At 62.5% G+C, this 229,259-nt stretch carries 207 protein-coding genes and 3 pseudogenes (2 of these 210 only partly in view); 120 read left to right on the top strand and 90 right to left on the bottom strand.

Annotation, left to right across the window (positions count from 1 at the left end; genetic code table 11):
* Positions 1–2,596, top strand: partial view of a strawberry notch-like NTP hydrolase domain-containing protein gene (locus K426_RS24360; protein WP_082749194.1) — the 3' portion only. 1,700 nt of this gene lie to the left of the window's left edge; 2,596 of the gene's 4,296 nt are visible here — the last part of the coding sequence; its start codon lies beyond the left edge, outside the window; it ends in the stop codon at positions 2,594–2,596.
* Between the two features lie 655 nt (positions 2,597–3,251).
* On the opposite strand, the pseudogene K426_RS33155 reads toward K426_RS24360, so the two are convergent.
* A pseudogene (locus tag K426_RS33155) lies at positions 3,252–3,578 on the bottom strand (MucR family transcriptional regulator); the annotation flags it as partial.
* Between the two features lie 210 nt (positions 3,579–3,788).
* Between K426_RS33155 and K426_RS24350 the strand changes: the two are divergent.
* The 5 genes from K426_RS24350 to K426_RS24330 all read left to right on the top strand — a co-directional run bounded on the left by K426_RS24350 (position 3,789) and on the right by K426_RS24330 (position 6,982).
* Complete coding sequence (locus tag K426_RS24350; protein ID WP_066563192.1) at positions 3,789–3,995, top strand: hypothetical protein; 207 nt, start codon at positions 3,789–3,791, stop codon at positions 3,993–3,995.
* Between the two features lie 164 nt (positions 3,996–4,159).
* Positions 4,160–4,909 carry a hypothetical protein gene (locus tag K426_RS24345; RefSeq protein ID WP_066563961.1) on the top strand — a complete coding sequence of 250 codons (750 nt, stop codon included), beginning with the start codon at positions 4,160–4,162 and terminating at the stop codon, positions 4,907–4,909.
* A gap of 108 nt (positions 4,910–5,017) precedes the next feature.
* Positions 5,018–6,214: a hypothetical protein gene (locus K426_RS24340; RefSeq protein WP_066563187.1), complete on the top strand. Its 1,197-nt coding sequence runs from the start codon at positions 5,018–5,020 to the stop codon at positions 6,212–6,214.
* Between the two features lie 85 nt (positions 6,215–6,299).
* Positions 6,300–6,506, top strand: a complete 207-nt coding sequence (locus K426_RS24335) for a hypothetical protein (protein ID WP_066563186.1) — start codon at positions 6,300–6,302, stop codon at positions 6,504–6,506.
* Positions 6,507–6,739: 233 nt separating this feature from the next.
* Positions 6,740–6,982: a DUF5983 family protein gene (locus K426_RS24330; RefSeq protein ID WP_066563183.1), complete on the top strand. Its 243-nt coding sequence runs from the start codon at positions 6,740–6,742 to the stop codon at positions 6,980–6,982.
* On the opposite strand, the gene K426_RS24325 is transcribed toward K426_RS24330, so the two are convergent.
* Positions 6,970–7,191 carry a hypothetical protein gene (locus tag K426_RS24325; RefSeq protein ID WP_066563178.1) on the bottom strand — a complete coding sequence of 74 codons (222 nt, stop codon included), beginning with the start codon at positions 7,189–7,191 and terminating at the stop codon, positions 6,970–6,972. The genes K426_RS24330 and K426_RS24325 overlap by 13 nt on opposite strands.
* A 309-nt stretch (positions 7,192–7,500) precedes the next feature.
* Between K426_RS24325 and K426_RS30560 the strand changes: the two genes are divergently transcribed.
* From K426_RS30560 to K426_RS24270, 9 genes are all read left to right on the top strand, one after another.
* Positions 7,501–8,447 (top strand): IS630 family transposase gene (locus K426_RS30560; RefSeq protein ID WP_145907671.1). Its coding sequence is split into 2 segments (ribosomal slippage): positions 7,501–7,837 and positions 7,837–8,447, totalling 948 coding nucleotides; the frame shifts between segments, so codons are not numbered across the junction.
* Positions 8,448–8,464: 17 nt separating this feature from the next.
* Entirely contained in the window at positions 8,465–8,926 is a 462-nt protein-coding gene (locus K426_RS24305; RefSeq protein ID WP_066563166.1) for a hypothetical protein, read from the top strand.
* A 23-nt stretch (positions 8,927–8,949) separates the two neighbouring features.
* A complete protein-coding gene (locus tag K426_RS24300; protein WP_197672815.1) occupies positions 8,950–9,321 on the top strand; it encodes a hypothetical protein in 372 nt (123 codons plus the stop codon).
* Between the two features lie 36 nt (positions 9,322–9,357).
* Positions 9,358–11,052, top strand: coding sequence for an ATP-binding protein (locus K426_RS24295; RefSeq protein WP_066563164.1), 1,695 nt, complete (start codon positions 9,358–9,360; stop codon positions 11,050–11,052).
* A 22-nt stretch (positions 11,053–11,074) separates the two neighbouring features.
* The gene (locus K426_RS24290) at positions 11,075–11,398 is read left to right on the top strand and encodes a DUF5983 family protein (protein WP_066563162.1); all 324 of its coding nucleotides are present in this window, start codon (positions 11,075–11,077) and stop codon (positions 11,396–11,398) included.
* Positions 11,399–11,894: 496 nt separating this feature from the next.
* A complete protein-coding gene (locus K426_RS24285; protein ID WP_066563159.1) occupies positions 11,895–12,383 on the top strand; it encodes a DUF736 domain-containing protein in 489 nt (162 codons plus the stop codon).
* 84 nt (positions 12,384–12,467) lie between these two features.
* Positions 12,468–13,493 carry a DUF2493 domain-containing protein gene (locus K426_RS24280; RefSeq protein ID WP_066563157.1) on the top strand — a complete coding sequence of 342 codons (1,026 nt, stop codon included), beginning with the start codon at positions 12,468–12,470 and terminating at the stop codon, positions 13,491–13,493.
* A 70-nt stretch (positions 13,494–13,563) separates the two neighbouring features.
* The gene (locus K426_RS24275) at positions 13,564–13,806 is read left to right on the top strand and encodes a DUF6117 family protein (RefSeq protein ID WP_066563154.1); all 243 of its coding nucleotides are present in this window, start codon (positions 13,564–13,566) and stop codon (positions 13,804–13,806) included.
* Between the two features lie 350 nt (positions 13,807–14,156).
* Positions 14,157–15,140: a DUF2493 domain-containing protein gene (locus tag K426_RS24270; protein WP_066563153.1), complete on the top strand. Its 984-nt coding sequence runs from the start codon at positions 14,157–14,159 to the stop codon at positions 15,138–15,140.
* A 185-nt stretch (positions 15,141–15,325) separates the two neighbouring features.
* Here K426_RS24270 and K426_RS24265 read toward each other — a convergent pair whose 3' ends face one another.
* Complete coding sequence (locus K426_RS24265) at positions 15,326–15,586, bottom strand: hypothetical protein (protein ID WP_066563959.1); 261 nt, start codon at positions 15,584–15,586, stop codon at positions 15,326–15,328.
* Positions 15,587–16,097: 511 nt separating this feature from the next.
* Here K426_RS24265 and K426_RS24260 point away from each other — a divergent pair.
* Genes K426_RS24260 through K426_RS24245 form a run of 4 tightly spaced genes read left to right on the top strand, consistent with a single transcriptional unit; the run spans position 16,098 to position 21,890 of the window.
* Positions 16,098–16,397: a CopG family transcriptional regulator gene (locus tag K426_RS24260; RefSeq protein ID WP_066563150.1), complete on the top strand. Its 300-nt coding sequence runs from the start codon at positions 16,098–16,100 to the stop codon at positions 16,395–16,397.
* Positions 16,394–18,460 carry a type IV secretion system DNA-binding domain-containing protein gene (locus tag K426_RS24255; RefSeq protein WP_066563148.1) on the top strand — a complete coding sequence of 689 codons (2,067 nt, stop codon included), beginning with the start codon at positions 16,394–16,396 and terminating at the stop codon, positions 18,458–18,460. Before K426_RS24260 ends, K426_RS24255 begins: the two co-directional genes overlap by 4 nt.
* The gene (mobF, locus tag K426_RS24250) at positions 18,457–21,372 is read left to right on the top strand and encodes a MobF family relaxase (RefSeq protein WP_066563145.1); all 2,916 of its coding nucleotides are present in this window, start codon (positions 18,457–18,459) and stop codon (positions 21,370–21,372) included. Before K426_RS24255 ends, mobF begins: the two co-directional genes overlap by 4 nt.
* Positions 21,369–21,890, top strand: a complete 522-nt coding sequence (locus K426_RS24245) for a lytic transglycosylase domain-containing protein (protein ID WP_082749146.1) — start codon at positions 21,369–21,371, stop codon at positions 21,888–21,890. Before mobF ends, K426_RS24245 begins: the two co-directional genes overlap by 4 nt.
* Before the next feature lie 520 nt (positions 21,891–22,410).
* Here K426_RS24245 and K426_RS24240 read toward each other — a convergent pair.
* The 3 genes from K426_RS24240 to cysD all read right to left on the bottom strand — a co-directional run bounded on the left by K426_RS24240 (position 22,411) and on the right by cysD (position 26,131).
* Entirely contained in the window at positions 22,411–23,181 is a 771-nt protein-coding gene (locus K426_RS24240) for a 3'(2'),5'-bisphosphate nucleotidase CysQ (protein WP_066563142.1), read from the bottom strand.
* Positions 23,178–25,091: a sulfate adenylyltransferase subunit CysN gene (gene cysN / locus K426_RS24235; RefSeq protein WP_066563139.1), complete on the bottom strand. Its 1,914-nt coding sequence runs from the start codon at positions 25,089–25,091 to the stop codon at positions 23,178–23,180. Before cysN ends, K426_RS24240 begins: the two co-directional genes overlap by 4 nt.
* A gap of 122 nt (positions 25,092–25,213) precedes the next feature.
* The gene (gene cysD / locus K426_RS24230) at positions 25,214–26,131 is read right to left on the bottom strand and encodes a sulfate adenylyltransferase subunit CysD (RefSeq protein WP_066563138.1); all 918 of its coding nucleotides are present in this window, start codon (positions 26,129–26,131) and stop codon (positions 25,214–25,216) included.
* A gap of 336 nt (positions 26,132–26,467) precedes the next feature.
* Between cysD and K426_RS32665 the strand changes: the two genes are divergently transcribed.
* The 4 genes from K426_RS32665 (at position 26,468) to K426_RS24210 (ending at position 30,671) form a co-directional block, all read left to right on the top strand.
* Positions 26,468–27,361 (top strand): helix-turn-helix transcriptional regulator, encoded by an 894-nt coding sequence (locus tag K426_RS32665; RefSeq protein WP_237230106.1) that lies wholly within the window; start codon positions 26,468–26,470, stop codon positions 27,359–27,361.
* A 135-nt stretch (positions 27,362–27,496) separates the two neighbouring features.
* Entirely contained in the window at positions 27,497–28,642 is a 1,146-nt protein-coding gene (locus K426_RS24220) for a sulfotransferase family protein (RefSeq protein WP_237230104.1), read from the top strand.
* Positions 28,629–29,807 (top strand): hypothetical protein, encoded by a 1,179-nt coding sequence (locus K426_RS24215; protein WP_237230102.1) that lies wholly within the window; start codon positions 28,629–28,631, stop codon positions 29,805–29,807. The genes K426_RS24220 and K426_RS24215 overlap by 14 nt, the downstream gene beginning before the upstream one ends.
* Positions 29,808–29,915: 108 nt before the next feature.
* A complete protein-coding gene (locus K426_RS24210; RefSeq protein ID WP_237230100.1) occupies positions 29,916–30,671 on the top strand; it encodes an SDR family NAD(P)-dependent oxidoreductase in 756 nt (251 codons plus the stop codon).
* 133 nt (positions 30,672–30,804) lie between these two features.
* Here K426_RS24210 and K426_RS24205 read toward each other — a convergent pair whose 3' ends face one another.
* From K426_RS24205 to K426_RS24195, 3 genes are all read right to left on the bottom strand, one after another.
* Positions 30,805–32,295, bottom strand: a complete 1,491-nt coding sequence (locus K426_RS24205; RefSeq protein ID WP_066563132.1) for an aldehyde dehydrogenase family protein — start codon at positions 32,293–32,295, stop codon at positions 30,805–30,807.
* The gene (locus K426_RS24200) at positions 32,292–33,914 is read right to left on the bottom strand and encodes a GMC family oxidoreductase (protein ID WP_066563131.1); all 1,623 of its coding nucleotides are present in this window, start codon (positions 33,912–33,914) and stop codon (positions 32,292–32,294) included. The genes K426_RS24205 and K426_RS24200 overlap by 4 nt, the downstream gene beginning before the upstream one ends.
* A 95-nt stretch (positions 33,915–34,009) precedes the next feature.
* The gene (locus K426_RS24195) at positions 34,010–34,921 is read right to left on the bottom strand and encodes an SMP-30/gluconolactonase/LRE family protein (RefSeq protein WP_066563942.1); all 912 of its coding nucleotides are present in this window, start codon (positions 34,919–34,921) and stop codon (positions 34,010–34,012) included.
* Between the two features lie 350 nt (positions 34,922–35,271).
* Between K426_RS24195 and K426_RS24190 the strand changes: the two genes are divergently transcribed.
* From K426_RS24190 to K426_RS24165, 6 genes are all read left to right on the top strand, one after another.
* Entirely contained in the window at positions 35,272–37,647 is a 2,376-nt protein-coding gene (locus tag K426_RS24190) for a TonB-dependent receptor (RefSeq protein WP_066563130.1), read from the top strand.
* 120 nt (positions 37,648–37,767) lie between these two features.
* A complete protein-coding gene (locus K426_RS24185) occupies positions 37,768–39,162 on the top strand; it encodes a phosphotransferase (RefSeq protein WP_066563129.1) in 1,395 nt (464 codons plus the stop codon).
* A 268-nt stretch (positions 39,163–39,430) separates the two neighbouring features.
* Positions 39,431–41,863, top strand: coding sequence for a TonB-dependent receptor (locus K426_RS24180; protein ID WP_066563126.1), 2,433 nt, complete (start codon positions 39,431–39,433; stop codon positions 41,861–41,863).
* A gap of 191 nt (positions 41,864–42,054) precedes the next feature.
* Complete coding sequence (locus K426_RS24175; RefSeq protein ID WP_066563125.1) at positions 42,055–42,312, top strand: hypothetical protein; 258 nt, start codon at positions 42,055–42,057, stop codon at positions 42,310–42,312.
* A gap of 273 nt (positions 42,313–42,585) precedes the next feature.
* Entirely contained in the window at positions 42,586–43,965 is a 1,380-nt protein-coding gene (locus K426_RS24170; protein WP_237230177.1) for a spinster family MFS transporter, read from the top strand.
* 84 nt (positions 43,966–44,049) lie between these two features.
* Positions 44,050–44,937, top strand: coding sequence for an AraC family transcriptional regulator (locus K426_RS24165; protein ID WP_066563124.1), 888 nt, complete (start codon positions 44,050–44,052; stop codon positions 44,935–44,937).
* 14 nt (positions 44,938–44,951) lie between these two features.
* On the opposite strand, the gene K426_RS31900 is transcribed toward K426_RS24165, so the two are convergent.
* The gene (locus K426_RS31900; protein WP_066563122.1) at positions 44,952–45,353 is read right to left on the bottom strand and encodes a nuclear transport factor 2 family protein; all 402 of its coding nucleotides are present in this window, start codon (positions 45,351–45,353) and stop codon (positions 44,952–44,954) included.
* Between the two features lie 256 nt (positions 45,354–45,609).
* Between K426_RS31900 and K426_RS24155 the strand changes: the two genes are divergently transcribed.
* Genes K426_RS24155 through K426_RS24145 form a run of 3 tightly spaced genes read left to right on the top strand, consistent with a single transcriptional unit; the run spans position 45,610 to position 50,218 of the window.
* Positions 45,610–47,025, top strand: coding sequence for a hypothetical protein (locus K426_RS24155; RefSeq protein ID WP_066563121.1), 1,416 nt, complete (start codon positions 45,610–45,612; stop codon positions 47,023–47,025).
* A gap of 8 nt (positions 47,026–47,033) precedes the next feature.
* Positions 47,034–48,491 (top strand): acyl-CoA reductase, encoded by a 1,458-nt coding sequence (locus K426_RS24150; RefSeq protein ID WP_066563120.1) that lies wholly within the window; start codon positions 47,034–47,036, stop codon positions 48,489–48,491.
* Positions 48,492–48,505: 14 nt separating this feature from the next.
* Positions 48,506–50,218, top strand: coding sequence for an N-acyl-D-amino-acid deacylase family protein (locus K426_RS24145; protein ID WP_066563116.1), 1,713 nt, complete (start codon positions 48,506–48,508; stop codon positions 50,216–50,218).
* On the opposite strand, the gene K426_RS24140 is transcribed toward K426_RS24145, so the two are convergent.
* Genes K426_RS24140 through K426_RS24130 form a run of 3 tightly spaced genes read right to left on the bottom strand, consistent with a single transcriptional unit; the run spans position 50,219 to position 54,100 of the window.
* Positions 50,219–51,298, bottom strand: a complete 1,080-nt coding sequence (locus K426_RS24140) for an aldo/keto reductase (protein WP_102999821.1) — start codon at positions 51,296–51,298, stop codon at positions 50,219–50,221. It lies immediately after the preceding gene.
* Positions 51,295–52,707, bottom strand: a complete 1,413-nt coding sequence (locus K426_RS24135) for an acyl-CoA reductase (RefSeq protein WP_066563115.1) — start codon at positions 52,705–52,707, stop codon at positions 51,295–51,297. Before K426_RS24135 ends, K426_RS24140 begins: the two co-directional genes overlap by 4 nt.
* Positions 52,708–52,723: 16 nt before the next feature.
* The gene (locus K426_RS24130; protein WP_066563113.1) at positions 52,724–54,100 is read right to left on the bottom strand and encodes a hypothetical protein; all 1,377 of its coding nucleotides are present in this window, start codon (positions 54,098–54,100) and stop codon (positions 52,724–52,726) included.
* Positions 54,101–54,318: 218 nt separating this feature from the next.
* Here K426_RS24130 and K426_RS24125 point away from each other — a divergent pair, with 218 nt between their 5' ends.
* From K426_RS24125 to K426_RS24105, 5 genes are all read left to right on the top strand, one after another.
* Positions 54,319–54,693: a limonene-1,2-epoxide hydrolase family protein gene (locus K426_RS24125; RefSeq protein ID WP_237230098.1), complete on the top strand. Its 375-nt coding sequence runs from the start codon at positions 54,319–54,321 to the stop codon at positions 54,691–54,693.
* An 11-nt stretch (positions 54,694–54,704) separates the two neighbouring features.
* A complete protein-coding gene (locus K426_RS24120; RefSeq protein ID WP_066563111.1) occupies positions 54,705–55,727 on the top strand; it encodes an LLM class flavin-dependent oxidoreductase in 1,023 nt (340 codons plus the stop codon).
* Positions 55,720–56,772, top strand: coding sequence for a hypothetical protein (locus K426_RS24115; RefSeq protein ID WP_066563109.1), 1,053 nt, complete (start codon positions 55,720–55,722; stop codon positions 56,770–56,772). The genes K426_RS24120 and K426_RS24115 overlap by 8 nt, the downstream gene beginning before the upstream one ends.
* 71 nt (positions 56,773–56,843) lie before the next feature.
* Positions 56,844–57,650, top strand: a complete 807-nt coding sequence (locus K426_RS24110) for an SDR family NAD(P)-dependent oxidoreductase (protein ID WP_066563107.1) — start codon at positions 56,844–56,846, stop codon at positions 57,648–57,650.
* 44 nt (positions 57,651–57,694) lie between these two features.
* Positions 57,695–58,132 carry a nuclear transport factor 2 family protein gene (locus tag K426_RS24105; RefSeq protein ID WP_066563926.1) on the top strand — a complete coding sequence of 146 codons (438 nt, stop codon included), beginning with the start codon at positions 57,695–57,697 and terminating at the stop codon, positions 58,130–58,132.
* 5 nt (positions 58,133–58,137) lie between these two features.
* Here the strand turns inward: K426_RS24105 and K426_RS24100 are convergent, their stop codons facing one another.
* The 3 genes from K426_RS24100 to K426_RS24090 are packed head-to-tail and all read right to left on the bottom strand — an operon-like array spanning position 58,138 to position 59,690.
* Positions 58,138–58,395, bottom strand: coding sequence for a cytochrome C oxidase subunit IV family protein (locus tag K426_RS24100; RefSeq protein ID WP_066563102.1), 258 nt, complete (start codon positions 58,393–58,395; stop codon positions 58,138–58,140).
* 12 nt (positions 58,396–58,407) lie between these two features.
* A complete protein-coding gene (locus K426_RS24095; RefSeq protein WP_066563099.1) occupies positions 58,408–58,989 on the bottom strand; it encodes a cytochrome c oxidase subunit 3 in 582 nt (193 codons plus the stop codon).
* Positions 58,989–59,690, bottom strand: a complete 702-nt coding sequence (locus K426_RS24090; RefSeq protein ID WP_066563097.1) for a hypothetical protein — start codon at positions 59,688–59,690, stop codon at positions 58,989–58,991. The genes K426_RS24095 and K426_RS24090 overlap by 1 nt, the downstream gene beginning before the upstream one ends.
* Positions 59,691–59,860: 170 nt before the next feature.
* Here K426_RS24090 and K426_RS24085 point away from each other — a divergent pair, with 170 nt between their 5' ends.
* The 4 genes from K426_RS24085 to K426_RS24070 all read left to right on the top strand — a co-directional run bounded on the left by K426_RS24085 (position 59,861) and on the right by K426_RS24070 (position 63,364).
* Positions 59,861–60,253, top strand: a complete 393-nt coding sequence (locus K426_RS24085; RefSeq protein WP_066563095.1) for a nuclear transport factor 2 family protein — start codon at positions 59,861–59,863, stop codon at positions 60,251–60,253.
* Complete coding sequence (locus K426_RS24080; RefSeq protein WP_066563092.1) at positions 60,250–61,623, top strand: phosphotransferase; 1,374 nt, start codon at positions 60,250–60,252, stop codon at positions 61,621–61,623. Before K426_RS24085 ends, K426_RS24080 begins: the two co-directional genes overlap by 4 nt.
* An 81-nt stretch (positions 61,624–61,704) precedes the next feature.
* Positions 61,705–62,547 (top strand): SDR family NAD(P)-dependent oxidoreductase, encoded by an 843-nt coding sequence (locus tag K426_RS24075; protein ID WP_066563091.1) that lies wholly within the window; start codon positions 61,705–61,707, stop codon positions 62,545–62,547.
* Between the two features lie 34 nt (positions 62,548–62,581).
* The gene (locus K426_RS24070; protein ID WP_066563090.1) at positions 62,582–63,364 is read left to right on the top strand and encodes a hypothetical protein; all 783 of its coding nucleotides are present in this window, start codon (positions 62,582–62,584) and stop codon (positions 63,362–63,364) included.
* A gap of 4 nt (positions 63,365–63,368) precedes the next feature.
* Here the strand turns inward: K426_RS24070 and K426_RS24065 are convergent, their stop codons facing one another.
* Positions 63,369–64,001: a glutathione S-transferase family protein gene (locus K426_RS24065; RefSeq protein ID WP_066563084.1), complete on the bottom strand. Its 633-nt coding sequence runs from the start codon at positions 63,999–64,001 to the stop codon at positions 63,369–63,371.
* A 159-nt stretch (positions 64,002–64,160) separates the two neighbouring features.
* Here K426_RS24065 and K426_RS24060 point away from each other — a divergent pair, with 159 nt between their 5' ends.
* The 3 genes from K426_RS24060 to K426_RS24050 are packed head-to-tail and all read left to right on the top strand — an operon-like array spanning position 64,161 to position 66,257.
* Positions 64,161–64,973 carry an SDR family NAD(P)-dependent oxidoreductase gene (locus K426_RS24060; protein ID WP_226869983.1) on the top strand — a complete coding sequence of 271 codons (813 nt, stop codon included), beginning with the start codon at positions 64,161–64,163 and terminating at the stop codon, positions 64,971–64,973.
* A 16-nt stretch (positions 64,974–64,989) separates the two neighbouring features.
* Positions 64,990–65,370 (top strand): VOC family protein, encoded by a 381-nt coding sequence (locus K426_RS24055; protein ID WP_066563076.1) that lies wholly within the window; start codon positions 64,990–64,992, stop codon positions 65,368–65,370.
* 59 nt (positions 65,371–65,429) lie between these two features.
* On the top strand, positions 65,430–66,257 hold the full coding sequence (locus tag K426_RS24050; RefSeq protein ID WP_066563074.1) for an SDR family NAD(P)-dependent oxidoreductase: 828 nt from the start codon (positions 65,430–65,432) through the stop codon (positions 66,255–66,257).
* A gap of 15 nt (positions 66,258–66,272) precedes the next feature.
* Here K426_RS24050 and K426_RS24045 read toward each other — a convergent pair whose 3' ends face one another.
* Positions 66,273–67,367, bottom strand: a complete 1,095-nt coding sequence (locus tag K426_RS24045) for a phosphotransferase (protein ID WP_066563072.1) — start codon at positions 67,365–67,367, stop codon at positions 66,273–66,275.
* 143 nt (positions 67,368–67,510) lie between these two features.
* Between K426_RS24045 and K426_RS24040 the strand changes: the two genes are divergently transcribed.
* Positions 67,511–68,725: an aromatic ring-hydroxylating oxygenase subunit alpha gene (locus tag K426_RS24040; RefSeq protein WP_066563070.1), complete on the top strand. Its 1,215-nt coding sequence runs from the start codon at positions 67,511–67,513 to the stop codon at positions 68,723–68,725.
* An 81-nt stretch (positions 68,726–68,806) separates the two neighbouring features.
* Here the strand turns inward: K426_RS24040 and K426_RS24035 are convergent, their stop codons facing one another.
* From K426_RS24035 to K426_RS24015, 5 genes are all read right to left on the bottom strand, one after another.
* Positions 68,807–69,955: a DUF1679 domain-containing protein gene (locus K426_RS24035; RefSeq protein WP_066563069.1), complete on the bottom strand. Its 1,149-nt coding sequence runs from the start codon at positions 69,953–69,955 to the stop codon at positions 68,807–68,809.
* 150 nt (positions 69,956–70,105) lie between these two features.
* The gene (locus K426_RS24030) at positions 70,106–71,248 is read right to left on the bottom strand and encodes an epoxide hydrolase family protein (RefSeq protein ID WP_066563068.1); all 1,143 of its coding nucleotides are present in this window, start codon (positions 71,246–71,248) and stop codon (positions 70,106–70,108) included.
* A gap of 16 nt (positions 71,249–71,264) precedes the next feature.
* On the bottom strand, positions 71,265–72,359 hold the full coding sequence (locus tag K426_RS24025) for a phosphotransferase (RefSeq protein WP_066563067.1): 1,095 nt from the start codon (positions 72,357–72,359) through the stop codon (positions 71,265–71,267).
* Positions 72,360–72,371: 12 nt separating this feature from the next.
* Positions 72,372–73,949, bottom strand: a complete 1,578-nt coding sequence (locus tag K426_RS24020) for a phytoene desaturase family protein (RefSeq protein ID WP_066563924.1) — start codon at positions 73,947–73,949, stop codon at positions 72,372–72,374.
* Positions 73,950–73,975: 26 nt separating this feature from the next.
* Positions 73,976–74,812: an SDR family NAD(P)-dependent oxidoreductase gene (locus tag K426_RS24015; RefSeq protein ID WP_066563066.1), complete on the bottom strand. Its 837-nt coding sequence runs from the start codon at positions 74,810–74,812 to the stop codon at positions 73,976–73,978.
* Positions 74,813–75,038: 226 nt separating this feature from the next.
* Between K426_RS24015 and K426_RS24010 the strand changes: the two genes are divergently transcribed.
* The 3 genes from K426_RS24010 to K426_RS24000 are packed head-to-tail and all read left to right on the top strand — an operon-like array spanning position 75,039 to position 77,384.
* A complete protein-coding gene (locus K426_RS24010) occupies positions 75,039–76,289 on the top strand; it encodes an acyl-CoA dehydrogenase family protein (RefSeq protein WP_206377302.1) in 1,251 nt (416 codons plus the stop codon).
* 14 nt (positions 76,290–76,303) lie between these two features.
* A complete protein-coding gene (locus K426_RS24005; protein WP_066563922.1) occupies positions 76,304–76,669 on the top strand; it encodes a hypothetical protein in 366 nt (121 codons plus the stop codon).
* Between the two features lie 7 nt (positions 76,670–76,676).
* Positions 76,677–77,384 (top strand): TetR/AcrR family transcriptional regulator, encoded by a 708-nt coding sequence (locus tag K426_RS24000; protein ID WP_066563063.1) that lies wholly within the window; start codon positions 76,677–76,679, stop codon positions 77,382–77,384.
* Between the two features lie 55 nt (positions 77,385–77,439).
* On the opposite strand, the gene K426_RS23995 is transcribed toward K426_RS24000, so the two are convergent.
* Positions 77,440–77,796 (bottom strand): hypothetical protein, encoded by a 357-nt coding sequence (locus K426_RS23995; protein ID WP_066563057.1) that lies wholly within the window; start codon positions 77,794–77,796, stop codon positions 77,440–77,442.
* Between the two features lie 175 nt (positions 77,797–77,971).
* Here K426_RS23995 and K426_RS23990 point away from each other — a divergent pair, with 175 nt between their 5' ends.
* From K426_RS23990 to K426_RS23980, 3 genes are all read left to right on the top strand, one after another.
* Positions 77,972–78,715 carry a GntR family transcriptional regulator gene (locus tag K426_RS23990; RefSeq protein ID WP_066563056.1) on the top strand — a complete coding sequence of 248 codons (744 nt, stop codon included), beginning with the start codon at positions 77,972–77,974 and terminating at the stop codon, positions 78,713–78,715.
* A 2-nt stretch (positions 78,716–78,717) separates the two neighbouring features.
* Positions 78,718–79,881, top strand: a complete 1,164-nt coding sequence (locus K426_RS23985) for an acyl-CoA dehydrogenase family protein (RefSeq protein WP_066563055.1) — start codon at positions 78,718–78,720, stop codon at positions 79,879–79,881.
* Between the two features lie 80 nt (positions 79,882–79,961).
* On the top strand, positions 79,962–81,185 hold the full coding sequence (locus tag K426_RS23980; protein ID WP_066563051.1) for a cytochrome P450: 1,224 nt from the start codon (positions 79,962–79,964) through the stop codon (positions 81,183–81,185).
* A gap of 44 nt (positions 81,186–81,229) precedes the next feature.
* Here the strand turns inward: K426_RS23980 and K426_RS23975 are convergent, their stop codons facing one another.
* The 9 genes from K426_RS23975 to K426_RS23935 all read right to left on the bottom strand — a co-directional run bounded on the left by K426_RS23975 (position 81,230) and on the right by K426_RS23935 (position 89,293).
* Entirely contained in the window at positions 81,230–81,829 is a 600-nt protein-coding gene (locus K426_RS23975; RefSeq protein ID WP_066563049.1) for a malonic semialdehyde reductase, read from the bottom strand.
* A gap of 10 nt (positions 81,830–81,839) precedes the next feature.
* A complete protein-coding gene (locus K426_RS23970; RefSeq protein WP_237230095.1) occupies positions 81,840–82,454 on the bottom strand; it encodes a gamma carbonic anhydrase family protein in 615 nt (204 codons plus the stop codon).
* Positions 82,429–83,349, bottom strand: a complete 921-nt coding sequence (locus tag K426_RS23965) for a quinone oxidoreductase family protein (protein WP_066563045.1) — start codon at positions 83,347–83,349, stop codon at positions 82,429–82,431. Before K426_RS23965 ends, K426_RS23970 begins: the two co-directional genes overlap by 26 nt.
* Before the next feature lie 101 nt (positions 83,350–83,450).
* The gene (locus K426_RS23960; protein WP_206377303.1) at positions 83,451–84,677 is read right to left on the bottom strand and encodes an acyl-CoA dehydrogenase family protein; all 1,227 of its coding nucleotides are present in this window, start codon (positions 84,675–84,677) and stop codon (positions 83,451–83,453) included.
* 4 nt (positions 84,678–84,681) lie between these two features.
* Positions 84,682–85,314, bottom strand: a complete 633-nt coding sequence (locus K426_RS23955) for a TetR/AcrR family transcriptional regulator (RefSeq protein ID WP_066563041.1) — start codon at positions 85,312–85,314, stop codon at positions 84,682–84,684.
* A complete protein-coding gene (locus K426_RS23950; protein ID WP_066563040.1) occupies positions 85,311–86,123 on the bottom strand; it encodes an SDR family NAD(P)-dependent oxidoreductase in 813 nt (270 codons plus the stop codon). The genes K426_RS23955 and K426_RS23950 overlap by 4 nt, the downstream gene beginning before the upstream one ends.
* Positions 86,120–87,289 (bottom strand): NAD(P)/FAD-dependent oxidoreductase, encoded by a 1,170-nt coding sequence (locus K426_RS23945; RefSeq protein ID WP_066563038.1) that lies wholly within the window; start codon positions 87,287–87,289, stop codon positions 86,120–86,122. Before K426_RS23945 ends, K426_RS23950 begins: the two co-directional genes overlap by 4 nt.
* A gap of 14 nt (positions 87,290–87,303) precedes the next feature.
* Complete coding sequence (locus tag K426_RS23940) at positions 87,304–87,879, bottom strand: aromatic-ring-hydroxylating dioxygenase subunit beta (RefSeq protein WP_066563033.1); 576 nt, start codon at positions 87,877–87,879, stop codon at positions 87,304–87,306.
* 28 nt (positions 87,880–87,907) lie between these two features.
* On the bottom strand, positions 87,908–89,293 hold the full coding sequence (locus K426_RS23935; protein WP_066563031.1) for an aromatic ring-hydroxylating dioxygenase subunit alpha: 1,386 nt from the start codon (positions 89,291–89,293) through the stop codon (positions 87,908–87,910).
* A gap of 99 nt (positions 89,294–89,392) precedes the next feature.
* On the opposite strand from K426_RS23935, the gene K426_RS23930 reads away from it, so the two are divergent.
* Both K426_RS23930 and K426_RS23925 read left to right on the top strand, forming a co-directional pair.
* Positions 89,393–89,599 carry a ferredoxin gene (locus K426_RS23930; RefSeq protein WP_066563029.1) on the top strand — a complete coding sequence of 69 codons (207 nt, stop codon included), beginning with the start codon at positions 89,393–89,395 and terminating at the stop codon, positions 89,597–89,599.
* Positions 89,600–89,750: 151 nt separating this feature from the next.
* Complete coding sequence (locus K426_RS23925; protein WP_066563918.1) at positions 89,751–90,863, top strand: oxidoreductase; 1,113 nt, start codon at positions 89,751–89,753, stop codon at positions 90,861–90,863.
* A 30-nt stretch (positions 90,864–90,893) separates the two neighbouring features.
* Here K426_RS23925 and K426_RS23920 read toward each other — a convergent pair whose 3' ends face one another.
* The 5 genes from K426_RS23920 to K426_RS23900 form a co-directional block, all read right to left on the bottom strand.
* A complete protein-coding gene (locus K426_RS23920; protein ID WP_066563026.1) occupies positions 90,894–91,619 on the bottom strand; it encodes an SDR family oxidoreductase in 726 nt (241 codons plus the stop codon).
* Positions 91,620–91,641: 22 nt separating this feature from the next.
* Positions 91,642–92,643, bottom strand: a complete 1,002-nt coding sequence (locus K426_RS23915) for an NADP-dependent oxidoreductase (protein WP_066563024.1) — start codon at positions 92,641–92,643, stop codon at positions 91,642–91,644.
* Positions 92,636–93,079, bottom strand: a complete 444-nt coding sequence (locus tag K426_RS23910; RefSeq protein WP_172451733.1) for a nuclear transport factor 2 family protein — start codon at positions 93,077–93,079, stop codon at positions 92,636–92,638. Before K426_RS23910 ends, K426_RS23915 begins: the two co-directional genes overlap by 8 nt.
* Positions 93,080–93,213: 134 nt before the next feature.
* On the bottom strand, positions 93,214–95,553 hold the full coding sequence (locus K426_RS23905) for a membrane-bound PQQ-dependent dehydrogenase, glucose/quinate/shikimate family (protein WP_066563022.1): 2,340 nt from the start codon (positions 95,551–95,553) through the stop codon (positions 93,214–93,216).
* Between the two features lie 43 nt (positions 95,554–95,596).
* Entirely contained in the window at positions 95,597–96,052 is a 456-nt protein-coding gene (locus K426_RS23900) for a nuclear transport factor 2 family protein (protein WP_066563020.1), read from the bottom strand.
* Between the two features lie 155 nt (positions 96,053–96,207).
* On the opposite strand from K426_RS23900, the gene K426_RS23895 reads away from it, so the two are divergent.
* Both K426_RS23895 and K426_RS23890 read left to right on the top strand, forming a co-directional pair.
* Positions 96,208–96,732: an ester cyclase gene (locus K426_RS23895; protein ID WP_066563017.1), complete on the top strand. Its 525-nt coding sequence runs from the start codon at positions 96,208–96,210 to the stop codon at positions 96,730–96,732.
* Between the two features lie 87 nt (positions 96,733–96,819).
* Positions 96,820–97,878: a hypothetical protein gene (locus K426_RS23890; RefSeq protein ID WP_066563014.1), complete on the top strand. Its 1,059-nt coding sequence runs from the start codon at positions 96,820–96,822 to the stop codon at positions 97,876–97,878.
* Positions 97,879–97,900: 22 nt separating this feature from the next.
* On the opposite strand, the gene K426_RS23885 is transcribed toward K426_RS23890, so the two are convergent.
* From K426_RS23885 to K426_RS23835, 11 genes are all read right to left on the bottom strand, one after another.
* Entirely contained in the window at positions 97,901–98,656 is a 756-nt protein-coding gene (locus K426_RS23885) for an SDR family NAD(P)-dependent oxidoreductase (RefSeq protein ID WP_066563013.1), read from the bottom strand.
* Complete coding sequence (locus K426_RS23880) at positions 98,653–99,492, bottom strand: alpha/beta fold hydrolase (RefSeq protein WP_226869703.1); 840 nt, start codon at positions 99,490–99,492, stop codon at positions 98,653–98,655. The genes K426_RS23885 and K426_RS23880 overlap by 4 nt, the downstream gene beginning before the upstream one ends.
* 15 nt (positions 99,493–99,507) lie before the next feature.
* The gene (locus K426_RS23875; protein ID WP_226869702.1) at positions 99,508–100,062 is read right to left on the bottom strand and encodes a VOC family protein; all 555 of its coding nucleotides are present in this window, start codon (positions 100,060–100,062) and stop codon (positions 99,508–99,510) included.
* A gap of 18 nt (positions 100,063–100,080) precedes the next feature.
* Complete coding sequence (locus K426_RS23870; protein ID WP_066563007.1) at positions 100,081–100,470, bottom strand: MaoC family dehydratase; 390 nt, start codon at positions 100,468–100,470, stop codon at positions 100,081–100,083.
* On the bottom strand, positions 100,467–100,925 hold the full coding sequence (locus K426_RS23865) for a hypothetical protein (protein ID WP_066563005.1): 459 nt from the start codon (positions 100,923–100,925) through the stop codon (positions 100,467–100,469). The genes K426_RS23870 and K426_RS23865 overlap by 4 nt, the downstream gene beginning before the upstream one ends.
* A 10-nt stretch (positions 100,926–100,935) precedes the next feature.
* Positions 100,936–102,099: an acyl-CoA dehydrogenase family protein gene (locus K426_RS23860; RefSeq protein ID WP_066563004.1), complete on the bottom strand. Its 1,164-nt coding sequence runs from the start codon at positions 102,097–102,099 to the stop codon at positions 100,936–100,938.
* 62 nt (positions 102,100–102,161) lie between these two features.
* Positions 102,162–102,716 (bottom strand): NADPH-dependent FMN reductase, encoded by a 555-nt coding sequence (locus K426_RS23855; protein WP_066563003.1) that lies wholly within the window; start codon positions 102,714–102,716, stop codon positions 102,162–102,164.
* A 1-nt stretch (position 102,717) separates the two neighbouring features.
* Complete coding sequence (locus K426_RS23850; RefSeq protein ID WP_066563001.1) at positions 102,718–103,494, bottom strand: SDR family oxidoreductase; 777 nt, start codon at positions 103,492–103,494, stop codon at positions 102,718–102,720.
* Positions 103,491–104,231 carry an alpha/beta fold hydrolase gene (locus K426_RS23845; protein WP_082749137.1) on the bottom strand — a complete coding sequence of 247 codons (741 nt, stop codon included), beginning with the start codon at positions 104,229–104,231 and terminating at the stop codon, positions 103,491–103,493. Before K426_RS23845 ends, K426_RS23850 begins: the two co-directional genes overlap by 4 nt.
* Before the next feature lie 5 nt (positions 104,232–104,236).
* Positions 104,237–105,193 carry a VOC family protein gene (locus tag K426_RS23840; protein ID WP_066563000.1) on the bottom strand — a complete coding sequence of 319 codons (957 nt, stop codon included), beginning with the start codon at positions 105,191–105,193 and terminating at the stop codon, positions 104,237–104,239.
* 54 nt (positions 105,194–105,247) lie between these two features.
* The gene (locus K426_RS23835) at positions 105,248–106,099 is read right to left on the bottom strand and encodes a fumarylacetoacetate hydrolase family protein (RefSeq protein WP_066562999.1); all 852 of its coding nucleotides are present in this window, start codon (positions 106,097–106,099) and stop codon (positions 105,248–105,250) included.
* Between the two features lie 129 nt (positions 106,100–106,228).
* Between K426_RS23835 and K426_RS23830 the strand changes: the two genes are divergently transcribed.
* Complete coding sequence (locus K426_RS23830; RefSeq protein ID WP_102999845.1) at positions 106,229–106,939, top strand: GntR family transcriptional regulator; 711 nt, start codon at positions 106,229–106,231, stop codon at positions 106,937–106,939.
* 7 nt (positions 106,940–106,946) lie between these two features.
* On the opposite strand, the gene K426_RS23825 is transcribed toward K426_RS23830, so the two are convergent.
* Genes K426_RS23825 through K426_RS23810 form a run of 4 tightly spaced genes read right to left on the bottom strand, consistent with a single transcriptional unit; the run spans position 106,947 to position 110,904 of the window.
* The gene (locus K426_RS23825; protein WP_066562995.1) at positions 106,947–107,171 is read right to left on the bottom strand and encodes an SDR family oxidoreductase; all 225 of its coding nucleotides are present in this window, start codon (positions 107,169–107,171) and stop codon (positions 106,947–106,949) included.
* A 33-nt stretch (positions 107,172–107,204) separates the two neighbouring features.
* Entirely contained in the window at positions 107,205–108,569 is a 1,365-nt protein-coding gene (locus tag K426_RS23820; protein WP_013039168.1) for a transposase, read from the bottom strand.
* A gap of 39 nt (positions 108,570–108,608) precedes the next feature.
* Positions 108,609–109,190, bottom strand: coding sequence for an SDR family NAD(P)-dependent oxidoreductase (locus K426_RS23815; protein ID WP_237230093.1), 582 nt, complete (start codon positions 109,188–109,190; stop codon positions 108,609–108,611).
* A 43-nt stretch (positions 109,191–109,233) separates the two neighbouring features.
* Positions 109,234–110,904 carry a class I adenylate-forming enzyme family protein gene (locus tag K426_RS23810; RefSeq protein WP_066562994.1) on the bottom strand — a complete coding sequence of 557 codons (1,671 nt, stop codon included), beginning with the start codon at positions 110,902–110,904 and terminating at the stop codon, positions 109,234–109,236.
* 154 nt (positions 110,905–111,058) lie between these two features.
* Between K426_RS23810 and K426_RS23805 the strand changes: the two genes are divergently transcribed.
* From K426_RS23805 to K426_RS23785, 5 genes are read left to right on the top strand one after another with little or no spacing between them, the layout of a single operon-like run.
* Positions 111,059–112,261, top strand: a complete 1,203-nt coding sequence (locus K426_RS23805) for an acetyl-CoA C-acetyltransferase (RefSeq protein ID WP_066562992.1) — start codon at positions 111,059–111,061, stop codon at positions 112,259–112,261.
* A gap of 33 nt (positions 112,262–112,294) precedes the next feature.
* The gene (locus K426_RS23800; RefSeq protein ID WP_066562991.1) at positions 112,295–114,463 is read left to right on the top strand and encodes a 3-hydroxyacyl-CoA dehydrogenase NAD-binding domain-containing protein; all 2,169 of its coding nucleotides are present in this window, start codon (positions 112,295–112,297) and stop codon (positions 114,461–114,463) included.
* Positions 114,460–115,617, top strand: a complete 1,158-nt coding sequence (locus K426_RS23795; protein ID WP_066562990.1) for an acyl-CoA dehydrogenase family protein — start codon at positions 114,460–114,462, stop codon at positions 115,615–115,617. Before K426_RS23800 ends, K426_RS23795 begins: the two co-directional genes overlap by 4 nt.
* Positions 115,618–115,640: 23 nt before the next feature.
* Positions 115,641–116,519, top strand: coding sequence for a MaoC family dehydratase (locus K426_RS23790; protein WP_066562989.1), 879 nt, complete (start codon positions 115,641–115,643; stop codon positions 116,517–116,519).
* Positions 116,516–117,343, top strand: coding sequence for an SDR family NAD(P)-dependent oxidoreductase (locus tag K426_RS23785; protein ID WP_066562988.1), 828 nt, complete (start codon positions 116,516–116,518; stop codon positions 117,341–117,343). The genes K426_RS23790 and K426_RS23785 overlap by 4 nt, the downstream gene beginning before the upstream one ends.
* Before the next feature lie 35 nt (positions 117,344–117,378).
* On the opposite strand, the gene K426_RS23780 is transcribed toward K426_RS23785, so the two are convergent.
* From K426_RS23780 to K426_RS23770, 3 genes are read right to left on the bottom strand one after another with little or no spacing between them, the layout of a single operon-like run.
* Complete coding sequence (locus tag K426_RS23780; RefSeq protein WP_066562987.1) at positions 117,379–117,885, bottom strand: nuclear transport factor 2 family protein; 507 nt, start codon at positions 117,883–117,885, stop codon at positions 117,379–117,381.
* 53 nt (positions 117,886–117,938) lie between these two features.
* Entirely contained in the window at positions 117,939–118,715 is a 777-nt protein-coding gene (locus K426_RS23775) for an SDR family oxidoreductase (RefSeq protein WP_066562986.1), read from the bottom strand.
* Complete coding sequence (locus tag K426_RS23770; RefSeq protein WP_066562984.1) at positions 118,712–119,713, bottom strand: quinone oxidoreductase family protein; 1,002 nt, start codon at positions 119,711–119,713, stop codon at positions 118,712–118,714. Before K426_RS23770 ends, K426_RS23775 begins: the two co-directional genes overlap by 4 nt.
* A 222-nt stretch (positions 119,714–119,935) precedes the next feature.
* On the opposite strand from K426_RS23770, the gene K426_RS23765 reads away from it, so the two are divergent.
* The 10 genes from K426_RS23765 to K426_RS23720 all read left to right on the top strand — a co-directional run bounded on the left by K426_RS23765 (position 119,936) and on the right by K426_RS23720 (position 135,082).
* On the top strand, positions 119,936–122,617 hold the full coding sequence (locus tag K426_RS23765; protein WP_237230092.1) for a LuxR C-terminal-related transcriptional regulator: 2,682 nt from the start codon (positions 119,936–119,938) through the stop codon (positions 122,615–122,617).
* An 83-nt stretch (positions 122,618–122,700) separates the two neighbouring features.
* Complete coding sequence (locus tag K426_RS23760; protein WP_066562982.1) at positions 122,701–123,630, top strand: 3-keto-5-aminohexanoate cleavage protein; 930 nt, start codon at positions 122,701–122,703, stop codon at positions 123,628–123,630.
* The gene (locus K426_RS23755; protein WP_066562981.1) at positions 123,630–124,724 is read left to right on the top strand and encodes a CaiB/BaiF CoA transferase family protein; all 1,095 of its coding nucleotides are present in this window, start codon (positions 123,630–123,632) and stop codon (positions 124,722–124,724) included. The genes K426_RS23760 and K426_RS23755 overlap by 1 nt, the downstream gene beginning before the upstream one ends.
* Before the next feature lie 190 nt (positions 124,725–124,914).
* On the top strand, positions 124,915–127,296 hold the full coding sequence (locus K426_RS23750) for a TonB-dependent receptor (protein WP_066563907.1): 2,382 nt from the start codon (positions 124,915–124,917) through the stop codon (positions 127,294–127,296).
* A 99-nt stretch (positions 127,297–127,395) separates the two neighbouring features.
* Positions 127,396–128,403 carry an LLM class flavin-dependent oxidoreductase gene (locus tag K426_RS23745; protein WP_066562980.1) on the top strand — a complete coding sequence of 336 codons (1,008 nt, stop codon included), beginning with the start codon at positions 127,396–127,398 and terminating at the stop codon, positions 128,401–128,403.
* Positions 128,400–130,739, top strand: coding sequence for a 5-amino-6-(D-ribitylamino)uracil--L-tyrosine 4-hydroxyphenyl transferase CofH (gene cofH, locus K426_RS23740; protein ID WP_066562979.1), 2,340 nt, complete (start codon positions 128,400–128,402; stop codon positions 130,737–130,739). The genes K426_RS23745 and cofH overlap by 4 nt, the downstream gene beginning before the upstream one ends.
* Entirely contained in the window at positions 130,736–131,566 is an 831-nt protein-coding gene (locus K426_RS23735) for an SDR family NAD(P)-dependent oxidoreductase (protein WP_066562977.1), read from the top strand. The genes cofH and K426_RS23735 overlap by 4 nt, the downstream gene beginning before the upstream one ends.
* The gene (npdG, locus tag K426_RS23730) at positions 131,563–132,219 is read left to right on the top strand and encodes an NADPH-dependent F420 reductase (RefSeq protein ID WP_066562976.1); all 657 of its coding nucleotides are present in this window, start codon (positions 131,563–131,565) and stop codon (positions 132,217–132,219) included. Before K426_RS23735 ends, npdG begins: the two co-directional genes overlap by 4 nt.
* Before the next feature lie 213 nt (positions 132,220–132,432).
* Entirely contained in the window at positions 132,433–133,353 is a 921-nt protein-coding gene (locus K426_RS23725) for a TIGR03619 family F420-dependent LLM class oxidoreductase (RefSeq protein WP_066563905.1), read from the top strand.
* 73 nt (positions 133,354–133,426) lie between these two features.
* The gene (locus K426_RS23720; protein WP_066562975.1) at positions 133,427–135,082 is read left to right on the top strand and encodes an FAD-dependent oxidoreductase; all 1,656 of its coding nucleotides are present in this window, start codon (positions 133,427–133,429) and stop codon (positions 135,080–135,082) included.
* Between the two features lie 182 nt (positions 135,083–135,264).
* Here the strand turns inward: K426_RS23720 and K426_RS23715 are convergent, their stop codons facing one another.
* From K426_RS23715 to K426_RS23705, 3 genes are all read right to left on the bottom strand, one after another.
* A complete protein-coding gene (locus tag K426_RS23715; protein WP_066563903.1) occupies positions 135,265–136,347 on the bottom strand; it encodes an LLM class flavin-dependent oxidoreductase in 1,083 nt (360 codons plus the stop codon).
* A gap of 62 nt (positions 136,348–136,409) precedes the next feature.
* Entirely contained in the window at positions 136,410–137,483 is a 1,074-nt protein-coding gene (locus tag K426_RS23710) for an aromatic ring-hydroxylating dioxygenase subunit alpha (protein WP_066563901.1), read from the bottom strand.
* A 14-nt stretch (positions 137,484–137,497) separates the two neighbouring features.
* Complete coding sequence (locus K426_RS23705; protein ID WP_066562974.1) at positions 137,498–138,436, bottom strand: Rieske (2Fe-2S) protein; 939 nt, start codon at positions 138,434–138,436, stop codon at positions 137,498–137,500.
* A gap of 78 nt (positions 138,437–138,514) precedes the next feature.
* Here K426_RS23705 and K426_RS23700 point away from each other — a divergent pair, with 78 nt between their 5' ends.
* Entirely contained in the window at positions 138,515–139,168 is a 654-nt protein-coding gene (locus tag K426_RS23700) for a TetR/AcrR family transcriptional regulator (protein WP_237230091.1), read from the top strand.
* Between the two features lie 32 nt (positions 139,169–139,200).
* Here K426_RS23700 and K426_RS23695 read toward each other — a convergent pair whose 3' ends face one another.
* From K426_RS23695 to K426_RS23685, 3 genes are all read right to left on the bottom strand, one after another.
* Positions 139,201–139,704, bottom strand: a complete 504-nt coding sequence (locus tag K426_RS23695) for an ester cyclase (RefSeq protein WP_066562972.1) — start codon at positions 139,702–139,704, stop codon at positions 139,201–139,203.
* A gap of 40 nt (positions 139,705–139,744) precedes the next feature.
* Positions 139,745–140,062, bottom strand: coding sequence for a 2Fe-2S iron-sulfur cluster-binding protein (locus K426_RS23690; RefSeq protein ID WP_066562971.1), 318 nt, complete (start codon positions 140,060–140,062; stop codon positions 139,745–139,747).
* A 90-nt stretch (positions 140,063–140,152) separates the two neighbouring features.
* Positions 140,153–141,442: a sulfotransferase family protein gene (locus K426_RS23685; RefSeq protein ID WP_066562970.1), complete on the bottom strand. Its 1,290-nt coding sequence runs from the start codon at positions 141,440–141,442 to the stop codon at positions 140,153–140,155.
* 150 nt (positions 141,443–141,592) lie between these two features.
* On the opposite strand from K426_RS23685, the gene K426_RS23680 reads away from it, so the two are divergent.
* The 12 genes from K426_RS23680 (at position 141,593) to K426_RS23625 (ending at position 152,672) form a co-directional block, all read left to right on the top strand.
* On the top strand, positions 141,593–142,471 hold the full coding sequence (locus tag K426_RS23680; RefSeq protein ID WP_066562968.1) for a helix-turn-helix domain-containing protein: 879 nt from the start codon (positions 141,593–141,595) through the stop codon (positions 142,469–142,471).
* A gap of 122 nt (positions 142,472–142,593) precedes the next feature.
* A complete protein-coding gene (locus K426_RS23675; protein ID WP_066563899.1) occupies positions 142,594–143,385 on the top strand; it encodes an SDR family NAD(P)-dependent oxidoreductase in 792 nt (263 codons plus the stop codon).
* 33 nt (positions 143,386–143,418) lie between these two features.
* The gene (locus K426_RS23670; RefSeq protein ID WP_066562966.1) at positions 143,419–143,931 is read left to right on the top strand and encodes a VOC family protein; all 513 of its coding nucleotides are present in this window, start codon (positions 143,419–143,421) and stop codon (positions 143,929–143,931) included.
* 4 nt (positions 143,932–143,935) lie between these two features.
* Positions 143,936–144,700 carry a tyrosine-protein phosphatase gene (locus K426_RS23665; RefSeq protein WP_066562965.1) on the top strand — a complete coding sequence of 255 codons (765 nt, stop codon included), beginning with the start codon at positions 143,936–143,938 and terminating at the stop codon, positions 144,698–144,700.
* 93 nt (positions 144,701–144,793) lie between these two features.
* Entirely contained in the window at positions 144,794–145,987 is a 1,194-nt protein-coding gene (locus K426_RS23660) for a DUF1214 domain-containing protein (protein WP_237230090.1), read from the top strand.
* 11 nt (positions 145,988–145,998) lie between these two features.
* Positions 145,999–146,454, top strand: a complete 456-nt coding sequence (locus K426_RS23655) for a nuclear transport factor 2 family protein (protein WP_066562961.1) — start codon at positions 145,999–146,001, stop codon at positions 146,452–146,454.
* A gap of 60 nt (positions 146,455–146,514) precedes the next feature.
* A complete protein-coding gene (locus K426_RS23650) occupies positions 146,515–147,597 on the top strand; it encodes a TIGR03857 family LLM class F420-dependent oxidoreductase (protein WP_066562959.1) in 1,083 nt (360 codons plus the stop codon).
* Between the two features lie 2 nt (positions 147,598–147,599).
* Positions 147,600–148,730 (top strand): phosphotransferase family protein, encoded by a 1,131-nt coding sequence (locus tag K426_RS23645; RefSeq protein ID WP_066562957.1) that lies wholly within the window; start codon positions 147,600–147,602, stop codon positions 148,728–148,730.
* A 121-nt stretch (positions 148,731–148,851) separates the two neighbouring features.
* Positions 148,852–150,045, top strand: a complete 1,194-nt coding sequence (locus K426_RS23640; RefSeq protein WP_066562954.1) for a sulfotransferase family protein — start codon at positions 148,852–148,854, stop codon at positions 150,043–150,045.
* Between the two features lie 16 nt (positions 150,046–150,061).
* Complete coding sequence (locus K426_RS23635) at positions 150,062–150,838, top strand: SDR family NAD(P)-dependent oxidoreductase (protein WP_066563898.1); 777 nt, start codon at positions 150,062–150,064, stop codon at positions 150,836–150,838.
* The gene (locus K426_RS23630) at positions 150,835–152,103 is read left to right on the top strand and encodes a hypothetical protein (protein WP_066562952.1); all 1,269 of its coding nucleotides are present in this window, start codon (positions 150,835–150,837) and stop codon (positions 152,101–152,103) included. Before K426_RS23635 ends, K426_RS23630 begins: the two co-directional genes overlap by 4 nt.
* Positions 152,100–152,672 (top strand): VOC family protein, encoded by a 573-nt coding sequence (locus tag K426_RS23625; protein ID WP_066562950.1) that lies wholly within the window; start codon positions 152,100–152,102, stop codon positions 152,670–152,672. The genes K426_RS23630 and K426_RS23625 overlap by 4 nt, the downstream gene beginning before the upstream one ends.
* Here the strand turns inward: K426_RS23625 and K426_RS23620 are convergent.
* Positions 152,637–153,266 (bottom strand): TetR family transcriptional regulator, encoded by a 630-nt coding sequence (locus tag K426_RS23620; RefSeq protein WP_066562947.1) that lies wholly within the window; start codon positions 153,264–153,266, stop codon positions 152,637–152,639. The two genes, K426_RS23625 and K426_RS23620, sit on opposite strands and share 36 nt — an antisense overlap.
* Before the next feature lie 70 nt (positions 153,267–153,336).
* Positions 153,337–153,609, bottom strand: a complete 273-nt coding sequence (locus K426_RS23615) for a PRC-barrel domain-containing protein (protein ID WP_066562946.1) — start codon at positions 153,607–153,609, stop codon at positions 153,337–153,339.
* Here K426_RS23615 and K426_RS23610 point away from each other — a divergent pair, their 5' ends adjacent.
* Genes K426_RS23610 through K426_RS23600 form a run of 3 tightly spaced genes read left to right on the top strand, consistent with a single transcriptional unit; the run spans position 153,610 to position 156,451 of the window.
* Positions 153,610–155,205, top strand: a complete 1,596-nt coding sequence (locus K426_RS23610; protein WP_237230089.1) for a spinster family MFS transporter — start codon at positions 153,610–153,612, stop codon at positions 155,203–155,205.
* Between the two features lie 5 nt (positions 155,206–155,210).
* Positions 155,211–156,059: an NAD(P)-dependent oxidoreductase gene (locus tag K426_RS23605; RefSeq protein WP_066563895.1), complete on the top strand. Its 849-nt coding sequence runs from the start codon at positions 155,211–155,213 to the stop codon at positions 156,057–156,059.
* A complete protein-coding gene (locus K426_RS23600; RefSeq protein WP_066562944.1) occupies positions 156,056–156,451 on the top strand; it encodes a carboxymuconolactone decarboxylase family protein in 396 nt (131 codons plus the stop codon). The genes K426_RS23605 and K426_RS23600 overlap by 4 nt, the downstream gene beginning before the upstream one ends.
* A gap of 53 nt (positions 156,452–156,504) precedes the next feature.
* Here the strand turns inward: K426_RS23600 and K426_RS23595 are convergent, their stop codons facing one another.
* Positions 156,505–157,794 carry an MFS transporter gene (locus tag K426_RS23595; RefSeq protein ID WP_066562942.1) on the bottom strand — a complete coding sequence of 430 codons (1,290 nt, stop codon included), beginning with the start codon at positions 157,792–157,794 and terminating at the stop codon, positions 156,505–156,507.
* Positions 157,795–158,038: 244 nt separating this feature from the next.
* Between K426_RS23595 and K426_RS23590 the strand changes: the two genes are divergently transcribed.
* The 3 genes from K426_RS23590 to K426_RS23580 all read left to right on the top strand — a co-directional run bounded on the left by K426_RS23590 (position 158,039) and on the right by K426_RS23580 (position 162,339).
* Positions 158,039–158,917: an AraC family transcriptional regulator gene (locus tag K426_RS23590; protein WP_066562941.1), complete on the top strand. Its 879-nt coding sequence runs from the start codon at positions 158,039–158,041 to the stop codon at positions 158,915–158,917.
* A 149-nt stretch (positions 158,918–159,066) separates the two neighbouring features.
* Positions 159,067–161,460 carry a TonB-dependent receptor gene (locus tag K426_RS23585; RefSeq protein ID WP_066562939.1) on the top strand — a complete coding sequence of 798 codons (2,394 nt, stop codon included), beginning with the start codon at positions 159,067–159,069 and terminating at the stop codon, positions 161,458–161,460.
* 78 nt (positions 161,461–161,538) lie between these two features.
* A complete protein-coding gene (locus K426_RS23580; RefSeq protein WP_082749133.1) occupies positions 161,539–162,339 on the top strand; it encodes an SDR family NAD(P)-dependent oxidoreductase in 801 nt (266 codons plus the stop codon).
* 35 nt (positions 162,340–162,374) lie between these two features.
* On the opposite strand, the gene K426_RS23575 is transcribed toward K426_RS23580, so the two are convergent.
* Complete coding sequence (locus tag K426_RS23575) at positions 162,375–162,740, bottom strand: hypothetical protein (protein ID WP_066563889.1); 366 nt, start codon at positions 162,738–162,740, stop codon at positions 162,375–162,377.
* Positions 162,741–162,859: 119 nt separating this feature from the next.
* Between K426_RS23575 and K426_RS23570 the strand changes: the two genes are divergently transcribed.
* Positions 162,860–164,080: a cytochrome P450 gene (locus K426_RS23570; protein ID WP_237230088.1), complete on the top strand. Its 1,221-nt coding sequence runs from the start codon at positions 162,860–162,862 to the stop codon at positions 164,078–164,080.
* A 103-nt stretch (positions 164,081–164,183) separates the two neighbouring features.
* Here K426_RS23570 and K426_RS23565 read toward each other — a convergent pair whose 3' ends face one another.
* Positions 164,184–165,068, bottom strand: a complete 885-nt coding sequence (locus K426_RS23565; RefSeq protein WP_145907668.1) for a helix-turn-helix domain-containing protein — start codon at positions 165,066–165,068, stop codon at positions 164,184–164,186.
* A gap of 453 nt (positions 165,069–165,521) precedes the next feature.
* On the opposite strand from K426_RS23565, the gene K426_RS23560 reads away from it, so the two are divergent.
* Positions 165,522–167,981, top strand: a complete 2,460-nt coding sequence (locus tag K426_RS23560) for a TonB-dependent receptor (protein WP_082749131.1) — start codon at positions 165,522–165,524, stop codon at positions 167,979–167,981.
* 129 nt (positions 167,982–168,110) lie between these two features.
* Positions 168,111–168,953, top strand: a complete 843-nt coding sequence (locus K426_RS23555) for an NAD(P)-dependent oxidoreductase (RefSeq protein WP_066562934.1) — start codon at positions 168,111–168,113, stop codon at positions 168,951–168,953.
* 111 nt (positions 168,954–169,064) lie between these two features.
* On the opposite strand, the gene K426_RS23550 is transcribed toward K426_RS23555, so the two are convergent.
* On the bottom strand, positions 169,065–170,285 hold the full coding sequence (locus K426_RS23550) for a cytochrome P450 (RefSeq protein WP_066562932.1): 1,221 nt from the start codon (positions 170,283–170,285) through the stop codon (positions 169,065–169,067).
* 536 nt (positions 170,286–170,821) lie between these two features.
* On the opposite strand from K426_RS23550, the gene K426_RS32230 reads away from it, so the two are divergent.
* Both K426_RS32230 and K426_RS23540 read left to right on the top strand, forming a co-directional pair.
* The gene (locus K426_RS32230; RefSeq protein WP_169575794.1) at positions 170,822–170,995 is read left to right on the top strand and encodes a DUF6771 family protein; all 174 of its coding nucleotides are present in this window, start codon (positions 170,822–170,824) and stop codon (positions 170,993–170,995) included.
* 1,125 nt (positions 170,996–172,120) lie between these two features.
* Positions 172,121–172,456, top strand: coding sequence for a hypothetical protein (locus K426_RS23540; RefSeq protein WP_066562264.1), 336 nt, complete (start codon positions 172,121–172,123; stop codon positions 172,454–172,456).
* Positions 172,457–172,888: 432 nt separating this feature from the next.
* Here K426_RS23540 and K426_RS23535 read toward each other — a convergent pair.
* Both K426_RS23535 and K426_RS23530 read right to left on the bottom strand, forming a co-directional pair.
* A pseudogene (locus K426_RS23535) lies at positions 172,889–173,236 on the bottom strand (acyl-CoA dehydrogenase family protein); the annotation flags it as partial.
* A 40-nt stretch (positions 173,237–173,276) separates the two neighbouring features.
* Positions 173,277–173,981, bottom strand: a pseudogene (locus tag K426_RS23530) (transposase); the annotation flags it as partial.
* A 160-nt stretch (positions 173,982–174,141) separates the two neighbouring features.
* Here K426_RS23530 and K426_RS23525 point away from each other — a divergent pair.
* Positions 174,142–174,780, top strand: coding sequence for a TetR/AcrR family transcriptional regulator (locus tag K426_RS23525; RefSeq protein ID WP_082749129.1), 639 nt, complete (start codon positions 174,142–174,144; stop codon positions 174,778–174,780).
* A 154-nt stretch (positions 174,781–174,934) separates the two neighbouring features.
* Here K426_RS23525 and K426_RS23520 read toward each other — a convergent pair whose 3' ends face one another.
* The gene (locus K426_RS23520; RefSeq protein ID WP_066562921.1) at positions 174,935–175,153 is read right to left on the bottom strand and encodes a hypothetical protein; all 219 of its coding nucleotides are present in this window, start codon (positions 175,151–175,153) and stop codon (positions 174,935–174,937) included.
* Positions 175,154–175,421: 268 nt separating this feature from the next.
* On the opposite strand from K426_RS23520, the gene K426_RS23515 reads away from it, so the two are divergent.
* Both K426_RS23515 and K426_RS23510 read left to right on the top strand, forming a co-directional pair.
* A complete protein-coding gene (locus K426_RS23515) occupies positions 175,422–176,444 on the top strand; it encodes an acyl-CoA dehydrogenase family protein (protein ID WP_066562919.1) in 1,023 nt (340 codons plus the stop codon).
* Positions 176,445–176,454: 10 nt separating this feature from the next.
* Positions 176,455–177,630, top strand: coding sequence for an acyl-CoA dehydrogenase family protein (locus K426_RS23510; RefSeq protein WP_066562917.1), 1,176 nt, complete (start codon positions 176,455–176,457; stop codon positions 177,628–177,630).
* A gap of 197 nt (positions 177,631–177,827) precedes the next feature.
* Here K426_RS23510 and K426_RS23505 read toward each other — a convergent pair whose 3' ends face one another.
* Together K426_RS23505 and K426_RS23500 are read right to left on the bottom strand one after the other, a co-directional pair.
* Entirely contained in the window at positions 177,828–179,294 is a 1,467-nt protein-coding gene (locus K426_RS23505) for an aldehyde dehydrogenase (RefSeq protein WP_066562915.1), read from the bottom strand.
* A 95-nt stretch (positions 179,295–179,389) separates the two neighbouring features.
* Complete coding sequence (locus K426_RS23500; protein WP_066562913.1) at positions 179,390–180,766, bottom strand: MFS transporter; 1,377 nt, start codon at positions 180,764–180,766, stop codon at positions 179,390–179,392.
* A 366-nt stretch (positions 180,767–181,132) separates the two neighbouring features.
* Here K426_RS23500 and K426_RS23495 point away from each other — a divergent pair, with 366 nt between their 5' ends.
* The 13 genes from K426_RS23495 to K426_RS23435 all read left to right on the top strand — a co-directional run bounded on the left by K426_RS23495 (position 181,133) and on the right by K426_RS23435 (position 195,197).
* Positions 181,133–182,347 (top strand): LLM class flavin-dependent oxidoreductase, encoded by a 1,215-nt coding sequence (locus K426_RS23495; RefSeq protein ID WP_066562911.1) that lies wholly within the window; start codon positions 181,133–181,135, stop codon positions 182,345–182,347.
* 20 nt (positions 182,348–182,367) lie between these two features.
* Positions 182,368–183,312, top strand: a complete 945-nt coding sequence (locus K426_RS23490; RefSeq protein WP_158511779.1) for an alpha/beta hydrolase — start codon at positions 182,368–182,370, stop codon at positions 183,310–183,312.
* Positions 183,313–183,349: 37 nt separating this feature from the next.
* Complete coding sequence (locus tag K426_RS23485; protein ID WP_066562907.1) at positions 183,350–184,555, top strand: cytochrome P450; 1,206 nt, start codon at positions 183,350–183,352, stop codon at positions 184,553–184,555.
* Between the two features lie 49 nt (positions 184,556–184,604).
* Positions 184,605–185,393 carry an SDR family NAD(P)-dependent oxidoreductase gene (locus K426_RS23480; protein ID WP_066562905.1) on the top strand — a complete coding sequence of 263 codons (789 nt, stop codon included), beginning with the start codon at positions 184,605–184,607 and terminating at the stop codon, positions 185,391–185,393.
* A 15-nt stretch (positions 185,394–185,408) separates the two neighbouring features.
* Positions 185,409–186,155 (top strand): SDR family NAD(P)-dependent oxidoreductase, encoded by a 747-nt coding sequence (locus K426_RS23475; protein WP_066562903.1) that lies wholly within the window; start codon positions 185,409–185,411, stop codon positions 186,153–186,155.
* A 43-nt stretch (positions 186,156–186,198) separates the two neighbouring features.
* Complete coding sequence (locus K426_RS23470; RefSeq protein ID WP_066562901.1) at positions 186,199–187,716, top strand: class I adenylate-forming enzyme family protein; 1,518 nt, start codon at positions 186,199–186,201, stop codon at positions 187,714–187,716.
* Between the two features lie 4 nt (positions 187,717–187,720).
* Positions 187,721–188,539, top strand: a complete 819-nt coding sequence (locus K426_RS23465) for a transglutaminase-like domain-containing protein (RefSeq protein WP_145907665.1) — start codon at positions 187,721–187,723, stop codon at positions 188,537–188,539.
* Between the two features lie 130 nt (positions 188,540–188,669).
* The gene (locus K426_RS23460) at positions 188,670–189,830 is read left to right on the top strand and encodes an acyl-CoA dehydrogenase family protein (protein ID WP_066562897.1); all 1,161 of its coding nucleotides are present in this window, start codon (positions 188,670–188,672) and stop codon (positions 189,828–189,830) included.
* A gap of 13 nt (positions 189,831–189,843) precedes the next feature.
* Entirely contained in the window at positions 189,844–190,914 is a 1,071-nt protein-coding gene (locus K426_RS23455) for an acyl-CoA dehydrogenase family protein (RefSeq protein ID WP_145907661.1), read from the top strand.
* A gap of 70 nt (positions 190,915–190,984) precedes the next feature.
* The gene (locus K426_RS23450; protein WP_066562894.1) at positions 190,985–191,791 is read left to right on the top strand and encodes an SDR family NAD(P)-dependent oxidoreductase; all 807 of its coding nucleotides are present in this window, start codon (positions 190,985–190,987) and stop codon (positions 191,789–191,791) included.
* A complete protein-coding gene (locus K426_RS23445) occupies positions 191,788–192,708 on the top strand; it encodes an SDR family NAD(P)-dependent oxidoreductase (RefSeq protein WP_066562892.1) in 921 nt (306 codons plus the stop codon). The genes K426_RS23450 and K426_RS23445 overlap by 4 nt, the downstream gene beginning before the upstream one ends.
* Positions 192,709–192,735: 27 nt before the next feature.
* On the top strand, positions 192,736–193,929 hold the full coding sequence (locus tag K426_RS23440; RefSeq protein ID WP_066562890.1) for an acetyl-CoA C-acetyltransferase: 1,194 nt from the start codon (positions 192,736–192,738) through the stop codon (positions 193,927–193,929).
* 185 nt (positions 193,930–194,114) lie between these two features.
* Positions 194,115–195,197 carry an IS630 family transposase gene (locus K426_RS23435; RefSeq protein ID WP_066562888.1) on the top strand — a complete coding sequence of 361 codons (1,083 nt, stop codon included), beginning with the start codon at positions 194,115–194,117 and terminating at the stop codon, positions 195,195–195,197.
* 168 nt (positions 195,198–195,365) lie between these two features.
* Here K426_RS23435 and K426_RS23430 read toward each other — a convergent pair whose 3' ends face one another.
* The 4 genes from K426_RS23430 to K426_RS23415 form a co-directional block, all read right to left on the bottom strand.
* Positions 195,366–196,715 carry an IS1380-like element ISSp1 family transposase gene (locus K426_RS23430; protein WP_013039775.1) on the bottom strand — a complete coding sequence of 450 codons (1,350 nt, stop codon included), beginning with the start codon at positions 196,713–196,715 and terminating at the stop codon, positions 195,366–195,368.
* Between the two features lie 230 nt (positions 196,716–196,945).
* Positions 196,946–197,734 carry an SDR family NAD(P)-dependent oxidoreductase gene (locus K426_RS23425; protein WP_066562886.1) on the bottom strand — a complete coding sequence of 263 codons (789 nt, stop codon included), beginning with the start codon at positions 197,732–197,734 and terminating at the stop codon, positions 196,946–196,948.
* Between the two features lie 20 nt (positions 197,735–197,754).
* Positions 197,755–198,540 carry an enoyl-CoA hydratase/isomerase family protein gene (locus K426_RS23420; protein ID WP_066562884.1) on the bottom strand — a complete coding sequence of 262 codons (786 nt, stop codon included), beginning with the start codon at positions 198,538–198,540 and terminating at the stop codon, positions 197,755–197,757.
* A 57-nt stretch (positions 198,541–198,597) separates the two neighbouring features.
* Complete coding sequence (locus tag K426_RS23415) at positions 198,598–200,028, bottom strand: aldehyde dehydrogenase family protein (RefSeq protein ID WP_066562882.1); 1,431 nt, start codon at positions 200,026–200,028, stop codon at positions 198,598–198,600.
* A 294-nt stretch (positions 200,029–200,322) separates the two neighbouring features.
* Here K426_RS23415 and K426_RS23410 point away from each other — a divergent pair, with 294 nt between their 5' ends.
* The 3 genes from K426_RS23410 to K426_RS23400 are packed head-to-tail and all read left to right on the top strand — an operon-like array spanning position 200,323 to position 203,360.
* Positions 200,323–201,108, top strand: coding sequence for an enoyl-CoA hydratase/isomerase family protein (locus K426_RS23410; protein ID WP_066562881.1), 786 nt, complete (start codon positions 200,323–200,325; stop codon positions 201,106–201,108).
* Positions 201,109–201,139: 31 nt separating this feature from the next.
* Positions 201,140–201,589, top strand: a complete 450-nt coding sequence (locus tag K426_RS23405; RefSeq protein ID WP_066562880.1) for a nuclear transport factor 2 family protein — start codon at positions 201,140–201,142, stop codon at positions 201,587–201,589.
* A gap of 49 nt (positions 201,590–201,638) precedes the next feature.
* Positions 201,639–203,360, top strand: coding sequence for a tannase/feruloyl esterase family alpha/beta hydrolase (locus tag K426_RS23400; protein WP_158511778.1), 1,722 nt, complete (start codon positions 201,639–201,641; stop codon positions 203,358–203,360).
* A 16-nt stretch (positions 203,361–203,376) separates the two neighbouring features.
* On the opposite strand, the gene K426_RS23395 is transcribed toward K426_RS23400, so the two are convergent.
* A complete protein-coding gene (locus K426_RS23395) occupies positions 203,377–204,519 on the bottom strand; it encodes an NADH:flavin oxidoreductase (RefSeq protein ID WP_066562874.1) in 1,143 nt (380 codons plus the stop codon).
* A gap of 82 nt (positions 204,520–204,601) precedes the next feature.
* Complete coding sequence (locus K426_RS23390) at positions 204,602–205,816, bottom strand: amidohydrolase family protein (protein ID WP_066562873.1); 1,215 nt, start codon at positions 205,814–205,816, stop codon at positions 204,602–204,604.
* Between the two features lie 302 nt (positions 205,817–206,118).
* On the opposite strand from K426_RS23390, the gene K426_RS23385 reads away from it, so the two are divergent.
* Positions 206,119–206,781, top strand: a complete 663-nt coding sequence (locus K426_RS23385; protein WP_443018229.1) for an SDR family oxidoreductase — start codon at positions 206,119–206,121, stop codon at positions 206,779–206,781.
* Positions 206,782–206,803: 22 nt separating this feature from the next.
* Here K426_RS23385 and K426_RS23380 read toward each other — a convergent pair whose 3' ends face one another.
* From K426_RS23380 to K426_RS23365, 4 genes are all read right to left on the bottom strand, one after another.
* On the bottom strand, positions 206,804–208,426 hold the full coding sequence (locus K426_RS23380; protein ID WP_066562871.1) for a GMC family oxidoreductase: 1,623 nt from the start codon (positions 208,424–208,426) through the stop codon (positions 206,804–206,806).
* 58 nt (positions 208,427–208,484) lie between these two features.
* Positions 208,485–208,835, bottom strand: a complete 351-nt coding sequence (locus tag K426_RS23375; RefSeq protein ID WP_158511777.1) for a putative quinol monooxygenase — start codon at positions 208,833–208,835, stop codon at positions 208,485–208,487.
* 185 nt (positions 208,836–209,020) lie between these two features.
* Positions 209,021–210,502: an MFS transporter gene (locus K426_RS23370; protein WP_066562863.1), complete on the bottom strand. Its 1,482-nt coding sequence runs from the start codon at positions 210,500–210,502 to the stop codon at positions 209,021–209,023.
* A 23-nt stretch (positions 210,503–210,525) separates the two neighbouring features.
* Positions 210,526–212,892: a TonB-dependent receptor gene (locus tag K426_RS23365; RefSeq protein WP_066562861.1), complete on the bottom strand. Its 2,367-nt coding sequence runs from the start codon at positions 212,890–212,892 to the stop codon at positions 210,526–210,528.
* A 477-nt stretch (positions 212,893–213,369) separates the two neighbouring features.
* On the opposite strand from K426_RS23365, the gene K426_RS23360 reads away from it, so the two are divergent.
* Positions 213,370–214,332, top strand: coding sequence for an alpha/beta hydrolase (locus K426_RS23360; RefSeq protein WP_066562859.1), 963 nt, complete (start codon positions 213,370–213,372; stop codon positions 214,330–214,332).
* 78 nt (positions 214,333–214,410) lie between these two features.
* A complete protein-coding gene (locus K426_RS23355) occupies positions 214,411–215,001 on the top strand; it encodes a TetR/AcrR family transcriptional regulator (protein WP_158511776.1) in 591 nt (196 codons plus the stop codon).
* Here K426_RS23355 and K426_RS23350 read toward each other — a convergent pair.
* The 4 genes from K426_RS23350 to K426_RS23335 form a co-directional block, all read right to left on the bottom strand.
* Positions 214,971–217,097, bottom strand: a complete 2,127-nt coding sequence (locus tag K426_RS23350; protein WP_066562855.1) for an acetate--CoA ligase family protein — start codon at positions 217,095–217,097, stop codon at positions 214,971–214,973. The two genes, K426_RS23355 and K426_RS23350, sit on opposite strands and share 31 nt — an antisense overlap.
* A gap of 282 nt (positions 217,098–217,379) precedes the next feature.
* Positions 217,380–219,734 carry an enoyl-CoA hydratase-related protein gene (locus tag K426_RS23345; protein ID WP_066562854.1) on the bottom strand — a complete coding sequence of 785 codons (2,355 nt, stop codon included), beginning with the start codon at positions 219,732–219,734 and terminating at the stop codon, positions 217,380–217,382.
* A 108-nt stretch (positions 219,735–219,842) separates the two neighbouring features.
* Positions 219,843–220,622 carry a FadR/GntR family transcriptional regulator gene (locus tag K426_RS32920; RefSeq protein WP_082749043.1) on the bottom strand — a complete coding sequence of 260 codons (780 nt, stop codon included), beginning with the start codon at positions 220,620–220,622 and terminating at the stop codon, positions 219,843–219,845.
* Between the two features lie 200 nt (positions 220,623–220,822).
* A complete protein-coding gene (locus K426_RS23335; protein WP_066562852.1) occupies positions 220,823–222,073 on the bottom strand; it encodes an FAS1-like dehydratase domain-containing protein in 1,251 nt (416 codons plus the stop codon).
* On the opposite strand from K426_RS23335, the gene K426_RS31895 reads away from it, so the two are divergent.
* The gene (locus K426_RS31895; RefSeq protein WP_158511775.1) at positions 222,072–222,212 is read left to right on the top strand and encodes a hypothetical protein; all 141 of its coding nucleotides are present in this window, start codon (positions 222,072–222,074) and stop codon (positions 222,210–222,212) included. The genes K426_RS23335 and K426_RS31895 overlap by 2 nt on opposite strands.
* 99 nt (positions 222,213–222,311) lie before the next feature.
* Here K426_RS31895 and K426_RS23330 read toward each other — a convergent pair whose 3' ends face one another.
* From K426_RS23330 to K426_RS23320, 3 genes are read right to left on the bottom strand one after another with little or no spacing between them, the layout of a single operon-like run.
* Entirely contained in the window at positions 222,312–223,763 is a 1,452-nt protein-coding gene (locus K426_RS23330; protein WP_066562850.1) for an efflux transporter outer membrane subunit, read from the bottom strand.
* Positions 223,753–226,929: a multidrug efflux RND transporter permease subunit gene (locus K426_RS23325; protein WP_066562848.1), complete on the bottom strand. Its 3,177-nt coding sequence runs from the start codon at positions 226,927–226,929 to the stop codon at positions 223,753–223,755. Before K426_RS23325 ends, K426_RS23330 begins: the two co-directional genes overlap by 11 nt.
* Entirely contained in the window at positions 226,926–228,059 is a 1,134-nt protein-coding gene (locus K426_RS23320) for an efflux RND transporter periplasmic adaptor subunit (protein WP_145907658.1), read from the bottom strand. Before K426_RS23320 ends, K426_RS23325 begins: the two co-directional genes overlap by 4 nt.
* Positions 228,060–228,180: 121 nt before the next feature.
* On the opposite strand from K426_RS23320, the gene K426_RS23315 reads away from it, so the two are divergent.
* Both K426_RS23315 and K426_RS23310 read left to right on the top strand, forming a co-directional pair.
* Positions 228,181–228,870 carry a TetR/AcrR family transcriptional regulator gene (locus K426_RS23315; RefSeq protein ID WP_066562843.1) on the top strand — a complete coding sequence of 230 codons (690 nt, stop codon included), beginning with the start codon at positions 228,181–228,183 and terminating at the stop codon, positions 228,868–228,870.
* Positions 228,867–229,259: the 5' portion of an amidohydrolase family protein gene (locus K426_RS23310; RefSeq protein ID WP_145907654.1), read on the top strand. Its footprint extends 687 nt past the window's final position; only the first 393 of its 1,080 coding nucleotides appear in the window; its start codon is at positions 228,867–228,869; its stop codon lies beyond the right edge, outside the window. Before K426_RS23315 ends, K426_RS23310 begins: the two co-directional genes overlap by 4 nt.

Here is a 229,259-nt window from a genome sequence, read left to right as displayed (position 1 = left end):
CTATGCAACGTTGCGCTCCGCGCGCCATGAGACCGCCACCCGCCTGCAACAGATCCTTCAATGGACCGGATCGGATTTCGAGGGGGTCATCCTGTTCGATGAGTCCCACGCCATGGGCAATGCCGCCGGGACCGAAAATGATTTCGGGACCGCAAAGGGCTCGGACCAGGGCCTGGCTGGCGTCCGGCTCCAAAATGCGCTCCCCCGCGCACGCATCGCCTATGTCTCGGCGACCGGCGCCACCAAGCCTGAAAATCTGAGCTATGCCTCGCGGCTTGGTCTGTGGGGACCGGGCACCGCCTTTACCGATCGCAATGCCTTCATGGCTGCCATGGACGACGGCGGCATTGCCGCCATGGAAATCGTGGCCCGCGACTTGAAAGCCATGGGGCATTATACCGCCCGGGCATTGAGTTTCGCCGGCGTCGAATATGAGCCGCTCGAACATAAGCTGACCGCAGATCAGATTGCGATCTACGACGCTTACGCGGATAGCTGGGCGATCGTCCATCGCGGACTCCAGAAAGTCCTGGAAGCCTCCAACATCGTCGACCGCATGTCGGGTGCGACCCTCAACGCCCAGGCCAAGGGGGCGGCGCTCAGCCGGTTTGAGAGCGCCAAGCAACGCTTCTTTTCGCAGCTGCTGATCTCCATGAAGATGCCCACGGCGATCAAGGCGTTCGAGGCCGAGATCGCCGCAGGGCACGCGGTCGTCGTCCAACTCGTCACCACTGCGGAAGCTATATTGGATCGTCGTCTTGCGGGCCTGTCGGCGGAAGAACGCGCTACGCTGGATCTGGATTTGTCACCGCTTCAGATCCTTATCGACTATCTCACATCCGCCTTCCCCACGCGCCAGATGCGGGTCTTCCGCGCGAGCGACGACAGCATGCGATCGGAGCCTATGGCCGATTCCGAGGGGCGGCCGGTTCACTGCCAGGAGGCGATCGCGGCGCGTGAAGCCCTGATCGAGGAACTATGCTCCCTGCCGGCTGTGCCCGCCGCGCTCGATGCCATGATCGCGCATTTCGGGACCAATATGGTCGCCGAGGTAACAGGCCGCTCACGACGCATAGTCATCGACAGCCATGGCCGCCAGAAGGTCGAGCGCCGCAGTGCCCGCGCCAATATTGCGGAAACGCGGGCTTTCATGGATGGGATCAAGTCGATCCTGGTCTTCAGCGACGCCGGGTCGACCGGCCGATCCTATCATGCCGATCTTGCCTGCAAGAGCGCGCACAAGCGCCGCATTCATTTCCTGCTCGAACCGGGCTGGCGCGCGGACGTTGCGATCCAGGGCCTGGGGCGCACGCACCGTACCAACCAGGCGTTTCCACCGGTGTTCCGGCCGGTGACGACCGACTGCAAAGGCGAGCGGCGTTTTATCAGCACGATTGCCCGGCGCCTCGACAGCCTGGGCGCTTTGACGCGCGGCCAGCGTCAGACCGGTGGACAAAATCTCTTCGATCCGGCCGACAATCTCGAAAGCGATTATGCGCGCGAAGCGCTGACGCAATGGTATCATCTGCTGGGCGCGGGAAAGCTCGCCAGTGTCACCCTCAACGACTTCATGGACATGACCGGTCTCAAGCTTGTCGACGATGGCGGCGCATTGCTCGAACGGCTCCCGCCGATCCAGCGCTGGCTTAATCGCATCCTGGCTCTGCGGATCGCGACCCAGAACGCCATCTTCGAAGAATATATGGGCCTCATCCAGGCCCGCGTGGACGCTGCGCGTGAGGCGGGCACCTTGGATCTTGGCGTCGAAACGATCCGTGCGGAGAAGATCGTCACCTTGTCGGATCAGGTCCTTCGGACCGATCCGGTGACGGGCGCGGAAACAAAGCTCATGCGCCTGGAACTCCATTTGCGTCCGCACGCGACCAGTTGGAACCGCCTCATGCATCTCTGGGAAGAGACCCGCGACATCGCCTTTCTGCGCAACGGTCGGTCCGGTCGCGTCGCCTTGCGCGTGCCATCCTGGTCGATCACGGACGAGGACGGGCGGCCCATTGCCATGTGCCAGCTGGTCCGGCCGACCGGTACATCACGCATGGAAATCGCAGCGCTTGGGCATAGCCACTGGACCGTGATCAGCCGCCCGACGTTCAAGGACCTCTGGGATGCTGAAGTCGCTGAGACCGAGGCACGGCTCGACGTGGAAACCATCAGCGTCGCTACCGGTCTGCTGTTACCTGTATGGCACAAATTGCCGCAAGACGACGTTCGTGTCTGGCGGATCGACGATGGCACGGGATTATCGGTGCTGGGCCGTATCATCAGGCCATCGGCCCTCGACAAGTTGCAATCGGCGTTTGGGCTTGAACGGGCCATGAAGCTGAGCGCTGAAGAATTGATTGCCGCGGCGCAAAATGGAGAGGGGGCTTTTGTCCCCGGCCTTGGCGGGGCGAGACTGATATCGTCGATCGTCAACGGCAGTCGCAGAATAGAGATACGGGACTTCCAGCCTCATGACAGGGAATGGCTGAAGGCGCGCGGCGCGTTCAGTGAAATCATCCAGTATAAGACGAGATTATTTCTGCCACCCGAGAAGGCGGAAACAATCCTCAACGCTATTATCGTTGAACGATCCTGACAGCCGCCGCTCGGATTTCATCCCGATCATGCCGCCTTCGACCCGTTGAAACAGCCGAAGGCGGCATTCAGCCTCATGCGGTTTCGGTTACTGCTGCCGCCGGTTCGCCGCTCGCCGATGATGTCGGCTCGTCCGAGGGAATCTTGATGCCAAGCTTTTTGCGCGCAGCTTTGGGTGCCGACTTGGTTGTGTCCGCCGCAGGCGTCGTCGCCTTGGCATCAGGGACTGCTTTGGCGGCAACCAGCTTCTTGCCAGTCTTCGCGGCGGCCGGGCTCGCCTTCGCCTTCACCTCTGGTTTTGCCGCCTTTTCAGGAGCCGCCTTTGCGGGCTTCGCTTGCGCCTTGGGCTTCGATGTCTTGGCGGGAGCCTTGCTGGAAGTCGAAGGCGCTACCACCTTCGGCGCTGCCTTGGCCGGAACCTTATCGCTGACTGTCACAACTGCCGGTGTCTTGGCGGGTTCGGCAGTGGCATTATTCTTCGCGGGCGCGGCGGCGGCCTTGGTGTCTGCCTTCTTGCTGGTGGCGGGCTTGGAAGCTGGCGCCGCTGCCTTTGCAGCCGGTGCGGCCTCCGCCACCTTGGCAGTGGCGGGGAGCCGGCCCAGGCCCAGCTTGTTCGCGACTTCACGGCGCTGATCGGAATAGCTCGGTGCAACGAGCGGATAGCTTTGGGGCAGACCATAGCGGGCACGATATTCGTCCGGCGTCAGACCATGGCTCGCGAGATGCCGCTTGAGGGTCTTGTATGGACGTCCGTCGATCAGGCTGATGATATGCTCGCGGGATGCAAGGCTTTTGCGAATGCTGACAGCCGGAACATATTGGGGCGCGTCCTCGACGACAGGCGCTGTATCAGTCATCAAGGCCGTCCGGGTCGCATGGATGAGACCAGCAAGTTCATCGCTGGAGACGCTGTTCTTCGAAACAAAAGCGCTCAGCAGTTGAACCGTCAAAGTCGTGTAGTCGGGCTGTTGGGTGTCGGCCATGAGGACATTTCCTGGAATATTGAGAATGGATTGACCCTGGAGTCGGATCAGTTGCGAAACGGTAAAACCATGCCGCGTTAAGTTCAATGAGTCAAAGGAAAGGCGATAGGGTGAGGTAATATCCGTCGCAATTGATCATCCCAAGTCGAACGGTGCAACAGCCCAGAAGGAAGAGCATCCTATCTGGATGCTACTAAGGAAAATCTGATCATGATCATTCCCCATATGCAGCAGCGGGCGATGGTTCGCTCCCGTGGAAATGGTGAACCCTTCTGTCTCATTGAGAATGCCGAGGGCGAAATCATCCTTCTTTCTGAAGTCGAAGTCATCGAGTGTGGGATGGCTTTTGTCGATGCCATAATCTGGACGACCGACTTCGCGGAGGATGAAGCTATCGATCCTGCGCTCCTCGCCTGAATATTGGCACCGACCCGACGTGCCTCCTCTGGCAATCTCACGAGTCAGCATCGGGGAACCTCGCCTGAGGAGGGAAGTGGGTGTGGCGACATTGTGCGGCGCGCGTGTCGCAAGGGTTTGCGCATCCGCCTGTCCGTCCCCTCAATCCGCAAAAGGAAGCGTCCATGTCCGTAGCGCCAAACATCCTCCCTGCGCCGATCCTTTCCTACAGTCAGACAGAACCCGACAGCCGGGGCAATTTCCATTATGAGGGCGATCTCTACCGGCAGGGTGAAGCGCTGCCGGCGCTGTGTCATCGTATCGAGCAGCATCTGTTGGGGCTGATTGCAGGCGCCCGCTTCTCGGTGAGCAGCCAGGTCTTCACCGGCGGTCGCAAGATCATCGTTGAGTTGCTCGATGCGCCGGCGGACCTCACCGACCCACCAGCGCGTCATGCTTTCATCGTGATGATCCGTGATCAGGTCGAGCGCTTCGGCTTCACCCGTTCCAACCTCCTTCAGGACTTTATGAGTTGCGCCTTCTATACCGATATCAGGATCGGCAGGGCCTATTGGGCGGCCCTGTCTGCCCGGCGTGGTGCTGCCAATCCCGTTGTCAGCCGCATCTCGCTTGCCGCCTTTCGCAAGCAACTCAAGGTCGGTGATCGCATGACGCTTCTGTACGGCCCAAAGGGGCATCGGGCGCTCGGCACGACGCGGACCGTCACAGCCATCAGATCGCGAGATTTCGTGTTCGAAGGCCGCACTTTCATGGACTTCCCTCGCGCCGGCGCCTTTGCCTGCGATGGCAGGCTTATCCGCATCGCAATTGGCTCTGAACATGAACCTGATGCCCATCTCCTGTATGAATGGCTCCCGACCGATCAGTGTCAAGCCGATGCGATCAGCATGCCCGAGCAACCGGGCGGACTGTAAGGCCGGGCAGGCCGGGCAGCGAGACAGGAACGGGAGGGAAGAGGGTGGGATGGATGCGGACCGGGTGTGGATGCGCCCGAGGTCCAACTCGAATGAGGAGATCATCCCATGTCCAATCTCGTCCAGCACAGTGATGCATCGCCAGTTGGCGGTGCCTATCGCGTCGATATCTCACGGGGCCGCAATATCGGCCGGGTTTCCTCCGAATGGTATTCGCGACCCGATGACGAGAAGTTCCTCTCGTTGACCGACCTTTATGACAGCGTCCGCGCCCGCGCCGATCGCGCCACGACCCGGATCGTCGAAAGCAGGGCGGTTCGGGTCGAGGCGCGGTCCGAAGATGCCGAGCGCCTCAGCCTTTTCGTTCCCGGTGACGATCGCCCTGTTGCGCCCACCAACTGGTCTTTTGGCCAGCTTTCGAGCCTGGTCGGCGCGCCGGCTTCCTATCTCCGCTCACTGCCGGCGGCCCTAGCGGGCATCAATCTCCAGCACGGCCTGCTCGCTCATCGCGGTGAACAGGTGAAGCTGCTCCAGACCGAAGAGGGGCGCACGGAACTTCGGGCCGTTACCGGGCCGGATTACGGCCGTATCTGGGATTATGAATTGGTCTCCGCGGTGATGAAGATCGCGGGTAATGGTGTCGGTGATACGCGTTGGAAAGTTCCAGGCGTACTTGATTGGGGCAGCATGCACTATAACCCCTATGTCGATGTGACCCGCGACACGACGACCCTCTATGCGTCCGATCGCGATGTCTTCCTGTTCCTGGTTGACGACACCCATCCGATTGAGGCGGGCCGTCTTGCCAATGGCGATCCAGATCTCTTTTTCCGGGGATTTTATTGCTGGAATTCGGAGGTCGGCTCCAAAACCCTTGGCATGGCGACGTTTTACCTCCGCGCGGTATGCATGAACAGGAACATTTGGGGCGCGGAGAATTTCGAGGAAATCTCGATCCGGCACTCCAAATTCGCGGCCAATCGCTTCGCCCATGAAACTGCGCCGGCGCTTGAAAATTTCGCGGATTCCTCCCCTCGAAGCTTTATCGATGGCATTCGCACCGCGCGCGAGCGGATCGTGGCGCGCACCGACGAGGATCGCGAAACGTTCCTGCGTAAGCAGGGTTTTTCGAAGGCCGAAACCGGCAAGATCATTTCCACGGTGCTGGCCGAGGAAGGCCATCCGCCCGCCAGTCTCTTCGATTTCGTCCAGGGCATCACCGCCCACGCGCGGACGAAATCCAATCAGGACAATCGCCTCGACCTCGAGGCCAAGGGGCGCAAGCTCCTCGAAAAGGCGCACTGAGCGCCCGACGTAAATCCGCTTTTTCGATCCGCTTCGGCTCCGGCGCCCGCCGGGGCCGCAATTTCTCTTGCGAAAGGATACCGCCATGGGCGCTTCCCCTCAAATCCAGACCTTCATTGTCGAAGTCCAGTTCCTGAGCGGCGACGAGCAATATGGGATGGAGCTCTACACGATCGACGCGCCGAACTGGTATCGTGCCGAACAGCATGCGCTCGAACGCTCGGGCGAGAGCGTCTATGATAACGCGCTGATCCCTGATTTGCGGCGACGCGCTGTTGCCAGGCAGGTCTGAGAAGTATGGATCGATCTCCCGCGATCGGTCCCGCCGTCTACCTCTGTGTCGGACCCTTCAAATCCGGAGCAATTCCCATGTCCCGTTCCTCACGCGGGCTGGCATCCTTATTGTCAGCTTCTCCATCCTCAACCGGAACCCATCCAGAGCTGCGAAGTTCGAACGGCGAATTCCCAGCGCTGCCAGGGGCGGAAATCGGGCGTTACTGCGTCCTTGCCACCACTCATCTCTCTATGGCCACAGCGGCGATGCTCGATAGCTGGACCAATGGCCATGCGCATGAGGCGCCGATCACCGTTGCGCGCAACGCGCGTGGCTGGTTCGTCGCGACGCGGCAGTTCGATCCTGCGCGGGAATTTTCGCTTCCCGAGGATCTTATGGCTGCCATCCGCCTGGCACGCAGCCGGGGCATTGGTCTGCTGCATTTCGACTGCGACGGTCCGGTCCTCCCGGAACTGCCCGTTCATGACTGGTAGGGGAGTGGTCCTGCCGTCAGTGCCTTCAGGCGTGCCTGGAGATAGATCAGGCGGTCGGCGGCAAGTTCGGCCACATTGGCCTGGATCACATAGCCTTGCTGCCGCAGCACATCGCCAAGATCACGGACAATCGTGATCAGGTCCGGGGTGGAAATTCCGCTGTCCAACATGCGGAGTATCTCACGTTCTTCTTCGTCGAGTTCGCGCATAAATCCTCCCCGATCCGTGTCGATCCAGAGGGTGGTTGAAATCCTGGAGCATGGCCGGGTCGGGCACGATCGCCATCGACGCCGAGTCCGGCATGCGCCGAGAATAATATCTGATGCGCCTGACGGCAACGGCGACCTTTGCCGGCGATCGACGATAATCTGATCGATCCGTTCTTTTCAGTCATTCGTGGCGTGCCCCCCTTTCATCGGAGGTCTAGAGCGGTTTCCACACGAACTGAATCAGCAGGGGTTCCCTTTGCTGCGCTGATGTGATTCACGCTGTCTGCTGGTGGCAGGAGGCCAGCATGGATGGCACGAACGCTTTCACAGGACCTGCGGGACAGGGTCATTGCTGCGATTGATGGGGGTTTGAGTTGTCGGGCTGCGGCTGACCGGTTTGGTGTCAGCGCATCGAGCGCGATCCGCTGGCGGCAACGCGCGCTGGAACATGGTGAGGCTGTTGCCAAGCCACGTGGCGGAGACCGGCATTCGGGCAGGATCGAGGCGCATGGCGGCTTCATCCGTGAACTGCTTGCCGAACAGGGCGACATGACCCTTGTCGAAGTTCAGGCTCGGTTGATCGATCGTGGCGCCCCGGTCGGGATCGGCACGCTGCATCGCTTTTTCGTGCGCCACGGCATCACGCGGAAAAAAAGACCGGGCACGCGATCGAGCAAGACCGTCCCGACGTTCTGAAGCAGCGTCGCCACTGGTTCGACGGTCAGCTCGATCTGGAACCAGAACGCCTGGTCTTCATCGACGAGACCTGGACGGCGACCAACATGACCCGCAGCCATGGCCGCTGCGCCAAAGGCAAGCGTCTGCGGATGGGCTTCCCGCACGGCCATCGCAAGACGACCACGCTGGTGGCCGGCCTGCGCATGACCGGCATGATTGCGCCGATGGTGCTCGACGGCCCGATCAACGGCGACTGGTTTGAAGCCTACGTAGCTCAAGTGCTCGTGCCGGAACTGCGACCGGGCGACATCGTCATCTTGGACAACCTGTCGAGCCACAAGCGTGCGTCGGTCCAAGTGCTCATCGAGGCCGCAGGTGCAACCCTGCGCTTCCTTCCACCCTACAGCCCGGACTTCAACCCAATCGAGAAGGCGTTCTCCCGGCTGAAGGCAATGCTGCGCAAAGCGGGCGAGCGAACCGTCAGCGGGCTTTGGGGCCTGATCGGAAAGCTCGTCGATATCTTCCTGCCCGACGAATGCGCCAATTACTTCAAATCGTGCGGATATGAACCGGAATGAGTGGAAACCGCTCTAACATGGACATTATCGTTACGCGCGTCCGGCTTCCGGGCGCGGCGCTGCTGTTCGAATATCGCGCGTTGGTACCCTGGACGGCACTTGCAGCGGGCCGACAGGCCATGCTTCCCTCGATCCTTGGTCCCCATATTGGGGGCCGGCTTCAATGTGTACGCCTAGCACCGCTGATCGCGCCCGATCGCTATTTTCCCATGCGGGAACCTGAACGGTCCTATCTGGCTCGTCGCGTCGGTCTCGTGGCCCGCCGGGTCGAAACGCTGGTTGTTCGAGCGGTTTTTCCCGAAATGACTGCCGATATGCTGCCGATCCATTATCGCGGCGATCATGGGACAGGCGATGCCTGCCATTGCGTTCCGATTATTGACCTCGCCAATGCATTCGATCGGCTCGAGCCGGCTGTCGATGCGCTGATGGCATGCGATCTCGGACTTTACCAGGGCTGCGCCCAAAACGCGGCCTGAGCTTCACATGAAAGGATCAGCATATGAACCAGAGTGAAGAGTTCAGTCTCGAAACTGCGGCGTGCCTCTGGGAAGCCGTGCTCGCTTTGCGGGACCAGACCAGTGGCGATCAGGCCGCAAAGCTTTTGGCTGCGGCTATTGCGCGCAGTTTCGAGACCGTCGGGACCGCTGCATTGCGCCTGATTGTCGTGGGTTGGACGAGCGCTGTCGAGAAAGCCTGGCAGGAAGTCAGCGCGACCTATCCGCTCTGCTTTGATTGGGATTTTGTGCCGGGCTGGGTGATCGACAATATCGACTGGTCGGATGCTGAAAATCCACATCGAATATCGAAAGAGTCGGACCCAATAGAGCTGCTCACGCCATGCGTGCCACCGGAACCCGCAGGCCCGCAATAGGGAGGAAGGAGGGGGACTGAAGGATGGATCGGAGGAATGGACCTCCATCCCACGGAGCATAACGATATGTCGCTTCCAGCCAGCATTCAGCCGTCCGTCGGTCAGTCGCTGATCACCCGCGTCTCGCGCCTGTTCAACGGCACAATTCATGACGTCCTTCATGAACTGTTACAGAATTCCCGCCGCGCAGGCGCGAGCCGGATCGACATCGATGTGACCGACATCGATGGGGTCCAGAAACTGATCTTCTCCGATGACGGTTCCGGCATCGATGATCCGTCGGCCCTTGTGACATTGGGCTATTCCGGCTGGGACAAGGACATCGCGCGACGCGAGGATCCCGCTGGCATGGGTGTTTTCAGTCTTGCCGGTCACCACGTCATCATCAGATCCTGGTCGCGCGCTGCGGGGCAGGGCTGGGAGGTCGAAATTCCCGAAAACGCCTGGGAGGGCGACATGGCTCTTGCCGTGGAGTGTTCTTCCCGAACTGCCGGCACTCAGCTTGAGATCACGCTCCCTGAACAGTGGATCGAGCGCTTACCGGATTCCGTTCGCGAAGCATCGCGCTATTTCCCGCTCCCTGTCATCTTTAACGGAACTGAGTTGCCCAGAGAAGATTTTCTGGCCGGCGCTATTCGGATCGAAGAATGCCGGGGATGCAGGATCGGGATATTTTCGGCCGCCGGTTATGATCCCAATGACGCACCCCGGTTCAATTTTCATGGTGTCACCGCGCCATGCCTAATGCCGTCCGTGTTGGAGATCGGAACCTTCGACCGTTGGCACGTCAAGATCGACATCGTCGATGCGCCGGACCTGCAACTCGTTTTGCCGGCCCGAAAGGAGATGGTAGAGAATGACGCCCTTGCCACGCTTCGGCTCGAGGCGGAAACCGGCATCTATCGTGTCATTGCGCAGCAGTCCAACCATCGTCTTTCCTTCAAGCGCTGGAAACGTGCTGAGCAATTGGGCGTGACCCTGGCTGAGGCGGCTCCATGGCTCGAAGCGTGGATGCCCATCACTGCTGACAGCCAGGGTCGAGAATGCGGTGGCCCTGTGCGTTCAGCAACGATGATCATCGTGCCCCGGTTCGATGTGGATATAGAGCAAGGCGCAGCCCCGATACTGCAAGATGCCGCGCGAATGGGCGGTGAAGTGGTATGCGCCGAGGAACAATTTGCTGGCTATAGCTGGTATGACCGGCTCCCCCGACTGGACAAGATTACATTCTCGATCGAACGGAATGGCGAGAAGGCGGTCTATGGAGACGATCCCCTCGATGCTGCGTTCGCTTCCGGACCCGTCGATTCAATCCACCTCGACCTTGTTATTGCCGAATCTACTTTGCCGGAAGCACGAAGAAACCATCTCAGCTATCCACTGGAGATGCTCGTCTGCGGCAATGGTGGAACTGAACTGGATGAAGCCATCATCTTATTCGATGCCAAGGCAAAGATAGCGCCGTCCCTGCTTGCCTGGTGGATGAAGAGCTGCATTTTCTGCGCGTCCGACGATGCCAACAGCGATAGTTGGAAAACCCAGAGCCAATTTTTTGAGCGCGACGCACGCGATCTCGCCAATGCGCTTCTGCTTGGCGAGGAAGCCGCACTGATAGAGCAAATTCGCGATGCGGTTGAACGCAAGGTCCAGTGGTTGCATCCGAAGGGGCGAACTCTCGCGCTGACTGCGACGCGCGACAGCCTCTCCGTCACGCTCGACAAGCCCGCCTGAAATCTGTTTCGAAGGGGTACTTATGCGTCTGTCGGCACTTTATGTCGTTTCTACCGCCCACCTGCCCAAGGCCGAGCGGAACGCCATCGATCAACTCATCTTGAATGCCCCCCGCAATGAAGGCGGCCGGGTCGTGGTCGACCACGGCGCGCTGGTGATCGAGCCTCATCTCTACGGCTTTTTCGTTCACACTTGCGTGGTTTTGGGTGAAGTCGAACCGCCGCTTGGTGTGTCACGCGAACTCTGGACGATCCTTGAGGCCGCCTTTCAGGGCGACGCGTCCTGGGTTCTATTTGACCGCGACGAACCGCCATCATCGGCTTGGCCAACCTATGACCACAGCTGACGGGATGTCCGAGTGCTTGGCAGCGAATATCGATGCTCTCATGCCGCGATGGAGATCGAAACCCGGATGATTTCGAAATCGACTTTATGCGCCGATCGCGAAGAAATGGCCCCTCATTCTCCTTTGCGCATGGCCGGCGGCTTATGTCCGCGTTGCGTGGAGCCGTGCAGGAGTTGGTCTTGTAGCTTGTAAGGGGGATGGGCGGCCGCCCGCGTTCCGCGGACGCCGGGCTGACGGGCTTCGCCCCGAGCCCCGCTGCGCGGGTCTCGGCCCTGGCGGGCGGTCATCCCTGCCGCGCTGGGCCAGAGGGTATCGCGGTCGCGAGATTGTCGGGCGTTCAGCACATGCGCGAAAAGGGGGAAGCGGTTGCTTGGTGGCGTACGCCAGAGCCGAGAGGGATGCGTCAGGCCCTACGGTCGGGGACCAGAGAAGAGAGGGATCTGAGATTTTTGTCGCCGGGAATGGGTTTCGAGCGATAGAATGAAAGGTCAAGTCAATGAATATCGGTGAAGTTCATCTCGTCAATGGTCGTCTCGAAGGCCGTCTCGCCACCCGCACGATCGATCTCCCCCGGATCGGCCTGCGCAAGGTCGATAGCATGAACCCCAGGGCGCCCGTCTATGAAGTCATCGCCCTCAACGTCGCGCGGCGGTGGGTGCAGGTGGGCGCGCTGTGGGAGGCAACCGCGAAAAGGTCCGGAGAAGTCTTCCTCGCCGGCAATATCGATGATCCGAGCCTCCCCGAACCGCTGGCGATTGCGCTGTTCCCGATCGAGAATGGAGGCTACTCCATCGCCTGGCGGCGCGACACGCTCCGGTCCGACTTCGGCGGTTCGGGCTTTGGCACCGCCAATTACGACAGCATGGGCGGCGGCGGTTCCGACTATCAACCGGGCGGCGAAGGTGGCTTCGGCGCAAGCACTGCGGAACTGGGCGGCCAGCTAGCCGGCGCCGGTGCCGATTTCGATGACGATTTCCGCAACTGAGGGTTCGATCATCGCAGCAATCGGGCTGGGGAAGCGCTGCTTCTCCAGCCCTTTTTCTTTGCCCATCCCATGAGGAGATATCCCATGACGGACATTCATCCCCGCAGCGTGGACAGCCTCGCTGACCTGAAGAGCCTCTATGCCGCGATCACCGCCAGCTCCGATTTCCAGCGCGCCTTCGGTGATCCCATACCCCTCACCATCGTTGAGCCGGGCGAAGAACCGGGTGATCATGATATGCCCGAGCCGCTCGCGGCGCAGGCTGAGTGCGGGGCGGTGATCGCCACCATCTTCGACCTCCTCGCCGATACGCGGCTTGAACCGCTCGCCGCGGAGATCGCTTGGGGCTTCGTCAACTCCTTCCACTTCGTGGCTAACAAGCTGGAACGGCGTGAGGATGCGCTTGCCGATGAACTGCGCGACATGGCGAACAGGCCCGACCTTTCCGAGGTCTATAATCAGCAACTGGAGGATAAGCAGCTCCTCTGCCAGTCCACCACCGAACAGCGCGAGGCGGTCGAGTGTATGCGCGACTATGCGGCCGAAATGTATCGCGCCCAGTCCGGCTGGCCCTGGTCCCCTTCAAAGGGTAGCAAGACCCGTTCGGCTCGCGCGCTGCAAGCATCGAGCGCAACCCAGGTCGCCGTGCAGGACTATCTGCGCGCTCGCGATCTCGCCGCCCGCGAGCGCTATCTGCCAACGGGACCGATCGTGATCGCCTCGGGCCATGCCGTCTGGCATGACTGGCAACCAATCTGGGAGCGTCTCGACCTCATTCTCGAACGCATACCGCATATGATGCTGGTGACGACCGCCCAACGGAAGGGGTTCGATGCCATCGTCGCGGCATGGGCGGGGGACCGCCAGGTTCCGCTTGTCGCCTACACCTTGCCGGGAGCGGGGCGTAAAGCGCCCTTCGCCCGGAACCGCAAGATGGTCGAATTGCAGCCGGTCGAAGCCGTGCTGGGCGAAGGGTCCGGCATCCAGGCCAATCTCTACCAGGCGCTGCGCAAGGCCAGCGTTCCGATCCATGCCTTCCGCAAGGCGGACCAGGCCCCCGCCGCAGACGTCGGTCGTCCGAAGGCCAGTTGGCGTAGGCGGCGCAGCTGATTGTAGCCCTTATAAGACATCATCGGGGACGGCGCGGGTGCGACCGTCCCCTTTTCCATGGGAGTTGTTCATGGCTATTCCAGATTCTTATCGCCGCAATTTCCAAACGCTGCTGCGCGCAGCTGCCGATGGAAATCTTGCCCTGCTCGAATGCACTGATGCCGCCACGGGTGAACCGCGCTACGTGATCTGCGCAGTCGGGAGGGACCGCGGCGATTATATCATGACCCCCTTCGGTCATCTGAATGATGGCGATCCTTTCGCCGCTTACATCCCGCCCGATGGCGAGGTCGGTGCCCGCCGCAAGGCTTGACGAAGACCCGAGGCAGGCATCGAGCCTGCCCCGCGCCTTTTGAGGTTTCGTCCAGAGGCACCCATTCGAGAATCGGGGGCATCGAGCCCCCGATTCTCGAGCCTCCTCTCTTCTCTCAACATCGGGGTTAAGTTTACACGGGGAACACCGGCGGCCTCAAGGACGACGGGGCCCCACCATTTTTCCTGGCGGGCGGGCGGCGGCACTCCCTGTCAGGCCTGGCGCGCGCCAGAAAAAATCGTGACCCCCATCGCCGCTTCGCGGTCGTGGCTGCGCCACGATCCTTGACCCCGCCGGCGCAAGCCCGTGTCGAGGGAAAGCCTCTTTTGGTTCAGTACAAGGAGGTTCCCATGACCAAGACCAACCGTTCCATCCGCTCCTTCTCCGAGATCGTGGCGCACATCGCCGCCGACGACAACTCGACAAGCGAGAGCTTCCTCGCCGCCTTCGCATCAGATCTGGATGGGGTGCGGATCGGGAAGGGCGAGGATGAAATGCCCTGCGAGATGCCCGACCCGGCACAGGTCCAACTCGCCATCGAACTGATCGTCACGACCCTTTTCGACGTGCTGCGGGACAGCCGGCTGCAAAGCGCAGCGGGGACCATCGCATGGGGGATGGTCTACAGCTTCCACCGCGCAGCCGATCAGTGGGCAGCCCAGGCGGACAAGGCGACGCGCGACATGCAGGACCTGCTCCGCCGCGCCGATGGCAGCGAGATCCACAGCGTCGAACTGGAACGGGTGCACGAACTGCTCGCCTTTCTCGACGAAGCATCCGACGCAATGGCCTGCATGCGCGATCATGCGGCAGACATCTTCCACAATGAGACCGGGAAGCCCTGGTCAGCACCAAAGGCCACGCTGATATCCTCCAAGCGCACCGCGAGCGTCATCAACGGCACCGATTATCTCGCCGCGCGCCGTCAACGCCGGATTGGGCAGCATCACCCCGACGGCCCGTTGGTGGCCTTTTCCGGTGGCAGCCAATGGTCCGATTATACGCCGATCTGGAAAGCCCTCGATCGGATCAAGGCGGTGCGCCCGACGATGGTGTTGTTGACCACGGCGCAGAAATGCGGAGGGGACGCCATCGCCGAAGCCTGGGCCGCCCGGACCGGGACACCGGTGGTGAGGCTGGGCATCGACAAGGGGCGCTGGGGCAATCGGGCGGGGTTCGTGCGCAACGACCAGATCGCCCGGCTGCGACCGGTCGAGGCCGTCATTGCGGAGGGTAGCGGGGTCCAGGCGCAACTTGTACGAGTGATGCGCTCGATAGGCGTCGATCCCATCCTGCTCACCCTTTATGGAGGGCCTGCGCATTGGGTCGACTGAACCCGCCAAGGACAGCGGGACCGGTTCGGGTTTCTCCCGGATCGGTCCCGCTCTTTTCCTTTCCACCACCCTTTCGTCGCCCTCAAGGACCGCCGCGATAGCGCCGGTCCCGTCGGTCGACGAGGCCGCGCCATGCGGCGCGGGCCTCCTGCGCGCGGCTCCGCCGTGCTCGTCGCAGGGACGCCCTACGGGCGCTTGTCGGGTTCGGCGCGATGTGTCGCAGAGAGGCTTTTAAGAGCAGCGATCGAGGCCGTGCCACCCGCCCGGATCGCATGGACAAGGATTTCGCGGCACTCCCGTTCCGACAGTCGCTCGATCTCCATATCGGCAAGCATGGCGGCATATTTGCCGCGCAGGGTGCGGCGGGTGTCCAGGATATCCTGCGCGATCTTCTTCTGTTGCGCCTCAAGGCCCGCAAGGCGTTCCCGGTCAGTCAATTTGGGCATGATCATCTTCCTCATCGGATGGTCTGCCCGCCAACCCTCATTATCGATGGAGAACATCATGATTGCAATCCAGGTCTCGCGCACAGGCGAGGAAAGAGTTGCTGCCCGGCGTGCCGCCGGGAAGAACAAGACCCCCTGCGGGGGAGCCCCGCGCCTTCCGGCACGAGGCAACGCAGCGGGCAAGCGCGCTGCGAAGAAAGGACGCACGACCGCTGGCCGTTTGTAATGCACCCCACGCACGGGTGCTGCGTGGCGTTTGCCCAGCATTTCTGCGGCTTTGCGGGCGTCATACGGGTATTACCGATGCACCGCAGATCGTCATACCGGTATGACCGGGCCATCGCATTTTCTTGATAAGATACTGAAATGATGCGGTATGATCCGTATTATTTTTCCGTATCCTGACATTTTGAACGCGCCGTCCTCGGGGTGTTGAAAAATCCCTTCATTTCAACTATAAAAGCTGTGCTTCACCTCCCCGGTAGGGGCTCCGTATCATCGGAGCTTCTGCATGGTCACAGTTACTTTTCGTCTCGACGACGCCCTCCATCGGCGCCTCCTTCGGCGCGCCAATGGGGCCGATCTCAGTCTTTCCGCATTCATCCGGTCAGTCCTGACCAGGGCCGCCGATCCTGATCGCGCCTATATTTACTCGTCGAAAGACGAGATCCTCGCGGTGGTAATCCAGACGTTCGCGATCCTCGTGACCGCGGTCGGCGAACGAGCGCCGCAGGCCTTGGAAAAGGGGCAAGGCTATGCCCGCCAATTGCTCGATGAGCGGGGCCTTCTGTCTGAGGAGGGACGTTCATGAGCATCTTCCGCAACGACACGCTGGGCAGTTGGACGAGGGGTGGACAGGCCATCGTTCACAATGTCCGCATGACCACCCAGGTCTTCTACCAGACTTGCCTTGCCGGTCTCGTGATCTGGATCGGCGGTATCGTCTGGTATGCGCTCGAAAAATCCTCCGACTATGAGCGTTTCGTGCTGGTGAAGATCGGCCAGGCGACCTTCATGAGAGACGCGGTTCCCGGCAATGTCACGCCGATCCTGTTCAGGACACCAACGGGCCAGCAATATTGGACCACGCCCAAGGCGCTGCTCGACTCCCGGCTGGCCCACAAGACCCTCGCGGCCTTCGAAAGCTACCTCCTGCACGGGGCTGCTCTGTCGGGTGTCTTCGCCCTCGCCATGCTGCTTTGGGCCTGGTTCTATTTCACCCGCACGGGACGCGGCCTTGGCTCCAATCAATTCCTGCGCGGCGCCCGCTTCGGCACCGTCAGACAGTTGAAGCGGGCGCTTCTCTGGCAGAAGAAGGGGCCGCTCACGATCGGGGGAGTCCCGGTGCCGGAGGCTTTCGAGCCCGAGCATATCCTCCTCTGCGGAGCGCCCGGCACCGGCAAGACCAATCTCATCGTCAAGATGCTGGAGGGCATTCGCACATCGGGTCGACGGGCGATCGTCTATGATACCGCAGGCACCTTCGTCGAGAAATTCTACCGCCCCAAATATGATACGCTGCTCAATCCCCTCGACCAGCGGACCGCGCGATGGTCCCCTTGGGTCGATGTCCCGCGCGACTATCATTATGACCAGATCGCTGAGTCCACGATCCCGGATAAGGGGGGTGATCCCTTCTGGGCGAAGGCGGCGAGAGGGACTCTGGTGGCAGTCCTGCGAAAGCTCGCCCGGCAGAAGCATACCTATGTCTCTCTGCTCCTTGACCGGTTGCTCCGGTCCAAGCTCAAGGATCTCGTGGCGTTCGCCGCCGGCACCGATGCTGCCGCTTTTCTCAGCATGGAAGGGGACCGGACCTCGGCCGGCATCCAGGCGGAACTGGCCTCGGTCATGCGCAGCTTTTCCTATCTCGATGACACGGAGGATGGTTTCTCGATCCGCGACTGGGTGGAAAAAGGGGAACCGGGAAGCTGGCTGTTCATCACCGTGAAGGCGGACCAGCTTCCCTCGCTGCGTCCCCTGATCACGGTCTGGCTCGACATCGCCATCAGCGCCATCATGAGTCTCATGCCGGATCGGGACCGGCGCCTCTATTGCGTCATCGATGAACTTCCAACGCTCCAGAAGCTGCCCTCCCTGAGCGACTTCCTCGCGCGGGCGCGCAAATATGGTGGCTGCGGCATATTGGGTTATCAGAGTTACCCGCAGCTTGAGGCCACCTATGGCATTCAGGATGCTGCCGCCATCACCGGCTATTGCTCGACCTGGGTGGCGCTGCGCGCCAATGACACCCCGACCGCCAAGCATGTTTCCGAAAATCTGGGTCAGGTCGAACAGGTCGAAGCCAATGAAGGCATGAGCTATGGCGTCAACGACATGCGGGACGGCGTCAATCTCTCCCGGATACAGGTGACCCGGCCGCTTGTCATGCACACCGAGGTCACGAACCTTCCCAATCTTTCCGGTTTCCTCCGGTTCGGGCGTAACCTTCCGGTCGTCAAGTTCGCGGACCGGTACAATGTCGTCTCCTCGGACGAACCTGCATTTGTCGAACGTGTGGGTCCGCCGGAGCGGCTCAGTAAGGCGGACGAATTGGTCAAACTGGCCAAGGCCGAGGCACGGGTGCGAGAGGCGCTCGAGCGTGAAAGGGGGCAGGGTGATGATCTGCGTCCTCCCGCTAAGGAGGGGCAGGGCTCCAGTGCTTCTGCCACCGGTGCGCCGAGCGTGGATGGGTCGCCTGCGGTCGAGAGTGAGGCGGCGCAGGTCGATGCCATTCTCGGCGCGGAGCAGGGTAAATTGCCGATCCCGCCGCGCGATGCCTGGACCTTGCTGGCTGCGCGCCAGGGCAGCATTCAGTCGAACCTCGTCCAGCATGGCCGCGCCGATGGCCCCCGCGAACAGGCAAGGCCGGCATGATCAATCCCGTCCGCCTATATGGCAAACCCGGCAATGTCGTCCGCTATTATGCGCTCGGCGATTATTACAAGAAGGGTCCCGATGAGCATTCCGAATGGGGAGGGGAAATTGCGCGTGACCTTGGCCTCGAAGGAAAGGTCGATCCCGAGATATTCGAGCAACTGCTCTCCGGCTGGGTTAGGGAGCAGCAGCTTGGAAGGCACCACAAGGATGGGGAGATCGAGCATCATCCCGGTTGGGATTTCGCGGTCAACGCGCCCAAGTCGGTTTCCATCATGGCGCTGGTCGCGGGAGACGAGCGGATACTGGCTGCACATGAAAAGGCGGTCGGGACAGCGTTGGACTATCTGGAAGAACATGCCGCCCTGCGGCGCCGCGTCGCCGGCGAGATTGTCTATGAGACGACCGGCCGGCTGATTTTTGCTCGCTTCACCGAACATGCCAGCCGGGAACTCGACCCCCATCTCCACACCCATGTGGTTGTCATGAACATCACTGGCAGGGAGGGCGAGGCGCACATGGCAAGTCTGGAAACTCGCGCCATGTTTGCGGAGCAAATGACCGCGGGACAGGTGTATCGCAACGACCTAGCCCATGGCCTTCGGGAGCTGGGTTATGAGATCGACCATGATCCTCGCAACGGCCTCTTCGAAATCAGGGGTGTTCCGCAGGATCTGGTGAAGGCATTTTCCAGGCGTGCCGAACAGATCGATGCCCATGCGCGGGAAGAGGGGCTGACCGGGCAGGCCGGACGCCAGGCCTCCTTCTATGCGACCCGCCCTCCCAAGCAGAAGGTCGGTATCGAGGCGCTGCGGGAGCAATGGCAGCACCGATCGGAACGATACCGCGAAGATCTCGATCTATTGAGCGGCAAGGACAGCAGGGAGATCGTTCCGCGCGCGGCCGACGTTGGCCGGGCCGCTCTGTTCGGCATGCGACAGGCGGAAACGCGCGAAGCGGTGAACAATCTGGGACGCATATTCCGTCTTGGCCTCGCTTCCCATGTTGGGGAAGTGCGCTTGTCTGACGTCCGCCCGATGATCGAAGCCCATGAGGCACGGCGCAAGCTTCTGGCAACGCGCGAACAAACGGGCCATCAGATATTGACCCGGGGCCGCACGACGAGAAAAACCGCGCGTCTTGAGTTGGAATTGACGCAGCATCTTGCGCTTGCGTTGAGCGATGCTCGGCCCCTCGCGTCTGCGGACCGGCTGCTGGTCGCGCTCGAAAAGGCTGGTTTGACGCCGGCCCAGGAACAGGCGCTGGTGAATGTCGCGATCTCGCGCGATCGGGTGAATGGCATCCATGGGGTGGCCGGCTCGGGGAAATCAACGCTGGTCAAGACGCTCAAAGAGGCTGCGGAGCCAGGCACCATCCTCATTGCGACCGCCCCGACTTCGTCTGCGACATTGAAGCTTGGGCAGGATGCCGGCATCGAGTCCCGGACCGTTGCCAGTCTGCTTGCCGGGGGCGGTCATGGGATCAGCGATCGCCATGTGCTGGTGCTGGATGAAGCTGGGCAGCTCGGCAATCGGCAAGCTGCCCGTGTGCTGGAGATCAGTCGCAAAACGGGTGCCCGCCTTCTCCTCTTGGGTGACGATCACCAGACCGGCGCCATCGAGCAGGGCAAAGCCTTCTGGTTGCTGCAACGACTGGGTTTGCCGACCGCGGAACTCAAGGAGTCGGTACGGCAGGAAACCAAGTCGATGAGAGCTGCGGTTACGTATGCGCGCGAGGGTGACTATCCCGCTTCGATCGCCGCGCTCGATAAGGTCGTAAGCGGGGAGAGCGTGGACATACTTGCCAAGGACATGGTGAGGGAGTGGACCCGGCTCAAAACGGAGCATCGCGTTGGCACGAACATTCTCGTGCTTGAAAATGCCACTCGTCTGGCTGTGAACGCCCAGATACGGGAAGCGCTCCAGAAGGAGGGGGGCATCGCCATCGAGGAGAGTCGTCTCCAGATTGTGTCGCCGGCGGGGATGACCGACGAAGAGAAGCGGTTCGCGCGCTTTTATTCGCGTGGGCAGGTCGTGAAATTTGGGCGCGACATTGCCGAGGTCGGTATCGCCCGGGACGTGGAATATCGCGTGGTAGGACTTGGCCGCAATGAGAACGGCCGGCAAATCGTTCGGTTAGCCGATGAACAGGGACGGATTATCCGGTGGGACCCCCGATCGACGCGCCCCCGTCAGGTCAATGTCTTCGACCAAGGTGAGCGGGACTTGGCGTCCGGGGATCGCGTTCAATGGCGATTGGCCAACAAGGAGCTCGATCTGAAGAATGCTGAGCGAGGCACGGTCGAACAGCTCGATGGATTGCTGGCAACAATCAGATGGGATCGGGATGATAGAGTCCAGACCGTAGATTTGTCGATACACAAGACTTGGGACCATGGCTACGCCGAAACCGTGTATTCGTCTCAGTCTAAGACCTATGCACGGGCTTATGTTTTGGCTCCCATCGGATCAAGTCTCGTCAATGGTCAGAATTTCTACACGGCGATCACCCGCGCGCGCCTTGGCGTGAAGCTATGGACGGAAGACAGGGATAAGCTGGCCAAGAAATTGGAGCAAAACTCAGGTCAAAAGACATCATCTCTTGAAGGTCTTGGTCGTCTTGATCGAGACAGTCGACGCAGTTTCACGGCGCGTCATGGGGAGAAATTGCGTCGTCAGCGCATGGATCAGGAAATCCAGCGGCAGGAGAGAAGAGAACGTTTGGGTTCGGCAAGCTCCCGATCGCAAGCGGAGGAATTGACGCTGCCCGAAAAGCTTGCAGGCCGGGCACGGTCCGTTGCCGAACAGCTTGATTCCTTTCTGCGCTCGTTGATTGGACGCGACCGGTCCAGGCCGGAACCGACTCAAGATCAGGAACATGGGCATGATCGGTCAAAAGGGTTGGATCGATGAGTGGGCCGAAAGGCCTGGTATTGGCAGGGCTGATCGTCATGAGCCTGACAATCCTGTATGCAGCCCCAGCTAACGCAAAGCAGTTTGCCGGGGATGTCGAGGTGGCGCGGTGCATTCGGCTCGCATCAAATGGAAAGGGCTGGCTGGAAAAGACGCTTTGGGGCCTACGAGATCAGGAAGCGGGATGGGTTGGCGCCAAGATCAGGAACACAGACGGCAGCTACGATTTGGGCCCATTGCAAATCAACAGTTGGTGGGTACCGAAAATCTCGGCCTTGGTTCATCAATCGGAATCTGAGATATGGCATCGGCTTCAACATGACACCTGCTTCAATGTGTACGCTGCCCGCTGGATATTTCTGACCGACTTGCAGGACGCCCGAGATTACTGGGCAGCGATCGGCCACTATCATAGTCGGGTTACATGGAGGAAAACTAGCTATATTCAGAATGTATGGAGGCGGCTTGTTGCACGTTTTGGACTTGATGCTTTCGGAAAAGGAGCAAATATGCCCTGATGCCTATTCCTGCTCAAGCGGATGCAGGCGTAGGTGAGGCACCGTCGTCTTCCCCAATATGTATAACGCCAGTGGACTTGTTCCCACACCCGCAAAGCGGCTGAATTCCGCCATTCCGGCAACATATGGTGCAGCAAATCAGTTGACCGCCGGCTGTTCGGGCGCCGCCGCCACCCAGGTCAGTCTTGGAGCCGTAGAGCGTTGACGTAATGCGATTCCCGTTGCCTTCGACGCCGTAACTGCGACCATTGAGATTTTGATTGTACGGGGGAAACCGGTCGGTTGCTCCCGTTAGCCAATTTTTGACAAAATCGCTCGACGTTCAAAAATCAGGGTGAAAACGGCGATCATCGGCGTGGATCGGCTTGGAAGCGGGGCCCAGCAGATTTCGGTCAGGCATCTGATGTTGAAGGAAGCCATATAGAGGACATAGCGTGGAAAGCACGTCAGACAACGCTAAGGGCGAACAATCGGTGAACGCTTACCGGGCATATGACCCGCTCTGGCGGGATCGGCCGTTTCAGTCGGCGACCTGCGTGACCTCCGCGATCAGTTCGAGAATCTGCCCCGCATGCTCCTTGCGGCAGATGAGAAGGTCGGGGAGGTAGACGTCTTGTCTATTGTAGACGAGCGGCGAGCCGTCGATCCGCGAGCAGTGGAGGCCATGGGCGACCGCGACCGCGACCGGGGCCATGCTGTCCCATTCATATTGCCCGCCCGAGTGCAGATAGATATCGGCCTGGCCCAGGATGACCGCCATCGCCTTGGCGCCGGCGCTGCCCATGGGGACCAGCTCCGCCCCCAGCCGTTCCGCGACCGCGACCGCCTCGGCGGCGGGGCGGGTGCGGCTGATCACCATGCGCAGCCTGTCCGGGGCAGGCGGCACGGTGACCGGCTGGTCGGAGCGCAATAGCGTGCCGCCATCCAGACCCGGCAGTGCGACTGCGCCTATGGCAGGCTGCCCGTCGAGGGCCAGACCCACATGCACCGCCCAATCGCTCCGCTCCTCGCCATATTCGCGGGTGCCGTCCACCGGATCGACGATCCACACCCGGCTCATGGCGAGCCGGTCGGCATTGTCCTTCTCCTCCTCGGAGAGCAGGCCGTCCTGCGGCCTGACCTCGCGCAGGGCGTGGCACAGGAACTGGTTCGCCGTCTGGTCCCCCGCCTTGCCCAGCGCCTTGGGGCTGAACAGGCCGCTTTCCCGCACATCGATCAGGATGCGCCCGGCAATCTCCGCCAGATGGGCGGCGAGATCGGCGTCGGTCATGTTTTCCACCGCCGCGCTCATGGGATCAGCCTCGCAACGATGGCATCGGCCGCTTCTTCCGCCGTCATGGCGGTGGTGTCGACGCGGATCTCCGGATCTTCCGGCGCTTCATAGGGGCTGTCGATGCCGGTGAAGTTCTTGAGCTGACCCGTGCGCGCCTTCTTGTAAAGGCCCTTGACGTCACGTGCTTCGGCCTCGGCCAGCGGCGTGTCGATATGCACTTCGACAAACTCGCCCGGCTGCATCATCTGCCGCACCATCTCGCGCTCGGCGCGGAAGGGCGAGATGAAGGCGGTGATGACGATCAGCCCCGCATCGGTCATCAGCTTGGCGACTTCGCCCACGCGGCGGATATTCTCCACCCGGTCGGCATCGGTAAAGCCCAGATCCTTGTTCAGCCCATGACGCACATTGTCGCCGTCGAGCAGGAAGGTATGGCGGTTCATCCGCGCCAGCTTCTTCTCGACAAGGTTGGCGATGGTCGACTTGCCCGCGCCCGAAAGCCCGGTGAACCACAGCACGGCCGGCTTCTGGTTCTTGAGGCCCGCATGGAAATCGCGGCTGACATCGGTCGCCTGCCAATGGACATTCTGCGCCCGCCGCAGCGAGAAGTGCAGCATCCCCGCCGCCACCGTGGCGTTGGTGATCTTGTCGATCAGAATGAAGCCGCCCAGCGTGCGGTTCGTCTCATAGGGTTCGAACACGATCTGCTTGTCGGTCGACAGGTTGGCGACGCCGATGGCGTTCAGCTCCAGCGTTTTCGCCGCCAGATGCTCCATCGTGTTGACGTTGACCTGATATTTGGGGTGCTGGACCGTGGCGGTGACGGTCTGGGTGCCGATCTTCAGCCAATAGGGGCGGCCGGGCAGCATTTCTTCGTCCGCCATCCAGACGATGGTCGCTTCGAACTGGTCGGCGGCCTGGGGCGGATTGTCCGACGCCGCGATCACGTCGCCGCGCGAACAGTCGATCTCATCGGCGAAGCACAATGTCACCGACTGACCGGCGATCGCTTCGTCCAGATCGCCACCCAGCGTGACGATGCGGCTGATCGTGCTGGTCTTGCCGGAGGGCAGGACGCGGATCGCATCGCCCTTGCGCACCGTGCCGGTCGCGATCTGGCCGGAAAAGCCGCGGAAGTCGAGGTTCGGGCGATTGACCCACTGCACCGCCATGCGGAAGGGCTTTGCCTGATCGGAGACCTGATCGACCTCGACGGTCTCCAGATGCTCGATCAGCGCGGGCCCCTTGTACCAGGGGGTGTTGGCCGACGGGCCGGTGATATTGTCGCCCTTGAAGCCGGAAATGGGCATGGCCGTGAAGGCCATGATGCCGATCGAGTGGGCGAACTCGGTATAATCCTTGACGATGCCGTCATAGACCGCCTGGTCATAGTCGACCAGGTCCATCTTGTTGATGGCGAGGACGATATTCCTGATGCCGATCAGATGCGCCAGATAGCTGTGGCGGCGGGTTTGCGTCAGCACGCCCTTGCGCGCGTCGATCAGGATGACGGCAAGGTCGGCGGTGGACGCGCCGGTCACCATGTTGCGCGTATATTGTTCATGCCCCGGCGTGTCGGCGACGATGAACTTGCGCTTTTCGGTGGCGAAGAAGCGATAGGCGACGTCGATGGTGATGCCCTGTTCGCGCTCGGCGGCAAGGCCGTCGACCAGCAGAGCGAAGTCGATTTCCTGCCCCTGGGTGCCGACGCGCTTGGAGTCCGCCTCCAGCGCGGCGAGCTGATCCTCGAAGATCATCTTGCTGTCGTAGAGCAGGCGGCCGATCAGCGTCGACTTGCCGTCGTCCACCGATCCGCAGGTGATGAAGCGCAGCATCGTCTTGTGCTCATGCACCTGCAGATACTGGTCGATGTCCTCGGCAATGAGGGCATCGGTCTTGTAGATAGGTTCGTCGAGCGTGTCGGTCATGTCATCTGTCCCGTCATCCCGGCAAAGGCCGGGGTCGCATTGGTCTGGTTCGTATCAGGAGGCGAAAGACCCCAGCCTGCGCTGGGGTTGACGCTTGGGAACGCTTCGCATTCCGTAGTGCGTCAGAAATACCCTTCCTGCTTCTTCTTCTCCATGCCGGCGCCGCCGGCATCCTTGTCGATGGCGCGGCCCTGCCGTTCCGATGTGGTGGTGAGCAGCGTTTCCTGGATGACTTCCGGCAACGTCTTCGCCTTGCTCTCGACCGCGCCGGTCAGCGGATAGCAGCCCAATGTCCGGAACCGGATGGAGCGCATCACCGGCTCCTCTCCAGCCTTCAGCGGGAAGCGTTCGTCATCGACCATCAGCAGCATGCCGTCGCGCTCCACGGTCGGGCGCTCCTGCGCGAAATAGAGCGGCACGATGGGCACGTCGTTCAGATGGATATATTGCCAGATGTCCAGCTCGGTCCAGTTGCTGATCGGGAAGATGCGGATGCTCTCGCCCTTGTTCTTCTTGGCGTTGTAGAGGTTCCACAGCTCCGGCCGCTGGTTCTTGGGGTCCCAGCCGTGGCTGGCGGTGCGGAAGGAGAAGATGCGCTCCTTCGCCCGGCTCTTCTCCTCGTCGCGCCGCGCGCCGCCGAACGCCGCGTCGAAGCCATAGAGGTCGAGCGCCTGCTTCAGGCCTTCCGTCTTCCACATGTCCGTGTGCAGCGCGCCATGATCGAACGGGTTGATCCCGCGCTCCTGCGCTTCGGGGTTGTGATAGACCAGCAGTTCCATCCCCGATTCCCGCGCCATCCGGTCGCGCAGATCGTACATCGCCTGGAACTTCCACGTCGTGTCGACATGCAGCAGCGGAAAGGGCGGCGGCGAGGGGTAGAAGGCCTTGCGCGCCAGATGCAGCATCACCGCCGAATCCTTGCCCACGGAATACAGCATGACGGGCTTTTCGGCCTCCGCAACGACCTCCCGCAATATATGGATGCTCTCCGCCTCCAGGCGCTGGAGATGCGTCAGCCCTATCCGTGGCTCTTTGATCATGAAATTCCTGCCGATAGCAAATGGACACTATCTGCTCGGTAGCAATATAAGGTGTCGATTCCGAGCTATCGATCAGCATTCAAAGTGCCAAATGAATAGCGATTCCGTCAAGGATAGGCTAGTACGATCGTAGCCGATCCGAATGATGATAACAGTAACATCTTGGGTATCTATCGTCAAAAATATGAATATTTCCCGTAACCGCGTATCAGGGAAATCATCCGATTATATTTTTGGAACCAGAAGAGATCGTCCGATAAATCAGCTTCTCCTGATAAGGTCGATCGCCTATCATCACGATAATCCGGAGAGAAGAGAGCGCAGGTAAGGGCCGATATGTCGATAAGACCTTATGACGCTGCCCGTCATGCTGAGGGCACAAGACTGGACTTCATATTCCCGCAGGAATTCGAAACGTCTCTCGAAGCGGCCAAGGCTACAGTTGGTGCCCGCTTTGAAGTCCGGCGGTTTTTCTGGCGGGAACGGAACGAGATCGTCTTCACGCCGCCGTGCAGCTATTTCGAATTGACCCACTTCCCGTCCGTGGGTCGTTATCTCGCTTCTGCCTGCGACTTTTGCGAGCAGGGCGAAGTGCGCTTTTATCCGGCCGCGCGTCCGTTCCAAATGCATTGGCAGGAACGCGAGCAAAGATCGCTATTTTGCAGAATAGATATTCCCGCGATTACCGGATTGCCGATGGAACTTTCCGATCAACAACTGCGCGACACCATAGACATGCGCAATCCCCACGTCAGGGCGCTGCTTCTAAGGGCGCAGCAGGAACTGGTGGCGCCGGGGCTGTGTTCGCAACTCGTTCTGGATTCGATCAGCGTCGGGCTTGCAGCCGAAATGGTGCAGCAATTCGGCCCGGAAACGCAAGCCGAATTCACCAGTCGCCGGACGTTCGACCAGCGCTATCTGGCCGGCCTTGTCGCACATATCCGGGAGCAGCCCGGCAGGGTCGAGATCGGGCAGTTGGCGGCGGAACGCGGCATCAGCGTCCGTCATTATGAACGCCTGTTCCGCGCCGCGACGGGCGAAAGTCCCGCAGCCTTTTGTCGCCGTCATATGCTGGCTCTGGCAAAGGACTTGCTGATGGACCGATCGCTTCTGGTCAAGGAGATCGCCTATCGCTGCGGTTTTGCCAATACGGCAAGTTTCAGTGTGGCCTTCCGCCAGATGGAGGGCTGTTCGCCGCAGCAGTTCCGCGACCGGCTTTTGATCCACTGACGCCCATTGGTGTAGCCGCAATTTTCGACATCTGTTTCCGATAGGCGACATCGAGGCCGCCTGCGCTTTTCATCGGTGCCCGGACCGGTCATCCTGCCCAAAATGGTCGTCAGACCGGTTTGAGAGAGGATGGCAATGACATTTGGATTTCCGGACGCGGACGCGCTGCTGGCGCAATATCCGCTGCCTGATTATTTACGGGACAATGTGCGGCCGGGGCTCGAACAACTGCTCGCCTCGATGGAGGAAGACCGGGCACTCAACGCCAATGGCCATGCCCGGGCGCTGCATATCATCGCCGATGACTTGTCCCGGCTGAAGGCGATCGCCGACGATCGGGCGCGCTATCCCAACATTGCCAATGTCGAAATCAGGCAGCCGCTTTTCATCCTCGGCCTGCCCCGGTGCGGCACCAGTTTCCTGCACGCCCTGATGGAAGGCGACCCGCAGATCCGCACGCCGCTGATGTGGGAAGTGGCCGAGCCATCGCCCCCGCCCGAAGCCGCAACCGCCGATACGGACCCGCGCATCGCCCGTTTCGACGAACATCTGCGCGCGCAACTGGGCGGTGATGCCGACGAATTGCTCAAAGCCCATCCGCTCGGCGCCAAGATCCCGCAAGAATGCGGATCGTTCATGACGACGTCGTTTCAGAGCAGCAATCCGTGCATGTTCCAGCATCTTCCCCGCTTCTACGACTGGTTCAAGGGCATCGACGCGACCTTTCGTTACGAGGTCCATAAGATGTGGCTTCAGCATCTGGGCTGGCGGCATCCCGGCAGGCATTGGGTGCTCAAGATTCAGGAGCATATGTATAAGCTCCCGGCGCTGCGCCACGTCTATCCCGATGCGATCTTCATCCAGCCGCATCGCGACCCGACCACCGTCATCGCCTCCATCTCCCAACTGATCAGCGTCATCCGTGGGCCCTCCTACGACCGGCTCGACCTGCATGCGCTGGGCGCCGAATTTCTGCAACTCTGGTGGGACGGGGTGAAGTGCTGCATGGATTACCGCAAGGCGCATCCGGACCTGCCGATTTACGACATGCGCTACAAGGATCTCGTTGCCGACCCGGTTTCGACCATCCGGGCCGCCTATCACCATTTCGGCTGGGATTTCACGCCGGACTCGGAAAAAGGCATTCTGGGCTGGCTGCGGGAGAATCCGGCGGGCAAGCATGGGCCGCGCAGCTATACGCTGGCCGATTATGGCCTGACCGCCGAACAGGTGAGCGACAGGTTCGCCGAATATATTGAGACCTACCATGCCTATCTCTAATACGTCCCAGTGGCGCGCCTGGCTGGAGCAGATGGCGGGGGCGGAAAGCGTGCTGGACAGGCTGGCCGATCCCGATGATCCACAGGCCCGGGCCGAGGCGCACCGCCTGTTCTTCGCTATCCTCGCCACCGGCTATCAGACGGCCTTCGCCGATCCCGATCATCCCGATTTCGTGCCGTCGGTCAGCAGCGTGCTGAACACGGTCGGGGTCAATCCCGACTTCATCTATGGCGCGGCGCGGATCGACGGCAGCGGCGTTTACAGGTTGTCCGGCACGCGCGGGGATGGGGTTTTCGTGTTTCTCGATCTGGTCGCGGGCGGTCTGGGACCGATGGAGGATATGGGGGCTTCGGTGGGCATGATCGATCTGGATGCCTGCACATTGGGACCGGACGGCGCATTCGACATCCTGTTGGGCGGCGAGCGGCCGGAGGGTCATGCGGGCGACTGGTTCCCGCTCGACCCGCGCGCGGTCACCATTGGTCTGCGCCATGCCTATTATGACTGGGGCGCGGGGCGCGATCTGCGCATCGCGATCGAACGGGTCGACCGGCGCGTGGGCGGCGGTCCCGTGCCCGCGGCCGAGATCGCCCATCGGCTCGATCGCCTGTCGGCCTTCGTCGAACGCTATGCCGCATTCGCCTTGGGCTATGGTCAGCGACAGCGGGCGCAGGGCTTCGTCAACAGGCTGGAATATGACGACTGGGCCGGTCGCGGCGGCGTTGCCGGGCAGCATTATTATCAAGGCATCTTCCGGCTGGAACCGGGGGAAGCGATGATCATCGATACGGCGGTGCCCGATCAGGTGCGCTATTGGAACGTGCAGCTCAACGATCCACTGTGGAACACGATCGACTGGATCAACCATCAGAGCAGCCTCAACGCAGCGCAGGCGCGGCTCGACGGCGACGGCCGCTTCCGCGCCGTCATCGCACTGGACGATCCGGGCGTGCCCAACTGGCTCGATCCGGCAGGCCGCAACGAAGGGTCGCTGATGCTGCGCTGGACCGGCGCGAGTTCCGGGCCGGAGCCGACGCTCAGACTCGTGCCCGCGGCAGAGCTTCGGTCGCATCTTCCCGGCGACACGCCGCTGGTCACGCCGGAGCAGAGGGACGAGATGATCCGTAACCGTCGGCGTGGCGCGCAATGGCGACGGCGCTGGTGACGGGATCGACCCCATCCGGCGAAAGGTTGGCCGCGTCGTAATCACCGATATGACAGGCGTTCAGCGCGGCATCTTTTGATCCCGCCGCCGCCCCGTTTGGGAAAGACTATGCGGATGGACTTTGCAGGCAAGGTCGTACTGGTCACCGGCGCCGGGTCGGGCCTGGGCCGGGCGGCGAGTCTCGCCTTTGCTCGGGAAGGCGCGGCACTGTGCCTTGTCGGGCGCAGCCGGGCCAAGCTGGAAGAGACCGGGCGGTTGATCCGCGACGCGGGTGGCCGATGTGTCGAACTGGCTTGCGATCTTGGCGAGCCGCGTGGCTGTAGGGAGGCGATCGAAGCGGCGATGACGGCGTTCGGCCGGCTGGACGTGCTGTGCAATATCGCCGCCGATGTCATGTTTCACCGCTTGTTGGACATCAAGGAAGAGGAATGGCACCGGACCATCGCCTCGAACCTGTCCGGTCCCTTCTTTCTCATGCAGGCGGCCATGCCGCACCTGATCGAGAGCAAGGGCAATATCGTCTGTGTGGCCTCGACCGCCGGTTTCATGGGGCAGGCCTATCTGGCGCCTTATACCGCCTCCAAATTCGGACTGGTCGGTCTGACGCTGTCGCTCGCGATGGAGATGATGGACAGTCCCGTGCGGATCAACGTCCTCTCGCCCGGCCCGATGCGGACGGAAATGACGCAGGGCATGTCCTTCCCCGATTTCGCCGATCCCCGGCTGCTCGCGCGCTACACGGGCATGCGCCCGCCCTGTCCGCCCGAGGATGTGGCCGAACCGCTTCTGTTCCTTGCGTCCGATCGCGCGCGTCATGTGCATGGCGCCTGCTGGGCGGTCGACGGCGGCATTACCGCCGGCTAGAGCGTTTTCGAAGCGGGTGGAAACGCCAGTTCGGCCAAGCCAATCACCTGCTGGCTCGGAAAACGCGTCAAATCAAAAGACTAGAGCAATCGAGCCGATGCAATCGGATCGGAATCTGCTCTAGGCAGCTTCTCTATCCTCCGATGGGATAGAAGACCGACTTCTGATTTTGATATTCGTGCAGCCAGTCCGGACCATATTCCCGTCCGATGCCGGAGCGCTTGTAGCCGCCGATTGGCGCATAGGTCATCCGCCCGGTCCCGCCATTGAGCATGACGCTGCCCGCGCGGATCTGCATCGCCATCTCATAGCCCTTGGCGGCGTCGGCGGTTTCGATGCCGCCATTCAGGCCATAGCGGGAATCGTTGGCGATGCGGATCGCCTCTTCGTCGCTATCGAAACCGATGATGCAGCCGACCGGACCGAACACCTCTTCCTGGGCAATCGTCATGCTGTTGTCGACATCGTCGAAGATCGTGATGTCCGTGAAGAAACCCTTGTCGAGGCCCGCCGGACGCCCGCCGCCATGCACGATCCGCGCCCCTTCGTCGCGGCCGATGGCGATCAGCCTTTCGACCTTTTCCCGCTGGGATTCGCGGATCAGCGGCCCCATCGCCACGCCGGGATCGGCAGGATCGCCGATCCTGAACTGGCTGGCGATGGCGCAGGCGGTTTCGACGAACGCCTTCCTGATGCTGTTATGGACGACGAGGCGCGTGAGCAGGGCGCAACCCTGGCCCGCATTGACCGAGAGTACCGCGACCGCCATGCCCGCGGCGCGGGCGACGTCGGCATCCTGACGGACGATCAGCGCGGACTTGCCGCCCAGTTCGAGGTGCACGCGCTTCAATGTCGGTGCGGCTTGCGCCATGATCGCGGCGCCCACCCCTTCGGAACCCGTGAAGGTAACAAGGTCGACGCACGGATCGCTGGTCAGGGTCGTGCCGACCTCCGGTCCACCGGTCACGATGTTCAGCACGCCTTTGGGCAGGCCGATCTCTTCGGCAATCTCCCCGAACAGCAGCGCGGAAAAGGGTGTGAAGGGCGACGGCTTCAGCACCATCGTATTGCCGGCGAGCAACGCGGGCACGATCTTCGCCAGATTGATGAGGAAAGGGAAATTATAGCCGGTGATGGCTGCGACGACGCCCACCGGCTCGCGCACCACGGTGGTCCCGCCTATTTTCTTCGGCCCGTCGGGGTTGAAGGGATCGGGGGTGATGTCGATGGGCAGGCGGACGCTGTCGTCGCGCGTCGAATGTTCGACGGCGGCCAGCAAATGGTCGAGCGGATTGGCGACCTGCATGCCCTGGGTGATGCCCTGCGAACAGCCGACTTCCGCGACGATCAGCGCCGCGATCTGCTGCCTGCGGGCATCCAGGGCGGCATGCATCCGGCGCAGGTACGTGGCGCGCTCGGACATGGCCATGCGCGGCCAGATGCCCGTGTCGAACGCATCGCGCGCGGCCGCGATCGCGGCCTGCACGGCGGCGGCATTGCCCACCGGCGCGCGACCGATGACCGCTTCGGTGGCGGGGTTGATGATAGCGTCGCGTTCGCTCCCGCTATCGACCCAGGCGCCATCGATATACAGCTTGTCGAATGCGGTGAAAGACACGGTCATAGGGCAGGGTCCTGACTGGGCCGCAGGATCATGTCCGCGGCGTTGAGCGCGATGGCCATGGCCGGCGCATTGGTATTGCCCGACACGATGGTCGGCATGATGGAGGTATCGACCACGCGCAGGCCGGTGACGCCGCGCACGCGAAGTTGCGGGTCGACGACGGAGGCTTCATCCGCGCCCATGCGGCACGTCCCGCAAATGTGGAAGGATGTGCCGCCAAGCGCCATGGCGTTGGCAAGAATGTTCTCGTCCGCCTCTATACCGACGGTCTTTCCTGTTTCCTCGACGATCCAGTCTTTCAGCGCGGGTTGTTGCGCAAGGCAGCGGAGCCAGCGAAACAGGGCGACGAAATGGCTCCGGTCGGCATCGGTGGCCAGATGATTGGCGTCGATGACCGGCGGGACATCCGGATCGGCCGAGCTTATCCTGACATGGCCCTGGCTGTCGGGCCGCATATAATAGGCGATGACGGTCATGCCGGGATAGGGGTCGAGCGCCACCGCCCCCTTGTCGTCCGTGTGAAAGGAATAGAGGCCCAGGCCGACCTGCGCGTCGGGCCGGTCGAGCGTGGCATCGGTCTTGACGAAGCCGCCCACCTCATGCGCCGCATGGGTCAGCGGACCTTTCGATCCGAAAGCATAGCGCAAAGCCGACATGATGAGGCCCAGGCCGGACAGTTTCTGGTTCAGGCTGTTCCTCCGAACCCTGTAGGTAAAGCCCAGATAGCGATGTTCGCGAAGGTTGGCGCCGACGCCGGGCGCATCGACGACGATCGGGATGCCGAGCGATTCAAGCAGGGCGCGGGGACCGATGCCCGACAATTGCAGCAGCTTGGGGCTCTGCACCGCGCCTGCGGAGAGGATGATCTCCTGCCGTGCCGCGACCTCATGCACGCCATCCTTGTTGCGCAGCAGGATGCCGCTCGCCCGCTGCCCGTCGAACAGGATGCGCAGGACGTCGGTACGCGGCACGACGTCCAGATTCGGCCGGCCTCGCACGGGCTTGAGAAAGGCGCGGGAAGCGAAGAAGCGCTTGCCGCGATAGGTAGATGTCGGCTGATAGGCCATGCCGCCCTCGGACACGGCCGGCATGTCGTTCATGTCATCCACCCGTTGCGTCCCGGCCTGCTCGGCGGCGGTCAGGAACGCTTCGCAAAGCGGGTCGCCGGAAGGGTGGACGCTGATCTTGAGCGGGCCGCCGGCGCCGCGCCACGCCTTGGCGCCCAGCACATGGTCCTCCAGCGTCACGAAATGCTGGCCCATCCTCTGCCAGCCCCAGCCGGTGCAGCCTGCCGCTTCCCAGCCGTCGTAATCGGCCGGAGCGCCCCGCACATAGACCATGCCGTTAATCGAACTGGACCCGCCCACCGCGCGGCCCTTCAGCCATATTTCCTGGGGTGCGTTCCCGCCGGGCGAAACGGCGTAATCCCAGACATGGGGATTGCCCGGCGCCAGCAGCTTGCCGATGCCGCGGGGCATGGCGATCAACGGGCTGCTGTCGTCCGGTCCCGCCTCCACCAGCAGAACCCTGACGGTCGGGTCGGCCGACAGACGATTGGCCAGCACGCAGCCGGAAGAACCCGCTCCCACGATGATATAGTCATAGCAATCAGCCGGCATGTTCGCTCTTTTCTCAGGCATGTCGCGATGAAACAGCAATGCGGGCCCTGGCTGACCTGCCAGACGGCAGGGCGGCGCTGTTCGACCTGAGCAGGTCAGCCGAATGCCAGGGGCAGGCCGGGCACGTCCCAGTCGAAACATATGACCTTGCCGGAACTGCCCAGCGTGACGAAGGCCACGCGCCCGTCCGCGCCGCCAAAGCAGATATTGGTCGTCAGAAAGTCGCCCGTTTCGATCTGCTCGGGCGTTCCGCCTTCCGGCGGGAAGATCAGTATCGCGCCCTCGCCGGGCGAGGCGCAGCAGATGCGTCCGGCGCTGTCCACGGCCAGACTGTCGAGATATTGACCGGGGCCGGCCCGGCCGACGATGCTGTGCCCGTCCGGGGAGGGCGACGCCGATTTATCGATCACGCCGGGCGCCGACAACCGATAGCGCAGCAGATGCGCCTCATAGGTGAGGGCGACGTAGAGAGTGCGTCCATCGGGCGAGAGGCCGACGCCATTCGCCCCGTCCAATGGTCCGGCGGCCAGCCGAATCTCCGACCCGTCCGCCCTGGCATAATAAAGCCCGCCCCGCATTCGCGCCGCGCCGCGATCCCTACCGAAATCGGTGAACCAGAAGCCCCCCTCTGCATCGAAGACAAGATCATTCGGTCCCCAGAAGGGCGTTGCTTCGGTGGATGCGTATAAGGTTTCGAAGGCGCCGCTGGCCGGATCGACGACCTGGATCATGCCGGGCGGCGTATCGAGAGGCGCCTCGATCGGCAGAAGCCCGCCATCTGGCAGGGTCATTTTGCCGAAGCCACCATTGTTGCAGACATAGATGCGCCCGTCAGGACCGATCGCCGCGCCATTGGGACCGCCGCCCAGATCGGCCATAGTGGTGCGCGCGCCGTCCGGGCCAAGGCGGGACAGGCGGCCGCCGAGCACCTCCACCAATATGAGGCTACCATCGGGCTGCGCGATCGGTCCCTCTGGCATCAGCAGTCCGCTTGCAAAACAGGTCATCTCGTCCTTTCCCATTAGGGGCCGACGGCATCTGCGGACCGTGCGCCGCCCTCAAATCTGGTGGATATCGGCATGATCGGACATCGGACCCACCTTTCGACAGGTAATTGAAGGCGCGAATTGGCGTCATATCCGCCGCACACCCGATCCATGGGGAAAATGCCGAGAGGATAGCGACGTGGCTCGCAGGCAGATTTGCATAGGCGACAATCCGGAAAGTGCGGTCGGCGACGGGAACTGACCGGCGGCAGGCGGCAACGACCATGCTGCCAACCTACAGAGGCGGAAGGCCGGCAACAGACCGGCTCTCAATCAGAACGGTCATCCTTTGACCATCAGGGAGAAGAAGAATGAAGGGAATACGGGGTTTCATACTGCCATTGGGCCTGTTGCTGACGACGTCGCAGACGGCATTGGCGCAGTCGTCCACCGCTGCGCCGCAGGAGGGCGCTACCAGCGACATCGTGGTGACCGCGCGCCGCACCGCCGAGAATATTCAGGAGACGCCGGTTTCCGTCGTGGCTTTCGGGGCGGATTCGCTGCGGCAGGCCAATATCCGCGATACGCAGGATCTGCTGATCAAGACGCCGGGCGTTTTCCTGGCCGGGTCGGGCGGGCGCGAAAACACCAATTTCTCCATCCGGGGTCAGTCCAAGGCGCTGGCCGGCAACAGCGCGCCGGGCGTCATCAGCTATTTCGCCGAAGTGCCTTCCCCCACCACAGGTTCCAGCATCCCGACCTACGACCTGTCCTCGGTTCAGGTGCTCAAGGGGCCGCAGGGGACATTGTTTGGCCGCAACACGACCGGCGGCGCGATCCTCTATTATCCGACCGCGCCGGACTATAAGCTGGGGGGATATGCCAAGGCGTCCTACGGCAATTACGACGCCCGGCTGCTGGAAGCCGCACTCAATATACCCCTGACATCGGATACGCTGGCCATCCGCATCGCCGGTCAGATCCAGAAACGCGACGGCTGGACCAGGAATATCGGTATCGGCGGCGACCCCGACGATCTCAACTCGCGTGCGATCCGCGGATCGATCCTGTTCGAGCCGAGCGCCGCGTTCCGCAACACGGTCATTGTCGACTATTATCACAATGAAGCGGTCGGCGGCGCGTCCGTGCTGACCGATGTGCTGCCCGGTCCCAACGGGCTGACGGCGACGGGCACGGCCAATGCAGCGCTGGTCCAGTTGGCGTTGCAGCGCGCACGCGGTCCGCGCGTGATCAATTCGGACGTCGATGCGTTCGAAAGGGTCAAGCGTTTTGGTATTACCAATCGGACTGAATTCGATCTGTCCGACGACATCACTTTCCTCAATATCTTCGGCTATCGGCGCACCAAGATCGACTATTATTCCAGTGTCGACGGATTGCCGACATTGATCGCCGACGGCAGCGGCGCGATCCCCGCCGGGCTTCCGGTGACAATCGTCGGCGGCCGTCAGACATCCGATGTTCGGCAGCTCAGCGACGAAGTGCAGGTGAAGGGATCGGCACTCGGCAATCGCCTCGACTGGCTGGTCGGCGCCTTCTACCTTGACAGCAAGCCGCTCGGGCCGTCGGGCACCTATATTCCCGTCTTCATCCTGCCCGGTATTACCGATGCGCGCTTCAACTACAGTTTCTACAGCGAAAAGAGCCGGGCGCTGTTCGGCAATGTCAATTATGAGATCGCGGACGGGCTGCACGTCAATCTGGGCGTGCGCCACACCTGGGACAAGATCGAGGCCTGCGTCGGCGGCGGCCTTAATAACCAGCCCGTCGTTTCGCCCGAAGAATGCGCGGACGGGGCGGCAACTATCCGCAATTCGAGCGTCAACAAAACCTCGTCCAAGGCGCTGACCTGGCAGCTGGGCGTCGACTGGAAGGCGTCGGATGCGATCTTCCTCTATGCGGTCACCCGCCGGGGCTATCGCGCGGGCGGAATCAACAGTCCCACGCTGGCCGGCAGGCTGGCGCCGTTCCAGTCCTTCGCACCGGAAAAGGTGACGGATGTGGAGGTCGGTATCCGCTCCGACTTCACCATGGGCGACGTCAAGCTCCAGTTCAACGCGTCGCCTTTTGTCGGCTGGTATAATAATGTGCAGGTGCCGATTTCCGGCCTCAATACGCAGGCAAGTTGCAGCACGACGGCCGCCGGTGGCACGAACCCGCCAAAATCACCGGACGGCGATTGCGACGCCAGCAACGATCCGAGCGGCGGGACGCTGCTCGTCAATGCCGGCAAAACCCGTGTCGCGGGCATTGACCTTTCGACCCGGATTCAGCCGACGTCGACATTGTCATTCGACGCGGGGGCGACCTTCCTCGACCTCAAGTCGCGGTCGCTGACGGTGCCTGCCGCACTGCAATCCTATCTCGCAGCGCTCAAGGTGCCGTTCAATCTGGTCGCGAAGACGACGGTGACCGCCGGGCTGCGCTGGACGCTGCCCGTACCGCGCTCGCTTGCGGAAACGGTGGTCAGCATGGACTATTACCATTCGAGTAAAGTCCGCTCCTCCGATCAGGTTCTGCCCGCCTATGATCTGGTCAACGGACGGCTGGACCTGAACGGCGTGGGCGGCAGCAATGCCGACATCAGCTTTTTCGTGCGCAACCTGTTCGACAAGAAATATCTGGCTTCGAGCAATGTCGGATCAGCGGCGCTTGGCATATTCAGCGGGTTTTATGGAGCCCCGCGCACCTATGGCGTGGAGGTTCGCTATCGGTTCGGCGACTGACCGCAAGAGTTGAGGACGGTGCGTCAGTCTCGTCCTGTCCGCAAAGGCCAGCGCGGCCCAACGAAGGCGGATGACGCACCGGCCATAATGGACAGGGCAGGATTATGGGGAGGACCGTCGATGGCGCAGACCGAAGCCGATCAGGATCAGGCCGAAAGCCGCGAACAGCTCAGCCGATGGCTTGAGGATGTGCTGGGCTGTTCTGAGGTCATGCTGGAAAAGCAACGGCGCTGGCGTCCGGTCTGGCGCGCCAGCGTGCAGCAGAATGGTGTGAAGCGCGACTTTCTGCTCAAGGGCGACCGTACCTGGCCGACCCATCCCTATCCGCTCGATTATGAAATGCGCATGCAGCGGGCGCTGCATGAAAATGGCGTCCCCATTCCCGCCATATTGGGCATGTGCGACCAGCCCAACACCATCGTGATGGAATGGATAGAAGGTGGGCGGGACCCCGGCCTGGTTCAGCAGGCGATCGAAAGCGCATCGGTCATGACCGACGATCGGTGGGCCGCATCCCTGCGCTATATGGAGATATTGGCGGACATACATCGTCTTCCAAGTCGCCCCTTCGTCGAAGGGGGAGCCCATTTGCCGCAGGGGCCGCGCGAGATTGCCCTGCACAATTTCGAGCGCTTTCATGCCATGACGGCAGAGCAGGGCATCACCGATCCGCTGCTGGAATTTTGCGCAGGCTGGCTGCGCCGTAATTATCCCCGGCATCGGGAATCCATTTCCTTCGTCACGGGCGATTGCGGCCAGTTCCTTTCGGACGGCGCCCAGGTCACCGGCATATTGGATGTGGAAATCGGTCATCTGGGCGATCCCATGCGCGATCTCGCCTGCTTCCGGGGACGCCATCCGATCGAGAATATGGGCGACGTCGCCGCATTGTTCCATCACTATGAACGCGCGATCGGCGTGCCGCTCGATTATGACGCAATCGCTTATCACACCGTCTCTTTCCTGGCCGAAGCCATTTATGGTCCCCTGTTCGGGCTTCATGAAACGGGACGCGGCGGCGACTGGGTCGAGGCGGCGGTGCAGGTTCCGATGATCGGACGGCGCTGCATGGAGGCTTTGGCCGAGATATTGGGCATGACGCTCGATGACATCGCGCTCCCGCCGCCCGCCGCCATCGACCAGAACGATCTGGCGCTCCAGAAATTGCAGGCGGAAATCGAGCGCCTGCCGGAAAGCGGATCGTTACAGGGTTGGCAACGTAACATTCTCGCATCCATACCGCACTATCTCCGGGATCAGCTGCGCTATCGGGACTGGCTGCGGGACGAGGATGGCAAGGATATCGAGGCGCTGCTCGGTACAGCCTATGCCGATCCGGTCGAGGGTGAGGCCGCATTGATGCGCTTCATCGAAAAGAGCAAGCCAGCCGATGATATCGCCCTGACGCGTTTCTTCCACCGAAGGACGCTGCGGCATTGTCTGGTCATCGCGGGGCCTGGCGCGCCCGCCGATCATCTGGTTCTGGTGCCCATGGAGCCGCTGCGGCGGGATTAGGCGTGTGGGTATTGAATATGCCCGCATGGGCGTCTGGCCAGCCCGAGGGATGGTACCTATCCGACGATATGTGCTTCGTCCCGCAGATTGAGCGATCAGGGAGTAGCTGGTCTGGGCAATCAGTATATGCTTGCCCAATCAGTATCTACGGATCGTGCCAAGATAAAATATTATCTGAAAATATAATAAGATAAAAATATATCATTTCGGTCAATAAATAGAAACAGGTCGTCATAAATTAAATATAGTCACCACAGGAGGGGATGAAATGGGTAAGATATTCCGGGTAATCCTTATGACCGGCGCCGCGTGGAGCGCGTGCGGTGTTGCTATAAGCCAGGCGGCAGAAGCGGTCGAGCAAAGCTCCAGTGGCGGCGACAATAACGCGGTGCGCGATATCATCGTGACGGCGCGCCGGACTTCGGAGAATCTTCAAACAGTTCCCGTGGCCGTCACGGCGCTTGATCCGACCGCCCTGCTTGAACGCCAGATTGTCGAAGTGGCGGATGTAGGCCGGGCCGCGCCGGGTTTGTCTGTTCAGTCGGGCGGCACCGGGAACGCGTCCCTCATATATCTCGCCATCCGGGGTAACGCTCAGAACAGTCCCAATTCATTTTCCGATCCTGCGGTCGGCATCTATGTCGACGGCGTTTATTATGGACGACCCATTGCCGGCAATCTGGGTCTTCTCGACCTGGCGTCCGTCGAAGTCCTGCGCGGTACCCAGGGAACATTGTTCGGACGCAATACGACAGGCGGCGCCCTGAACATGACGACCGTTCAGCCGGACGGCCATTTCGGCGGCTATATTACCGGTCGTGTCGGCAATTATGAAAGCTGGTCGATCGAATCCGCGCTGACTTTGCCGATCGCCGGCGACGAATTGTCGTTACGTCTGGCGGGGCGCTATGGTGAGCGGGGCAGAGGCTTTGGCCCGAACCCCATCAGGGGGGTCGATGCGGCGCGTATCGATCATGACATCGCGGCCCGCGCCACGCTGAACTGGGAACCTTCGGCGGTCCCGCTGACGGTCTCCCTGTCGGCCGACTGGGCTGACATCAAGGATACTTACAATAATGTCGCTCTGCGTGGTATCAATCCGACAGGTCCGGGCCTCGCTCTTTATTCCCATCAATTTGACCTCGCCAGCTTCCTGCAAACCCAAAGTCGTTTCTACACAACCTATAATGACCCCAACACGGGTAATCCCAACATCGATACGCCCTTCAATTACAACAAGACATGGGGCCTTCGTGCGACGATAGAATATGATCTGGGGGATTTTAAGGTAAAATCGATAACGGCCTATCGAGAGGCGGAAACCGGGGACGGCACCGATCTGGACGGTACGCCCGCCAAGATCGCGTCCTATGCCAGCGACTATTCCCAGAAACAGCGCAGTGAGGAACTTCAATTCTCGGGTACGTTGGGGAAATTGGAATTCATTCTTGGTGCATTCTATTTCAAGGAAACGGGCGACGAACAATCGCAGTCCCTCGTCTTCCAGGACACCGATTTCGGTTTCAACCTTGCGCCCGCCAACACCAATCTTGCTACTTATAAATCAGAGTCCAAGGCATTGTTCGCTCAGGCCAATTACAATCTGACCGAACGGTTGCGGGTGACGGGCGGATTTCGCTATACGTGGGACAAACGCTCTATCAACCGCATGGGCTATATTGGCGGGATACCAGGCTTTTCCGGTTCGTTCGTGTCGAACGGCAGGTTGATCACGCTTCCGCCGACGGGTCTGTGCGCCGTGGGCACCAACGCCAATCTCGTCCCGCCCGGCCCCAATTGTACGGACCCCGTGACCGCCAAATTTGATTATCCCGCATGGCTGGTCAGCATCGACTATGAACTGGGGAATGGCAAATTCGTCTATGCGAAGACGGGCGGTGCCGCATTGGCTGGCGGGCTTAATTCACGGCCGACTCCGCCCGACGCCAGTTCCTTTGCGCCGGAAAAGGTCAAGGATGCCGAAATCGGGTTCAAGGGCGACTTTCTCGACAGGCATTTGCGGACCAACCTGGCAGGCTTCTATATCTGGCGGAACGGTGCGCAGAATATCGTCAATGCTCTGGTCGGCGGCAATCTGACGCAGTTTGTTCAGAATGCGGGCGATGTGAGAGCTTATGGCGTCGAGTTCGAAGGCACGCTCATTCCGTGGCAGGGTATGGAAGTCAGTGGCGCCATATCCTGGCTGAAGGCGAAATATGCTGCGGGATCATTCACCGCGGCGGGGCTGGGGGGCACGGTTGATCGAAGCGGTGAAATTGTTCCGCGCGCGCCCAGATGGACCTGGAACGTCGGCGCCACACAGCGCATTCCAGTCAGAGGCGGCGAAATCGCCTTGCATGCCGACTATGCCTATACCTCAGCCGTCTATCAGGATTATGCCACCGCTGATCTGACGGCTCCGGCGCTTAACGACGGTGTCAACGACGCCGCAGAGCGCGCGGCGGCTGTCAGCTTTATCAACACGCAGAACAGCTTCAGCCGGCTCAAGGCCTATGGCGTGCTGAACGGCAGTATCAGCTTCAAGCTCGACGGCGGCATGGAGTTCACCTTGTGGGGACGGAATTTGACTCAGGAGAAATATTACAACGCCATCTTCAACGGTTATGGCACGTTCGGCACCGCGATCGGGTTTACTGCGGCGCCGCGCACTTGGGGGGCAACGGTCTCTTACCGCTTTTGACATAAGTGCGTCGATCAGGTGCGGCGGCGATGTCCGCTTCACCTGATCGCTATGATCCGGTCATCCCGATTTACACGCGAGGGCGAACCCTATCTTTCGTCGGGGGCCTAACGGCTCCTCTTCTGCGTAACTGCTGAATCAATTCATGAAAGCATAATTGTTCCGTCATTTTAACAATCCAGGATCGTGGAATGGATGTCAATCAATCGGTCGATAATGGAGACAAGGCTTTGATTATATTGCAAAGTCTTATCTTCTATTTGCGGGAAAAAAACATTCTTTCGCGGTGTGATATTGAGGAATTGTGCGAGCGAGTGGAATCTCGTTCCTTTATCGAAAAGGAATTCCCCTGTGATCGAGGACAGGCGGTGGCGGCCGCGAAGGAAATGCGCGATCTGAATGAATATTGCGGAAAACGATATGGCGGGAAGCGGCGTCGCTGCCTATGAGGGCTAGCTCGACAAACTCTTGATCCGGCCGTGTCGCACAGAGCGTGGATGAAAGGTCGAAGTTGTTGGCAAGTGTTGGCGATACTCGGAGAATTTCGATATTTCGCCGATGGCTTTTCTGCAACCTTGCGGAAGATCCGGGCAGTAGGCATTTTCCGGACGAATATGTCCATTACGCGATATTTGTCTTGCCGGCGATAGCCGTGACGAGGGAATGCGACGCGGCATTGACATAGTCCTCAGGAAGGTCGTTATAACGGATTTGGACGAGTGATGCACAATCCTTCATCCATGGATGCTACGCAGCGGGCGACGCCCTATGAAATGTCGTTTCCGGCGAGCAGGCGATCGGTATTGTCGTGGACAATTGTCGCGCTGTTTCTCCTGAATTGTCTCAATTATATTGATCGCCTGCTGTTTTCGGTCGCGCAGGAAATGATCAAGGTCGACCTTCACCTCAGCGATTTTCAACTGGGCCTGATCGGCGGACCGGCTTTCGCCATACTCTATACGCTTTTCAGCTTCCCGATCGCGCGGGCGGCCGACCGTGGCCGACGGGTCGGAATCATTGCCTTTTCGCTGATGCTGTGGAGCGTCATGACGGCCTTTTGCGGGATAGCGGCCAATTTCCTCCAGATGCTTGTCGGGAGAGCAGCGGTCAGCATCGGGGAAGCGGGATGCACACCAGCGTCCCATTCTCTGATTTCCGATGCATTTCCCGCACGGCGCCGGACGACTGTCATTGCCATTTTCGGGGTGGCCGGCCCGGTCGGAGCCATTGTCGCCGCAGTGGCAGGGGGTGCCCTTATCGCTGCCTTTGGCTGGCGCACGGCCTTCCTCCTCTGCGGAATGGCCGGCATAGTCCTCGCTCTGCTGTTCCGTGCCACTGTGCCGGAACCCCAGCGGAGCCAGCCCGGGCCCTCTCACTCGGCGTCTTTCATCGATACGGTCCGCCAGTTGCTCGTCCGGCGCAGCTTTGCCCTCGTGGCGGTCGCGGGCGGCATTGCCGGGATCGGCAGCTATGCCAACCAGCAATATATGGTGTCCTTCCTCATGCGCGGACATGGCCTGTCCCTGGCAACCGCGTCGCTGCTGATGGGGCTGGTGATCGGGGGCGTGGGCATTGTCTTCACGCTTATCGGCGGACCGTTGATGGATTTCGGAGGGCGGCGCTATCCACGGATCAAGGCGTGGCTGCCGTCCGTCGGCTTGCTCTGGTGCGGGTCGCTCTATGCCGTCGCCTTTCAGCTGCCGACGGTCGGTCTTGCCGTCGCGCTGATGGTGTTCGCCTCGATGGGGCAGCATTTCTACATGCCCGCCATGTATGCGCACGGGCAGGACGTCGCGCCCCCGCATATGCGGGCCATGGCGTCGGCCATCATCATCGCCACAAGTTCGCTGTTGGGCTATGGTCTGGGGCCGCCGCTGATCGGCCTTGTCAGCGACATATTGGGGGAAGCCGCACGGGTGTCCGCGGGCCTCAGCCTCGCCGACTGCGTGAAGCGGCCGGTCGAGGCCTGTGAGGCCGCCAGCGCGCAGGGATTGCGCTTGTCGCTCAGCTTCGGATCCTGCTTCTTCATCCTTGCCGCCGGCCTGTTCGCGCTGGCGAGCCGATGGATGATCGCCGATGTGAACGATCATGATCAACCCTGACTTGCCATCCGCGGCCAATTGGCAAATAATAGCCCGGCCCTTCCAGGTCGGGAACAGACTCGACTGATGGCAAGGAGGTTGAGGATGCAGAACGCAATCGGCACTGATCTGCCCCTGTGCGCGCCGCGTACGGCATCGCATTTCCATGTCGAACGACAGGTTCACGCCAACGGAATTTTTGCGGATATCCGGCACTTCGGCTGGACCCAGAGCAGCCGCGCGGTTTACCAGCCCGATTCCTATTATCTGGACTTTTCCATCGGCCCGCGCTGTACCAATTCGCGCTTTTTCAGCGCCGACCGCCGGCTCGCCGACCCGCCGGGCGATATTGTTTTCCTGCCCAAGGGCGGCGCATTTTCGGCGTTGAGCGAACCGGGCGAACACAGCCTGCTGTGCCTGACATTTGAAAATGAACGGGCGATGCAGCTGTTCGAGGATGACAGTCTGGCTGATCTGACGCCCTGCCACGATGTGCAGATCGGTCGGGTGCGTCAGGGGCTTGCGCGCCTGCTGGAAGAGTTGCGCAACCCCAGTTTCGGACAGAATATAGTGCTGGAGAGCATGGCTTTGTTGCTGGTCGTCGAACTGTGCCGGCATTTCCGGCAGGCTCCGGAGGACGACCGTAGCGGCCATGGACAAATGCCGGGCTGGCGGTTGCGCCGGATCAAGGACAGGATCGAAGCCGAACTGTCAGGCGATCTGTCGGTCGCGGATCTGGCGGCGGAAATTCGCACCAGCCCCCGGCACCTGATCCGGACGTTCAAAGCGACCACCGGCACTACCCTGTCCGACTATATCGCTGGCCGCAGGATCGCCCATGCGCAGCAACAGCTTGCGCGGGACGGTGTGCTGATCAAGGTGATTGCCGGCAATTGCGGCTTCCAGAGCGCCGCAGCCTTTTCCGCCGCTTTCCGCAAGGCCACCGGCATGACGCCGCGCGAATTTCGGGAAGAACGCGGCGCCGGTCGATAGGCTGCTTTCGCCGTTCAGCCCGTCAACATGGTTGCGGTCAATCTGGCGATCCTCCAGCGTCCGTCGCCTCTGCCCAGTGCGCCCTGATAATTGGCGAACATGATGACCCGGCCGCCATCGTTCCAGTCCGTCACGAGGCCGGAGGCGCCGACATGGGCGGCGTCATCGGATGGGCCTGCGTCGATCATGATGTCGGTGATCTGGTGACGCCATTTGCCGCCGCTCCTTTCCGCGAGCATCGCCGGCATTCCGCCCAGTTGTCCCGCACCCCGGAGGGTCATCTGGCCGACAATCTCGAAGCAGCCATCCTCCGCGAAGAGGTTCACCCATTCGGCCGCCCTGCCGCTATCCACATATTGGCAATAGCGCGCGAACAGATCGTAAATGTTCAGCCGGTCCTTTACGCTCAGTCCCATCGGTTCATCCTCCTTGTCTGCATAGAGATGGCATTGGCCGCAGGCCCCGCCTTTCGCCGGAGCCGAGCGTCCACGTCCCCTGCACCATGCTGCGGCCGCGATGGCAGTGCAATGCCGCGGCGGCCGTGCCGGCCCGAACCCATGCGCTTCATGTCCGCCTGACGATGTTTGGGCGTTCCGGCTGTAGGCATCGGCATTGCGGGGATCGCGCTGTCGCCGCCACAATCCGTCTCCGACAGAAAGGCGGATTCTCTCCATGACCAGCTATCTCGATCGACTGATCGCCGATCCCACCAGTTTCCACGACGCGCCCTATGCGCAGGCCTTCACGCTCAGCCGCGACGAGATCGACAGGCTGCATCTGGAAGGCGCGCGCAAACGCTTTGCCGAACTTCGTCCTGGCCTGTCGGTGCTGGACAAGCTGGCGCGCGAGCAGGGCATCGAGACGATCGAGACGATCAACGATCTGGCGCCGCTGCTGTTTCCGCACACCGTCTACAAATCCTATCCGATCAGCTATCTGGAGCGCAGCCGCTTCGACAAGCTGACCAAATGGCTCGCGGGCCTGACGACCAGCGACATTTCCCATGTCGATGCCAGCGGGATCGAGACGATCGACGACTGGATCGACCTGCTCGACGCGGAAACCGATCTTACTATCCAGCATACGTCGGGCACGACCGGCAAGCTGAGCTTTGTCCCCCGCACCAAGAAACAGTGGCGCGAAACCATCGTCCATTCGGCGGTCATTATCCGCGACTGGTGGCCGGGTCGCGGCCCGGACATATTGAAGGACGGGATGCCGATCATCATTCCGGGCTATCGCTATGGCGCCGCCGCGATGCAGCGCGGTAACGGCATCCAGGTCGATCTTTATGCCAAGGGCGAGGAAAACACCCTGTTCCTCTACCCCGACGCCCGCTTCAGCGCGGACATCGCCTCGCTGGGCGGCCGCCTGCGTGCGGCGGAGGCACGGGGTGAGGCCGGCATGATCGACATTCCGCCGGTCCTGCTGGAACGGCGGGAGGCCCTGCTGGAACTGGAGCGCCGCCGGCCCGACGACCTCAAGCATTTCTTCAGCGAGGCGCAGCGGCGCTTCGGCGGGCGCGACGTCTATGTGACGGCGATGTGGGCGATCCTCTACGATTGGGCGGAGGAGGGGCTGAAGCGTGGCCTCAAGAACGTCTTCGGCAAGGGCAGCGTGCTGCTGACCGGCGGCGGCAAGAAGGGCAAGGAACTGCCCGACGACTGGCGCGAGCGCGTACTCGAGTTTCTGGGTTTCGATACCATCTATGAAATGTACGCCACGTCCGAACAGATGGGTCTGTCGATGATGTGCGAGCATGGCCATTATCACATCCCGCCGATCCAGATTCCGTTCCTGCTCGATCCGGCGACCGGCAAGCCCTTGCCGCGCAAGGACGGCCTGACCGGCCGCTTCGCCTCGTTCGACCTGATGCCCAACACCTATTGGGCCGGGCTGGTGACGGGGGATGAGATCACGCTGGCGGGCTGGGAAAAGCCCTGCGCCTGTGGCCGCACCGGGCCGCACGTCATTCCGCCGGTACGCCGCTACAGCGAGAAGGAAGGCGGCGATGACCGCATCGTCTGCGCCGGCGCCCCCGAAGCGCATGATCGCGCCCTCGAATTTCTTGCCGAACTGTCGATGTGAGTAGAGCCATGACTGATCAATTCCGCGTTCCCCTCATCATCCGAGGCCAGATCATCGATGATGCTGAAGTCGACTATGGCGGCCGCCGGGGCGGCGTCAGCTTCTCGGCGCCCGACATCGCCAAGCATGTCGCGCGCCTGCCCCTGCGGACGCCCTCGGCCATGGCCGACCTTTATTCGCTGAGCTTCGACGAGATACTGGATTTCCTCGTCGCCCTGGGGGAGCGGCTGGATTTCGGGCAGAACCGGCATTTGCAGGAAGCGTTTCGTCTGTCCTGTCTGACCTCCGGCCTGTCGGAGAGCATATTGCGCGTCCATTTCCAGCATATCGGCGCCGCCTTCGATCGCACCGAAATGCGGCGGATGATGGAGCGCTCCTGCGGCGTCGACTATCTGGAAGGCTGGGTGGATCAGGGGGCTGGCAGATTTCCGGGCCTGACCGCCCGCACGCGCGCTTTCGGCGCGCGGACCGTGCATGTCATTGCCGGCAATGCGCCGATCGTGTCGATCCTGACGGTGATCCGCAATGCGCTGACCCGGTCCGACGCGATCATCAAGCTGCCGTCCAACGATCCGCTGACGGCCGCCGCGCTGGTGCGAACCATGGTCGAGATGGACCCCGACCATCCGCTGTCGAAACATGTCTCCGTCGCCTATTGGAAGGGCGGCGACGATCAGGTGGAATCCGCGATTTACGATCCGCGCGGGGTCGAAAAGATCGTCGCCTGGGGCGGGTTCGATTCGGTCAAGCACATCACCCGCTATCTGCAACCGGGCATCGACCTCATCACCCAGGACCCCAAGCTGTCGGGAACGATCATCGGTCGCGAAGCCTTCGCCGATGAAGCGACGCTGGGTCAGGTGGCACGCCGTCTGGCGCTCGACATCGGCGCCCAGAATCAGGAAGGCTGCGTGTCCGCGCGCGTCATCTATGTCGAATGCGGCACGGACGAAGCCGGGCTGGAGCGCGCCAATCGGCTGGGGCAGATGACCTTCGATGCACTCCAGCGTCTGCCCGATCACCTGAGCACGCCGCACAAGGCGTTCGACGGCGCGCTCAAGGCCGAGATCGACGGCATCCGCCTCAATGACGAGGATTATCGCATCTTCGGCGGTCGGACCAACGAGGGCGCGGTGATCGTCAGCCAGGAGGATTATCCGGTCGACTTTTCCCGCACGCTCGCCTGCCGGGTGGGCAATATCGTGCCCATCGACAGCAGGGAAACGGCCGTCAGCGCGGTCAACGCCTATACCCAGACGATCGGCATCTTTCCCGAAAGCCTCAAGGATGAGCTGCGCGACCGTCTCGCCTTTCAGGGCGCGCAGCGGATCGTGTCGCTGGGCGGGGCCGCGACGATGCAGCATAATATGGAAAGGCAGGATGCGATCGAGCCAGTACGCCGCATGCTGAAATGGGTGACCGAAGAACAGGCATCCGGCGAGATGCTGGCCGCGCTGGCAGGCTGAGGGGAGCCAAGGACATGGTGGACGCTGATCTGGTGATCCGGGGCGGAACGGTGGTCGACGGGCAAGGCGGTGATCCGTTCGAGGCGGACATCGCCATTGCCGACGGCCGTATCGCGGCGATCGGTGCTGATGTCGGTCAAGGCCGCGAGGAGATCGATGCCCGTGGCCTCCTCGTCACGCCCGGCTTCGTCGATGTTCATACCCATTATGACGGGCAGGTCACCTGGTCGGACAGTCTGGTGCCTTCCGCCGAACATGGCGTCACCACCGTCGTCATCGGCAATTGCGGCGTCGGTTTCGCGCCGTGCCGGCCGGAGGACCGCGAGGCGCTGGTCAATGTCATGGAGGGCGTGGAGGACATTCCCGAAGCGGTGATGGCGAAGGGTCTGCCCTGGAACTGGGAGAGCTTCCCGGATTATCTGCGATCGCTCGAAGCGCGTGCCTGGGACGCGGATGTGGGAGCCTATATTCCGCATTCGCCCCTGCGGGTCTATGCGATGGGCCAGCGCGGGTTGGACCGCGAGCCGGCGACCGCGGCGGATGTCGCGCGAATGGCGCAGCTCGTGGCGGAGGGGATGGCGGCCGGCGCGCTTGGTTTCGCGACATCGCGTTCGCTGGTGCATCGGCGCGGCGATGGCGCTTTCATCCCGTCCTTTCAGGCGGAAAGCGATGAACTGGTGGCGATCGCCCGATCGGTGGGTGATGCGGGGCGCGGCGTGCTTCAGATGATCCCGAATCTCGATACCGCCGACTGGGCCAGCGATCTCGACCTGATGAAGCGCATGACCAGCGCCTCGGGGCGTCCGCTGACCTATTCGCTCGCCCAATGGTCGACCGATCCGCAGGGCTGGCGGCGCACCATGGATGCGCTGGCCGAGCATAATCGCACCAGCGCGGCGCCGGTGCTGGCGCAGGTTTTTCCCCGGCCGATGGGCGCGATGTGCGGCCTGTCGACGTCGGCCAACGCGTTCAGCCATTGTGCAAGCTATCGTGCGATTGCGGACCGACCGCTGGCTGAAAAGGTCGCCATCATGCGCGATCCCGCCTTCCGCGCGCGACTGATCGCGGAGGAGCCGGATGAGACGCCGACGCCGCTGCATCGCTTGCTACGCACATGGGACAATATCTATCCGCTCGGAGCCGAGCCGGACTATGAACCTTCACCGGACCGGAGCATCGCCGCGCTGGCCGCAAAGCGCGGCGTCGGTCCTGTCGAACTGGTCTATGATCTGATGCTGGAGCAGGAGGGCCATGCGCTGATCCTGATGCCCTTTTCCAACTATGCGGAAAAGTCGCTGGACCCTGCGCTTGCAATGATGCGCGATCCCTACAGCATCGTGGGACTGGGCGACGGCGGCGCGCATTATGGCATCATCTGCGATGCCAGCTATCCGACGACGATGCTGTCCTACTGGACCCGCGATCGGGTCGGCGAGCAACTGACGATCCCTGCGGCAGTCAAGGCGCTGAGCGCGGACAACGCCGATTTCCTGGGGCTGCGGGACAGGGGGCGGCTGAAACCGGGGATGAAGGCCGACATCAACCTGATCGATCATGGCGCGCTCAGGCTGCATGCCCCTCATGTCGTCCATGACCTGCCCGGCGGTGGGCGCCGTCTGGCGCAGCAGGCGACCGGTTATCGCGCCACGATGGTCAGCGGCGTGATCACCCGGCGGGACGGCGCCGACACTGGCGCGCGTCCCGGAAGGCTGATCCGCGCCGCCTGATCAGGCGCGCGGCTGGATGGTCGTGCCGCCCGTCAGTCCATGGCGGATAAAGGGCGAGGCGAGGAAATCATGCGGAAAGCCGAGCGGCGTGCGGCTCAACGCATCCAGACGTTCCAGTTGGCTTGCCTCCAGCGTGACGCCAAGCGCGGCGACATTATCCGCATATTGCCGCATCGTCCGCGCGCCCACTAGCGGCGAGACGACCGCCGGATTGGTAAGGGTCCAGGCGATCGCCACCTGCGCCGAGGTGACGCCCATCTCGTCGGCGATGCCCTTCACCGCATCGGCGATGGCGACCACGCGCGCGTCGACACGGCCTGCCGCTTCGAGCAGGGCACCGCGACCGCCAGATTCGCCGGCATGGGCGCTGCCGCCGGTCGCATATTTGCCCGACAGCATGCCGCTCGCCAGCGGCGACCAGGGCATGACGCCGATACCCAGCGCCTTGGCGGCGGGGATGAGTTCGCGTTCGGCCGTGCGCTCGACCAGATTATATTCGACCTGCAAGGCCGCCAACTGGGACCATCCCCGCAATTCCGCCACGGTTTGCAGCCGGGCCATCTGCCAGGCAGGTGTATCCGACAGGCCCAGATACAGGATCTTGCCCTGCGTCACGAGGTCGTCGAACGCGCGCATGATCTCATCCGCAGGCGTCGTATCGTCCCAGGCGTGCAGGAAGAGCAGATCGATCCGGTCCGTGCGCAGGCGCTTGAGGCTGGTTTCGACCGTCTGCATCATGTTCCGGCGGCTGTTGCCGGCAGCATTGGGATCGCCGACCGATCGGGTCAGCGAATATTTGGTCGACAGGACCAGCCGTTCGCGCTTGGCTTCCGCGAACTTGCCGGTCAGCGTTTCCGACACGCCGTCGGCATAATAGCCCGCCGTGTCGATGAAATTGCCGCCCTGGTCGACATAGCTGTCGAAAATCCGGCGGGATTCCTGCTCGTCCGCGCCCCATTCCTCGCCAAAGGTCATGGTCCCGAGCGCCAGCGGGGAAACCCGCAGGCCCGAGCGGCCGAGCAGGCGATAGCTGTCGAGCGACAGCGTCTGAATGTTTGTCTGTGTCATGGTCGTTTTCAATCTTTCGCTGCTTCGGTGACGACCCAGTGCATCATCTTGTGCACCGGCCATCCCCCATCGTGCGGCAGGCCGCCGAATTTTCCGGTGTTGATATTGCCGAGACCGACGATGCGCTGGGTGCCCGCCGAGGAAAGCCCATCGCGCACCTCGGCAATGCGGGAGGGGGGATAGACGCCGACCGACTGGGTCGCGACGGTGACATGCTGGATCGCATCGGCAAGCCGGTCGACCGCGACGACATTGACGAGCTTGCCGCCGGGATTGAACGACACAGGTTCGCTGGAGCGGATGACTATGCCCCGGCCGTCGGGACGTCCGAACAGGCGGTAGACCGGTTCCAGATTGCCCAGCATGTCCAGTTCGTCGATCAGCATGGCGGGCGGCAGCGGGCCGTCGGGGCCGGCGCCATAGCGGATATCCTTGCCCATCGCCTCCACCAGCGCTTCGCAATAGCGATCGACCTGTTCGTCCGATCCTTCGATGAACTGGAAGCGGGCGCAGCTGCACGCATCCTGATTGAAGGCGATGATGTCGGCCGCGCTCCGTTCGGCAATGGTCGCGAGGGGGACGTCGTCAAAGGCTTCGCGGCCGATCAGCGAAATCGAGACCTTGGGATCGAAGGACATGATCTCGAAGCCCGGCGCGGCATATTGCATGGCATGGCGTACCGCCGCCTCGCCACCCCAGACGGCGAGCTTGTCGAAATATTGCGAGCGCAGGATGTGGTTTTCGATGCTGGCATCGCCGCCGCGCCAGTAAGCGGCGGAGAAGGAGCGCGTCACCGGATGGTTGGGGCCGACATCCGCCATCGTCCGCAGCAGGGCGGTCGCCGTGAACATGTCGTTGGACGGCATTTTCAGCAGATGGACGCCCTTGCTGATCGCTCCTCGGACAATCGTGACCGGCGGCACGATCGGGGCGTTGCCGGCCAGAACATGCACCATGCGGGGCGGGAAGGCGCGGATGTCGAAGGCCGTGCCCTGAATGTCGCGCCGCGCCCACCCATCCAGCACGTCGAGCGATCCCAGCGACTGTTCGGCTTCCGCCTCGACCGCCTCGCGGGTGAAGAACCAGGCGATATCGCGGTAGCAATTCTCCAGGATGCGCGCGCCAAGAGTGTTGCAGCGCAGATTATAGGCCGCAGCCTCCTGGAGATAGATGTTCCGGTCGAAATCGAGCGCCTTGCCGACTTCGACGAGAAAATCCACGATCTCCGCAAGCGGCGTGTCGAAGGCGGGACCGGGCTGGCTTCGCGGCCAGATCAGCGAGTCCAGATCGATCGAAGGGGTCATGACCGTCGTGCCGCTGGCCCGCGACCGGTGCTCGACGGCGGCGTCGAGCTGGACCACGCCCTTGATCACATGGGGAACGAGCAGCCGGTCATTATCGGCGATGATTTCATGCAGCATGTCTGCCTCCTGTCGTTCAGGCCGCGACCGGCTGGGGTGCGGTAATCGATCCGCGCACATAGGAATCGATCGATCCGGCGCAGCTGAGCTTGTCCTCACCTTCTTCCAGATCGGCGTAACGGGCGATCGCGTGAACGACCGGCGTCTTCACGCCCTCCAGGCCGGAGCCGAACTCCACCTGCACCTTGTCGCCAGAGATGATGCCGCCCCAGCGGCCGTCCGCCAATATATCGAAAAACGCCATTCGGCCTTCGATCCGGCCAACATCCTTCGTCGTGCCCAGCAGCTTTTCGCCCGGCTTGTCGAGGATGAGGGGGATGATCCATGGCGGCACCGCATAGGATTCGGTCGGCTGGATCTTGGCGCAGAAGCCGCTCATTTCGACCATGGCATAGGAACTGGTGATGCGGTCCGGCGTGACGCCGAAAAAGCTCATAATCTGTTCCCTATAGTCGGCCGGGACAGCCGCCCCCTTGGTGCCGCCGCCAAAGCTCATCAGCGTGTCGGGATGGAAATCGCCATCCTTGATCCCGCGCGCGCGCAGGGCCTGCACGATCTGCCAGGCGACACCATACATGACGCCGATATAGAGCGGGCGATCCCGGCGGCTGACAAGCAGGTCCATCCATGCGTCGAACTCGCCTGCCCGCGTCTGCTGGCGGGCCTCGACCTCCGCCTCATAGACGGCGATCTCGCCGGGACCGACTTTGCCGGCAGCCAGCAGGCGGCGCAGCTGCGCGGGGCGCATGGCATCAAAGGCGCGCATCGGATAGTCGCTCAGGCGATGAAATTCGCCGGGCGCGGCCCAGCGCGGGAAATGGACATTGCAGAATTCAATCATCTTGTGGGTGCCGCGCGGCGGCATCATGGTGAAGACCGAGCGGCCGTGATCGGGCACATAGGCCGGTGTCGACAGGTCGGCCGCCGCCAGACAGGCGGCGAGCGACAGGTCGCGGTCCTGCGTCGACTGGTTGAGGAAGGAGGATTTGCCCGAGGTCCCGCTCGACGCGAAGACATGGTGGCCCGCCGCCTTGGCGCGGTCCAGCCATTCGTCAATGTCGCGCACATCCGCAACCTCGATATTGTCCGTCGGATAGCTGCTCAGCGTGCCGAGCCACATGTTCATATGCTTCCACTGGCCATTGTCGACGAACGCCTCCGGATAGCTTTTATAATTGGTGTGGGCGAACAGGAGCGGGACGAGGTCGGCCAGGCTGTCGATGCTGTCGATACCGGCTTCTTTCGCCCGCTTGTCGAGCACCCGGATCTGCTGGCGCCGCTCCGCAAAGCGTTCGCGCGCCGCTTCCAGTTGCAGTTCGGCCAGATTGTCCGGGGCGTTCCGGAACGGATCGGGCGACCGGGCAAGGGCGATCAATTCGTCAACGGCGCTCATCAGTGAAAACTCCTCTCAGCTTTGCCGGGAAGTATAGGCGATGCCCGATATTTAGCCGCTCGATTCACTGTTATGGGGAGGACATACTATTCTCAGCATGACCTTTCCGCCCGATGGCGTGCCGATCCCCTGCCAAAACAAGGCTGCTATCTTTCGGCAGGGCAGAAGGCGGGCACCCCGGGCCATGATGCCGGCGCAACACAGGAGCAGGGGGTGACATGCCCGGTCCACTGGACGAAGTATTGGCGTTTTTTCGGGAAAGCAGCGGCTCGCGCGAAGACATGCTGTCCGCCATGGAGCGCCGGTTTACGGCGGATACACGCTGGGAAAATGTCGGCGTGGCGACGATCGTCGGGGTCGATCAGGCGAGGCAGTTCATCGACGGCTTTCTTGGCCGGATTCCGTTCGAACGCTGCGCGGTCGTGGTCCATCATGCGGCGGCCGCGGGCCATGTCGTCCTGACGGAGCGCAGCGATATTTTCTATGGGCCAGACGGGCAGGAAATGCTGTCGCTGCGGCTGATGGGCGCCCTGGAAATGGACGGCCCCCATATCGTCGCCTGGCGCGACTATTTCGACACAAGCGGCTTTTGAAGGGGGATGCTATGACCGATCGCAAGGCTGTCTGGGCGCAGATCGTCCCGATGCCGGGGGCCAATCTGGCGGCGCTGGCACAGAGTTATGAAGCGGCGGGGGTGGAAGGGGTCTGGGCGCCGCAAATGTTCGGCGCGCCCTTCACGACGCTGGCCGCCGTCGCGCCCGCCACGCAGCGTATCAAGCTGGGGACCGGCATCGCGCTGGCGTTCGTGCGCAGTCCGCTGGAAACCGCGTGCAGCGCCATCGACCTGGACCTCATCAGCAACGGCCGGATGGTGCTGGGACTGGGGTCGAGCGCGCAGAGCCAGATCGAGGGATCATTCGGCAGCGCCTATGGCAAGCCGCTCGCCCATATGCGCGAGATCGTGGGCATGATCCGCGCTGTCGTGGCCCGCGGGCATACAGGCGAGCTGACCGAACTGGCGGGAGACTATCACCGTCTCGACCTTTCGCACTTCCGCTTGCTGCACAAGCCGGTGCGCGGCGACATTCCCATCGTGCTGCCGGCGGTGTTCCAGAAGGCCTGCGCGCAGGCGGCGGAAATTGCCGACGGGCTGCTTGGGCATCCCCTGTGGAACGATGGCTGGATTGAGCGGGAAGTGGCCGCTCATATGAAGGCGGGGCTGGATCGGGCCGGCCGGGCGCGCAAGGACTTCTCGCTCAACATTTCGATATTCACGGCGATTTCTGACGACAGGCGAGAGGCGATCGAGGATTGCCGGGGGACTGTGGCTTATTACAGCCAGTCGCCCCAATATCTGCGCTATTTCGAGGAAATCGGTTTCGGCCGGGAGGCATCGGCGATTCAGGCCGCCTTCGCGCAGGGGGACATGGCGGGCATGGCGGCTGCCTGCACCGACGCCATGGTGGAAAGCATCGCCGTGGTCGGAACGGCCGATGAAGTGCGGGCCCGGGTTGCGCGGCGCGCGGCGCTGGCCGACGCGATTACGCCGTTGATCCCGCATTATGGCCTGTCGCCCGAAAAAAGCGCGATCTACACGCAGCGTATAGCGGAGACATTTTATGGCTGATTCCACCGCTGTCGCGGCCATGGCGGGGGGTGGGCTTTACAACCGGCATTCGGGCCTGCAACAGGCCAATCTGCAATCCGCGCTCCCCCTGCTGGAGGATGCGGCGCGAGCCATTGGCGATGCCTCCGTCGGTCCTGTCACCATAGTCGACTATGGCGCATCGCAAGGGCGCAATTCGATGGCGCCGATGGCGACGGCCATCGATCTGGTTCGTGCGAATGATGCGCGGCGGCCGGTTCAGGTCGTGCATACGGACCTGCCCTCCAACGATTTCACGTCGCTGTTCGGCTTGCTGGATCAGGACCCGGCCAGCTATCTTAACGGCCGGCAGGGCGTCTTTCCTTCCGCCATAGGCCGATCCTATTTCGATGCGATTTTGCCACCCGGCAGCGTGGATCTGGGTTGGTCCTCCAATGCGCTGCACTGGATGAGCCGTAATCCGGTCGACGTCGCGGATCATGGCTGGGCGATCTTCAGCCGGTCCGCGCAGGCGCGTGCCGCCGTCGATGCGGTGCTGGCGGAGGACTGGCTTCGCTTCCTGAAAGCGCGCGTCATTGAGTTGCGGCCGGGGGGGCGCCTGATCTGCCAGTTCATGGGTCGAGGCCCCGACAGCCACGGATTTGAATGGATGGCCGGGAATTTCTGGCAATCGATCGTAGACATGGAAGGCGAAGGACTGCTCAGCGCCGACGAAACGCTGAAGATGACAGCGCCTTCGGCGGGGCGTTCGCCCGATCAGGTGAGGGCGCCTTTCGATGCCGGGCTGGTGCCCGATCTGGTGCTGGAGCATCTCGCCGCGATCCCGTCCCCCGATCCCTATTGGGAGGGCTATCAACAGACCGGCAATGCGGCCGAACTGGGGCGGCAGTGGGCGGCCATGATGGGTGCGGCCAACGGCCCCAACTTCCTTGCACGCGTCGCTGCGTCCCGCGATCGGGACGCGCTGCTGGCCAGTCTGGTGCAGCGTGTGGCCGCCCGCGTTGAGGCAGATCCGCAGCGCAGCCGTGCCTTCATCCTGATCCTGTCCATCAGGAAGCCGGCTTGAAGCGCGATCTCCGCTGAGCGGGGTGCCCGGTCCGCGGCATCGGCAATGAACCAAAAGGGAGAGGAAGCAGCATGGCCCGCCTTGCAGAAAAGATTTGCATCATCACCGGAAGCGGGAGCGGCATCGGACGAGCCAGCGCGTTGATGTTCGCGCGGGAAGGCGCGACGGTGATCGTCGCGGACATTCGCGCCGAAGCGTCCGAGGCGACCGCGCAGGCCATTGTCGACGCCGGAGGATCGGCGCGCGCGATGACCGTTGACGTCGGCGAACAGGCCGATCTGGAACATATGATCGGCCAGACCGTCGCCGATTTTGGCCGCATCGACGTGCTCTTCAACAATGCCCTTTATGTCAATCAGGACCACGCCATGCGTGACATGGATTTCCTGGCTTTCGACCCCGACATCTTCCTTGCCAATGTGCGGGTCAACGTATTGGGAGCGGTTCTGGCGAGCAAGCTCGTCATTCCGCACATGCTGGAGCGCGGGGTGGGGTCGATCATCTCCACCTCGTCCGGCAGTTCCATGGGTGGGGATATCACCGCCTACAGCTATGGATCGTCAAAAGCCGCGCTCAACTGGTTCGTGCAGGCGATCGCCGCCACCTATGGCAAACAGGGCATCCGCAGCAATGCGATCCTTCCCGGTCCGACGCAGACGCCCGCCAAGCTGCAATGGTCCACGCCGGAAATGGATCGGCTGTTTCTGGAGGTGCTCAACACCCCCTTTATCGGCGAGCCGGAAGACATTGCCGCCATGGCGCTTTTCCTTGCGTCCGACGAGTCCCGCTACGTCAACGGCATGCTGTATCCGGTCGATGGCGGTCAGAGCTGCACCGTGCCGTTCATCAGCGTGACGCGGGCGCTTTCCCGAGGGTGAATGCAGCAATCCCAGATTTGAGGAAAACAGAAGAGGAGAGGATGATGGGCGTCGAACTGGAACAGAAGGTACGGGAATTTTGCGATGCCTGGGGCGACGGCAGCGATGCCAGCAGGCCCAATGTAGAGAAAATTCTGTCGATGATGGCGGAGGATGCCGAATGGCAGCTCTGGGTTCCCGGCGGTCCCGTCGTGAAGGGCAAGACGGCGTTGCGCGCAGAGATTGAGCGGCAAATGGCCTTCGCCACCAACAATAAATGCAATGAGGTGAACATCCTCTCCAACGACCGGATGGTGATGCAGGAACGGTCCGACACTGCCATCATCATGGGACGGCCCTGTCCGCATCAGATGGTCGCCATCTATGAGTTTGACGGGGCCGGGCTGATTTCACGCTGGCGCGAATATCTCGATATGGCGGACCTTACGCGCAAGATGGGCATAGACGAAGCCGCGGCAGGCGGTACGGAAGTGCCTGCCTGATTGCGTCAGGCGCGGAACAGGGCGATCAGGACTGCACAGGTCAGGATCGCCCAGCTCTGAAATCCCCAGAGCAGCCAGCGCGGCGCGTGCCGCAACTCCATAAACTCGCGCCCGACTAGCAGAACCTTCGTGAAGGCGATGACGAGGATGACGGAGCGAAGCAGGAACGCATTGCCCAATGCCATCGTCTCGAACGACAGAAAGGTCGCGGCGATCAGCATCGCCCAGACCAGTGTGATGCGGCTACGCCAGATCATGGCCATGAAACGGATTCCCTAAAGCAGATAGAGCAGGGCGAAGAGGATGATCCAGAGCAGGTCCACCAGATGCCAGAAGGCGCCGCTCCCCTCGATCAGGGCGGCACCACCCTGCATCCGGCCGGTCCGGTCGAAGCGCGACAGGGTAAAGCACAGCACGCCCAAGCCGATCAGCACATGCACCAGATGGATGCCGGTAAACATATAATAATAGATCGAAAAACTGTTGCTGTTGAGCGTGAAGCCCTGGGCGATCTTCGCTGAATATTCGAACGCCTTGACGATGACGAAGCCGCTGCCGAGCAGGACCGCGCCCAGCAGCAGCGGTCGCGCCTTGTCGTCGTCACAGCGTACCGCCGCGACGGCCTGTGCGACAAGGAGACTGCTGGTCAGCAGCAAAAGCGTGTTGAGAAGGCCAAGGCTCCGGTCGAGCAGCGCCTGCGAACTTTCGAACAGCGCCAGTTCCTGCTGCCGAGCGAGCGCATAGGTGATGAAGAAGACGGCAAAGACGACAAGATCGCCGCCAATGAACACCCATACGCCTTCCTCTCCCGGCACATGGCCGCGCGGAGGCGAAGCGGCGGCTTGCGAAGCAGCCATTATTCGCCGCCCAGCGCGTCGCGCTTGATCGCGCCGAGCATGGCGAAGATCATCAGGTTGAACCAGATGCCGAACACGACGGCGGGCATCCAGAAAGCCAGGGCGCCGTTCCAGGCAAAGGGTCCGGTCTTGAACAGGCCGATCGCCAATCCGGGCAGCAGCAGCACGCCGGTCCACAGGTTCATATAACCAAGCCAACGCGGCAGGATGGGCTGCGCGCGGCGGTCGCCCAGAATGACGAAACCGGTCAGCAGATTCTGCACGAAGGCGGGCACGGCCGGCATGACGAACAGCAGGAAGGCGATATCACTCAACGCACCGATAACGGCGTCCGGCCGGTCGGTCCGATAGGCGGCCGCCGTGAAGATCAGCCCGGCGAAGAATAAAGTGACGAAGCCAAAGGCCACGACCATCACAAAGGCCCAGGTCAAAGGCGAAACCGGCCCTTCGATCTTCTTCATGAAGGTGGCGACCGCTGCCAGAAAGGGGAAGAACAGCACGGAGGAAGAGGCGATCAGGATAGCGCCTGCCAATATGCCGATCTGGTGGCTGCGATAATAAGCAGCCACTTCCGCAGCGGGCATGGATGGGGCCAGCGGCGGGAACATGTGCGCGACCGGCCATATGCCGACGAACATCATCGTACCGGCAATGGCGCCCATATAGGTGCATAGCTTCATCGTCATGCTCTTGGTCGTCATGCGGCCTCCCTCTGCCCTGTTTTGTTGTGCAGGCGGAAGATTGTGAAGCGAACGCGTCCAGGCCACCCGCCCATGGATAGGGTTCCTGTCGGCGATCCCGCCTGCACAAGGGTAATATTCTTGCCACGGCCACCGGCAAAGGCGGCGACAGAGGAGCAGCGGAGAGGGTGATGAGCGACATTGAGGCGAACAAGGCGGTGGCCCGCCGCTACATGCGGGCCGTGGAGGAGGGCGACGTCGAGACGATCGAGGCCCTTCAGCATCCCGATTGCCAGTGGTGGATATTGGGCCATGGCGACATGAGCCGGGCCGACTTCATCGCCAGCGTGAAAGGCGGACTGCTGAGTGCGCAGAAGCGAACGGCCGAGGTGGTCGGGATAACCGCCGAAGGGGACCGGGTGGCGGTGGAAGTCAGGGGCGAGATGGTCTTTCCGGACCGGGTCTATCGCAACGAATATCATAATCTGCTGATCATCCGGGACGGGCAGATCATTTCCGGCAAGGAATATATGGACACCCGCGCCGTGGCCGAGGCCTTTTCGGCGGGGGAGGGCGGGCAGTGACGCATGCCGCTCCGCTCAACAATTATGACGATGCGGCGGTCGGCCGGATCACCGCCTTTGTCGAGCAACTGACCGGCGGCAAGGTTGTCGGGCTTGAGCGCCTCGTCCGCTGGCGCCCCTCCTGGTTCGTCGACGTCGAAAGGGAGGGGACGGTCTGCCGCCTGCACCTGCGCGGCGACCGGGACGGCGACGTGTCCATCTTTCCCGACCTCAAGCGCGAGGCCGACGTCATCGCCCTGCTTCACAGCCAAGGACTGCCGGTGCCGGAGATTTACGGGTATCTTGCCGATCCGCCATGTATCGTGATGGAGGCGATCGAAGGGACGCGAGATTTTTCGGCGCTCGATGCCGCCACGAAAAGCGCCATCGGCCGCGTCTATATGCGGGCGGTTGCCGCGATGCACCGGTTGCCGGTCGAACCCTTTATGGCCGCCGGCGTGCATCGGCCCGAGGGCGCCGAGGCGATCGCGCTGGTCGGACTGGACGCCTATATGCCGCATTACCGGCGAACCAAGAGCCGGCCCGAGCCGTTGCTGGAATTCGTCATCGGCTGGCTTCGCCGTAATGTGCCGCGGCACCGCCAGCGCGCCAGCTTCATCCAGTTCGATTCGGGCCAATATCTGGTCGATCAGGGCGCGATGACCAAGCTCTACGATTTCGAATTTTCGATGATCGGCGATCCGCTGGTCGACATCGCCACCATGGGGATGCGCAACAGCTATGAGCCGTTGGGCGCACCGCTGCCGGAACTGGTGCGCTATTATGAGGAAGCGACGGGTGAGCCGGTCGATCATGACGCGGTGGTTTTCCACGTCCTGCAATTCTCCCTGCTCGGCACGATGCAGTTCACCGGGACTGTCGGCAAGCCATGTCCCGGCGATCCGCATTCGGTCTATCTCATGTTTGATCTTGCGCTGCGCCGCTCCATCCTGCTGGCGCTGTCGCAGCTGACCGGCGATGCGCTGCCCGGACTGCCGCCGCTGGAACAGCGCACGGGTGACAATGCGCCGCTGCTGGCCAAGCTGGCCGATACGCTCGGGGCGCTTCCGGTGACGGGGGAGGCGGCCGAATCGCATAAGGCGCAGGTTGCCGAACTGATCGAATGGGTGCAGCGCGCCGACGATCACGGGGCGGACATGGTCGCGCGCAATATTGCGGATGTGTCCGCGCTTCTTGGTCGCCGCTTCGACCGCTGGGCTGACGCCGCCGAGGCGCTGGAGGCCCATATCATCGAAGCGGGACCGGAGGAGGACGCCGCGCTCATCGCCCTGCTCGCGACGATCGAGGGGCGGCGGCTGCAACTGTTTGGGCCGACTGTGCTGGGCGAAGCGGCGCGCCATGTCGTCCTGCCGATGACGCGTCTGGACTGAAGGGCGGTCGCGCCCTTGCCGTCGGACAGGTCACGCCCCTGTCCTTCATGGCGATGCCAATATTGAGGACAGGAGCAGGATATGAGCGAAAAGATAGTGCTGGTGACGGGCGCGACGCGCGGGCTGGGGCGCGGCATGGCGCGGGGCCTGGCCTCGCGGGGCCATGTGGTGGCGGTCACCGGGCGCGACCGGGCGCAGCTTGCCGAGGTCGTGAAGGAGATTGAAAGGGCGGGCGGCAAGGGCATCGCGCTGGCATGCGATCACCATGACGATCGCGCCGTGGAAAGGGCGTTCGCGCAACTGGCCGAGTGGACGGATGGCAGGCTGGACCTGCTCGTCAACAATGCCGCCGCGGTTTACGGACCCGAACTGGTCGCGCCGGGCGGTTTCTGGGAAAAGCCGCTCAGGCTGGCGGACATGATCACCATCGGCCTGCGCTCCAGCTATGTCGCGGCCTATCATGCCGCGCCGATGATGGTGGCGGCCGGCAAGGGCCTGATCGCCAGCATTTCCTTCTATGGCGCGGTGTCCTATTTTCACGGGCCGGCCTATGGCGCGGCAAAGGCGGGGACGGACAAGATGACGGCCGACATGGCGGTCGATCTTGCGCCGCATGGCGTTTCCGCCGTCTCCTTCTGGCCGGGCTTCATTCTCACCGATGCGGTGAAGGCCATGCCGCCCGAAATGATGCCCGAAGACCTGCGCGCCGCCATGCCCCATTGGGAAACGCCGGAATTTTCCGGCCTTGTCCTCGACCGGCTCGCGCAAGACCCGGACCTTGCCTCCCTGTCGGGCCAGGCGCTGATCGGCGCGGAACTGGGGGAGCGCTACGGCATCCGGGATACGGACGGGAAGCAGCCCCTATCCTATCGGGCGACGATGGGCGCGCCGACGCCTTTCATGCCGTCCGTCCGGCAAGGTTGAGAGGACAGAAATCAGGAGAGGAAAGGCAAAAGCGATGATCGATGCCGTGCTGGTCGTGCTGACCAAAGCCGTTCCGGGCCGGGAGGCCGATATGGAGGATTGGTACAGCAACATCCATATTCGCGACGCGCTGCGTTTCCGGGGGTCGGTGACGGCGCAGCGCTTCCGGCTCGCCGTGGAGCAGCCCTGTCCGCCCGAAGGCTTTGACTGGCAGTATCTCGCCTTCTACGACGTATTCGACCCGGTTCGCTTCAGTCGTGAGCATCTGGACAATGCGCTGACATCGCGGATGCAGGTGTCGGACGCCATTGATGACAGCCTGCTCTATGACTTTCATTATTATCCGTTGCTCTTTCAGGACAATGATCCGGAGGTCGCGCATTGCGGCGGCGTCATCCTGGAGGAATTCAACCCGCTTGCGGGCAGCGATGACCGTTTCAGACGTTTCTATGCGGAAAGCTATTTTCGCGAGGCGGCCGCCCGACCCGGCGTCAAATCGGCCGCTTTCCTGACCTTTCGCACCTTTGGCCAGATGATCCCGATGACGCCCGACTATCGCTATGTCGCGATCTACAGGATCAACGATCCGGACGCTGCCCATCAAGCATGGAGAGGCGCGGACGCCCTGCTGGCGAACAGCGGCCTGCTCCGGCCCGAGGGGATACGCATCACGCGGTGGGACCGTGCGACACCCCGTCTCACCAAGGACGATGTCCAGCATCCGACCGCCGTCGGCCTGGCGGAAGAAGAACGCGCCCGGGCGCAAATGGGCGACCGGGTACGCACCGGCGGCACGGAAAAGCTGGCGATGAGCTGATCCGTCAGGCGGTCGGGGGGCGATCGACGATGGTGCGCATCCGGCGATAGGCCGGGCGCGCCGCCATCCGCTCGACATAGGCGGCGATGTTCGGATGTCCCTCCACGTCGACGGACATGAACAGCCGCGTGGTAGTGAAAGGAAAAGTCATCATGATGTCGGCTGCCGTGAACCGGTCGCCCGCCATATATGGTTTATGCGAAAGCCGGTCGTCGACAAGTGTCAGCAGGCGCGCCGCATGGGTCCGTCCCGCGACACGGGAGGGGTGATCCTGCGCGATGCCTGCGCGTTCGGCCATGATCTCGGTCACCAGCGCCGGCATCAGGGATGATTCGGCGAAATGGAACCAGAAAAGATAATCAGCATAGTCCGGATCGCCGGGATTGGCGCGGAGCGTGCCCTTCCCTTGCGTCGTGGCGAGATATTCCATGACCGCCCCGCTCTCGGCGATCCGACGCCCATCGGCCTCGATCACGGGTGAAGAACCCAGCGGATGCAATGCCTTATAGGCGGGCTCCGCCGCGAGCGTTTCCAGCCGCGCATAGAAGCGGATGTCATAGGGCAACTCCACTTCCTCCATCAGCCAAACCGCGCGTTCGGAGCGGGACCCGTTAAGTTGAAAGATGGTGATGCTCATGAAGGGCTCTCCGCTTGAGGGGCGCCATAGATGCGCCGCTTATCAATTCCGCCAAACCTATCTTTATCTAGGTATCGCGGAGCGTCCGCCGTGGCAGCGTCCCGCTGCGGCGGAAGCCCAGCGGTCCCGCATCCATGAGAGACAGGAGAGAAGATGCCCATGACGGATTTATCGGGACGCGTCGCTATCGTCACCGGATCGGGCGCCAATATCGGGGAAGCCTGCGCACGAGCCCTGGCAAAGGCCGGCGCGGCAGTTATCCTGGCGGATATCGCGGTCGAGCGGGCAGAGGTCGTCGCCCGATCTATCCAGGCTTCGGGCGGACAGGCGACGGGGATGTTCCTCGATCTTGCGCAAGAGGACAGTATCACGGCGCTGGTCGAAGATGTGATGCGGCAGCACCAGCGCATCGACATCCTTCACAACAATGCCGCCGATACGCGGCTGGAGCAGATGGCGGCAGATGGCTCGCTTCTCGATCTCGATGCCGCGACCTGGGATCGCGCCTTCCACATCAATGCCAGGGGCACGATGCTGATGATCAAGGCGGTCGCTCCGCACATGATTTCAGGCGGCGGCGGTTCCATCATCAACACTTCGACGGGTGTGGCATTGACCGGCGACATCAACAATCCTTCCTATTCCGCGTCCAAGGCGGCTGTGAACGCCCTGACCCGCAATGCCGCCGTGCAGTTCGGCCGGTTCAATATCCGGGTCAATGCGGTCGCGCCGGGCCTCGTGCTCTCCCCCCTTGCCCGGGAGATGATGACCGCCGATCAGATCGCCATGGTCCAGCGGCATGTCCTTCTGCCGCGCGAGAGCGTGCCGGAGGATATTGCCGGCGCGGTGCTGTTCCTGGCATCGGATGGCGCGGCCTTCATCACCGGGCAGGTGATCGGGGTAGACGGCGGTATCGTTAACCACACGCCCTATGTCGCAGATATGCTGGAAAGCATGAACCGGGCGCACTGACCGGAAAGAGGGCGGGATGGGCATATTCACGCATGTCTGCCTTGGCAGCAACGATCTGGGACGGTCCGCCCGTTTCTACGATGCGGTGCTTGCGCCGTTGGGGATCGTCAATCTTGGCCCGTTTCTGGATCAGGGCATCGGCTATGGGAGACGGGTGCCCGAATTGCTTATCCTGCGCCCGCTCCACGGTCGGGCGACATGCGCCAACGGTGCGACTTTGGGATTGAAGGCGCCGGATCGCCGCGCGGTCGATCATTTTCATCGCGCGGGTCTGGCCGCGGGCGGCAAGGATGCCGGGCCGCCCGGTCCGCGCGGAGCGGTGCCCCATGCCTATGGCGCCTATCTGCTGGACCCCGATGACAACAAGATCTGCGCCTACTGCTTCGACCCGCCATAGGCGCACAGCTATCGATAGTCGGGCGCCCGGCGCTCATCAGGGAAACAGGAGGATATGGAATGGTGGGATCATTGGAGGGGCGCGTGGCGATCGTGACGGGCGCGGCGCAGGGCATCGGACGGGAGGTGGCGACAGTGCTGTCGGAGCGCGGCGCGACCGTGATTCTGGCGGACATATTGGCAGATCGGGTGGAGGCGGCGGCGGATTCGCTGCGCGGCAAGGGTCTTCGTGCCGAGGCGGAGACGTTCGACCTGACCGATGAGGACAGCGTCTGCGCTGCGGTCGCGCGGATCGCTGGCCGGCACGGGCGGATCGACATCATCCACAATAACGCCGCCTATCAGACGATCGAGCAGCGCGCCCTCGACCGCGATGTCGTCCATCTCGACACCGGCGCCTGGGACAAGGCCTTTGCCGTCAATGCGCGGGGGCCTATGCTGCTGTGCAAACATGCGCTGCCGGCCATGATCGCGGGGGGCGGTGGTTCGCTCATCCATTCCGCATCCGGTTTCGGCCTGCTGGGTGAAATGACGCTGACGGCCTATGGCGCGTCCAAGGCGGCGCTTATTAATCTCAGCCGCTTTCTCGCGACCCAATATGGCAAGCAGGGAATCCGGTCCAATGTGATCGCCATCGGCTTCGTCCTCAGTGATACGGCCGTCGAAACCACACCGCAGGCGGTCAAGGACGTACTGCGCGACCATCATCTCAATCCCGACCTCGGCAGCCCTCGCGATATCGCCCATGTCGTTGCCTTTCTGGCCTCGGACGAGTCCCGCTTCATCAACGGCGCGATGATCCCGGTGGACGGCGGCTTTACCGCGCATCAGCCCACAATGGTCGATTTCCAACGCCTGTTCGAGGCATCGGGGAGCAATCAGTTGTAGCCGACCAGCGCGCCGTCATAGCAGCGCGTCGACAAGCTTCGCGGTTTCGAGATCTTCATAGGCGGTGGTCAGCCGCAGATGATTCATGACGTTGATCTCCCAGCCATAATTGACGACGGGCGTCGTCAGCCAGCCGATATAGACGCCCCATATCAGGGTCCGCCGATATTCTTCCCAGGCACTGTCGAAGGCGGGAGGGCGCGCCACGCCTTCCTGTCCCAGGCGGTCCAGATAATAGCCCAGAAGATCGCGCTCATGCGCCCGCCGGTCCGCGATGGAAAGGCCGGTGGTCACGATATAGTTGACGTCGTGCATCGCGTAACCGCGCACCATGAGCTGCCAGTCGAGCAGGCCCGCTGTTCCGTCGGGCAGGCGGTAGCTGTTGCCGAGATGAGTGTCGCCATGCAGCAGCGTCTGGGGCAGGGTCGATTGATGCCGCTGGACCGCCTGCACGCCGGCAAGCAGCCGGTCCGGCGTCGTGCGCAGCCGCTGCACCATCTCCCGTTTGAAATTTTCGGTCTCGACCTCATGCGCGATATAGGCGGGCGCCAGTTCATTCATCATCGTTGCGACCGCGCCTTCGACATGCGTTTCGACCCAGGCCAGATCCGCGCTGAAGCGGGGCGACTCCCAGAAGCGGGCGTGCAGCCGGGCCAGTTGATCCAGCAGGGAGCGCACATCATCCGGCCCGGTCCGCACGGTCGTATTCGGGAAGGTCGCGCCCCGCACGCTCAGCTCTTCGAGCAACAGGCCGAAATGCGTGGTGGACGGATTGAAGTCGCCACCGAAACAGCGCGGCGCTTCCATCGCGAGTTCCGGCCGGATTCCCCGGTAGAAGGCCACTTCATTGGCGTAGAAGGGCGCCATGATCTCATCGACCGCCCGGGTCAGCTTGAGCACCAGGCGGTTGGGCAGGTCAGGGGGTGTGTCATCGGTATAATCGACCTCGATCGACACGCGCCCGGCGGTCGACACCATCTGCTCGCCATAGGTCTTGGCATCGATGATGCGCAGGCCGACGGCGGTTGCGCCCGCTACGGTCGTGGCCAGCAGCTGGTTGATATAATCGACGGTGATCCCGTCCGTGGATGTGGGATGTTTCAAGGCCATAAGGATACTCATCGGAACAGAGGGCGGTTCAGCTTGCCGAGGGCGTGACAACAGCGACCCTATCCAATTGCAGGTTCCTTGATCGACGACGTGGCCAGTCTGACCGAAACGGAGCCTGCGGGCTTTTGGTACAGGAGAGAGCTATGCGTGAAGCTGCGTTGGAACTGCTCAACCGGACGATGGACGAGCAGTTGAAGCGATCCGAGCATCCCAGCGATTTTCCGGCCCTTCCCCCGATTCCCGCCGGCCGGTACACCGACCCGCGTTTCGAGGCGCTGGAAAAAGACGGGCTTTGGAATCGGACCTGGCTGCTGGCCGGCATTGCGTCCGACCTGCCGGAGCCGGGTTCCTATCGTCTGTTCCAGCATCTGGACCGCTCGGTCATTCTCTCGCACGGCAAGGATGGCCGGATACGGGCGTTCCATAATGCCTGCCGTCACCGGGGGTCGCCGCTTCTGCTCGAACCGCAGGGGCGGGCCATGCGCTTTATCTGCCCCTATCATGCCTGGGGTTACGATCTGGAAGGAACACTCAAATCGGTGCCAAGCCAGCATGATTTCGCCTGTCTCAACAAGGCGGAGAACGGCCTGATCGAAGTGCGATGCGACACCTATCGCGGTTTCATCTTCATCAATTTCGATGATGACGCGGAACCGTTACAGGAGTTTCTGGGTGAATTCGTCGCGCTGACCGAAGGATATCCGCTGGATCGAATGGTGGTGAAGGATCATTTCTTCATCGAAATGGCGTGCAACTGGAAAATCGCCTATCATAATTTCCTTGAGATCTATCACGTCAATACGGTTCATCCTAAAACACTGGCACCGCATCTGGATTCCCGCAGTTTCGTGATTGCCCTCTATGAAGGCGGTCATATGCGGTTCGGCACGCGCAAAAAGGGCGGGGAGTCGCTGTTCAAGACCCCGCCGATCAAACCGGACGACATCGCGCCGGTTTTTCTGGAAAATACGGTTGCGCTGCCGACCTTCCCCAACACGTTTTTCTCGCTCGATCCGGTGGGGTTCAACCTGCAATGCTTCTGGCCGGTGGGTTCCGATCGGTCGATCATGGAAGTGCGTCAGATGGGGTGGGCAACCGAGAGTGAGGATGACAGGCTTTATTGGCAGGGCATGCGCGAGGCGACCGAACATATCCTGTCCGAAGATCTGTGCCTGTTCGAAAATATCCAGCAATCGCTGAGGAACGGGACGATCCCGTCAATCTGGGCGGGCTATCAGGAGCGCGCGCTTTACTGGTTCGAGGAAGAAATCGATCGGCGCATCGGGCCGGACCGGGTGCCCGCCGACTTGCGTGTCCAGCCGCGCATCGCGTCCTTCATGGCGCCGCGCAGCGCATGATCGCGCCGGTCGAGGCGGGGCGGCGGCGTTAGAATCGATGGCCCCCAGCCGCGGCCCGTGCGCGGCAGGGGGCCATGACCGTCATTCGCCCAGCAGTTTCCAGCTGCCCAGATCCTCGCCCGCGGCGAAGAACCGCTCGTTCATCGGCAGGCCGTTCTGGCCCCAATGGTCCATGTTCGCCACCCAGGCCTGAATACCGTACATCACCCAGCGCGGTACCTGTTCATTCCAGATGGTGTCGAGATCGATGACGTTGGTCGCGCCTTCCCTGATCAGGCAGTCGCGATAATGGGCGATCAGGTCGCGATGATTTTGGCGGCGCTCCTCGATCGTCAGCGATCCGACGGTGAAATAGGTGAGGTCGCGCCATGGCCGCCCGCGCCGGCCCAATTGCCAGTCGACCCACATGCGCTCGCCATTGGGCAGGATATAGGTGTTGCCCTGATGGCAGTCGCCCAGGATGATGCAATAGGGGGCATCGAAGGCGCGTTCGAATTCCACCAGCCGGTCATTGGCGCGCTCGACCCGGCGTGCGTCGTCCAGATAATGTCTGGGCGCGATGGCGCGGAAATTGGGGTCTTTCAGATTCTCGCCGATCCAGTGCCACATGATGCGAACCTGATTATAATCGACCGGAACCGCCATGGATGTCGGCAGCCAGGGCGCCGCTTGAGGGGTGATCAATGGGCTGTCCCACAGACCCGCATGCAGTTTTGCTAGATCCGCCAGCGCGGTCGCGACCCCTTCGACACCGGCATGCTGGGTCGAATGGCCGAACTTCCCGCCCCGATCGGTGAGATCCTCCAGCACGATGACGCCCTGCGCCGACCCGTCGTCATCCCAGTCGGCATAATAGCAGCTGGCCGTGTTGGCGGTGAGTTTGTCCGTCAGGAAATGATAGAAGCGCGCTTCAAGCGCATGGATGTCGACATCATCGAACATGCCCGACCAGTTCGACTTGATGCACAGATTGCGCGGCAATCCGGCGGCCTGCCCGGCCTCGTTCCAGTCCACGGCAACGCGCAATTTCGTGGTGTGGCTGTCGAACAGTTGCACGACCTCCATCGATTGCGCGACGACTCCCGGATATTTGTTGGCCAGCAACGATCCCAGCCACGCGGCGTCCGGCGTGAACCGGCCGCGGGGCAGGGCGGCGGCGCGGGCGGGATAGGGACGGGGGACAAGATGCCGGTCGATGACGGCAACGGGGGCGACGGCAGGCTCGCTCATGCAATGTCCTCTCTCTTGGGGACCGTGCCGCAGCTCTGCATCGATGCAGTCATCCGGCATGATCCTGGTGCAGAGGCGATTTTGGTCGCCCGAACGGAAATCGAGCCTGCCGGGCGGTAGGTCGATTGGAGCCGCCGTTGCGTGGGGGCGTCAGCCTTGCATCGCGCCGAAACAGGTCCGCAATTCTTCGACGAAAAGCGCCGGCTGCTCGAAGGCCGCGAAATGGCCGCCGGCATCCAGTTCGTTCCAGTGAATCAGACGCGGGTAGCTGCGTTCCGCCCAGCGACGCGATGGACGGAAGATTTCCTGCGCAAAGATGCTCACGCCCACCGGAAGGTCCAGTTTTCGGGCCTGAAACGCACTGGCGCTTTCCCAATAAAGCCGCGCCGATGAGGCGCCGCTGTTGGTGAACCAGTAGAGGCTGATCACGTCCAGCATTTCGTCCTGCGTCAGGGCATCCTCCGGCACACCCTGATTGTCGGTCCACGCCTGGAACTTCTCGTAGATCCAGGCGGCCTGCGCGACGGGTGAATCGGCAAGGCCATAGCCGATCGTCTGCGGGCGGGTGCCCTGCAATTTGGCGTAGCCGGAATCATGATCCTGATAATATTGCATCCGCTCGACCGTTTTGGCCTCGGCGGGGGTCAGATCGGCAAAGTCGCTTTCCACCGGAAAGACGAGCGGCATGTTGAGATGGACGCCGATGCATCCCGGCGGCGCCGCCATGGCGATGGCGGTCGTGACCGCCGCGCCCCAGTCGCCGCCCTGCGCGACGAAGCGGTCATAGCCCAGCCGGCGCATGAGCTGAATCCAGCCATCCGCGATTGTCTCGACGCCCCAGCCGGTGGCCATTGGTTTATCCGAAAAGCCGTAGCCGGGCAGGGAGGGTATGACGACATGGAAGGCCGGGGCATCCGGCGCGCCATGGGCGGCGGGATCGGTCAGTGGTCCGATCACCTTCAGAAACTCCAGCACCGATCCCGGCCAGCCATGGGTCAGGATCAGCGGCAGCGCATCCGGCCGGGGGCTGCGCACATGGATGAAATGGATCGAAAGACCGTCTATCGGGGTGGTGAACTGGGGCAGGGCATTGAGCGTCCTTTCGCACCGCCGCCAGTCATAGCCCTCCGCCCAATAGGCGCACAGATCGCGCAGCGCCGCGAGCGGCACCCCCTGGCTCCAGTCGCTGACCGTCTGCGTCTCGGGCCAGCGGGTGCGGCGTAATCTTTGGCGCAGATCGTCCAGAGCCTCCTGTGGAACATTGGCGCGGAAGGCGGTGATGGCGGCGGTCATCCGATCACCCCCCTCGTCAAAACTGGATGCCGAGCGCCGCGACGGTGCCCAGATCCTCGCCCGCCACGAAGATGCGCTCGACGATATGCGTGCCCTTCTGGCCCCATTCGTCCATGTTCGCGATCCACGCCTGCATCGCATAGGGCGGCCAGCGGCGATAATATTCCCACAGCGTGTCGTCGTCCGGCACGCCGAGCGCCCCCGTTTCGACCAGGCAGCGGCGATAGTGGCGCAGCAATTCCCGGTCATGGGCGCGCCGTTCCTCGATCGTGAGGGCGCCCAGCACGAAATAGGTGAAGTCGCGGATCGGCCGTCCCTTGCGGACGAGCTGCCAGTCGAGCCAAACGCGCTCGCCATCGGGGCGGACATAGCTGTTGCCCTGATGGCTGTCGCCATGGACGAGGCACCATGGCCCCTGTTCCTTGGTCCGCGCGAAATCGATCAGGGCGTTGTAGACGTGATGCAGGCGGGAGAGATCGCCCTTGATCCAGCCCGGCAGGAAGGCCTGATAGTCAGGCTTGGCATGGTTCTGCTCGGCAAAGCCGTACATCATGGTCAGTTGCTGCGTGTCCACCGGCGTCGCCATGGAGACGGGCAGCCAGTCAGCCGCGTGAAGGACGGGGCTGTCCCAGAAGGCGCCATGAATGCGGGCGAGGCTGGCGACCGCGTGCGCCGCTTCCTCCACGCCCATATGGTCGGTGCTGATGCCGAAATGGCCGCCCTCAATGGACAGATCCTCCATCACGACCAGTCCCTGACCGCTGTCGGGGCGCGGGTCCCATGCCTCGAAATAGGATCGCGGGGCGGGGAAGGCGACGTGGCGGCGAAAATCCTCATAGAAACGGGCTTCGAGGCGGCAGATGCCCTGACTGTCGAACTGCGCCCAATTGGCCTTGAGGCAGACATTTTCGGGAATGCCCGCCGCCTTGCCGACATCGTTGAGGGTCAGTCTCACCTGATATTTGGTGGTGTGGCTGTTGCGGAGGAACACCTCCTCCATCCCCTCGACCACGATGCCGGGATAGCGCGGCTGCATGATCTGCGTCAGCCATTGCGCTGTCACATCGTCCAGATGGGCGGGAATGCCGACCGGATTGGGCATGCTCGACATGCGGGAAGTTCCTTATCTGATTTTCTTGAGTTCGCGCAGCGCCCGGTTGGCCGCGATCCGCCCGGCAATGCCCGATACGCCGCCGCCCGGATGCGCGCCCGCGCCACCGATCAGGAAGCCGGGGAAAGGCGGCTTGGGGCCGCCAAAGCCGGTGGCAGGGCGATGGACGCCCGAGCGCAGCGCGCCGAAGTCGATATGGGTCACGCAGCCATTGGTGACGTTGAGGCGCGTTTCGCGTTCCCGCGCGGTCTCGACGAAGCGGCCGACCTCCGTGTCCAGACCGTCGTAAAATTCACCCAGATGGCTGATGACAGAGGCCATGGTCCTGTCCTTGAGCGTGGGCGACCAGCCTTCCCGCGCATCCACGGCCACGCCCGGCAGGTAGACATAGGCGAGCGAGCCGCCGGGAGGCGCCTGCGTCGGATCGGAATTGGACAGCGGGCTGAGCGACATGGCATGCCGGTCGGGAATGTCGCCGCGCCGCGCCATGGCGAAGGATTGGCGCACTTCCTCCGGTGTGCCGATCAGGCCGACCGCCTTGTTGAGATCGGCGTCATCATGGCGCAGGTCCTGATGCTTCTTGAGGCTGAGCGGACCCGACATGGCGATGTTGGCGAGGAAGGGCGCGGCGTTCGACCGGTTCGCCGGGGCATGTTCGATCCGCTGTGTCAGCGCACGCGGCACGCCGCCGGGCGTCGTGAGGCGCATGGCCGTGCGGGGATCGCAGGTCGCGATCACCATTTTGGCGCGGATGACCCGACCGTCCTCCAGCCGCACGCCCTTTGCCGCGCCGTCATCGACGATGATCTCGGCGACGGGCGCATTGAGTTCGATCGTCGCGCCCGAAGCCTCGATGCTGCGCGCGAGCGCGTCGGAGAAGGATTGCAGGCTCCCGATCGGCTTGCCGGTGCCATATTTATGGGTGACGGCGAAGATCATATAGGCGGCGGCATTGCCGTCATCGTCGACGGGGCCAGCCCCTGCCGCGATGCCGAGCAGCAGGGCGATCGTTGCCGGATGCTCGAACCGCTCGCACGCGATCTGGTCGGCCGTCGCCTTCGACATGGCGATCAGCTCGTCCTTCAACCGGACATTGCGGACCGCGCTGCCGATCATCTTGGAGAGATTTCTGACGTCCGGCCGCCCCGGCTCGGCCATCATGAGCGGAAAGCCAATGTCCATCATGACGTTCAGTGTCTTCATGAACTCCAGATAGGCCTTGCCGTCATTGCGGTTGATGCGCGTAATATCCTCGGCCGTGCGATGATAGTCGTAGAAAAGCGCGATGGAGCTGCCGTCGGGATGGAGATAGGCGTAGGTCGGATCGGGATCGACAGTGCGCAGGCCGTATTTGTGCAGGTCGAAGTCCTCAATGATGCCGGATTTGCGCGCGAACAGCAGTTCGACGGCGCAGGGCGTCACCATATGCTCCGGAGCTTCGGGAATCATATAGCCCGAACTGGTCATGCCGCCGACCTTGGCCAGGCGCTCGACCACGACGACCTTCTTGCCTGCCTTCGCCAGATATCCGGCGGCGGCCATGCCATTATGCCCTGCGCCGATGACGACGACGTCGACCTGATCCGTCATTTCCTGTTCCCCTTCTTCGTGCCCGGTCAGCCCTTCGCGGCGGCGGTATAGGCCTTGCCCCATTCGGCCAGCGCAACGAGGCGGGTCTTGCGATCGGCCTGGATCTGCGGGATTTTCCCCTCATCCGGACCATCGGGCACGATCACCAGCGGTTCCTTGCCGAGGCTGGCGAGGGCAAGAGCGCAGACCTCGGCGGGATCATAGGCAATGGAATAATCCATCCCCAGCCCCTCGGTGGCGCGGCGCAGGGTCGGCGTGTCCATGATCGGCGCGGCCATGCCGACGATGTCGACATTCTGCCCGTCCAGTTCCGCCCAGAGCGATTCGACGAAATTGAGTTCGAAAGCCTTGGTTGCGGAATACATGACAAGCCAGGGCTGCCCGCCAAGGCCCGCGCCGGATGACATGACGACGAGGCCGCCCTTGCCGCGCTTCAGGAAGCGATTGCCAAAACCATGGACCGCCTCCAGCACATTGGCGGCGTTCATCGTCAGCAGCCGCAACGAGCGATCGACCGGTGCGCCCAGGAAGCTGTTGCCCGCGCCGTCGGCGCCGGCATTGGAAATATAGAGGCCGATGTCGAGATCGGCGGTCGCCTCGACCAGTCGGCTGCCCATGCCCTGTTCGGTGAGGTCGGCGGTGATGGCCCGATATTCGATGCCATGTTCGGCCGCCAGCCGTTGGCCCAGCGCATCGAGCGCCTCCTGCCGGCGTGAGACGAGTACCAGATGGATGCCCATGGCGGCGAGCTGTTCCGCATAGCAGGCGCCGGTCCCTTCGGAAGCGCCGGCGATGACGGCCCAGGGACCGTATTTTTCGGCGAAAGCGGCGCGGTCGAAGGGCGGAAGGTCGATTTTACGCATCGCGTGCAAGTCCTCTCTTGGTGCCGGCCTTATCGGCGCTGTCGGCGATTGCGCGGACCCTAGAAGAGGAGCGCCCCGCGACAGCCTATCGGGAGGCAGGGCCGCATCAAATCGGAATGAAACGGCCCATGGGGAGGCACATGGCAAAAGAATGTCGGAGGGGTGCTTGTCGTATAATGACAAAAACGTCATTAAATGAAAATGCTAATGAGAGGAGGTGATTCGGATGCGATCTGAAGCAGTGGAAAAGCGCATGGCGGACAAGCGGCCTGTGGCCTTCGTCGCTGATCCCGTGGGCATCGCCGCATCGCTGCGGTCCTTGCTGGAGGACCATGCCGCCGCCTGCGAACGCGAGCGGCGGATCGTTCCGCCGGTGATGGCGGCGTTGCGCGCGTCCGGCCTGTTCCATATCACGGCGCCCCAGCGCGCGGGCGGCCCCGGACACAGGCTGACCACCCATATCGAGACCGTGGTCGAACTGGCCAAAGGCTGCGTCGGCACCGCCTGGGCCTATGGTCTTTTGTCGGGGATCACCGGGACCGCGCTCGCACTGCCGCCGACCATGACTGGGCGGCTGTTCCGAACCGGCGAGGAACTGTTTTGCAGCGCCTCCGCGCCTTCTGGCAAAGCGGTCGCGGTGCCGGGCGGCTATCGCGTTTCGGGGCGGTGGGGCTATGGATCGGGATGCCTGCATGCCGACTGGGCGCTGAACGGCGTCATGATCGATACGGATCGGGGCGCCGAACAGGCTCTGGCGTTTCTGGACCTGCGCGATGCGGCCTGTTCGATCGAGGACAACTGGCATGTCGCGGGCATGGCCGGCTCCGGCAGCAACATGATTGTCGCGCAGGATTTGTTCGTGCCGGAGGAACTGATCCTCTGGTCGTCGCGCAGGCCGCCCGCCGAGGCGATCCTGGCGATGGAGGGGCTGGAGCCGCGCGACCGCTGGCCAATGGAGCCGCTATTTCCCCTCGGCGTGCTCGCGCCGATGCTGGGCGCGGCGACGGCGCTGCTCGAAGGTGTGGTGCAGGCGATGCCCAAGCGGCAGGTGGTGGGCTGGACCTATGCCGGGCAGAGCGGTTCGGAGGCGTTGGTCGGCATGACCGGCCGCGCGGCGATGGAGATCGATTCGGCCTGGCTGCATGTGCGCCGGGCCGCCGGGATGCTGGACGAAACCGCGCAACGCCGCGTGCTCACGGGCTTTGACAAGGCGCAGCTCCAGGCCGATTGCGGCTATGCGATGGAATTGCTGCGCGCGGCGGGCAACCGGCTGATGGATGTCGCCGGGCCGGGCGCCTTCGCCCTTTCCAGCCCCTTGCAGCGGATGTGGCGCGACCTGAGCGTCGGCACCCGCCACAATGCACTGAACGGTCAGCTTTCGCTGGAGCTTTACGGCCGGGCGATCACGGGCCTTCCGTCCAATATCGCCCTGCTGCCCGACATCACGCCGGCCCCGGTCTGGGCGGAACCGAAATGACAGGAGGACATATCATGGCACAACCGACCGCGCAGGAGATGGCGACATTCCTGAAGACGCAGGCCGACCTGTTCAGCGAGGGCCGTATTGACGATTTCATTGCGGCGTTCCGCGCGATCGCGCCGGGCGGCTTCAAGGTGCAGGACCCGGCCACCGGCCCGGTGCAGGAAGGCTGGGACAAGCTGGAGGCGCTGTGCGGGCAATATGTCGGATGGAAGCTGATCGTCGAGGATGTGAAGGTGAGCGGCAACGAAGCGGTCATCTATGTCCGCAATGAAGGCGACTATAACGGGCATCCTGTCAGCGTGCACAGCATCGAACATTATATATTCGGCGAGGATGGCAGCCTGCTTGCGCGCTATTTCCACCCGATGCAATAGGGAGGCGATGACCAACGCCGTGCCTGCTTCCCCCACTGTCGATCCGCGCACGGCGGCGGCGGCAATCAGGCGTGCACGGATGCGTGAGCGGTTGCTGGACGCCGTGCTCGACCTGTATCAGCCGGGGCAGGGCAGCGGCAGTCTGGTGATCGACGACGTGATCCGCGCCGCGGACGTGTCGCGCGGCAGTTTCTACAAATATTTCGACTCCCTTGACGCTGCGGTGAATGAACTGGGCGAGCGGATGACGGCGGACCTGATCGCCGATTTCCGCAGGCTGTTCGACGATGTGACGGACCCGCTGGTCCGGGCGGTCGGCGGCGCGGCCATGGCGATGGCGCGGGGATGGCATGATCCGCGCTGGGGCGGTTTTACCTGCCGCGTCGACTATGTCGATTATTTCGCGCGGGCGAGCATGTTCGACCTGCTGGTGCGCGACGCGCTGGATGCCGCGCGGAATGGCGGGCAGATGACGTTCCGGTCGCTCGACGTGGCGGTGGATCTGATCGTCGGCATGACGATCGAGGCGCGGCGGCGCCTGATGCTCCGATCGGTCGAGCCACGCGCCTATATTGACGAGATGATTGAACGCACCTTCGCCGGGCTTCGGGCGGACCCTGCCGCCATCGAAGCGGCAAGCGTGCGGGCATGGGATGTGATGATACAGGCCGCGCCCGGCCTTGGCTGGTGGCGAAGTGGGGAGGGGCTGGGCTGACCGACGGACCCCGAATGCAATCGGAGAGGAATTGGCTCCAGGAGTGGCCGATGCCCTAGAGCCGGGTCCAGCAAGGCGTCCCGGCCTTGTCCAGCGGACCGCAACTGGCCACGCGCGTCGCGCCGTTGGAAGCGATCAGGATCAGCCAGTCGCCGCTATCCTCGCACCGCAGCGCCCAGGCGGCATTGGGACCGATATCGCCCCTGAACAGAGCCTTGGACGTGCGCGTGCATGTCTGTCCCGCATCATGCATGAGCTTGGCGAAGGCCGCGCTCCGGCCGGTCGCACTCTGGGTTTCGATGGCGTTGCTGTAGATGTTGCGGCTGCTGCCCTGCCGCGTCATTTCGGCATAGCCGATCCGGACGAGCAATATGACCGCGATCATTGCTGTGGGCAGCAGCGTCCACAGCATCGCGCGACGAATGTTACCGCCGGCATGGCCGCATGCGCGGCACCACCCTCCATAACCTTCCTGCGGCGTTTTGCATCTGGGACATTTCATCATGCCGCTCTACAGGCGCCCGGCCCAACGACACCCTATCCTTGGAGAGGAACGGACCGCTCTGCGCTGCTCCATTCTATAGAATATGGAATCGCAGGACATATATTCCGAACCCTATTGGGGTTTGACCCCGGATTGGCGCGATTCGGCCGAGCCGTTACAGTCCCCGGCGACGCGGCGTCAGGCCGTGGCGGCCGTGCTGCGGTCAAGGATCGTGTCCGGCGCCATTCCGCCCGGCGCTCTGCTGCGGGAAACGGCGCTGGCGCAGGATCTGAATGTGAGCGCGACACCCATTCGGGAGGCGCTGGGCACGCTGGCCTCGGAGGGGCTGGTCGAGGTCGAAACGCACCGGCTGAAGCGGGCGACACCGATCGACCCTGACGTGACCCGGGACCTGATCCGCGTGCAGGCCGAACTGTGGCGGCTGGGTTATGGCTGGGGCATGCCCCGTATCGGCGCGGCGGAGATCGTAGCACTGGAGCGGGCGATCGCGCGCTATCGGGCGGCAGTGGAGAGCGGCGAATATATGGCCGCGGTCATGGCCAGCCTCGATTTCCATACCATTTTCATCAAGGCCTCGGAGAGCCGCGAACTGTTGCGCTCGACGCTGGACCGGCGCGGGCTGATCGCCCGCTTCATTTTCCTGCACGGCATTGCAACTCTGAGCGAAAGCGGTCTGCGCCACCATGAGGCAATATTGCAGGCGTTCCTGGAGGGTGATCGGGACGGCGTGCTGGCCTGCCTCGACCGGATGGCGGCGCGTCTGATCGCCCTATGTGATAGCGAAGCCGTGCCGGGCGACGATCAAGATCAACACCAAAAGGACTGACAATGGATTTCGAACTGCCCGAAGAATATCGTTCCTTCCGCGACATGGTGCGCCGCTGGGTGGACAAGGAAGTGCCCAAGGACTGGGCGCGCGCACTGGAGAAGGACGAGCATCACTATCCCTTCGCCCTTTGGGACAAGTTCACCGAAGCGGGTTTCCACGGCGTCGGCATATCGGAAGACTATGGCGGGCAGGGCGGCGACGTCGTCATGCAGATGCTACTGGCGCGGGAACTGGCCCGGTCGCTGGGCGGGCTGGCGTGGATATGGGGCATCACCAGCTTCGCCGGGTCCAAATCCATCGGGCTTTATGGGTCGGCCGAACAGAAAGCGAAATATCTGCCACTGATCGCGACAGGCCAGTTGAAGGCCGCAATCGCCTTTACCGAGCCGGGCGGCGGCACGGACCTGCTGGGCGCGATGGCCACCACCGCGGATCGGGTCGATGGCGGGTGGAAGCTCAATGGCGAGAAGATCTGGTCTTCCTCCGCGCATGTCGCCGACTATCTGCTGGTGATTGCGCGCAGCGACAGGACCGTCGAGAAGAAGCATCAGGGCCTGACCCTCTTCTGGGTGCCGACAAATACGCAGGGCGTGAAGATCACGCCGCTGGCCAAGCTTGGCATGCGATCGATGGGCAGCTGCTCCGTTCATTTCGAGGATGCGTTCGTCGCGGACGAGCATGTTCTGGGTGAAGCGGACAAGGCCTGGTACATGCTGCTGCCCACGCTCAACAATGAGCGCATCATGGTAGGCGCCTTCTGCCTGGGCGTCATCGACGGCGTGCTGGAAGACGCGCTCGACTATATGAAGCAGCGCAAGGCCTTTGGCGGGATCATCGGCCGGTTCCAGAGCTTGCAACATTATATCGCCGACATCGCGACCATGCAGAAGACGACCGAACTGATGCTGCATTACTGCGCCGACAAGCAGAGCCGGGGCGAGAATGTCGGCGTCGAGGCCAATATGCTCAAGCTCATGGCGTCCGAAAACGCCAATGCCGCAGCCGATATGGGCATCCAGATATTGGGCGGCATGGGCTATTCGGCGGAAACCGACATGCAGCGCTACTGGCGCGACAGCCGCCTGTGGCGCATTGGCCCCATCACCAACGAAATGGTGCGCAATGGCATTGCGGAGAGCCTCGGCCTGCCGCGATCCTTCTGAAAGACAGGTGCCTGGCGGGTGGACGGTGTCCCAATGTCCACCCGAAATTCCCGGCAAAAAATATAAGGAGAGTAAGTGCGATGATGTTTCCGGAGCAGCCGATTCCCGATCATGTGCCGCCCGAGCTGGTGAGCAAGGATTTTCCCTTCATCTTCGGCATGACGACGGCAAAGGACCCGTTCGACGATCTGGCGATGCAGGTGCATGAGGGGCCTGACATCATCTATGCCGCCCACGCCTATCCCGGCGGAACCGGCGCCTGGGTGCCGCGGCGCATGGCGCATCTGCGCGAAATTTATCTCGACACCGATCATTTTTCCTCGACCGACTTTTCGCCTTTCTCCAAGCTGGTGGGGGGCAACTGGATCAATTCCCCAGCGGAGCTCGATCCGCCCGCCCATGGCCCCTTTCGCCAGATGGTCAATCCTGCCTTCACGCCCAAGGCGATGGCGGCGCTGGAAGACAAGATCCGGCACTATGCGGTGGAATATATCGACGCCTTCGCCCTACGCGGCCAGTGCGAATTCATGAGCGAATTCGCCTTTGAATTTCCGATCAAGGTGTTCATGGAACTGATGGGCCTGCCGCACGACCGGGTGAGCGAGTTCATGGAGTGGGAAATGAACCTGCTCCACAATCACGACCTGTCCAAGATTGCCGAGGCGACGCGCAGCGTGCTTGCCTATCTGGGTGGGGAGATAGAGGACAGGCGAGCCAACCCACGCAATGACCTCATCACCTTCGGTGTGCAGGGGCGGATCGATGGCCGGGCGCTGACCGACGATGAACTGCTGGGCTTCATGTTCAATCTGTTCATTGGCGGGCTGGATACGGTTTCGACCAATATGGGCCTGCAATTCCGGCATCTGGGCAGCCATGCGGAGGATCAGGCCTATCTGCGCTCCAATCCGTCGGAAATCCCGCACGCCATAGACGAGCTGATGCGGGCCTATGGTGCGGTCACCACCTTCAGAACATGCAAGAAGGAGACGGAAGTGGCGGGCATCCGCTTCATGCCCGGCGACAAGGTGGCGATGTCCACCACGCTCGCCGGCCGCGATCCGGCCGAGTTCGACGCGCCTGCCGAGGTCCGGCTCGACCGGCGGCCGCGTCATGTCGGTTTCGGTTTCGGCATCCATACCTGTGTGGGCATGCATCTGGCGCGGCGCGAGCTGCGGATCGCGATGGAGGAATTTCTCTCGCGCATTCCCGACTTCCGCATCGCACCCGGCCATCAGGTGGAATGCCATCTGGGGATGATCCAGCCGGTCGCACTGCCGCTGGTGTGGACGCCCGCAAGCTGAAAAATGGGAGGGCGTTCGCCTTGTGGCGGACGCCTCACCCCGCATCATAGGTCGAGGCAGGCCTCTTCGAAATCAAGCCGGGGGTTGCGGGAATAGAGTCCTGCCGGATCGCCATAGCCGATATTGCACAGGAAATTGCTTTTCCACCGGCCGTCCGGGAAAAATTCCGCGTCGGTGCCCGCCTGATCGAAGCCCGACATCGGGCCGCAATCGAGCCCGAGCGCCCGTGCCGCCATGATGAGATAAGCGCCCTGAAGCGTCGAGGAACGCGCCACCGTGTCCGCGATCAGCGCGTCCTTGCCCTCGAACGTGCTGCGCATGTCACGCGACGGGAAAAGCTTGCCGTAAAATTCGTAAAATCGGGTGTCGCCCGCGATAATCACGGTGCAGGGCGCCTGCATCACCTTGTCGACATTGCCCGCGCTCAGATGGGGTTTCAGGCGAGCCTTGGCGGCGGCGGAGCGCAGGAAGACGAAGCGGCCGGGGTTGCTGTTCGCGGTCGTCGGTCCCCATTTGGCAAGGTCGTAAAGGGTTCGGACAGTCTCAGCGGTGACGGGCCGGTCGCTCCATTGATTATGGGTGCGGGCGTCGCGGAACAGCAGGTCCAGCATGGCATCTTCGGTCAAGACGGGCGTGTCGGGCATGATCGCTCTCTTATTTTGCGTTGGATTGGGCGATGCCCCGGTCATTCCAGCCCGCAGCGTCCTGCGCAAGGATTGCGTCGGCCTCTTCACCCAGCTTCGCCATGTCGGCATTTTCCCAGATGCGATGGCCGCCTGTGGCATAGGCGCGCCCATTGTCCCGATAGAGCAGCGCGTCGACGATGTTCGCGCGCAGCTTGTCGATGCGGCGCACCACGCGGCCGGGCGTACCCATGACGAGCGAATGCGGCGGGATCACGCTGTCGGGCGGCAGGAAGCTGTGTCCGGCAATGATCGAGCCGCGCCCTATGACGCACCGTTCCATGATGGTCGCGCCTATGCCGATCAGGCAGGCGGGTTCGATGATGCAGCCATGGACCACTGCGCCATGACCGATAGTGCAATAGTCGCCGATGATCGTGGGATCATCCCATCCGATATGGACCATCGCATGGTCCTGCACGCTGGCGCAGCGCCCGATCGATACATGCGCTCGTTCGGAACGGACGACGGCATAGGGCCAGAGGCTGCAATCGTCGCCCAGCCGCACATCGCCGAAGATGCGGACGGTGGGGTCGATATAAGCGGGGCTTCCCATGCGATCAGCGGGTGATGACGATCTTGCCATGGGGACTGCCGGCCTGCGCCGCCCACGCGTCGGCCGCATCCGCAAAGGCATAGCGGCATGTGTCGACGGTCAGGCCCTGGGTCATTGCCATGTCGATCAGCCGGTCATAGGCGGCGCGGCGCTCGCTGGCCGGCCGTTGCCCGGTGCCGACGCCGATATGGCTGCGGAAGACGAGATCGCGCAGGGACAGCGTGACCGTTGGCCCGGCCTGCACGCCGATGCTCATCATGCGCGCGCCGGGCCGGGTGGCGCGCATCGCCGCTTCGGCGGGCGGACCGTAGATGATGTCGAGCACGACATCATAGCCGCCTTGCGAAACCGCCTTCAGCGCTGCGTCATCATCGCCTTCGCCCAATAGGGCGATCGCATCGGCATGACCGGCGGCCTGCATGGCCTCCAGCCGTTCGCGGCTGCGCGCCGCCGCCACGACGCGGCCCGCGCCCAGCAGCCGCGCGACCTGCGCGCCGATCTGCCCGACCGGGCCGGTCGCGCCGAGAATGAGGACGGACTCGCCTCTGGCTATCCGCGCCTCTTCCAGCGGGATCAGTGAGCCGGTGCCGGAGATGGCGAGGGCGATCAACTGGTCGTCCGAAAGGCCGTCGGGGGCAGGCCAGATTTCCTCTTCGGCCACGAGCGTGCGTTCCGCGATGGCACCGAAGGGCGCTCTGCTATGGCCGAAATAGACGCGCCTGCCGTCATCCAGGCGCCCGACACCCTCGCCGCCCGGCACATAGGGCGCGCTGACGGGGCCGAAAAAGCCCTTCGCGCGCATGAGGTCGGTGGGGCCGATTCCGGCCGCCGCAACCTCTATGACGCGACAGCCGGGCTGGGCGGCTGGCTCGGGATGATCGGCCAGCGCGAAGCCGCCATCGCTGTCGATCAGGGCGGTCCGCATGGCGTTCCCCTATGGTCGTGATGGATGCGGCCGGGCCGCGGAGGAAGGAGGGTTGCCCATTCTTTCGACCGGGCAACCCTCCTTTCGATGGCTTATCGACCTCAATAGGCGCCCGGCGGCGAGATCGGATCGGCGCCGGTCAGGTTGCGGCCATAGATTTCATAGCCGATGGTCGGGATATTCTGGATATGCCGCAGCGCCATCGAAATGTCGCGCCAGTAGCGGTTGATCGGCTTGTCCAGCGCAAAGCCAGAGGACCCGGCCTGGAACATCAGCGATTCGCTGGCGCCATGAACCAGTTCGATCATCTGCGCGCCGCCTGCACGCTGCCTCGCCTTCTCCGCAAGGGTGAATTCCTCGCCCAGACCGACGCGGTCCAGCTTGGCGGTCAGGTCGAACAGGATCAGCTTGGCGGTATCGATCATCGCTGCCGCTTCGCCCAGATCGCGCATATAGGCGCCCGAACTGGTGCGCGGGCCGATGATGGTCGTCAGCACCGGCTTCTTGGGGGCCTCGGCGGTGACGATTTCCAGCATGGCCTCAACCGCGCCGATCAGCTGGGCGATGCCGGTGGTGCGGACGACGGGCACGGCGGGCAGCAGATCGGAGGGGGCGCCGAAATGGCGCTTCGTCCGGTCGATCTGTCCGGCGCGCTCATCCATGAGCACCATCTGGGCGTCGGGAATGAAAACATCCTTGGCGACCGCCGTGTCGGACCCGGTGCCCTGCATGCCGGAAACGAACCATGTGTCTTCGATGGTCATGCTGTCCATCGGCAGATAGCACATGCTGATGCCGGGAACGACGGGACCGTCATATCCTTCCAGCACCACGCCCTGCTGCGCCCAGTTCGACTGCCGCGAACCGGACATATAGGGCCATTTGCCGTTGATGATCCAGCCGCCGTCGACCTTGCGCGCCTTGCCGGGAGGGTTGTAGGCGCCGCAGACCGACTGCGGACTGCCGCCGAACACCGCGTCCTGCACGCCATCGGGCGCGAGGCTGGTGATCCAGCTCGTTCCGTTGACGATCTGGATCACCCAGCTGATAGCGGGATCGCCCTTGGCGATTTCCATCTGCACCCGGCAGAAATCCGTGGGGGAGAGGCCCATGCCGCCCAGCCGCTGCGGCAGGAGCATACGCAGGAATCCTTCTTCCTTCAGCATCTTGTCCACGGCGGGGGTAGGATTGCGCCGCTTCTCGCCCTCGGGCGCCTCGCTTTGCAGGAAGGCGCGAAAGCCGCGCGCTTTTTCCACCATCGCGTCAGCGACAGCCTTTTCGGCAAAGCCGCACTGGATTTCATTATCCACCTTGGGGGCAGTAGCCATCAGTTCATCCTTTCTTATGTTCGCTATGGTGCCCGGCGATCTGCAATGCCCATTCGCACAACCGATCGGGCGCGCTGTTCCAGATCGCCAGCCACTCCGGAGTGGCGGGAATGATGAGAGTGCTCAGTTGCAGGCGGACCATCGTGTCGCAGAACGCGTCCCGGTTGATCCGGCTGTCGATGAGCATGTCGAAATAGTCGAGTACCGGATCCAGCGCACGCTGGACCGCGGCCTTATGGCGACCGAAATGGCTGCGCAGGAAATTGAGATGGAAGGCCGGTTCGACCTCGAAAATGCCTTCGGGCGAGCGTTCGATCGTGAAGCGGCCGTAAAAACGCATCACCGCGCGGAAGCGCTCGATCGGCTCAACAATGCTTTCGCCCGATTCCACAATGCCCTTTTCGAAGCTGCTGCAGATATATTCGCTGAAGGCCGCCAGCACTTCCTCCTTGGAGGCGAAATAGCGGTAGAGCGTGCCGCGCGAGACGCCGCTGCTCTCGCTGATGTCGCTCATCGACAGGCGGCGCGCGCCAATAGAGTTGATCGCGCGCAACGTGCCGTCCATGATCTTCTGGACGCTGCCCGATTGATCGGTGGCGACGATTTCGTTCCAGTCGGCGTGCGGCATCAGTTTCATGTCTGGGCTTCCATCTCTGCCAGATTGTGCGGAACGCTCACATAGCCCGGCAGATGCTGACCGCCATCCACATTGATCAACTCGCCATTCACAAAGCGCGACATTTCCGACGCGAGGAACAGGACGACCGGGCCGATATCCTTTTCCGGGTCGCCCGCGCGCTTGAGCGGGTTGCTGGCGGTCGCCATCTCAAGAAAGCCGGGGACGTTTTCGGCTAGGTCCGCAAACACCTGCCCCATGCCGGTCGGCGCGATGGCGTTGGTGCGGATGTTGAACCGGCCCCATTCGACCGCCGCGGTCCGGGTAAGCCCCAGAATCGCGCCCTTGTTCATATTATAGTCGGCGTGAAGCCATGCGCCGGTCTGGGCGTCGATCGAATAGAAATTGATGATCGAGCCGCCGCCGCGCGCCTTCATATGCGGGAAGGCGGCGCGCATGGCCCACCAGCTCCCCCAGGTGCCGATCTCCAGTGTCCGCTGAAGCATCTCGTCCGTTTTCTGCTCCAGCAGCACATTGGGCGAAAGCTGCGACGCATTGTTGACCAATATGTCCAGCCCGCCAAATTCGCTGACGGCGCGATCGATCATCGCCTCCACTTCGGTCTTGACGCCCATGTCGGCCGACATGCCGACGGCGCGGACGCCGAAGCTTTGCGTGATTTCCGCCGCGACGGTTTCAGCGGCGGCCCCGTCCCGGCCGGTGATCAGCAGATGCGCGCCTGCCTCTGCAAGGCAGCGGGAAATGCCGTAGCCCAGCCCCTTGGCGCCGCCGGTGACGATTGCGACCTTGTCCTTCACCAATCCCGTCACGCTACCGCTCCTGTCATCTGCTCGCTCAGGGCACGGTCCATGTCCATGCGTTCCTGGCAATAGTCTTTTGTGAAAACATAGCCGCGGATCGCCCCGTCCGCGTCGTGATAATGATATTTGATGCCGCGCTCGTCATTGGCGATTTCCTGCCACTGTCCTTCCACGCCCATGGGCGCGGGCAGCAGGACGACGGGATAGGCGGTGGTCTTGACCTGTACGGACAGCGGCGGGAAGCGGATATCCGTCGGCGTGCCGAGCGCGCTGGGCGCGATGGCGCGGGCGGCGGCCATGATCGGGGTCACATAGGCCGCCAGTCCCTGCGGATATTCGGCGCAATCGCCGATCGCATAGATGGCGGGATCGCTGGTGCAGCCCGTCTGATCGACCTTGATGCCGCGCGCGACCTCCAGCCCCGCCTCCTGTGCGAGCTGGATATGCGGACGCAGCCCGACGGCGGAAAGAACCGCCGCCGCCTCGATCACCAAGCCGTCGTCCAGTTCGGCCCTGATTCCGCTTTCGCCCTTATGGATGGCCAGAACCTTGCGGCCTAGATGCCATTCCACGCCCTTTTCGGACAGCGCGTCGCGGATCATCTGACCGACGCCCGGCGGCACGAGCTGGGCCAGGGGATGGCCGAGCATGTCGACGACCACCGGCTGATAGCCGCTTGCGGAAAGGTCGTTGGCAAATTCGGTGCCGACAAGGCCCCCGCCCATGACGAGCACGCGGGCGCCATCTGGCAAGGCCTCCCGAAAGTCGCGATAATTGTCGAGATTGTTGACCGCGAGCGCGCGGTGCGCGGCGTCCCCGTCGATCGGCGGCCGGACCGGATCGGCGCCCATCGCCAGCACCAGCCGGTCGTAGAAGATCGGCCCGCCGGTGGTCAGAACGGCCTTGTCCTGCCGGTCGATCGCTTCGACGATACGGCCGGCCCGCAGATCGAGCTTCAGCTGCGCGACCATCTTTTCCGCCGGCGTGGTGATCAGCGTATCGGCAACCTTGCCCTTGGCGAGCGCGGTCGACAAAGCGGGCTTGGAATAGAAATGCCCGTCATCCTGCGTGACCAGCGTCAGCCGGGCGTCCGGCGCAAGCTTGCGAAGCTCACGCAGGACGCCATAGCCGGCAAGGCCGCTGCCGACGACCACGATATGCGGGGTTTCCGTCACCGAAGCCGCTCCGGTCAGAGGAAGATGGCGAAGTTGGACATGCCGAGCGTCGACTGGTCGACGATGATTTCCCGGCTCGCCAGCTTGTACGCGCCGTCGACCAGCCGCCAGATGTCGCGGCGTTCGGCGCTGATCGTCTCATTCTCCGGATTGTCCATGCGGCTGCGCTCGACATAGAGGTAGCTCACAACCTCATATTCGCCGGCCGTTTCGCTTTCGGCGATGCGGACATTGGTGACGAAGCGGCGCGTGCGCGACGGCGGATCTTCGGCCCAGGCGCTCTTCGCCAGACGGCCGGTCCGCATCAGGATCGAGCCGTAATTCTCGTCGAAATGCTTCATCGTGCGCACCACGTCCCGGTCCTTGTTCGGACCGTTGCGGGTGAGGCGGAGGGGAGCGGTGTAGCTCAAATCCTGTTCCAGATAAGCCACCCAGTCGTCGAACCGGCGTTCGTCGAGCGCGGCGGCTTCGTCATAGAGGGTTTCGAGCAGGCGGTTATAGACTTCCGACCCGAGCGGCACTCGCTTGGTGGAGACAAGACCGCGCAGGACGCTGGTCTTGTCGATGGCGGCGGTCGCGTAGTTCACCATGATATCTGTCCTCTCTCGTCGCCGCGGCTCAGGCTTCGGCCATCAGATTATAATAGGCCATCCACCAGGCCCATTGCGTGTCGTCCTTGGTGAAGCCGGGATAGAGATCGCCGCCGCCGACCCAGCCTTCGGGACGCTCATGGCCGTGCAGCGCCTGATATTTGAGCGTGATGGTCTTGCTCATATGGCCACGCGAATTGCGCATGATCTGCGGCCAGGTGTCGGCGTCGTCCTGCTCGATCGTACCCGACGTGCCGGTCGACCAGATGGCGTTCTGGAGCATGTCGCGCTTCACATCTTCCGGCGCGTCCTTTTCCGCGAAGATGAAGTTCACGAACTCCACCTTGTCCGGCCCCTTGGGGACATAGGTGTGCAGCGACAGGGCGCCCGAAGCGCCGCCATCCGTGCGGGGCGCGAAGATGAAGGCGATCAGTATGTTGGGGAACATGCCGCCGACCTGGGGCGGGATGTTCGCCAGCTGCTTGACCTGATCTTCCGACAGATTCTCGAACAGCTGAGGGATCAATTCCTTGGTGATGCCGGGCGGCGGCAGCAGATGCAGCCGTTCTTCCGTGGTTTTTCCCTCGAAGCTGACGTCTGCGAACATCTTGAAGGTCTGCGCCGCTTCCAGGCAACGCAGCGTGTGGCCCTGCGGCACAGAAAGGTCGACGCCATACATGCCCGGCGCGGTGTCGTAGATCGACTCCGCGGTGCCGCCCATGATCCCGCCTTCCATCAGCGAACGGTGCAGCGTCAGGGTGTGGAAGCCGTCCGAGCCGGATTGTTCGCCGGGGATCTTCCAGTTGCACGGCAGCACGAAGCGCTGGGGGGGGCCAAGCATCTCAAGGCCATTGTCGGTGCGGCAGAAAAGCTGATCGAGGTAGAATTTGGCGTCGCCCAGATAATCCTCGAACGACAGATCTTTGTTCCAGGTGGCGAAGATCAGGCCGCCATAGAGATGGACGCGGGCCTTTTTGAGGCCCAGCTCGTCCTTCGAACGCTTGTTGCCGTGCATCTGCTCCTTTTCGATCGGCGCGCCGATGAAGCTGCCGTCCGCGCGGAAGGCCCAGCCATGATAGATGCAGCGATGGGCGTGGGCATTACCCGCTTCCGCCGTGCAGACCTTCATGCCGCGATGGGGGCAGACGTTCAGCATGACGTGGATTTCGCCGCTGCGGTCGCGCGAGACGATCACATTATCTTCCGCCATGTCGCGCATGACATAGTCGCCCGCCTTGGGAATTTCCGACTCATGGCCAAGGAGCAGCCAGGTGCGCGCGAAGATGCGCTCCATCTCCAGCTCATAGAGTTCCTTGTCGTTCATCACCCGCAACGACACTTCGTTCATGTCGCGGTCGATGAGGTCGTCAAGCGTCGTTCCGTCGCTCAGCGTCAGCCCGGCATTGTGCAGCATCTTGCTCTCCTGGAGGATTTCCTTGATTGAGTCGTGTTATACATATTGAACTAAATCTGTTCAAGGTGTAATGTCGCTTAAAGAGGAAGGAGAGGCTGGATGAGCCAGAAACTGAAAGTTGTGATCGATAAGGCGGCCTGTTGTGGCTATGGCGTTTGCGCCGAGATATGCCCCCAAATTTACAAGCTCGATGCCAATGGTATCGTGTATGTGGACGACGAGATCGTCCCCGAAGGACTGGAGGAACTGGCCCGGGAAGGGGCCGAAGCCTGTCCGCAGTCCGCCCTTGCCATCGAAGAAGTCTGAAGTCGGCGTGACCATGCGCGGGTCCGGGGGGGCGGATATCCTGTCGCTCGATAGGTTTTTGGCGCTCGTTCCCTGCGGCACGGTCGTTTGACAGGCAGATGAGAGGATCGCGTTGATGGGGCAGGCCGAGATTTTATATACACCGTTCACGATCGGCTCGCTCCACCTGCGCAATCGGTTCGTGATGGCGCCGATGACGCGGAATTTCTCGCCGGGCGGCATCCCCTCGGAAGGGGTGGCCGGCTATTATCGGCGGCGGGCCGAAGCCGATGTGGGGCTGATCATCACCGAAGGGGTGGGGGTCGACCATCCCGCCGCAGTGGGACGCGAAACCATGGGCGGCGGCGCTTCGCCCGTCCTGCATGGCGAGGAAGCGCTGGCGCGCTGGCGCGACATCGTGGCCGGCGTGCATGACGCTGGCGGCCTCATCATCCCCCAGCTATGGCATCAGGGCGTCATTCGCGTGCCGGGCACGGGCTATCATCCCGATGCGCCATCAGCCCGTCCGTCCGGCATCTGGGGCCCGACCGACAAAGCGATCGTGCCGCCCGATTATCTGGAACAGGTGCGGGCACCCACCGCGCCGCTGACCGACAGCGAAATCGGCGACCTGATCGCCGCCTTCGCCCGCAGCGCGGCCAATGCGAAGGCGGTGGGTTTCGACGGCGTGGCCCTGCATGGGGCGCATGGCTATCTGATCGACAGTTTCCTGTGGCGTCATACCAATATGCGGGAAGATCGCTGGGGCGGCGGGATTGCCGAGCGCGCGCGCTTCGCGGTCGAGCTGGTGCGGGCGATCCGGGCCGCGACCGCGCCCGATTTTCCGGTCATTTTCCGCTTCTCCCAGTGGAAGCTTCAGGATTATGAGGCACGCAATGCAGAAACGCCCGGCGAGCTGGAAGCGATGCTGGCTCCCCTGGTCGAGGCGGGGGTCGACATATTCGACGCGAGCACGCGCATCTTCACGGCACCGGCCTTCGAAGGCTCCGACATGGGGCTGGCGGGTTGGGTCAGGAAACTGACCGGTAAACCGACCATCGCGGTCGGCGGGGTGGGCCTTAGCAAGGATTTGCAATCCTCCTTCGCGCAGCCGACCGTCATGACCGACAATCTGGCGCTGGTGGCCGACAGGATGGTGCGCGGCGAATTCGACCTGATCGCGGTCGGCCGCGCGCTGCTGATGGATGCCCAATGGGTGGCCAAGATGCGCAATGGCGGCGACGTCAATCCGTTCCGGCTGGACGCCTACGCCACGCTGGACTGATCGCCGGACACTCCGGCTCCGGCCGGGGCGTCAATGGCTGTCCGCTGCGGCATAGACCTGGATGCGGGCGATGTTGGTGCGTTCGGACTGCTGCGCGATGACCGCGACGGCGTCGGCGATGTCGCTGGGCAGCATCGGCGGGATGAAGCTGTCCCAGGACGGTTGCCCCCTGGCCTTCATATCCTCGAAAATCTCGGTGCTGGTCGTGCCGGGCGCGACAATGCCGACCTTGACGCCCGACCCGGCGAGTTCGACCCGCAGGCAGTCGGTAAACGCCTCCAGCGCGCGCTTGAGGCCGCCATAGACACCCACACCGGGGGCGGTGATGTTCGCGCCGATGCTGGATATGTTGATGATCTGGCCCCTGCCGGCCGCCTTCATCGTCCGCGCGAAAAGGGTGCTGGCGCGCACCACCGCTTCATAGTTGATCGCGATCATCGGGCGCAACTGATCGAGGTCGAACGCGTCGATCGGCGCGGCGTGCAACATGGCGGCATTGTTGACCAATATGTCGGCCCGATCGAAGCGGTCGAGGACGAAATCGTGCAGCCTTTGCGGCGCGTCCGGGTCCGCCATGTCGGCGGCAAAGGCCGTGCTGCCGCGGCCCAGTTCCTCTGCCAGTTCGGTGAGGCGGTCGGCGCGGCGGGCGACCAGCACCAGGGTCGCGCCCGCTGCCGCAAGCGTGCGGGCGCTGGCCGCGCCGATGCCCGACGATGCGCCGGTGACGATGGCAATCTGCCCTTCCAGATGATCCATGACGTGACTTCCTCTTTTCAGATCAGATAAGACGGATCAGCCTCTTGCCGTCATTTTCGCCGCGATAGAGACCAGCGAGCGCGTCGGGGCAGGATTCTATGCCGTCCAATATATCCTCGCGCCATGTGAGCCGGCCCTGCGCGATCCATGTCCGCAATTGCGCTGTCGCTTCGGCATAGCGATCGGCATGGTCGAAGATGACGAAGCCTTCCATACGGGCGCGTTTGACCAGAAGATGGCGTTCGACGCGCGGCCCGGTGGGCCATGGCTCCCAGCGGTCGATCGATGCCGTTCCGCACACAATGACGCGCCCGCGCTGTGCCAGATGCGGCAGAACCGAGTCGCTGATCGCCCCGGCGACATTGTCGAAATAAATGTCGATACCCTTGGGCGCATGCTCGGCGATCGCCGCGCTTATGTTCCCGGCGCGATAATCGATGGCGCAGTCATAGCCATACTCATCCACGCAGCGTCGCGCCTTGACCGGCCCGCCCGCGATGCCGATCGTGCGGCAGCCAAGGATGCGGGCGATCTGGCCGACGGCCGAACCGACCGCGCCGGCCGCCGTGGATACCGCGATGGTCTCACCCGCGCGCGGCTGGCCGATCAGGGTAAGGGCCAGATAGGCCGTCATGCCGTTGATGCCCAGAATGCCGAGCGATGCCCGCATCTCCGGCGCGGTGGTGCGCTGGACGACCTGATCGGCTGCGAGGCAGGCATAGTCCTGCCAGCCGAACCAGCCGGACACATGCTCTCCCACCGCATAGTCGGGATGCGCGGAGGCCACGACCTCGCCCACGGCAAGGCTGCGCATGACCGAACCGATGGCGACGGGCGCGGCATAGTTGCCCGCATCGGCGATCCAGCCGCGCATCGCCGGTTCGATCGAAAGATAGTGATTGCGCACCAGAATCTGACCCGGCGCAGGCGGTTCGACCGGCGCCTGCCGGATCGCGAAATTTTCCGCCTGCGCGATTCCCGACGGGCGGGAGGTCAACAGGACCTGGCGGTTGAGATCAGCCATCCAGCCCCGCTTTGACCATGGTGAATTTCCGGCGGGAAATCTTCCATCCGTCCGAGGTGCGGACCAGGCAATCCTCATAATAGCCCGCCGCGCGATGGGTCACGCCGCCTTGGGTCGCCTCCGGCAGGAGCGCATCGACATAGCTGCGCGCGTGCACCTCATCGTTGCGCTTCTCTATCACGATATTGGTGATCCGGTGCAGCGTCGGCCCCATATGGCGGTGGGCGTCGGCCATATATTCGGCGATTTCGCGCGGGCCGCGCCAATGCCCGAAACTGCCGTAATCGGCCTCGCAATCCTGCGCGAAGCAGGTCCGGAACAGCGGCCAGTCACGCGTGTCGATGCCGGTGGCGTAGCGCAGCAACACATGTTCGATCGCACGTTCATCATCGGCGCCGACGGGCAAGCGTCTCACCAGACTGCCATGTGCGGGCATGTTCATCCTCCCCTAGTTTCGGCTGAAAACATAAAGAGGCGCCGGCTAAACTTGCCCGCCAAAGGATAGGATCGACTGTCATCTTCCGGCGATTTATAGCCTCGGCAGGCCCAGCCACCAACGGGCGGCCGCCTCTATTTCCGGTTGGGCAGTGCGTAGGCGATCAACGCGTCGCCCGCACCTGACAGCATTGCGCCATGTCCGCCCGCCGCGATCACCACGAACTGGCGTCCGCTCGCGTTCGACCAGTAGGTGGTGGGAGAGGCATTGCCGCCGGCGGGCAGTCGCGCCTTCCAGAGCAGCCGGCCGGTCGTCGTCTCATAGGCGCGGAACATATGCTCCTGCGTCGCGCCGATGAAGGTGACGCCGCTCGCGGTAGCCACCGACCCGCCGATATTGGGCACGCCCATGGGAATCGGCACGAACGTTGGCAGGGCCAGCGGGCCGCTGTCGCGCGAGGTGCCGAATATCCTGCTCCAGACCAGTTTTCCGGTCTTGAGGTCCACCGCGTTGATGCGGCCATAGGGGGGCTGCTGGCACGGAATGGCGAGCGGGGAGAGGAAGGGCGCGATATGGGCGGCATAGGCCACGCCCATCTGGGCGACCGGCCCACCGACATCGCTCATATGGGCGGCGTTCATCGGCCTGATGCCCTGTCGGTCCGCGACGGCTCTGGGGATCAGGCGATTGTAATTGCCGACCTGGTTGTTGTTCACGATCATCAACCCGCGCCGGGGATCGACCGATACCCCACCCCAGTCGATCCCGCCGAGATAGCCGGGCCAGGTGAGGGTGGGATGCTCAGTCGACAGCGGGGTCATGTCCCCGTCGAAGCGGGCCTGGCGGAAGCGGATGCGGCACATCGCCTGATCGATCGGCGTCAGACCCCACATGCTCTTTTCCGCCGGACGCGGCCCGCCGAAACTGGGCATGCCGACCGAATAGGGCTGGGTCTTCGACAGGCGTTCGCCGGGAACGGCGCCCTGCGGGACTGGGCGTTCCTCGACCGGCAACAGCGGCTTGCCGGTCGCCCGGTCGAGGAAGAATATCTCCCCGCGCTTGGTCGGCTGGAGCAGGCCGCGCACGCCGCCGGGAAGATCGACCAGCGTGGGCTGGGCGGGCACATCATAGTCCCACAGGTCATGATGGGTCGTCTGGAAGGACCAGCGCACCGCCCCGCTCTCCGCGTCCAGCGCCAGCACGGCACTGGAATAGAGGTCATCATTGACGGTGCGATGCCCGCCGAAATAATCGGGCGTTGCATTCCCTGTCGGCACATAGACGAGGCCCAGCGCTTCGTCCGAGCTCATGGGCGCCCAGCTATTGGGCGTGCCCGGCGTAAAGACGCCGCCGCGCGGCGGCAGCCCGTGATCGTCGGGGCGACCGATGTCGAAGGCCCAGGAAAAAGCGCCCGTGACGGCATCGAACGCCCGGATGACGCCGGAAGGCTCCCTGATTTTCTGACCATCCATCACCCAGCCGCCCAGAACGAGGCGGCCGCGCACGAGGGCGGGGGGCGAGGTGACGAAATAATAGCCCTTGTCGACCGTTCCCAGTCCCGCCTTCAGATCCACCTGACCGCCCTGTCCGAATCCGGGGCAAAGTCCGCCGGTCACCGCATCGAGCGCGATCAGCCGGGCGTCGAGCGTCGCGGTGTAGATGCGCTCGGCGCAATAGCCATGGGCCTGCGGGATGCGATAATAGGTGACGCCGCGGCAGACGAGGCCATAGACACCCGCGAGATCGGTCTTGGGCCGGTGCCGCCATAATTGTCGCCCCGTTTCCGGATCGAGCGCGATCACATCATTATTGCCCGCACACAGGAACAGGCGATTGCCCACCTTGAGCGGATTGACCTGAAAGGCCGTGCCTTGCTTGCCATCGGTGAGTTTGCCGGTGTGGTACGTCCATGCCCTTTCCAGATGGCCGACATTGGCGGGCGTGATCTGCGCCAGCGGCGAATAGCGCGATCCGCCCCGGTCGTTGCCATAGGCCACCCAGTCGCCATCGGCGGCGCGGGCCGGTCCCGCGCCCCACAGAGCGCTGCCCGCCGGCGGCGAACGATCCGCCCAGAAGGCGGCGCCGATCGCGCCGACGAGGAGCAGCAGAAGACCGGGCCACAGCATGCGTGCGCCGGGCAGGGGGCGGTCAAGGCCGACATGCCGCCGGTAATAGGGGGTGAACATGTAGAGGCCCATGGCGACCGGCATGGCCAGCCGGGGCGCAAGAGCCCAGCCGTCCAGTCCGACCTCCCAAAGCGACCAGCAGAGATTGGCCGCGAGAAAGGCCCAATAGAGGGTGACCGAGAGGGGCGAACGGCGCCAGCCGAGACAGGCCGCACTCACCATCATGAGGCCGGACACACAATACCAGCTTGACCCGCCGAGCAGGGCGAGCCGTCCCCCCAGCCACAGCAGCGACAGGCCGGCAAGAAGCATCGACAGGATGAAAATCATGTTCAGAAAGCGGCGCATCAGGCTCCCCCCTTGGAATCCGGCAAAAGCTGTGAGGGGAGAATCAGGCAGGCAATTGTGCCGCAAGCCAGTCCGGTACATTGATCCGGTAGCACTTCTGCTCATAGAGTCGGCTGATCTTCCAGCCTTGCCCGGTGCGGACGAAATCATGATGGTACCAGAGGCCGAAGACCAGCGTATCGGCCGTTTCGCCGTTGCTGACCGTCATCGGATTATAGCAGGCGGTTTTGGTCTTCGCCCGGTCGCCCGCGATCTGATATTGGGTGGTGGACACGGCATGCTGAAAGGCGAGGATCAGCGTCAGACTTTCCGCCAGGAAGGACTTTATCTCCGCAAGGCCCCCGACGACGCCCACCATTTCCGAATAGTCGATCACGGCGTCTTCGGTGAAATAGCGGTCCAGTGCGTCCCAGTCGCGTGTATCCACCGCGTAGCAATAGCCCACGATCAGATCCTGAATCTCGAACCTGTCCGACATTTCCTGCAGGGTCAGTGTCATGGCCTCTCCTCCTTCATTCTATAGAATGGCTGCTGACACAGTGCGGAAGGCGCGCCGCCTTCCATTGGGTAGGTGCCGAGCGCGGCGGCTAAGGGGAATGAAACGTCACTCCCGGGATCGATCCCGTGGACCGTTTTTTAATCAAGGAGACTATTATGGGCCTCGCCCCGTTCACGGAAGCCGATTTCGTCCTGTCGAAGGAGAAGCGGGCAGAAATCACCGCCGGGCTGACCGAGCGGCAGGCGTACATGGTCAATCACTGGATGGACCTGCACGAGGTCATCAACCGCGGCGACTGGGACGGCATGGACCAGTTTTTCAACACCGACAGCATGACCTATGACAATCCCAACCGGCCTGACCTGGGAACCTATCATGTCTGGAAGACCTCGCCGCAGGGCCTCTACACGACTTTTCCGCCCAGCATCTATCGCACGCTGAAGGCCTGGGGCCGCGGCGAGGACGAGATCTGCGTCCTTTGTCACCATCATGGCAAGCATACCGGCGGTCCCTATATGGGTGTCCAGCCGACCGGGAACGAGTTGAACGTGCTGTGGTTCTCGTGGCTGCGATTCCGCGGCGACAAGATCGATCACATCTATTCGATCTCCGACGTGCTGACGATGCTGAAGGATCTGGAAGTCATCGACGTTCCCCAGCCCGTCGATCCCTATAAGTGACCAACAGGCCGATCCGGCGCGGCGAGGGCGCGCCGGATCGATGAAGGGGGCTGGTCTGGAATTCGGCCGGAAAGGGAAGATAAGGGCATGAAGCGGTCTGTCGACCTCAGGATCGATGTCAGCGATGCAGTGGACCTCGGCATGGCGGCGCACATGGCGGTCACGGTCCATCTGCCGGACCTTGCGACACTGACCAACCGCATGACCGTTTGCTTCGCCTTCCCCGGCGGGGGCTATTGCCGACGCTATTTCAGTTTCGACATGCCGGATGGGTCCGGCGGCGGACAGGCGGGTTTCCATTGCGACCGCGGATGGATTTTCGTCACCTGCGACCATCTGGGATTTGGCGAGTCGACCATCGCCGAAGGCAATGCCCTCAATCTCGATAATGTCTCGGCGGCCAACGACGCCATGGTGCGGCAGGTCATGAGACGGCTGGAAGCGGGCACCCTCGTCGATGGGCTGCCCCCGGTCGTCGATGCCACATGCCTTGGCATAGGCCAATCGATGGGCGGATGCTTCACCATCGTGGCGCAGGGCAATCACGACACATTTCACGGCATCGGCGTGCTGGGCTATAGCGGCATCCATACCGTCGTGCCGACCCGGCCGGGACAGCCTCCGGCCGCATGGCCCTGGATTTCGCGCCGCTCATCGCTCGACGCGCCGCATGTCCTGAACGCGGCCGCGCTGGCGCAAGCGCCGGGCGTGACGCTGGGCGACGCCGAGGCGCTTCAGGCGGCGGCACGGGCAGGTGAGCATCCCTTTCAATGGTCTTTTCACCATGATGATGAACCTGCGGACATCGTCACGCTCGACATGATGGCGTCCGCAGGGCTGGTCGATCCGCTGCCCGAATGGCGTTCGGCGACCACGCCCCCATGCGGTGTATATATGGTCGCGCCGGGCGCGGTGGCGCTGGAAGCGGCCGCCATACGCGTGCCTGTGCTGATCGCCATGGGCGAACGCGATGTCGTGCCAGACCCTTTAGCCGAACCCAGAGCCTATAAGAGCGCGGAAGACATTCAACTCTTCGTGTGTCCCCGCATGGCGCATATGCACAATTTCGCGCCCACCCGCGTCCGCTTCTGGGAGCGCATCCATAATTGGGGCGATGGCGTGGCGGCGCAGCGCCTGCTGGGCTGAGCGGAACCCTTACCGCCGACTTTTAGAGGCTGAAGCCCCCATCGACGATCAAGGTCTGGCCGGTCATATATTGCGCCCTTTCCGAGGCCAGAAAGGCCACGGCTTCGGCGATATCCTCGCCGCTGCCGAAGCGTTGCAGGGCAATGCGTTTGCGCTGTGCTTCCCAGATTTCAGGCGAATAAAGCGATCTCAGGAAGTCGGCGCCCAAGCCGGCATCGATGATTCCCGGAGCGACCATATTCGCCCTGATGCCGTAGCGGCCTTCCTCCTTGGCGATCGCGCGGCCCAGGGCTTCCATCCCCGCCTTGGGTACGGAGGAGAGGGCGTCGCCGGGTGGGAAGCAGTAGTTCGCGACCGAAACGACGGTAACGAAATTGCCGAAGCCTTGAGCGCGGAAATGAGGAAGCGTGGCGGATACGATGCGGGTGAAGCCGACCAGTTCGATCTCGATGACTTCGCGCCATTGGTCTTCGCTGATCTGGCTGACGAAGGGCTGGGCTATTTCGACCCCGCTGGCGAAGACCATCGTGCCGATGGCGCCGAATTGCTCGACCGTCTCGCGAATGCCGGTCTCTATCGAGGCGCGATCGGAAAGATCGCAGGTAACGGACAGCGTCTCACAAGAACTATTGGGCAGAGACGCCGCGACCGCCAGCGCCTTTTCACGGCTGGACCGGTAGCCGATGGTTAGATGATCCCATTCGGTCGACAGCCGTCGGCAGATCGCGCTGCCAAGGCCGCCGGTGCCACCGACGACGAAGGCCGCGCCCTTCATCATAACGGCAAATGATGAGCCAGATGGTGGAGCAGGCGATCGGCAAAGGCATCATTGCGGTCGCCGGTGAACATGTGGCCGACACCATGGGCGATCTCGATCTCCAGTTGCGGGGCCAGTGCCCGAAACTGCCTGACGCTCTCGTCCGAAACGATCTCGCTCAGTTCCGCCTTCACAAGGACAAGCGGTGATTTTACGCGCCGGGCCGCGGCAATGAGCGCTTCCCCTTCCGAGGGGGGATGAAGAAATTCCGGCGCCGTCGTGCGCGGGTCCCAGTGCCAGAACAGGCGTCCATCTTCCTCGCGCATCGATTTGGCGAGGCCGGAAACGTCTGGCAGGCGGGGCTGGCCAAGATGGGCGTGCAGCGCATCGGCCGCTTCCTCCAGCGACGCGAAACCGGAATCGCTGGCGCGGAAGAAGCCGCGAATGTCCTCCACCCCCGTATCGACCATATAGGGCGCGACGTCGGCCAGCATGATGAGGCGCACCAGATCGGCGTGGCGCGACCCGCCCACCAGCGCCGATTGCCCGCCGCGCGAAGCCCCCACCAGGGCGATCGGCCTGCCGAGGGCATGGATGATGGCTTCGACATCGCGGCCATAAGCTTCCAGCAGATAGTCGCCGTCGCTGGCCCAGCCACTGTCGCCATGGCCCCGCAGATCGAAGGTCAGGCCATAATAGCCGGCTTGCGCCACTCGCCGGGCCGAACCCGCCCAGGAACGACGGCTTTGGCCGCCGCCATGGAAGAAGCAGACAGGCGGAGCGGCCGGGTCGCCATAGGCGTCCGCGACCATCTCCAGCCCGTCACCCGGCAGGCTTATCTGTGTGGGGGGCGTCATGCCGGAGCCATGCATTTACCCGGCGGCCACCGGCGGCACCATTTCCGCGAAAGACGGGTGTTCGCCGGGGCCCTTATAGGCGAATTTGCCCGGCGCGTGGTGCCACTTGCCGTCGTTGCGGCTCTCATAGGGCGAGGCGACCTCGATCAGGCAGCCATGGGTACTCTTATGGCCGACCCAGCTCCACTTCTGCCATGTCATGTCCGGATCGTTGAAGGTCTGACCGCCGCCGGGCAGGTGCAGCCCTTCGGCGCGCAATTTCTCCATCGCGCCCGGCACGTCGTCGGTGGCATAGCAAAGATGATGGACATGCTCGCCGACCTTTTCGAGGCGATCGCCCATGGGCGTGCCGGGGGCCGGCTGAATGAACTGGATTTCCGTGCCGCCATTGTTGACGAACGTCGCCCACTTCATGCCCGCATCGGCACCGCTGGAAAATTCATCATATTTGACAAGACGTTCTTCCAGCGATGCCGGATCGAGCACGCGCAGGATTTTGGTCCAGTCTTCGATCGCCTTTTCCAGATTGCTGACGACCATGCATACATGGGCAAAAGGTCCGCTAGGCATTTACTTTCTCCTCATCTCTTATAATTCCACCGTGGCCGTGCCGGAATTGACCGTGCCCCGGCCATCCACATCCAGCGAGAATTCGCAGGTGACGACATTGCCTTCGATCGCCGCGACCCTGCCCGTCACCACCGCCCGGTCGCCGCCATAGACATTGTCCAGAAAGCGCGAATCCATCGCCTTGATCCGTCCGCCGGGGAAGGCGCGCATCAGCATGTTCATCATATAGGCGACGTTGATCGGACCCTGGTTGATGACCCGGTCACCCAGCCCCTTCGCCTTCACCACCTCGACATCGAGATGGATGGGGTTGGGATCGGCGAGAAACACGGCCCACTGCTTCATGGCTTGCGGGCTGACGCTCTCGATCGTGAAGGGCGGCAGCGCATCTCCGATGGCGTAGCTCATGCGGCGAACTCCTTGCGGGGCAGAACCCACACATTATCGGTTTCCAGCACCTGCGTTCCATCGAGCAGGTGCAGGCGCAGGCGATAGGTCATCACATCCATGACGCCGAGCTTGCGGCTGCGCTTACGGACGAGGCTGAGAATCTCTCCCGTCACTCTGTAGCTTTCGCCGACCTTCAGCGGCGCATAGAACCGCACGCCGCTGCTGCCCATCATCGGGCCATCCTCGACATCGAATTCGCACGCTTCGCACACGCCGGCCACCGTCTTGCCCATCGCGACCTGGGTGGCGATATAATAATAGATCGGATGCGCGCTTCCGTCCCCGGCCGGCTCGATCCCGGTCGAGCGGCACAGGGCGGCATTTTCCTCAGCCGTGATGGTAAAGACCCTGGTGCCGTCCAGCGATGTGCCGTCGGCGTCGGGTGCGGGTGGAAGATCGTCAAGATCGCTCATGGCGGGTCCCTTAGAAAGAACGCGGCAGGCCGAGGCTTTCGGCAATCGTGTTGCGCACCATTTCGTTGCTGATCGGGGTCATCCGCAGGATGCGGTGATCGCGCCAGTAACGCTGCATGTCGGTTTCCGCCGAATAACCCATGCCGCCCAATATCTGGATGCCGAGGTCCGCAGCCTTCACGGCATTTTCCGTGGCGACCATCTTGAGCATGTTCGCCTCGGTTCCGCATGGCATGCCGTTGCTCTGCATCCAGGCGACATTGTAGAGCAGCAATTCGGTGAGCTTCTGCCAGGTCGCGATGTCCGCGACATAATGCTGCAAAATCTGGAAGCGGCCGATAATGCCGCCGAACGCCTTGCGTTGCAGCATATATTCCAGCGCGTCTTCCAGTACCCCGTCGATCGCGCCCAGACACTGCGCGCCGACCATGATCCGCTCATTGTTGAGCGTGGGCAGCATCGCGTACCAGGCCTGCCCGGGTTCACCCAGCACGTCCTCGTCGGGGACGAAGACATCCTCATAATGGACCTCGCACGAGCCCATGGCGCGCATGCCGAGCTTGGGCAGGAGCGAGGCGGTGATGCCGGGCGATTTGGCGTCGACGAAGAACATGGTAAGGCCATGATGCTTCTTCTCGACATTTTTGTCGGTGCGGGCGAGGACGAGCAGCCTGTCGGCGGCCTTGGCGCCGGTCGTCCACATCTTGGCGCCGTTCAGCTTCCAGCCGCCCTCGACCTTTTCGGCATGGGTTTTCATCGCGCCCAGAACATCGGTGCCGCCATCGGGCTCGGTCATCGACAGCGAGACGCGCAGCTTGCCCTGTGCCATGGGACGCAGCCAGCGATTTTTCTGCTCCTCCGTGCCGACCGCGCCGATCGTCTTCGCGCCGCCGAAGGAGGTGAGGCCCCAGACCCACAGCAGGCCACCGGCCGTTCGCGCAAATTCGCGGGCGAAGATCATCTGCATCATGACGTCGCCGCCCAGCCCGTCATATTCCTCCGGAATGCCTATCCCGAAAAATCCCTGCTCGGCGATCTTGTCCCACAGCGCGTAGGGATAATTTTCTTCGTCGGCTTCCAGCGCGCGCATCCAGTCCTTGGGCGCTTCCGCATCGACCCAGCGGCGGACAATGTCCCTGAACGCCTGCTGTTCCTCGGTGAGTGAAAAATCCATCGTCGTTCCCGTTAGTGGCCCTACGACTAAGCGCCTGTCGGACGCGTTGCGAACCTATCCAACTATAGGGCGGGCCGTCGGCAGAAACTGAACAGCTGGCCCACCATCATCCCCAACTGATCGGGGATAGGCGCGTTTTCGATCGGGTCGCCTTCACCGCCGATGGTATTGATGGCGATGCCCAGCGGCGTCGGCCAGCCCCTAAGCGCGTGGGTGATCACCCGCAGTTGCTGGAGCGTGGCGACCGCTGCCTGCCAGCCGGCCGCCGTTGCCACGCAGCCTACGGGAAGGCCGTCGAAATAGCAGCGCTCGTCGCGGCTCATATCCTCGACATAATCGAGCGCATTCTTCACGAAGCCGGAGATCGCGCCATGATAACCCGGTGAGCCGATGATGACGGCATCCGCCGACCGCAGGACGTCGACATAGCGTCGCGCCGCATCCGAACGGTCCGGATTTTCAGGCGCGTAAGACGGGAAGTCGATATCCTCCCCGGCCAGCAGCGTCGTGCGCGCGCCGCGTTCCTCTGCGATGGCAAGCGCCTTGCGAAGCGCCCGCTCGGTGGAGGAATAGGCGCGCATGGTGCCGCCAATGGCGACGACATGAAGCTGGGTCATATCAGATCGACAATCCTCCCTCGACCGGAATGACCGATCCGGTGACATAGGCGCCCGCGCGCGAGGCGAGATAGATGGCTGCCCCCGCCAGATCCTCCGGCGTGCCGACGCGGCCGCGGGGGACCATCGATTCCACCATCCTGCGCATCTCGTCGGAGGTGATGACCGTCATCTCGGATTCGAAGAATCCGGGCGCGATCACATTGGCGGTGATATTGTCGCGGCCAAGCCGCTTGGCGAGGCTCTTGGCCATCCAGTGGATGGCACTTTTCGAGGCCTGATAGGCGTAATTTTCCTTGGGCCCCACCTTGAGCGCGCCGACCGACCCGATGTTGATGATCGATGCGGGGCGGTCCGCCGTGCCGCCCGCGCGGAGCAGGGGCAGGAATTTCTGGAGGGTGAAGAAGGGTGCCTTCAGGTTCAGGTCGATGACCGGGTCCCATTCGCCCTCGCCATATTCGTCGATGGGCGCGTCCGCCATGGTCCCTGCATTGTTCACGAGGGCGTGTACGGCCTGCTCCCGCGCGGACACCGCCGCGACCAGAGCCTCTATCCCGACGAGCGTCGACAGGTCGGCGACGAGGCCGGTGCAGTGGCCGCCCGTCGTGGCCGCAATCTCCGCCGCGGCCGCCATCACCTTGGCCTCCGTCCGGGCGCAGATATAGACCTTGGCGCCCGCAGCGGCAAAGCCGGTTGCGATATGGCGGCCGATGCCGGTCGACCCGCCCGTGACGATGGCGACGCGGTCCTTTACCGAGAACAGTTCGGCCGCATTCATGCTTTTGCTCCCGCGGCGGCAATCTTCAGAATGAGGTCGGTCGTACCCTCCGGATCGCCCACCAGCAGGGCGTGATCGCCTGGATGGTCATGGATGGTCCAGCCCAGTTCGCGCGCCCGGTCGTGCATGGCGGTCATCACCGTGACGGCCGCCGCGATATAGTCGACGGGCTGGGTGATCGTCTCGGCACCCACGGGGATGACACAGGCGGTTGCCTTCATCGGCTGGTCCGACAGATTGTCGAGCAGCCATTTCTCCCGCGCCGGGTCCATGAGATGCGGATGGTCCTTGGCGGCCGCGCGCTGCATGTCATGCACGCCCGAACCGATCGGGCCTTCGCCCGCTTCGAGCATCGCATCCAGCGCGGCGAGCTGATCTTCGGGAACATAGCCCATGAGGGACGCGATCCGTTCCCCCGACCGGGGCACGATGGCGTCGAGATAGATGATCCTGGCGATGCGGTCGCCCACCTCGGCAATGACGCCGGGCGCGACGGTTCCGGCATAGCTGTGCGCCACCAGCACAACGTCGCGCAGATCCTTATATTTGAAGACATTGACGATGTCGCGCACATGGGTCGCATTGCCGACATCGCGGCCGATCAGATGTTCGCGCTCGCCAAAGCCGGTGAATGTCGGGGTGTAGACCTTGTGTCCCCTGGCCTCCAGCAGTTCGCGGACATATTTCCATGTCCAGCCGCCCATGCCGCCGCCATGGAGAAGTAGGAATGTGGTCATGACGATCAGGCCTCCGCCGGTTCTGTGTTCTGGATGAATTCGGGGAATGGGTCCGGCCCCCACAGGAACATGCTATCCTCCGGCGCATGATTGGCGGCCGGCCAGTCGACATCATGCGGGATGAAATCGATATCGGCCGAATATTCGCTGAAACTGCCCCACGGATCGCGCACATAATAGAAATAATTGGCGCCCAGCACATGCTGGCCGACGCCCCAATTGGGACCATAGCCCGCCCGCGCCATGGTCGCGCCGCCCAACCCCACTTCCATCACAGACCCGACGTCCCAGCTATTGTGATGCATGCCCCGCCGATCGGAAAGGACGAGGGCAAGCAGGTGATGGTCGCTGCCATGGACGCCATGCAGGAAGGCGACGGCCGGTTCGCTCTTGTCCGACAGGCGCAGGCCCAGCGTTTTTTCATAGAAATCGATCGCGGCATTCACGTCGGTCGTGAAGATCGCGAAATGCGAAAGGCGGCGGGGGTGGACCTTCGGCGCCTTGCTGTTGGGAATGGCGCCGGATTGGCCGGGCGCCGCGCTGGTGAAGGTGAAATGGCTTTTTTCCGATGGCGTCGCCTTGTCGGCGGCGCGGACATTGGTGGGCAGGCCATCAAAGCCCGCGAACCAGATGCCGCCGGTTTCGGCGCCTTTGGGCGCGTCGATGCGGGTGACGCCGCAACTGTCGAGATGGGCGGCGAACGCTTCCATCTCATCGGGATAGATGCCGAAGCTCAGATAGCGCAGGCGCTTGGTGTCGCCGCTCTGGCTCAGCACGCCCCAACGATGCGGATTGCCGGCTGCATATAATTCCAGCGTGCCATTTCTGTCCCGGACTTCAAGCCCGAAGAGCGTGTAGAATGTCCGCGCTGCCTCCAGATCGGGCACTTCGACCGCGAAATGATCGATGGAATGGACGCCCAAAACATTGGCGCGGCGTCCCGACGGGCTTTTCTGGTTCATCCTTCCCTCCTTGGCTGGCCGGGCGCCGACATGGGACGGCACCCGGCCTTTCGTTCAGGCTGCTTTGATGGGGTTCACAAGCAGGCCGATCTTCTCGATTTCCACTTCGCACACATCGCCATCCTTCATGAACAGCGGAGGATTGCGGGCAAGACCGATGCCCGACGGCGTTCCCATCACCAGAACGTCGCCCGCCTCCAGCGTGAAGCAGGTGGAGAGCAGGGCGACCGTGTCGACCACGTCGAACACCATGTCGGAGGTGTTCGCGCTCTGCACCACCTGACCGTTCAGGCGGGTTTCGATCTTGAGACCGGCGCCGCCCGCCGGCAGTTCATCGGCCGTGACCAGCCAGGGGCCGAAGGCGCCGGTATCGTCGAAATTCTTGCCGACCGTCCACTGCGGCGTCTTGAGCTGATAGTCGCGGACAGAACCGTCGTTGAACACCGAATAGGCGACGATATGCGACAGCGCGTCGTCCTTGCTGATATTCTTCCCGCCCTTGCCGACGACCGCGACCATTTCCGCTTCATAATCGAGCTGATCGGAGCAGGCCGGCTTGATGATCGGCGCGCCATGTCCGATGAGGCTCGAATTGAATCGGCCAAACACGGTCGGAAATTCCGGCACGTCAAAGCCGCCTTCGGCCGCGTGATCCTTGTAATTGAGACCCAGGCAGAGAATTTTCGGCGCCTTGACCAGCGGCGGTAGGAAGATGAGGTCTTCCACCTTCACATCTTCGCCCTCGCCGCTGACTTTGGCGCCAGCGTCCGTCAGGGCACTGCCGCCGCTGGCGATCAGCGCGTCCAGATCATAGAGCGCAGCGTCACCGAACAGCGCCTTGACGCCCGCGCCCGTGTCCACTGCCAGACCCACCGCGCCATTCCTTGTCACCTTGGCCAACCGCATATTCAAACCTCCTGAGAATCTTTTTCAAACCGCTGAGCCGATGGCATGGGTCATGGTGAAATATATTTCAAGTTACAAAATACATTCAATCGAATTGCCACAGGTAGCGAAGCTGATATAGTTCATTCGATGACGAAGAAGCTGAGCCTGACCGAACGCGCCTACCGGCAGTTGCGCGACGATCTTCTGACCTGCCGGCTGGTGCCCGGCGCGAAGATCAACATCAAGGATATCACCGAAACCCAGGGCTTCAGCCTTGGGGCTGTTCGTGAAGCCCTGTCCCGGCTGACGTCCGAAGGCTTTGTGACGCAGGACGATGCCCGGGGATTCCGGGTGACGCCGATATCGATCAGCGATCTGACCGATCTGGTCAGGGTCCGCAGCGACATTGAGGGACAATGCCTCAGGCGCGCCATCGAGAAAGGTGGCCTGGACTGGGAAACTTCCATCGTCAGCGCGGCCCATAGGCTGAGCAAGACCCCGACGCGCGACCCGCAGGAGGCGGCCCGTCTGAACGAAGATTATGCCGACGCGCATGCGGCCTTTCACCACGCCCTGGTCGCTGCGTGCGACAGTCCATGGCTGCTCAAAATGCGCGACTGGCTCTATGCCCAGTCGGAACGTTACCGCTATCTCACCGTGCCTCTGGCCCATCGTGACCGGGACCTGGTTCACGAACATGCGCAGATCGTCGACGCGGCGCTTGCGCGGGACGCCGACCGCGCCGTGGCGCTGCTGACGGACCATCTGATGGCTACCGCGCGGATGCTTATCGACCCGCAAAATGGCCAGAGCGGAACCCATGCCGAACTGGCTGTCGTCGCGGATCAGGCCCTTTGATCCCATTTCAGCTCTGCCTGTTCTGACCGGTCCCACCGCCGCTGGCAGGCATCAGCATATTGCTCATGCCGCCATCGACCAGCAGGTCGACGCCGCTGATATGGCCAGCATGAGGGCCGATCAGAAACAGGATCGCCTGAGCGACATCCTCGGCCACGCCTAATTTGCGCAGGGGGATATTGGCTTCCCGCTGGTCGCGCCGCGACTGGTCCTTATATCCCGCAGCGGTCATCGGCGTGTAACAGCGCGGTGACGAAGTCGGTTTTCAGCCGGGTCTGTCAGCGCCTTCAGGGGTAAAAACGATGAGGAGCATGGCCCTTTCTCCGTCGAACTCGGCGACGAGGGCGATGACGAGCGCAACATCGGTCTGAACTACGAACAAGAATGCCTTGGATGCGCCCCTGGCGCCCCTCGGAGTGCCGCAACCGAACAGGGCGCGCATGAGAATGCCAAGATTGAACCCGGCGACGTGGATCAAATAACGCTTGTGAACATTCTCGCGCCCGCGCAGCCACGCGCGGCGCATGCCGCCGCGATCCAGGACGTGGGCAAAGCTACGCTCGACCATCTCACCACGCTTGCGCATCGCCTTGCGTCCGACGGCGGATTTCAGGCGAGACCGATTGGCGTAGACGGCCTTCTGGGCAGCCTCGTCGCCGTGCCAGCGCAGATATCCATTCGGCGGTGCCGGCTCGGCGATGCGCGTCTTCCAGATGTCGCCGTCGAGACCCTTGAGGAGCTCGCGCGAATGATAGCCTTTATCGGTCACAAGATCGCAGGGATCCCCGGACGTCGGCGCCAGGCCAATGTCGGCGAGGTTGCGTGCTGCCGTCTCCAGCGTGGCGTCGAGCGTTGTCGTGTCGCCCTTGTCGGCCGGGTGGATCGGCGCTGCCACGATAACACCCGTGTCGAGATCGACCGCGTGTTCGGGCTTGTAGGCCAGACGCGTCGAGCCGTTCTTCATCCGCGCGACCTTCGCGTCGGGATCGGTCTTGCTCGCCCAGTCCGCATTCGACAGCTTCTTGCCCTTGCGTTTGCGATCGAGCCGGACAAGGTCGTCGATCGTCGGCGTGTCGATGCCGCTCTCTTGCGCCATGCGCACCAGCATCTCGCGGTAGGTCTCGCCATTGTCACGCCGCACGATGGTACGCAGCGCGGCGTTCGCCTCCATGGTCGAGCCATCGACGCCGATCCGCTCGCCTTTCACCAGATCGTGCCCGGCGACGAGGGCCAGTACCCAGCCGAAGATCTGGTCATGTACCTCGTGCGGCAGGCGGCTCCGCGTCTTCGACAACCAGCTATGATCAGGGACCTTGTCGCGGCTCGACAGTCGCAGGAACTCCCGCAGCGACAGCGAATCCGAACAGCGCCAGACAATCCCGCGTTCGCTGTCGATGCCCTCGAAATAGCCGATCAGCAGCATGCGGAAATAGCGGCCCGGCGGCAGCGACGGGGCTCCCATCCGCGGCGCATAATAGGGCTTGCACGTCTTCTCGACAAAGCCATCGAAGCCCGCCTCGGCCAGCAGCTTCTGGAGCTTGTCGTAGAAAACATGCCCCGGTGAACGCGGTATCTCCGCCCACGTCACGATCAAATCGGACTGGACCTCGCTATCACGCCCCATCGCCATCGCCGCTAACCCGCCAGACAATCCCACTGCCGCACTGAATCAGCCACCGCCGACTTCGTCAACGGCCTGGTAAGTGGGGCCGGGCGACACCGTATTGCACCGGATGCCGTCCGGACCCCATTCGATGCTGAGCTGACGGATCATCATCAGCAGCGCGGCTTTGCTGGAGGAATAGAAGCCGAGCGCGGGCGTGGGCTGGGTGGCCGACATGGATGCAGTCGCGACGAAGGCGCCCCTGCTTTCTTTGAGATGCGGATGGGCAGCCTTTCCCAGCAGCCAGGACGAGCGGGTGTTGATGGCGAAGATGCGGTCGAAATCGCTGATCGGCAGTTCGGCCAGTGCGCCGCCCATGATGACGCCAGCATTGCTGATGACGGCGTCGATCCCGTCCATATGGGTGAGCGCGGCAGCCACGATCCTGTCGCCGCAATCCGGTTCGGCGAGATCGACCACGCAGGTCGCAGCGGCGGGGCCGACCGCATCGGCCACGACCTGCAGATTGGCCGCATCGCGATCCGCGAGCAGCATCTGATGTTCGCCCGGTATCACGGACCCGGCCGCCAGCAGTTCGGCGCAGGCCCTGCCGATGCCGCTTGCAGCACCCGTAATGATCACCCGCATGTCACTCTCCCTACATAGATCCATGGCGTCGATGCGCAGTGTTTCAGTCCTTCAGGCCCAGTTCGTCCATCAACGCACCGCGCAGTTTGAACTTTTGGATCTTCGATGCCGACATCGGCCATTCGTCGATGAAACGTATATGGCGCGGGACCTTGAAGGAAGCGAGGCGCTGGCGGGTATAGGTGATGAGTTCCTCCGCCTCGACTTCGACATCGCCTTCGCGTTCGACATAGGCGGCGGGGATTTCCGCCAGCCGCTCGTCCGGCAGCCCGACCACCTGCGCCAGACGGACCGCCGGATGGGTCGCCAGCACCGCCTCGACTTCGGCCGCGGCAACATTTTCCCCGCCCACTTTCAACATATCCTTGAACCGGCCGTGGAACATGACATGGCCATGTTCGTCGATCGAGCCGATGTCGGCGCTGTGATACCAGCCGTCGGCGTCCAGCGCCTGCGCCGTCTTTTCAGGATCCTTGTAATAGCCGTCGAACAGATTGTAGCCGCGAATGAGAATTTCGCCGCGCTCGTCCACGCCCTTTTCCTCGCCGGTCTCGGGATCGACGATCTTCATCTCTATACCGGCCAGGGGGAAGCCGAGCTTCCTGAAGCCCATTTCCGGGTCCATCGTATAGCCGCCGGTGGTGACGATGCCGGCCGCCTCGGTCATGCCCATGGTCCCGACCTGAAGCATGTTGGGCGCCTTCTCCCGATAGGCCTGACCCACGCGATCCGGCATGAAGGCGAAGCAGCTGTTTTGCAGGCGCACCGACGACATGTCGGTCCTGGTCCAATCGGGATGGGTGATCATGGCCTGATGGAAGGTGACGAAGGGCAGGAACATCATCGTCACGCCTTCTTCCTCGATCTGCCTGAGACTCTCTCCGGCATCGAAATGCGGCTGGCCGATGAACGTGCCCCCCACGTCGATCGCGCCGAGCATGCACAGCATCGCGGCGATATGGAACAGCGGCAGCGGCGACCAGGCGCGCTCGTCGGGCTGGAAGGACCAGCGATAGCGGGCGAGATTCGATGCCTCCCGGGTGACGGCCTCGTGGCTGAGCAGGCACCCCTTGGGATTGGCCGAGGTGCCCGACGTATAAAGGATCATCGCGGTATCGCGGACTCTGACGGTCAGGCGGGAGGCGTGGATATCGGCCTCGTCCACCTGTTGCACCGCCGCGTCGAAGGTTGCCTGATCGATGAAGCCGGGGACCGAACGCCCGCCCAGCATGACGATCCGCCTGAGCAGAGGCGCGCCGGCGAGCGTCAGGGCGGCAGGGTCGGTGGCATCGGGCAGGTCGGGGAAGGCCTCCACCAGCCGGTGGCCGAAATCGATATGCTCGCTGACCATGTCATTGGTGATGATCGCGGCCAGATCGGCATTTTCCGCGACATAGGCCATTTCGGGCGCCTTGTAGCGCGCGTTCATCAGCACGGAGACGGCGCCGCACATCGCATTGGCGAACAGCGTTTCGACAAATTCGATGCTCGACGGCAGCAGGATGCCGACATGGTCGCCGCGCTGGATGCCGAGCGCCTTCAGCCCGCGCGCGCGTCTTAGGACGCTTTGTACGACATCGTCATATGTCTTGCGTTCCCCCGGAAAAACCAATGCTTCCTTGTCGGGCGCCTTGTCCCATCCTTTGAGAAGCAGATCGCCCAGGGTGGTTGCAGAGATACGGAATGGGGCGCAATCTTCGCCTTGTGTGACCACGGATGTCCGCTCCTAAAAATGCCGGTCAGCTGTCGATGACGATCAGATTGCAGCCATCGCTCCTGTCTGCGCCTTTCGTTGGATAGGTGCAGCTTTGTCTTCCGGCTCCAAGAGCAGGTGCAGAGATTTTTGCATCACTGGTCGGGAATTCACGATGGAAGCCTATGTCTACGATCATGTACGGACGCCCCGCGGCAAGGGCCGCCCTGATGGCGCGCTGCATGAGATCACCTCGGTCGAAATGGCGACGCAGCTGTTGAAGGCGCTTCAGAGCCGCAACGATCTCGACACCGGGCTGCTCGACGATGTGATCATCGGCATGGCCCAGCCGGTCGGCGAGCAGGGCGGGGTGCTGGCCCGCGCGGCGGTGTTGCAGGCAGGCTATGCCCAGACCGTCGCGGGGCAGCAGATCCATCGCTTCTGTGCAACCGGTCTCGATGCGGTCAGCCTGATCGCGGCGCAGGTGCATTCCGGCATGATCCAGGCGGGTATCGGCGGCGGCGTCGAGTCGATGAGCCGCACTGTCATGGGCTATGACTCGGGAGCGTGGACGTCCGATCCGTCGGTTGCCTTCAGCAATTATTATGCGCCCCAGGGCATCGGCGCGGACCTGATCGCGACGCTCGATGGCTACACGCGCGAGGATGTCGACAATTTCGCCGTCGAGAGCCAGCGCAAGGCCGCCCATGCGTGGGAAAACGGCTTTTTCAAAAACTCGATCGTGCCGGTCAAGGATGTGCTGGGCGAAGTCGTGCTCGACCATGACGAGCATATGCGCCCCGGCACCACGGTGGAAAGCCTTGCCAAGCTCAAGCCCGCCTTCGAAGGGTTCGGCAAGGCCGGGTTCGAGGCGGTGGCGAAGGCCAAATATCCCGAAATCGAAGATCTGAACTATGTCCACCATGGCGGCAACAGCTCGGGCATCGTCGACGGCGCGGGCCTGGTTCTCGTCGGGTCGAAGGAATTTGGGGAAAAGGCTGGGCTCAAGCCGCGTGGTCGCATCCGTTCCTACGCCAATATCGGGTCGGAGCCGACGATCATGCTGACGGCGCCGGGGGCGGTGTCGCGCAAGGCGCTCAAGGCGGCCGGCATGACCGAGAAGGACATCGACCTGTGGGAGCTGAATGAAGCCTTCGCCAGTGTCGTCATGCGCTTCCAGCGGGAACTGAACGTCCCCGACGACAAGATCAACGTCAATGGCGGTGCAATCGCGATGGGCCATCCGCTGGGCGCGACCGGCGCCATGATTCTGGGCACCGTGCTGGACGAGCTGGAGCGGCGGAACGCGGAAACCGGCCTCATCACCCTGTGCGCGGCCAACGGCCTCGGCACGGCTGCCATCATCGAGCGCGTCTGAGCGCGCACACCAAACTATAGAGCGGGACATCCCATGAAGACTATGCGACTGGAAAAGGCCGAGGACGGCTTTGCGATCCTGACCCTCGACGCCGAAGGCTCGATGAACGTCGTCAACGATGCTTTCATCGCCGACATGGAAGCGGCGACCAAGCAGATTGCCGAGGACGACAGCATCAAGGGCGTCATCCTGACGTCCGGCAAGAAGACGTTCATGGCCGGTGCGGACCTCAAGCAACTGGTGAACGGGTTCGGCACGCTGACGCCGCAGGAAGCCTATGCCTTTTCAAAGCGCGCGACCGACATGCACCGCGCCATCGAGCAATCAGGCAAGCCCTGGGTGGCGGCGATCAACGGCCTGTCGCTGGGCGGTGGGTTCGAGCTGGCGTTGGCTTGCCACCGCCGCATCCTGGTGGATGATGCCAAGGCGCAGGTCGGCCTGCCCGAAGTCAATGTCGGCCTGCTGCCCGGATCGGGCGGTACGGTGCGGCTCGGCATCATCGCGGGCATGAAGACCGCGCTCGACCTGCTGCTGTCGGGGCGCTCGGTCGGTCCGCAGGAAGCGCTCAAGCTCAAGATCGTGGATGAGATTGTCCCCGCCGACAGGCTGATCGACACGGCCAAGAGCTGGCTCGCCACCGGCCCGGATCCGGTCAAGCCCTGGGACGTCAAGGGGTGGACGCCGCCGCAGAAAAAGGGCCTGACCGTGCCCGAGGATTCCGGCGCATACATGATGTATACCGGCGGTCTCGCCAAGGTGGGTTATAACCAACCCGCGCCGGCCGCGATCCTGAACTCGGTGTTCCACGGAATGCAACTGCCCTTCGACAAGGCGCTCGCGGTCGAGGGCAAATATTTCGCCAAGCTGCTGACCGATCCGGTCGCACGCAACATCATCCGCACCACTTTCATTTCGAAGCAGGCGGCCGAAAAGGGCGCGCGTCGCCCTGAAGGCTTCCCCAAGTTCGAAGCCAGGAAGATTGGCGTGCTGGGCGCGGGCATGATGGGGGCAGGCATAGCGTTCGTGTCGGCCAATGCGGGCATCGAGGTCGTGCTGATCGACCGCGACGTCCCGACGGCGCAGAAGGGCAAGGACTATTCGGCCAAGGTGCTGGGCAAGCTGGTCGAAAAGGGCAAGCTGACGCAGGACAAGGCGGACGCCGTTCTCGCCCGCATCACCCCGACCGACGATTTCGCGCTGCTCGATGGCTGCGACATGGTGGTCGAAGCCGTGTTCGAGGATACGGCGATCAAGGCCGAAACCACGAAGAAGGCTGAAGCGGTGCTGCCGACGCAGGCCATTTTCGCGTCCAACACCTCGACCCTGCCGATCTCGCAGCTCGCCCAGGCGTCGCGGAGCCCCGACCAGTTCATCGGTCTGCACTTCTTCTCGCCGGTCGACCGCATGGGTCTGGTCGAAGTCATCATGGGCAAGCAGACCAGCAAGGAAACGCTGGCCAAGGGGCTCGACTTCATCGCGCAGCTGCGCAAGACGCCGATCGTCGTCAATGACAGCCGTGGCTTCTACACGAGCCGCGTCTTCCAGATGCTGATCCACGAAGGCGCAGCCATGCTGGCGGAAGGCGTGCCGCCGGCGGTGATCGAAAATGCCGCCAAGGCGGTCGGAATGCCGGTCGGCCCGCTGGCGCTGCTGGACGAACTTACCCTCGATCTGCCGCTCAAGATCGTGGATCAGGCGATCGCCGAGGAAGGTGAGAAATATACGCCGCCGGCGGGCGTCCCCGTGATGCGCCGGATGAAGGACGAGATCGGTCGGTCGGGGCGCAAGACCGGCGGCGCCTTTTACGACTATCCCGAGGGCGGCAAGAAGCATCTCTGGAAGGGGCTGGCCGAACATTTCCCGGTCAAGGACGGCTGGGATGTCGAGGAGCTCAAGACGCGCTACCTCTACGCCCAGGCAATGGAAACGGCGCGCTGTCTTGAGGAAAATGTGCTGGAGACGCCGCAGGATGCCGACCTGGGCGCCATTTATGGTTGGGGTTTCCCGAGCTGGACCGGCGGCACGATCAGTTACATCGATACGGTGGGGATCGAAGCCTTCGTCAAGGAATCCGACCGTCTCGCCCAGCTCTATGGCCCGCGCTTCCTGCCGTCGGCATGGCTGCGCGACAAGGCGGCGAAAGCCGAACCCTTTTATGCGTCCGCCAAGGGCGCGACGGCCAAGGAGCCGATCCCGGCATGAGACGCCTGATTTTCGAGCCGGAACATGAGCAATTCCGTGACAGCGTCGTCAAGTTCATGAGCGCCGAAGTCGGCGCCCATGCCGAACGCTTCCGTGAACAGGGCATGGTCGATCGGGAGCTGTTCCTGAAGGCCGGCGAGCAGGGGCTGCTGTGCACCTGGGCGGATGAGAAATATGGGGGGGCGGGTATCGACGATTTCCGCTTCGAACAGATCATCATCGAGGAGAATATGCGCCATGGCGACATAGGCTTCTACATCAATCTCCATAATGATCTGGTCGCGCCCTATATCGCCAAGCTGGGAACCGAGGAGCAGAAGGACCGCTGGATGCCCGGCATCGTCAGCGGCGAGAAGATCCTCGCCGTCGCGATGACCGAACCGTCGACCGGCAGCGACCTTGCGGGCATGCGCAGCAACGCAATCGACAAGGGCGATCATTGGCTGCTCAATGGCGCGAAGACCTATATCTCCAACGGCATCCTCAGCGATCTGGTGATCGTTGCCGCGCGGACCGACCCGAACAGCCGTCACGGCCTCGGCCTCTTCGTCGTCGAGCGCGGCATGGAAGGGTTCGAGCGCGGCCGCAAGCTCGCCAAGATGGGCATGAAGGCGCAGGACACCGCGGAGCTTTTCTTCAACGACGTCAAGGTGCCCAAGGAGAATGTGCTGGGCGATCCGACGCAGGGCTTCAAATATCTGGCGCGCTTTCTTGCGCAGGAACGGCTGGTGGCCGCGATCGGATTCATGGCGACTGCGCAGACAGCCTTCGACATCACGCTGGATTATGTGAAGGAGCGCAAGGCGTTCGGAAAGCCGATCGGGGCCTTTCAGAACAACCGGTTCAAGATGGCGTCGATGCGGGCCGAACTGGACGCGATCCAGACCTATGTCGACCAGTGTGTGCTGCTGCTCAATGCCGGGGAGCTGACGGCGGAGGACGCATCTTCGGCCAAGCTGCTGGCGAGCGAACTGGAAGGCCGGGTGATGGACGAGTGTGTTCAGCTGCACGGCGGCGCGGGCTATATGGAGGAATATCGCATTTCCCGCATGTATACCGACGCACGCATCAGTCGCATTTTTGCCGGCACTTCGGAAATCATGCGCGAAATCATCGGTCGTGGGCTGGGGCTTGACGAGCGCAAGCTGTCCTGACGGCTGAACCGGGGATAAGTCGGATGCTGAACGTCGAACAATTGCGCCGTTTCCGGGTGCCCGAAGCACAGGATGTCTGCGATCCGCGCGGGGCGATCCTCTATGCGCTGGGGGTCGGCGCGGGGCTCGGAGCCATAGCCGAGCAGCATCTGATCTTCGAGCGTGATCTGGCCGTGTTGCCGACCATGGCGCTGGTTCTGGGGACACCCGGATTCTGGCCCATGGCGCCGGAACTTGGCTGGGACTGGCCGCGCATTCTGCATGGCGAGCAGACGCTGAAACTGTTTTGTCCACTCGAACTGGGGCAACTGGTCAATGGCCGGATCGAGATTATCGGTCTCGCAGACAAGGGGGTGGGCAAGCCCGCGCTTGTGCGGGCGAAACGCGTGCTCACCACGCCCACCGACCGGCTGATCGCCGAAATGGAGGAAGTGTGGGTCTTGCGGGATGCAGGTGGTTTTGGCGGCGCGCGCAATCTTGACGGGTCGGAGCCGGTCGTCATGCCGGAGCGGCCAGCGGACGCGTTCCTCGACCTGCCGACGGCGTCCAATCAGGCAATGCTGTATCGCCTGACCGGCGATCGCAATCCTCTGCATATTGATCAGGGCACGGCGCAGGCGGCCGGTTTCGATCGGCCGATATTGCATGGGCTTGCCACCATGGGGCTGGTCGGCCGCGCATTGACCCATCTGTGCTGTGACGGCGATCCGGCTTCATTGACCGAAATGCGGGTCCGGTTTACCGCGCCGGTCTGGCCGGGGGAAACGGTCCGGACGGAGGTCTGGCGCCACGGCGACGAAATATCGTTCCGGGCGAGCGTGCCCGACAGGAACAGGATTGTGATCGATGGCGGACATGCGCGCATCGGTGGTTTCAAGGAAGAACGGGACGCATTGAAGTGAAGATATTGGACGGTAAGATTGCACTGGTTTCCGGCTCTGGGCGTGGCATTGGCAAGGCCATTGCGCTGAAACTTGCAAGCGCCGGGGCTCATGTCGTGGTGAACGACCTGGACGAGGATGTGGCGAAGGCAACGGCAAGCGAAATCGAAAGCCTGGGCGTCCGCACCGTGGTGTGCGTGGGCGATGTGACGGAAGCCGATTTCGGCGACAAATTTGTTGGAACGGCGATCGCGCATTTCGGAACGATCGACATCATCGTGAACAATGCGGGATATGCGTGGGATTCCGTGCTTCAGAAGACGAGCGACGAGCAGTGGATGGCCATGCTCGACGTGCATCTCAATGCCCCATTCCGCATTTTGCGCGCCGCGCAGCCGGTGATCGCCGCCGCGGCGAAGAACGAGATTGCGGAGCACGGCCGGGCCAAGCGCCGGACGGTCATCAATATATCCTCTGTCGCCGGGCTTGGCGGCAATGCCGGGCAGTCGGGCTATGCGGCGGGCAAGGCGGGGATTGTCGGCCTCACCAAGACGGTGATGAAGGAATGGGGGCGGTACAATGTCACCGTCAATGCCGTGGCTTTCGGCGCCATCATGACCCGCATGACCGCCGGCGAGGCGGGCAGCTCGACCATCAACGTCAAGGGCCGGGACATCAAGGCCGGCGTCAGCGACGAAATATTGGAAGCCATGGAAAAGGGCATCCCGCTGGGCCGTGCCGGAACACCGGAAGAAGCGGCCGGGGCCGTTTACCTGCTGTGCCTGCCCGAAGCGGATTATATCACGGGCGAGGTGATTGTCGCGGGCGGGGGCTGGAAACTCTGAGTGGAAGCGGGGCGGGCCCTTGCGCCCGCCCTTGTTCAGGCGGGCCAGCTCGGCGTTCGGCCCTGCATGCCTTCGAAGATGGGACGCATCGGATCGGGCACTGATCCCGCCCCGATGCCGGTGCCGAAATTGATGCCCCGTCGCTCATATATCCGCCATCCCTCGGCCGTGCGCCGCAGCCTGTCCTCATAGCCGCCCACCGCCAGAAGGTCTGTCGGGCGCAGGGGATCGGCGCCGGGGATCGCGAACCACTGCCAGGCCATGACGCGGCTGGCCGCGCGGGCTTCGTCGCCCTGCACTTCGATCACCAGATTGGTGATATTATGCGAACAGCCCATCATTGCGCCCTGATAGCCCATGCACTGGGCATGGATGGCTTCGCGCCCTACGGATCGCGCGCTGCCGAAGTCGATCGAGCCATCTTCCGTGAATATTTCCTCCGCGATGCGATGATATTGCATCGAATCGACCAGATGGGCGTAGCGGTAGATGCATTCCTCGATCGCGAGGCGATCCGCCAGCATGGGGAGGTCGATCGTCATGGCAAATACCCTTCTTTACCGACCGCGAGGGTGGTCGTGATCTTTGGTTCCTTTCAACCGCAGCCGACCACCCCGCCGTCGACCGGAATCTGGGCGCCGGTGACATAGGCGCCCGCGCGCGAACACAGGAAAATGACGATGCCGGCAATATCGTCCGGCGAACCCAGACGTTTGAGCGGAATATGCGCCAGCAGGGCAGGATCGACCTGATCCTCGTCCCGCATATGCGCCGTCATCTTGGTTGGGAAGAAGCCGGGAATGACCGCATTGACGGTGATGTTGCGTTCCGCCAGATCGCCCGCCAGATCGCGCGTCATCATATGGACCGCGGCCTTGCTCGCGGCATAGCTGTATGCGCTGAGCCGCTCCGTCTTCATGCCCGCGACCGAACCGATGTTGATCACCCGCGCCGGATCGCCCAGCGTCCCGACAGCGCCCAGTTCAGGCAGCAGTTCCCGGATCATGGTGAAGGGCGTCTGGACATTCACGGCCATCACGCCGGGCCAGGCCTTGTCGGGGAAGCTGTCGATCGGCCCGCCCCAGGTCTTGCCCGCATTATTGACCAATATGTGGCACGCGCCGACCGCATCGCGATAACGGGCGACGAGATCGACCGCCGCCTCGGGTGTCGACAGGTCTGCGGGGAGGGGGATGCACGGTCCCAGCGCCGCCATTTCCCGGGCGGCCTCTTCGCAGATGTCGGCCTTGCGCGATGTGATCGCGACCGTCGCCCCGGCCCGCAGCAGACCTTCGGCGATCATGCGGCCCAGCCCCTGTGCGCCGCCGGTGACCAGCGCCTTCTTGCCGGTCAGGCTGAACAGATCGCTCACATCGTCACCACGACTTTGCCGAACTTATGCTGGTCGCGCAGATGCAGAAGCGCTTCCTTCGCCTGTGCGAGCGGATAGGTCGCCTCGATCACCGGCTTGATTTCATATCGCTCGGCAAAGGCGAGCATGTCCTTGAAGTCCTGCGGGTCGCCGACCTGGCTGCCGACGATGCTGGCGCTCTTCAGGAAGATGTCGGTCGCGTTGAACTTGATCTCATTGCCGGCGGTCGAACCATAGATGACGATGCGCGCGCCCGGATTGATGGCGCGGACATAATTGGCGAAGCTGGGCGAGGGCGCACCGTCCAGCACCACATCGATGCCGCCGGTCAGCTTGCCGACCTGCTTGCGCCAGTCGGGATCGGTGTAGAGCAGGCCGCCCTTGGCCCCCATCGCCACGGCCCGATCGATCACGTCCTGATTTTCGCCGGTGACATAGACATTGGCGCCCTTGGCGACGGCGAAGGCAAGGCCGAATGTCGCAACGCCGCCGCCCACGCCGCTGATGAGCAAGGTTTCCCCCGCCTCCAGCCGGCCCTTGAACATCAGCGCGCGCCAGGATGTCAACGCCGTCAGGGGCATGGCCCCGGCTTCCTCGAAGCTCATGAAGGCGGGCTTGGGCGCCAGATTGTCGACCGGCACGCAGATATATTCAGCGATCGTGCCGGCAAAGGGCATGCCGAGCAGGCCGAAATCGGCGGCCGGCGCATGGCGGTTCGGCCCCCAGTTGCGCGCGGGATACAGAACGACCTCATCGCCTTCGCTGACGCCGGTCACGCCCTCACCGATCATGTCGACGACGCCCGCGCCATCGCAGCCCAGCGTGATCGGCACAGTCATGCCGGGATATTGACCATGCGTGATGAACAGTTCGCGATGGTTGATCGACGCCGCCCGCAGTGCGACGCGCACCTCTCCCGGACCGGGCACCGGCGTTTCGACTTCCGTCACCGCAACGGATTCAGGGCCGTCGGTCCGTTCGAGATAAAGGGCCTTCATGGTCAACCTTTCCTAATATCCTGCCTGGCGCCGCGAGCTGCGTGGCAACAACCCTTGCGTGACGGCCCCGGCTTTTCCGTTCCGAAGCTGGACATTTTTCCGGCTCATTGGGAACCTATCTGTGGATAGGAAAAAGGGATTGCGTTTATAGATTCATCGCTCAGAATATATTTCACACAATAAAACGAATCGTGCGAAGGCGCGTGCTCAGGAGAGAACAGCATGACCGTTGTGCCGACAACCATCTTGCCGCCCCGGTCGACGCATAGCCCAATCCGGCGCGCCGCGCTGGTGGCGTTGACCGACAAAGTGGCTCAGTCGCGCATGACGGCGGTGTCCGCCCCCGCCGGAAGCGGGAAGACAACGGCCATGCTGTTCTGGGCGGATGAACTCAAGGCCCGGGGGCGTCCCGTTCTCTGGCTGGCGGCGCGGGCGGGATTAGGAAGCAAGCAGTCGTTTCTCCAGGCATTGAAGGCCGCCGGGATCGTCGCGGGCCTGCCGTGGGAAGACCTGAAAAGTAATGCATCCGATGAAAGCTGGCTGTCCATCATCGCGATGATGGGGGATGTGCGACCCGTCATCATCATTGATGACGCGCAGTTGCTGGCCAAACCGATCCTTGAATTTGTGGCGCAATTGTCGTCCAGCGCGCGGGATGCGCTCACCATCATCATTGCCGCGCGTGGGACGGTCGGACTGTCGCTGGCGCGCATGCGCGCGCTCGGATTTCTGGTCGAAGTGGGGGTCGCTGACCTGTCCTTCACTTTGACCGAAGCGACCGAGCTGGTCACCCGGTCGATCGGAACGCCGGTGGATTCGCGCGATCTACAGGACATAGTGGGTGATACACAGGGCTGGGTTTCCGGTATTGTGATCGCATGCGACCTCTATCGTCGTGCCGGCGAAGGCGCTGGAAATCTTCGATTGACGGGCCTCCGGCCGGAATTCGCCGAATATTTTCATGATGAAGTATTGAGCCTGCAGCCGGACGATGTCCGTCGCTTTCTGGTCGACACCTCGATACTCGACGAACTGACCCCATCCGCCTGCGCGGCAGTAATGGAGGATGAAAATTCCCGGGCGATGCTGGACCATGTCTTCCGCGAAGGTCTGTTTCTGCATGCCATCGATCAGGAACATAGCCGCTATTCCTATCACCGGCTGTTTCGTGAAATGGTCCTCGGCAGGCTCATGGAACGCGCGCCTGGCCGTGCCGCCGTCATGCATCGACGGGCGAGCGACCATTTTGCGGAAAATGGGCAGCTTATCATGGCGATCGAACATGCGCGGCTGAGCGGCGATAAGGCGTTTCTCGCCGACCAGCTGGATCGTCTGGCCGAAGGACTGACCTATTCGGGATATCTGTATCGCATCGACGAACTGGGCGCGGAACTGCCCTGGCCGATCCTGGCCGAACGTCCCAACCTGCTGCTGGCGCTGGCGTGGAGACGTATCCGCCAACTGGCATTTTCTTCGGCGGACAGACTGATTTCCGCCGCGAGGCAGGCCTGTGAAGCCCGGCGCGAGGCGCAGTCCCTGCCCGCACATGAAATCGAGCAGCTTGACCTGCTGATCCGCCATCGCTTCGTGATGCTGGCGGCGGCGCGCGACGACATGGTCAGGGTCGAGGCGGACTCCGAGCCGCTGCTCGCCGAACTGGCCGACAGTCACGCCTACCTCAGCTGCACCTTGCTGGCGCAGCTCATGTCGGCGCGGCGGGAACTTTATCATTTTCAGGACATGCTCAAGCTTGAGGCGGAAACCAGCCGCGCCCTCTCGCGCCCCGGATCGGCTTTTGCGTCCATCGCGCTGAAGGCCTCAGTCGCGCCCACCATGATGGCGCAGGGCAAGACCCCCTTTGCCCAACGGTTTCTGGAAGAAGCCTTTGCGCTTGCGGTTGAGATCCATGGTCCGGGTTCCGGCCTGGCTGCGCTTCCTGCCTTGCCGTTGGCCGAGTTGCTTTACGATGCAGGCGATCTTGAACAGGCGGCGGATCTGGCGGAGCAGTATCTGCCGGTCGTGCGGCAATGGGGATTTTCCGATCAGATGGCGTCCGGCTATCTGGTCAGCGCGCGTTTGCGGGCGGCACGGGGCGATTTGCCCGGAGCGCTTTCGACGCTCAACGACGCCCATCTCGTGGCGATCGAATGTGGACTTGATCGCCTGCGCTCCTTCATCGTGGCAGAGGAAGTGCGGCTGCTGATCAAGGCGGGGCAGATTGAGGAGGCCGAGCAGCATTTTCTGGCGGGCGATCCGCAGCTGGACGGCGAACCCATTCCGACCTTGCACCCGACGCGGCGCAACGAAAGCATCGCGATCGCCTGGCTCCGGATCGAGATGCAACGTCACCGGCTTGGACGGGCGCGCAAGGTAGCCCATCGCTGGCTCGAATTCGTCAAGCGCGCGGGGGCGGTGCGTTCGGCCGTGATCTTCGAACTGCTGTTGGCGGAAATCGCCGTGCTTCAGGGCAATCGGTCCGAGGCGCGAAGGGCTGTTCGCGCCGCCGTCGAAATGGCCGAACCTGCCGGATGGGTGCGGGTCTTCATCGATGAGGGCGAGGTGATCGCGTCTCTCATCATCGAAGCCTATTCGCAGGGTCCGGAACTGGAAACGCCCGCCGATCGCTTCGCCGTTCGCCTCGTGTCGCTATTGCGCAGAGGACCGCAGATCGAAGCGGATGAGGACGAGGAGGATGATTTCGGTCTGACCGGGCGCCTCGCCAACCGCGAGGTCGACATTTTGACGATGGTGAGCGGTGGCTTGCGTAACCGGGAAATCGGCGACCGCCTGGGTCTGACCGAAGGCACGGTCAAATGGTATATGCAGCAAATATATGACAAGCTGGGCGTGCGGCGCCGGCCGCAGGCGGTTCTGAGGGCGCGGCAACTGGGTATTTTGCCCTGAAGCGCGCGCGGCTTCCTATCGAAGGATAGATTGCGCCGTTCGCGCAACCTGCGAACCGCGCAATCTGCGCGAAAGGAAATATCATGGCAAAACGCAAGGTCATCATCAGCTGCGCGATTACAGGCGCAATCCACACGCCCTCCATGTCGCCCTATTTGCCCGTGACTGCGGAGGAGATTGCGGAATCGGCGGTCGGCGCGGCGGAGGCGGGCGCGGCCATCATCCATTTGCATGCGCGCAATCCTGTCGATGGGCGGCCGGACCAGAATCCCGATCTGTTCGAACCCTTCCTCAAGGTCATCAAGCAGCGCACGGACGCGGTGCTGAACCTGACCACGGGGGGGCACCCCTCCATGACGGTGCAGGAACGTATTCGTCCCGCCCAGACTTTCGCTCCTGAAGTTGCCAGCCTCAATATGGGCACGATGGGCTTTGGTTTGTTCCCGATGCTGGATCGCTACAAATCGTTCAAGCATGACTGGGAACCGGCAGCGCTCGAAGCGTCGCGCGACCTGGTGTTCAAGAATACCTATGCTGATATCGAATATCTTCTGACAACTTTGTCACCACTGGGCACGCGGTTTGAATTCGAATGCTATGACACCAGCCATCTTTACAATCTGAAATATTTTCTCGACCGCGGTCTCGTAAAGGCGCCGCTGTTCATCCAGACCTGCTTCGGCATATTGGGCGGCATCGGCAGCCATCCCGACGATATCATGCACATGAAGCGGACGGCCGACCGGCTGTTCGGCGACCAATATGAATGGTCCGTGCTGGGGGCTGGCGCGCGCCAGATGAGCATTATCGCCATGGCGGCATCCATGGGCGGCAATGTTCGCATCGGTCTGGAGGATTCGCTGTGGGGCGGTCCGGGCCGGCTCGCTGAAACCAACGCGGAGCAGGTGAAGACCGCACGGCAGATCGTCGAAGGCATGGGTCTTGAAATCGCCACGCCTGATGAGGCGCGCGCCATGCTCGACCTCAAGGGCGCGGACCGGACGAATATCTGATGGCGGAAAAAAGCGGGCCGCTGGCCGGTATTCGCCTGCTGGAGATCGACGCGATCGGCCCCGTGCCGCTCGCGGCGATGCTGTTGGCCGATATGGGCGCCGAGATCGTCCGCATAGCCCGGCCGCCATCGGCGGGGGTGGGGGACTGGGACGATGTGGGGGGCGATATCCTGCATCGCAGCCGGGCGGTGGCCTATCTCGATCTCAAGCGGGACGCGGATCGCGAACAGCTGCTGGCATTGATCGAGCGGGCGGACGGGTTGATCGAGGGATACAGGCCCGGCGTCATGGAACGCCTTGGGGTCGGTCCCGATGTCTGCCTGGCGCGCAATCCGCGGTTCGTGTTCGGACGGATGACGGGTTGGGGGCAATCCGGGCCGCTCGCGCTGCGGGCGGGCCATGACATCAATTATCTGTCGATCACCGGCGCTCTCCACGCCATGGGTGAGCGGCAGGGGACGCCGCCGGTGCCGCTCAATCTGGTGGGCGATTATGGCGGCGGTGCGATGTTCCTGATCTTCGGCCTGTTGAGCGCGCTGCTTGCGGCGCAACGGACGGGGCAGGGGCAGGTCGTCGATGCCTGCATCACCGACGGCGTCGCGTCGTTGATGAGCCTTTTCTATGCGTGGCAGCCCAAGGGTTTGTGGGAAGATGCGCCCGGCTCCAATCTGCTGGACGGCGCGGCACCCTTTTATCGCTGTTATGAATGTGCCGATGGGCGGCATGTCGCGGTGGGATGTCTGGAACCGAAATTCTTTGCCCAGATGGTGGAAGGACTGGGTCTTTCCGATCGGCACTATGACCAGAATGATCGGGAAGGCTGGCCCGCGATGCAGGCGGACTTTGCCACGGTGTTCCTGACGAAAAGCCGCGACGAATGGGCTGCCCTGTTTGCGGCCGGCGATGCCTGCGTCACGCCCGTCCTGTCGATGGAGGAAGCGCCCCGGCATGCGCATAATGCGGCGCGTGGGACTTTTGTGCGGCGGAACGGCATGGCCCAGCCAGCGCCCGCGCCGAGATTGTCCCTCAATGCGGGCGGCATCTGCGAGCCTTCGGCCGTGCCGGTCGCCGACCTGATCGCAGCCTGGTCCTGATCTGCCATCGCAGCCATGCATAGCGCATCGGTGCGGCGCAAATACAACATCTGAGCCGTTTGTTCTGGATTGGCGCAAATCCTATCCGGCGATAGGTGGTTAATGAGGCTGAACGCTGAATTTGCCGCAGGTCATCACGCTTGCGCCGCGCGCAGGTGGCAGCGATAACTGGTTCAAGGAGAGGATTTTTATGCGATTGGCTGCTCTGAAATTGGCATTGGTTGCGAGCGCCGCGGCTGTTGTTTTCCCCTCATGGGCTCAGCCCGTAACCTCGGCCGAACCGCAGGCGGAAAGCGCGAATGCGGGTGACATAGTTGTCACAGCCCGTCGCCGGGAAGAGCGGCTGCAAGATGTGTCCGTCTCCATTTCCGCCTTCTCTTCGGAGGCGCTGGAACGCAGCACCGTTCAGACGGTCAGCGACGTGAAGACGATCGCGCCGGGTTTCACCTTCTCATCCGAAGGGGGCAAAGATAACGTCGCCCTGACCCTGCGGGGCATTGGCCAGTTGCCGCTGGGCGAAGTGACGCCGGGCGTCGTCATCTATCTCAACGACACCCCCTTGCCGTCCGTCGGGTCGAACGTGCCGACCTATGATATCGGCAGCATTCAGGTGCTCAAGGGGCCGCAGGGGACGCTGTTCGGCCGTAACACGTTGGGCGGGGCGGTCGTGATCGGCAGTCAGAAGCCGAGTTACGCGTTCGAAGGCTATGTGGAGGGCACTTACGGCCGCTTCGATTATCGCGAGCTGGAAGGCGCGGTGAATATCCCGATCATCGAGGATAAGATCGCCTTCCGCGCGGCGGGCCAGATCCGCCGGCAGGACCCGCGCAGGATCGCCTTCGACGGTGGCCCGGGCTTCGACAATATCCATCAGGACGCCTTCCGCCTGTCGCTGCTGGTCGAGCCGGTCGAGGGCCTCAAGAGCACGACCATCTATGAATATTTCAAGGGCGATGAACTGGCCGGCGGCCTTTATCTGCTGCGTGAGAATTACCCCTTCGCCGCGCTGGGGCTGGGGGTAGTCGAGCCGCAGGTGCAGGCGGCGCTGCAGGCGCAGAAGGCCAATCGTCGCGGATCGTTCGATGGCGGCATCAACGGCGGTGCGGCCTATCGCAAGACCACGTCTATCACCAATGATACGTCTTTCAGCTTTGGCGATCTGACGCTGCGCAACATTTTCGGCTATCGCAAGAATTACAGTTATCAGCTGATCAACACCGGCGGCCTGCCGCTGCTGCAGATACCCACGGGTCTACCGTCTCCCGCGCCTTCGGCCGTGCCGTTCACCCTGTTCACAGCGTCATCCGTGCTGGATCGGCAGTATCTGACGAATGAAACCCAGTTGCTGGGCGACTTTGGTTCGTTCAATTTCATCGTTGGCGCATTTTACAATAATGACAAGCCGGACGGTCCCAGCGGGTCGCAGTTCACGGCATTTTCCGTTGGTGGCGTCCCTGCTCCGGCGGTGACGGCGCATGTTCGCAACAAGAACTGGGCGGTCTATGGCCAGATCGGTTATGAATTTACCGACAAGCTGAAGCTCAATCTGGGCGCGCGTTACAGCTGGGACAAGGTATCGGCCTGCGGTGGCACCATCGGCACGAATTATGTCGATGAAGCCACTTGCCTCAACACCGCCGCCCTAGGTCTGGCCGACGGCGTCGGCACGGTATCCAACAAGGGGCAGGAGCCGAGCTGGACCATCGGGCTCGATTACAAGGCGACGCCGGACTGGCTACTCTATATCGTGTCGCGGCGCGGCTATCGGGGCGCCAATGTGAACACGCCGCTGTTCGAAACGCCCTTTACCACGGGCGGCACAAACCCGGCCTGCGTCGCGACCGGAGGCGTGTGCGCGGATCTTCGTCCTTTCCAGAAAACGGGAGAGGAAAAGATCACCGACGTCGAGATCGGTTCCAAATATGATTATCATGTCGGATCGGCACGCGGGCGCCTCAATATCGCCGCCTATTACAGCAAATATAAAAATGCCCTTCAGTTCCTGAACACGCAGACGACCGTTCCGAATGGCACCCCGGATTCGCCGACCAACGGGTCTTTGGCCGCCAATGTCGCGGATCTGCGGATTTGGGGCGTGGAACTGGAAGCATCGATCAGCCCCGTGCGGAGCCTCACCGTCGGTTTCAACGCCGCCTATACCAATGTGAAGGTGGAAAGCCTGACCGTTCCAGCGGGGCTGCCTTCGACGATCGTGCTGGGCGAGGGCCAGATCAACAAATATTCGCCCAGCTTTTCCGGCACGGCCAGCGTCAGTTGGACCCTGCCGATCCGTCCGGCTGACGGCGATGTCGTGCTCAACGCCGACCTGTTCATGACCGACGATTTCGGCGGTCAGAACGGCGAAAAGCTGCCGGGTTACCAGTTGGCCAATGCACGGCTGGACTGGCGCGGGATCGGGGGCACGGGCCTTGATCTGGGCGTCTATGTGAAGAACCTCTTCAACGAGAAATATTTCTCGGCCTCCAGCGTTCTTCTGCCGTCCTTCCCCACCAGTTCGGTCTATGCGGGCGATCCGCGGACCTGGGGCGTCACGGCCAAATATACATTCTAAAACGCCTGTGAGGGGGGAGGGTGAGCGATCCGTCCGCCTTCCCCCTCTACAAGGACAGGTTTGCGCCGAGGCGGCAGGGCGTAGGAAGTTCCCGAGAGGATGGCCATGAAGCTCGGCATATGCAGCATGTGGGGGGACAGGCTGGACGGATTTCGCGAAGAAGTCCGTCTTGCTGCCGATCTCGGTTTCGAGCTGATCACTGTGGGCGATTCGCCAGCGGGTTGGCACGAACTCTATGTGTCGCTTACCCTCGCTGCACTGGACGCCCCGAAAGCGACTTTGGCGCCGCTTGTCACATCGCCCTTCATGCGGCATCCGCTGGTAACGGCTTCCGCGCTCAGCACGATCGACGATCTTTCCGGCGGGCGCGTGGCATTGGGCCTGGCGACGGGCGGCAGCACGGTTCTGGCCATCGGGCGGCCGCCCGCCACGCAAAAGGAAATACGGGCGGAACTGGCGGCGCTTCGGGACCTGTTTGCCGGACGGCCGGCGGAGCTGAACGGAGCGGAGATCAAGCCGCTCCGTTTTGCCCGGCCGATTCCGATCTATTATTCCGCCTTCGGTCCCAAGGCGCTGGCTCTGGCGGGCGAGCAAGCCGATGGCGTCATATTGTTCGCGGGTGAACGCCATCTCGACGCGCTGAAGGACCGGATCGATACGGTCCGGGCAGCGGCGCAGGCGGCGGGGCGGGACCCTTTGTCGATCGATATTTGGGTCGTTTCCTTCGCCTCGATCCGTCCCAGCCGGGACCAAGCCATTGACGATCTCAAGGCGTTCATCGTCGTCAACGGCATGGCCTTCCGCACGCCCGAAACGCTGGCGCGTGTCCCGACGCAGTTTCGCGGCAAGATCGATGAACTGCACGCGCGCTATGACCCGACCGAACATGTGGTCGTCGGCGGCAGGAATGTGGCCTTGATGGAAGAATTGGGGCTGACCGGGTTTCTGGCGGATTTCGATACGTTGGCAGGACCCGTCGACGCGGCCACGGACATGCTGCGGCAACTTGAGGCGATGGGCGTCTCGACCTTCATCGCGGCCTTGCCCGGACATGCGGCGCCGCTAGAAACCATTCGCGGGCTTGCCCTGGCGAGGAGTGCGATGTGACACTGGATCTACTGCATCTGAGCGAAGACGAAGCGGCCGGGATTGCGGCGGTGCTGCGATCCCCGTCCCTTGCGGACATGATGGAGGCAGCGGAGGCGATGACGGTCGCAGCGCATGGCCGTCGCGTGACCTATTCGCGCAAGGTCTTCATCCCCCTCACCAAATTGTGCCGCGACGTCTGCCATTATTGCACCTTCGCCACCACGCCGGCCCGCGCCGGTGATGCCTATCTCAGCAGAGACGAGGTTCTGGCCATTGCCCGCGCGGGGGCGGCGGCCGGATGCCGGGAAGCCCTTTTCACGCTCGGCGATAGGCCGGAGGCCCGCTATGCCGCTGCGCGTGAGGCTCTCGCGGGGCTTGGGCATGACTCGACCCTGTCCTATCTTGCCGAAATGGCGGAACTGGTGTTCCGCGAGACGGGCTTGCTGCCTCATCTCAATCCCGGTCTGATGGACAGCGCCGACTATGCGCTGTTGAGGCCGCATTCCGCTTCCATGGGCATCATGCTGGAAAGCAGTTCCGACCGGCTGTGCGCACGCGGCGGCCCGCATTTCGGTTCGCCCGACAAGGAGCCGGCCCTGCGATTGGCCGCCATCGAGGAGGCCGGACGGGCGCGCGTGCCATTCACGACCGGCCTGCTGATCGGCATCGGCGAAACCCGCGATGAGCAGGTGGAAGCGCTGGTCGCCATTCGCGATCTGCATCGCCGCTACGGCCATGTTCAGGAAGTCATCATCCAGAATTTCCGCGCAAAGCCGGGAACGCGGATGGCGGATCATGCCGAACCGTCGCTTGACGATCATCTTTGGGGCATCGCCGCCGCGCGGATCATCCTGGGGCCTGAGATGACGATCCAGGCACCGCCCAATCTCCACGATCGCGTCGATCTGGCGCCGCTGATCCGGGCCGGCGTCAATGATTGGGGCGGGGTGTCGCCCGTGACGCCGGACCATGTAAACCCGGAGGCGCCCTGGCCGCATCTGGAGATATTGGAGGACGCCACCAAAGCCGCGGGCCGCATATTGATGCAGCGGCTCGCCATCGGTCCGCGTCATGCGCTCGCCGCGCGGGATTGGGTAGCGCCAGCCATCGCCACCCAGATCCTGCGTGCCATCGACGGGCGGGGATTGCCCAAGGTCGACGACTGGTCCGCAGGGCATGGCGATCCCGCGCCCGACATCATGGCCGTGGAGCCCGTTCTGGCCTCCCGATCGGTCCTCTCCATCCTTGCCGCGGCGGAGGAGGGTGAGCGGCTGAGCGAAGCGGACATTGTCACCCTGTTCGATGCCGAGCAGGATGATTTCACCGCCATCGTCAACCAGGCCGATCGGTTGAGGCGGCAGGCCGTGGGCGACATGCTGACCTATGCGGTCAACCGCAACATCAACTATACCAATATCTGCCTCTACAAATGTGGTTTCTGCGCCTTCTCGAAGGGCAGCACCAAGGCCATGCGCGGTCCGGCCTACAGGCTCGACATGGAGGAGATCGGACGCCGCGCGGCCGAAGCCTGGGATCGCGGCGCGACCGAAGTCTGCCTTCAGGGCGGGATTCATCCCGATTATGACGGTCACACCTATCTTGATGTCCTGAAGGCAGTGCGTGAGGCCGCGCCCGATATTCATATCCATGCCTTTTCGCCGCTGGAGGTGACGCACGGTGCGCGCACGCTCGGTCTGCCGCTGGAGGATTATCTGGCACGGCTGAGGGAAGCGGGGCTGTCCACGCTACCCGGCACGGCGGCGGAGATACTGGATCCCGAAGTTCGCGCCATCATCTGCCCTGACAAGGTGACGGCGGATGAGTGGATCGAGGTGATGCGCGTGGCGCATGGGGTGGGCCTGCGCAGCACGGCGACGATCATGTTCGGCCATGTCGAGGAATATCGCCATTGGGCGCGCCATCTGCTCCGCATCCGCGGGTTGCAGGAGGAGACGGGCGGCTTCACCGAATTCGTGCCGCTGCCGTTCGTGCATATGGAATCGCCGATCTGGCGCAAGGGGCTGGCACGGTCCGGGCCAAGCTATCGGGAGGCCGTGTTGATGCACGCGGTGGCGCGCATCGTGCTGCATCCGGTGATCCCCAATATCCAGGTGTCCTGGGTGAAGATGGGACCGGAAGGGGCCGCGGCGATCCTGAATGCAGGCGCCAATGACATGGGTGGCACGCTGATGGATGAATCGATTACCCGGGCTGCCGGTGGCGTCAATGGGCAGGAATTCGGGCCTAAGGAAATGCAGGCTCTGGCGGCCTCGGTGGGACGGCCTGTCCGCCAGCGCACGACACTTTATCAACCGGTGCCGCCACGGCCCCTTGCCTTATCGGAGACGCTATGACCGACCTGCAATATCCGGTGAAGGACAAGGTTGCGATTGTCACCGGCGGAGGAACCGGCATCGGTCTGGCCACCGCGCTCATGCTGGCGGGCCGTGGGGCGAAGATCGCCGTGGCAGGGCCGGAGGCTGCGCCGCTCGATGAAGCCGTCGCGCGGGTCGAGGCAACTGGCGGAGAGGCGATCGCCCTCATCATGGATGTCACCGACGAGGAGACGGTGGCGAACGGCATCGCCCAGGTCGTGGATCGTTTCGGCAGGCTCGACATCCTGCACGCCAATGCAGCGCAGACCGGTATGTTGGCCGGTGATGGGCTGATCGCAGATATGGATGCCGACTTCTGGGACCGTGCCTTTGCGGTCAACCTTCGCGGGGCGATGCTCACCGCAAAACATGCCATCCCGCGCATGATCGCTGCGGGCGGCGGTTCGGTCGTCTTTACCGGATCGGGCAAGGGCCTCGCCGGGGATCTCGACTTTCCCGCTTATGGCACGACCAAGGCCGGCCTGCTCAGCCTGTCCCGCTATATCGCCACGCAATATGGAAAGCAGGGCATCCGGTCCAATGTCGTCGTTGTCGGGCTGGTGATGACGGAGGCTCTGGACCGCAACATGCCGCCGGAGGCACAGGCGCTGATGCGGGAGCATAATATGGTCGACTATCTCGGTCGGCCGGAGGATATTGCAGAGGTAGTCGCGTTTCTGGCATCCGATCAATCCCGCTACATCACCGGCGCTTCGATTGTCGCCGACGGCGGGTTCACGTCCCATTCCGCGGTATTTGCAGACATGATGCGCTTTACCGCCAACCAATCGAAGGACATTCTATGACATTTCCTGCCATTGCCGTCGTCGGCGGCACCGGCAATCTGGGCGCTGCGATCGCCTGGCGGCTGGCGCGTGCCGGTTATCCCGTGACGATCGGATCGCGAAAAGCCGAAAGTGCGGAAAAGGCAGCCTCGGAACTGGGGCACGGTCTGCGCGGGGGCGCCAATGCGGATGTCGCGGCGGAAGCGGACATTGTCATCGTGACGGTGCCCTTTGCCGCACAGGAGGCGACGCTTCGCGACATTGCCCCCCATGTCGCGGGCAAGCTGGTCGTGGACACGACTGTCCCGCTCGTTCCGCCCAAGGTGATGCGCGTCCAGTTGCCGGATGAAGGCTCCGCCGCCCAGAAGGCGCAGGACGTGCTGGGACAGGATGTCACGCTGGTCTCCGCTTTCCACAATGTCGCCGCGCACAAGCTGGCGAAGGATGTCGATGTCGGGTGCGACGTGCTGGTATTTGGCGATGACAAGGATGCCCGGGCGCGCGTTGTGGCACTGGCTGATGCCATGGGGTTGCGGGGGCTGCATGGTGGTGCGCTCGTCAATTCCGCCGCTGCCGAAGCGCTGACGTCGATCCTGATCTTCATGAACAAGACTTATAAGGTCGACGGCGCGGGCATTCGCATCACGGGCGAACTCGTGCCGCTGGAGGCGTGACGCTGCCTTGACGGGTTCGAAGGAATCCGCCCATCGAAAGCCCTGACCCTCTCTTCGGACAGGGCACGGCTGATGGTGAGGATGGGGGAAGGGCATTTTGCCGTGCCGAAAATCGTCGGGCACAGATTTCAGGGCGGCTTCCCCTTCCGGCGGGAAGGTGCCGCGCACCCCGCCCCGTCTATCCTTTCGCCCGGAGAATATGGGAGGATCATCATGAAGCTCAACATCGGCGTTCCCAACAGCATGCACGTCGCCGCGATGACGCAGCCCTGGGAATATGCTTTGACCGGAGATGACATCGGACAGGCGGTGGCGACGGCCGATCGACTTGGTTTCCACAAATGCATGCTGGGCGAACATTTCATCATCCCACAGGAACATATAGCGCTGTCGGGCGACCATTATGTTCATGGGACGGTTGCACTCGCCTTCCTCGCCGGTCGTACCAGGAACATGAAGCTCAGTTCCTCGGTGTCGATCCTGCCTCTGCAAAGCCCGATCGTTCATGCCAAGGCCTGGTCGACGCTCGACTGGCTGAGCGGCGGCCGGGCCACGGCCTTGTTCGGGGTCGGCTGGCTGAAGGAAGAGTTCGACATGCTGGGTGTGGATTTCCACCAGCGCGGGCGCATGGCCGATGAATATGTCGCCGCGATCATGGAACTGTGGACATCGGAAAAGCCCGAATTCGAGGGCGAGTTCGTCCGGTTCAGAAATGTCGGGTTCGCGCCCAAGCCGGTGCAGCAACCGCGTCTGCCGATCTGGTTCGGGGGCGATGCCGAACCGGTGCTCAGGCGCGTGGCGAAATTCGGCGACGGCTGGTCGCCCTTCCGCACCCCGCCGGAAAAATTCCCGGAATGCCTCGACTTCATCCGTTCGCAGCCTGAATATGACGGACGGCCGATCGACATGTTCTTTGCGCTCGAAATGCTCAATGTCGGCGCGCATCATGAGATCATGGATGACCCGCGCGCGCCCGGGACGCGGGACGCGCAAAAGGTCATCGATCAGGTGGGCTGGCTGAAGGAACTGGGGGTCAATGAAACCATCGTTCCGCTGCCGCCGGGCATATCCGGGCTGACCGAATATCTTGAGCGGCTCCAGTGGGTGGCCGAGGAAATCATGCCCAAAATCTGAAACCTGCCGGGGGAAAGGCGCGAGCTGGCGCGCTTTTCCTCATGGACATCGCAAGACTGATCGGGAGGACTTGATGGCCCAATATGATGTTGTGGTGGTGGGATCGGGCGCTGCGGGCATGACTGCGGCGATCAGGGCCGCGTCCGCCGGGCTGTCGGTCCTCGTGCTTGAAAAGGCCGAACATTTCGGCGGCACGACATCGGTTTCGGGCGGCGGCATCTGGATTCCCGACAGCCCGCAGGCCAAGGCCGCCGGTGTCGAGGACAGCCGCGCCGTGGCGCGCCAATATGTGCTGGACGTGATCGGACCGACGGCCAATCCCGCGCTGATCGACGCCTATCTCGACGCCGGTCCGGAAATGGTGGAATGGCTGGACAAGAACAGCGAGGTTCATTTCCTTCTCTCGCCGCCCAGCAGTGACTGGTACCCTGAAGTCGGCGGCGCCGCCGATCATGGCCGACTGCTTTCGCCGCAGGAATATGACGGCAAGAAACTGGGCGATCACTTCGCCGAGCTTCGTCCGGCACGCGAGGAGTTCAACGCGCCGGGCGGCTTCATGATCGATCTGTTCGACCTTCCTTATCTGGCCGAAATGCCGTCGCCCAGGTCGCTGTTCCATTTCGGCAAGCTGGCCGCGAAATTCGGCCTGGACAAGGTGCGCCGCTATCCGCGCGGTACGCGGCTGACCATGGGCAATGCGCTGGCGGCGCGGCTGATCCGGTCGGCCATCGATGCTGGCGTCACGCTCCGCAAGGACGCCGCTGTCGATCGGCTGCTGGTGAAGGCCGGCCGCGTGACCGGCGTGCGCGTCGGCGGCGAGGACATCGAAGCAAGGGTTGGCGTCCTGCTGGCGTCCGGCGGTTTTTCGGCCAGTGAGCAGTTGCGCAAGGCCTATATCCCCTATGCCGAGGAGCATATCTCGATCCTGCCTTATGAAAATACCGGTGACGGGATGAATATGGGGCTGGATGCCGGGGCGTCGCTGGACGGCGACAATCTGGTCAATGCCGTCTGGGCCGTGGTTTCCAAGATGACGCGGCCGGACGGCTATGTCGCGCGCTACGCGCATCTGATCGACATGTCGAAGCCCGGCTGCATCGCGGTCGATGCCAAGGGCGAGCGTTTCGGGAATGAGGCGTCCGTCCACTTTGTCGAGGCCATGCACAAGAGCGGCACCGTGCCCGCCCACATCATCGGGGATGCCGCGTTCATCAAGAAATATGGCATGGGCATGGTGTATCCCGGCGGCGGCGGTCTCAAGAAACTGATCGCGGCGGGCTATGTCACAGCGGCGCCCAGCCTGCGCGAACTGGCGGACAAGATCGGTGTGGACGCCGACGGGCTGGTGGCGACGGTCGCGAAAATGAACCGCTATGCCGAGACCGGCAAGGATCTGGATTTCGGCAAGGGCGACACGCAGATCGATATCGAGATCGGCGATCCCAGGCATCAGCCCAACCCGTGTCTTGGTCGGGTGGAAAAGGCACCCTTCTATGCCATCCAAATCTATCCGGGCGACGGGTCCACGACGGTGGGCCTCAAGATCGACGCGCAATGCCGCGTGATCGGAACAGATGGCGCGCCGGTAGCAGGACTGTTTGCGGCCGGGCTTGATGCCAATTCCATCTGGCGCGGCAAATCGCCGGCGCATGGCTGCAATGTCGGCCCGGCCATGGTGACAGGGTTCATCGCCGGCAAAGCCATGGCCGAGTCACTGGTGCCGGCCTGATTCTTTGGGGGGGACGGCAGGAGCCGGGTCAAGGTTATCCTTGGCCCCGGCTCCTGCCGTAGCAACTACTGAGATCAACCTTAAAGCATCGTGCGGAAAAGTGGAAACCGGTTTTCCGCATAAACGATGCGACAACAGAAACTTAGAGCGCGCGACCTGCGCCGAATTTAACGCAGCGCGCTCTAGCTGTACGCCGGTTCGGCAACCATGCCGGCCCGCGCCCGAGCCGTCGCCACCAGCTTGAAAAGACCCGCATTATAGTCGGTCAGCTGGTCCATGGTCAGATCCCGATAGGGCGTCATCGGGCAGAGCGAGTCCACCACATCCCAGAACGGCTCGATTTTTTCGAGAACTTCGTCCACCGGCCCGCAGGTCACGAAGGCTTCGACCATCGCATCGGACACATTGCCGATGACCTTGGCGATGTCGCCATGCTCACCCAGGCTCAACTGGCAGGCGCGCGCCTGATCGCCAAAGCCGATCGCCTCGAAGAAGGGCTCATATTCCTTGTATCCGGAATAGGCCGCGACGGTGGCGCGGCTGTCGTCGATCGCCTTCTGCTTGTCATCATTGACCGCGATCCAAGGCCAGGCGTTGATTTCGATATCTTCGCGCCTGCGGCCATATTGGGCCAGCTTCTCGTTGATGAAAGGCAGTCGGCTCCTGGTATAGGCCGCGGACCAGAGGGCATGGACCATCAGACCGTCGCCGATTTCCAGCGCAAGCGCAGTCATCTTGTCCTGTAGCGCCGCGATCCAGATCGGAATCTCTTCCCGCACCGGGGGCGCGGTCAGCATCATTTCCTCAAAATCGGCGGAGAAATATTCCCCCTCGATCGGATCGAGCCCCTTATGCGCGTTGGCGATGACATAGCGGATCACCTTGACGCTTTCGCGCAGGTGGGACAGCAGCTTGCGTTCGGGTTCGCCATACATGCCCGTGACGCAGCTCTTGATGCTGGAGCCCAGCCCCAGCACGAAGCGGCCATTGGAAATGCGATCGACGTCCATCGCCGCGTAGGCGGTTTCCACCGGACTGCGCGTCCCGGCAATAGCGACGCCGGTGCCGACCTTCAGGCTGCTCGTCAGCGCGGCGGTCGCAGCCATCGGAACGAAGGGCGGGCCGTAAATTTGCAGCGAAAAGCAGCCCTCGAAGCCCGCCTGTTCCATCTGCTGGCCGATACCCGCCATGGCGGGGGCAGGCAGGGTGGGCATGACGGCCCACCAGCGGCGTTCACCGCCGACGGCATTGACGAGCTTGGACATGGCGACTCCGGAAAAGGAAAAAAGGAGCGGACGCTGCCGTCCGCCCATGGGGAGAGATCAGATCAGAACTGGAACAGTTCCTTGCGCAGGCCGATGATGTCGCTGCAATCGGCGCTGACATTGTCGCGATAGGCGAAGTCGCCCTTCGCCTGCCGGTCGGCAAGTTCCATCATCGCCATGCGATAGCGCTGCCCGGCCTGGTCGAACTTGCTGTGCAGGTCCTTGCGGTCGGTATGGCGCATATAGCGCGGGCTTTGCGGCGAGGTCATGTAGCTGTCCTGCCGCGACACCTTGTAACCCGCCTTGGGCATGACATGGCGGAACATCAGGCCCGCGTTGGAGGTGTTCATGACCATTTCCATCCGCGTGCGGTCCCGCGTTTCGGGCGTGCAGGGGTGGAACAGCGGCACATCGTCACCGGGGCTGAACCGGCCATAGGCGATGGCGCAGTGAGAGCGCAGATAGATGCGGATCACCTGCCGCACATTCTGGGTCGGCTGCTTGATGCCGCTGAAGAATTTCATCACCGGGGCGACCGACTTGTTGACGCAGGTGCGGACCATGGTGACGGTCTCGCTGTCGTAGAAGGTTTCCACGGTTTCGCTGTCCGACCGTTCGTCGCCGACGACGTCGGCATGCAGGAAGTCGGCATGGGTAAGGTCGATCAGATTTTCCAGGCTGATCGGCGCGGCGCTCTCAAAGCGGACGGTCGCGGTCATGTGCCGCGGCAGGCCACCCTTGGGAGGGAGGAAGGGCAGGCTGGGGAGATGGGCCGGGTCTGCCGCCAGCGGGTTGCCGAACCACACCCAGACCACGCCATAATGTTCCATCACCGGATACCGGCCGCGTGCGTCGGTAAATTCGCTCTTGTCGCGTGCGATCCGCTCATTGGGATGGAATTCGCTGGCGACGGCGACGCCATTGTCGCGCCACAGGAAGATGGGGTGCGAATAGATGGCGCGGCGGACGGGCTTCCCCGTCACGGAATAATCATGCGCCACCGGAAACCAGCTGTCGCGCATCACGAGATTATGCGGCACCCAGCGGTTGATGGCGTTCAGGGCGATCGGGTTGCCACCTGATGGCGCGGCGGAATTGTCGTCGTGCGAAACGGGACGATCGGCGGTTTCGAGCATCTTCAAATCCTCCTTCAGGCCGCTACGGTCTGATCATGGGTCGCGGGGGCGCTTTCCAGCATTGCCTTGCGCAGATCCTCGCCATGCAGCGAGACGGTGGGCTTGGTGGCACGCAGTTTCGATCCGTCGACCGATGCGAGCACCGACAGCGGGTTGATCCCGCGCAGCACCGCGCCGCGCACGCCCGGATGGCGAACGCCCAGTTCGGCCCGCCAGCGGACGGCTGTCACCCCCCGCGCCGAGGGGACGGGCGAAAGAACGGCGTGGAGCAGATCGTTGAATTGGTCGTCGCGCAGCGTCAACTGCGTCTCGCCAGTCAGCGGATGGGTGCGCGTCAGCAGGGTAAGCGGAAATTCGGCCACGAAATGCGACGGCCAATGCAGCGGGTGCCACTGGCAATTGCGCTCCATCACCAGCATCCCGCCTTCCTCATGCAGTTCCGACATCAGATAGGGGCTGAAGCGGACACCGCGGATCGCGATGACGAGGCTCGGATCGTCATAAAGCGCATTCAGATATTCCTGATGGCTGCAACTGACGTTGACCGTGCCGATATAGCTGTATTTGGGATCGGCGCTGAGCGGCGCTTCCGCCTTGGGATTGAGGCAGACCCGCACGAAGCCCGCCTGCTCGCTGACGCCAAAGGCATTGGCCTTGTAGATCGGCGGGAATTTCTGCTGGTCCTTCATGTTCGGGATTTCCTTCAGGCGTCCCGACTCGCCGTCATAGCTCCAGCCATGGTAGCCGCACTGGATCCAGCCATTGTCGCGGATGCAGCCCAGCGATAGCGGGGCGCGACGATGGGGACAGCGATCCTCCAGCGCGCGGGCGATACCGTGATTGTCGCGCCACAGCACGACCGGCTGATCACCGATATCGACGGACAGCGGCTTTTCGGAGGTCACTTCCTCGGACCGTGCGACAGCCCACCAAAGATCAGAATCGAGACTCATAGCGCTATCCACTCTCCTTTCGATTAAATTGACGGATGACAATTTATATGTCAACGTCTTTTCACTATGAATCTGCAGATGCTCGATCGTCCCCAGCGCACCCGCGGCCGTCCCGCCCTCAATGCCGCCCAGGCCGTGGATGAGGACAAGCTGTTGGGCCTGGCTTTCTCAACCTTCGCGGAGCGCGGTTATGAGGGAACGACGCTGCGCGATCTGTCGAAGCGGCTTGGGGTCAGCCACAATCTCCTGAATGTCCGGTTCGGCCGGAAGGAGGATCTGTGGATACGCGCGGTCGACTGGCGCATGGCGCAGGCCTCGCCCTTCGTCGAAGCCGCTTTTGACGAGCCGGCCGATCCGGAAGTGCGGCTGCGCCATCTGATCCAGCGTTTCTGCCTGTGGGCGACGAGCAATGGCGACATCGTGTCGCTGACCAATGTGGAAGGCTGCCGTTCGACCTGGCGGCTTGACCATATCGTCGAACATTTTGTGCTGCCGTTCCAGCGGCGGCTCGATGGTCTGCTCGACGCGGTGCGGTTGCAGCGGCCGGTTCACGGCCTGTCGACGGCGGCGTTGATGGCGCTGCTGGTGCAGGGGGTCGGCTATTATTTCTGTGCCGTGCCGATGCAGCAGCGGCTGGGGGCCGGGCAGGAAGTGGATGATATGCATGCGGCCGAGCATGCCGATCGCCTGGCCGCCTTCCTGCTCGCCGCCCTCCTTCCTCCGGTCGCCTGACCGACGCGGAAGAAGGGCAGTGGCACATCTGTTTACTTATAGGGATCGACAGGCTGGGGGACTTCCACCACGCCGATGTCCTTCAGCATGGTCAGCACGTCGGAAATGCTGAAGATGCTGATGATCTTGTCGTCCTTGAACTTGACGATCGAGAACCAGTTGACCTGAAACTCGTTGCCGGTCGGCTGCACGCCCATATAGGGGCCGCCGACATGCTTGCAATAATGGGTCGCGTAGATCCAGATTTCATCGTCGCCTTTGCCGACCGCGTCGATGGTCTTGTAGGCGGCGGGGAAGAAGGTCTTGTAGAGCGCGACCGGCGAGGTCTTCCACTGCTCATAGGTGCCCAGATCCGGCCGGTTGGGGTTGCCGTAGCGAAATTCGGGATGGAAAAATCGATCCATGCCGTCAAAGTCGCCGGCATTCAGGGTTTCCTGCAGGTCGGTCCAATGCTTGACCATCTGCTTCTGCTTGTCGGTCAGTACGGTCGAATCCGACACGTCGAGCTGTTCACGAATATCTTCTTTCCAGGCCATGATAGTCCTCTCTCATTCATTCAGGGGTGGTGCGTTATGCTCAGTCTTCAGGCGCGATGGTGATCGTAAGGCCCGAAAGCGCTTCCGACATCATGACCTGACAGGACAGGCGCGAATAGTCGTTGCGATGCGGCGATCCATCCAGCAGATCGCTTTCATCGTCCGATACCGGGGGCAGGGACTGAGCGAAGGCCGGGTCGACATAGACATGGCACGTCGCGCAGGAGCAACAGCCGCCACATAGCGCCAGCAACTCATCGAAACCGGAATCACGGATGGCTTCCATCACTGACGTATCGGCGGATGCCTTGATCGTCTGCTGGGCGCCGTCACGGGTAATGACATTCAATTCGGGCATGGCATTCCTCTGCTGGAATCGGAATCGATGCCCCCTCCTAATCAGGGCGCACTGATTTCCCTCCTGTCGAAAGGCAGGTTGTGAGATTGGCTATTTCACCTCGACCTGGACCGGGAAACGATCGAAATAGAAAGCGAAGGGGCGGCGCAATTCCTCGCCGGTCACATGAAAATCGCGTTCCAGATCATAGACGATCTTGCCCTTTGTCTGCTCGCCATGCTCGGCCAGATAGCTGTGCATATCGGCCAGCGCCTGATCGGTCAGGGGGATGTCGGCAATACGATAGATTTCCTTCAGGATCGGGTCGGGATTTCTGATCCAGTCGTGGAAATAGACATCGATCGTCCGGTCGGGGGGCAGGATGTCGCGATCCCGCACGCAGGCGCGGAGCAGCTTCTCATAACGGTCGGGCCAGTAGCCAAGCGGTTCCTGAATATCGACCGTCTTGCGGAACATGCGCGCCGCATAGCTATACATGGTGAGCTGCGACCGGATCGATCCGACCGGATCGCGATGGGTCAGGACGAAGGTGGCGTCGGGAAAGGTCTTATAGAGGGCGGGTAACTGCTCCATATGCTGCGGGCATTTGATGACCCAGCGGTTCGAGCCATTCAGATATGTCAGGACCTGAAGGCCCTTCTTCAGATAGGCATAGGTGCCCGACTGGTCGTGGCTGAGATAATAATCGCGCCAGCGCGGCACATGCGCGAGCCACTCGATCAGATAGGAGGAGAAGTCGACCGCCTGAAGCTCGATATCCTCGCTGATATGATCGGGCGAAAATTCGTGCATGATCGCCATATGGGGCAGGATGGATTCCATCATCCGCCAGCCCTGTTCCGCCTTGGTCCAGCGGGGATTGCTATCCTCAGGTGTCGGGGTTTCGTCAGGGGCGGGAACCGGCGCGATCGCTTCCCACCAGGGCAGGGAGCGGAACCGGCGGTCGGCCGACAGCAGACCGAGGAGATGCGTCGTGCCCGATCGGGGAAGGCCCGCGACGATGATCGGCCGGACGATCTGGATGTCCAATATCTCCGGGTGGCGCTTCACTATGTCCTCGATCCGCAGGCGGGTCGCGGCAAAGCGGATCATCATCTGGAACAGATTGGCGCGCGTGACCGCCGAGGCGTTGGCATCCTCGTCCACGGCCTGGCACCATACGGCCAGCCGTTCGCGAAAATCGTCCGCGCCGAAATCCGACAGCCCGGTCTGCGCCTGCGCCGCAGTCAAAATGACCTCCGGCTGGAGGACGATCTGATCCGCCGCCGCTTCGGCCCCGGCCATCACCTGCATCTGGACATCGGTCAGCACGGGGTGATGCAGGTCGGTAATGTCAATGATGTTACGGCGCGCGGCCTCTTCCTGCGCGGGACTGCCCATGTCGCTCTCCTTTTATCGATGCGCCATCTAAAAGCACGGACCCTTTCTTCCGCAAGGTGCGCAGCCATCGCCACTGCGCCAAATGCTCCGCAAAAGCGCCATGCTGCGCAGGATGGCATCGCGGCACGCGAAACTGTTCGGAGAGTTTAGATGAACGCTGTTTCCCAGGTCTATGATCTGCCCGTCACACCGGCCATGGAGTGTACGGTTCGGGGCCGGATCGCGCTGCCCGGCGTGGTGATGGAATTGCACCATTATCGCTTCCGTGGCCTGCAGGGCGGGATATTTTCGTCGCCCCGCAGCTTTCTGGATCTCGCGCTGTCTCCTCGCCCCGGTCGTCCCTGTGGCGGCTATGGCGGGATCGGAGAGGGCAGAGCCAGCGCCCTGGGTGACGTGCTGTTCGTCCCGGCCCGAAGCGAACTTCATACCGAGTGGGGCGAGGGCGAGCAGACATCGATATGCTGCGGCTTCGACGGGATGGGATTCGATCATGACGAGCCGGATCTGTCGAACGACGCCTTGCAGGCATCGCTCGACGTTCGCAGCCCCGCCGTGCGTGAGGCGCTCCGGCGCATTGCGGGTGAGATTGCGCAGCCCGGCTTTTGCAGCGAGATGCTGACACAGGCGATATGGCTTCAGGCCGCGATCGAGTTACAGCGCTATCTGCGCGTTTCGGGCGGCGATACCGGAATACGGGGGAGTGGCATGTCCCGGGCCCAGCTTCAACGCATCGGCGATCGCATCGAGCAGCCGGGTAAGCCCCCATCCGTCGCCGAGTTGGCGGCGGAATGCGGCCTTTCCACCCGTCATTTCTTCCGCCAGTTCAAGGTTGCTACGGGGCAGACGCTCACCCGCTATGTCGCCGACCGCAAGATCGACAGGGCAAAGCAATTGTTGCGCCAGGCCGGCCCGGCGATCAAGGTCATCGCCTGGGATTGCGGCTTCGACAGCGCGGCCGCCTTTTCAGCCGCCTTCCGCAAGGCGACCGGCCTGACGCCCCGGCAGTTTCGTGAAGGCATGATGCATTGAAGGCAGGGCCGTTTCGCGATGGCATTGGCGCGATCGCGAAACTGGCCCCCCTTGTCCATCGGCGCGGTCGCCAGCAATGTTGCGTCAAAGCGCCGCCTATGTTCGAGCGGCCAACGGGAGAATTGGACGTGCCGGAAAACCTGTTCGATCTGAGCGGCAAGGTGGCGCTGATCACGGGCGCCAATTCGGGGCTGGGGTTCGGCTTTGCCCGCGGCCTCGCCCGCGCGGGCAGTGACGTCATCCTCTGGGGGCGGCGCGCCGACAGGAATGAGGAGGCGGCAGCGGCGTTGCGCGCGCATGGGGTGCGGGTGTTCGCTGACGTGGTCGATGTCGCCAGCGAACCCGCGATCGTTGCCGGCTTCGCCCGCGCGCTCGATGCCATGGGCCGGGTCGACACGGTGGTCGCCAATGCCGGTATCGCCAGCCGGGTGCCGTTCACGGACATGGACGTCGCCACCTATCGCAAGCTGATCGACGTCAATCTCGATGGCGCGGTCTTCACCCTGCGGGAGGGCGCGCGGCATATGAAGGCGCGCGCCGAGGCGGGCGATCCGGGGGGCTCGCTGATCATCTGCGGCAGCGGTTCGATCTTCCAGGGCGTGCCGACCATGGCCCATTATGGCATTGCCAAGGGCGCGCTCAATGCCCTCGCCAAGGCGCTGGCGGCCGAACTCGGTCCGATCGGCGTGCGCTGCAATGTCATCGCACCGGGTTTCATCGAAACCGAGATGACATTTGCAGACCCGGAGGTTGGCAAGATGATTGCGGACGTGGTCGCCGCGAAGGCGCCGCTCGGGCGAGCGGGCAAGCCGGCCGATCTGGAAGGCGCGGTCGTCTATCTGGCGAGCGACATGGCGGCCTATCACACTGGCGACACGCTGGTCGTGGACGGGGGGAAGATGTCCGCCAACTGACCGACGGACTGTCGATAATAGCAGGAGATATGCATGTTCGCCCGGCCCAACAGCCAGCATTGCCAGGTCGCCTATGTCACCAACGATCTCGACGCGGCGATGGCCGCGCTCAAGAACGCTTATGGCACGCCCGGCTTCTTCGAGTTGTCGAACATCCAGCCCGGCGAAGACCCGACCGGCAAGCCGGTGCTGAAGATCGCGCTGGCGGTGGTCGGCGGCGTGGAGGTCGAACTGATCGAACCGGTGGGCGACACGGCCCCCTTGTTCAGCGATTTTCTGCCCGAGGGCGATGACCTGGCCATTCGCTTTCATCATGTCGCGACCCGGATCGACGGACCGCTTGCCCACTGGGAGGCGCATGTCGCCTCGCTCGACCTGGCGCGGCACCCGGTTGTGTTCGAGGGCGCATTAGGCGACGTGCTGCGATATATCTATACCGACGAGCGCGCGACGCTGGGCCATTATGTCGAGCATGTCTGGATGGCGCCCGACCTTCTGGCGCAGATGCGCGCCGTCGTCCCCACCTATCCGCCAGTAAAGGACTGATTGCATGACCATCGCCCTGTCCCGCCTCAATTTCCGCGACATTGGCGGCCTGCCGACCGCGGGCGGAGGGCAGGTCCGGTCCGGCATCCTGTTCCGGTCCGAAGGCCCGGCCAGTTTTTTCGAGGATCATCATGCGGAACTGTCGGACCTGGGCTTTCGCTCGGTGGCGGATCTCCGATCGACGATCGAGAGGGATGCGGCGCCTCATGACTGGTGCGGCCCGGATTGCCGGATGCTCGACCTCGACATGAATACGGACCTGCGCGCGCAGGGGGAAGATATGTGGATGTCGCTCGGTCACGAGCCGACCGCCGCGCGCGCCGCCGAGGTGATGGCGCATAATTACGGCCTGATGCCGCAGGCCTTTCTGCCCCATCTGCCGCTGATGGTCGACGCGCTGCTGGCTCATGACACGCCGATGCTGGTCCATTGCACTGCAGGCAAGGATCGCACCGGTGTCGTCGTCGCCCTGTTCCTAGACCTGCTCGCAGTGTCGCGTCCCGTGATTGTCGAGGATTATCGCAAGTCCGATATATTCGGCCAGAATCTGCGCGTGTCGGGTCATCTCAAGCGCGATCTGCAAAAGACCTTCGGCTTCGTTCCGCCCGACGACATGGTGGCGGTGTTGATCGGTGTGCAGGATGATTTCCTCACGCGGGCGCTCGATATGGTCGTGACGCGCTGGGGCGGGATCGAAGGCTATTTCGAGGCGGCAGGTGTCGACGCGGGGCGGCGAGCGGCGCTGAGACAATTGCTTGCCACAGACTAGGCGGGAAATCTGCGCGGGCGTGTCCGCCACCCTGGCCGGGCTTCTGCTGCCGGGGCGTCGGCCGTCAACCGGAAGAAGATGGTGGAGAATGAGATGAGCGACAACGGCATTTTCGAATGGGAAGACTTGCTCGACCAGCTTCGCCCCCTGGGCCAGTTGATGCGCGACCGTATCCCGGAAAGGCTGCGCGGCGATCCACAGCTTATGCAGGAATCGATGCGCCTGCTGCTGTCGGGCGTGCTGCGGACGACCAACGACGCGATCATGCATGATCGCAGTCACCCGATTTTCGTGCCCGAACTCAATATCTGCCAGAATATCTTTCAGCCTAATGCGGATACGATCTACAAGGCGGCGCTGATCGAAAAGGGCGGGACCTATCGCATCCGGGGCGATCGCGGCACGACGCGGATGATGATCCTGGCTCAGCTTGGCCCGGACACGCTGCGCACCGGCCAGCATCATCCCGCACAGGACGCCAATGATTTCAATGATCTGCATATCGGTGCCGATGGGGCCTTCGATGTCATCCTCTCGCCGACGCGTCCCGCCGGCTATGATGGCGACTGGTGGGAACTAAAACCCGCGACCGAGAAGCTGATGGTCCGGATCGTCGCCTGCGACTGGGGTGTCGAGCGCGAGCCGCGCTTCGGCATCGTGCGTCTGGATGCCGATCACGCCGCCAAGGGACGCCCGACGCTGGCGCAACTGGCGCATCGTTTTGCCGAGATTCCCGCCACGGCGACGGTCTGTGCGCTGGCCTTTCCCGACAAGGTGCAGAAACTGCGCGACGAGGGGCTGATCAACACGCTGAAGGTCGTCGACTTCTCGCAGATGACGGGCCTTGCCCGGCAGTCCTATTATGAGGGCGCCTATGATCTGGCCGATGACGAGGCGCTGATAACTGAGGTGCAGATCCCCAGGGAAGTCGACTATTGGTCGCTGATCCTGACCAACGAACTCTATGAGACGACCGACTGGTATCATAATCAGTCCAGCCTCAATGCGGCGCAGGCCGTGGTCGATGGCGACGGCTATTTTCGCGCGGTCATTTCCGCGCACGATCCGGGCGTTCACAACTGGCTTGACACATCGGGCTATGCCAGCGGCGCTGTGCAGGGGCGCTGGTTCAACACCGACGAGCGGCCCACGCCGACGATGAAGAAGGTCAAGCTCGCCGACGTGCGCAGCCATCTGCCCGCCGACACTGTACTGGTGACACCGGACGCGCGCGCCGAAGCGCTTCGCGAACGCACGCTCCGCGCGCACACGCGCATCATCTGGTGAGGGGGGAACCAATGAGCGACGAACTGGCCAGACTTCTCGACTATGAGGCGATCCGCAATGTGAAGGCGCGCTATTGCCGCTTTCTCGACACCAAGGACTGGGATGGCTTCCTCTCTCTGTTCACGCCCGATGCGGTGTTGGATGTGGAGGAGGACACCGGCAATCCCCCGATGAGCGGGCACGCCGCCATATTGGAGCAGGTGCGTTCCGCGGTCATCGACGCATGCTCGGCGCATCAGATCCACTCGTCGGAAATCGACCTGCGCGGCGATGAGGCGGACATGATCACGGCGATGCAGGACCGGGTGGTCTGGGCGCCGGGCAAATGTCCGATCCCCGGCGGTCAGTCGATCACCGGTTTCGGCCATTATACCGAACGCTATGTGCGTCAGGACGGACAGTGGAAAATCGCTGCGCTCAAGCTCACGCGCCTCTATGTCGAGGTGCATCCCGAACCTGCCGTTTGACAGGTTGCCAATGCTCCTCCCAACGGCAATGCAGTGGCATATATTTGAGAGGACATGGGAATGACGGAAGCGGTGGAACCCGGCGCGCAGGCACTTTTCGACAAGTTCGGCACCTATATCCTCCCCGGGCGGGTCAATGATCCGCGCCGCGGCATCGACGAAGCGAAAGAGGCGGAGCGCATCGGCCTTGGCTGCGTGTGGATATCCGAACGCTATGCGCTGAAGGAACCGGCGGTGCTGGCGGGCGCGGTGGCCGAGGCCACGTCGAAGATCCGCATCACCGGCACCCTATATGCGACGATGCGCCATCCGCTCGTCACCGCCAGCGTCGCCGACATGATGCAGGCGATGAGCGGCGAGCGGTTCCGCCTGATGTTCGCGCGGGCGGTTCCGGCCTATATGAAGATGCTGGGTTCGCCGCCGATCACCATGGAGCGGCTGGCCGATCTGATCTCGATCTGCCGGCGCCTCTGGGCGGGTGAGAAGATCGATTATGAGGGTGTGCTGGGCAAATTCCCCGCCATCAATCTGACCGATCGCCATTGCGGCACGCCCCCGCCGATCATCTTCACTGCGATCGGGCCCAAAAGCCTGGAATTCGCTGGCGAACATTGCGACGGCGTGCTGCTGCATCCCTTCGTGTCGGCGCAGGGGGTGAAGAACAGCGCCAAGATCGTCCGCGACGCGGCGGAGAAGGCCGGCCGCGATCCCATGTCCGTGCGCATCTATCACAATATCATCGTCGCCCCGGACCTGCCCAAGGACGAGGAAGAGGCCGTCGTCGGCGGCCGCGCCATCACCTATTTCGAACTGCCCGGCTTTGGCGACCTGATCGTCGACATCAACGGCTGGGACAAGAAGGTGCTGGAGGATATCCGCGCCCATCCCAAGATTGCAGGCCTCAACGGCAAGCCGGCGGATCAGGCCTATACGCGGCAGGAGCTGGTCGACGTCAGTCGGCTCATTCCGCAGCAATGGCTGGACGAGGGCGCTGCGGTGGGGACCGCGGCCCAATGCGCCGATCAGCTCATGGGGTTCCTGGATGCTGGCGCCGATGAAATTCTGCTCCACGGCTCGTCGCCCAAGGATATGGGGCCGCTCACCACCGAACTGAAGCGCGCGCTGGCGGCGAAGGGGCTGTAATCATGGAATTGCTGACTCCCGATCGTATCACCGTCCAGTTGCAGGACTGGCTGGCGAGCGAAAAGCCCGAGTGGCGCGACATCCGCGTTCGCCCGCTCAATGTGACGCTGGGCGCGGGCTTTTCGGCGGACATCTTCTTTGTCGACGTCGACTATGTCGATCCGGCTGGTGCCCAGAGCCAGACGCTTGTGGTCCGCCGTCAGCCGATGGATCTGGAAGTGGTGTTCGGCAGCAGCCTCGCGCTTCAGGGCAGGATGATGGCGGCGCTCGATGCGCGCGGCGATCTGCCCGTGCCGCCCTGGATCGGCATGCATCTCGACCCCGATATTCTCGGCCTGCCTTTCCTGGTGATGGGCAAGGTGGAAGGGGAATGCGCCAAGCAAAAGCCCAATTATAATCTGGAAGGCTGGCTGGTCGAGATGACCCCGGAACAGCGGCGGCAAACATTCACCAATGCCATCAACGCTTTTGCCAGCCTGGCGACGATCGACTGGCGCGACGGCTTTGAATTTCTCGCCCAGCCGGAAAATGGGCGGCCGGGTCTCGATCAATATGTCGGTGCGCTGGAGGCGTGGCACAAGGCTGCGGGGCGCGGCCGGACGATGCCCATCGTCGATGCCGCCATGGCCTATGTGCGCGCCAACATGCCTGCCGATGCGGGGGTGAATGTGTTGTGGGGCGATCCCACGCCGTCGAACGTCATGTTCGCGGCCGACGGTAGCGTCAACGCGCTGATCGACTGGGAACTCGCGGCACTGGGGCCGGCGGAGCTTGACCTCGCCTGGTGGCTCTATTTCGACGATCTGTTCGGCCGCCGCTTTGGTATCACCCGGCTGGAAGGCCTGCCGAGCAAGGACGAGACGATTGCCATCTGGGAAGCGGCAAGCGGACAGAAGGCCGGGCATCTCAATTATTATGACATCGTCGCGGCGCTCCGCATGGCGCTGGTCGCGGTGGGCGCCTTCGACCGGCAGGTCGGCATCGGCAACATCTCTGCGACGAACAAATCGCTCAACGACAATTTCATGACCCTTTACCTGGCCGAAAAGCTGGGGCTGCCCATCCCCGAACTGGGACCGGATTTCGTGGCCTTCATGAAGAATCTGACGCCGGTGGAAGACAAGGCGGCCTGACGCGGCTCGCTGCGGGCATAAGTGAATTGCCTGCTTGACCACGGCCTCTTCTATTAAATACACAGTGTGGAATAATAGTGGAGAGGCGAGTCATGAGGCAGCGGTCGGACGAGGGGCATTCATGAACGGAGCTGTCGCGGAGCGCTCGCCTCTCGACGTCGATGCGCTGATCGCGGAGGCGGGCGCCGCGACCGGACTGTCCGATTTCGGACCGGACCTGTCCTTCATGACGGGCTTTCGCCGGCTGGTCGAAGCGGTCGAGGCGATGGACCCGCCTGCCCAGCTGCGCGAGACCGCGCATCACAAGATTGTCGGTTTGCTCGCGACCCGGTTGCGCTTCGCCGAAGACGAAAGGCAGCATCCGGACATTGTCGCGCAGGACGTGGGGGACCCGCTGATCGTCTGCGGCCTGCCGCGCACCGGGACGACGATCACCTATGACCTGCTCTGCCTTGATCCGGCCGCTCGCGCGCCCCGCGAATGGGAATGGTATATCCCCTGGCCTGCCCCGGAAGAAGCGAGTTTCGACAGCGATCCGCGCATCGCGCAGGTGCAGGCCATTTATGAAAACTGGCTGAAACACGCGCCGCAACTGGCCGATATCCAGCGGATGGACTGCACGCAGCCGGGAGAGTGCAATCATGGCATGATGCTGCATTTCGCCAGCACCAATTTTCCGGCCGAACTGGGGGTTCCCGATTTCGCCCGCTGGTTGCAGGATACCGTGCCGGAAGGGCAATATCGCACCCACAAGCGGATGCTCCAGCAATATCAGTGGAAAGGACCCAAGGGCCGCTGGACGCTGAAATCACCGCAGCATCTGATGGACCTGCCCGGTCTGGTGGAGGCCTATCCCGGCGCGATGCTGGTGTGGACGCATCGCGATCCGGTGCTGACCTTCTCTTCGTTGTCGAGCATGATCGCGGGGTTCCTCGCTGCCGTGGGCGGCGCAGACGACCTGAAGGCGATCGGCCGGTCGGTGGTCGACACCTGGTGCGCGGCGATGGCCCGCGCGACCGAGGCGCGGGCGAATGATCCGGCGATCGAGGGCCGCATTCTCGACCTCGCCCATCGCGATATCGTTGCCGATCCGATGGCGGCGATGCAGCGCATCTACGACCGCTTCGCTCTGTCCTTCACCGACGAGCATCGCGACCGCATCACCGCTTTTCTGGCAGATAATCCGGCCGCCAGCCGCCTTGGCAAGCACAAGCATAGTCCGGAACAGTTCGGCATCGATCCGGGCGAGGTGCATGAGCGGCTTGCCGGCTATTATGCGCGCTACGGCCATCTGTTCGACCGCGCGCGACCCTGATGTCTGGAGTATGAGCATGAGCGTTCTCGACCGTTTCCGCCTCGACGGGCGCACCGCCATCCTGACCGGCGTAGGGCCGGGCGTGGGAGAACATGTCGCCAAGGCCTATGCCGAATTGGGCGCCAATGTGGTCCTCTCCGCCCGCTCGCAGGGCCGGCTCGACCGGATTGCCGCAGAGATCAACGCGGCCGACGGCGGCAGGGCGATCGCCATCGCCGCCGATGCAGGCGAGAAGGCCGATCTCGAACGGCTGGTGGCGGGCGCCCGTGAGGCTTTTGGGCCGATCCATATCGTTTTCAACAATGCCGCGGCCGGCGTGGTCTATGCCGCTGATGGCGGGCTTTGGGCGAACACGGACGACGTCTGGAAAACGGCGATGGACGTCAATGTCATGGCGACCTGGCGTCTGACCGAACTGACCGAGGCCGATATGAAGGCGCATGGCAAGGGCAGCATCATTTCAGTCCAGAGCTGCGGCGGCTTCACGCCAATCCCGCCCGCCGTCGCCTATGGCGTGTCTAAGGCGGCGCTGCTCTTTCTGGTGCGCGAGCTGGCCAAGACGCAGGCGCCGCACACGCGGATCAACTGCCTGTGCGTCGGATCGATGAGTCCGGACGGACAAGAGGCCGATATTCACAAGGGGCTGGGCCTGGCCGAGCGCAACGCGATCAAGCGCTTCGGCGCGGCGGACGAGGCGGTAGGCGCAGCCATATTGCTGGCGGGGGACGGCTCCAGCTACACGACCGGCAGCACCATCTTCACCGAAGGCGGCCGGGTGGGGACCATTTCATGACCGCCAACCCCCTCTGGACCGAAGATCAGGCGGCGGCGGAACGGCTGGCGCTACGCCTGATCGAACGGGCCGACATCCGCGCCGCGCGCGAGGAGGCGCGCCTCCTCTTATTGGCCGATCCGCTGGCGGCTACGCTCGACGGACGGCTGGGGCTGGATCGTGCGCTCGATCAGTGGGTGCTGGGGCTCGCCATGCGCGAAGCCAATGGTGATCCCGCCGATCCCAAGGTCGTCTGGAATATCAGCAACGCCCCGCGGCGCTGGTTCGGCCACATCTATCCGGGTGCGGCGGTGGCGATCGACAATCCTGACAATTTCAATCGTGAAATTCCGGTCGATGGCGATGGGCACTATGCCGTCGACATTCGCTTTTCCGCCGATCCGCCACAGTTCAGCATTGTTGCCGAGGTCGAGCCGGAGCATCATGCGGGACTTGGCCGTAATCTGGGCGCGCTGACGCTTCAGCAACTTCTGCCCTTCTGCGATGCCGATGGGCAGGTGACGGTGACCGTCGGCCCGCAGGAAGGCGGTGCGACCCATTTGCGGACCGAGCCGGGCGCGCGGATTCAGGTCTATACCCGTGACAGTCAGCGCGACTGGCGGCAGGTGCCGGCACAGGTCAGCGTCCGTCGCCTCGACCCGCCATCGGACCGGCGCCCGCGCAGCGAGAGCGAGATTGCCCGGACCATCATCGCCGACCTGCCTGCCTGGGTCGCCTTCTGGTCGGGTTTCAAAAATGATTTTCTCGGCCATCCCGAACCCAATCGGCTGATCGGACCCAATGGCCGCGACGGGGGTTGGGGCTATCTGGCCGGTGGGCGCTTTGCACTGGGGGAAGGGCAGGGGTTGCTAGTGACCATCGATCCGGCGGGCAGCTATTATACCGGCATCCAGATCGCCGACCCGTGGACGATCTCGCCAGATCCGATGCTTCGCATGGTCAGCCTCAACAGTGGGCAGGTCACGCCCGCCGTAGACTGCACGGTCAGCTATGTGGTGGCGGGCGTCGATCCGGGCATCGCCAACTGGATCGATACGACGGGCCTCGAAGAAGGCTGGGTGCTGCTGCGCTGGCAGGGCGTGTCCGAAGGCGCCGACCCCGCCCGCTTCATTCGCGACGTGCGTGTCGTCGATCTGGCGGCCATCGACCGCGAAGTGGACGCAGGCGTTCCCCGGGTCGATCTCGCCCTGCGAGAACAGCAGTTGCGCGATCGCGCGCGCCAGCATGGCCTGCGAACCCATGCCGCAATCTGGGGAGACGCATGATGCAGCCCAAGGGCTCGATACTGGAACTGTGTCAGGTGGTGCGCGACATGGAGCGCGCATTGGCTCACTGGACGCGGGTCATGGGGGCGGGACCGTTTTTCGTTTTCGACGTGCCCGTGCTGCCGGGCCAGATCTATCGTGGCGCGCCGACGCAGGTGGCGATGAAGGTCGCGTTCGGCTTTTCCGGCGGACTGCTGATCGAACTGCTCCAGCAGACGAATGAGGGGCCTTCGGTCTTCACCGAAATGCTCGACCGTCATGGCGATGGCTATCATCATGTCATGCTGCGCATTCCCTATGACGAGGGGGTGGAGCGGCTGTCCGGCGAAGGCTATGCCATGGCGTTCAGCGGAATGATGGCGTCGGGTGAAAGGTTCGCGCTGTTCGATACCCGCGCAGGCAATGGCGGCTATGTCGAACTGATGGAGCTTTCGCCTGCGATGGAAGCGTCGCTCGACCGGATGCACGCCGCCCATCGCGCGTGGGACGGGATCAGCCGCCCCGTCCGATCCATCGCCGACCTTGCCTTAGGCTCAGGCCGCGCCCGCGATGGCGCGGATCGCGGTTAGCAGCATGTCCGTCGCGCGGGTGAAGGCGGCTTCCACCACATCGCGCTGCATCGCCAGCCGTTCGTCATTGTCGGTCAGGCTTTCCGACACGACGACATTGCCCAGCACGATGACGGAAAAAATCACCAGCATCTCTTCGCTTTGCGGCCGTGTCAGCCCTGCCTCGGCCAGCGCCTCGAAGATGGCGCGGCGGATCGCCAGCGCATTGGGTTGCTCCAGCCGGTTGGCGCTGCGTGACAGGATGAAGGCGGCGGACCCCGGAAAATCGCGATAGGCCAGATGGACCGCGCGGGCGATGCTGCGGAGGCGGCTTTCCCAATCCGGCGCCGACAGGTCGGGCATCCGGCCGCGCAGAATCTCGTCGGTCAGCAGGCCGAGCATCTCCTCCTTGTCGCGGACATGATGGTAGAGCAGACGCGGGGACACGCCCAGACGCTGCGCCACCGGACGGATATTGAGCGATTCGATTCCGCCCGACCGGGCCATGTCCAGCAAGGTCGCGACCAGCCGGCTGCGGTCGAGCGCAGGCCCTTCGGATTGCGGCGGTCGGCCGCGCCGGGGAAGCCGTGCAAGCGGTTGTTGGTTTGCCCTCATGCCTTCGCTTTAAGCCGAGGCGCGGCACGGGTCCATGCCCCACGGTCCTGCAAGACCGTGGGGCAAAAAATCACAGTTTCTTCAGCTCGGCATTCGACAGGCTGGTCGTCACGCCCTTCTCACCCGCGCTCAGCGTGGTTGCGGGGATGGTGATGAACTTTCCGCGATAGATGACGCGCACCGCGCTCACGGCGCCGTCGCCGGCGGTCAGCACGCGATCGACCTTGCCGATCTTGGTTCCATCGGCGGAGTAGATCGCCTCGTTGCGATCCACCGCAGGCGCCTGGGCAAAGGCGGGCGCGGCCAGGCCCAGAGCCGTGAGCGCGATGATGATGGTCTTCATATGCTGAAATCCTTTGTCGAAGATGGCGACCTGTTGGCGCAGTCGAAGGATCGTTTCAAGAGAAAACCAATACACATCGAAAAGAATCTGTTCTATCTGTCTTACATGCATGAAAAAAGCAGCCGGATGGCAATCGGAGAGGCGATGAAGGGCAGGGGCGGGTCAGGCGCACGCGACCAATGGTTTCTGCTGCTTCTGGGCGCGATTTACATGTTCAACTTCATCGATCGCACGATCATCGCCGTGGTCGGCGAGGCGATTCGCCACGATCTGCGGCTGAGCGATCTTCAACTCGGCATGCTCGGCGGGCTGGCCTTCTCGCTCTTCTATGCCGTGCTGGGCATTCCGCTGGCGCGGCTGGCCGAACGCTACAGCCGGGTACGGATCATCGCTGTGGTGACAATGCTCTGGTCGCTGATGACCGCGCTCTCCGGCGCAGCGGGAAGTTATGTCCAGCTCTTGCTGTGCCGCATGGGCGTAGGCATCGGAGAAGCGGGCTTCACACCGGCGCTCGTCTCGATGATTTCCGACCGGTTCGATGCCGGTCGCCGCGCGGTCGTCTTTTCGCTGATAGCGATAGGGGTACCTCTGGGCGGCGCCATAGCGGCGATCGCTGGTGGCGCGGTCGCGCAGACATTCGGTTGGCGGCTCGCGCTCGTGGCGGTCGGCGCACCCGGTCTGCTGCTGGCGCTTCTGCTGATCGCGACGATTCCCGAGCCCGAGCGGAAAGATGCGGGGCAAAGCGTGGATACGCCGCCCTTCGCCATGGTGTTGCGGCGGCTCGCCCATTCGCCCGCCTTCCTGCACCTGACCTTCGGCAGCGGTTTCGTAGGGCTGGTCGGGTTCGGGACCAACCTGTTCCTGATCCCTTTGCTGGTCCGCCGCTTCGATCTGCCGCTTGCCCACGCAGGTCTTATGTTTGCGCTTTCGTTCAGTCTGGCGACAATGGTCGGGCAGGTCAGCGGCGGCTATCTGATCGGACGCCTGATCCGGCGTGATATACGCTGGGGCGGATGGGCGCCCGCGATCGCGGTGGGGCTGGCGCTGCCCTTCTATCTGCTCGCGATTCATCAGTCGGACTGGCGATGGCTGGTCGCCTTTCTCTTCGTCGCCACCACCTTACTCTACGCCTTCACCCCCGCCATCATGACCATTACACAATCGCTGGTCGAACCGCGCATGCGGGCATCCGCCGCCGCGCTCCACTCCTTCGGCCAGACCGTGGCCGGGCTGGGATTGGGATCGGTGGTGCTGGGCTATCTCAGCGATCGTTTGGCCGTGTTTCTCTACGAGGGGAATTATGCCGCGGACTGTCTCGCTGCGGGGAGGGGGCCACCGCCGGCGGCCTGTCTCTCGGCTGCGGCAAGCGGTCTGCAACTGAGCATGCAGCTATCCGCATCCGTGCTTTTGATCGCGGTTCTCCACTATCTTCTCGCCGCAAAAAAATCTACCGCTGGAGGCAAATGCGTCGTGAAGGACGGGAAAGCTGTCGAGGTTCGGCCAAGCGGCCCTGAACGGGATGACGCGTCGGTCTTGGCTATGCCACCCTCCCGGCCTGTCGATTACAGGACCGCGTACAGGCGGCGGAAAGGATAATGAGGATGGGAAGAGCAGGAGTTATCGGCTTGGGGCAGATCGGCGCGGGTGTCGCCATATGCCTCGCGCGGACAAATCAATTGGCGGCGGTCTATGACATTCGTGCCGATGCTGCCGACACGTTGGAAGGGGTGCCGCCCGTCGTCGCCAGTCCGGCGGAACTGGCCGCGCAGTCCGACGTCGTCATCATCGCCGTCGTCAACGCAAAGCAGACGATTGACGTACTGTCAGGCCCCGACGGGGTTTTGTCGCGCGCGCGGCCGGGCATGGTCGTGGTGTTGGTGGCGACCGTCTCGATCGAGGATCTGGACGCCGTGCGCGCCCTGACCGACGCGGCGGGCGTGGAACTGGTCGATTGCGGCGTGACCGGTGGCCCAAAATCCCGCGAACACGGCCTCGTCTGCCTGGTCGGCGGCACGGATGAGACCATTGCGAATGTGCGCCCGGTGCTGGACGGCTTTGCCAAGCTGGTGGCGCATATGGGCGGCCCCGGCGCGGGCATGGCGGCGAAGATCGCGCGTAACGTCATCGTCTTTGGCTGCCTGCGCGCCGGCTATGAGGCATCCGTATTGTGTCGCAATGCTGGGGTGGATGTCCGCCAACTTGCGCAAGTGATCGACGCCAGCTCCGACAGCGTGGGCGGACCGTTGATGCTGGCGGTACGCGACGATCCGTCGTCCAGCGAACAGGAAGCGGCAGTGCGCGAATATACGCGCGGGCTGATGGTCAAGGATCTGGATGCGGCCATCGATCTGGCGCGCAGCTATGGCATCGCGTTGCCCTTGGTCGAACTGACACGCCGGACCGATCAGGCGGTCGTCGGCCTTGAAAATGTAATGGGAGAAAAGGCATGAGCATCGACGAAGCGCAGTGGCAGAAGGGACTTGAAGTGTTCGACAAGGTCTACGGACCGGGATCGTCGGACATGACCCGTCCGTATCGCGACTCTTCCTTCAATCAGGAAATCGTCGGCAACCAGTTCGCCAATCTGTGGGCGAGCGATATCTTCTCGATGCGGGAGAAGCGCCTGCTGGTGCTGGGCGCGACCGCCATGCTGGGACGCGCCGATCTGGTCGAGATCCAGATGAACGGCGCCCTCATCAATAACGAATTCACCGATGAGGAGTTGGACTTCCTGCCGCTCTTCATACTGTTCTATGCCGGGGCGGGCAACACGACCACCGTGTTCCGGGGGATCGAAGCCGCCAAGGCACGGCGCAAGGAGCGCGACGCCGCGTCCAAATGACAGGGCGTGCATGACAAAGGGCGGTCTGGTCGAAGAACCAGGCCGCCCTTTTCTTATGCTTCGCCGCTATTTTGGGCACGGCGGATCGCGCGGGACGCCAGCAGCAGCAATAATCCCCCGGCAAAGGTGAACAGCATGGCGGTGCCGATCCCCCAGGCGACACCCGCCGTCCCCCCGACAAAGTCACTGACGGCGCCGATCAGATAAGTGCCGGCGCCCACGCCGATCAGGTTTGCCCCCAATTGCACCAGAGATACCGCAAGGCCCCGCAGGCGCGGCCCGGCGATGGTCACGATGACGGCGTAGATCGGGCCGTTATAGGAAGCGCTGAGGAAACCGCAGGCCATCAGCAGCGCCAGCATCAGATCAAGGTCCCGGAACAGCACGGTGCCGACGCCGGTCACTGCCGTCAGCAAGGGGATCACCGCGCCGAACAGGGATGTCCTTGCCGGATCGAAGCCGCCACGGCGCCGGTTGATGAGGTCGATCACCCAACCCGCGAGAAATCCGCCCAGGGAGCCGAGGCCGCCATAGGCAATGGCGATGAGGAAACCCGCCCGCGCAATGGGCATGCCGTGGACCCGGATCAGGAAAGTGGTGAGCCATGTGCTCATGCCGTAAATCCCCGCCGCGATCAGGACGATGGCGAAGATGCAGTAAAGCAGTCCCGGTCGCGCCGCGAGCAGGCGGATACGCTGCACCAGCCTCAGCGTCTCTCCTTGCAGCGGGGCCGGCCCGTCATGCGCGCCGCGCAATGGTTCCCGGACGGTGAGCAGCAGCAGGGGCGCCAGCACCAGTCCCGGTACGCCGGCGGCCACAAATGCCCAGCGCCATCCGGCGTTCTGCACGATCGCACCGCCCACGATGAAGGCGATGGCAAGGCCGATACCCGAACTCAGATACCAGATGCCGATAGCGGTTGCGCGTCGGTCCTCCCCGAAATAGTCGCTCAGCAACGACATGCCGGTCGGTGAACCGCCCGCTTCGGCCGTCCCTACCGCGGCACGGCCTACAAGCAATGTCCAGAATCCGGTCGCCAGGCTGCACAAAGCGGTCGCGCCGCTCCACAGCGTGAGTGCCGCAGCCATCAGGTTGCGACGGTTCCAGTTGTCGACCGCTACGCCGAAGGGCAGGGCGGCCAGAGCGAAAAATATGCCATAGGCAAAGCCCGCCAATATCCCGAGTTGTCCATCCGACAGGGCAAATTCATGCCCGACCGGCGCCAGCACCAGCCCGATGATGGCGCGATCGATGCCATGGCAGGTCTGCGCCAGCGTCAATATGCCCAGCACATACCAGGGATAATGGCTGACGGCGGCGGGTTTTTCCGACAGCGCTCTCATGGCGCCCGCTGCTGCAAGAGCGGTGCGATGGACATTGAGCGCCTCCTGTTTTTGGATATCAGGCTGAGGTGCGTGAGAAACGCATAGCATATGTTCCCCATGCCGCCCTCGGCCAGATTGTGTCGAGTACGGTTTATGGATGTGCCGCCCTTGGGCGTCTTGACCACCTATCCGAAGATAGAAGTAAAAGTGGGTGCTGCGCCTATCTGATGCACAGAGAGAAGAGAAACAGGCAGAGGTGGCGATGTTTCGTCCGGAGAGCGATTGGACCGGCCAGGACAGGTTCGGGGTCAAGAATTTCTACATCGAAGCGGTGGCGACCGTTCGCGATGCCCGTGTGGATTTGCGTCATTTCGATTGGGTTTTGCCCAGCAGTGGCGTCTTCAGCCCTGAGAAACATTATCTGGATTATTCGCTCGACGGTCAACCGCGACGCAGCATGGTCAGCATGGGCCGACCCGATCGGCGTGTCGCTTCGGGTGACATTCTCTACATGCCGCCGCATCGCCAATATGTCGGCGAACCCGCGCTTCAGGAACGGCATCTGGTGTGTGTCGCGCTGGGGGACGAATTTCTGGAAGAACTGTTCGACGGCGAGCAGCCGCTGAAGAGGGTGGACCCCTGCGCCGATGTCCAGAATATTTCCATGCGCCGCCTTTTTGCCGGACTGGCGGCGGAATTGCGGGCGCCCGGCTTTGCGAGCCAGACTCTTGTCGAATCGATGCTCATGGGGCTGGCGGTCGAACTCGTCCGGCACATGTGTCCACGGGAATTGGGCAGCACGACATCACGCGGTGCGCGGCAGGTGCGCAATATCATCGACTATGTGATGGACAATCTGTCCGCTCCCCTTGGCGTCGCGGATATTGCGCGCGACTGCAACATGAGTGTGCGCCATGTCGCCCGCGTGTTCAGGGACGGAACCGGCGTCAGTCTGGGTGAATTTGTCGCGCGCAGCCGCATCGCTTTGGCCAAGGAACTGCTGCGGAACGACGGCGCGCGGATCAAGGAAATCAGCTGGCGCTGCGGCTTTAGCAGCACTTCGGCCTTTTCCGCTGCCTTTCGCGCCGCGACGGGCCAGACGCCCAAGGATTTCCGCTGCCAGCCGCCGCAGGTCCATTGACCCGGCAAGTAAGAAAATATCGATCGGCGGCCAAATTCTGTCGCCGCACAGTCAAACAGGAGCCTACCACTATGGAGCGCATTATCTCCAAGCTAGACGCACTCTGCGTTTACAAATCGAAGCCGAATAAAATGATGGGGAGGGAAAAAATGAGCAAGACCGCTACTTTGGGTGCGATCGCCACAGGCGCGCTGATTGCCGCAATGGCACAGCCTGCCTATGCGCAGCAGCCGCAATCGGGTGCCAGCGAAGGCATTCAGGATATCGTGGTCACCGCGCGCCGTACCGAGGAAAGTCTTCAGACCACGCCTATCGCTGTCACCGCGCTTACGCCCGAAGCGCTGACGACCGCCAAGGTCGAAAATGTCGTCGATCTTCAGCGCACCGCTCCGGGCCTTGTCATCGGTCGTGGTTCGGCAGGCGGCGACGGTATCGTCTTCGTCGCCATTCGCGGTCAGGGCAATCTCCAGCCGATCCTCGCCAACGATCCTGCCGTCGCCACGTACATTGACGGTATTTACATTCCCCGTCCATCGACGGGCATGACCGATATTCAGGACGTCAAGCGGCTGGAAGTGCTGCGCGGACCGCAGGGTACCCTGTTCGGCCGTAACACGACTGGTGGTGCCATCAACATCGTTACCAACGATCCGAACGACCAGCTCAGCGGTGCGTTCAAGGCAGAATTTGGCAATTACAGTACGCTGGGGGCGCAGGCCAATATCAATGTGCCGCTTGCGGAAGGCCTGGCGATTCGTCTGAGCGGGGCGATCAACGACCGGGACGGCTATGGCGACAATCTTCTCACCAAGCGCGACTTTTCCGACAACAACAGCAAGTTCGTTCGCGGCAAGCTCAAATATGAGGGCAATGGCTGGGATCTGACCCTGTCGGGCGACTGGAACCGCCAGTCCAACCATGGTCAGCAGATCGCGCTCTGGGCCTTCAATCCGGCGATCGTTCCTGCGGCCTTCCAGCCGGGGCTCACCGCGGGCCTGCTGACCAAGGAAAACTGGTGGGGCAATACAACGACCGGCACGTCGATCCCGGCCACCATCGGTACGCTGACTCCAGAGGCGCAGGCACTCTATGGCGTGCGGCCATTTAATACGCTCGAAGTATACGGTTTTTCCGGCACCCTGAATGTTGAATTGGGCGGCCTGAACTTCAAGTCCATCACCGGCTATCGCCACTCGATGAACTATGGTCAGAACGACACGGATGGCACCGCCGTCCCGTTGCTGGCGACCTTCGCGGGGTCTGGTTCCTATTATATTTCTCAGGAATTTCAGCTTTCCGGCAATATCACCGACAGCCTGAGCTTCATCACGGGCGCCTATGCGGGCAAGGAGAGCGGCTACGAATTCAGTCGGTCGCAGATTTTCGGCGGACTCATCCGTGATTCGAACGCCGATGTCACCAACAAGACCTTCGGCCTGTTTGCCCAGGCCTATTATGAATTGACGCCGAAGCTGCGCGCGGTGGGCGGTTTCCGCTATACCTGGGACACCCGCGACAGCCTGCTGCATAATGCGCAGATATATGGCCGACCCTATAATGTCGCCGTGGCGGGGACGCCGACCGGCATCAACTGTACGGTGACCCCGACGGAACCGGTTACGGCCACCACCTGTAATCAGGCGCAGAATGCCAAGTTCAATTATCCGGCCTGGAATCTGGGTCTCGACTGGCAGGCCAGCGACAATCTCTTCCTCTATCTCGCGACCCGTGGCGCGGCCAAGGCCGGTGGCTGGAACCTGCGGGCAGGGGGGCTGCCCGCCTTCGCCCCCGAAAAGGTGAAAGACGTCGAAGCCGGCCTGAAGGTCGATCTCTTCGACCGCCGGCTGCGTTTCAACACCGCGGTCTTCCACACGTGGAAGGATGACAATCAGGCGATCGTCAACAGCTTCGTCACCGGCATCGGCGTCACCCAATATATTCAGAATAACGGCAAGGTCCGTATCTGGGGCATGGAAAATGAAATCACGGCTGTGCCGTGGGAAGGCATGACGCTCAGCGTCAACGGTTCGCTGCAAAACGGTAAATATGTGAAGGGTAGCTTCAGCGAAATTCAGGTGGTGGCTGGCAGCGGCTGCACGAACGGCGCTGGGGTCGTCAATGGCTGCGTCGTCGATCTGAGTGGTTTGCCGCTGCTGCAATTGCCCAAGAAGCAGCTCAATATCAGCGCCACGCAGAAAATTCCGTTGGGAGCGGGCACGCTTGCTGTCACCGGCGCCTATTCCTATGTCGGCGCTCAGCATTTCGATGCCGTCAGGGCGGCGGACCAGGCGTCGGCTGCGACCAAGGCCGCCTATGATACGGAAAACCGCTTTGGTCGTGTGCCCGGCTATGGCATTTTCAACGGCCGTATCGCTTTCCAGCTTGAAAATCCCAATGTTGAAATCGCCGTCTATGGTCGCAACATCACGAACAAGAAGTATCTGCTGCGGCGCTTCCCCGATCTCTATCGGACATTGGGCATCACAGCCGCCTATGTTGGTCAGCCGGCCACCTATGGCGTGGAAACGACGTTTAAATTCTGATCGGATAACGCGGATGGCGGGAGAAGCTATGGCCAGTACGGCTTTTTCCCGCCAGCCCATGACCGGGGAACTTGAAAGATGATGAGGTTGGTAGACAGGGTGGCGATCGTCACCGGCGGCGGCGGTGGTATCGGTGCCGCCGTCGCGCGGCGCCTCGTTGCGGAGGGGGCTCGCGTCGTAATCGCCGATCTGTTCGAGGAGGCGGCCGTCCGTGCGGCCGCCCCGTTGGGGGACAAGGCGCTGGCGGTCCAGTTCGATGCCGCCGATCCGCAGTCGGTAAAGGCGATGGTTGATCGCGCCGTCGACCATTTCGGCAGGCTCGACATATTACATAATAATGCGGCGATGACCGATCCGGACAAAAGTCCGCAGGACACCACCGCCGTCGACATTCCGATCGGGATCTGGCGCGAGATTCTCGACGTCAATCTCACCGGCTATTTGCTGGGATGCAAATATGCGATCCCGCATATGGTCGCCGGTGGTGGCGGTTCGATCATCAATACCGCGTCCAATTCGGGCACCGCCGGGGATCTTGCGCGCATTGCCTATGGTTCGTCCAAGGCGGCGATCATCGGCCTCACCAAATATGTGGCGACCCAGCATGGGCGGCAGAATATCCGCTGCAACAGCATCGCGCCGGGCGTGGTGCTGACTGAAGCCCTCGAAAAAACCGTGCCGGGCCTGAAGGAGATTATTCAGCGGCATATATTGACGCCCGAATTCGGTACGCCCGATGATATCGCCGCGTTGGTCGCCTTTCTTGCTTCGGACGAGGCGCGCTACATCACGGGTGAGAATATATCCATTTCTGGCGGCGGCCTTGTCCACCAGCCCCATTATGCCGATTTGCTGGCCTTCATGCAGGCGAAGGACTAGCTGTGTCCAACGCCTGCACTTCGGTTCTCAGGGGGTTAATGAGCGGTCCGATGAAAATAGCGGATCGTCAGCCGGCCATCGGCGACCTTGTAGGTTTCGAGGCTCGGCAGCGTCACAATGCCATCCTTGGTTTGCAGGCGATTGGCTACATAGGCCGCGCCCTCCGATCCGTTGACAATCACCTCCAGCGGCTCGGTCGTGCATTTTCCGCCATATTCCGCCCACATCTCCGCCATAGCGGTGCTACCGTCGACGGCAGGCGATCCGACATATTCGATCGTAAAGCCTTGGGGGCCCAGCGCCCGGAAAAGCCGGTCGAGTTCGTCACGCTTTCCCTCGTTCCACAGCCGGTAATTGTCGCGGATCGCCTGTTCCAGATCCGGCACTTCTACCTCGCTCATGCGCATCGCCTCCTGTCATTGCGGATCATCCGCATGGCCGCCAGTCTCGATCGGATGACCAGGACCGCACCTGTCTTTGGCAAGGGTGGAAATTATCTCTTTTTGCTTCGGAGAATATGATGACCAAACCTGCGCAACAGCCCCTTCCGGATCATGTGCCACCCGAACTGGCGATGGCGCTGCCGCTCTTTTCCCGGCAGGTGATCTACGACAATCCGCAGGAGGTGCTGATCCCGGCCATGCATGCGGACCTGCCGCCGGTCACCTATGTCACCAACATCTTTCCCGGTGACCAACCCGGCTGGCTGCTCAAAAATGCCGAGGATGTGCAGGCGATGCTGCGCGACGCCGACAATTTCACCAAGAACGGCATGGGCAAATGGGCGCAGAATATCGGCGAGAACTGGCTGGTCATTCCGACCGAAGCCGACCCGCCCATTCACACCGGTTACCGCAAGGCGCTGAACAGTCATTTCGCGCCGCAGAAGATGTTCGCGATGAAGGAACAGGTGCGCGAGCGTGCGCGGACCTTGATCCATGCCTTCAAGGATCGGGGTCAGTGCGATTTCATCGAGGAATTTTCGGAGAAATTCCCTATCTTCATCGTCCTCGATCTGCTTGGGCTACCACAGGAAAGAATGGCGCAATTCCTCAAATGGGAAAAGGAAATGCTCCACTCCAATGACTGGGAAGTCCGCGGCAACGCCGTGCGCTGTGTGAAAGACTATCTGCTGGAGGAGATTGAGGCCCGCCGCCAGCAGCCGCGCGATGACTATATCAGCAAGGTCCTGACCTTTGAGGTGGATGACCGCCTGTGGAATGATGACGAGGTTCTGGGGCACTGTTTCAACCTGTATATCGGTGGACTGGACACGGTTACGTCGCTGCTCGGCAATATCTTCAACTATCTGGCGTCTCACCCGGATAAGCAGAACGAACTGCGCGCTGATCCGTCGCTGATCGTCCTCGCGGTCGAAGAATTCCTCCGCGCCTTCGCGCCGGTCACGGCCTTCCGCATCGCGACGAAGGTCATCGAAATTCAGGGGCAGAAGATTATGCCTGGGGATTATGTGGCCTTCAGCTCACCCGTGGTTGGTCGCGATCCGGCCTTCTACGATGATCCTCAGGCCATTCGCTTCGACCGTAAGGCGCCGCATATGTCGCTGGGCAGCGGTATTCACAAATGTCTGGGGATGCATCTCGCGCGGCTGGAACTGCAAATCGCGGTCGAGGAATTCGTCACGACTTTGCCGGAATTTCGGATCAAGGACGGCTTCAAAGTGCCGTATTTCGTGGGCAATATTCTGCATGTGCCGGATCTCCACCTGCAATGGGACTGAATATTCCCATGGCCCGGGACTGTGATCTGTGGGCGCATGAGGTCTGACCGGTCAAATTGGTTCTGGAGCGGTTATCTGATTGCATCGGATAACCGCTCCAGCGTCAACCGCGCAGCATCTCGTGCCGGAAACCCCGGGGGCTGAGGCCGGTCGCCTTGCGGAAGGCGGCACTGAAGGCCGCGACGCTTTGGAAACCGCAATTGCCCGCGACGACCTTGATAAGGGCGCCATCCTGAACCAGTTCTCGCTTGGCCTGCGCAATCCGCGCATCGGCAATGTAACTGCCCAGGGTCTTCCCGACCGTGTTCTTGAAGGTCCGCATCAGATGCCGTGAACTGACGCCGCATTCTTCGGCCAGATCGACGATCGACAATGGCCCCGCCAGTCCCGCCTCGATACGCTCCTGAAGGCGGCGCAGGCGCCAGCCCGCCATTCGTGGATCGGCGGTGTCATCGCATTTGTGAGCGATCTGAAGGTGACGAGACAGGTCGATGACCAGCGACAACGCAATGGTTTCGACCATGATGTCGGGCGCGAAACCGGGATTGCGCACTTCCTGGGCGAGGCGGGCGAGGCCCTGACGGACCCACGGCGCCTTGACGTCGAAACAGGGGGGCAATGACGAAGGCATTACCTCATTCTGAAAGAGCTGATCGGCTGTCAGGCTTTCGAAGGTCAAACAGAATATGCGATATTCGCTGGGTTCGCAGCGCGCTTCAAACTGGCTCCCCTTTGGCAGGTAGGAAACCTCGCCAAAGGGTGGCGCATGGCGCTTGCCGTCGGGCAGCAGACGCGCCCCGCGCGCGCGCGGGCCGAGCGAATAGTCGAGATAGTGACTGTTCGGCTCGAACCTGGCGTCACAGCTGCGTTCCCACGCAAAATGCCGGATATCGGCACGAATGCCGTTCGCGATGATGCTGTTCTCGACATGGAAATAGGAGACGGTGAGCGGCTGGCATGGAAGGATGGTGCCCGTTGACTGCATCATAGGTCGCCCGCCTGCCATTGCTCCTTCCGTCCCTTTCCATTCGCGCCTGTTTGCGCCGCAAAGCAGGATATGACAAAATCGGCAGGTTCGAACGCGGAGCATGCAAAGGCGACTGCACCCGATCCATGTGTGTCGCGCCTGCGTTCAGAGCTTGCCTTCCATGCTGGTCATTGGACCCGGTCATGAGCGGACATTATGGGGCCTTGTCCGCAGCACGTCGACTCGCAATCATATCGCGCAAACCGGACATCCCATCGCGAAACCGTCATTGCGTTCATGGCCGACTGGTCGGAAAATCTCCAAAGCATCGCGAAGAGGACATTAGTTTGATCGCCGGCATGACATGGCGCTCAAGCCGGTTCTCCGCGCCGGTTCCTGATGTTAGCGCTCTGTCGCATGGGCATGAGGTGAAAAAGCATCCTGCCCGAATTCAACGCTCAGGGAGGGGATGAAATGGCTTCAGGTAAATGGTTCCAGACGACCGCATTGGCGAGCTTGTCGGTTTTCGCGGCTAGCGTGCCGGCAATGGCGGCGGACCAGACCGGACCTGTGGGAATCGAGGACATTGTGGTCACCGCCAGGCGGACCGAAGAAAATATCCAGACCACGCCGGTCGCCGTCACCGCACTGTCGACCGAAATGATCAAACAGGCGCAGGTCGGCGATGTGGCGGGCCTGCAGCGCACCGCGCCGAGCCTGTCGATCGCGACCGGCGCCCCGGGCGGTTCGGGCTTCGTCTATATCTCCATCCGCGGCATGCCGGCATTGAATCCGGGCGTCGCCAACGATCCTTCCGTCGCAACCTATGTCGACGGCGTTTATATTCCGCGCCCCTCGCAGGGTTCGGCCGATCTCATCGACCTGCAGCGGGTCGAGGTTCTGCGTGGCCCCCAGGGCACGTTGTTCGGTCGCAACACCACCGGCGGCGCGCTCAACATCGTCACGGCCAATCCTACGGGCGATTTCGGAGGGCATTTCCGCATTCAGGGCGGCAACTATGATTATCGCAATGTCGACGCGGTTCTCAACGTGCCATTGATGGGCGAGGAGTTGGCGGCGCGCTTCGTCTATGATTTCGTGGATCACGACGGCTATGCCCGGAATTTGACCTCGAACAGCGAACTTAAGGACCGCAACAGCCATTATGCCCGCGCCAAATTACGTTGGGCGCCCGCCGGCAACAACTGGTCCGCCACGCTTAGCGGCGATTATAATATCATCAAGGATCATGGCCAGTTCGTCGGTCTTGCAGCGGTCAATCCGGGCGCGAGCGCGGCGATCAGCGCCATCAACGCCGCAACCCCCCTCGCGCCCTATCTGCACAGCAAAGCCCATTGGTACGATGCCTATGGCATTCCATTCAGCACCAATCCGCCGGTCGGGTCCAATTACGGTTTTCTGACCGCAGGCGGCCGAAACGCCTATAACAGGCTGGAAGCCTATGGCGGCAATCTCACGATCGATGGCGAAATCGGTTCCGTCACCGTGAAATCGATCTCTGCCTATCGTTACAGCAACGCGATCGGCCTGAACGAACTCGATGGCACTCCTGCCCAGATTCTGGCGGCCGAAAGCGCCTACAAGTCCGATCAATATTCGCAGGAACTTCAGTTCTCCGGGGAATTGGGCGACCGCTTCAGCTATATTCTCGGCGGCTATTATTCGACGGAAAGCGGCCGTGAATCGTCCGTATCGCAGACCTTCGGGTCGTTTGCACCCGCAGCCCCCGCACCCAATTTCGGTTTCGGCCTGAATTACGGCACAGTGAAGAATGTCTCGGTCGGCCTGTTCAGCCAGGGCTATTACCGTCTGACCGACAAGATCCGTCTCACCGGCGGCGTCCGCTGGACATGGGATAAGCGGGAGGTTGTTCTGATGAACAGAACGAACCTTGCCGCCAACACCTGCGCGCCCGAACTGGTCTCGAATCCCGACTTCGTTGCGCCTTGCAGCCTGCCACGTTCGGTCAAATATAATTACCCCGCCTGGACGGCGGGTATCGATGTGGAAATCACCGACAGCCTTTTTGCTTATGTGAAGACGAGCGCCGCATCCAAGGCCGGCGGCTTCAATATGCGCAATGGTTCGGCCGCGACACCGCCGTTCAAGCCGGAGAAGGTCAGGGACGTTGAACTCGGCGTCAAGTTCAGCACATTGGATAACCGGTTGCGCATCAATGCCGCCGCTTTCCATTCCTGGCAGTCGGACGTTCAGCGCAATGCTTCCGACTGCATCACCCCACCGGGCGCGCTTGCCTGTGCAACCACGCAATTCCTCCGCAACTCGGGCGATGCGCGTGTCTATGGCGGCGAACTTGAAATAAGCGCCGTTCCCTGGGAAGGGATGCTGCTCTCCGGCAATCTCGCCCTGCTCGACGGCAAATATGTCTCCGGCACTTTCGTCGAACAGCAGCAGTTCGTTCCCGTCGCCGGCGCCAACGTGTCGGATTGCGTCGCCGGCACCGCCGCAGGTTCGGTCCGCTGTTCGGTCGATCGCAGCGGCGAGGCTCTGCCGCAAATGCCCAAGAAGCAGTTCGGCATATCGGCCACGCAGAAGGTGCCGACCCCATTTGGCGAACTCTCGATCTACGCAAACTACGCCTATATCGGCAAACAGAATTTCGGTCTGTTCACCGCCGATCCGCGGCGTCCGCAAGCCTATCGTGATGCGGTTGCCATTGCCAACCGGATCAATAGCATTCCGGGATATGGGCTTTTGAGTGGGCGCATCGCCTTGCAGATCGAAGATCCCAATCTTGAGCTGTCGATCTTTGGCCGCAATATTGGCGGAAAGAAATATGTAACCCGTGCCTTCGCCGATCAGTTGCCGACACTGGGCACGGCGATCGATTATATCGGCGATCCCTTTACGTGGGGTATCGGCGCGACCTTTCGTTTCGGACCGAAAAGCTAGTCCCGGAGCGACCGGCTTTGGCGCTTCCGCAATGGTTTGGCATTCATGCAGCCCCCGTTTGGGATTTACGAAGGTCGTTCGGAGTGGTTACCTCATTCGCGAACTTGGAGAAGGCCTGAGGGATATTTCATGACAGATACTATCAGGAAAATTGGTTTCATCGGTCTGGGCAGCATGGGCGGCGATCAGGCGCGGGAACTTGCCAAACTGCCGCTTGACCTTACCGTTTACGACGTGTTTCCCGAGGCACTGGCGAAATTCGAGGGCCGCGCGAAGCTCGCCGCTTCCATGGCGGAGGTCGGCGAGGATGCCGACGCCGTCGGCATCTGCGTGCGGGACGACACGCAGGTACTGGAATGCGTCGATGCACTGCTGCCCGCGATGAAGCGGGGAGCGATCCTGCTCATCCACAGCACGATCAAGCCGAAGACCGCGCAGCATATCGCCGAGCGCGCTGCCCCCCTGGGTATCGACGTCATCGATGCTCCGGTTACGCGCACCGAAATGAGCAAGGACGGTCCCTTCGTCTTCTGCATGACTGGTGGCGAGGAGTCCGTCGCCGCCCGCGTCCAGGTGGTGCTCAACGCCTTTTCGACGAACACGATGCATATCGGTCCGCTCGGATCGGCAATGGCCCTCAAGATCTGCAACAACCTCGTTTCCTGGTGCGGCATCATGTTGGGTATAGAGGTTGCCAATGTGGCGGAGGCGTCGGGCGTGCCGATGGACAAGCTGCTCACCGTGATGAAGCGCAACGGCAATCTCACCCCGCCGATGGCGGGTTTCGTCGACTTCCGCAATAATCCGGGGGATGCAGCCCGGCGTGCCTTCTTCGCCAGCCAAGCCGGCATCGGCGAAAAGGACCTCGCGCTGGCTGAAGAACTGGCGGCGGGCGCCGATGCGGTATCGCCGATCACCAGCCATACCAAGACGCTGCTCAAGAAGACGCTGCTTGCAATCTGCGAGAGCTAGATTTTACCAAAATCGGCCGCGAATTTAGAGAGTTTTCGTTCAATGAATAAAACGCTGCCGGCCATGAAGCCGGCAGCGTTTTATTCATTTTGAATGATCGCTATCTCACTTTCAGTCCCACTGAAGATGAAGCTCGGGGACATGAAGAATGTTTCCGACGAAATAGCCGACCTCGAAGCCGTCCTTGATACGGAATGGTGGGATCGCCTTGAGAAATTCCTCAAGGGCGGTTTGAAGCTCCAGTCGTGCGAGGTGCATGCCCAGGCATTTGTGGATGCCATAGCCCAATGAAATATGCTGACCACGGCGATCGAAGCGGATTTCATTGGGATTGTCGTAGAAGTTTGGATCGCGTCCCGCGACGGGCGTAGAAACCGCCACATAATCGCCCGGCATGATCTTTTGCCCGTGGATTTCCATTTCGCGCGCCGCGATCCGGAAAACGCTGACCGGTGCGAAGGCGCGGAAAAACTCCTCGACGGCGAGCACGATCTTGCCTGGATTTTCACGCAGTTCTTCCTGCCGGTCCGGATAACGGGCAAGAAAGGTGAAGATATTGCCGAGCATCGAGGTAACCGTGTCGAGTCCACCGATAAAAAGGTTGAAACAATGGCCGAAAATTTCGGCATCATTCCATTTCCGGCCGTCTATCTCATAGTCGAAAATGCGACTGATATAATCATCGCGCGGATTAGCGCGCCGGTCGGCGATTTGTTCTTCAAGATAGGCCTTTACCTTACGCACGCCGCTCGCACGGGCTTCCAGCGTTTTGGTGTGCAGAATCTCCTTCTCCCATTGAAGGAACTCCTCCAATCTTTCTTGAGGCAAGCCGAGTAAATCGAGCACGATGTAAATCGGAAATTTTTCGGAAAATTCATGCACGAAATCGCAATGGCCGCGATCCTTGAAGCTGTTGATCAGCGTGATGGCACGCTCGTGCAGATTGTCGCGCATCGCGGCCATGCGTTGGGGCGCGAAATAGGGATTGAGCGCTTCGCGATACTGCCCGTGAGCGGGCGGGTCTGTCTCGGTAGGGATGACCAGCCAGTCTTCGCCAATGGATTGCGCGAACTTGCCCATCCCACGCTTTGTGAAATTCTCTCCATCCCGCAAAATTGTCTGTATGTCCTCCATGCGGGTCAGCAGCCAGCCCCCTTGATGAGCCATAAAGATATTGGTTACCCAAGTAATAGGACCTAAAGTTTCATGTATTTGGGGAATAAGGGTTTCCTGCGGACATTCCGAAATTGTGACACGATCGAATAGTCGAAGGGATATTGCCGCTTCTTCGGCGACATGGGGAGGAATGAGATCATAGTCGCAATTTGACATCGAATTTACCTCTTTGATTATAACTGAATATATATTATTTCATCAGATTATTTTCAATATAGAGCTAACGGTACCATTTTCTCCAATGTCACCTTTGCCTCAGTATCTCTCACGAGACAAAGTGGGCAATGCAAACTGGGAAACGTCGTTGCTGCCTCACGCAGATCATAGATTGTGCCCGATAAGCCGTAAATCGCGACAATATATTTCAGCATGACAGGCTGTCTCGAAAGCGCCAAAAAAGCTGGCTACCGGTTGGAGTGGTCACAGCGTAAAGCTCGTCATGGATGTTATCCTCTGTACGGCGCAGCTTGGCATCGAGCTAACTCTCGCACGGGCCACTGATTCGTTCTTATGGGCTATAATATCTCGACAGACGCGGTCCTTGCGGGCGCGCTGGATAAAATGAGTGGGAGCCTGCGGTCAGCAGCTTTCGGCGATAAGGGCCGAGGCGATCGCAGATTTGCGGATGTCTTTTGGTTTGAATAGTAATGCCTTGTTGCGTCAAGCACGCCATGCGGCCATAGGCATAGGAAATGGGCGATCAGACACAGGCGATAATATTGCGCGTGGTCGAGCGTGCGCCACAATGGGTGCGCAGCGACCTGCTTTCCAAGGACGTCGGCGTACGCAGTCGAGCAGAAGAAACCTTGGCAGCCATGATTACGGATGCATTGGCGAATGGCACCCCTGAAACGTCTGGGGATTAAGGCGACACGCTATTTCGAAGCCATGAAAGGTGCGAGTAGTGGTCGGTTCCAGGCAATTTCTCTGCTCCGTTATGGCTGCACTGCTCTTATTCCCGTTTCACCCAGTCGCAGCAAGATCGGCGGTGGCTTTGCAGGTCGAATGCGCTCAGCAGCGACGCTTTCTGCTGCGGATCGATGGAGAGCGGGCGATCATTCGTTTAGGCACAATGCCATTGCTATTGAAGCGGAGGGGCTCTTCACTAGGGCAACGATTTGGCAGTGAGGACGCGCTTATGACGGTGGTGGAGATGAGCCATGGCGAGATTTCGTGGTTTGATACATTGTAGCGTGTGGATCGCGGCGAACTGGGGGTCGTGGGACGCCATCTGATCATGCGGGTGCCGGCGAGGCGATCTCTTGAAATCTCCAAACCGGGCGCCGTTGCGATCCAGAGGTTTGCAATCGATCAAAGAAATTGGGAGACGGATTTTGAGTATCGGTGGATATCAAAAATCCATTCGTGAAAAACGTGGAGCGAGAAAATATTGACTTCGGTATCATGTGGCTTCATTAGCTCGTTAAGAGTACAATATAGTTCTTGGATATTTTGTTGGTCTCGACATTTAATGTTATTAACTTATTTTGAATATGCAGCGATGTACGTGCGTTTTTGAATACTGCCTCCGTCTCAAGACGTTTCAGGAAGTCTAATACTGTTGTTTCAGCCACATCGCTGCCCAGTCGCTGGCATACGGTCTCGCCGTCCTGCGATTGTGCGGAAGACTTTGCGTTCCCAGCCAGTAGCGGAAATTCGTCTCTAAGATTTAGTGAATTTCGCGATTTCGGCTGCGGTCTTGCGTTCCACCTATGACTGACGTTTATCACGAACGAGCGCGACCTCCGCTTGCGCGCGAGGGAAGCCTAAGCTGACCGCCACTCCTAGAAACTTGCGCTCACGCGAAAAACATCATCGGTCGCTTGCTAGGGACCAAAATTACATTAAATCCAAGAATGGCGAAGGCATCGGCTAACCCGCGCAACCTTGAGCGTAGCTTATGGGTGAACCGCCACGAATCAATTGACCAAATTGTCTATTAATATAGTAGATAATTTGTGCTGCGCGGGGCAGCTTTGGCAGGGCAAAGTATGAAATTTTCCGATCAGCTTCTTCTGGCGGGCACCCTATGTGTCTTGTTTCCTATGGTCCTTGAAACCTCCCAAGCCCAGCTACAGCCCACAGACAATGCTCATGCCAGGGGTGAAATCATCGTCACCGCTGAACGCCGGGCGACTGATCTGCAAAAGACAGCTATCGCCATTTCGGCCTTCACGCCCGACTTGCTGGAGCAGCGCAATCTCACCAGCGTGGGCGAAAGCGACCCTATCCAGGAACCGGTGCTGGCCGTCTATGTCGACGATGTCTATGTTCCGCGCCAGATCGGATCGATGAGCGTACTGATCATCAGCCGACCAAGTGCATGAGGCACTTAGCGCTCCATCGGGTTGACGATGTGGCCCGGCCCGGGAAAGTCCAATCGAGATCGCGACGGGCGAGTATCGTTGCGCCAGCTGCGTTTCATTCAAAGCGGTCTAGCTGGTCTGTTGGGCGTAGCCTTCCGAGATTTAGATCTTCGGCATCAAGTCCCCCGGCTTGGAAGTTAGGTCTAAATTCGGGATTCGTCCATCACCTCGACAAGAACGAAAATTTGTTGGTATTGACCCAAAGAACCAAGGGATTTATAGAAGTCGAAGTAGGTTCCATAAGGTTGTTGGTAATCTTGTTGGATCTGCAAATTTTGGAATTTTGCAAATCTTTAATCTTCAACCATGTGCGTCGAAATTTAGTATCCCGGCAATGGAGCGGCAATGGCCTGTTCGAGGCCGATGACGGTGACACCTTCAAGCGGCCGCATTTCAAAACGACCTTGGCAGTCCGAGCACATGCTCGGCGACATAGGAAAGGATCAAATTCGTGCTTATTGGCGCGACTTGATACAGTCGGATTTCACGAAAATTTCGTTCGATGTCATACTCATGTGCAAAGCCGAACGCACCAAACGTCTGCATGCACACGTTGGCGGCGCTCCATGAGGCCTTGGCTCCGAGATATTTCGCCATGTTGGCTTCCGCTCCACATGCTTCCTTTGCGTCGAATAGCTCGGCGGCGCGAAGGCGCATCAGATCAGCGGCACGGATATCGATATAGCTCTCGGCTATAGGAAACTGTATTCCTTGATTCTGTCCAATGGGTGACCCCGTGATAAAGAGACGAACTGGAGGTGAAGTTTCGTCCGCGCTGTCATCATTGACGTACCTCCTCTGAGGCGCCCGCAGGCACCCGATTGCCACGCTTGATCCAGCCTTCGGTGAACCGCCGATAGGCTGCTTCGGCGCGTTACCCGCGTTGCCGCTCTTCCTGTCGGTATTTCGTCAGATTGTATTCGTAGCCAGCGCCACGCTGGCCCCGCCGAGCGGGCTGGCCGGATGGCAGTTCAAGATCCCTCAGCTTTTTGATATGCAGGGCTGGGCGAACCCAGGCATAGTCCTCGCTGCGGGTAAGCAGGTGCCAAACGATGACGGCAAATTTACGGGCGACGGCAACGGCTGCCACGTGGGTGCCACGCCGTGCACGAACACGTTCGTAGAAAGCGCGGAGCGGACTGGGGCCTCGTACCGCTGCCCGCGCGGCCTCGACCAACATCGTACGGGCATGGCAAGGTCCCTGTTTGGTGATGCGGCCGTGCCTGGCGGGGCTGTTTCCCGATTGATGCGCGCTGGGATCCAGTCCAAGGAAAGCAATGAGACTTTCGGGGCTCGTGAAGCGATCGATCGGTCCGATCGCCGCCAGCAGACCCACGGCCACCACCATATCGATGCCGGGTATCGTCGTGAGCCGTTTCGTCTCGGCGCACGCGAGCGCATCACGCGCGAGTTCCCGCTCGAGGCTGCGAAGATACTCGGTCAAACGGTCATACTCACGCAGATGCCGTTCGATCGCGGCGACCTCGCTAAAAATCGGCACTATGGCCACGCCAAAAACCTGACCGACGCATGTCAACGCCGTCTCCGTCGGCGCTTACTATGGATCCGGACTTCATTTATTTACTAACAGATGATCCGGCAGTCTGCCATAAGAGCCTCCCCATGGCGGCAGGCAAGGAGGAGGAGTGGATCAGACAGTAAAGCGGCGGAGCCTTGGCCGGCCGCGCAAGGAGACAGTGCAAGCTATTGAGAACGAGATTCTTGATGCCGCGCAGGAGCTCTTTGCGAGGCAGGGGTTCGCCGGCACCTCGATCGATGGACTCGCCACGAAACTACAGATATCAAAGCACACGGTCTACCGCCGTTTCGCCGATAAGATTGCCTTGCTCGATGCCGTCGCCAAGCGCGACACTGAACGGTTTCGCTCGAGGCTGGCCGAAATACAGGCCCAGTCTGAGCCGGCAATCGATCGGCTTGAGCGTGCCGCCCGGGCCTATTTCGATCATGGCTGTGTGGTGGATAATGCCGTGTTCTACCTGGTGGCTAGCGCAGAGGCCGTGCACTCCGATGATATCCGCAAATTGTTTGTGCAATGGGCGGGGCGAGCACTCGAACCTCTCATTGAGCTCGTCAGCGAAGCCATATCGGAAGAATCCTTGGCATTCGGTCCTCCCAATGCGGCGGCTGCCATTCTTGTGGACTTGCTCGAAGGAGCGGTAACGCGCATTCGTCATGGCGATACGATGGTAGGGGGAGAAACCTTTCAGGATGTGTTCCTCCTGCGTTGGCGAACCTTTCTGGCGGCGTTCGGCCGCTCCAGCTAGCGCATCGTGCGGAAAAGTGGGCGATCCGGAGTCACATGCCTCCGGATCGGGTTTTCCGCTCAAAATGATGCGACAACAAGGAATTAGAGCGCGCGACCTGCGTCCGATTAAACGCAGCGCGCTCTAACGCAACTTTGGCGGAAATGCGATTGCCTCACAAAGTTACGCTGCGCGTTTCCGAAACGCTGGAGCAGTGTTTCGTGCGGCTCTCCAGATCCGTCAACGCAATCGCTTGACCGCCCTGACTGGGCTGGATGATGATGTTTCGGCGCCCGCGCTCAAGGAGTGATCGGCCGGTTGTGATCGCCTGCTCCATGCAGGCAGCCCGCACGCGCGTCGTTCCGCAACCATCAAAAAGGACATCGTAGGACATCAATTCGCCTCCAATTGAGATTACGGAATATATCAGAAAAAGACACTGGCGGTATCTTTTTTATGGAGAATTGCCTTCTCGTCCCAAAATTTGTCCCGGAATAATGTCCTCCCTGCTCTTTCGTCGCTGACCTAGGTCAAAAAAGAGGTTATTGAATTATGGCGATGCAGCTTTTAAGCAAGATTCGTTATGGCCCGTAATCTACAGATACGGCCAGATGGAGAAACGGGATCAAGGGCGCCCCGGCGCCCACACAGGAGCGGATTGGATGGACCTCGTCCCCGACGAAGAACAGCAGCAGATCATCGACCTCGCGGCGGATTTTTTGCAGCGCGAGATGCCGCTGTCCCGGCTGCATGGAGCGCCATTCTCGGTCGATGCGGCGCGCGCGCAGCGGGAAAAATTTGCCGAATTGGGCTGGGCGGGCATTGGCCTGGCGGAATCCTCCGGTGGGGTGGGGATGTCGGTCGTCGAGGAGGTCCTGATCCTGCGAGAGGTCGGCCGCGTCGTGGGACCCACCGCATTGATCCCGACCATCCTGGCCACGAAACTGGCCGACAGCCTTGGGCTGGCGGAACTGCGCGACCGTCTTCTCGCAGGCGGTTGCGGCGCGGCCTACGCCGTGGCGGAGGCGCCCCTGTCGTCCAGCCAGACTGGAGTGCGTGGAACGGCCCGGGTTTACGACATTCAGGACGCTGCCTGCGTCCTGGTTGCAGTGGCGGACGAGGTGCTGCTTCTGGAAGTCGAAGATGGCGCCTCTTTGGAACCGGTGCCGTGGCTTGACGCCTTCACGCCGGTCGCGCGCCGCGATCTTGGCGGATTGCGCCTGCTTGGGCGGGCGCCCGCGGCCGCGATCAGGATCAACGGCATGTTGCTGACAGCGGCCATGTTGACCGGCCTTGCCGAAGGGGCTGTAGCGATGATCGCGGATTATGCCAAGATCCGTGAGACCTTCGGCCGTAAGATCGGTTCCTATCAGGCCGTTCGCCACCCGATCGCCGAAGGAGCTGCGCGCAGTGACCATGCCAAGTCGCTGCTCTACTTTGCCGCGCTCGCGTTCGCGGAAGGGCGGGTGGACGCCGAACTGCAGGCCCGATCGGCCAAGGTCATTGCGCATCGCGCCGCGACGCGGAACGCGGATATCAACATCCAGCTGCATGGCGGCATCGGGATCACCGATGACCTTCCGGCCCATCACTTCATGAAACGCACGCTCATGCTCGCGCCTTGGTTCGGGGGGCGTAAAACCCAACTCGATGCGCTGCTCGACCAGCCTCTTCTGACGATATGAGGAACGCCTGATGGATCTGCATTACACGGCCGGGGACATCGCCTTCCGGCAAGCCGCCAGGCAATGGCTTTCCACGAACGTTCCGGTCGAGCCGCGTCCGGCGGATGTTCAGGGCGGCGCCGATTTCGACAGGACGTGGCAACGCAAGCTATATGACGGAGGCTGGGCCGGCGTGAACTGGCCGAAGGAATTTGGCGGGCTGGGTCTGTCAGGCGTCCGCACGCTGATCTGGTGGGAGGAGTGCGAGCGCGCCAAGGCGCCGGGCTATGAGCGGTCCACCATCGCACTGACGCATGCCGGCCCAACATTGATCACACGCGGATCAGAGGCCCAGAAGGCCTTCCACCTGCCGCGCATATTGAAGGGCGAAGTGCTCTGGTGCCAGGGCTTCTCCGAACCCGGCGCCGGATCGGACCTGGCCGCGCTGAAGACAAAGGGCACGATCGACGGCGACTATCTGGTCGTCAACGGTCAGAAAACATGGACATCAGGGGCCGCTACCGCGCGCTATCAGGAACTTCTCGTTCGCACCGAACCCGGATCGGAACGCCACAAGGGTCTGACGTGGATCATCTGCGACATGACGACGCCGGGTATTGAGGTCTGCCCCATCAAGACGATGATGGGCGAGAGCGATATCAACGCGACCTTTTACGATGATGTCCGCATTCCCCTGACGAATGTTGTGGGCGAAATCGGCGGCGGTTGGTCGATCGCTCTTTCGACCCTCGATTTTGAACGCGGCAACACCTTCTTGCGGGACCAGATCTCGATGTCGGGGAAGGTCGAGCGGGCGATCGAGCTGGCGCGGCGGACGCCTATGGAGGATGGTCGCTATGCCATCGAGGATCGCGAGATCGCGCGCAAGCTGGCGGAGCTAAAGGCCGACGCCTTGGGACTGCGGGCGATGGCGGTCATGAACGTCTCCAACATCGACCGGAAGGGCAGTCCTGGACCGGAAGGTTCCATGGTCAAGCTGCTCGTTTCGCAGACGAACAAGCAGTTGAACGAGGTGGTGGCCGAAATTGTCGGACAGTCCCTCCTTGATTATGACGGGACAAAGGCCAGCAACGAACAGATGTTCGATTATATGTGGGGGTGGGTGCTGACGATCGCCGGCGGGGCAACCGAAATTCAGAAGGAGATCATCGCGGATCGGGTGCTGCAACTGCCGCGGTCGCGGTGACGACAAGTCCGCGACGGGGGAGCGGGGCCGGGGCTCCCCTTTTCAAAACGGCTCTTAGAGTGATTTCGAGCCAGTGGAATCATCTGGCAACGCGGAAAACAAGGAATTTCCTAGACTCGTTCCGGTTCAATCTGAATCGGAACGAGTCTAGAGGGTCGCCGGGGCATCCCCCGGCGACCTTTTTTCTGTCTTGAATGTTACGCGACGGGTTCCAGCACCGGTTCAACACCCATCGGCACGGTGACCGACTTGAGGTAATAGTGGTTGTAAAGCCCCTCCAGCCCCTGTTCGCGGCCGATGCCGGACAGTTTTACGCCGCCGAACGGACCGCCGCCGCCGCCGGGAACGCCCTCATTGACCACGCAACTGCCTGTCTCAAGCTGGGCTGCGATCGACAATCCGCGCGCGATGTCCGAGGAGTAGACGGCGCCGCCAAGGCCGTAAGCGGAATCATTGGCGATCCGGACGGCTTCGGCTTCATCCTTGTAGCGGATGATCGAGAGTACGGGTCCGAAGATCTCCTCGCGCGCTATCGCCATGCTGTTATCGACACCGGTGAAGATGGTGGGTTCGACGAACCAGCCCTTCTCGATTGCGGGGCGACCGCCACCCAACGCAACTTTCGCGCCGGCATCCCGGCCCGCCTTGATGAACGACTCCACCCGTTCCCGCTGCCTTTCCGCGGCCAGCGGGCCAAAGTCGGTGTCAGCTTCGAACGGATTGCCGACCTTCATTTTTTCGACGCGGGCAATCAGGGCGTCGACGAGTTCGTCGTGACGCCGCTCCGACACCAGTATCCGCGTCGTGGCGATGCAGATTTGGCCCGTGTTGGTCAAAGAATTGCGCTCCAGGATCGGCAACGTCCTTTCCAGATTGAAGTCGTCGAGCAGGATGGCTGCCGACTTGCCGCCCAGTTCGAGCGTCACCGGCTTGATCTGCTCGCCGCAGATCGCGCCGATCCGGCGTCCCGCAGCCGTGCTGCCGGTAAAGCTGATCTTGTCTACGCCGCGATGCGAGACCAGATACTCTCCGACTTCACGGCCTGCCGGGATGATGCTGACGACCCCCTCGGGCAGTCCCAGCTTGGCGAGCGCGTCGGCGATGATATAGCAGCTCAACGGACTTTCCGGCGCGGGCTTCAGGATGACCGGCGTGCCCGCCAGCAGCGCCGGCAGCATCTTGATTATCAAGCCTGCAATCGGCGTGTTCCATGGAATGATGGCGCCCACGACGCCCAGCGGCGTGCGCGAAACGACCACTTTGCCATAGGAGCCCTGGCGGATTTCCTGTAGGGTCGCGGTCTTGGCGACCGCAATCGCATCGAGAATGCGCGGCCCCAGCATCGCGGGCGTCTGGGGGCCATAGAGCTTGAGCGGGCCGCCCATTTCGGCGATCTGAAGATTGCGGGCTTCGCTGATATGCGGCTCCAGCAGTTCAACCAGCCGCTCCAGATATTCGCCGCGCTGCGCAATGGACATCTTCGGCCAAGGGCCTTCTTCGAACGCGCGACGTGCGACGGCCACCGCCCGGTCCATGTCGGCGGTCGTCGCCAGAGGCACCTCGCCGATGACGTCCTCTGTGATCGGCGAGATGACTTTGAGGACCTCGCTGCTTGCCGGATCGACGTAGCGGCTGCCGATAAGGAACTTGTCGCGCCGGATCACGATAGAGCCTCCATCGCCTGAGCGCGGCCCAATATTGTATCGAGGATTGCCATAATCTCTCCTGAAATGATGTGCCTATTCAGATATCTCATTTTCTATTCGGCGGCAAGGGCAGGCGCTGTGTTCAGATCACTCTTCAATGCGCCCTTCTCATGGGATTCGGCCCGATCAAGCGCTAAAATAATTGCAGTTTTCGACCATATGAACAATAGCGCCACAGTTGGAATGACGCCGCAGCCGATCACCAGGACGGCGCGGCCAAGGCTGGCGGGACCCATGAAAAAGTGATCTGAAATGAAGGCGACCGCCGCCGGTCCGAGGCCCAGTCCGATAAGATTGGCGACCAGCAGGTAGATCGCCGAAACCTGCGCCCGCATCCGGTTGGGCGGAAGCGATGGTACCGTTATGGTGCACATGATCCCCATGCCGAAGGCGATGAGATAGGTCGGCGCGGCGAAGAAGAGGGAGGCCGCGAGGGACTTTGTGGACAGGCAAAGATAGATGCACGGCGCCAGGATCAGCAGCGCCATCAGCCCGGTCCGGGCAAAGCCGTCGCGATACCCGTGCCGCGCGAGCAGATCGATGGCGCCTGGCAGGAGGACGCCGCCGCTCAACGTTGCTCCAATGCCGATCAATCCGAAGGCGTAACCCGCCTCGGCAGCTGTGATGCCGAAGCTGCGCATGAGATGGGTGGGATACCAGGCAAGGAAGCTAAGGCTCAGAACCGAGATGAGGCCGGCTATGGCGAAAATGCAGGCATAGGCGCGCGCGGACCCGCGGAGATGGCGTCGGACATCCGCGATCGTCGCACGCGGTGCTGCTTCAATCGTCGGGCGCGGCGGCTCGCAGATGATGGCGCCGAACAGGAGCGCGGTGACCACGCCGGGAAGGCCGATGAGAAGCAGCATCAGCCGCCACGATGCCAGATCGCCGATGACGGGGATCGCCTTGACCCAGGGCGAGCCGACCAGTTGCAGGCTTGCCGCGCCAATGATGAGGGCGGCCGAACCGCCGCTGGTGCCGACGCCGAGAAAGATGCTGGTCGGCAGGTTGCGGCGATCGCGCGGGAACAGGTCGCCGATCATCGAGACGGCCGAGGGAATCAGCACCGCTTCCCCCAGCGCGACCCCCAATCGCAGGATCAGCAAGGTGGTGAAATTCTGGGCGAAGGCGGAAACCGCTGTCGCTCCGCTCCACAAAAGAACGCCTGCAAGGATCAGGTTGCGGCGATTTGCTCCGTCTGCGAGCCGCGAGATCGGCAAGGCGAACAGGGTATAGAAGGCCGCGAAGGTCGTTCCCACCAGCAGGCCGAGATGCGTGTCGCTCACATGAAGATCGGTCTTTATCGGCTCGACGAGCAGCGCGAGCACGAATCGATCCGCGAAGGAGATGGCCAAGAATATCGCCAGAAACGCCACTGCGGTCCATGGCGCTGCGCCGCTTGGTTTCGAGCCGGCCGTTGCGATCGACATATGCGCCTTCCATCCTCTTTATGCCGACTCGGCTCTTTGTGCGCTTTTTCCTATAAAAGAGGTTACTCTTTTACAGGGGTATCGACTAATATCGTCAAAATAGCGCGAATTTTCTCAGTGTCTAGCGACTTTCGGAAATATAGAGGTGTATGAAATGATAAGAAAAGCTCAAAATCGTGCTTTTAATTAAAGCGTGAACGCGGTAAGGGTTGTTCAGCGTAAGGCCATTTGCGCGACGGTGGGCCAAACCATGCCCTTAAGGGGACGAGCTTGGAGGGGGGGTGCGGTCCGTTGATGAACTATGTGCCCGTGGCTTGCGGGTTGACATGCCATACGGTCAGCCGTGGGCGGAGAGGTAAACGAAGAATGTTCCTTGATATCTTTTCGGAAATGCAGCGCGCCCAGCGGTGGACCTCCGCGAGCGAAGCGATTGTGATCCGTAACGCTCTTGAACAGGCCAAGATTGCTGACGATCTGGGCTATAATTGCTGGTGGAGCGTCGAACATCATGGCGCGGGCGAATTCAGCCTTTCGTCGACGCCCGAAATGTTCAACGTCGCGCTGGCGATGTCGACCAACAGGTTGCGAATCGGCCATTCGGGCGTTCTCACCCCCTTTCAGATCAATCATCCGATCCGGGTGGCCGAGCGCGCGGCGTTCGTGGATGTGCTCAGCGACGGGCGACTCGAAATGGGGCTGGCTCGTTCCTCCGTCTGCGAATGGGACACGTTCGGCGTCCCCAAGGAAGACACGCAGCCGCAATTCGACGAACTGACCCGCATGCTGCCGAAGATGTGGTCCGATGAGAGCTTTTCCTGGGAGAGCAACGTCATTTCGGTCCCGTCGGTGAGCATCGTGCCCAAGCCGGTGCAGAAGTTCCCGCGCATCTGGTGCATGGGCATGAGCGAGGAGGGGGCGCGCACGGCTGGCCGGCTGGGTGTCGGCTTCATCGGCACGACCGTCATGGAACCGGTCGCCAAGACGTTGAAGCTGATGAAGGTCTTCGCCGAAGGCGGGCAGCGACGCGAAGAGGAGGTGGCGGCTCCGAACGACGGGTTCGGCCTGTTCACCTTCGTCCATTGCGCGGCCTCGCGCCAGGCAGCCATCGACAGCCGCGCAGCCGAAGCGGCCATGTGGTATGTGAACGCCGCGCCAGGCGTCCTTAAATTTCCGCGGGACCGGCTGCTGGCCGCGATCCGCAGCGAAGCCATTCCCGGCGGGCAGAGCTGGCGGCAAGCCTCGGTGGAAGGGGAAGCCGATCCGGCTTGCGACCCCAACGATCCGCATCCCGTGATCCGGCAACTCAATCGCCAGTATCTGGGCATGGCCATCGATCCGGAGGAAGCCTATGAGGCGATCACGCATGTCGACTCGGTCATCATCGGTGATGCCGAGGCCTGTTACGACAAGATACTAAAGTTCAAGGAAGCGGGTGTCGAGCGGCTGCTTTGCCTGCAACAGTTCGGACAACTGTCCCATGAACAGGTCTGTTCCAGTATTCGGCGTGTCGGCGAGGAAATTCTGCCCTATATCACGACTGCGGAGGCCAGTCCTCAGCGTTACCCCAACCGCGGACTCTAAGGCGGGGGATGGTGCAGGCCATGACGAAAATGGTCCGCGAAAGAGTGACTTTCCGCTCTGGCGGCGACGCCTGTGTCGGCGATCTCTTCCATCCGGCGGAAACGGCGCCGGACGGACGTCGTCCAGCGATAATTCTGGGCAACGGCTATGGCGGTCTGCGCGGTCCGGTGCTGCCGGTGGCGGAGCTTTTCGCTCGCGCCGGTTATCGCGCGCTCGCCATCGACTATCGCTATTTCGGCGACAGCGGCGGCCTGCCGCGGGGCCAGCTTTTCCCGCTCGATCAGGTGGAGGATTTCCGCAACGCGATCAGCTGTCTCCAGCAGCGTGAGGATGTCGATCCCAATGCGATCGCGCTATGGGGCACCAGCTTTGCCGGCGGCGTCGTGCTGTATACCGCAGCGGTGGACCAGCGGGTGAAGGCCGTCATCGCTCAGGTGCCGGTGGTCGATGGGTTCCGCTGGCTGCGCGGGATGCGCGATCCGGCGCAATGGCGCGATTTGCTGGAGGCGGTCGCGGCCGATCGGGCGTTGCGGCATGCGGGCGGGATTTCGCGGTCCGTCGCCAAGTTCGCCAGCTGCCGAAGCGGATTTCTGTGTGGACTGGCCGCCGATGACCAGCTCGCCAGCTTCATGGAGGCAGGCGCCAGGGCGCGGCGCGCGGCGGGGGAAGAGACGGCCGACAGGATCAGTCTGGAATCCATCGAGAAAATCCTCGAATTTTCCGCCGAACGCTTCATCGACAGGATAGCGCCCCGCGCCCTGCTGATCGCCGCCAATCTGGGACCGGACTCGGTCCATCCCTATGGCGATATCATGCGCGCCTATGGTGCGGCGCTCGAACCGAAGACGTTGCTGCCGCTGCCGATGTCCCAACTTGACGTCTACACCTCGCCCGGCCTCGAAACGGCGACGGCCGCCCAGATCGACTGGCTCTCGAAGACGCTGCCCGCCGGAACGACGGCATGACGGGATCGAGATCCGCCTCCATGGAAGGAATGTGCGCATGGCTGACAGCCATCTGTCCCCGCTGACCTCGCTCGAGGGACGCGATCCCTATGGCGCCTATGAAGATTACCGGGAGAGCGGACCGGTGATCTGGGACGAGAGCATGCAGGCATGGCTCGTCGCATCCTATGATCTGTGTCGCTTCGTGATGGAACGGGAAGACCTCTTCCCCCCGAAAAATCCGAACAACCCGACCTTCGTGAAGGTAAGGGGCGGACCTCGCAACGTGGTGATCCGGCAGGGCGACGAGCATCGCGCGACCCACATCCTGCTGCTCAGGCTCCTCTCGCCCAAGGTGTCCAACCAGTATCGCGAAAAATATATCCGCGAGGTGGTGGGAGGCGTGATCGAGCGTTTCGTGAACAAGGGGCATGCCGAACTCGGCTGGGATTTCGCGCATGCGCTCGTCATCCGGTCTTTCCTGGCCGTCTGCGGGCTGGACTGGCGGGATGACGCCCTGGCGCAAAAGGTCTACGATCTCCATATGCCGATCGTTGCCTGGATCGAGGGAGGCGCCAAGGGCGAGGGGGAAGCCGCCATGGCCGCCGCCGATGAAATTCGCGATTTCATCATGCCGATCATCGAGGCGCGCAAGGAGGGCGCGGGCGACGACCTGATCAGCCGCATGTGGCGGGAAGGACCCGAGATTATCCGCGATTTCACGGCCGAAGACGTCTATGCCAATGTCCGCGAGCTTTTCCTTGCGGGGACCGACACGACCGCCATCGCGATCGCCAACGCCGTGTATCGGCTGGTCAAGGACGCGGATACGCGCCAGGCGCTGATCGAAGGCGGTCCCGACAAGATCGCCACCTTCGTCGAGGAAGTGTTGCGCCTCTACGGCGCCGTCCAGTTCCGATTCCGGTCGGCCAGGACCGATCAGGAACTGGGCGGCCGGCACATCCGCGCGGGCGACACGGTGATCGTCATCAACGCTGCCGCGAACAGGGATCCGGCAAGGTTCGCATGTCCGGCCCATCTGGATCTCAACCGTCAACGCGCGCGCCAGCATCTCGCCTTCAACGCAGGGCCTCGCACCTGCGTCGGCGCGGCGCTCGCCCGTGTCGAGCTGATCGAGGCAGTCACGCAGATACTGGAGCGGACGCGCAATCTCCGCTTCGACCCCGCCGGGGAACCGCCGGCTTTCGGTAATCTGCTTCTGCGGTCCCACGAACCGCTGAACGTGCTGTTCGACCAGGCGTGAGCCGCTGGTCCTCGAAGCGCGAAAAGAAGAGAAGGAAGGAGAGGGGCTGATGAAGGGATTGCAAAATCTGCTATGCCTGGATGGCAAGGTCGCCATCGTGACTGGAGCGGCATTGGGCATTGGCCGCGCCGTAGCCCGGCGTCTTGCCGAGGCGGGCGCTGCGGTGCTGCTGACCGATATCGACGGGGAAAGGCTGAACGAAACGGTGTCGGCGATGACCGCCGACGGGCTGCGCGTCTTCGGCATGGTTTCCGACGCATCGGCGGCGGCGGCCGGCGAGCAAGTGGCGCAGGCTGCCGTGCAACGGTTCGGTGGGCTGGACATTCTGGTCAACAATGCCGGAATTTACCTGCCCGGCGCCGTATTGGATGTCGGGGAGGCCGAGTTCGACCTGATGGCGGACCTCAACGTCAAGGGCATGTATTTCCATGCCCAAGCCGCCGCCCGGATCATGGTCAGCGAAAAGCGCGGGGGCCGCATCATCAATCTGTCGTCGCCCGCCGCCTCCCGGCCCAACCGTCTGCTGTCGGTCTACGCCACGACCAAGGGCGCGGTGGATTCCGCCACCAAGGCGATGGCGAAGGAACTTGGCGGATACGGCATCACCGTCAATGCCGTTCTTCCCGGCGGCGTGGATACGCACGGCACCGACGTCGCCCGCGCCCGCATGATCGAACGGCTCGGCCAGCAGAGCTTCAGCAATGACGGGGGTCCCAGCGTGCTGGGCCGCCGGGGCGATCCGAACGATGTCGCCAATGCAGTCCTGTTCCTCGCAAGCGACATGGCGGGATATGTCACCGGGGCCGCCCTGTCGGTCGACGGCGGCTATCAATTATAGTCGGGAGGACCGGACATGGTGAAGCAGCGCGACCGCAACTACGGCTTTGATTCCGGGACGGTGATCATCACCGGCGCGGCGAGCGGCATCGGCCGGGAAACCGCGCTGGAGGCGAACCGTCAGGGACTCGGCGTGATCGCATGGGATATTGACGGCGCCGGGCTGGAGGCTCTGGAGCACGACATTCGAACGGCAGGCTCCGACCGGCTGATCGCAACCGCCGTCGTCGACATCGGTGACGTCGAAGCGGTCGAACAGGCGATGAAGGCGGCCATGGCGGCCCACCACCCCGCCTATCTCGTCAACAACGCAGGCCCGCCAAGTGGGGCGGTTCTTCCCTTCGACCAGGCCTTGATGCTGTCGCTTGTCGCCACGCGGGAGATGACGCGCCTCTGGCTCGAAGGTGCCCCGGTCGATCCGGTTGCGGTGAACGTCGCCTCGGTTGCCGGCAATCTGCTTGGCCTGGGCGAATGGTACAGCGCGGCGAAAGCCGGCATCGTCGGCCTCACGCGCTCCATGGCGGTTTCGCGCCCGGGTGGGCTTCGCGTCAATGCCGTGGCTCCCGGTCTCATCGACACGGCGCGTCTTCAGGCCACGCTGCTAACCGAACGTGGCAAGGAGATCGTGAACCGCAATCCGCTGGGCCGCGCCGGCCGCCCGGAGGAAGTCGCGGCTGCGATCATGTTCCTTTTGTCGCCGGCCGCAAGTCTGGTGAACGGCACGTTGCTGGTGTGCGATGGCGGCTCCTCGCTGGTGCTGTGATGCGACGCGGCGGCGGGGAAAACCCATGTGAAGAGGACCCACGATGAACGGTGTGGCAAAAGCGATCGATACCGTGCTGGCGATTTCGCCGGCATCGCCCGCAGTGGAGTTTCGCGGACGGTGGTGGTCCTGGGGTGATCTGAACCGTCTGCGCGGGCGTGTGGCTGCCATCATCGCGGACAGCGATCTGGGGCCTGGCACCCGGGTAGGCGTGCTGATGCGCAACCGGGCGGAACTGATCGCTCCCATTCTCGCCGTGTTCGGTGAGCATCATTGCCTGGTCGGTTTCAATCCCAATTATCCGGATGCGCAACTGGCGGACGACATCCGGAGCGGCTGCCCTGCCGTGGTCGTCGCAACGAGCGAGGATTGGGACCGCGCGCCGGTTCTGGCCGCAGCGAAGGCCGTCGGCGCATTATGCATTGCGATGCCGGCCGCGCCCGACGCAGACGCGCAGCTGCTCGTCGCCTTCACGCCCGAAACTGCGCCTTCCCCGGGACGGCGATCGGCGCCGGGAACCGCGCTCGAGATGCTCACCAGCGGAACGACGGGCAAGCCGAAGCGGATTGCCATGCCGCGTTCCAATTTCGAGGCAGCGGTTTTGGGCGCATCCGTTTTCGAGGCCGGGCGTGGAGGGAACGACGCGCCGAAACTGCGCAGCGGCGTGCAGCTGCTGATGGCGCCGTTCGCGCATATCGGCGGCCTGCTGGCGCTCATGAACGCGATCATCGCCGCCAGACGCTCGTGCCTGCTGGAAAAATTCTCGGTGGAAACCTTCAGGGACGCCGCCCGGCGGCATCGCCCCAGGGTCGTATCGATGCCGCCCGCCGGGCTGCGCATGATCCTCGATGCCAAGGTGCCCGCGGAGGACATCTCCAGCCTTTCGGCCATCCGCACCGGCACGGCGCCGCTTCCTCTGGAACTGGCGGAGGAGTTTCAGTCGGTCTACAATATACCGGTCCTCCAAAATTATGGCGCAACTGAATTTGGTGGTGTCGCGGGCTGGACGCTGGCCGATCATCAGAGCGTTGGAAAAGCGAAATACGGCGCTGTAGGCCGACTGAATCCGGGGGTGGACGGTCGTGTGGTCGATGTGGACAGCGGCGCCCCCCTGCCGTCTGGCGAAACCGGCATTCTCGAACTGCGCGGCCGCCAGGTGGGCGATGGCAACAGCTGGGTGCGCACGACTGATCTGGCGGTCGTCGATGCCGACCGCTTCCTTTGGATCAAGGGGCGAACTGACGACGCGATCATCCGGGGCGGCTTCAAGATCCAGCCAGCCGACATCGTGAAAGCGCTTGAGAGCCACGAGTGCGTTCTTGAGGCAGCCGTGACAGGTGCGCCGGATCCGCGGCTGGGACAGGTCCCGGTCGCCGCCTATGTCGCCAAGACCGGCAAAGCCTCTCCCGACTCAGCCGCCATGCTGGATTATCTTCGCGCGCGCCTGTTGCCCTATCAGATGCCCACCCGCGTGATCGCCGTGGCCGCGCTTCCGCGCACGGATTCGATGAAAGTCAGCCGCCCGCAGCTATTAGCCCTGTTCGACCAGCCGGCGGGGTGAGACCGTGAGCGATGCTCTGAGCGAGTTGGGCGCAATGGACGAGGAGGCGATCGACCTCGACCTCGCTGCGCTCGATCTCAGCGCGCTGGATCATCCGGGGATCGATCTGGCTCCCTACAGGCTGGTTCTCCAGGAGATTGGCACTGCGCTTGCCGCCCAGGCGGGCGGGGCGGCGACCGGTGAGGATCAGGCTGCCGCGCTGCAAGGCGTGCTGCACGGCGGTTTCGGCTTCACGGGCGACCGCGAGGCTTATGACGCTGTCGTCAATGCCGATATGATCCGGGTCATCGACCGCAGGCGCGGCCTGCCCGTCGCCCTGTCGATCCTCTATGTCGCGCAGGCCCGCCGCATGGGCTGGACGGCCTATCCGATGGACCTGCCCGGTCATGTCCTGGTCCGGGTGGGACCGGCGAAGAACACGGTGTTGCTTGATCCCTTCAATCAAGGCGACCGCTTTCCCACGGAAAGGCTGGCGGCGATGATAGGGAGCCTGACCGGTTCGAGCCAGGCGCTGCCCCGCATTGGCCCCATGTCCAACCATATCGTATTGTTGCGGTTGCTGCTCAATCAGGCGGCGCGCGCGGAAGAGGATTGCGACATCGAGCGGGCGATTGTCTGCTACGAGCGGATGAAGGCGGTGGGGCCGGCCTATGTGCATCCGCGCTGGGAACTGGTCCGGCTGCACCTGCTCACGCAAAGCTACGGTCCGGCATGTTCGGAATTGAACGCGCTGCTGGAAATGGCGACGACCGACGACCTGCGGACGCGTATCGAAACCATGCTCGGAGCGATCGGTCGTCAAGGGAGCGATCGCTCCGGATAATAGTCTAATAATCAGGAATAACTGGATAAATTTTAATTGAGTTTACTCTTTAAATGGCGCAGAAATTTCTCTAACGATAGGCTCGACCCGGCGGGAGCCGAAGGGCGCGGAGAGGCGAAGAGAATTTAGGATGGACCTTTCATTCAGCGACGAACACCGGTGCTACAGAGCCGATCTCAGGACGTTTCTGGCGACCCATTGGACGCCATCCGACGCAAGGGACAGCGGGAAGGTTGCAGCCTTTCGCGCGCTCGCCACCCAGCACGGCTATCTTTACCGCGGCATTCCCAAAAAATTCGGCGGGTCCGAACAGCCCGTGGACATCCTGCGCGCCCAGATCATTGCCGAGGAATTCAACCGTGCCCGGGCACCCAAGGAGGTTTCGGGCAACGGCATGTCGATGCTTGTGCCCGTCCTGCTGGAACTGGGGACCGATTGGCAGAAAGAGCATTTCATTCCCCAGACCCTTACGGGCGCGTTCGAATGGGCGCAGGGCTATTCCGAACCGGGCTCCGGCAGCGACCTTGCGTCCTTGCGGACCACCGGCGAGCTCGTCGATGGCCATTGGATCATCAACGGCCAGAAGATCTGGACCACGCGGGCGCATCAATCCAATTACATGTTCTGCCTTGTGCGCACGGAACCGGGTGCGCCGAAACACCAGGGACTGTCCTACATCCTGCTCGATTTCAGGCAGCCCGGCATCACCGTCCGGCCGCTGCGCCAGATCAGCGGCGAAAGCGAATTCAGCGAGGTGTTCCTGGACAATGTCCGGGCGCCGGCCGACTGGATCGTCGGCGAACGCGGCAAGGGTTGGGAAGTGTCCCGCGTCAACCTCAAGCATGAGCGGGCTTCGGTCGGTTCGGCGTCCCGCGCCACGCATCTCCAGCATAACCTGCTCAAGATCGCGCGTCAGACGATGGTAAACGGCAGGCCCGCCATCGAGGACCCGATCATCCGCGACAAGCTGGCAATTCTGGATGGCTATGTTCAGGCGCAAATCTGCGCCAGCCATTATCAGACGACCCTTGCGGTCAGCGGAGAAAGCACGGGCGTCCTTGGCCTCAGCAACAAGCTGAACAACACGAATATCGCCCAGTTGGTCTCGCAGATCGCCTCTGACATCTTGGGCGACGCCCTTCTGCCCATGCCGGCGGAAACCGGGCCGGCCGGTCCCGAGAAGTGGAACCGGCAGATCATGGGTTCGCTGGGGCTGTCGATCGCGGGGGGTACGTCCAACATCCAGCGGAACATTATTGCCGAACGGGGCCTGGGCCTTCCGCGCGAATGAGGTTGCAAGTCCGATGCATTTCGACCTGACAGACGATCAAAAGGCCATCGGCGAGGCGCTTGCCAAGCTCCTTGGCGACCATCTGCCGCAAGACAGGCTTGTCGGCAGATTCGATGAAGGCGGTCTCGACGCCGTCCTGTGGCCCCGGTTGAATGAAATGGGCCTGGGTGCGGTGATGGTGCCGGCCGAAGCGGGCGGGCTGGAACTGGGCCTGCTGACATTGGCGGTGATCGCCGATGCCCTGGGGGCCCATGGCGCAGCCGTTCCGGTGGTGAACAACGCTCTGGCCGCGTGGCTCGTGGCGGCGTTCGGAACCCCGACCCAGCGCGACGGCTGGCTGGAGCCTCTTCAGAGCGGAACCATGATCGCCGCCTTCGCCCTTGCCGAACCAGAAGGTGGGTGGCGTCCCGAAGAGTGGCGATCGGCGGGGCCTCGCGTCACGGCGCGAAAGTCCCATGTCGAATGGGGCATGGAGGCCGACCTCTTCCTGATTGGCCTGGCGGGCGGCGGGCTGGGTCTTGTCGACGGGCGTGATCCGGCCGTATCGCGAAATCCCGTCTCATCGCTTGATCGAATGCGTCCGCTGGCCGATATCGACTTTGCGGACGCCGTGGCGGACCCTTTGGGATCGGACGCGGAACCGGCTGCGCTTCTGCATGATGCCCTGTTGGTCCTGCTGGCGGCCGATGCCTATGGCGCCGCGGGCCGGGCGCTGGACATGGCGGTCAGCTATGCCAAGGAACGCACGCAGTTCGACCGTCTGATCGGCACTTTTCAGGGATTGAAGCATCAGATGGCCAATGCCGCCGCTGAACTTCATCCGTGCCGTCCGCTGATCTGGTATGCCGCCCATGCCTGGGACGAGATCCCGCAACGTCGATGCTATATGGCAGCGCTGACGAAGGCGCATGTGACCGAGATCGCGGTCAGGACCGCGCGACTGAGCGTGGAAATGCATGGCGGCATCGGCTACACTTGGGAATATCCACTGCATGTCTTCCTGAAGCGCACGATGGTCGATCGGCAGATGATGGGCCTGCCAGCCGCACTGCGGGCGCGGGCGGCGGCGCTCGCGGGCTGGTAGGCCTAGTTTTCTGGTTCACCGAGCGGGAGGCCATGGTGCGACATCGTCGCCTGGAGAGAGGAGATTTTGCATGTCCAAACTAGCATTTGAAGACCGCGTCGCCATGATCACCGGCGGCAGCGATGGCATCGGCCTTGCAACCGCCATCCGCCTGGCAACCCAGGGGGCGACCGTGGTGATCTGCGGACGCCGCGCCGAGATGCTGGAAAAGGCCCGGGATGCGGTTGCCGCGGCGGGCGGCCGGCCGGTCGAAACCCTGCAACTGGATGTCGCCGATCTGGACCGGTTGTCGGCTTCGATCGAGGATGTCGCCGAACGATATGGCCGGCTCGATCATTTTGTCGGTAATGCCTTTGCGGCAACCTTCAAGCCGACCGTTTCGATGACCATCGAGGAGTGGCGCCGCGTCTTCACCGTCAATGTCGACGCGACCTTCGTCGGCACCAGCGCCGCCCTGAAGATCATGTACCGGCAGCGGCGAGGTTCGATTGTCAATGTGGGATCGCAGGCGAGCAAGCTCGGCATGCCTTATTTGAGCGCCTATGCCGCGTCCAAGGCCGCCCTGTCCCATTATTCGACCGTCGTTGCGATGGAAGCCGCGGAATATGGCGTCCGGGTCAATACCATCGTGCCGGGCAGCACCCATACCGCCAACCATGCCGCGCGCGAGGCAGCCGATCCGACCCTGGCCGCCGCGGCCGCAGCCGAGATCCCGCTGGGACGGGAAGGGTCGACCGACGAGATCGCGGCGGCCATAGCCTTTCTCCTGTCCGATGATGCCGGCTTCATCACCGGCACCGAACTCATCGCCGATGGCGGTTATATTCCCATCAAGCGCTCGGTCAGCGTGACCCCCGATCGGGAGGCGCGGACATGACCGGCATCCTCGACGGCAAGGTGGTTCTGGTGACCGGTGGGGCTGGCGGCATCGGGCGCGAGTGCGCTCTCCTGGCCGCGCGCGAAGGCGCGCGGGTTGTCGTCAACGACATCGGGCAGGGGGTCCTTCCCGATCAGCCCGACAAGGTCTCCACGGCAGAGACGACGGCCGCAGAAATCCGCGCATCGGGCGGCGATGCAGTCAGCAATAGCGACAGCGTCACGGAATTCGCCGCCGTCATGGGCATGGTCGAACAGGCGATCACGTTGTTCGGCGGACTGGATGCTGTCATTAATCCTGCCGGCATCCTTCGCGACAACATGTTGCACAAGATGACCGAAGCCGACTGGGACAGCGTCATCGCGGTGCACCTGCGCGGCGCGTTCAATATCTCGCGAGCGGCCGTCGGCCATTTCCGTGATCAGGGTCAGGGGGCTTTTGTCCATTTCGGTTCGACGTCCGGACTGATCGGCAATCTTGGCCAGTCGAATTATGGCGCGGCCAAGATGGGCGTCGCCGGCCTGTCGCGCATTCTGGCCATGGAGGGCGCCTCGCGCGGAATCCGTTCCAACGTGATTGCGCCCTTTGCATGGACCCAGATGACGGCGAGCATACCGGTCAGGGATGAAGCATCCCGACTGCGGGTCGCCCGCTTCCGGGAGGGCATGCGGGCGGATCAGGTTGCGCCGCTTGCGGTGGCGCTCGCCTCGGACGGAGCAGCGGACGTGACGGGCCAGATCTTCGGCGCTCGGGGAAATGAAGTGATCCTGTTCAGCCAGCCCCGGCCCGTCGGCTCCGCATCCCGGCCGGACGGCTGGAGCGCGAGCGGCCTGGTCGAAGCTGGCCTGCCCTCGCTGCGCGCGCGTTTCACCGACCTTGGGGCGTCGGCATCCATATTCAACTACGATCCCATTTGAGCTGGCCGATTTGAGCTGGAGAGAAGCATGAGACGCGCTGCCATCGTCGCCCCCGTCCGAACGCCGATCGGCAAATTTCTCGGCGCTTTGCGCAGCGTGTCCGTAGGTGAGCTTGGCAAGCTTGTGATCGAAGCGGTGGTCGAGCGAAGTCGCATCGACCCGGCCTTGATCGAGGACGTCGTCTTCGCGCAGAGCTACGCCAATGGCGAAACGCCCTGTGTCGGCCGATGGGCGGGGCTGGCGGCGGGATTGCCGATCGAGGTTCCCGGTCTCCAGATCGATCGCCGCTGCGCGGGCGGTCTTCAGGCGCTCACGACCGCGGCCATGATGGTGCAGACCGGCGCCGTCGATGTGGCGATCGCGGGCGGTGTCGAGAGCATGAGCAACATCGAATATTATTCTACCGACATGCGCGCGGGGGCGCGGGCCGGTTCGGTGAAGTTCCACGACCGATTGGAGCGCGGACGGGAACGGTCCCAACCTGTGGAACGGTTCGGCGTCATTTCCGGCATGATCGAGACGGCGGAAAATCTGGCGCGGGATTACCATATCGTGCGCGAAGACTGCGACGCCCTTGCGGCGCAAAGCCATCGGCGCGCGGCGGTGGCGACGGCGAATGGCTGGTTTGCAAAGGAAATGGTTGCCGTTCCCGTGCCGCAACGCGGCGGCGCCGTCATCGTTGATCGCGACGAAGGCATCCGGGCGGATACGACGCTGGAAACGCTCAGCTCCCTGCGGCCGATGATGAAGGGCGGCGTTTCGACCGCAGGCAATTCCAGCCAGCAGAATGATGCCGCATCGGCCTGTCTGGTGGTTGCCGAGGATCGTTTGGCGCAGTTGGGTCTGGAACCGATGGGCTTCCTCGTCGGATGGTCGGCGGCCGGTTGCGATCCGGCACGGATGGGCATCGGTCCCGTCCCCGCGGTCCAGCGCCTGTTCCAGAGGACCGGACTCGGATGGGATGATATGGGGCTCGTCGAACTGAACGAGGCCTTCGCGGCGCAGGTTCTCGCGGTGCTGAAAGGCTGGGGCTGGCACGATCCCGACCGGCTCAACGTCAATGGATCGGGCATTTCGCTCGGCCATCCCATCGGGGCGACCGGCATGCGCATCATGACATCGTTGCTGCATGAGATGCAGCGGCGCGGGGCGCGCTACGGGCTGGAAACGATGTGCGTCGGCGGCGGCCAGGGGATGGCCGCGATCTTCGAACGGGCTTGATGGCGCGCCGGGGGAGGGGCTATTCCAGCTCCCCTTGGTATTGCCCGCCGGTCGTTTTGCCGAACGCCGTTTCTAGAGCGCGCTGCGTTAAATCGGACGCAGGTCGCACGCCCTAGTGGATTGACCGGAACAAAAGAGTCCGATGGGGGATTCCCATCGGCTTGCTGGCGTGCGAGTCTGAGAGGATGCGCGATGGCATCACTTTCACCCTGTCCGCCGCCGACCGTCAGCGATTGTGCGACATTACAGCGGCCCCGCAGAGCCCGCAGAAGCACGTTTGGCGGGCCCGTATTGTGCTGCTGAGCGGCGATGGTCTGGGTACCTCGGCGATCATGGCCGCGACGGGCAAGTCCAAGACCTGCGTCTGGCGATGGCAGGAACGCTTCATGAACGAAGGCGTCGAGGGTCTGCTTCGCGATAAATCCCGTCCGCCCGGCAAGGCGCCGATCCCGCCCACGCATGTCGCCGAGATCGTCCGCCTGACGCATGAGCCGCCCCCGCACGAGGCGACCCACTGGACGTTGCGCGCCATGGCGAAGGTGGCTGGCGTTGCCGCCTCGACGGTGCAGGCGATCTGGAAGGCGCACGGTCTCAGCCCGCACCGCTGGCGCAGCTTCAAGCTGTCGAACGACCCGGCGTTTGCCGAGAAGCTCACCGAAATCGTCGGCCTCTATGTCGATCCGCCGGCTCATGCGGTGGTGCTGTCCGTCGATGAGAAGTCGCAAATCCAGGCGCTCGACCGCACCCAGCCCGGCCTGCCGATGAAGAAGGGCCGCGCAGGCACCATGACCCATGATTACAAGCGGCACGGCACGACCACGCTGTTTGCCGCTCTCAATGTGCTGGACGGAACGGTCATCGGGCAGAACATGCAGCGCCATCGTCATCAGGAGTTCATCCGTTTCCTCAACCGTATCGAGCGCGAAGTGCCGGCGGACAAAGCGATCCACGTGATCCTCGACAACTATGCGACACACAAAAAGGACAAGGTCCAGCAATGGCTCGCCCGCCATCCGCGCTGGACCTTCCATTTCACGCCAACCTCCAGCTCATGGCTCAATGCCGTCGAGGGCTTCTTCGCCAAGCTGACCCGACGCCGGCTCAAACACGGGGTCTTCCATTCCCTCGTCGATCTCCAGGCCGCCATCAATCGCTTCATCCGCGAATACAACGCCGCAAACCCCAAACCCTTCATCTGGAAAGCCAATTCCGACGACATCATCGCAGCCCGAAACCGAGGGTTCCAAACGTTGGAATCAATCCACTAGCCTCTCTTATTCACGACGCTCGGTTTCGGGCCCGCTCTGGGCATTTGCTGCGGCTGGCTGTATTGCGCGGACGACCGGCATCGCTGGCGTTTGTTTCACCGCATTCGGATTGATGGGCTTTTCGGGTTGAAGGGCTGGGCTCGGAGTTCTGCGGCGCTGCCGCATGGGCTACGTCGGCGCAGGCTTCAGCCGGAGAACGAGGGCGCGGAACAGGTCGGCATCCGGACAGGCGGAAGCGAAGGCAATGCGGATGCGGCTAGCACTTTCTACGACGCGCGCAGCGACCTTGAGCAGCCGCAGGCGCAAGGTGGTAAACTCCGCGCTTGCCAGAGCAGCGGTCCTGGGCATCGCCTGCTGGATGCGCCATAGCAGCCAGTATGCGGCAGTGTGCAGTATCAGGCGCATCTGATTGGCATTGGCCGAGCGGCACGAGGTTCGGTCGCTGGCGAGCTGGGACTTGTGGCGCTTGATCAGGTTCTCGGCCTGACCACGCGCGCAGTAGAGCGTGTCGTAGATGTGCTCGGCCGATCCTGTTGCCAACGAGGTGACGACATAGCGGATGTCCATGCCCAGCGTGCTGGCCTCGATCCGTGCAACGACGCGACGCTGGCACTTCCAGGTCTTTGCCCCATAGCGGGTCTCGGCATAGTTGCGCAGGACGGGACACTGACGCTGGGCGCGCTTGACCGCGCAGGCATCGGCGACCGCAACAATGGCGGGATCGGCGCGCAGCGCTGAATTGGTGGGCAGGCCGAACACGTAATCGACGCGGGCCGCATCGCAGTAGGCCATGACCTCGGGTCGACCATAGTGCCCGTCGCCGCGGATAGTGATGTGGGTATCGGGCCAATTACGGCGCAGGTGACGCACCAGGCGTCGGATGTGCCCCGCCGCCTCCTTTCCAGAAGGCGTCTTGCCTGTGCGCAGCAGCATGGCCACCGGCCTGCCGGTCGCGGTGTCGTAGATATGGATCGGTAGGAAGCAGCGCTCCCCATGATGCCCGTTCCAGAACGAGAGCTGTTGATAGCCATGCACGACGTCGCACGTGTCGTCGATATCCAGCGTGACCGCTGTCGGAGGGGCGGGATAGCTGGCGCAGTAGATGTCGATCATCGCGGCCATCATGCTGGCCAGTTCGCGCGTAGTCGGTGCATTTTCCCACCGGCTCATCGTCGGTTGGCTGGCCAGCCCCGCGCCCGATTCCGGCAGCTTGCCGAGCGCCAGGCGGAAGCCTGGATCGTCGCGCAGAGCATCGAGATCATCGGCATCCTCATAGCCGCACGCAATCGCGAACACACGGGCACGCAGAATGTCATCCAGGCGATGGATCACCCGCGCTGGATCGCGCGGATCGGCAATACAAGCCGCCAGGCGCTGGCAAATCCCCATCGCGCGCTCGGCCTGTGCAAGCAGTAGAACACCGCCATCCGAGGTAAGCCGGCCACCGTCGAACGCAGCTGTGATTTTCTTGCGGCCGACTGCTGGGAATCCAAATGAGCTTGCGATATCATCGTTCATGGCGGGTGTGGCCCGTGGCATTTTCTGCCCTGCGGCAGGTTCGGCTTAGACACCCAGTTCCTAATTCAGATCAGAGGCTTACGCCACTCCCGCCAACCCTTCAGGACACTTTTGGTGAATAAGGCGGGCTAGTTCTTTGTTGTCGCATCGTTTTTCGCGAAAACCGGTTTCCACTTTTTCGCACGATGCTCCAGACGTCCGGAGCCGAAGGCCAGCGCCGCTCAACCGCTCTAATAGAGCTGCGAAGAAATGCCGCCGTCGACGATCAGCATCTGTCCGGTCACATAGGCACCGGCATCCGATGCAAGGAACAGCGCGGCACCCGCAATCTCTCTTGGCTGGCCCCACCGGCCCAGCGGCGCTCGCCGGGCAACGATATTCTTGCGCGGATCTTCCTCCGCCGCCTGGACCATGCGTGCATTGGTTTCGGTCGCGAAGGGACCTGGCAATATGTCGTTTATGGTGATGTTGTCGGCGCCCGCTTCCGCCGCCAATGCCCGCGTCAGCGCGCTCACGCCACCTTTGCTGGCGATATAGGCGGGGTCGCCCTTGATGCCCCTGATCGCCGATGTGGTCGAAAGGTTGATGATCCTGCCCCATTTCTGGGGCCGCATCGCCGCAATGGCGGCCCTGGAGGCGGCATAGACGGCGACCAGATTGACGTTCAGCATGTCCGACAGGATGTGGTGATCGATTTTCTCAAGGACGGCGCGGTGACGCTTGCCAATGTTGTTGACCAGCACGTGCAACGCGCCGGCCCGTTCAAGGATGAACGCGACCGCCCGGTCGGCCTCAGCCGGGTCCCCGAGATTGAACGGACAAATCTCGGCGTCCAGACCCTCCCCGCACAGGGTCTGGACAGGCGCCTCGACCTCGCTCGACGACCGGCCGCTGATGAAAACCCTGGCGCCGGCCTGACCCAGAACCCGCGCGATCTCGAACCCCAGCCCCTTGCGCCCGCCGGTGACCAGCGCCACCTTCTCCTTGAGGGAGAACAAATCCTCGATCGGGTTCGGCATCTTGCGTATTCCTTGTCCGATCAGTTGCCGGTGAACGTGGGATCGCGCCGTTCGAGCGCGGCGCTCAGCCCCTCGCGATAATCGGAGGATCCGATAAGGACATTCTGCGCGAGCAGATTGAGAGCCCATCCCTCATCGAAGCTCGTCTCCAGCCCGCGACGCAGCCCGTCCTTGGCGGCCGCATAAGCCAGAGGGGGTTTGGCTGCGAGTTCCAGCGCGAAGGCCTGGACCGAATCTTCGAAGCCATCATCCTCCAGAAGCCGTGTGGCGAGGCCGATCTCGACAGCCTCGGCACCGCCGACCGGCTTGCTCAACAGCATCATCTCCTTCGCCCGGCCATAGCCGATGAGGGCGGCCAGCGCCTTCATGCCGCCCAGCGGCGCCAGCAGACCCATGCGGAGCCAGTTTTCATGGAAGACCGCCGATCCGGTGACCAGACGGAAGTCGCACGCCAGTGTCAGTTCGCATCCCACCGTGATCGCCGCGCCGCGAAGAGCGGCGACGGTGGGCTTGCTGAACAGATGCAATCGTTTCGCCACGCCCTGGAAATGCGCGTAAATTTCATCGCGAACCTGGACGGGCGTGTAGTTTTTGAGTTCCTGGAGCAGGCCGAAATCGGCCCCGGCAAGGAAGTGATTGTGGCGATGGCTCAACACCAGTGCCCGCACCTCCGGATTCGCCTCTGCGGCGTCCAGCACCCCGCACATCTCGCGCACCGTCTGGACGCGCGCGGCGTTGCTTACTTCCGGACGATTGAGCCAGATCCAGCAGATGCCGTCCTTGATCTCGGTTTCGATGTCCTGCAAAATTCCATCCTCTTCGATAAATATAAATGGGAAACCAGACGGCGCGCCGAGCGGCGGTTATTTCCAGCCGGCGACGCCCTTCACCTCGAGATAATCCTCGACCCCGAAAATGCCCCATTCGCGGCCATTGCCCGATCGTTTGTAGCCGCCGAAAGGCAGGGAAAAATCGGCGGGCGCGCCGCACAGGGACACCGATCCGGCGCGCAGGCGCCGGGCGACGGCCTTTGCCCTGTCGAGATCGCCCGACTGGACATAGGCGGCCAGTCCGTAGGGCGTATCGTTGGCGATGCGGACGGCGTCGTCATCATCGTCAAAGGGAATCATGACGAGGACCGGGCCGAAGATTTCCTCCCGCGACAGCAGGGCATCATTGTCCATATTGGCGAAAATGGTCGGTCGAAGGTAGAAGCCCATTTCAAGCCCCTCCGGCCGTCCGCCGCCCGCCGCCAGATCGCATCCCTCCGCCACTCCGGCCTCGATGAGTTCAGCGACCTTGTGGAAATGAGACGCGTTGGCGAGCGGACCCATTGCGCCGCGCTCGGCGTCCTCCGGCGTCATCACCTTGATCGCGTTGGCCGTCGCAACGGCAATTTCGCGCGCTTGGTCGTGCAGTGCGCGGGGGACAAGCAGGCGTGAGGGCGAATTGCAGCTCTGGCCGGAGTTGACCATCAACTGGATGACGCCGTTGCGAACCGATTTGGCGAGATCCGCATCGTCGAGGATGATGTTCGGCGACTTGCCGCCCAGTTCCTGGGCGACGCGCTTGATCGTGCCGGCCGCGGCTTCCGCAACGGCGACGCCTCCCGCCGTGGAGCCGGTGAAGGAGATCATGTCGATGTCGGGATGGCGCGCCATATGGTCGCCGACCCGTCGCCCATCGCCATTCACCAGGTTGAACACACCCGGCGGCGCCCCCGCTTCATCGATGATTTCCGCTAGGATGAGGGCGCTCAACGGCGCGAGTTGGGAGGGCTTGAGGATCATGGTGCAACCGGCCAGCAGCGCCGGCCCGATCTTGCAGGTCACCTGATTGAGCGGCCAGTTCCAGGGCGTGATGAGGCCGCAGACGCCGATCGGCTCCTTCAGGACCATCCCGCCTTCGTGGATGCGTTCCTCGAAGGCGAAATTGCGGCCATATCGTATCACTTCGGCGAGATGAGCCGCTCCCGAGGGGACTTGCGCACCGGCGGCAAGCCAGTCCGGCGCGCCCATTTCCCGCCTGACCGCAGCAGCGAGATCGGCGGCACGGCGGTTGTAGATTGCCAGGATGCGCTCGATGAGGGCGATGCGCTCCGCCACCGGCGTCACCGAATAGGATGCAAATGCCTTGCGCGCCGCAGACACGGCCAGATCGACATCCGCCTCGCTGCCAAGGACCAGTTCTTCGACGGCTTCCCCCGTCGCCGGATTGACGACCGGGACGGTGCGACTGTCTGCCTGGGGGCCAATCCAACGGCCGCCGATATAGAATTTCATGGCGTTCGACATGTGCTTTTGGCCTCCTGCCACTCGAAACATGCTGGATGCTGTCCAGACCTTCGTCTCGTCTTAAAGTCATGCGCCAAATAGTGCAATAGAGTAATCTTAATTGGCTGCTACAGATCAAAATTGACCTGGCTGTCCACACGTGTGCGAAGAAAATTGCCGAATTTCGATATGGCGGCGAAAGAGAGATGCAAAAAGCGATATCTTTATTATTGATCCGGAAGAGATTATGATCAATAAGGCAAGGGGGCTGGCAACGCATGCCGCTAGCCCGACAGATGTGAACCGGAGTGCAGGATGGCCGATTCGACCGATGCTTTGCTGGTGGAGCGCGAAGGCTCCATTCTCAAACTCACGCTCAACCGGCCGGACAGGCTCAATGCGCTCAATCGCGATATGCAGCATGCTCTGGAGGCTGAACTACACGCCGCTGGAGAGGCCCCCGACGTCCGCGTCATCATCATAACCGGTGCCGGGCGCGGTTTCTGTTCGGGGGCCGACATGGGCGGCCTGCGCGACAGCGCCGAAGCGCCGCCCGATCCATCGACTTTCGTCGTGCCGAAGTTCACCAACCGGCAGGCTGGCATCTTCAAACCGACGATTTGCGCGGTGAACGGCGTTTGCGCCGGGGCCGGATTGCATTTCATCGCTGACAGCGACATCGTGATCGCAAGCGAGGCGGCCAGTTTCGTCGATACCCATGTCGATGTCGGGCAGGTCACCGCCCTGGAACCCATCGGCCTGATGCGCCGCATGCCGCTTTCGGCCGTGTTGCGCCTGGCGATCTTGGGCAAGGCCGAACGGTTGAACGCCCAACAGGCGCTCGCCACGAGCATGGTGTCCGAGGTAGTCCCAGCCGATCAGTTGATGCCGCGGGCGATGGAATTGGCAAGAATTGTGGCCGCCGTTTCACCCGCCGCGGTCCAGAAATCGCTGAAGGCAATCTGGGACTCGTTGGAAATGCCGTTGGCGCAAGCCTATGAGAACGGCTTTGACATTCTGATCCGCCACCGCGCTCATCCCGATGCGCTGGAGGGGCCCAAGGCCTTTGCCGAGAAACGTTCTCCGGTGTGGACCGTCTGACCGGCGGTCGCAAAGGAACGGCATTCGGACGATGAGCGACAAACCGCCGATGAAACAGGATGATGGGGCGGCGCTGGACGAGATCCGGATGCTCAAGGCGCGCTATCTGCAGTGTGTTGACACCAAGGACTGGGATATCCTCGCAACCCTGTTTACGCCCGACGCCTCGCTCCATCCGGCCGGCACCGCCGATACCGGGCGGCCGCCCAGCGTTAGCGGCCCCTATGCCATCATTGACTGGATCCGCAGGGGACTGGCCGACGCGACTTCCATGCATTTGGGCTTGAACCCCCAGATCATGCTGCTTTCGGCCGACGAGGCGCGGGGCATCTGGGCTATGGAAGACCAGATCGAGTGGCCCGATCGTTCGCTCCACGGTTTCGGCCATTATCATGATCGATATCTGCGGCAGGGCGGTCGCTGGCTGATAGCCGAGACCCGTCTGGAACGGACCTGTTTGACCATCACGCCATATCGCTGACCCGCGACCGTCAGACGTCCGGACGCGGCTTCGAATGAGAGGAAAGATCATGAAACGACGGTCGAACCGTGTTTCGCGCTATCTGGTCGCGCTTGGCATGGGCGCGGTCGCGACCGCCGCTGGCTATCATGCGGCGACACCCGCCGCCTCTCCTCCAGACCAACCGGTTCGTCCTGAAGGTTGTGCCGCTTCAGCGTTCGCAGCTCCGAACCTCTCGATCGCATCTGCGCGCCGCGTGCGGACAGCTGCGGGAAAAGAATATTGCCGCGTCGAAGGAGACGTCACAACGTCCGGTGGTCACGCCCCTCCTGGCAGGGCCGCCTTCATGCTCAACCTGCCGGACGACTGGACCGGCAAGCTGCTGTTCCAGGGCGGAGGGGGCTTTGATGGGTTTTTGCCGCCGTTGGACGAGCGCCAACTGGGCCGCGGCTATGCCATCATCGGCACGGACTCAGGGCATGTCGGCAGTCCCGAGGCGCTGCTGCCGCCATTCGACACCAGTTGGGCGGTGGACGCCGACGGCAAGCCGGCCGAAGCCGCGCTGGCCGACTATTTCTATCGCGCCAGATCGGCCGTCAATGCTGCCGTGCGGCCGCTGATAGCCCGCTATTATGGAAAGGCGATCGACCGGGCCTATTTCGCAGGCTGTTCCGGCGGAGGCCGCGAAGCGCTGATCGAGGCGGAACGCCATCCGGAGGATTATGACGGCTTCATCGCGGGCAACCCATCGACCGACCCGCTGCGCGGCGTATCGGCGGTCGCGACCGTAAACCTCCTCTTGCGATCGCCCATCCCGCTCGAAAGATTGCCCGAGATTGACGCAGAAGTGACGCGCCAGTGCGACGCCGCAGACGGCGTGGCCGATGGTCTCGTCCAGAATCCGGCCGCCTGCAATTTCGACGTCGATACGCTTGTGGCCCGGCGGATTCTCAGCGCTGACCAGGCGAGAACCCTCCAATCCTATCTCTCGGTCCAGCGTGACGGGGAGGGGCGCTTCCTGGCCTATGGTGAACCTCTGGGCGGGCTTGGCTATCGCGGCAACGTCTATCCCGGCGCACCCAGCATGATGGGGCTGAGAGTCTCGGCTTCCGACATGCCGCCGCGTACGGCCTCGGGCCAGCCCTGGGGCAGTCTGATGAAAGGGCCGCTTGGCTGGATCGTGGGCTATGGCTCTGTCGCCAACATGACTTTCCGGCGACCGGATATGGACGTGCTGGGGTCCGAGGTGCTCACCCGAAAAGGCCTCGTCACCGCGAAGGCGAGGCGGCTGTCGATTGAACGATGGACAGCCGGTGTAGTGGCGCCGGACAATATGGCGAAATTCTTTGCCAAGGATCGCAAATTGCTGATCTATCATGGCTATAGCGACCATGTGCTGAATCCCTATGCCACGATCCGGACCTATCGCCGGATGCACCGATCGGCTGGCGGAACGCAGGCGGCGATGCGCAACGCGCGCCTGTTCATGGTGCCTGACATGCAGCATTGCATGGGCGGAGCAGGCCCCAACAGCTTCGATCCCATGCCGGTTCTGGAAGATTGGGTGGAACGGGGTATCGCGCCCCAGCAGATAATCGCGACCAAATATGCGGATGATGATCCGATGAAGCCCGTCAGGCGGACCATGCCCGTTTGTCCCTATCCGGCGATGGCTCGCTACATCGGGGCGGGTGACGTCGACAAGGCGGAGAACTGGCGCTGCGACGCGAACGACCGCCGAGCCTTGAAGGTCGGTTCGTCCGGCCGCGCCGCAGGCCTGTCTGACGAATGAGCGGCGGCGGCGCCGCTCAGGTCAATTCATTCATCGCACCCGGTTCATAGGGCAGGATCGCGTCCAGCTGACCGAGCCGGACCTTGTGCGCCCAGTTCGGATCGACCAGCAGCGCGCGGCCGACCGCGATCATGTCGAAGTCGCCGCGTTCGATCATCTCGATCAGGCGCTCGATGCTGGCCACGCCGCTCTCCTTGCCGGCATGCGTGGTGAGGAAATCGACTTCGAGACTGACCGAACCGACAGAAATGCTCGGCTTGCCCGTCAATTTCTTGGCCCAGCCCGCCAGGTTCAGATGTGAATCGAACTCGGTTTCCCAGAACCGCCGCTGCGAGCAGTGGAAGGCGTCGACGCCGGCCTCGGCCATCGGCTCGAGCAGCGCGCCAAGATCCTGGGGCGTTTCGGCCAGCCTGGCCTGATAGTCATGAATCTTCCACTGGGAGATGCGCATGATGATCGGAAAATCGGGACTGGTCCGGCGCCGGATTTCACGCACCGCGTCGCATGCGAAGCGAGCGCGCTTGCCGATGTCGCCGCCATATTCATCGGTCCGCAGGTTCGTCACCGACCAATTGAACTGGTCGAAGATATAGCCGTGCGCCCCGTGGAGTTCGATGCCGTCGAAGCCCATGCTGAACGCGGTCTGCGCGGCGGTTGCATAGGCATCGATGATCTCGTCGATCGTCTTCTTGCCGGCGGGCTTGGCGAGCTTCTTCGGCATGTGGCCGATCACGCCCACCATTCCCGAAGGCCCGGCCAGACGCTCATCATAGGCAGCCGGATGCTGATAGAGCGCCTCTTCGCTCGGCAGGTGCGTCTGACCTACGTGCCACAGTTGCGGAACGATCTTGCCGCCCGCGCCATGGACCTCGTCCAGCACGCCCTGCCAACCCGCGAGCGCTGCTTCCCCATAGAAATTCGGAGCGTCAACGCCATTGCCGGCGGTCACATGCGGAATCCAGGTGCCCTCGGTAACGATGAGACCGACTTCGCCCTCGGCTCGACGCCTGTAATAGGCGGCAACGTCGGCGCCGGGGATGCCGCCGGGGCTTTTCCGGCGAGTCATGGGGGCCATGACGATCCGATTGGCCAGAGTCAGACCATTGATCCGTACCGGCTCGAACAAGGGTGCGGGCGAATGGCCCACTGGTTGGTTCATCTCAGGCTTCTCTCATAATATCTTGTCGTAAAGACCGGCCAAATGGGACCGCTGGTTCAAGCGGTCCCATTTGGATGGGCGGTCAATGTGAGGAGTTGGGGGTACCAACCTTGATGCCGTAGACGCGTTCGGCATTTTGGTAGAGGATTTTGCGCTGTGTTTCGACGGGGTGGTGTCCCAGCGTTTCCTCGGCCTTTTCGCGGACGGCGGGATAGAGCGAGGAGGGGTGCGGGAAGTCGGTTTCGAACATCAAATTGTTGTCGCCGAATTCGCGGATGAAGCTGTCGACGCAATTGGCGTTCTCGAACCAGTATGAGGTGTAGATCTGGTCCATGAACATTTCCTTGGGCTCGCGCTTGAAGCGGGCGCGTTGTGCCGGCGAGAGCATTTCCTTGAAATTATGCTCGATGCCCTGGATGAGGAAGGGCAGCCACCCGGCGCCGCTTTCGACGACGACGAAGTTGAGCCTGGGGAATTTCTCCAGCACGCCAGTGAGGATGAGGTTCATCACGTCGACCGCGATCTGCATGAAGCCTGAGACGGCGGTGAAGGTCGCCAGCGGGCCGTTGAGCGAGCGGTCGGGCAGGCGCGAGGTGCGGTCGGGCAGCCACCATTTCTCCTTGTCGCCGTCGAAGGATTCGCCCGAACCGATATGGAAATTGATCGGCAGGCCCAGATCCTGGCAGGCGGCGAACAGGGGGTCCCATTCGTCCGAGGCGAGCAGCGCCTGGCCAAAGTCGCCCGGCTTGTCGGACATGGCGACCCCGGTCAGCCCCATTTTGCGGATGCGCTCCAGCTCCTTCACCGAGGCGTCGATATCCCACAGCGGCAGGGCCGCCTGCGGCAGGAGCCGCCCTTCGCCCTCGCGCTGCAGATCGACCAGCGCGTCATTATAGGCCGTGACGTGCCAGTGCCGCAGTTCGATGTCGTCGCTCACCTGCATCAGGCGCTGGGCGCCAAAGCCGATGATGTTGGGATAGAGGATCTGCGTGCCCACGCCCACGCTGTCCATGAACGCCAGCCGCTCCGCCGCATATGTGGCCGAACGGGACATCTCCGAAAAGCGCGGCAGTGTATAGGTCGCCAGCTCCTTGCTCATGTCCGGCCGAATCACCGCAGGGCCGATCATCCCGACCTCGTGATTGCCCAGAAACCAGGCCTGGTTCTCCTGCTCATTCTCCCGCACGTGCAGCACGCGGTCCCGATATTTACTTGGCGCCCGCGACGTCCACAGATCCGCAGGCTCCGCATAATGCGTGTCAATGTCGAAAATCGGCATCCGACTCAGATCCGTCATCCTCTTACCTCTCCAAATTACAATAGAGGTATCTCTACATGGTTTTTCGGCCCTAGACAAGCCGGGTAGCGACACAATGCGTCGGTCGCAGTTCCGGCGGCCGACCGCCCATCCTAAAAATGGAAAATACCATGCCAATAAGGCCGGAAGCAAAGTATAAAGGTTGCACCGCATCGCTTGCGGGAAGCAGATGTTGGCGATAAACAGATATCTTAATATGCCGATCCGCCACGCTATCAAGCCTGCGCGGACCGTGGGAAAATCGGCGCGCATCGCCGCCGCTCGCAGGGAGGATAATGTTCATGATCATCGTAACAGGGGCTGCAGGCCATCTGGGTCAAAGCGTGCTGCGCAAACTCGCGGCTGAGGGCCACGAAGTGGCTGCGGTCGACCTTGCCGGGACCGTGCCAGATGTAGGGCAGGCGACGTCGCTGACCGGCATAGACCTGAACGATGTGGCGGCAACGACTGCGGCGTTCACGACCCTTACCAGCTCGGGCAGGGTGACGGGGCTGGTGAACCTTGCCGGCGGGTTTCGCTGGGAAACGGTCGGTGATGGATCGGTCGACAGCTGGGACCTGCTCTACCGGATGAACCTTCGGTCCGCGGTCAACGCGATTCGCGCGATCCTGCCTGCTCTGCGGTCGGGTGGCGGCGTGATCGTCAACGTGGCGGCGCAGGCCGCCATCCGGGCCGCGTCGGGAATGGGGGCTTATGCGGCGAGCAAGGCCGGCGTCATGCGGCTGACGGAGAGCCTTGCGGCGGAGGAAATGGATCGCGGCGTTCGCGTGAACGCGGTGATGCCGTCGATCATCGACACGCCCGTCAATCGCGCCGACATGCCCGACGCCGACTTCGATCGCTGGGTCGCGCCCGATGCGCTGGCGGACGTCGTGGCCTTCCTCATTTCGGATGCGGCCCGGGCGATCACGGGCGCATGCATCCCGGTGACCGGCCGCAGCTGAAGCGGTGCGGCGCCGTCCGCGATCAGCGGGCGGCGTCCTCCTTGATGAAGTCCGATGCGCGTTCGCCTATCATCACCGTCGGTCCGGTGGTGTTGCCGCTGACCAGTTCCGGCATGATCGAAGCATCGACGACCCGCAGGCCACTGACTCCGCGCACGCGAAGCCGCGGATCGACCACGGCGTCTGCATCGCTGCCCATGCGGCAGGTGCCGCTGGCATGATAGCCGATGCCCGCAGTGTTGCGGACATAGAGTTCCCAGTCGGCGTCATTCTTCAGTTCGGGGTCGAGCCGTTCCTGCACCAGTTCGCCAAGTCCCGGGCTCGCGGCGATCCGTTCCAGCAACTTGCCTGCGCGCACCAATGTGTCGACGTCGCGCTGATCGCCCAGCAAATTGGGATGGATGACCGGATGATCGGCCGGATCAGCGCTGCGCAGCAAGATCTGACCGCGGCTGTAGGCCCGGTTGACCGACACGCTCATGCCGATCGCGGGACGTTCGTGGAGCGGATAGACGATTGCAGCCTTGCCCATGGGCGGCTTTGTCGTATCGAAGACGAACGAGATGAAGTTCACCTGCACGTCGGGCTGCGCGAGTTCGGGCAGAGTCTTCACGCCCGCGATCGCCTGGATCATGGGCGAGGTTAGTATACCGTCGCGCCGGAACAGGTAACGGTACATCTGGCCCGCTTTTTGGGGCAGCGTCTGCATCTGGGAGTTGAAGGTGGGTTCGCTGACCAGCCAGCGCAGCCTTATATAGGGATGCTCAAGCAAGTTCTCGCCCACATTGCGGCTTTCGGCGACCAGTTCTATGCCATGGTCGCGAAGATGGGCGGCGGGCCCGATGCCCGACCGCATCAGCAGGGCCGGGGATTGCGTGGCGCCCGCGCTGATCAGGACCTCCCTGCGGGCTCGCACGTCCTGCATGGTCCCGTCTTTCCGGCGAACGTTGACGCCAACCGCACGCCGGCCTTCGAACAGGATATTGTTCGCCCGCATATGGGTGAGTATCTCGAGATTGGGACGGTTGCGGGCCGGCTCGAGAAAGCCTTTGGCGGCGCTGCACCTTTGCCCGTCTCGCTGGAAGGTCAGCGCGTTCCATACCCCGCCGATGTCGCCGCCGCATGAGTCGTCCCGATAGGGAATGCCGAGATTCTCGCACGCGGTTACGAAGGCCGGTACCAGCGGGCTTGGCGAGCGGATGGGCGAAATCGCGAAATTTCCGGTGCGCCCGTGCGATTGATAGTCCTTCTCGCCCCGCCAGTCCTCGCCCCTCAGAAAATAAGGGAAGATCTCGCTGAACGACCAGCCCGGGCAGCCAGCCGCCTCCCAGGCGTCGTAATCGCTGCGGAGGCCCCTGTTATAGGCCATGCCGTTCAAGGCGCTGCCGCCACCCAGCATCTTGCCGGCATTCCACATCACCTGCCGGTTGTTGATCGATGGGTCGGGTTCGGCGGTGTAGCACCAGTCGGTCTTGGGATTGCCGACGAGCTTGATCACCCCGGCCGGCATGTTGACCCAGAAGCCCCGGCCGTCTCCGCCCGCTTCGATCAGAACGACCTTGACCTCGGGATCTTCCGACAGCCGGGCCGCCAGCACGCTGCCGGCGCTGCCGCCGCCCACAATGACATAATCCGCTTCGATCATAACGTCGCTCGTCCAATGCTGTTCTTATGTTCGGCAACCGCCCAGTAGGTGCGCGCCTTTATTGAGGTGCCTGGAAGAAGTCCGGGCGCGGCTTTCCGGTGGAATCCAGAACCGGCTCGAAATGGTCGACCCGATATTTTGTGCTTACCACCTTGATGGGGCCGGCGACTTCCAGCAACTTGCGCAATCCGCGCACTCCGGGCATCGCGAAGTGTCGGGCGAGCGCCTCGGTGTCGGTATATTGCTCGAATATCTGTACGCGTCCTGGACTGAAGGGATCGAGCGCCCAAGTATAGGCCTGACAATCGGGATCCGCGAGCACTTCCTCGACGACTGGCGCGAGTGAGAGGAGGATGGTCTCGGCATGATCCGGATTTAGTTCCATCGTTGCGGAAATCACTATGGGCATGTTCTGTCTCTCCTTATGATCTGTCGTTGCGGTTCGTTGAACCGCGGTGGCCCCGTGGACCCGAACAGTTGCCACGCCGAAGCGCTGCCATATTGCGTCAGACGACCCAAGGGGCTGGTCACTCCGACGCTGCCTGGCCGTCAGCATTTTGCTCGCGCGAAGCGAGCGTCAATTCAGATAACTGATTATCCCGATGGGCGCAAGTTTGCTGAACTGCGATCGCGGCGCCCCGCCGGAGAAATCTTGGCGTTTCCTGGAATCATCACGGCGGCCAGGATCGCTGCCGCACTCATCAGCGCCAGAAAGACGGATGTCATCTGATAGGCCTCCACGACGGGAAAGGTCGCCCGTCCTTTCAGGGGATCGCGGATCGTGGAGTTCGCCAACCCCATGACCAGGAATTGCGCGCCCGCCGCACCCATGAGCGAGCGTGCGACCGTCAGCAGACCGGTGGCCTCGCTCACGCGGCTGGCGTCGACCTGCGAAATGACGACATTGGGAATGCCGGTATAGAGCACGGCCGTTCCGAGCGCCGCCGCGGTCAATGCGGGAACCAGCCACATAAGTTCGGACATGTGGAAGATCGTGGTGATCCACGCGGCGGTACAGAGCAGCGCGCCGCCTGCGATGACGGTCCGGCCGCCATATCTGCCGCACAGCCAGCCCGCGACCGGTGCGCCCAGGATAACGCTGATGGTCGATGGCAATTGCAGGAGGCCGCTGGCGGTTGCTGAAAGGCCAAAACCGACGCCCGTCCATGTCGGCTGCTGGAACAGCAGCGTGAAAAAGGGAACCACCTGAAAGGTGCCAAGGGCGGCGAACATCAACGCCAGATAGGCCATGAGGATCGCCCGGTTGTCCAGTTGTCTGAGATCGATCAGCGGTTTGGCCCGGCGTAACTCATGGCGCACCCACCAGGCGAACAGCATCGCACCGCCGATAAGGCTCGCGAGGATATGGGGGCTTGACCATCCCCAGCTTCCCCCCTTGCTCAGGCCGAGCAGGATCAGCCCGGCTGCAGGCGGGAAGAGCAGCGCGCCCAGGGGATCGACGGGAATGCGCCCGGTCAAGCGCGAAGAGGCCGGCAAAAGCAGTTGAACAAGCAGGGCCGCCAAAAGGCCGATAGCCGCGCTGACCCAAAAGACGGAACGCCAGCCGAAATGGTCCACCGCGACGCCGCCCCCAACCAGTCCCGCCGAAGTTCCAACGGCGCTGATTGCGGTGATGAGGCCGATGCAGAAGGGGATTTGGCGCGCGGGCAGATGTTCCCTGAGCAGGCCGAAGCAGAGCGGCAGGATCGCCACAGCTACGCCCTGCACCGCACGGCCGGCGATGACACCGGCCAGCGTCGGGGCCAGCGCGCTGATCAGCGAGCCGGTGACGGCGACCACGATCGTGGCCAGAAGCACGCGCTTGCGGCCGAGCAGGTCGCCCAGCCGGCCTACGATCGCGGCTGTTCCGGCCGCCACCAGCATATAGGCGGTCACGAGCCAGCCGCTCGATATCGGATCGCCGAAATCCTCCAGCACCGATTTGAAAGCCGAGTGGATCATCGTCGTCTCGAAGCTGGCCACCAGATCGGCGATGGCCAAGGGAATGACGATCAGCGCCGAGCGGGCAAGCCCCTGATATTCCGTTGATGAGCCGTCAGGCCGATCCGCCGACATTCTCGTTCCTTTTGCTGCCCACGTCAGAACCGGGTCGTCATCTGGACCCCATAGGTTCGGGGTTCGCCATAGAGGAAGGTGGTCATGCCGGACGAACTGCCCTGCGGCACACCCCCGACGGCGTACAACTTGTCGGTGAGATTCTTGCTCCACAGGGCGAGGTCGAAATCCTTGCCGCCAACCCTGCGCCATTCGAGGCGGGCGCCGAGCGTGGCATAGCCCGGAGCAAAGCCTTCATGGTTGAGGACGGTGTCGGAATCGAGCGCGATCCGGCTCGTGGCATAAACCGTCGCGGAGGCGATCAGGGCATCGCCGCGATCGCTCAGATCATGGGCCCAGCGGGCGGTGAAGCCGCCGCTGTGGCTTGGAACGCCGATGAACTTGCTGGCGGAAACGTCGACGCCCGCGTCGATGAAGCCACCGTCATAGGTTGCCTTGAGATAGGCGTAGAATGCTGATAGCGAGAATTCGCTGATCTGGATCAGGCCTTCCGCCTCAATGCCCTTGATCCTGCCATTGCCGACATTGAGGATCACCGCGGTGGTGGGCAGGCCGCCGGTGATCTGCCGCTGGATATCCTCATATTTGCTGGTGAAGGCGTCGACGTTCAAGCGGCCGAGCACGGGGCCAAGATCATAGGTCCACTTCGCCCCGATCTCATAGTCGGTGACCACTTCCGGCTGATATTCAGGATCGTTGGCCGAGGCGATGATCGTGTTGAAGCCGCCGTCCTTGAAGCCGCGGCGCGTGGTCGCGTAGAGAAGCAGGCCGTCGACGGCCTTCCAGTCCAGGCTGAAGCTATAGCCGACATCCTCATATTTTCCGGTGAGGATGCGATAACATTGCGATGCGGGCGTCGAAGGGCTGTTGCCTATGCCGGGCAGAGAGCAGGTGTAGCCCGACAAGGGCAGCGGCCTGTTGATGGGTCCATTGGCGGCCAGACGGCCGAAGCTCGATTTGCGTATATCCCAGCTATAGCGCAGGCCTGCCGTGATCGAGAATTGCCGGGCGGCACCCGCATGGTAGGTGGCCTGCGTGAAGACGGCCTTGCTCCGGTCCCGGAACTGGAAGGTCACGAAGTTGGAAGAGGTGGTGGTCGGCGACGACCCCGTATTGCCAACGCGGCCTGCACGGAACGTGTGGAGCCCGCCAGGCGATTCCGCATCCAGATAGAAAGCGCCCGCGATATATTCCAAGCGATTGTCGAACACTGTGCCGCTGACCTGGAATTCCTCAGTGAACTGCCGCAGGTTCATGTCCGGGTACATCTTGACCCCGGAGCCGATGGAAAAGACCGTTGGCAGGCTGCCATTCTGGGCATAGCGAACGTCAGTGCCGTCCGTATCCGAGCCGAAATTGACCTTCACCCGTTCGAACGCGGCGATATTCTTTAATGTCACATTGCCCAGTTCGAGCCTTGCGGTGTCGGCGATCAGGTGGATGGTGCGTGAAGCGCCTAGTCCTTCCTGCGTGTTGCTCACGCGGCGCGGACCCCATTGCTGCTGCTGGGCAAGAGCCGTCAACAGGCGGCCGCCATCATAGGTAGACGTGATCTTGCCCGGCCGGATGATGGAGAGGATGAACGCCGATCCCCCCTCGTCAGCATCCAGCCCGGTATAGACCAGGTCATTGCGAAAATCGTCGCTTGGCTCAAAGCGCAGAAAGACGCGCCAACTGTCCTGATGCTGGTCGTTGAAATCGCGCCCCGACAGATTCTTTACATAGCCGTCGCGGCGGATCATGTTGCCGGAAACGCGCAGCCGGAGCGTTTCCGAAACGGGCAGGTTGACGGCGCCGCGCAGGTCGATCGCATCCAGATTGCCATAGGATGCGTTGAGATAGCCGCCGAAATCGTCGCCGGGAGCCGTTGGCGTGAGGAGCACGGCGCCGCCGTTGGTATTCCGGCCGAACAGGGTGCCTTGCGGTCCTCGCAGAACCTGAACCGAGTCGATATCGTAGAGGGCAAAGGCGGCGCCGCCCTGAGATTCCAGTGGAACGTCCGCGAAATAGGCGATCACGCTGGGAAGCGCGCCGCCGAAAGTCTGACCTTGTCCCCGAACGTTGAACTGCCCGCTTTGCTGCTGCCCGCTGCGGGATGTCAGCGAGAGGCTGGGCGCAAGGTTCTGGATATCCTGCGCCGAGATGATCCTCTGTTCTTTCAGGATTGTGGGTGTTGCAGCCGTTACCGACAGGGGAACCGACTGGAGGCTCTCTTCGCGTCGCCGGGCCGTAACCACGATGTCCTGACCGATATTGGCCGCTCCCGCCGCCTTGGAGGGCGGAGCCTGGTCCTGCGCGATGGCCGTCGCTGCCGCGAACGAAAGGCAGGAAGCGCCGAGCGTGGCCAAGCTCCGAACGCTATGGCCGCGCATCATCCTATCGAAACCCATAAACCCCTCCCAGAGTTGACTGTTGTTATCCGTTCGAATGCGAGATCATCGTGGCGCGAACCCCTCCGTGCCGCTTTGCGCAGGCATTCCGCCTCTTTCGACTGATGTTAGAGGGGGCGGACCGCATCGCCCGGTAGGCCCACGCCGATCCGGCCGTGGCTGCCTTCCAGCTCAACTCCGCCACCCTCCTGCCCAGCTCTATTGAGATTGTTCTTTTTAAAGAGATATCTCATTTTGGCGATGGATACAACCTCTACAAACCCGCATAGGATGGCGTTCAAGCGCTCCCATTTTTTGCGCGTGGTGCCTCAATTTGAGGCGTTGGGGGTATCCTGTCCGACTCGATGTAGCGAGGGCTATCCAACTTTACACGAAAAATCGTTCAGTATATGTGAAGCATGTTTCCGGGGCATGTTGGGCCACCGGCCCCCCGCAGCGCCGCCGGCCCGGGGATCAATGGGAGAGAAAGACCAGGTCATGACCGAAAAAAGCAAACGGCCCCCTTTCGCCGTCGAACTCGCGGGCATCTTGCCGGCCTTGGAAGGCTATGTTCCGGTCAACATGCAGGAGGCCGACCTCCCCAGGTTCCGGCAGCTCAGCAGTGTGACGCGCGAAGACCTGATCGGGGATGCACCGGTCGACTGCGTCGACCATGTCATTCCCGGTTTCGACGGAGCGGAGATCATCGTGTCGGTCATTTCGCGCGCGGATCACAAGACTGCGGGTCCGGGCATTTATCACGTCCACGGCGGCGGCATGGTGATGGCGAACCGTTTTGCCGGCGCCCGCGCGCTGGTCGACTGGGCGATCAAATATGACGCGGTGTGCGTGAGCGTGGAATATCGGCTGGCGCCGGAATTTCCCGCGCCGGTCCCCGTGGAGGATTGCTATGCCGGGCTTCAGTGGATGGCTGCCAACGCGGCCATGCTGGGCTTTGACCCCGATCGGCTCCTCATCTTCGGAGGAAGCGGGGGCGGGGGCCTCTCCGCAGGCGCAACGCTGCTCGCGCGGGATCGGGGCGGACCGCCGCTCTTGGGGCAACTGTTGCAGTGCCCGATGATCGACGATCGCGACTGCACCGCCTCTTCCCGCCAATATGAAGGGGTCGGCGTCTGGGATCGGACGAGCAATAACACCGCCTGGAAGATGATCCTGGGCGAACGCTGCGGGGCCGCCGACGTATCGCCCTATTCCGCGCCCGCGCGCGCCACGGACCTCAGCGGCCTGCCGCCGACCTTCATCGATGTGGGCGCGGCCGAGGTGTTTCGCGACGAGGATGTCGCCTATGCCTCCGCCATCTGGGCAGCGGGCGGCGATTGCGAGTTGCATGTCTGGAGCGGGGCCTTTCACGGATTCTACGATATCGCGCCGCAGTCCCGACAGGCGCAGGCATGTCTGGTGGCGCGGGAAGCATGGCTGGACCGGCTGCTGCATCCTTGATCGGGACTTTCGCCATCGGTCGCGCCCGGCTATAGGTCGCAACCGATGGCGACCGCTTCGCGCAAAATCAGCCGCAGGATGGGCCGGCCGCGGAACAAGGACGTCGATCGGCGCATCCTGACAGCGGCGATCGAACTGTTCGTCCGCGCCGGCTGGCAGGATTTCGTCATCGAAGAGGTGGCGCGGCGGGCGCGCGTCGGAAAAGCCTCCATCTATCTGCGCTGGAGCGATAGGGAGGCGCTGCTGCGCGACGCTCTGCTCGCCTTTTTCACGCCTTGGCCGGTGGTGCCCACCGGCAGCTTTCGCGAGGAGCTGCAAGCGCTGGTAAGGGCCGTGCTGAGCGAATTGTCGGCGGACATCGGCTGGTCCATCAGCCGCGTCCAGTCTGATCCCGACATCCCTGCGGGGATAGCGCAGTTATGCCGCGGGCTGATTGCCGAACGGGTGGCCGTGGTCGAGCGTCTCGTCGAATCCGCCAAGCAGCGGGGCGAGATTCCGGCCGATGCGCCGACCCGCCTCATCATGGAAACGGTCACCGGTGCCGCCCTGGGTCATGCGGGTCTTGCGCGTTACAGCGAACCGGCTCCGCATGGACGGGACGACCCCGACGATTTTGCCCGCACCCTCGTCGACTTCCTTTATCCCGCCTTCTGCCGATCCTCCGGCTGATCGGCCCAGATCGCCAGCGCATCGAGGCATTCGACATCGCTTCCGGTGACCCTGAGCGGATTGATTTCCAGCGATACCAGCTCCGGCCCCAGAGCCAGCGCAGCATCGCCGATCGCAGCGATGACCTGCGCCAGTTTCTTCCGATCCACGGCCGGCTGCCCTCGATAGCCATCGAGGAGCTTGCGGGCTTTCAGGCGGCCCAGCATCCGTTCGACCTGGTCCGGCGTCACCGGCAGCAGGGCAAGATCGGCGTCCTTGAGGATTTCAACCCACACGCCGCCAAGCCCCACCGCCAGCACGGGACCCCAGGCCGGATCCCTCGCGATGCCGACGATCAGTTCGAGACCGGCGGGACGCATCGGCGACAGGATGACGCCTTCGATGGCTGCCTTGGGCTTTTGCCCGGCGACGCGCGCGACCATCGCTTCATATTCGCGTGCCGCCGCCGTTGATCCGGAAATGTTGAGCGCAACTCCGCCGACTTCGGTTTTGTGCGCGATATCCGGGGAGTGTATTTTGAGGACGATTGGCCCGTCCTGTTGTTCGGCAAACTCCGCGGCCTCATCCGCAGACCTCGCGATCCGCGCCGGTATGACCGGCACGCCGCGGCTCTCCAGATAGTCGAGCGTCTCGCGTTCTGTCCGGGGACGCGAGGCGGGGCGCGCGGTCGCGGCGTTTGCGTCCCGCTGTTCAAGTCCCTCCCGCACCTTGGCCGACCAGCGGAACGCTGCTCCCACTGCCGCCATGGCATGGCCGAGGCCCGCCACGGACAATGGCATGCCGGTCTCCGATAGCGTTTCGCGCCCATAGTCGCTGACGCTCAAATAGCTTTGCGGCATCAGGAAGCCGGGAACGCCGGACCTGCCGATCCCGGCGGTCAGATGGGCGATGACGGGGCGTCCCAGCACATCGCCCTCGGGCGTCCGGGCCAGGTCGAAGCAGGCGGCGACAAGCGCGACCGAAGGGTCCTGGCCGATGGTGGCGAGAGCATCCTCGAAGGCCTGGAGGTTGGCCAATACCCCGCCGGTCACGTCCAGCGGATTATGGGTCGACGCATAAGCGGGCAGGGTGGCCGCGAGTTGGCGCGTCGTGTCGGCGGCGAGCGCGGCGAACGGCACGCCCTGCGCTTCTCCCAGATCAGCGATCATCTCGCACGCGCCGCCCGACATGGACGCCGCGGCAAAGCCGCCTTCGCCGAGCACTCCGGTATGTCCGATAAGATTTGCGGTCTGGAGCAGTTGCTCGATCGTATCGACGCGGATGATCCCCAGGTCGCGGCAGACCGCGTCAAAGACCCTGTTATCGCCGACCAGGGCGCCGGTATGCGCTTGCGCGACCTGCGCGGCGAGTTCCCCCACGCCGACCTTGAGCAGCACGATCGGCTTTCGCGCCAGCAGAGCCTGCCCGGCGGCGCGAATGAACGCGTCCGGCCGCCGCACGGATTCAGCGAAGATGGCAATGGCCTTCGTCGCGGGATCGGCGACCATGAAGTCGATGGCGTCCGACATGTCGACCATCGCCTCGTTGCCGAGTGCGACGACATGGGTGAGGGCGACATTGGTGGCATGTGCGGTATTGGAGATGATCGCTGCGGTCGCCCCGCTCTGGCTGATCACCCCGACCTTGGGATCGGGCAGGATCGGCAGCGTGACTGGAACCGCCGTCAATGCGACGCGATCGACCATGTTGACGAAGCCCAGGCTGTTGGGACCCATGAGGGTAAGGCCCAGCGATCGGGCAAGGTCGAACAACCGGTTCTGCTCGACGGTTCCCGCTTCTCCCAATTCCGCAAATCCCGAGGTCACGACCACGCCCTTGGTGATGCCGGCCCGTGCCATGTCGCGCAGCGTTTCCTCCAGCGCGGTCGCCGGCACCATGATGAACGCGGAATCGACCGGGGCACCGATCGCGGTGGCGCTGCGCACCACTGGCCGTCCGAGGACAGTTTCGCCGCGCGGGTTGACCAGATGGATGGGGCCGTCAAATCCGATGCGTTCAAGCGTGGCCAGTACCAGCCCCGCCCAGGGATTCTTTTCCGACGCACCCAGGATCGCGACCGACCGCGGCGCGAAAAGATCTTTCAGAAGTGCGTTCATGTCCTCTCCATGGACCGTTCCGCGCGATGTCATCGCGCGGAACGGCGTTTCGGTGTTGCGCCAGCGATCCCATGCGCCAATGGCTGGCCGGGGGCCTAGAGCGAGCTGCGTTAAATCGGACGCAGGCCGCGCGCTCTAGTTCTTTGTTATCGCATCGTTTTAAGCGCAAAACCGGTTCCCACTTTTGCGCAAGATGCTCTAGACTGTGACGTACCATATCTTAATCAGTTACCTCAATAGGCTTTGACAAGAAAAGTGCGTCCTGCAACCGTTCCACAGCGGTCAGCGGTTTTTCCACATGGGCGGGCGTTTCTGGGCAAAGGCGGTCATGCCTTCCACCATGTCCTCGCTGACCAGCAGGGCGTCGAGTGCCGGCGAATGCAAAATGTTTTCCGCAATCTCCTCGACATCCGCGTGGCGATCGCCCTCCGCAATCAACTTCATGGTGATTCTGACGGATGTGGGCGAGACGCTGGTGATCTCCCGCGCCAGCGCCCTTGCCGCCTCCAGCGCCTGACCCGGCTCCGACACCCGGTTGATCAGCCCCAGGGTGCGGGCTTCGGCGACTTCCATGGCACGTCCAGTTAACAGCAACTCCATCGCGATCTTGCGGGGAATCTGCCGCTGGAGGCGGATCGTTCCGCCCGCCCCGGGGACCACCCCGACCTTGACTTCGGAGAGCGCGAAACGCGCGGCCGGATCCGCGACCACCAGGGTTGCGGCCAGCACGATCTCCAGGCCGCCGCCGAAGGCCGCCCCGTTGACCGCCGCGATAAGGGGCTTGGTCCAGCGGCGGCTGGTGATACCGGCAAAGCCGCTCAATGGAATGACGGTACGGCCGCCGGCCGCGGCCTTGAGATCAGCGCCGGCGCAAAAGGCCTTGTCGCCCGCGCCGGTGATGATCGCGACCCACAGGTCGGAATCCGCTTCATAGGCATCGAAAATGCCGGCCAACTCGTCATGGGCCGCTTGCGAAATGCTGTTGCGCTGGTAGGGCCGATCGATCACGACCTCTAGGATATGGTCATGCCGCTGGACGCGCACGGTCTCATAGTGGTCGTGGAAAGCGGGCGGAGCAGCCGGGAAAGCGTCGCCAAGCGCCTTTTCGCTGAAAGCGAAGCGGTTGCCTTCGGCGCGGTGGCATACCGCGATTTCCCGTCCGATCGGATCGCGCTCCACCATCTCCGTGAGCGTGGCCACATCGGCGGGATTGGCGAGGAAACGTTCGCCGCTGGCGAGTTTCCCGATCACCAGCCCAAGGCTTGGAACCCCCTTTTCGTAGAGGATGGAATAGGTGAGGATGCAGGCTTTCCCATTCGGCGTCCGGGAGACCGGCGCTCTGGCCTGACGGTCAAGCCGGGCCTGGAGCGCGCCAGGCGGGCAGGGGCGCCATTCCTTCGCCTGGCTGGACAGGATCATCACGCCATATTTGCTGAGATAGCCGCCATTGGCCCCGACCATTCCGAAAGTGCCCGGCTCATCGCGCAGCCGCTGCATCATCGTCGCGATGGCATGCATCGAATAATTGTTTCCCGGTCCACCAAAATAGGGGAGGCCGCCAGTGACGGTCAGGCTCCGTGAATCCGCCGGAGACAGCCCAAGGACATCGACGGCCGCAGCAAACACCGCCACGGGGAAGCAACTGTAGAAATCGAAAAAGCGCATGTCGGCAGCGGTCTTGCGCGCCATGTCGAAAGCATATTCCAGGGATGCCCGGATCGCTGCCGATCCGCCGATATCATCTCGCTCGAGGATGTCGGGTTCCTGAGCTTCGGCCCATCCATGCACGTAGATCCATCGATCCTGGGGGATGCCCAGTTCCCGGGCTTTCCCTGCCGAAACCAGAAGGACTGCGGCGCCCTGGTTGACCTGGTCGCGCGATACGAGTTTGAGCGGATAAGGGTCGGCAATCATGCGATTGCGTTCCGTGACGGTGATGATCTCCTCTACGCTCGCCGGCTGCACATCGGCGCTCGAATAGGGATTGGCGGCAGCCACTGCCGTGAAGGGCGCGAACAGCTCCCCCATCGCCCGGCGATAGTCGCTGGCCGAAAGGCCAAGACGGGCCCGTCGCGCATTTTCGATCAGGCCATAGCCGACGGCCGCCGATCTCAGGCCATGGTCGATGCCCTGACGGGTAACGAGACCTTCGAGTCCGCGCCCGCGATCCTCCATCGCTTCGTCGGCATGTTCCGACCAATCGCGCGTCTCGCCCGCCGACTTGAGATGCCTGACGGTGGACAGCGCCTCCCCGCCAAAGGCCAAAGCGACATCAGCCTCGCCTTGCGCGATCCGCTGGGCGAGATCCATCAACAGGGCCACCGGCGACTGTCCGCCCGTCTTTTCCAGAATCGCGGTGTGCGGCTTCAGGCCCAGTCTGCGCGCAACGGCGAGCGGGAATTTGTCCGCTTTGCCGAATATGGCCGGCTGCGACGACGAATCCTCGAACGTCCGGACGCTGCCAACGATTTCGATCTGACCGAGGATCATATCCGCGGCACCGGTGTCCTCGATCGCGGCCCGGGCGGCCGCCATCGCCATTTCCACCGGAGACCAGCCCTGAAAGTCGGGCGAGTCCAATCGCTCGACCGCCTGGCCCGCACCGACGAGGACAGGGGTTCTATCGGAAATCATCATCTCTCCTCTCGCTGACATCGTCTTAAAGAGTTTACTCAATAACGCTCTGTCAAGGGAAAGTCGAGTTCAGCACATCGGAGGAGGGATAAAAAACCGGCTTTTGCGTTTTCAGCCCGCGCGCGATCCGTTGCTGACCGTCTCCCGCATCCAGACGACCGTCTGCTCGGCGGAGCGGCGTGCTTCGATCGCGGCTATCGACGGGTCGCTGTCCAGCACCGCCTGAACAACCTTGAGCCGCCGTTTGCTTGTCTCCTCCACGCGTTCCGGCCGGCCTCGGAAAACATCGAGTTCGGGTGCGATCGTGCTGATTAGTTGCAGCAGGATCTCAAGATAAAGATGCAGCACCGTGTTGCCGCTCGCTTCGCCGATCAGGTCGCCGAAACGCCGTTCCGCGCGAAGGAATTCCCGATAGGACAAGCCCTCCCGAAGCCTTTGCTGCTCCTGTTCAAGGAAATCCTTCAGATCCTCCCGCGCCGGCGAACTGGAATTGCGAGCCGCCAGTTCGACCAGCGCCACGCGGATCGGCCCGATCGCGTTCAGCATGTCCTCGAGCCCCGTCTTGCGGGTTTGCAGGAATATCGCCGCGGTATGCGCCACCGCGGAAAATGTCGGACGTTCGGCGAAATATCCCCCGCCAACGCCGCGCCGGACGCGAACGAGCTGTTCTTGCGACACCAGTCCCGCCGCTTGCCGCAATGTCGGGCGGCTGATGCCGTAGCGCGCGATCAAGGCTTCCTCGCTGCCGATCAGCGTTCCCGGTTCGGTAGCCAGCGAGTCAGCGCGCAGGGAACTGACCGTCCGCAGGACAGCGGAGTTGGTTTTCTCCCCGACCAACATCGGGAGATTCTCGCCACTTACCCAACTGTCGCCATTTCCCTTTTGTAGCATGCCAAACCTGATCCTCACCGATAGAGCTGGCAATTCTGTAACCTTTGTATGGCGTCCTCACAAGGATAGTCGTGGGCGGCAGCGCCAATTTTCGGGGTATGCCCTTCCCATCGCAAGCTATAGCGGTTTCTCTATCATCCCTCGGCTTCCCACGGAGAGGCGCTTTGCGGCGCCGTCGCCGTGAGCAAGGGGTTTTGCACTCAGCAATTGCGATAGGCGGTGACGGGCGGCGGCTCTGGCAGGCGCACCGGTCCCGACTTGCGGGAAGCCAGCAGCACGGTCACGCTCGCCCGGACATTTTCCTGCCCGCGCTGGTTCACGCCCTTGACCTCGATCTCGACCGACGGTCCCCACGGCGCGTCCGGGGTGACTGCCACGATCCTGCCCGACAGCCAGGTGGTGTCGCCGACATAGTTGAAGTTCCGCAGTTCATAGCGCAGCCGATAGAGCCAGGCATCGTTTCCCATGAAATTGGTGATCGCCTGGCAGACCATGACATAGCGCATCGGCCCGATGTCATAGGTCCCGAGCACTCCCACCTTGTCGGCAAGGACCGGATCCCAATGGACGCGCTGGATGGTGTCCCAGGCATTGAACTCGTTGCGCGAATAGAAGCCCTTGAGGCGCTTGCGGTTCTCATAGGCCAGGCGGAACGGAGGATTGCCATAGGTCAGCCAGCCCGCGCCCATATGGAAGTTGATCAGGTCGGTAATGGTCAGCGGCCCCTTGACCATGACCGGCAGTTCCATCCCCACCGCCATATCTTCAATGTAGAGCGTATCGCTGCCCCGTATATATTCGGCGTCATAGGCGGCTTCAATCGAGCGCAGCTGTTCATCGGTGTAATGCGCGGGCTCATCCCTGGTCTTGGCTGCCTTGCTCTTTTCCGAGGACTGCCGTTCGGCATGGACGAACCAGCGCGAACTGGTCACATGGACATTCTCGTCGCTGTCCCAATAGCAGTTGGCATTGTTGACGATGACGCTGCGACTGGCGAACTTGCTGACCTTCTCTTCGACATCGGCCACCCATTCCGACTTGAAAAGCTCGGTCCCTTCGACGATCGGCCGATGATAGTAATATTCGGCACCCGAATGATAGAGCTGCACGCCGCGAAGCGCGCCGCGGGTGGCCTGTTGCAGGTCCGTCGACACAGAGCGCGTGCGATCCCATCCCATCGACCATTCGAAGCCCGGCGGAGCGACGGACGCTCCCCAGCAGGATGCCCGGGCGACTTCCGGATCGGCATAAAAGGGATTGGCATCGCCGATCGACAAGGCCCAGCGGCGCACGCAATCGGCGGTCGCCGTCGGGTTCCACGGAAAATCGGTATATCCTTTTCTGAGAGTGGGATTCGGGTAACCGATTCGCATCCTCATCTTGGTGATATCCTCATCGGTGATCCGACCCCGGATCAATCCGTCATCCACCTTCTCGCATGTGTCGCTCATGAACGCCTTTCAAGCTGAAAAGCCCGATGGATCGGGCTTCTGTCCCACCGCCGATGCGGTTTTCCCCGCGTCGCGCCTGCCCCTGCTGATCATCGGCTATACGATGAGGGAACATGACCGACTGACTTTGCAAGCGTAATACAGGTTCCTCTATTGCGCAAGTGGCGACAAAATCAACTTGCACGAAAGCCGCTTCGGCGAGCGAGAGCTCGAACTAGGGGGAAAGGAATGGGTTCCGTCAGGGGCGAGTGGTCTGGCCGGTCTCGACCCGCCCGCCTCCCAGAGCGATGTACAGCGACACGCCGTTGCGAAGCTCCGCCAGTTGCAGGGCAAGCAGTTGCTGCTCGCCGGTGAACAGGTTGCGCTCGGCGTCCAGGACCTCGAGATAGATGGCAATGCCGTTGGCATAACGCAGCCGTGCCGTCCTCGCGAGCCTGCGTTGGGCGTCCACCGTCCGCCTTTGCGCATCGATCTGTCGGGCGTACCATAGCCGTCCGGCGAGGCCGTCCGCCACCTCGCGAAAGGCCTGCTGCGCCGCTGCCTGATAGGCCGCGCCCGCCTCGCGAACCTGTGCCCTCGCAACGGCAAGCTCTGCCTTGCGGCGCCCCCAGTCCAGAAAGGGTATATCGATCGCGATGCCCAGCGTGGCGGTGCGCGAATGGGAAGTCAGCAGGTCGTCCAGCGCCGTCGACGCCCATCCCTGCGCGCCGGTGAGCGAGAACGTCGGCAGGAAAGCCGCCCTGGCCGCTCCAACATCCGCATTGGCAGCCCTCAATTGCATTTCCGAAGCGATGATATCGGGGCGATCCATCAGCAGCGTTGAAGGGATCCCGGCCCTGAGGGGGGTGAATTGCGCGCTTTGCGTTATCGGCAGCGGCGGCGGGAGAGGGCCTCCGACTGCCCCGCCGATCAGCAGGTCGAGCAGGTTTCGCGTCTGTTCCACGACGCGCTGCTGTTCGGCGAGTTCGGCTTCGGCTTGCGTCGCGAGCGATGTCGCCTGGTCGAAATCGGCGCTCGATGTGAGGCCGGCGTCAAGCCGCATGCGGGCGATGCGCTCTCCCTCGCGCCGGCTGACGACGGCATGCTGGGCCAGGATGATCCTCTGTTCACCCGCGCGAATCGCGTAATAGGTCTCGGCAACCTGGCCGATAAGCGCCAAGCGGAAGGCACGTTCGGAGGCAGCCGTGGCGAGATAGCGCGCTCGCGCAGCGTCGCTCAGATTGCGAAGCCGTCCCCAGAAATCGAGCTCGAACGAGGGCATCGAGACACCGATGCTCAAAAGGTCGTAGCTGGCCGAACCGGAGGCGGGCGTTTCCCCGGCGCCGCCCGGCACGCCCGCCGCCAGCCCCGCTGCGGACGGACGGGCATGCGTTGCGCTTGCGCTCAAATCCAGTTCGGGAACGCGGGCCGCGTCGCGAATGCGAAATCGGGCCCGCGCCTGCTCGACCCGCGCGACCGCCTGGGAAAGATCGCGATTATGCTCGAGTGCCGTGGCGATCAGAAAGCGCAACTGTGCATCGGCGAAGAACTCATGCCAGCCCAGCAACCTGCCCGGCGATGGGTCGTCCGCAGGCAAGAGCGGATAATGGGACGGGAGGGTCGTCGCCGGCCGCTGAAAGGTGGGGGCGAGATTGCAGCTTGCCAGCGCAAGCGGCAGCGAGAGCAGTGGGAAGCGTATCCTAGCCTTCATCGGTTGCTCGCGGATCGTCGTCGAGGGGCCGCCGGCGGTCGCCGGTCAGCCACCGGCGAACAGCGACGTAGAAGAGTGGCGTGAAGAAGATGCCGAAAGCGGTCGCGGCTATCATGCCGCCCATCACCCCGGTGCCGACGGCATGCCGGCTGGCGGCGCCCGGACCGCTGGCGAGGACGAGCGGGATCATGCCCAGGATGAAGGCGAGGCTGGTCATGAGGATCGGGCGCAGGCGCTGTCGGGCGCCCTCGATCGTCGCCTCCATGATCGATCGACCGTTGCCCTCGTCCTTCAGGGCGAACTCGACGATAAGCATTGCATTTTTGGCGGCCAGGCCGACGATCGTGATCAACCCGACGTTGAAATAAACGTCCGCGGAAAGCCCGCGCAGGAGCGAGAACAGCACCGCGCCCATGACGCCCAGGGGGACCACCAGCAGCACCGTCAGGGGAATAGACCAGCTTTCATACAGGGCGGCGAGCAGGAAGAAGACGACCATCAACGACAGGAGCACCAGCCATGCGACCTGCCCGCCGGCCTGCGTCTCCTCAAAAGCCGTGCCGGTCCATTCATAATGCTGATCGCCCCGCACATGGCGCTGGGCGATGCGCATCATCTCGTCGAGTGCCTCGCCGGAGGCATGCCCCGCCGCCGCCTGCCCTGAAATGGCGAGCGAGGGATAGCCGTTATAGCGCTCGAGCTGCTGAGGGGCGGTGATCCAGTGGACGCGCGCGAAAGCGGAGAAGGGGACCATGTCGCCCTGGATGTTGCGAACGCGAAGTCCCAGCACGTCGGTCGCGACCATGCGATGACTGGCATCGGCCTGAAGAAAGACGCGCAGGACGTTGCCGTTGAGGGTAAAATCATTCGCATAGGCAGAACCGAAGGCGATCGAGAGCGTCGCATCGACATCGGCGATGGACAGGCCCAGCGACCGCGCCTGGATGCGATCGATCTCGACATGAAGCTGCGGCGCTTCGGGTTGGGCCTCCGAACGCACGCCCATCAGCGCGGCGCTTTTGCCGGCCTCCGCAAGTATGGCGTTCTGGACGTCGAGCAACCCCTGCCGGTCGCCGGAGCGGCTCTCGAGTTTCATCGAAAAGCCGGTGGCGTTGCCCAGCGCCGGAATGGGCGGCGGCGACAGGCCGAAGATCGAGGCATCCGGTATTTCGCTGACGAAACCCATGACCTTGCCGATTACCGCGTCGGCGGTATCGCCCGAACCCGATCGTTCCTCCCAGGGTTTCAGCCGCACAAAACTGAGCGCGGCGGTCTGGCCCTGACCGAAGAAGTTGAAGCCGAGCACCGATACGACGGCTTGGGTTTGGGGAAGGCTTGCGAGAAATTTCTCGGTTTCCCGGACGGATGCCGCCGTGCGCTGAAGGGTGGCGCCCGGCGGCGCATCATAATTGACGAAGATATAGCCCTGATCCTCGGTCGGCAGGAAGCCGCCGGGAAGCCGGCCGAACAGCAGGGCGGACATCAGCACCAGCAGCGTGAAGACGGCGAGCCAGCGGAGGGGCCGGCTGAGCATGCGGCGGACCGCGACCTCATATCGTTGCGTGCCCCTTGAGAACCGGTCGTTGAACCCGCGGAACAGGCGCCGGAGGAGCGAGCCGACTGCGGACCCCGCGGTGGGCGAGGAGGGCGCCGGTTCGGCCGGTGGCGAATGGCGCAGCAGGATGGCGCACAGGGCGGGCGTCAGCGTTAGCGCCAGCAGAGCGGAAAACAGGATGGATACCGCAAGCGTGATCGAAAACTGTCGATAAATGCCCCCGGTCGAACCGGGGAAGAAGGCCATCGGAATGAACACGGCCACCAGCACCAGCGTGATGCCGATGATCGCGCCGCTTATCTGCTCCATCGCTTTCACCGTCGCCCAGGGTGCCGACAGGCCTTCTTCGGCCATGATCCGGTCGACATTCTCGACGACGACAATCGCGTCATCGACAAGGATGCCGATGCCCATGACCATCGCGAACAGCGACAGGGTGTTGATCGAGAAACCGGCCAGATAGAGGCCGAGACAGGCTCCCAGAAAGGCGATCGGCACGACGATGGCAGGTATCAAGGTGGCGCGCCAGCCTTGCAGGAACAGGTACATCACGACGAACACCAGCACCATCGCCTCGACCAGCGTGTGGATGACGCTTTCGATCGATGCATTGATGAACGGGGTGGTGTCGAACGGTATGCTCCAGGCATAGTCGGGGGGAAAGGAGCCTGAGAGTTCCGTCATCCGGCGATGGATCGCGCGCGCCGTCGCGACGGCGTTGGCGCCGTTGGACATCTGGATGGCGATCGCCGCGATCGGGCGGCCGTCGAGATTGGCCTTGAAGCCGTAATTCTCCGCGCCGAGTTCGACCCGCGCGACATCGCCCAGGCGCACGGTCGCGCCATTGGGCTGAGAGCGGATGATGACCTCGCGGAACTGCTCGGGGCTCGAAAATCCGCCCTGGCTGACGATCTTGGCCTGAAATTCGGTGCCGGGACGAACGGGTTGGTCGCCCAGGGTTCCCTGCGGCGTCTGGCTGTTCTGTTCCCGTACCGCTGCCAGCGCTTCACCGGGAGAGATGCCGAAGCCGGCAAGCTTTTCCGGGTCGAGCCAGATCCGCATGGCATATTGGCTGCCGAAAAGGGTGACGTCGCCCACGCCCTTGATGCGGCGCAGTTCCTCGACGATGGTGTTCGACGCGTAATTGCCGAGTTCGACATCCGTCGCGCGGCCGCTTCGCGAACTGAGCGCGATCATCTGGAGAAAGCCGGAGTTGAATTCCTGGACCTGGACGCCCTGCTGGCGAACCTGGGCCGGCAGGCGTGGCTCGACGCGGCTCAACCGGTCCTGGATCTGCGATCGCGCGATGTTCAGGTCGGAACCGGACGCCAGCGTGATCGCAATCTGTGCCGTACCGTTGGCACGGCTGACCGAGTTCATGTAGATCAGGTTCCCGATCCCGTTCATTTCCTTTTCGATGACCGAAGTCACATTGCGGTCGAGCATGTCCGCGTCGGCACCGGGATAGTTGACCACGATGTTCAGTGTCGGGGGTGCGACCGAGGGATATTGTTCGACGGGCAGCTTGCTCAAGGCGATCGCGCCCGCCAGCGCCACGAACGCCGCGATGACGCAGGCGAACACCGGATGCTGTACGAAGAAGCGATTCACCGCACACCCCGGCGCGTCGCGGAAAGGGCGCGGATGCGGACCTGATCGCCATTGCGGACCTTCTGCCAGCCTGCGACGACAATCTGGTCTCCGCGCCGCAGGCCGGATCGAACGATCCACGCATCTTCGAGCTGCGCGCCCAACTCGACCATTCGGACGGATACAATGCCCTTGGCGTCGACCAGGGTCACGCTGGCTTGCCCGTTCACCATGTGGATGGCGCGCTGGGGGATGGTGACGCCTGCGGGGAAAATACCGGCCAGAATCCGGCCGCGGACGAATTGCCCCGGCAACAGGACGTGGCCGGGATTGGCGAAGGTGGCGCGCAGCGTCTGGCTGCCCGTGGACGGGTCGACCGACAGGTCGGCGAAATCAAGGTGACCCACGACATCATAAGCCGCGTCATTGGCGAGCGTCAGACGTACTTCGATGCTGCGCAAGGGCTGGGTCGACAATTCGCCGCGGCGCGCTTGGTCCATGAGCGTCTGCAGCTCGGCGTTCGAATGCGTGAAGGTCGCATGGACGGGATCAAGCTGATCGATCGTCGTCAGCAGGGTGGCGTTGGTGGCGCTGACCAGAGCGCCTTCGGTCACCTGCGCTCGGCCCACGCGCCCGGTGATCGGTGCGCGCACGGTCGCATAGCCCAGCTGGAGTTCCGCCCGCGACAGTGCCGCGCGCGCGTCAAGGACATTGGCCTCCGCCTGTCGCCAGTCCGCGCGCGCGCGGTCATTTTCGAGGGCGCTGACCGCCTTCTCGCGCACCAGCGGCCTGTAGCGGGCCAGTATCTCCGACGCATTGTCGCGTTCCGCCGTCGCCCGCGCCAGCATTGCGCGGGCCTGTTCAAGCTGGGCCAGCTTGTCACGGGAATCGATGAGGAACAGCGGCGCGCCGGCGGGAACGTCGGTGCCTTCGTCATAAAGCCGCCGCTGCACTATCCCGTCGGTCCGGGCGCGGACCTCAGCGGATCTGACCGCCTCGATTCGCCCAGGCAGATCGATGACGTTGGGCACGGGCTTGGACTCCACCGGCATGACATCCACCAACGGCGGAGGCGGCGATCGCTCGGCTTGATCGCATCCGGTCAGGGTCAGGCCGAGCAACAGCAAGGTCGCCGTACATAGGCCAAGCACGCGCAATCCCACCTCCCCAGTCTGATTATTAAGCACAATAACGTGCTTTTAATTGGACAGATGAAAAAAGCAACTGTATAGTGCTTTATCACAACTGCAAATGCGGCAGCGGAGTGGACCCTTGGCAATCAGAACGCGACGCGGCGCGGGCCGTCCGACAAAGGAAGGCGCGGCAGAAATTGCCGACCGCGTCCTTGATGGCGCCAAGCGGACCTTCTGCCGACAGGGCATATCGGGCGCGCTGATGGATGAGATCGCCATCGAGGCCGGCGTAACCAAGCACACCATCTATCGCCGCTATCCGCGGAAAACGGCCCTGCTGGAGGCGGTGGTCGAACGTGAACTGGTGCGCTTCACGCAGTGGATGGAGGCTCCCGCACGGCAAGAATCCGATCCGCTCGACATGTTGAAGCACGCGGCAAGCCGCTTTGCCGATTACGGCGCCCGCCCCGAAAATGTGACCTTCACTTTCTTCCTGCTGGCGGAAAGCGCGTTTTGCCCGGAGATGTTCGAAAGGTTTCTGCGCTGGGAAAAGCTTGCTGTCCGGCCGTTGCTGGAAAAAATCATCATCGCCCAGGCTGCGGGCCGGCTGTTGCCCGGCGACCCCCGCGACATCTGCGACATATTGAGGGGGCTGATCGACGGCTTTTCGCATAGTCTACGGCGGCCGGGATCCCAGGACGGCGCCAATGCCTGGAAGGAGCAGTTCGAGGCGCGCTGGGCCATATTCTTGCGCGCCCTGGGCAGGGCGGAATCCCTGTCCTTGGACCGTACAAGGCGCGACGCGATGCCGATAGGAACGGCGGCGTGAACGCGCACGAACCCCTGGACGAGCCGATCCTCGATGCCGGTCTTCCGATCGTCGATGCCCACCATCATCTGTGGGACCATGGCGGCCCCGATAGGGCGCCCGCTCCGGATTGCCACCCCCTGCTGGCCATGACTGCGGTACGGTCGCGCTATCTTGCAGCCGAACTGGCGGCTGATCTTGCCAGCGGTCACGCCGTAAAAGCCACGGTCTATGTCCAGTCTGGTCCGGGCTTCTACTTTTCGCAAGGTCCCGACGAACTGCGGCCGGTGGGCGAGACCGTCCATGCCAGAAAGGCCGGGGAGGCCGCGCTCGCAAGCACGGGCCTTGCCATGTGCGCGGCCATCGTCGGTTTTGCCGACCTGAGCCTGGGAGACAGGGTTCAGCCCGTT

Source organism: Sphingobium sp. TKS (assembly GCF_001563265.1).
Taxonomy (GTDB): Bacteria; Pseudomonadota; Alphaproteobacteria; order Sphingomonadales; family Sphingomonadaceae; genus Sphingobium.
Note: the sequence above shows the minus strand (reverse complement) of the source record. Positions and strands in the feature narration are given on the sequence as shown.

Excerpts from the sequence above, each read along its gene's own strand:
- K426_RS24350 (WP_066563192.1), top strand. The coding sequence starts at position 3,789 with ATGATCATTCCCCATATGCAGCAGCGGGCGATGGTTCGCTCCCGTGGA.
- K426_RS24345 (WP_066563961.1), top strand. The coding sequence starts at position 4,160 with ATGTCCGTAGCGCCAAACATCCTCCCTGCGCCGATCCTTTCCTACAGT.
- K426_RS24340 (WP_066563187.1), top strand. The coding sequence starts at position 5,018 with ATGTCCAATCTCGTCCAGCACAGTGATGCATCGCCAGTTGGCGGTGCC.
- K426_RS24335 (WP_066563186.1), top strand. The coding sequence starts at position 6,300 with ATGGGCGCTTCCCCTCAAATCCAGACCTTCATTGTCGAAGTCCAGTTC.
- K426_RS24330 (WP_066563183.1), top strand. The coding sequence starts at position 6,740 with ATGGCCACAGCGGCGATGCTCGATAGCTGGACCAATGGCCATGCGCAT.
- K426_RS24325 (WP_066563178.1), bottom strand. The coding sequence starts at position 7,191 with ATGCGCGAACTCGACGAAGAAGAACGTGAGATACTCCGCATGTTGGAC.
- K426_RS24305 (WP_066563166.1), top strand. The coding sequence starts at position 8,465 with ATGGACATTATCGTTACGCGCGTCCGGCTTCCGGGCGCGGCGCTGCTG.
- K426_RS24300 (WP_197672815.1), top strand. The coding sequence starts at position 8,950 with ATGAACCAGAGTGAAGAGTTCAGTCTCGAAACTGCGGCGTGCCTCTGG.
- K426_RS24295 (WP_066563164.1), top strand. The coding sequence starts at position 9,358 with ATGGACCTCCATCCCACGGAGCATAACGATATGTCGCTTCCAGCCAGC.
- K426_RS24290 (WP_066563162.1), top strand. The coding sequence starts at position 11,075 with ATGCGTCTGTCGGCACTTTATGTCGTTTCTACCGCCCACCTGCCCAAG.
- K426_RS24285 (WP_066563159.1), top strand. The coding sequence starts at position 11,895 with ATGAATATCGGTGAAGTTCATCTCGTCAATGGTCGTCTCGAAGGCCGT.
- K426_RS24280 (WP_066563157.1), top strand. The coding sequence starts at position 12,468 with ATGACGGACATTCATCCCCGCAGCGTGGACAGCCTCGCTGACCTGAAG.
- K426_RS24275 (WP_066563154.1), top strand. The coding sequence starts at position 13,564 with ATGGCTATTCCAGATTCTTATCGCCGCAATTTCCAAACGCTGCTGCGC.
- K426_RS24270 (WP_066563153.1), top strand. The coding sequence starts at position 14,157 with ATGACCAAGACCAACCGTTCCATCCGCTCCTTCTCCGAGATCGTGGCG.
- K426_RS24265 (WP_066563959.1), bottom strand. The coding sequence starts at position 15,586 with ATGCCCAAATTGACTGACCGGGAACGCCTTGCGGGCCTTGAGGCGCAA.
- K426_RS24260 (WP_066563150.1), top strand. The coding sequence starts at position 16,098 with ATGGTCACAGTTACTTTTCGTCTCGACGACGCCCTCCATCGGCGCCTC.
- K426_RS24255 (WP_066563148.1), top strand. The coding sequence starts at position 16,394 with ATGAGCATCTTCCGCAACGACACGCTGGGCAGTTGGACGAGGGGTGGA.
- mobF (WP_066563145.1), top strand. The coding sequence starts at position 18,457 with ATGATCAATCCCGTCCGCCTATATGGCAAACCCGGCAATGTCGTCCGC.
- K426_RS24245 (WP_082749146.1), top strand. The coding sequence starts at position 21,369 with ATGAGTGGGCCGAAAGGCCTGGTATTGGCAGGGCTGATCGTCATGAGC.
- K426_RS24240 (WP_066563142.1), bottom strand. The coding sequence starts at position 23,181 with ATGAGCGCGGCGGTGGAAAACATGACCGACGCCGATCTCGCCGCCCAT.
- cysN (WP_066563139.1), bottom strand. The coding sequence starts at position 25,091 with ATGACCGACACGCTCGACGAACCTATCTACAAGACCGATGCCCTCATT.
- cysD (WP_066563138.1), bottom strand. The coding sequence starts at position 26,131 with ATGATCAAAGAGCCACGGATAGGGCTGACGCATCTCCAGCGCCTGGAG.
- K426_RS32665 (WP_237230106.1), top strand. The coding sequence starts at position 26,468 with ATGTCGATAAGACCTTATGACGCTGCCCGTCATGCTGAGGGCACAAGA.
- K426_RS24220 (WP_237230104.1), top strand. The coding sequence starts at position 27,497 with ATGACATTTGGATTTCCGGACGCGGACGCGCTGCTGGCGCAATATCCG.
- K426_RS24215 (WP_237230102.1), top strand. The coding sequence starts at position 28,629 with ATGCCTATCTCTAATACGTCCCAGTGGCGCGCCTGGCTGGAGCAGATG.
- K426_RS24210 (WP_237230100.1), top strand. The coding sequence starts at position 29,916 with ATGCGGATGGACTTTGCAGGCAAGGTCGTACTGGTCACCGGCGCCGGG.
- K426_RS24205 (WP_066563132.1), bottom strand. The coding sequence starts at position 32,295 with ATGACCGTGTCTTTCACCGCATTCGACAAGCTGTATATCGATGGCGCC.
- K426_RS24200 (WP_066563131.1), bottom strand. The coding sequence starts at position 33,914 with ATGCCGGCTGATTGCTATGACTATATCATCGTGGGAGCGGGTTCTTCC.
- K426_RS24195 (WP_066563942.1), bottom strand. The coding sequence starts at position 34,921 with ATGACCTGTTTTGCAAGCGGACTGCTGATGCCAGAGGGACCGATCGCG.
- K426_RS24190 (WP_066563130.1), top strand. The coding sequence starts at position 35,272 with ATGAAGGGAATACGGGGTTTCATACTGCCATTGGGCCTGTTGCTGACG.
- K426_RS24185 (WP_066563129.1), top strand. The coding sequence starts at position 37,768 with ATGGCGCAGACCGAAGCCGATCAGGATCAGGCCGAAAGCCGCGAACAG.
- K426_RS24180 (WP_066563126.1), top strand. The coding sequence starts at position 39,431 with ATGGGTAAGATATTCCGGGTAATCCTTATGACCGGCGCCGCGTGGAGC.
- K426_RS24175 (WP_066563125.1), top strand. The coding sequence starts at position 42,055 with ATGGATGTCAATCAATCGGTCGATAATGGAGACAAGGCTTTGATTATA.
- K426_RS24170 (WP_237230177.1), top strand. The coding sequence starts at position 42,586 with ATGCACAATCCTTCATCCATGGATGCTACGCAGCGGGCGACGCCCTAT.
- K426_RS24165 (WP_066563124.1), top strand. The coding sequence starts at position 44,050 with ATGCAGAACGCAATCGGCACTGATCTGCCCCTGTGCGCGCCGCGTACG.
- K426_RS31900 (WP_066563122.1), bottom strand. The coding sequence starts at position 45,353 with ATGGGACTGAGCGTAAAGGACCGGCTGAACATTTACGATCTGTTCGCG.
- K426_RS24155 (WP_066563121.1), top strand. The coding sequence starts at position 45,610 with ATGACCAGCTATCTCGATCGACTGATCGCCGATCCCACCAGTTTCCAC.
- K426_RS24150 (WP_066563120.1), top strand. The coding sequence starts at position 47,034 with ATGACTGATCAATTCCGCGTTCCCCTCATCATCCGAGGCCAGATCATC.
- K426_RS24145 (WP_066563116.1), top strand. The coding sequence starts at position 48,506 with ATGGTGGACGCTGATCTGGTGATCCGGGGCGGAACGGTGGTCGACGGG.
- K426_RS24135 (WP_066563115.1), bottom strand. The coding sequence starts at position 52,707 with ATGCTGCATGAAATCATCGCCGATAATGACCGGCTGCTCGTTCCCCAT.
- K426_RS24130 (WP_066563113.1), bottom strand. The coding sequence starts at position 54,100 with ATGAGCGCCGTTGACGAATTGATCGCCCTTGCCCGGTCGCCCGATCCG.
- K426_RS24125 (WP_237230098.1), top strand. The coding sequence starts at position 54,319 with ATGCCCGGTCCACTGGACGAAGTATTGGCGTTTTTTCGGGAAAGCAGC.
- K426_RS24120 (WP_066563111.1), top strand. The coding sequence starts at position 54,705 with ATGACCGATCGCAAGGCTGTCTGGGCGCAGATCGTCCCGATGCCGGGG.
- K426_RS24115 (WP_066563109.1), top strand. The coding sequence starts at position 55,720 with ATGGCTGATTCCACCGCTGTCGCGGCCATGGCGGGGGGTGGGCTTTAC.
- K426_RS24110 (WP_066563107.1), top strand. The coding sequence starts at position 56,844 with ATGGCCCGCCTTGCAGAAAAGATTTGCATCATCACCGGAAGCGGGAGC.
- K426_RS24105 (WP_066563926.1), top strand. The coding sequence starts at position 57,695 with ATGGGCGTCGAACTGGAACAGAAGGTACGGGAATTTTGCGATGCCTGG.
- K426_RS24100 (WP_066563102.1), bottom strand. The coding sequence starts at position 58,395 with ATGGCCATGATCTGGCGTAGCCGCATCACACTGGTCTGGGCGATGCTG.
- K426_RS24095 (WP_066563099.1), bottom strand. The coding sequence starts at position 58,989 with ATGGCTGCTTCGCAAGCCGCCGCTTCGCCTCCGCGCGGCCATGTGCCG.
- K426_RS24090 (WP_066563097.1), bottom strand. The coding sequence starts at position 59,690 with ATGACGACCAAGAGCATGACGATGAAGCTATGCACCTATATGGGCGCC.
- K426_RS24085 (WP_066563095.1), top strand. The coding sequence starts at position 59,861 with ATGAGCGACATTGAGGCGAACAAGGCGGTGGCCCGCCGCTACATGCGG.
- K426_RS24075 (WP_066563091.1), top strand. The coding sequence starts at position 61,705 with ATGAGCGAAAAGATAGTGCTGGTGACGGGCGCGACGCGCGGGCTGGGG.
- K426_RS24070 (WP_066563090.1), top strand. The coding sequence starts at position 62,582 with ATGATCGATGCCGTGCTGGTCGTGCTGACCAAAGCCGTTCCGGGCCGG.
- K426_RS24065 (WP_066563084.1), bottom strand. The coding sequence starts at position 64,001 with ATGAGCATCACCATCTTTCAACTTAACGGGTCCCGCTCCGAACGCGCG.
- K426_RS24060 (WP_226869983.1), top strand. The coding sequence starts at position 64,161 with ATGACGGATTTATCGGGACGCGTCGCTATCGTCACCGGATCGGGCGCC.
- K426_RS24055 (WP_066563076.1), top strand. The coding sequence starts at position 64,990 with ATGGGCATATTCACGCATGTCTGCCTTGGCAGCAACGATCTGGGACGG.
- K426_RS24050 (WP_066563074.1), top strand. The coding sequence starts at position 65,430 with ATGGTGGGATCATTGGAGGGGCGCGTGGCGATCGTGACGGGCGCGGCG.
- K426_RS24045 (WP_066563072.1), bottom strand. The coding sequence starts at position 67,367 with ATGGCCTTGAAACATCCCACATCCACGGACGGGATCACCGTCGATTAT.
- K426_RS24040 (WP_066563070.1), top strand. The coding sequence starts at position 67,511 with ATGCGTGAAGCTGCGTTGGAACTGCTCAACCGGACGATGGACGAGCAG.
- K426_RS24035 (WP_066563069.1), bottom strand. The coding sequence starts at position 69,955 with ATGAGCGAGCCTGCCGTCGCCCCCGTTGCCGTCATCGACCGGCATCTT.
- K426_RS24030 (WP_066563068.1), bottom strand. The coding sequence starts at position 71,248 with ATGACCGCCGCCATCACCGCCTTCCGCGCCAATGTTCCACAGGAGGCT.
- K426_RS24025 (WP_066563067.1), bottom strand. The coding sequence starts at position 72,359 with ATGTCGAGCATGCCCAATCCGGTCGGCATTCCCGCCCATCTGGACGAT.
- K426_RS24020 (WP_066563924.1), bottom strand. The coding sequence starts at position 73,949 with ATGACGGATCAGGTCGACGTCGTCGTCATCGGCGCAGGGCATAATGGC.
- K426_RS24015 (WP_066563066.1), bottom strand. The coding sequence starts at position 74,812 with ATGCGTAAAATCGACCTTCCGCCCTTCGACCGCGCCGCTTTCGCCGAA.
- K426_RS24010 (WP_206377302.1), top strand. The coding sequence starts at position 75,039 with ATGCGATCTGAAGCAGTGGAAAAGCGCATGGCGGACAAGCGGCCTGTG.
- K426_RS24005 (WP_066563922.1), top strand. The coding sequence starts at position 76,304 with ATGGCACAACCGACCGCGCAGGAGATGGCGACATTCCTGAAGACGCAG.
- K426_RS24000 (WP_066563063.1), top strand. The coding sequence starts at position 76,677 with ATGACCAACGCCGTGCCTGCTTCCCCCACTGTCGATCCGCGCACGGCG.
- K426_RS23995 (WP_066563057.1), bottom strand. The coding sequence starts at position 77,796 with ATGCTGTGGACGCTGCTGCCCACAGCAATGATCGCGGTCATATTGCTC.
- K426_RS23990 (WP_066563056.1), top strand. The coding sequence starts at position 77,972 with ATGGAATCGCAGGACATATATTCCGAACCCTATTGGGGTTTGACCCCG.
- K426_RS23985 (WP_066563055.1), top strand. The coding sequence starts at position 78,718 with ATGGATTTCGAACTGCCCGAAGAATATCGTTCCTTCCGCGACATGGTG.
- K426_RS23980 (WP_066563051.1), top strand. The coding sequence starts at position 79,962 with ATGATGTTTCCGGAGCAGCCGATTCCCGATCATGTGCCGCCCGAGCTG.
- K426_RS23975 (WP_066563049.1), bottom strand. The coding sequence starts at position 81,829 with ATGCCCGACACGCCCGTCTTGACCGAAGATGCCATGCTGGACCTGCTG.
- K426_RS23970 (WP_237230095.1), bottom strand. The coding sequence starts at position 82,454 with ATGGCAAGATCGTCATCACCCGCTGATCGCATGGGAAGCCCCGCTTAT.
- K426_RS23965 (WP_066563045.1), bottom strand. The coding sequence starts at position 83,349 with ATGCGGACCGCCCTGATCGACAGCGATGGCGGCTTCGCGCTGGCCGAT.
- K426_RS23960 (WP_206377303.1), bottom strand. The coding sequence starts at position 84,677 with ATGGCTACTGCCCCCAAGGTGGATAATGAAATCCAGTGCGGCTTTGCC.
- K426_RS23955 (WP_066563041.1), bottom strand. The coding sequence starts at position 85,314 with ATGAAACTGATGCCGCACGCCGACTGGAACGAAATCGTCGCCACCGAT.
- K426_RS23940 (WP_066563033.1), bottom strand. The coding sequence starts at position 87,879 with ATGGTGAACTACGCGACCGCCGCCATCGACAAGACCAGCGTCCTGCGC.
- K426_RS23935 (WP_066563031.1), bottom strand. The coding sequence starts at position 89,293 with ATGCTGCACAATGCCGGGCTGACGCTGAGCGACGGAACGACGCTTGAC.
- K426_RS23930 (WP_066563029.1), top strand. The coding sequence starts at position 89,393 with ATGAGCCAGAAACTGAAAGTTGTGATCGATAAGGCGGCCTGTTGTGGC.
- K426_RS23920 (WP_066563026.1), bottom strand. The coding sequence starts at position 91,619 with ATGGATCATCTGGAAGGGCAGATTGCCATCGTCACCGGCGCATCGTCG.
- K426_RS23915 (WP_066563024.1), bottom strand. The coding sequence starts at position 92,643 with ATGGCTGATCTCAACCGCCAGGTCCTGTTGACCTCCCGCCCGTCGGGA.
- K426_RS23910 (WP_172451733.1), bottom strand. The coding sequence starts at position 93,079 with ATGCCCGCACATGGCAGTCTGGTGAGACGCTTGCCCGTCGGCGCCGAT.
- K426_RS23905 (WP_066563022.1), bottom strand. The coding sequence starts at position 95,553 with ATGCGCCGCTTTCTGAACATGATTTTCATCCTGTCGATGCTTCTTGCC.
- K426_RS23900 (WP_066563020.1), bottom strand. The coding sequence starts at position 96,052 with ATGACACTGACCCTGCAGGAAATGTCGGACAGGTTCGAGATTCAGGAT.
- K426_RS23895 (WP_066563017.1), top strand. The coding sequence starts at position 96,208 with ATGGGCCTCGCCCCGTTCACGGAAGCCGATTTCGTCCTGTCGAAGGAG.
- K426_RS23890 (WP_066563014.1), top strand. The coding sequence starts at position 96,820 with ATGAAGCGGTCTGTCGACCTCAGGATCGATGTCAGCGATGCAGTGGAC.
- K426_RS23885 (WP_066563013.1), bottom strand. The coding sequence starts at position 98,656 with ATGATGAAGGGCGCGGCCTTCGTCGTCGGTGGCACCGGCGGCCTTGGC.
- K426_RS23880 (WP_226869703.1), bottom strand. The coding sequence starts at position 99,492 with ATGACGCCCCCCACACAGATAAGCCTGCCGGGTGACGGGCTGGAGATG.
- K426_RS23875 (WP_226869702.1), bottom strand. The coding sequence starts at position 100,062 with ATGCCTAGCGGACCTTTTGCCCATGTATGCATGGTCGTCAGCAATCTG.
- K426_RS23870 (WP_066563007.1), bottom strand. The coding sequence starts at position 100,470 with ATGAGCTACGCCATCGGAGATGCGCTGCCGCCCTTCACGATCGAGAGC.
- K426_RS23865 (WP_066563005.1), bottom strand. The coding sequence starts at position 100,925 with ATGAGCGATCTTGACGATCTTCCACCCGCACCCGACGCCGACGGCACA.
- K426_RS23860 (WP_066563004.1), bottom strand. The coding sequence starts at position 102,099 with ATGGATTTTTCACTCACCGAGGAACAGCAGGCGTTCAGGGACATTGTC.
- K426_RS23855 (WP_066563003.1), bottom strand. The coding sequence starts at position 102,716 with ATGACCCAGCTTCATGTCGTCGCCATTGGCGGCACCATGCGCGCCTAT.
- K426_RS23850 (WP_066563001.1), bottom strand. The coding sequence starts at position 103,494 with ATGAATGCGGCCGAACTGTTCTCGGTAAAGGACCGCGTCGCCATCGTC.
- K426_RS23845 (WP_082749137.1), bottom strand. The coding sequence starts at position 104,231 with ATGACCACATTCCTACTTCTCCATGGCGGCGGCATGGGCGGCTGGACA.
- K426_RS23840 (WP_066563000.1), bottom strand. The coding sequence starts at position 105,193 with ATGAACCAGAAAAGCCCGTCGGGACGCCGCGCCAATGTTTTGGGCGTC.
- K426_RS23835 (WP_066562999.1), bottom strand. The coding sequence starts at position 106,099 with ATGCGGTTGGCCAAGGTGACAAGGAATGGCGCGGTGGGTCTGGCAGTG.
- K426_RS23830 (WP_102999845.1), top strand. The coding sequence starts at position 106,229 with ATGACGAAGAAGCTGAGCCTGACCGAACGCGCCTACCGGCAGTTGCGC.
- K426_RS23825 (WP_066562995.1), bottom strand. The coding sequence starts at position 107,171 with ATGACCGCTGCGGGATATAAGGACCAGTCGCGGCGCGACCAGCGGGAA.
- K426_RS23820 (WP_013039168.1), bottom strand. The coding sequence starts at position 108,569 with ATGGCGATGGGGCGTGATAGCGAGGTCCAGTCCGATTTGATCGTGACG.
- K426_RS23815 (WP_237230093.1), bottom strand. The coding sequence starts at position 109,190 with ATGCGGGTGATCATTACGGGTGCTGCAAGCGGCATCGGCAGGGCCTGC.
- K426_RS23805 (WP_066562992.1), top strand. The coding sequence starts at position 111,059 with ATGGAAGCCTATGTCTACGATCATGTACGGACGCCCCGCGGCAAGGGC.
- K426_RS23800 (WP_066562991.1), top strand. The coding sequence starts at position 112,295 with ATGAAGACTATGCGACTGGAAAAGGCCGAGGACGGCTTTGCGATCCTG.
- K426_RS23795 (WP_066562990.1), top strand. The coding sequence starts at position 114,460 with ATGAGACGCCTGATTTTCGAGCCGGAACATGAGCAATTCCGTGACAGC.
- K426_RS23790 (WP_066562989.1), top strand. The coding sequence starts at position 115,641 with ATGCTGAACGTCGAACAATTGCGCCGTTTCCGGGTGCCCGAAGCACAG.
- K426_RS23780 (WP_066562987.1), bottom strand. The coding sequence starts at position 117,885 with ATGACGATCGACCTCCCCATGCTGGCGGATCGCCTCGCGATCGAGGAA.
- K426_RS23770 (WP_066562984.1), bottom strand. The coding sequence starts at position 119,713 with ATGAAGGCCCTTTATCTCGAACGGACCGACGGCCCTGAATCCGTTGCG.
- K426_RS23765 (WP_237230092.1), top strand. The coding sequence starts at position 119,936 with ATGACCGTTGTGCCGACAACCATCTTGCCGCCCCGGTCGACGCATAGC.
- K426_RS23760 (WP_066562982.1), top strand. The coding sequence starts at position 122,701 with ATGGCAAAACGCAAGGTCATCATCAGCTGCGCGATTACAGGCGCAATC.
- K426_RS23755 (WP_066562981.1), top strand. The coding sequence starts at position 123,630 with ATGGCGGAAAAAAGCGGGCCGCTGGCCGGTATTCGCCTGCTGGAGATC.
- K426_RS23750 (WP_066563907.1), top strand. The coding sequence starts at position 124,915 with ATGCGATTGGCTGCTCTGAAATTGGCATTGGTTGCGAGCGCCGCGGCT.
- K426_RS23745 (WP_066562980.1), top strand. The coding sequence starts at position 127,396 with ATGGCCATGAAGCTCGGCATATGCAGCATGTGGGGGGACAGGCTGGAC.
- K426_RS23735 (WP_066562977.1), top strand. The coding sequence starts at position 130,736 with ATGACCGACCTGCAATATCCGGTGAAGGACAAGGTTGCGATTGTCACC.
- npdG (WP_066562976.1), top strand. The coding sequence starts at position 131,563 with ATGACATTTCCTGCCATTGCCGTCGTCGGCGGCACCGGCAATCTGGGC.
- K426_RS23725 (WP_066563905.1), top strand. The coding sequence starts at position 132,433 with ATGAAGCTCAACATCGGCGTTCCCAACAGCATGCACGTCGCCGCGATG.
- K426_RS23720 (WP_066562975.1), top strand. The coding sequence starts at position 133,427 with ATGGCCCAATATGATGTTGTGGTGGTGGGATCGGGCGCTGCGGGCATG.
- K426_RS23715 (WP_066563903.1), bottom strand. The coding sequence starts at position 136,347 with ATGTCCAAGCTCGTCAATGCCGTCGGCGGTGAACGCCGCTGGTGGGCC.
- K426_RS23710 (WP_066563901.1), bottom strand. The coding sequence starts at position 137,483 with ATGCTCGAAACCGCCGATCGTCCCGTTTCGCACGACGACAATTCCGCC.
- K426_RS23705 (WP_066562974.1), bottom strand. The coding sequence starts at position 138,436 with ATGAGTCTCGATTCTGATCTTTGGTGGGCTGTCGCACGGTCCGAGGAA.
- K426_RS23700 (WP_237230091.1), top strand. The coding sequence starts at position 138,515 with ATGCTCGATCGTCCCCAGCGCACCCGCGGCCGTCCCGCCCTCAATGCC.
- K426_RS23695 (WP_066562972.1), bottom strand. The coding sequence starts at position 139,704 with ATGGCCTGGAAAGAAGATATTCGTGAACAGCTCGACGTGTCGGATTCG.
- K426_RS23690 (WP_066562971.1), bottom strand. The coding sequence starts at position 140,062 with ATGCCCGAATTGAATGTCATTACCCGTGACGGCGCCCAGCAGACGATC.
- K426_RS23685 (WP_066562970.1), bottom strand. The coding sequence starts at position 141,442 with ATGGGCAGTCCCGCGCAGGAAGAGGCCGCGCGCCGTAACATCATTGAC.
- K426_RS23680 (WP_066562968.1), top strand. The coding sequence starts at position 141,593 with ATGAACGCTGTTTCCCAGGTCTATGATCTGCCCGTCACACCGGCCATG.
- K426_RS23670 (WP_066562966.1), top strand. The coding sequence starts at position 143,419 with ATGTTCGCCCGGCCCAACAGCCAGCATTGCCAGGTCGCCTATGTCACC.
- K426_RS23665 (WP_066562965.1), top strand. The coding sequence starts at position 143,936 with ATGACCATCGCCCTGTCCCGCCTCAATTTCCGCGACATTGGCGGCCTG.
- K426_RS23660 (WP_237230090.1), top strand. The coding sequence starts at position 144,794 with ATGAGCGACAACGGCATTTTCGAATGGGAAGACTTGCTCGACCAGCTT.
- K426_RS23655 (WP_066562961.1), top strand. The coding sequence starts at position 145,999 with ATGAGCGACGAACTGGCCAGACTTCTCGACTATGAGGCGATCCGCAAT.
- K426_RS23650 (WP_066562959.1), top strand. The coding sequence starts at position 146,515 with ATGACGGAAGCGGTGGAACCCGGCGCGCAGGCACTTTTCGACAAGTTC.
- K426_RS23645 (WP_066562957.1), top strand. The coding sequence starts at position 147,600 with ATGGAATTGCTGACTCCCGATCGTATCACCGTCCAGTTGCAGGACTGG.
- K426_RS23640 (WP_066562954.1), top strand. The coding sequence starts at position 148,852 with ATGAACGGAGCTGTCGCGGAGCGCTCGCCTCTCGACGTCGATGCGCTG.
- K426_RS23635 (WP_066563898.1), top strand. The coding sequence starts at position 150,062 with ATGAGCGTTCTCGACCGTTTCCGCCTCGACGGGCGCACCGCCATCCTG.
- K426_RS23630 (WP_066562952.1), top strand. The coding sequence starts at position 150,835 with ATGACCGCCAACCCCCTCTGGACCGAAGATCAGGCGGCGGCGGAACGG.
- K426_RS23625 (WP_066562950.1), top strand. The coding sequence starts at position 152,100 with ATGATGCAGCCCAAGGGCTCGATACTGGAACTGTGTCAGGTGGTGCGC.
- K426_RS23620 (WP_066562947.1), bottom strand. The coding sequence starts at position 153,266 with ATGAGGGCAAACCAACAACCGCTTGCACGGCTTCCCCGGCGCGGCCGA.
- K426_RS23615 (WP_066562946.1), bottom strand. The coding sequence starts at position 153,609 with ATGAAGACCATCATCATCGCGCTCACGGCTCTGGGCCTGGCCGCGCCC.
- K426_RS23610 (WP_237230089.1), top strand. The coding sequence starts at position 153,610 with ATGCTGAAATCCTTTGTCGAAGATGGCGACCTGTTGGCGCAGTCGAAG.
- K426_RS23605 (WP_066563895.1), top strand. The coding sequence starts at position 155,211 with ATGGGAAGAGCAGGAGTTATCGGCTTGGGGCAGATCGGCGCGGGTGTC.
- K426_RS23600 (WP_066562944.1), top strand. The coding sequence starts at position 156,056 with ATGAGCATCGACGAAGCGCAGTGGCAGAAGGGACTTGAAGTGTTCGAC.
- K426_RS23595 (WP_066562942.1), bottom strand. The coding sequence starts at position 157,794 with ATGAGAGCGCTGTCGGAAAAACCCGCCGCCGTCAGCCATTATCCCTGG.
- K426_RS23590 (WP_066562941.1), top strand. The coding sequence starts at position 158,039 with ATGTTTCGTCCGGAGAGCGATTGGACCGGCCAGGACAGGTTCGGGGTC.
- K426_RS23585 (WP_066562939.1), top strand. The coding sequence starts at position 159,067 with ATGAGCAAGACCGCTACTTTGGGTGCGATCGCCACAGGCGCGCTGATT.
- K426_RS23580 (WP_082749133.1), top strand. The coding sequence starts at position 161,539 with ATGATGAGGTTGGTAGACAGGGTGGCGATCGTCACCGGCGGCGGCGGT.
- K426_RS23575 (WP_066563889.1), bottom strand. The coding sequence starts at position 162,740 with ATGAGCGAGGTAGAAGTGCCGGATCTGGAACAGGCGATCCGCGACAAT.
- K426_RS23570 (WP_237230088.1), top strand. The coding sequence starts at position 162,860 with ATGACCAAACCTGCGCAACAGCCCCTTCCGGATCATGTGCCACCCGAA.
- K426_RS23565 (WP_145907668.1), bottom strand. The coding sequence starts at position 165,068 with ATGATGCAGTCAACGGGCACCATCCTTCCATGCCAGCCGCTCACCGTC.
- K426_RS23560 (WP_082749131.1), top strand. The coding sequence starts at position 165,522 with ATGGCTTCAGGTAAATGGTTCCAGACGACCGCATTGGCGAGCTTGTCG.
- K426_RS23555 (WP_066562934.1), top strand. The coding sequence starts at position 168,111 with ATGACAGATACTATCAGGAAAATTGGTTTCATCGGTCTGGGCAGCATG.
- K426_RS23550 (WP_066562932.1), bottom strand. The coding sequence starts at position 170,285 with ATGTCAAATTGCGACTATGATCTCATTCCTCCCCATGTCGCCGAAGAA.
- K426_RS32230 (WP_169575794.1), top strand. The coding sequence starts at position 170,822 with ATGGGCGATCAGACACAGGCGATAATATTGCGCGTGGTCGAGCGTGCG.
- K426_RS23540 (WP_066562264.1), top strand. The coding sequence starts at position 172,121 with ATGAAATTTTCCGATCAGCTTCTTCTGGCGGGCACCCTATGTGTCTTG.
- K426_RS23520 (WP_066562921.1), bottom strand. The coding sequence starts at position 175,153 with ATGTCCTACGATGTCCTTTTTGATGGTTGCGGAACGACGCGCGTGCGG.
- K426_RS23515 (WP_066562919.1), top strand. The coding sequence starts at position 175,422 with ATGGACCTCGTCCCCGACGAAGAACAGCAGCAGATCATCGACCTCGCG.
- K426_RS23510 (WP_066562917.1), top strand. The coding sequence starts at position 176,455 with ATGGATCTGCATTACACGGCCGGGGACATCGCCTTCCGGCAAGCCGCC.
- K426_RS23500 (WP_066562913.1), bottom strand. The coding sequence starts at position 180,766 with ATGTCGATCGCAACGGCCGGCTCGAAACCAAGCGGCGCAGCGCCATGG.
- K426_RS23495 (WP_066562911.1), top strand. The coding sequence starts at position 181,133 with ATGTTCCTTGATATCTTTTCGGAAATGCAGCGCGCCCAGCGGTGGACC.
- K426_RS23490 (WP_158511779.1), top strand. The coding sequence starts at position 182,368 with ATGACGAAAATGGTCCGCGAAAGAGTGACTTTCCGCTCTGGCGGCGAC.
- K426_RS23485 (WP_066562907.1), top strand. The coding sequence starts at position 183,350 with ATGGCTGACAGCCATCTGTCCCCGCTGACCTCGCTCGAGGGACGCGAT.
- K426_RS23480 (WP_066562905.1), top strand. The coding sequence starts at position 184,605 with ATGAAGGGATTGCAAAATCTGCTATGCCTGGATGGCAAGGTCGCCATC.
- K426_RS23475 (WP_066562903.1), top strand. The coding sequence starts at position 185,409 with ATGGTGAAGCAGCGCGACCGCAACTACGGCTTTGATTCCGGGACGGTG.
- K426_RS23470 (WP_066562901.1), top strand. The coding sequence starts at position 186,199 with ATGAACGGTGTGGCAAAAGCGATCGATACCGTGCTGGCGATTTCGCCG.
- K426_RS23460 (WP_066562897.1), top strand. The coding sequence starts at position 188,670 with ATGGACCTTTCATTCAGCGACGAACACCGGTGCTACAGAGCCGATCTC.
- K426_RS23455 (WP_145907661.1), top strand. The coding sequence starts at position 189,844 with ATGCATTTCGACCTGACAGACGATCAAAAGGCCATCGGCGAGGCGCTT.
- K426_RS23450 (WP_066562894.1), top strand. The coding sequence starts at position 190,985 with ATGTCCAAACTAGCATTTGAAGACCGCGTCGCCATGATCACCGGCGGC.
- K426_RS23445 (WP_066562892.1), top strand. The coding sequence starts at position 191,788 with ATGACCGGCATCCTCGACGGCAAGGTGGTTCTGGTGACCGGTGGGGCT.
- K426_RS23440 (WP_066562890.1), top strand. The coding sequence starts at position 192,736 with ATGAGACGCGCTGCCATCGTCGCCCCCGTCCGAACGCCGATCGGCAAA.
- K426_RS23435 (WP_066562888.1), top strand. The coding sequence starts at position 194,115 with ATGCGCGATGGCATCACTTTCACCCTGTCCGCCGCCGACCGTCAGCGA.
- K426_RS23430 (WP_013039775.1), bottom strand. The coding sequence starts at position 196,715 with ATGAACGATGATATCGCAAGCTCATTTGGATTCCCAGCAGTCGGCCGC.
- K426_RS23425 (WP_066562886.1), bottom strand. The coding sequence starts at position 197,734 with ATGCCGAACCCGATCGAGGATTTGTTCTCCCTCAAGGAGAAGGTGGCG.
- K426_RS23415 (WP_066562882.1), bottom strand. The coding sequence starts at position 200,028 with ATGTCGAACGCCATGAAATTCTATATCGGCGGCCGTTGGATTGGCCCC.
- K426_RS23410 (WP_066562881.1), top strand. The coding sequence starts at position 200,323 with ATGGCCGATTCGACCGATGCTTTGCTGGTGGAGCGCGAAGGCTCCATT.
- K426_RS23405 (WP_066562880.1), top strand. The coding sequence starts at position 201,140 with ATGAGCGACAAACCGCCGATGAAACAGGATGATGGGGCGGCGCTGGAC.
- K426_RS23400 (WP_158511778.1), top strand. The coding sequence starts at position 201,639 with ATGAAACGACGGTCGAACCGTGTTTCGCGCTATCTGGTCGCGCTTGGC.
- K426_RS23395 (WP_066562874.1), bottom strand. The coding sequence starts at position 204,519 with ATGAACCAACCAGTGGGCCATTCGCCCGCACCCTTGTTCGAGCCGGTA.
- K426_RS23390 (WP_066562873.1), bottom strand. The coding sequence starts at position 205,816 with ATGACGGATCTGAGTCGGATGCCGATTTTCGACATTGACACGCATTAT.
- K426_RS23385 (WP_443018229.1), top strand. The coding sequence starts at position 206,119 with ATGATCATCGTAACAGGGGCTGCAGGCCATCTGGGTCAAAGCGTGCTG.
- K426_RS23380 (WP_066562871.1), bottom strand. The coding sequence starts at position 208,426 with ATGATCGAAGCGGATTATGTCATTGTGGGCGGCGGCAGCGCCGGCAGC.
- K426_RS23375 (WP_158511777.1), bottom strand. The coding sequence starts at position 208,835 with ATGCCCATAGTGATTTCCGCAACGATGGAACTAAATCCGGATCATGCC.
- K426_RS23370 (WP_066562863.1), bottom strand. The coding sequence starts at position 210,502 with ATGTCGGCGGATCGGCCTGACGGCTCATCAACGGAATATCAGGGGCTT.
- K426_RS23365 (WP_066562861.1), bottom strand. The coding sequence starts at position 212,892 with ATGGGTTTCGATAGGATGATGCGCGGCCATAGCGTTCGGAGCTTGGCC.
- K426_RS23360 (WP_066562859.1), top strand. The coding sequence starts at position 213,370 with ATGACCGAAAAAAGCAAACGGCCCCCTTTCGCCGTCGAACTCGCGGGC.
- K426_RS23355 (WP_158511776.1), top strand. The coding sequence starts at position 214,411 with ATGGGCCGGCCGCGGAACAAGGACGTCGATCGGCGCATCCTGACAGCG.
- K426_RS23350 (WP_066562855.1), bottom strand. The coding sequence starts at position 217,097 with ATGAACGCACTTCTGAAAGATCTTTTCGCGCCGCGGTCGGTCGCGATC.
- K426_RS23345 (WP_066562854.1), bottom strand. The coding sequence starts at position 219,734 with ATGATGATTTCCGATAGAACCCCTGTCCTCGTCGGTGCGGGCCAGGCG.
- K426_RS32920 (WP_082749043.1), bottom strand. The coding sequence starts at position 220,622 with ATGCTACAAAAGGGAAATGGCGACAGTTGGGTAAGTGGCGAGAATCTC.
- K426_RS31895 (WP_158511775.1), top strand. The coding sequence starts at position 222,072 with ATGAACGCCTTTCAAGCTGAAAAGCCCGATGGATCGGGCTTCTGTCCC.
- K426_RS23335 (WP_066562852.1), bottom strand. The coding sequence starts at position 222,073 with ATGAGCGACACATGCGAGAAGGTGGATGACGGATTGATCCGGGGTCGG.
- K426_RS23330 (WP_066562850.1), bottom strand. The coding sequence starts at position 223,763 with ATGAAGGCTAGGATACGCTTCCCACTGCTCTCGCTGCCGCTTGCGCTG.